The organism is Rathayibacter sp. PhB1, from assembly GCF_004362935.1.
Classification (GTDB): Bacteria; Actinomycetota; Actinomycetes; order Actinomycetales; family Microbacteriaceae; genus Rathayibacter; species Rathayibacter festucae.
Map to the genome: position 1 here is coordinate 286,443 of NZ_SNYD01000002.1, position 226,698 is coordinate 513,140.

The following is a 226,698-nucleotide window of genomic DNA, read 5'->3' on the forward strand; positions in this document are numbered from 1 at the left end:
CGATCGACTTGAGGTCGGCCTGGATGCCGGCGCCGCCGGTCGGGTCGGTGCCGGCGATGCTGAGGACGCGGGGGATCGGCCGGGGCTGCGGGAGCGCGGCGCTCATCGGTCCCACTCCGCTCGGAAGGCGCGGGCCGCGGACTCCGGATCGTCGGCCGCGCAGATCGCCGAGACGATCGCGAGACCGGCCGCGCCGGCGCGGCGCAGGGCCGCGGCGTCGCCGGCAGTGACGCCGCCGATGGCGACGCAGGGGAGCGGCGTCGCGGCGGCGAGGGCGGCGAAGCCGTCGATGCCGAGCGGGACCGGGTGGTCGGGCTTGGTCGCCGTCGCCCGGATCACGCCGACGCCGAGGTAGTCGACGGTGCCGGCGGGCAGGGCGTGGGCGGCGGCGAGGTGGGCCGGAGTGTTCGCCGTCAGCCCGATCACCGCGCCGGCGCCGAGGATGCGGCGCGCGGCGAGGACCGGGAGATCGGACTGTCCGACGTGCACGCCGTCGACTCGGGCGCCGGCCAGGCGGGCGGCGAGGACGACGTCGACGCGGTCGTCGACCAGCAGGGTCGTGCGCTCGTCGAGGACGGCGGCGACGGCGCAGGTCAGGGCGACGAGCTCGGCGGCGGTCGCCTCGTGGTCGCGGACCTGGACGACGCGGACACCGCCGGCGACGGCCGCGGCGACGACGGCCGGGACTCCGCGCGGACCGCAGAGGCGGGTGTCGGTGACGAGCTGGAGCGAGAGGTCGATCATGCGATCCGCGCTCCGCTCTCGACCTCGTCGGCGGTGAGTGCGGCGAGAGCGTCGAGGAGGCTGACCGCGAACGAGCCGGGGCCGGCGGCGGTGACGGCGGCCTGCTCGGCGGCGAGGCCCCAGACCACGGAGGCGGCGACCGCGGCGCCGAGCGGGTCGGAGCCGCCGGCGCCGAGGAAGGCGGCCATCACGGCGCCCAGCGCGCAGCCGCCGCCGGTGACGCGGGTGAGCAGCGGGTGCCCGCCGGTGATGCGGACGACGCGCTCGCCGTCGGTGACGACGTCGACGGCACCCGAGACGGCGACGACGGCTCCTGAGCGGCGGGCGAGCGCGACCGCGGCCTCCAGCGCCTCCTCCGGGCCGTCGACGGCGTCGACACCGCGACCGCCCGCGCCGAGGCCGGCGAGGGCGAGGATCTCAGAGGCGTTGCCGCGGATGATCGCGGGTCGCGCCTCGAGCAGCTCGGCCGCGAGCGCGGTGCGCACCGGCAGCGGGCCGACGGCGACCGGGTCGAGCACCCAGGGGGTGCCGGCCGCGCTCGCCGCCGCGACGGCCTCGCGGGCGCCGTCGCGCTGCTCCGCGTGCGGGGTGCCGAGGTTCACCAGCGTCGCGGAGGCGATGCCCGCGAAGACGCCGGCCTCGCCCGGCAGATCGCACATCGCGGGACTCGCGCCGAGCGCCAGCAGGCTGTTGGCGGTGAAGCCGGTGACCACCGCGTTGGTGATGCACTGGACGAGCGGCGCGGTGCGGCGCAGCTCGCCGAGGTCTCGGGCGACGGCTGCGCCGTCGAGGAGGGTCGGGTGGGCAGGCGTGCGAATGCTCATTCGCGACATCCCTTCGCTAGTACGAACTAGATCAGGTTCGACGGGTCTCATCTCAGCCCTGGTGGGCACCCCGTGTCACTGCCGACGACCCTAGCGGGTCGCTCCGTCACGCCGTGAGGATCCTGCTGTCGCCGCGGTCGCTGACGACGACCTTCAGCCCGGTGGGCAGCCGCTCGCGCATCGCGTCGACGTGGCTGATCAGGCCGATCGTTCGCCCGCCCGAGCGCAGCGCGTCGAGCGTGCCGAGCGCCGTCTCCAGGGTCTCGGCGTCGAGCGAGCCGAAGCCCTCGTCGATGAACATCGTCTCGAGCGAGACGCCGCCGGACTGCATGGTGACCACGTCGGCCAGGCCGAGGGCGAGGGCGAGCGAGGCGAGGAACGTCTCGCCGCCGGAGAGCGACGCGGGCTGCCGGCGGGCGCCGGTGAAGGCGTCGAGCACGTCGATCCCGAGCCCGGAGGCGGCGCCGCGGTAGGCGAGCGAGTCGTCGTGCACGAGCGCGTAGCGGCCGCTGGTCATCGCGTTCAGCCGCAGATTCGCGGCGGCCACGATCTCCTCGAGCCGGCCGGCGAGGGCGAAGGCCTCGAGGTCCATCCGGCGGGTGTTCTGCCCGCGGCCGTCGATCGTCTCGGCGAGGGCGCGGAGCTCCTCGTGCCGGCGCAGGCGCTCGTCGAGAGTCGCCAGGCGCTCCTCGGCGCGGCCCGCCAGCTCGGCGAGCCGGGCGGCGCGGTGCTCGAGCACCGAGTGCCGCGAGCGGGCCTCGTCGCGGCGGGCGGAGGCGGCGCGCGCGTCCTCCTCCGCGGCGGCGAGGTCGACGGGGGCGGTCGGCAGGCCGGCGAGCTCGGGGTCGGCCAGCACCGAGTCGACGGCGCTGCGGCGGCGCTCGTGCTCGGCGACCACGGCCTCGGCGCGGGCGCGCTCGCCCGAGGTGAGGGCGGCGGACTCGGCGTCGTCGGCGCTCGCGAAGCCGCGGTCGGCGATCACCTCGGCGAGCTGGACCTCGGCCGCCTCGGCCGCCTCGCGGCGGGTGGTCGCCGCGTCCTCGGCCTCGACGAGCGCCTCGGCCAGGCGGCGCTGTGCGGTGAGGGCCGCGACACGGTCGGCGATGCTGGCCGCACCGTCGCGATGGGCGTCGATCCGCTCGCGCAGGAGGCGCAGCGCCTCGGCGGCGAGGGCGGCGTCGGAGCTGAGGCGCTGGTGCTCGGCGCGGGCTGTCTCGAGGGCAGCCGCGAGGTCGTCACTGCGGAGACGGAGGTCCGACCGCTCGCGCCGCAGCTCCTCGAGCCGCGTCGCGGCGCTCCGGGACGCGGTGAGCCGCATCTCGGCCTCGGCGCGGGCGGTCTGCAGCTCCTCGGCGGTCGTGGCGCCGGCCCGCTCCTCGAGGGCCGCCAGCGCGAGCGCGCCGGCGCTCTCGGCTTCGCGGGCGGCGTCCATCGCGGCGGCGGCGCGGTCGACGGCGGTGCGCGCCTTCTCGATCTCGCCGGTGCCGACGGGCGGCAGCTCGCCGTGCTCGGCGGGCCGCGGATGCTCGCAGGAGCCGCAGACCGGGCACGGGTCGCCGCGAACGAGCGCTCCGGCCAGCTCGCCGGCGAAGCCCGCGAAGCGGCGGGCGACCAGCTCGGCGTGCTCGGCGGCGCGGACACCGTGCGCCCGGGCCGCCTCGGCGTGGGCGGAGCGGAGGCGATCGAGCGCGGTCGCGGCACTCGCGCGCTCGGCGGCGGCGCGGATCCGGCGCTCGAGCGCGGCCAGCTCCTCGGTGCGGGCCGGCAGCGCCGTCGCGTCCGGCGCGAGCGCGTCCTCCTCCGCCGAGAGCGCGTCGAGAAGGGCGGGCAGTGCCCGCAGGTCGTGATCGAGGACGGCCAGCGCGGCGGCGGACCGCTCCCGTGCGGTGACGGTCCGCTCGGCGCGGCGGACCGCCTCGGGCAAGCCGCGCTCGTCGGCGAGCGCATCGGCGAGCGCGCCGAGTGTTCCGGCGAGGCGCTCCGCGGCCCGGGTGGCCGCGGCTCGGTCCGCGGGCTCGTCGAAGGCGGCCGTGAACGCCTCGGCCGCGCTGTCGCGGCTCCGGGAGGCGGCGACGGCCCGCTCGGCGGCCGTGCGCGCGCCCTTGAGCAGCGGCAGCACCCCGTCCGCCCGCCGCGTGCGCTCGATCCGCTCGCGCTGCTGCACGACCAGCGACTCCGCGACCGCGAGCTCCTCGGCCTCGATCAGCGCGTTCCGGCGGCGGTCCTGCGCCCGCTTCACCAGCCGCGTCCCGTCCCGGGCGGTCTCGGCCGCGCGGAACGCGGCGTCGGCCTCCGCCACCTCGTCGCGGGCGAGCGCGAGGGGAGCGTCGAGCCGGGTCACCAGGGCGCGGAACCACTCCGCATCGGGCGGTGTCGGCGCCGTCTCCTCGTCACCGGTGAGCCGGACCGCCTCGTCGGCCAGCGCCGTCACCGCCGCGCGCTCCTCCTCGAGCGCCGCTCCGCTCTCCTGCCGCTGCTCGACGAGCCGACGGCGCAGCAGGTCGTAGCGCTCCGTCGCGAAGAGGGTGCGCAGCAGCCGCTGCCGGTCGTCGTTCTTGGCCAGCAGGAACTCGTGGAAGCGGTTCTGCGCCAGCAGGATGACCTGGAGGAACTGGTCCTTGGTCAGGCCGACGATCCGGCCGATGTCGGCCCCCGTCTCCCGCGCGCTCGAGGAGAGCCCCCGCCACTCGCCGTCGACGTGCTCGAGCAGCGCGACCTTCGCCGCCTGCCGGGTGGTGCCGCCGCCGCGCTTGGCCGGCCGCTCGTACTCCGGCGAGCGGCGCACCCGGTAGAGCCGGCCGGCCGCCTCGAAGTCGAGCTCGGCGAACGTCTCGTCCTCGGGGGCGCTGTGGTCGCTGCGCAGGCGCGAGGCCGTGCCGTCGAAGCGCGGCACCGAACCGTAGAGCGCGAAGCTGATCGCGTCGAGGATCGTCGACTTGCCGGCGCCGGTGCGCCCGGCGATCAGGTAGATCCCGACGTCCTCCAGGCGGTCGAAGTCGATCTCCTGCTCCGCGCGGAAGGGGCCGAGACCGGCGAAGGAGAGGCGGCGGATCCTCACCGCAGCGCCTCGGCGTCGACCTGCGCCAGCGCGTCGAGCGCGAGCGCGCGCTCCGTCTCGCTCGCGCCGTGCCCGCCGCGGACGTGCGCGAGGAAGTCGTCGATCACCTCGACGTCGCTGCGCCCGCGGATCCGCTCGGCGTAGCGCCGCTCGTCCACGGCGGCGTGCGGGGGCCGGTGCTCGAGCGTCGCGCAGCCGGGGAAGCGGGACTGCAGCCGCGCCATCGCGTCGAGCGGGCGGACCTCGTCGGTCAGCACCGCCGAGACCCAGTCCGGCTCGTACTCGGCGAGCGACGGGTCGCTCAGCAGCTCGTCCAGCCGTCCCTCGATCACGCTGAGCCGCCGCGGCACGGGCAGCGCCGACCAGGTCACCTCGCCGAGCCCGTCGGCGCCGAGCTCGACCAGCCAGCCGCCGCGCGGCTTCGAGGCCTCGCCGAAGGAGTAGTGCAGCGGAGCGCCGGAGTAGCGCACGTTCGGCAGCAGGGTCGCCCGCCCGTGGATGTGCCCGAGCGCCGCGTAGTCGGCCGCGGCGAAGTGGTCGACCGAGACGTAGTCGATCCCACCGGCCGTGATGTCGCGCTCGACCGTGCCGGCCGGGGCGCCGACGGCGAAGCAGTGCGCGAGCACCACCCAGCGCCGCCCGGCCGCCTCGGCGTGCGCGCGGATGCGGCGCATCGCGAAGGCGAGGACGTCCTCGTGGCGGCGCAGCGACTCCTCCGGGTGCCGGTGCCGGTAGAGGGCCGGCTCGAGGTAGGGGATGCCGTAGACGCCGACCTCGACCCCGTGCCCGTCGCGGAGGACGACCGGCTCCGCGTACGCCTCGGGATCGGTGAGCACGTGCACGCCGGAGCCGCGCAGCAGTCCGGCCTGGAAGCCCAGCCGGGCGGGGGAGTCGTGGTTGCCGCTGGTCAGCACGACCTCGGCGCCGGCCGCGCGGATCGCCTCGAGCGTGCGGGTGAGCAGGGTGTAGTGCTCGGCCGCCGGCACCGCGGAGTCGAAGACGTCGCCCGCGATCAGGACGACATCGACCGCCTCGGAGCGCACCGTCTCGACCAGTGCGTCGAGCACGAGGCCCAGCGCGGCGACGCTCGAGTGGCCGTGGAAGGTGCGGCCGATGTGCCAGTCGGAGGTGTGCAGGAGCTTCACGACCGTCCTTTCGCGGGGTCTGCGGGTGTGCGGTGGCGCTCCCTGTCGTGCCCCTCCAGGCTACTGAGCCGCTCCGACACCGGACGCCGGCCGAGCCGTCGCCGCCGGACACCTCCCGTTCACCCGCGGGTGCAGAATGGGTCGTCGGTCGATCAGAGGAGGCCCCGCGTGAAGCTGCCCCGAGTGCCCTCGACCCTCCTCGGTCTCGGCTCGCGCACCCGCGCCGCCGCCGAGGACACCAGCCCGATCGAGCGGATCCGCCCCGAGGAGGAGCCGGTCCGCCGGAGCACCGTCGACAACGCGATCTATCAGGACGGCCGTCGCGTCGTCTCGCCGCACAGCATCCCTGAGGCCCTCGCCGCCCTGCAGAAGCTGCCGGACGCGATGGCCTGGATCGGCCTCTACCGGCCGACCGAGGCCGAGCTGGCCGCCCTCGAGGACGAGTTCTCGATGCACCCGCTCGCGATCGAGGACGCGATCAGCGCGCACCAGCGGCCCAAGCTCGAGCGCTACGGCAGCGACATGTTCGTGGTGCTGCGGGCCGCGAGCTACGCGGACCAGCGCGAGGAGGTCGACTTCGGCGAGCTGCACCTCTTCGTCGGGCCGAACTTCGTCGTCACCGTCCGCCACTCCGAGAAGCCCGACCTCTCCCTGGTCCGGCGCCGGATGGAGGCCGACCCCGAGCTGCTGCGCAAGGGCCCGGTGGCGGTCCTCTACGCGATCCTCGACGCGGTCGTCGACCAGTACGCCCCGGTCGTCGCCGGCCTCGAGAACGACATCGACGAGATCGAGGCGCAGGTCTTCGAGGGGGACCCCGCCGTGTCCCGGCGCATCTACGAGCTGTCCCAGGAGGTGCTCGACTTCCAGCGGGCGACCCGTCCGCTGACCGGCATGCTCGGGCGGCTGGTCACCGACTTCGACGTCTTCCGCGAGGACGTCGAGCTCCGCCGCTACCTCCGCGACGTCGCCGACCACGTCGCCGTCGTGGACGAGCGCGTCGAGGGCTTCCGGACGACGCTCCGCGAGATCCTCGCGGTGAACGCCACGCTGGTCGCGCAGCGCCAGAACGAGGACATGAAGAAGCTCGCGGAGGCGGGCAACCAGCAGAACGACGAGGTCAAGCGGATCTCCGCCTGGGCCGCCATCTTCTTCGCGCCGACCATGATCTCCAGCGTCTACGGCATGAACTTCGACGCGATGCCCGAGCTGCACCTCGCCTGGGGCTACCCGGCGGCGCTCGGGCTGATGGTCGCCTCGAGCGTGGTCCTGCACCGGCTGTTCAAGCGCTGGGGCTGGCTCTGAGCCGCCGCCGACGGCCGCGCGCGCTGTCAACACCCTGACGGGTCCGGCCGCCGCGCGTAGCGTCGGTCCGAGCCGCCCTCCGCGGCCCGAGTGCAGGGAGACCCGATGAAGCGAATCGACGTGCCGGCGACCGAGCGGACCTCGCTCTGGCGGCAGGACGCCGCGCCGATCCCGGGCGACGCGTTCGTGCCGGGCGCGCACTACGACGACGTGATCGTCGGAGCCGGCCTCTCGGGGCTGGTGACGGCGCTCCTGCTCCAGCGCGGCGGCCGCCGCGTCCTCGTCCTCGAGGCCCGCGAGGTCGGCGCGGTCGCGACCGGCAGCAGCACCGCCAAGCTCAGCCTCCTGCAGGGGACGCACCTCTCGAAGATCGCGGCCCGCAACACCCCCGCGGTCACCCGGGCCTACGTCGCCGCCAACCTCGCGGGCTTCACCTGGCTCGTCGACTACCTCCGCGAGGCCGGCGTGCCCGTGCAGCGCCGCACCGCGTACAGCTACGCCCAGACCCCCGACGGGGTGGACGCGGTGCTGCGCGAGCACGAGACGGCCCGCCGCTTCGGCCTGGCCACCCGCCTCGTCGGCTCGCTCGACACGCCCTTCCCGAGCACCGCCGCCGTGGCGCTCGACGACCAGGCGGAATTCGACCCGATGGCGGTGCTGACGGCACTCGCCGCCGACTTCCGGGCCGCGGGCGGCGTGCTCGTGCAGGGCGTCCGCGCGCTCGGGATGCGCGCCTCCTCGCCCGTCCGCGTGCGGACCAGCGCCGGCGAGGTGACCGGCGAGCGTGCCTACCTGCTCACCGGCACGCCGATCCTGGACCGCGGGCTCTACTTCGCCAAGCAGGTCGCGCTGCGCTCCTACGCGGTGGCGTTCCGTGGCGCGGAGACGATCCCGGACGGCATGTACCTCTCCGTCGACGGGCCCTCGCGCTCGATCCGCGACGTGGAGCGGGACGGGGAGCGGCTGCTGCTGATCGGCGGCAACGGCCACGTCGTCGGCCGGAGGGCGCGGACGCGGGAGAGCGTCGACGACCTGATCGCCTGGACGCGCCGCTCCTTCCCCGGTGCCGAGCCGATCGCGCAGTGGAGCGCGCAGGACTACGAGGCGTTCCACCGCGTGCCCTTCGTCGGCTGGCTGCCGCGCGGTCGCGGGCGGATCTTCTTCGCCTCGGGCTACGACAAGTGGGGGATGACCAATGCGGTGCAGGCGGCGCTGACGCTCGTCGGCGACTCCCGGGGCGAGACGCCGCCGTGGGCGAAGGTCCTGCACCGCCGCCCGACGCTGCCCCGGGTGATGGCGGAGGGAGCCGGAGCCCTCGCCGCGGTCGGCGCCTGGTACGCCCGCGGCTACTGGTCGGCCCTGCGCGCGCCGCGTTCGGTCGACGTGGTGCCGGAGGAGGGGCACGGCGCGCTCGCCCGCGACGGGCTCCAGCCGGTCGCCGTCTCCACGGTCGAGGGCCGTCGCTGCGCGGTCTCGGCCGTCTGCCCGCACCTGGGTGGCGTCGTCACCTGGAACGACGCCGAGCGCAGCTGGGACTGCCCCCTGCACGGCTCGCGCTTCGCCGCCGACGGCACGGTGCTGGAGGGCCCGGCAGTCACGCCGCTCGCGCCGGTGCGCTGAGCCGCTCGGCCCGAGCAGAACATCAGCTGGGAGCCGCGGTCATCGCTGATCAGCGACGACGACCCCTCTCCGCCGATGTTCTGCGGCAGGGCGTCCCGCATCGGCCACCCCTGCTGATCGAGTAGCCCGCGGAGCGGGCGTATCGAGACCCGCTGTCACCGGGAGTGCGGGTGATGGTGGGTCTCGATACGCCCCTGCGGGGCTACTCGACCAGCATGGCGCGATGGGAGGTCTCGATACGCCCCTGCGGGGCTGCTCGACCAGCATGGGTGATCGTGCGAGGAAGCAGTCCGCGAAGCGGGCCCATATGGTGATCGAGTAGCCCGCGGAGCGGGCGTATCGAGATCCGCCGTCGGCCGAGCTACTCGGCCGCGTCGTCCTCGGTGGGCTCCGCGACCTTCCGGCCGTCGGCGCCGGAGGCGTCGCCGTCCACGTGCAGGTCGGTGTCGCCGGGGATGCTGAAGTCGCTCAGCGGGTCGAGCGGCCCGTCCTCGCGGCTGGCGGAGTCGGGGGCGTCACTGGTCTCGTCGCGTGCGGTCATACCTGCACCCTACGAGCGTCCGACGAGCCGCTGCACCGCGGTCACCGGGATCGACAGCCACTCGGGGCGGTTGCGCGCCTCGTAGATCGCCTCGTAGATGGCCTTGTCGAGCTCGAAGGCGTCCAGGACGGCGCGGTGCGCGGTGACCGCGTCGCCCGCTTCCTCGGTGTAGCCCTCGAGGAAGGCGCGGCGGCTGGCCAGCGCCCAGGCCGCCCGGGAGTCGCCCGGGGACGCCTGCTCGTGCGCGCCCGCCGCGTAGTCGAAGGAGCGGAGCATCCCGGCCACGTCGCGCAGAGCGATGTCCGGCAGCAGCCGCTCGTGCATCGGCCGCAGCGGCTCGCCCTCGAAGTCCAGCAGGACCCAGCCGCGGCCGGGCACGGCCAGCACCTGGCCGAGGTGGTAGTCGCCGTGGATGCGCTGCAGCCGCGGCCACGGGGCCTGCTCGGCCGCCTGGAAGACCGCGTCGATCGCGTCGGCGTCCTCGGCGATGACGGGCACCTCGGAGGAGGCGATCCGCAGCCGGCGGCGCATGGTCGCGATCATCCGCTGCACGACCTCGGGCGTCGCGTCCTCGGTCGGCATCACCTCGGCGAGGGTGGAGTGCACCTGCGCGGTCGCCAGGCCGAGCTCGCGTGCCGGCCCGGTGAAGTCGGTGTCGCCGGCGACGGCCTCGAGCGCGACGCGCCAGGCGTCCTCGACGCCCGGCAGGAACTCCTGCGCGAAGGCGAGGTGGCCGAAGGCGCGGCCGGTCGGCTCGCCGCGGTCGTCCCACTCGCCGGTGACGTTGCCGATCACCGGCGGCACGAGCGTGCTGCCCGCCGCGTTCAGCGCCGACTGCACGGTGACGTCCGGGTTCTCGCCGTGGTGCAGCGCGCGGAAGACCTTGACGATCACGGGAGTGCCGGCCGAGCCGTCCTCCGCGGTGGTCTGCACGATGATCGACGTGTTCGACTGCTCGCCGCTGAGGATCCGCGACGACGCGAACGCGCCGATCACGGCGCCGGGCTGGCGGTGTCCCTCGGCGCGGGCGCCGCCCAGGGCGCCCTCCGCGTCGGAGGAGCCGCCGTCGGCGATCAGCTCGAAGAGCGCCCGCGCGAACAGCGGGTCGCGGGGTCCGTCGTAGACGAAGCGGGTGCCGTCGCTCTCGATCAGCGCGTCCTCGAGGCCCGCGACGGGCGCCGAGCGCACCGTCACCGGCACCTGGTAGAGCACCGGGCTCGAGCCGGCGCGGTCGATGACGAGGTGCACGACGATGTCGCCGTCACCGCGCTCCAGGCGCCACTCGCCCCGGATCTCCAGCTCGGGGCGGCGCCCCTTGCTCGCGTACCACCGCTGATCGGCGACCCAGGCCGCGGCCCGGTCGATCGACAGTCCTGCGCTCATCTCTGCACTTCCCCTCGGTCGGCACCCCGAACCTTACGCGGCGCGATCGACGCGCCGGTGGGGCTTGCGGCGCGCCCGCCCGATCCGGATCCCCGGCTCAGGAGCGGGTCTCCTCCGCCAGCCCGAGCACGTCCAGGATCCAGGCGTACTCGAACGCCACCTCGCGCCAGCGCTCGTAGCGCCCGCTCACTCCACCGTGCCCGGCCGTCATCTCGATCTTGAGCAGCGCGGGTGCGCCGACCTCGCGCAGCCGCGCGACCCACTTGGCCGGCTCCACGTAGAGCACGCGGGTGTCGTTGAGGCTCGTCGTCGCGAGGATCCGCGGATACCGGACGCCCTCGCGCACGTTCTCGTACGGCGAGTACGACTTCATGTAGTCGTAGACCTCGGGGTCGTGCAGCGGGTCGCCCCACTCGTCCCACTCGATCACGGTCAGCGGCAGCGACGGGTCGAGGATCGAGGTCAGCGCGTCCACGAACGGCACCTGCGCCAGGATCCCGGCGAAGGCCTCCGGGGCGAGGTTCGCGACCGCGCCCATCAGCAGTCCGCCGGCCGAGCCGCCCTGCGCGACCAGGCGCTCGGGCGTGGTGAAGCCGGCCTCGACGAGGTGCCGCGCCGCGTCGACGAAGTCGGTGAAGGTGGTGCGCTTGGCGAGCGTCTTGCCCTCCTCGTACCAGGAGCGCCCCATCTCGCCGCCGCCGCGGACGTGCGCGATGGCGAAGACCACGCCGCGGTCGAGCAGCGAGAGCCGCGCGATCGAGAAGCCCGGGTCGATGCTCGCCTCGTAGGAGCCGTAGCCGTAGAGCAGCAGCGGCGCGGGGGCCTCGTCGGGCGCCGCCGCGTCCTTCCGCCAGACCAGCGAGAGCGGGATGCGCGTGCCGTCCTCGGCGACCGCCCACTCGCGGCGCTGCTCGTAGCGCGCGGGGTCGTAGTCGCCGAGCACCGGCTGCTGCTTGAGCACGGTCCGCTCGCCGGTCGCCACGTCGAGGGTGAGCACCGTGGAGGGGGTGACGAACGAGGTGTAGGCGAGCCGCAGCGCGGACTGCTCCCACTCCGGGTTGCCGGCGAGGCCCGCGTCGTACAGCGGCTCGTCGAAGACGATCTCGTCCAGGCGCGCGCCGCCGTCGCCGTCGATCAGGAGGCCGAGGCGCGTCGCCCCCGCCTCGCGGTAGGAGACGACGACGTGCCGCGCGAAGGCGTCGACGCCCTCGATCCGGCGGCCCGGGGTGTGCGGGACGAGGACGCGGCGCTCGGCCGCCCGCTCCTCGGGGGAGAGCGCGAGGTCGGCCGGCTCCTCGACGATCTCGAAGTCGAGCGCACCGTCGTTGTGCACGATCAGCAGGCGGTCGCGGCCGTCGACGACGGCGTGGTCCACCTCGTACTCGACGCCCTCGCGGCGCGGCCAGACCGAGCGGAACTCGCCGGTCGGGTCCTCCGCGTCGAGCAGCAGGCACTCGCTGGTGATCTTGCTGCCGATCTCGATGACGAGGAAGCGGCGGCTGCGGGTGAGGCCCACGCCGATCCAGTAGCGCTCGTCGGGCTCGGAGAAGACGACCTCGTCGGCGGTCGACTCGGTGCCGACGGCGTGCCGCCAGATCGTGTCCGGCCGCCAGGACTCGTCGACCGTCGGGTAGAAGACGAAGCGGGCGTCGGCGCCGAAGGTCGCGCCACCGCCGGTGCCCTCGACGACGTCGGGGAGGTCCTCGCCGGTGCTGAGGTCGCGGATGCGCAGCGTGTAGCGCTCGTCGCCCTCGACGTCGGTGCCGAAGAGCAGGAAGCGCCCGTCGCTGGACACGTCGAAGCTGCCGAGCGAGAAGAAGTCGTGGCCCTCGGCCTCGACGTTGCCGTCGAGCACCACCTGCTCGCCCTCGAGCGGCCCGCCCTCGGCGATGGAGGGCGGGGTCCAGTCGTCCGGGCCGGAGATCGGCGCGCGGCAGTGCACGCCGTACTGGCGGCCCTCGTAGGAGCGGGAGAAGTACCACCAGGCGCCCTCGCGGACGGGGACCGAGAGGTCGGTCTCCTTGGTGCGCGAGCGGATCTCGTCGAAGAGGCGCTCGCGGAGCGGGGCGAGAGGGGCGAGGAGCGCATCGGTGTAGGCGTTCTCGGCCTCGAGGTGCGCGATCACCTCGGGCTCCTCCTTCTGCCGCAGCCACTCGTACTGATCGACCACCAGATCGCCGTGGTGACGGCGTTCGAGCGGGACACGGCGGGCGACGGGAGGGACGGGCGCGGTCATCGCTCCAGCCTAGGCCGACCTCGCGCCCCGCCGCGGGCCTGCCGCCGGGAGCGCCGTCCGCGTGCGCACAATGGACCATGGCTCAGCGTGCGGACCGGACGAAGGCGGAGGCGCCGCGGCGCGTGCAGACCGAGGTGGAGCGGAAGTACGACGTCGACGCCGACACCGCCCTGCCGGAGCTGACCGGCGCGGGCACCGTCACCACGGCGCTCGCCGAGGAGCCCGTCCGCCTGTCCGCCCAGTACTTCGACACCGCGGACCGCGCGCTCTCCCGCGGGCGGATCACGCTCCGCCGCCGCGAGGGCGGCGAGGACGAGGGCTGGCACGTCAAGCTGCCCGGCTCGGCCGGCCGCACCGAGATCCACGCCCCGCTGACCGCCTCCCGCACCGTGCCGGCCGAGGTCCGCGAGCCGGTGCTCGGCCACGTCGGCCGCGCGCGGCTCGACCCGCTCGCCACCCTGGAGACCGTCCGCTCGATCACCCGCGTCGCCGACTCCGCCGGCCGCCGCCTCGCCGAGATCGCGGACGACCTGGTCATCGCGCACGACCAGCGCTCGGGCGTCGAGCGGCTCTGGCGGGAGTGGGAGGTCGAGCTCGTCGACGTCCACGGCCCCGAGGGCGAGGCCGTCCTCGACGCGATCGAGGAGCGACTGCTCGCCGCCGGCGCCCGCCCCGCCGAGAGCGCCTCGAAGCTGGCCCGGGCCACCGGCGGTCCGATCGAGGACACGCACCCCGCACCCGAGGACGGCGGGGAGGCGGCGCTCGCCGCGATCCGCGAGCTCCTCACCGGCCTGCGCGCCGTCGATCCGCGGGTGCGCCTCGAGGCCGACGACGCGCTGCACCGGATGCGCCTGCACACCCGGCGCCTCCGCAGCGTCCTCGCCGCCTCCCGCTCCGTACTGGAGCGCGAGGCCCTCGATCCGCTGCGCGACGAGCTCCGCTGGCTCGCCGGCGTCCTCGGCGCCGCCCGCGACGAGGAGGTCCTCGCCGCCCGCCTCCGCACCGCCGTCGACGAGGCGGGGGAGGGACTGCCCGCGAAGGCCGTCGCCGGTACCACCCTCTTCGACGCGATCGAGCGCCGGCACGCGATCGCGCTGCAGCGGGTCGCCAAGACCCTGCGGGGCGCCCGCTACCTCGCCCTGCTCGCCGCGCTCGACGCGCTGCTGGCCGATCCGCCGCGGACTGCGAAGGCGGGCACGAGCGCGAAGAAGCTCGTCCGCCGCTCCCTCGCGAAGGAGGTCGCGCGCGTCGACGCCGCCCGTACGGGCGAGGACGACGTCGAGGCCCGGCACGAGCTGCGCAAGGCCGCCAAGCGCCTGCGCTACGTCACCGAGGCCTGGAGCGCGGTCGTCCCGGCCGCCGTCGGCTCGCGGCGGCAGCGGATCGCCAAGGCGGCGAAGGCCGTTGCCGACGCGCTGGGGGAGGAGCGCGACGCCCTCGCCGCCCGCGACGTGCTCCGCGCGCACGCCCTCGTCGCGGCCCGCCGCGGCGAACCGGCGTTCGCCCTCGGGGTCGCCTCGGCCCGCCAGGAGAGCCGGGCCCGGGAGGCCGCGCGTGCCGGGGACGCGGCCCTGGAGCGGCTGCACTCCCTGTCAAGCTGAGCAGGACGGTCATCCGCACGAAACGGGCGGCGGATAATGTGAATCATGCCTTCCGTCCGTCCTCTGCCGTCAGCCCTCCTGCGTCCGCGCCATTTCGACCGTGACGACGTGGTCGTCCATGCCGGTCTGTTCTCGCTGGTCAACTCGAGTACGACCCCGCAGGCGGCCTGGACCGAGGACCTGATCGCGCTCGGCGAGGTGCTCGACGAGGCGGAGTTCCCCTACCGCCTCATCCGCGGCACGAAGGGCGCGCCCTTCCTCGCGATCGACCGCTCGCTCGGCGCCGAGCTGGCCACGCTGCTCGCCCGCGCCTTCGCCACCGAGCCGTTCTACGTGAAGACCCTCGACAAGCGCGGCACCCCGCCGCTGCTCCTGGCCGAGGGCGCGATCGCCCCCTACCCGCGCGCCGCGGTCTTCTCGCTCTTCCGCCCCCGCGTCTCCTCGAGCGGCTCGCTCCGCTACGGCGCCCGCAGTGGCGTCCGCCTCGAGTTCTGGAAGGTCGGCGAGGAGGAGATCACCACTCCCGCCGAGAACGCGCTGATGCGCAGCAGCCTCCCGGTCGCCGAGGCGATCGACGCGCACGTCGAGGCCTACGGCCGCACCTGGCCCACCTTCGAGGGCATGTTCGAGCCGCTCGTCAGCGACATCCGCTTCGACGTCGACATCGTCTTCTCCTGGGTGGACGGCACCGATCTGGAGTTCCAGCGCGCCCGCGCCGCCCGGATGGCCAGCTACGTCGTGGGCGAGGGCGACGACGCCCCCGCGCGCTTCCGTCAGATCGACGAGCTCAAGTACGCCCTCCGCAGCGTCTACATGTACGCGCCGTGGGTCCGGCACATCTACATCGTCACCGACTCGCCGCGCCCGCGCTGGCTCGACGAGCACCCCGACGTCACCCTGGTCCGCAGCGAGGACCACTTCCGCGACCTCTCGGTCCTGCCCACGCACAACTCGCACGCGGTCGAGAGCCAGCTGCACCGCATCCCGGGCCTGGCCGAGCACTTCCTCTACTCCAACGACGACATGTTCTTCGGCCGCCCCGTCGACCCGTCGATCTTCTTCTCGCCCGGCGGGATCACCAAGTTCATCGAGGCGACCACCCGCATCGGGATGGGCGACTCCAACGCCTCCCGCAGCGGCTTCGAGAACGCCGCCCGGGTCAACCGCCGGCTGCTCCGCGAGCGCTTCGGCGCGATGACGACCCGCCACCTCGAGCACGCCGCCACGCCGCTCCGCAAGAGCGTGATGGCCGAGCTGGAGACCGAGTTCGAGCCGGAGTTCACCGCGACCGCCGCGAGCCGCTTCCGCTCGGCGAGCGACGTCTCCGTCACCAACTCGCTCTACCACTACTACGCGCTGATGACCGGCCGCGCGGTGGTGCAGGAGAACGCCTCGGTGAAGTACGTCGACACGACGATGCACCAGGGCCTCAAGGACATGAAGAAGCTGCTGAAGAACCGCGGCGTCGACTTCTTCTGCCTCAACGACGGCAGCTTCCCCGAGATCTCGGCGGAGGTGCGCACCCGCGCCGTGATCGACTTCCTCGAGGAGTACTACCCGATCCCGGCGCCGTGGGAGCGGGTGGACTGAGCATGGCCTGGGCGATCGGCGGCGGAGTCCTCGGACTGCTGCTCGGGCTCGCCAGCGCGCTCGTCTTCCCCGGCATCGGGGTCGGCGCGGGCATCGGAGTCGGGATCGCGCTCGGCGCGGCCCTCGCCTTCGCCGGGCACCTGTTCGCCCTCGACCGCGGTCGTCCCCAGCGCTGACGTCCGTTCTGCAGGCGATCCGCGGCTCCGGAGACCCGGTCCCGCGGACGGGATCGTCTCTCGGCGCGGATCGCCTGCAGACCGGACGCAGGCCTTTAGGCCCTTTAGGCGCTGACGCTCACGGGCTCCACGACGGGCGGGTAGAGCGCCTCCACCTGCTCGAGTGGAGCGGCCGTGGCCGGTGCGATCTCGACGCCGTGCGAGGCGAGGATCCGCTCGGTCTCGTTCGCCGAGACGTAGGACACCTCGGTCGAGGCGCCGATCGGCACCACCGAGTGCAGAACCGTGCCGTCGTAGACGTGGATGAGGTTGAAGGCCTGCGCGGAGTTGCGGGCGCGAGTGCCGCCGACCGGCACGTTGAGGTCCTGCGTGTAGCAGGTGGCCGACGCGACCGAGACGGGGATGCCGGCGAACGTCGCGGTCGAGGAGTAGTGCAGGTGGCCGGCGATGATGCTGCGGACGTCCGAGCCCTCGAGCACCTCCGCGAGCGCGGGCTGGTCGCGGAGCTCGACGAGCACCGAGAGGTCGAGGACGCTCGGGACCGGCGGGTGGTGCAGCGCCAGGATCGTGCCGTGCGGCGCGGGGCTGGAGAGCTCCTCCGCGAGCCAGTCCAGCTGGGCGTCCGAGATCTCGCCGTAGTGCGCGCCCGGGACGGTCGAGTCCAGCGCGATGATGCGCAGTCCGTTCACGTCGTGCACCCGATCGATCGGCTGCGTGGTCGGCAGCTGGTCGAGCAGCCCGGAGCGGAAGGCACCGCGGTCGTCGTGGTTGCCCATCACCCAGATCACCTCGGCACCGAGGCGGGCGGCGGCCGGCTCGACGACGGCGCGGAGCTTGGCGTACGCCTCGGGCTCGCCCTTGTCCGCCAGATCGCCGGTGATGACCACGGCCTCCGGGCGACCGCCCGAGGCCTCCAGCTCGTCGAACAGGCGGCGGAGCTGGGCCTCGCTGTCGACGTCGGAGCCGTACAGCCCGCCGTCTCCGGCGATGAAGTGGGTGTCGCTGAGGTGAAGGATGAAGTGGTTCGGCCGGGGGTACTCGGCCTGGCGGACAGTCATGATCCTCGGGTTCCACGATCGGTGGGGCCGGCTCGATCGAGTCGGCGTCGGTACGGGATGTCGCATGGTGCTGTACTGCTGGTCCGCGGGCTGGGAACTGCTCCCGCGAGGCTCAGTCCATCATCGCGGGGTGAACGGCGGGCCAACGAGGACCGGCGCGTCATCGAACGGTTTTCCCAGATTCGGCGCCGGACAGCGGCTCCGTCCTCAGGAACCGCTCACCGAATGAGCACTCCCCGCACACCGACCGCCCACGCCGCGCATCGGTTCTGCAGAGGGAGTCGTCAGAGCTCGAGCAGGAGCCGCGCGTAGAACGCGATGGCGCGCTCGAACTGGTCGACCTCGACCGACTCGTCGGCGCCGTGGATGCCGAGCTGCTGCTGCGGGCTGATCTCGAACGGGATGAAGCGGTAGACGCCGTCGCTGATCGCGTGGAAGTGGCGGGCGTCGCTGCCGCCGGTCTGCACGTAGGGCGCGACGATCGCCTCGGGGAAGACCTCCTGCACCACGCGGCGGAGCACGTCGTACGGGCCGCCGTCGCCGGGCTCGCCGGTGGGGGAGACGGGGGAGGGCTCGTGCGCGACGCGCACCTCGATCTCGACCTCCGGGTCGTCGATCACCGCGCGGATCCGCTCGACGACGCCGGCGACGGTGCCTCCCGGGTTGATCCGGACGTTGGCGACGGCGCTCGCGGAGGACGCGAGGACGTTCGCTCCGGTGCTGCCGCGCAGCTGCGTGATCGCCACGGTGGTCCGCAGCATCGCCGCGGCGCGGTTCGAGTGCGACGCGAGGGCGCTGATGACGGCGTCGGGGTGTTCGTGCGGGTGCGCGTACCAGACCGCGTGCGCGGCGTCGGCGCGCGGCGCGGCCGAGCGCACCAGCTCGGCGATCGGCTCGGGCAGCGTGGAGGGAAAGGGGTTCTCGGTGAGCCGGTGGATCGCCCGAGCGAGGCGCTGGGTGGCGAGCATACCCGGCAGGGGCGGCGGAGCGGAGGCGTGGCCGCCCGCGTCGCGGCAGGTGAGCTCGAGGTTCATGATGCCGCGCTCGGTGACGCCGATGACGGCGATCGGCGTGGTCACTCCGGGCACGATGCCCCGGCGGACGTTGCCGCCCTCGTCGAGCACGAAGCGCGGGCGGACGCCGCGCGCCCCGAGCAGCGCGACGATCGACGGCGCGCCGTCCCCCGCCGTCTCCTCGTTGTGCGTGGAGACCAGGTAGACGTCGCGGCGGGGCCGCTCGCCGCGCAGGACGGCCGCCTCCACGGCCTCGAGCAGGGCGACGAGGGAGCCCTTGTCGTCGAGCGCGCCGCGCCCCACGATCGCGGTGCGGCCGTCCGGGCGGAGGACCGTGTCGGCCGCGAACGGCGAGATCGACCAGTCGTCGGGGGTGACGCTGACCACGTCGTAGTGCGCCATCAGGACCGACGGCTCGCCGTCCTCGGTGCCGCGCCAGCGCCAGACGAGGGAGTGGCCGGCCACGGTCTCGCGCTCGAGGGCGCCGTGCAGGGCGGGGTAGAACTGCTCGAGCAGCTCCTGGAAGACGCGGAACCGGCTCCAGTCGGTGTCGGACTCGTCGGAGTGCGACACCGTGTCGACCCGCAGCAGGGCCTGGAAGCGCTCGAGCGCGGTCGTCGTCACCGGGCTAGCCTACGACGGCGGTCCCGACCCCCCCGGACCCGGCGAGCGGAGGTGCGGCATGGGTGTGCGGCCGCCGACCGACCCGCTGCCCGATGTCTGCGTGGTCTACGTCCTCGGCGGGGCGCCCGGCGGCGTCGAGGTGCTGCTCGGCAGGAAGCTCCGCGGACTGGGCGAGGGCCGCGTCGTCGCGCCCGGCGGGAAGCTCGAGCCGGGGGAGTCGCCCGTCGAGGCGGCTGTCCGCGAGCTGGCGGAGGAGGTCGGCCTGCGCGCGGAGCCGGCCGACCTCGAGCCGCGCGGCTCCCTCGACTACCTCTTCCCGCACCGACCCGCGTGGAGCCAGCGCTCGCACGTCTTCGTCTGCCGCCGCTGGTCGGGCGAGGTCGTGCCGTCGGGGGAGCTCGCCGCCGCCTTCGTCCCGCTCGACGAGATCCCCTACGACCGGATGTGGGACGACGCGCGCTTCTGGCTGCCCGCGGTGCTGCACTCCGGCGCCGTGGTCGACCGCACCTTCGAGTTCGGCGCCGACCTCGAGCACGTCGTCGATCGGTCCTGATCCCGCCGTCCGGTCGCAGCACCGCCGGATCCTCGACGCCTCCTCGGTCGAACGTCCTCGAACTCACCGGCACGGCGCGCCCTCGATCAGGTCGAGATCCTCGACTCCCGCATCCTCTGACGAGCGCGCACTCCGTGCGGCTAGACGTCGAGCACGTCGCCCGGCTCGAGGGCGTGGTACTCGCCGCCGCCCTCGCGGGTCGCCCAGCCGAGGCGGTCGTGGCCGAGCTTCTGGCCCGCCTCGGACAGCACGCGCTCGTGCGTCGCGAAGGCGTGCCGCGGTGCGAGCTGGAGGACGTAGTCGATCGACTCCGCGATCTTCATCCAGGGGGCACCGGAGGGGGCCGCCAGCACCTCGACGTCGACGCCGGCCGGCACGGTGAAGGAGTCGCCCGCGTAGTAGAACTGGCCGTTCACCAGCACCCCGACGTTGTCGATCACAGGAATCGAGGAGTGGATCACCGCGTGCCGCGAGCCGAAGAAGCGCAGCTCGAAGGGTCCGACCTCGATCACGTCGCCCTCGGCGACCGTCTCGACCTCGAAGCCCTCGGCCGCCGCGGCGACTCCGGCCGGCCCGAGGATCCGCAGCGCCGGGTTCGCGGCGCGCAGCCGCTCCAGCTGCTCCGCGGTCCAGTGGTCGGCGTGCTCGTGGGTGATCACGACCGCGACAGTGTCGGCCGTGCCCTCGAGGGGGCGGGTGAAGGAGCCGGGGTCGAGGACGAGCCGTGAGCCCGCCTCCTCGACGAGGACGGTGGCGTGCTCGAGCTTGGTCAGTCGCATGCTCCGAGCCTCTCGCGGGGGCTGCCGCGGTGCAAGACGGCCCTGGGGACCGCGCCGTCCGCCCGCTCGATTTGCACCGGTGCGGATCCGTGTGCAACACTCTTCGAGTTGCAAAAACGCGGCCCCATCGTTTAGCGGCCTAGGACGTCGCCCTCTCACGGCGGTAACGCGGGTTCAAATCCCGCTGGGGTCACCACGGCAACACGAGCAGAACCCCCGGTCATGGCCGGGGGTTCTTCTCGTTTAACGGCCCGCTCCCCGGGGAGAGACCGTCGGAATCCACTCACCCCCGGAAGGTCCCCATGCAAGAGCTGCCCGTCTGGTTCGTGACCGGCTCGTTCGTCGTCCTCAGCCTGATCCTGGCCGCGGACCTGCTGCTGGTCTACAAGCGCCCGCACGTGCCGAGCCTGAAGGAGTCCGGCCTCTGGGTCGGCTTCTACGTCACGCTCGCGCTCATCTTCGCCCTGGTGATGCTGCTGCTGGGCGGGGGAGAGGTCGCCGGCCAGTTCGTCGCGGGCTGGCTGACGGAGTACAGCCTGTCGATCGACAACCTGTTCGTCTTCGTGATCATCATGGGCCGCTTCGCGGTGCCGCCGAAGTACCAGCAGGAAGTGCTGATGGTGGGCATCATCATCGCGCTGATCTTCCGCGGGGTGTTCATCCTGCTCGGCGCGCAGCTGATCGAGAGCTTCAGCTGGATCTTCTACCTCTTCGGCGCCTTCCTCGTCTACACCGCCTGGAACCAGGCGTTCGGCAAGGAGGACGAGAACGAGGGCACCGACAACCTCCTCATCCGCCTGCTGCGCAAGCGCGTGAAGATCTCGGACGAGTTCGACGGCTCGAAGATCCGCACGGTGAAGGACGGAAAGAAGTACTTCACCCCGATGCTGATCGTGTTCCTCGCGATCGGCTCCACCGACCTGCTCTTCGCGCTCGACTCGATCCCGGCGATCTTCGGCATCACCGAGAGCCCGTTCATCGTCTTCACCGCGAACATCTTCGCCCTGATGGGCCTGCGCCAGCTCTACTTCCTGCTCGGCGGCCTGATCGACAAGCTCGAGTACCTCAAGTACGGCATCGCGTTCATCCTCGCCTTCATCGGCGTGAAGCTCGTGCTGCACGCCCTGCACGAGAACGACCTCCCGTTCCTCAACGGCGGCGAGCCGCTGCCGGTCTGGGACATCGACACGATCACCTCGCTCGCCGTCATCGTCGTCAGCATGACCGTCGCCACGGTCGCCAGCCTGATCAAGATGCGCCGCGAGCACTCCCACATCGAGCTGCACGACGGCCACCCGGAGGTCGTCGCCGACGCCGACGGGCAGGACCGCGCCGAGAAGAAGTGAGCCCGGCCCCGTGACTGCGACGACGAGCACGACCAGCATCGATCTGCCCCAGGGCGTCCTGCACCTGACGGTGTCGAGCAGCACCGACGTCGGCGCCGTCCGCCGGGTGAACGAGGACGCCCTCCTGGTCGCGCCGACGCTGGTCGCCGTCGCCGACGGCATGGGCGGGCACGCCCGCGGCGACCTGGCCAGCTCGACCGCAGTCGAGAGCCTGCGGGCGAGCGCGGCCGAGGCGATCGGCCCGGTCTCGGACGTCTTCGCCGTCGTCGAGACCGCGAACGCCGCGGTCCGCGACCTCGACGTCGGCGGCGCCCTCTGCGGCACGACGCTGACCGGCCTCACGCTCGTCCGGCCGGAGGACGGCGGACCGGCCTCCTGGGCCCTGTTCAACGTCGGCGACTCCCGGGTCTACCGCTGGGACGGCGCGGGGATCCAGCAGCTGACCGTCGACCACTCGGCGGTGCAGGAGCTGGTCTCGGCCGGCCTGCTCAGCCGGGAGGCGGCCGAGTCGCACCCCGACCGCAACATCGTCACCCGGGCGCTCGGCGCCGACGACGAGGTCGAGACGGACGTCTGGACTCTGCCGATCGTGCCCCGGGCGACCTACCTGCTCTGCTCCGACGGCCTCACCAAAGAGCTCTCCGACGCCCGCATCGCCGAGCTCTTCGCCCGCCGCGACGCGGGGGACCTGCACGGTGCCGATGTCGCCGAGGAGCTCGTGCGCGCCGCGGTCGACGCGGGCGGAAGGGACAACGTGACGGTCGTCGTCGTGGAGGCCGTGCTCGTGCCCCGGGCCTAGACCGTCGACCCGGCTCCACTGGTCGTGCCCCTCGAACAGGTGGCAGCGACTCCGGCTCCGGACTGCAGAGCCGGGCTGTCGATGGGCATACTGGAGGGATGGACACCGTCGAGGCTCTCGATCGCGCGAAGATGCGCTTCGCAGAGGGTGACGTCCGAGGAGCCGTGTCGCTGCTCGAGCGCTGCGTCGAGGCCGACCCCACCTGGATCGACCCCCGCGTCCTCCTGTCCGAGCTCTACCGGAGGTCCGGCGACCTCATCGAGGCGGGCCGGTGGGGCTACCTGATCGAGAACTGCGCCGCCCCCGAGGAGCGGCGGGCCTTCGAGCGTGCGCTGGTGCGCACCGACGAGGACCCGTTCGAGTTCGCCGAGCGCGCCCTGGTGCGCCCGCTCGAGCTCGCGGCCGAGTCGAAGCACGCGGCGATGATGCTCGCGGCGCTCCCGGCCCGCATCGACGAGGCCGAGCGCTTCGAGCGCGAGTCGCCCGACCCGCTCGACGGCGACTGGTTCGAGCACGAGGCGCTGCCGGTGAAGCGGCGCTCGGGCTTCGTCGGGATGGTCGGCGCGGCGGTGGCCGCGGTCTTCGTCGTCGGCGGCGTCGTGGTCGGTGCGGCCGCGCTGCTGGTGGTCCCCGCGGTGCTCATCGCGATGCTCGTCGCGCCCTGACGGCCGCTCCGGTCCGCCCCGATCCGCTCGGGCCGCGCCTCCCTGCCGCTCGTCGGCGCGGTGCTATCCTCGGTCAATGCTGTTCGGCCGGCTCCTTCTTCTCCGCCGCGACGAGACCTCGATCTGACAGGCCTCCCTCGTCGCGGTGTCTCTCGCGGGCTGACCACCATTCCTGAGGAAGAGAAACCCGTCATGAACGACAGTTCCCCCGACACCGCCGCGCCCTCGGCCGCCGAGACCCCGGCCGCCGATCGCCCGTGCACCCTGGCCGAGAAGGTCTGGGACGACCACCTCGTCGCCAAGGGCGAGGACGGCACGCCCGACCTGATCTACATCGACCTGCACCTGGTGCACGAGGTGACCAGCCCGCAGGCCTTCGACGGCCTCCGCCAGGCCGGCCGACCCGTCCGCCGCCCCGATCTGACGATCGCGACCGAGGACCACAACACCCCGACCGTCGGCATCGACAAGCCGATCGCCGACCTCACCAGCCGCACCCAGATCGAGACCCTGCGGCGCAACGCCGCCGAGTTCGGCGTCCGCCTGCACTCCCTCGGCGACATCGAGCAGGGCATCGTGCACGTCGTCGGCCCGCAGCTCGGGCTGACCATGCCCGGTATCACGGTGGTCTGCGGCGACTCGCACACCTCGACCCACGGCGCGTTCGGCGCGATGGCGTTCGGCATCGGCACCAGCGAGGTCGAGCACGTGATGGCCACGCAGACCCTGCCGCTCAAGCCCTTCAAGACCATGGCGATCACGGTCGAGGGCGAGCTGCGCGAGGGCGTCACGGCGAAGGACATCATCCTCGCCGTGATCGCGAAGATCGGCACCGGCGGCGGTCAGGGCTACGTGCTCGAGTACCGCGGCTCGGCGATCCGCGCGCTCTCGATGGAGGGCCGGATGACGATCTGCAACATGTCGATCGAGGCGGGCGCGCGCGCCGGCATGGTCGCGCCGGACGAGACGACCTTCGCCTACCTGAAGGGCCGCCCGCACGCCCCCGAGGGGCAGGACTGGGAGGACGCGGTCGCCTACTGGCGGACGCTGCCGAGCGACGAGGGCGCCGTCTTCGACGCCGAGGTCGTCCTCGACGCGGACGCGCTCGAGCCGTTCGTCACCTGGGGCACCAATCCCGGCCAGGGCGTCTCGCTCTCGCAGGCCGTGCCCGACCCCGACGCGATCGCCGACCCGAACGAGCGCTCCAACGCCCGCCGCGCGCTGGAGTACATGGACCTCGAGGCCGGCACCCCGATGAAGGAGATCCCGGTCGACGCGGTCTTCATGGGCTCCTGCACCAACTCGCGCATCGAGGACCTCCGCGCCTTCGCGTCGATCATCGCCGGCCGCACCAAGGCGCCCGGCGTCCGGGTGATGGTCGTCCCCGGCTCCGCCCGCGTGCGCATCGAGGCCGAGGCCGAGGGCCTGGACAAGGTGATCACCGCGTTCGGCGCCGAGTGGCGCTTCGCCGGCTGCTCGATGTGCCTCGGCATGAACCCGGACCAGCTCGCCCCGGGGGAGCGCTGCGCCTCCACCTCGAACCGCAACTTCGAGGGCCGGCAGGGCAAGGGCGGCCGCACCCACCTGGTGTCGCCGCTGGTCGCCGCCGCGACCGCCGTGCGCGGCACCCTCTCCAGTCCGTCGGATCTGGAGCCCGTCCGCGAGCTGGTGGAGGCCTGATCATGGAGAAGTTCGAGACCGTCACCGGCATCGCCGCGCCGCTGAAGCGCAGCAACGTCGACACCGACCAGATCATCCCCGCCGTCTTCCTCAAGCGGGTCACCAAGACCGGCTTCGAGGACGCGCTCTTCCACGGCTGGCGCCAGGACCCGGAGTTCGTGCTCAACCAGCCGGCCTTCCAGGGTGCGCAGATCCTCGTCGCCGGCCCCGACTTCGGCACCGGCTCCAGCCGCGAGCACGCCGTCTGGGCGCTGCGCGACTTCGGCTTCCGCGTCGTGCTGTCCTCCCGCTTCGGCGACATCTTCCGCGGCAACTCCGGCAAGCAGGGGCTGCTCGCGGCGGCCCTGGCGGAGAGCGACATCGACCGGCTCTGGGAGCTGATCGATGCGACGCCGGGAATAGAAGCGACCGTCGATCTGGTTGGTCGTACGGTCACCGCCGGTGGCGAGACCTTCCCTTTCGAGGTCGACGACTACACTCGTTGGCGCCTGATCGAAGGGCTGGACGACATCGGCCTGACCCTGCGCGACGAAGCGCTCATTTCCGAATTCGAGACCCGTCGCGCGAGCTGGCGGCCCAAGACATTGCCGGTGAAATAGCGTGAACACACTTCTTCAGGACGCCAAGGCGGCGGGAGCACAGGATGCGAAGGCGGCGGGAGCCCGTGTGGGGATGACCACCGAGCGGATCACCATCCACGGCGGGCGGCCGCTGAAGGGCCGGATCGAGCTCAAGGGCGCGAAGAACCTCGTCACCAAGGCGATGGTCGCCGCGCTCCTCGGCGAGACCGCGTCCACCCTGCGCGACGTCCCGGACATCAGCGACGTCCGCGTCGTGAAGGGCCTCCTCGAGGTGCACGGCGTCAAGGTGAAGCAGGGCCCCGAGGTGGGCGAGCTGATCCTCGACCCCTCCAACGTCGAGTCGGCGCACTTCGCCGACATCGACGCGCACGCCGGCTCGAGCCGCATCCCGATCCTGTTCTGCGGACCGCTGCTGCACCGCCTCGGCGAGGCGTTCATCCCCGACCTCGGCGGCTGCCGCATCGGCGACCGCCCGATCGACTACCACCTCGAGGTGCTCCGCAACTTCGGCGCCATCGTCGAGAAGCTGCCCTCCGGCATCCGGATGTCGGCGCCCGAGGGCCTGCACGGCGCCAAGGTGTCGCTGCCCTACCCGAGCGTCGGCGCGACCGAGCAGGTGCTGCTCACCGCGGTCCGCGCGTCGGGCATCACCGAGCTGTCCGGTGCGGCCATCGAGCCGGAGATCATGGATCTCATCAACATCCTGCAGAAGATGGGCGCGATCATCTCGGTCGACACCGACCGCGTGATCCGCATCGAGGGCGTCGACCGCCTGGAGGGCTACACCCACCGCGCGCTCTTCGACCGCAACGAGGCCGCGTCCTGGGCCGCCGCGGCCCTCGCGACCGACGGCGACATCTTCGTCGGCGGCGCCCGCCAGCAGGAGATGACGACCTTCCTCAACGTCTTCCGCAAGGTCGGCGGCGCGTTCGAGATCGCCGAGGACGGCATCCGCTTCTACCACCCCGGTGGCGAGCTCAAGCCGGTCATCATCGAGACCGACGTGCACCCCGGCTTCATGACCGACTGGCAGCAGCCGCTCGTCGTGGCGCTGACCAAGGCCAAGGGCGTGTCGATCGTGCACGAGACCGTCTACGAGCAGCGCTTCGGCTTCGTCGACGCGCTGGTCGAGATGGGCGCGACCATCCAGATCCACCGCGAGTGCCTCGGCGGCCAGGCCTGCCGCTTCGGTCAGCGCAACTTCATGCACTCCGCGGTCATCTCCGGTCCGTCGAAGCTGCACGGCGCCGACATCGTCGTTCCCGACCTGCGCGGCGGCTTCTCGCACCTGATCGCGGCGCTCTCGGCCGAGGGCACCTCCTCGGTCTCGAACGTCGGCATCATCAGCCGCGGCTACGAGAACTTCCTCACCAAGCTCGAGCTGCTCGGCGCCGACTTCTCGCTCGACGCGTAGTCCCGCAGCACCTCCGGCACGTTGGAACGGCTCCGGCTCGCAGAATCCCCCCGATCCTGCGAGCCGGAGCCGTTTCCGCGTGCCGGACATCCCGCCGCCGCTCGTCGGCGCGACCTCCGGCTCGCGGAATCGCCTCCGGCTCGTCGGATCGGCGGGATCCCGCGAGCCCGAGTCGTGTCCGCGTGCCGGAGTCTCGGCCGCACGGTCGCTCCGCGGCTTCGGCCGGCGTCCCGCGGGACCACCCCTCGCGATCGATCCCCGCAGGCCGTGCTGAGGCACGAGTCCCGTTGCGGCGCCGTGCTCAGCGGCTGTCGGGGGACGCGGGCCCGGCCGCCTCCACCCGCGCGCGGAGCCGCCCGTGGAAGCGGTCGACGCTCTCAGCCGATGCCGCCCGTAGTCCGAGAAGCCCCGGCTCCTCGACGAGACGCAGGTCCGCGGACCGCGGCCTGAACCCACGGGACACCGTGACGCCGATCGCGGTCCTGCTCCCGAGGCCGACGGTGCGTCGCTCGAGGGCGCGGATCTCGTCCCAGAGGATCTCGACGCGCCGATCGCCGGCGAGCACCACGAGGGCCTCCTCCGCCGGATCGAGGACGAGGTACGGGTGCAGATCGGGCGTCGGGAGGGTCGGGTCGCCGAACCGCAGCAGGCGCGAGACCGCCGGTCCGCCGACGACCACGACACCGCCGATCGCGCTCGCCTGGACCAGGGCGCGCGGAGCGGTGACGAGGCGCGCGGCGACGAGGACCACCAGGAGCGCGATCGCGACCGCGGCGGTCGCCGCAGCGACCAGGAGCGCGGGGCTCTCCGATGCGTCGGCGAGCACCGCTTCGAGGAGGTGAGGGGCGCGGATCACGTCGACACGGTACCGAGGCGACCCGCCGCACGGTGACGGTGACGCACGGGACGCGTCCGGAGGGGCAGCGCCGCATCGCGCCTGCGCGACGCCCCGAACCGGAGCGCTCCTCCCAGCCGGCGCAGCTCCTCGAGGGTGGCGTCACTCGTCGGGAGTGCCCCAGGCCGGCGCGGGCTCGCCCGGTGGGAGCGCCGCGGCGATGCGGCGATGGAGGAGGACGAGCGTCTGCTCAGAGGCGGGGCTCTGACCGAGCAGCCCCGGATGCTCGACCGGGACGAGCGTGAGCGACCGCGTCCGGCCGCCCCCGGCCCGGGAGAGGTCGACGACGACGGCGTCGTGCCGGCGCAGCCCTCGACGGACCCGGCGTCGCCGGACGGCGCGGACGCGCGACCAGGGGACGATCACGACGTGCGAGCGGAGGGAGACGGAGAGTCCCCTCGCTCCGGGGACGACGACGGCGTAGGGGCGGGAGACCCGCCGCGGGAGGCGGGGCTCCACCCAGCGGAGGACGTCGACCAGGTCTCCGTGGCCCAGCACGACCTCGCCGTCGCTCGCCTCGGCCTCGACGTGCGCGAGCGGGCCGCCGACCGCGCGCGCGACGGAGCGCACGACGACCAGGACGAGCCCCGTGGCGACGGCGACTCCGACCGCGACGAGGCCGGCCCACGCGAGCAGCTGGGCGAGCAGCTCCGGGCTGCGGGTGCCGATCGAGTAGACGGCGACGAACCCGAGCAGGAGGACGAACGCGAGCGTCGGGAGCGCCGTCACCGAATCGGTGAGCCGGTGGAGCGCGGCGGACACCGGGTTCTCGCGTCGCTCGCTCACTCCGCCACGCTAACGCTGCGGCGCCACCCTCCCGTGGTCGGCCGGATCGACGTGCCGGAGTGGTGTCAGCCTGCCGGAACCCGCGAGCGGAGAGCGCGCAGCGGCGGCACGACGGACGTCGTGGGGGAGAGGGGTCTCGATACGCCCCTGCGGGGCTGCTCGACCAGCATGGTCTGCGGGCGTCTCCTCCGGTCGATGCGCGCCCTCGAGCACGGCAGGGCGCTTCATGCTGATCGAGTAGCCCGCGGAGCGGGCGTATCGAGATCCACGCACCGGGGGACGGTGGGTCTCGATACGCCCCTTTGGGGCTACTCGACCAGCATGAGCCCACGGCGCTGCAGCCGTCTCCTCATCGCCGAGACACGGAGCCGCGCCGCCCGTTGGCGTGGGCGGCGGGGGCGGCGGAGCCGGGGTGCGAGGATGAGCGGGTGTCTGAACGAAGCCGCCCGTCCATCTTCTGGCTCCTCGCGGCGTTGGTGATCCCGACGCTCACCGCCTCCGTGGACCTCCGGGTCCGCGACATCGACAAGATCCCGCGCAAGGGCGCGTTCGTGTTCGCGCCGAACCACTACAGCGAGATCGACCCGTTCATCACGGGCTGGGTGCTGTGGCGGGCCGGTCGCGCGCCGCGCTTCCTGGCGAAGGCGTCGCTGTTCAAGATCCCCGTCGCCGGAGCGATCCTGCGCGCCTCGGGGCAGATCCCGGTCGAGCGGGCCGGCTCCGTGCGCGGCAGCGAGCCGCTGAAGGCGGCGAAGGAGCTCGTCGACCGGGGCGGCTCCGTCCTGATCTACCCGGAGGGCACCCTCACCCGCGACCCCGAGCTCTGGCCGATGCGCGGCAAGACGGGCGCGGTGCGGATGGCACTGCAGTACGGACTGCCCGTCGTGCCCGTCGCGCACTGGGGCACGCAGCAGGTCATGGGGCGCTACTCCAAGAGGATCACCCTCTTCCGCCGCAAGCGCGTCGACGTCCTGGTCGGCGATCCCGTCGACCTCTCGGCGTTCCGCGGGCGCAGCCTCGACTCCGCGACCCTCAACGAGGCGTCGACCGTCGTGATGGCCGCGATCACCCGGCTGCTCGAGGAGCTCCGCGGCGAGACGGCACCGGAGAAGCGCTGGAACCCGGCCGAGCACAACCAGAAGGGCACGGGACGCTTTGAGCAGGGGCAGTAGGGCGGAGAAGGCGCCGATCCCCGTGCCGCGCCGCGTCGCCGTCCTCGGCGCCGGCAGCTGGGGGACCACCTTCGCCAAGATCCTCGCCGACGGCGGCTCCGATGTCGTGATGTGGGCGCGGCGGGCCGAGCTCGCCCGCGAGATCACCGAGGCCAAGCGCAACAGCGACTACCTCCCCGGCATCAACCTGCCCCGCAACATCCGAGCGACCCCGCGGATCGAGGAGGCGCTCGAGGGCGCCGACCACGTCTACCTCTCCATCCCGTCGCAGACCCTCCGCGGGAACCTCGAGGCGATCACGCCGTTCCTCACCGAGCGGACCGTCCTGGTCAGCCTGATGAAGGGCGTCGAGAAGGGCACCGGCCAGCGGATGAGCGAGGTGATCTCGCAGGTGCTGCCGATCGATCCGAGCCGGATCGCGGTCGCCTCCGGGCCGAACCTCGCGCTCGAGATCGCCAAGGAGCAGCCGACCGCGGCGGTCATCGCCTCGGAGAGCCTCGTCACGGCGCAGGAGGTCGCGCTCGCCGCGACCAACCGATACTTCCGCTCCTACGTCAACACCGACGTGATCGGGACCGAGTTCGGCGGCGTGCTGAAGAATCTGATCGCCGTCGCGATCGGCATCGTCGACGGCGTCGGCTACGGCGAGAACACCAAGGCGTCGATCATCACCCGCGGCCTCGCCGAGATGACCGACTTCGCCGTCGCGTACGGCGGCCGGCCCGAGACGATGTCCGGGCTGGCCGGCCTCGGCGACCTCATCGCGACGTCGAGCTCGTCGCTCTCGCGCAACAACACGGCCGGGCGCCTGCTCGGCCAGGGCTACAGCTTCGGCGACGTCGTGAAGTCGATGCAGCAGACGGCGGAGGGGCTCTCCTCGGTCGCGCCGATCCTCGAGCTCGCCCGGGCCCGCGGAGTCGACATGCCCATCGTCGAGCAGGTGTCGCAGGTGCTCGCCGGTACGCTCGATCCGAAGGACATCGCGCCGCACCTGACCACGGATTCGGACGAGCCCCAGGGTGAGAGGAACCTCGATGACCAGCAAGCTCGCAGTGGCCGTTCTGTTCGGGGGGCGTTCAAGCGAGCACTCGATCAGCTGCGCAACGGCGGCGGGGGTGCTGCGGGCGATCGATCGTGACCGCTTCGACGTGATCCCCGTCGGGATCACCGCTGACGGCGCGTTCGTGCTCGAGGAGGACCGGCCGGAGAAGTTCGCGCTCGACGCGAGCGCCCTGCCGCGGGTCGAGGACAACGGGACGCGCGTGCGCTGGCCGGAGTCGGCGCTCTCCCGCGAGCTGACCGTCACCGCGGCCGACGGCTCCGTCCGCTCGCTCGGCGATGTGGACGTCGTCCTGCCGATCCTGCACGGCCCGTGGGGCGAGGACGGCACCGTCCAGGGAATGCTCGAGCTGGTCGGGCTGCCCTACGTCGGCTCGGGCGTGCTCGCGTCCGCGCTCGGGATGGACAAGCACTTCACCAAGACCGTCTTCCGCGCCGCGGGCATCGCGGTCGCCCCCTGGTACACCGTGACCGAGGCGGAGTGGCGCGAGGACCCGAGCGACGCGTCGTCGGCCCTCGACGAGCTCGGCCTGCCCGCCTTCGTCAAGCCGGCCCGTGCCGGGTCGAGCGTCGGCGTGAGCCGGGTCGACGAGCGCTCGCAGCTGGACGCGGCCCTCGAGGAGGCGTTCTCGCACGACTCCCGGGTGCTGATCGAGTCCGCGATCGTCGGCCGGGAGGTCGAGATCGGCGTGCTCGGCGCGCGCCGGGGGGAGTCCCCGCGGGCGTCCGTGGCCGGCGAGGTGGTCGTCAGCGGCGGCGGCTTCTACGACTTCGAGGCGAAGTACCTCGGCATGAAGGGCGTCGAGCTGGTCTGCCCGGCCGAGCTCACCGAGGACGAGCTCGCCGAGATGCGGGCCCTCGCGGTCAGCGCCTTCACCGCGATCGGGGCCGAGGGCCTCGCCCGCGTCGACTTCTTCCTCACGGCCGACGGCTTCGTCATCAATGAGATCAACACGATGCCCGGCTTCACGCCGATCTCGATGTTCCCGCGGATGTGGGGCGCGAGCGGCGTCGACTACCCCGACCTGATCAGCGAGCTGCTCGACCTGGCGCTCGAGCGCGTCCCGGCCGCGGTCCGATGACCGAGGCGGGCCTCGGCCTCCGGCTCGAGCCGGGTCCGCGGGCGCCGTTCGAGCAGATCCGCGAGGGGATCACCGCGCAGGTCGCCGCCGGGTCGCTCCTGGTCGGCACGCGGCTGCCCGCGGTGCGGACCCTCGCCGAGGAGCTGGGTGTCGCTCCGGGGACCGTCGCGCGGGCGTACAAGGAGCTCGAGGCCGCGGGGATCGTGGAGACGCGGGGACGCGCCGGGACGGTCGTGTCCGGTGGCGTCGACTCGGTCGAGCACGAGCTGCAGCTGGCGGCCGGCGCGTACGCGGCGCGGGCCCGGGCGCTCGGAGCGACGCCGGAGCGGGCGCTCGAGGTCGCGGCCGCGGCCCTCCGCGGGCCGGACTGACGGGGCGCTCGCGTTCGATATGCAGGCGATCCGCAGACGTCGACGGGAGCCTGTCCCGCGGAAAGCCTTCTCTGTGGCGCGGAACCTGCAGATCGGACGTCCGAGATCAGCCCGCGGGCGTGCTCGGCGGGTCGAGGGTGTCCGTGTCGGACACGTTCGTGCAGGCGCGCTCCTGCGGCAGGTAGGAGACGGCGTTCGCGAGGTCGACGACGGCCGAGGTGCCGGAGGCGCGGCTCTGGTCGACGGTGATCTCGACGGCCGGATCGCGGCCGTAGGTGGTCAGCGTGTAGACGTCGTCGGCGGCCTGCGACTCGTCGATGATCCAGTCGACGCCGCTGACCGAGACGCAGAGCTCGGTCGTCGGACCGGGGGGCGTGACACCGCAGTGCAGGATGACGGCGGCGGGGGTGCCCCAGGCCGCCGTGCCCTGCGCGTTCGTCTCGCGCTCGGGCAGCTCGGCGACGACGTCGGGCAGGCGCACCGAGACCTCGGCGCAGCCCTCGTTCGTCGCGTCGGCGGCCGGCTGCAGCGCCACGGCGGCCGAGCAGCCGCTCAGGAGCAGGACGGCGGCGGCGGCGACCAGGGGGGTGCGGAGGAGGCGGGAGGACATCGACGGCAACGCTAGCGTGTGAACCATGGCACCGGATCCGAGCCCCACCCTGGCCGAGCTCAGCGAGGGCGAGGTCCTCGCGCGGATCCTGCCGAGGCTCGGCGGCGGTGCCGAGACGCTCGTCGGGCCGGGCGACGACTCCGCGGTCCTGCGGGCGCCGGACGGCCGCTTCGTCGTGACCACCGACATGATGGTGCACGGCCCGGACTTCCGGCTCGCCTGGTCCTCGCCGTTCGATCTCGGCTGGAAGGCCGCCGCCTCCAACCTCTCCGACGTCGCCGCGATGGGCGCCCGCCCGACCGCGCTGGTGGTCGCCATCGCGGCGCCGCAGCGGCTGGGCGTCGACGTGCTCGAGGGGATCGCGGACGGTCTCGCCGCGGGCTGCGCGGCGATGGCCCCCGGCTGCGGCGTGGTCGGCGGCGACCTGTCCGCCTCCGCGACGCTGACCCTGGCGATCACGGCCTTCGGCTCGCTCGACGGCCGGCCGCCGGTGCTGAGGAGCGGCGCGCGCCCGGGCGACGTGATCGCGACCGCCGGGCCGCTCGGCGTCTCCGGGCTCGGCCTCCGGCTGCTCTTCGAGCGTGCCCGGACGGACGGCGAGCCCGATGCGGCCGTCGCCCGTGCGCTGCGGGCGGAGCATCCCGAGGTGCTCGACGCGCAGCTGCGGCCGACGCCGCCGATCGCGGCCGGCATCGCGGCGGGCGGTGTCGCCACGGCGATGATGGACGTCTCCGACGGCGTCGTCCTCGACGCCCGGCGGATGGCCCGGGCGAGCGGGGTCGTGCTCGATCTCGATCCTCATGCCGTCGACGCCCACGCCGCCCCGCTGACGGCCGTGGAGGGGATCGACGCGGCACTCGCTCGTGCACTCGTGCTCGGCGGCGGCGAGGACCACGCGATGCTCGCCTGCTTCCCGCCCGGCACGGCGCTGCCGCCGGGGTTCACCGCCCTGGGCACGGTGCGCGAGGGCGCGCCGGAGGTGCGGCTCGGCGGAGTCGCGCTGGACGAGCGCGGCGGCTGGGACCCCTACCTGGGCTGGGACGGCGCCACGGGCTGATCCGCGGCGGCGGGCGGCTCGGCTACTCGCCCGCCGCCGGCGACGCCCACCAGATCGTCGTCTCGCCGTAGTCCTTCCGGCGGTCGCGCTCGAGCCCCGCGGGCCAGCGCGGCTCCGGGCTGCGCGAGCTCCGCTCGACGACGACGACGGAGTGCTCGGCGAGCAGCGGGAGGACACCGGCGAGATCGGCGGCCAGCTCGTCCTCGGGGAGGTCGTAGGGCGGATCGAGGAAGACCGTGTCGGCGTTGACCGCGGGCGAGCCGTCGAGGAACGAGCGGACGGAGGCGATCACGACCTCGATCCGGGGCTTCGGGCGCTTGTTCGAGGCCGCGGCCGTCGCGATCGCGCGGGCGTTCTCGCCGGCGGTCTTCGCGGCCTTCGGGTCGCGCTCCACCAGCAGCACGGATGCGGCGCCGCGGCTGGCCGATTCGAGGCCGAGCGCACCGGAGCCCGCGTAGAGGTCGATGACCGTCGCGCCGTCGAGGGCGTCGCGCGCCTCGAGGGCCGAGAAGATCGCCTCGCGCACCCGGTCGCTCGTGGGTCGCGTGCCGGCGCGGGGGACCCGCAGGGTGAGCGATCCGGCGAAGCCGGCGATGATCCTGGTCACCGTTCCGAGCATAGGACTCGCGCCGAGGGCTGGGAGCCCCCCGGAAGCCTGAGCCGTTTTCCGGTTCGCACTGCGAGAATCACCAGTTATGACGTCCCTCGATGAGACCCGCTCCGCAGTCGGCACCGCATCGGACCGCGGTGCGGCTCCCGGGTCGGCGATGACCCGCGAGGAGTTCAGCGCCCACTGCGCCGCGATCCTGAAGAACCTGTGCAGCGTGATCGACGGCAAGGACGCCGAGGTCTCGATGGCCCTGACCGTGTTCCTGGCGGGCGGCCACCTGCTGATGGAGGACGTCCCCGGCACCGGCAAGACCGTGCTGGCGAAGTCGCTGGCGGCCTCCGTCGGCGGCACCGTCTCGCGGATCCAGTTCACCCCGGACCTCCTGCCCTCCGACGTCACAGGCGTCTCGGTCTTCAACCAGGCCACCCGCGACTTCGAGTTCAAGCCGGGTCCGGTGTTCGCGAACGTGGTGATCGGCGACGAGATCAATCGCGCCTCGCCCAAGACCCAGTCGGCGCTGCTGGAGTGCATGGAGGAGCGCCAGGTCTCGGTCGACGGCGTGACGCACATCCTGCCGCGGCCGTTCGCCGTGGTGGCGACGCAGAACCCGGTCGAGATGGAGGGCACCTACAGCCTTCCCGAGGCGCAGCGCGACCGCTTCATGGCGCGGCTCTCGCTCGGCTACCCCGACGAGCGCGCCGAGCTCGAGATGATCCGCACCCGCGACGCCGCGAGCCCGCTGGAGGAGCTGCGCCAGGTGGTCGGCCACGACCAGCTCGCTCGGATGATGGACTACGTCCAGTCGATCTACGTCGCCCCGCCGGTGCAGGAGTACGTGGTGGCGATCATGCAGGCGACCCGCATCGATCCCGAGCTGCGCCTCGGCGGCAGCCCGCGCGCGACCCTGCAGCTGATCGCCGCGGCGAAGGCGCTCGCCGCGATCAACGACCGCGACTTCGTCGTCCCGGACGACATCGACGTGCTCGCGGTGCCGGTGCTCGGCCACCGCCTGCTGCCGGCGACCCGGCTCCCCGGCCGCTCCGGCACCGGCGCCTCGCACTCCGTCACCGAGATCGTCCAGCGCATCGTCGCCGCCACCCCCGTCCCGTTCAGCGGCCGTGCCGACTGAGCCGCGCGGTCCCCGCGCCGGCGCACCCCGGTCCCGTGAGCCCCAGCGGCGCGGTGCGGAGCGGCCGGCTCGGCGCATCGGCGCGCTCCCGGCCGTCCGGGGGGTCGCGCTCACCCTGCGCGGCTGGGCACTGGTCGTGCTCGGCGCGCTCGGGATCGTCGTCGCGCCGGTCATCGAGTTCCGCGAGCTGCTCTTCGTGGGGATCGTCCTCCTCGGCCTGCCCGTCGCCGCCGTCCTCGCGCTGCTCGCCGTGACGCCCGTGCTGCAGGTGCAGCGGCGCTTCGCCCCGCAGGTCGTCGCGGTCGGCGACGTGGTCGACGTCGACGTCGTCCTCGACAACCGCGGCGCGGCGCTGCGGGCCGGTGCCCGGGCGGAGGATCGGCTCGACCGCGTCGAGCGCGGTCTCGTCTCCGGGCGCACCGTCGCCCGCGGCGCCTTCACCCTGCCGGCGGTCGCGCAGCGGGGGAGCGGCTCGAGCCGGGTCCGCGCCCGCTACCGCCTCCCCGCGGGGCGGCGCGGCATCCACCGCATCGGCCCGCTGCGGCTCCTCCGCGGCGACCTCTTCGGCCTGGCCGTGCGCGAGACGATCGCCGGCGCGGCGCAGCCCTTCGTGGTCACTCCGCGGGCCGTCCCGCTGCAGAGCGACGTGCTCGACGCCCACGGCGCCGGCGGCTCCAGCCCGGTCGCCCACGCGACCGCCGGGGCCGGGACCGACGACGTGATCCCGCGCGACTACCGGCCCGGCGACGCCATGCGCCGCGTGCACTGGCGGGCCAGCGCCCGCTCGGGCGAGCTCAAGGTCCGCCAGGACGAGCAGAACACCGACCCGCACGCCTGGATCCTGCTGGAGACGCGGGCCGCGCGCATCCTCGACGAGCGCGGCGGCGACGACCGCCTGGAGTGGGCGGTCTCGATGACCGCCTCGCTCGCGGTGCACCTGCTCGAGCGCGGCTTCGAGACGCACCTGATCGAGACCGGCGCGCCCGACCAGCCCGTCCGCTCCGAGGACGAGCGCGAGGCCGCGCACGACGTGCTGCTGCGCCTGGCCGAGCTCGCCGCCGCCGCCGAGTCGGTCGAGGCGGTCGGCCGCATCGCCGCCGAGATGCGCGATGCGGGCGGCAGCCGCCCGGTCTTCGCCGTCCTCTCCCGACTGCACGAGGAGGACCTCGCCGCTCTCGCCTCCCTCGCCGCCCACGCGCGCCCGGCCGTCGCCTTCCTCGTCGGCGGCACGCCCGAGGAGGAGGCCGCGCTGGCCTCCCTGGGCTGGTACCCCGTCCCGGTCACTCCGCGCACCGCCGTCGAGGAGGCGTGGGCGCAGGCCCTCGCGCTCCGGGTGGTCGCGTGAGCCGCCGCGGGCGCGACGCCCGCTCGGGCTCGGTCCTGCTCTCCGTCCTGCTCTGGCTCTCGCTCGTCACCGCGTCCTCCGGCATCGGCCGTCTGCTCGAGGGGATCGGCTGGCTCGTCCAGCTGGCCGTCGCGGTCGGCGTCGTCCTCGCCGTCCCGGCCGCCGCGCGCGCCGTCCGCGCTCACCCGGTCGTCCCGCCGATCCTCGGCACCCTGGCCGCCGTCGGCGTGCTCACCGCGATGTTCGTGCCCGGGCGGGCGCTGCTGTTCCTCGTCCCGACGCCGGGAGCGATCGCCGACGCGCAGACACTCGCCCAGGCCGGCTTCACCTCGATCGCCGAGCAGGGCCTGCCGGCGGTCGCCGACAACGGCATCGCCTTCCTCCTCGTCGGCGGTGTCGTCGTGCTGGCCTGGGCCGCCGACCTCTTCGCCTTCTCGGTGCGGCTGCCCGCGCTCGCCGGTCTCTTCCCCGCCACCCTGCTGGCGGTGCCGGCGATCATCGACCCGGCCGACGTCTCCTGGCCGAGCCTGCTGCTCACGGCGCTGGTCTACCTCGGGATCCTCGCGGTCAGCGCGCGTCCCGAGCGCCGTGCGCCGCGCGGGGGCTCGCTCGGCGCCGCCGTGCCGTCGATCGCGATGGCCGGGGTCGTCGTGATCGCCGCGGGGCTCGTCGCCGGCTCCGCGGGCGGCTTCACCCGCGTCTCCACTCCGTCCGGGGTCTCGGGCACGCTCTTCAACGGCTCGATCGACCCGGTCGTCGCCCTCGGCGCCGACCTCCGCCGGCCCAACCCGGTGACGGTGCTGCGCTACTCGACCGACTCCGACCTCCCGGTCTACCTCCGCGTGCTCACCGTCTCGGACTTCGAGGGCGAGGACTGGGCGCCGAGCGACACCGAGGAGACCGCGGACATCGCCGCTCCGATCGCTCCCGCCGGTCTCGGCGAGACCGTTCCGCGCGAGACCGAGGAGGTCGACGTCTCGGTCGAGACCCTCCGCAGCCGCTGGCTGCCGGTTCCCTACCCGGTCTCCGAGCTCAGCGGGGTCGGCGACGGCTGGCTGCAGGACGTGCAGGACGGCTCGATCCGCGGCGACGCCACCACCCGCGCGGGCGACGAGTACCAGGTGCAGGCGCTGCGCCTCGAGCCCGATCCGCAGCAGCTCCTCGACGCTCCGGTGCCCACCGGCTTCGAGCGCTACCTCTCGCTCCCGGAGGACGTGCCGGAGATCGTCCGCAGCACGGCGACGGAGGTCACCGCGGACGAGGTCACCGCCTACGACCGGGCCCGCGCGCTGCAGACCTTCTTCCGCTCGTCCGAGTTCCGCTACTCCGAGGACACCCCCGCCGAGGAGGGCTACGACGGCGACGGCGTCGGCGTGCTCGCCTCCTTCCTCGAGGTCCGCGAGGGCTACTGCGTGCACTTCGCCTCGGCGATGGCCGTGATGGCGCGGGAGCTCGGCATCCCCTCCCGGCTCGCCATCGGCTACCAGCCCGGCTCGGTCGTGCCCTCGGCGGGCACCGAGCTGACCAGCTACCGCGTGCAGTCGTCCGACCTGCACGCCTGGCCGGAGCTGTACTTCGAGGGCGTCGGCTGGCTGCCGTTCGAGCCGACGCCGAGCCGCGGCGCCCCGGCCTCGTACACGCTGCCGAGCGCGACGACCTCCGCCCCGTCGACGACCCCCGGAGCCGCCGCGAGTGCCGCGCCCGGCGCGGAGCCCGGCGAGACGGCGACGCCGACGCCCACGGCGTCGACCGCGACGGCGACGCCCGGGGCCCTCGGCGGCTCCACGACGTCCACCGCCCCGGTCGTCACGCTCTGGTCGCTGCTGGTCCTGCTGCTGCTCGTGCCGTGGCTCCTGCGCGTCGTCCAGCGCGCCGTGCGCCGGCGCCGGGCGGCCGACGGCTCGCTCGAGCCGGCCTGGGCCGAGCTGGTGGCGAGCGCGCGCGACCTCGGTGTCCCGGTCGAGGACGGCGAGTCGCCGCGAGCCCAGGAGGCTCTGATCGCCGATGCCCTTGACGAGGACGAGGGCGCCCGCTCGGCGCTGCGGGAGCTCCGGCAGGGGGTCGAGCGCGTCCGCTACGCGCCGGTGCTCGCGGAGCAGTCCGCGGGCTGGCGCGCGGCGACGACGGTGGTCGCCGGACTGCGCTCCTCCGTCGGCACCGGCCGCCGCCTGAGCGCCGCTGTCGCGCCGCGATCGGTCCTCCCGGGCCTCGCGCGGACCCGGCGTCCGAGGTCCGACCTATGATCGTCGGGTGATCCCGGACCCCCTCGACGCCTCGCTCGCGCCGCTGATCGGCCCGCGCACGGCCAAGCCGATCGAGAAGGCGTTCGGCTACCGCACGGTCGGCGAGCTCCTCGGCCACTACCCGCGCCGCTACGCCAAGCGCGGCGAGCTGACCGACGTGTCGCGGCTGCCGGTGGGCGAGAACGTGACGATCGTCGCCGAGGTCCGCGAGGTGCGCTCGCGCGAGATGAAGAACCGTCGCGGGGGACTGCTCGAGGTGATCATCTCGGACGGCACCGGCATCCTCTCGCTGACGTTCTTCGGCCAGCCCTGGCGCGCCGCGCAGCTGCGCCGCGGCGTGCGCGGCATCTTCGCCGGGACCGTCTCGATGTTCCGCGACACCAAGCAGCTGACGCATCCGGACTACCGCCTCTTCGAGGACGAGGAGGTCACGGCGCACGGCCCGATCGCGAAGTCGGCGCTCACGAAGGACTGGACCGAGCGGCCGATCCCGATCTACCCCGCGACCAGCACGATCGCGAGCTGGCAGCTGCAGGCGGCGATCGACGTGGTGCTCGACGACCTGAAGTACGTGCAGGACCCGATCCCCGCCGAGGTGCGCGCGAACCGCAAGCTGCTCGACCTCGGCGCCGCGCTCGAGCTGATCCACCGGCCGCAGCGCGAGGGCGAGGAGATCCCGGCGCGGGACACCCTGCGCTTCCACGAGGCGTTCCTGCTGCAGCTGGCCCTGCTCGAGCGGCGAGCGGCGGCCCGCTCGACACCGGGGACCAGGCGGGTCGCCGAGCCCGGCGGTCTGCTCGAGCGCTTCGACGCCGCGCTGCCGTTCACGCTGACCGACGACCAGAGGACGGTCGGCCGGGAGATCGCCGGCGACCTCGCGGCCGAGTCGCCGATGTCGCGGCTCGTGCAGGGCGAGGTCGGCTCGGGCAAGACCCTGGTCGCGCTGCGGGCCATGCTCGCGACGGCCGAGAGCGGCGGGCAGTCCGCGCTGCTCGCGCCCACCGAGGTGCTCGCCGGCCAGCACCTGCGCTCGATCGTGCGCACCCTCGGGCCCGAGCTGGCGTCGGAGCTCTCGCCGACCCTCCTGACCGGCGGCCTCGGCGCCGCGGCCCGGCGCGCGGCCCTGCTGCGGATCGTCTCGGGCACCGCGAAGATCGTGGTCGGCACGCACGCCCTGCTCGGTGACAAGGTCTCGTTCTACGACCTCGGTCTGGTGGTGATCGACGAGCAGCACCGCTTCGGCGTCGACCAGCGCGACGCGCTCCGGCGGAAGGGGGCGCAGCCGCCGCACGTGCTCGTGCTGACCGCGACGCCCATCCCGCGGACGGTCGCGATGACCGTCTTCGGCGACCTGGACGTCTCGACGATCCGCGAGCTGCCGGCCGGCCGGCCGGGCATCACCAGCCACGTGGTGCCGCTGGCCGATCACCCCGCCTGGATCGCCCGGGCCTGGGAGCGGGCCGAGGAGGAGATCCGCAAGGGCCACCAGGTCTACCTCGTCTGCCCGGCGATCGAGCCGGGGGAGGCGGCGGAGGGTCCGCTCGCCGGCGAGGACGAGCCCGCGGCCACCCCGCTGTCGACGGTGTCGGAGACGATCGAGGGCGTCCGCGGGCACGCCCTGCTCGGGAAGCGGCGCTCGGCAGCCCTGCACGGCCGGATGACGGCGGAGGAGAAGGACGCCGTCATGCGGGCCTTCGCGGCCGGCGAGATCGACGTCCTCGTCTCGACGACTGTCATCGAGGTCGGCGTCGACGTGCCGAACGCGTCGATGATGATCGTCCTGGACGCGGAGCGGTTCGGCGTCTCGCAGCTCCACCAGCTCCGCGGCCGGATCGGGCGCGGCGGGGTGCCCGGCGTCTGCCTCTTCGTCACCGCGGCCGAGGCCGGCACGACCGCGCGCGAGCGGGTCGAGACCGTCGCGGCGACCCTCGACGGCTTCGAGCTGGCCGAGGCCGACCTCGAGCTGCGCCGCGAGGGCGACGTGCTGGGCGATTCGCAGTCGGGTGGGCGCTCCTCCCTCCGCCTGCTGCGCGTGGTGCAGGACTCCTGGATGATCCTCGAGGCGCGGGTGCTGGCCGAGCGGCTGCTCGAGACCGACCCGGTGCTCGCCACGCACGACCGCCTGCGCGCCGCCCTCGAGCGGCGCGTGCAGGAGCGCGACCGCGAGTTCCTCGGCAAGAGCTGACCCCCGACGGGGTGGTCGGGTCCGGGTAGGCCCGCCGGGGCGCCCGATACGCTGGAGGCATGGCCCGCATCGCCGTCGTCCCCGGCTCGTTCGACCCCGTCACCCTCGGGCATCTCGACGTCATCGAGCGCGCCGCGCGCCTCGTCGACGAGCTGCACGTCGTCGTCGTGCACAACCCGTCCAAGACCGCGCTGCTGCCGATCGCGCAGCGCGTCGCGCTGATCGAGCAGTCGATCGCCGAGGCCGGCATCGAGGGGTCGATCGTCGTCGCCTCCTGGAGCATGGGACTGCTCGTCGACTACTGCACCGACGTCGGCGCGAGCATCCTGGTGAAGGGCATCCGCTCGCAGGTCGACGTGGCCTACGAGACGCCGATGGCGATCGTGAACCGCAACCTCGCGCACGTCGAGACCGTCTTCCTGCTGCCGGACCCCGCGCACGCCCACGTCTCCTCCTCGCTGGTGCGCCAGGTGTCGGGGCTGGGCGGCGACGTCTCGCCCTACGTGCCGCCGGCCGTCGCGGCGTACCTCGCCTCCTGACCGTCCGCTCGCACGTTCCGGGCCCGGGCCGCAAGCGCCCCGGGGGCGTGCGCTCCGCGTCTCCGGCGCCTGGGACAATGGCGGGATGAGTGCGATGCGCGTGGCGGCCTGGGTCCTCGAGGGGATCCCCGAGGTGGTCCCGGGGGACGACCTGCTCGAGCTGATCCTCGCGGCGGTCGCGGCCGCTCCCGAACCCGACCGTCCGGTCGACGGCGACGTCCTCGTGGTGACCAGCAAGGTGGTCTCGAAGGCCGAGGGCAGGGTCGTCGCGGCCGACGACCGCGAGGACGCCATCACCGCCGAGACCGTCCGTGTCGTCGCCACCCGCGCGCACGCGCACGGGGTCACCCGGATCGTGGAGAACCGCCTCGGCATCGTCCAGGCGGCGGCGGGGGTCGACTCCAGCAACGTCGCCGAGGGCACCGTCCTGCTGCTGCCCGAGGATCCGGACGCCTCGGCCCGCGCGCTCTGCGCCGGTCTGCGCGAGCGGCTCGGCGCCCGGGTCGGCGTCGTCGTGAGCGACACGCTCGGCCGTGCCTGGCGGGTCGGCCAGACCGACGCGGCGATCGGCGCGGCCGGACTGCTGGTGATCGACGATCTGCGCGGCGCCGTCGACGCGCTCGGCCGGACGCTCGCGGTGACCATGCCCGCGGTCGCCGACGAGATCGCCGCGCTCGGCGACCTCGTGAAGGGCAAGGCGACCGGGCACCCCGTCGCCGTCGTCCGCGGCCTCGACCGCTTCGTCAGCGGCCTCGACGCACCGGGCGCCCGCACGCTGACCCGCACCGGGCCGGACGACATGTTCCGCGTCGGCGCCGACGAGGCGCACGCGGAGGGCTACGCCGAGGGCCACGCGGCCGGGCTCGCGGCAGCGGCCGGGCGGGTCGCGTCGTGAGCGGCGCCTGGACCGCCGTCGTCGTCTACCGGGGCCGCGGCACCTCCAAGACCCGCCTCGAGCTCGTCGCGCGCTCCGCCCTCGCCGAGGCGTTCCTCCTCGACACCCTGGCCGCGGTCGGCGCGGCGGAGTCCGTGGGCGCCGTCGTCCTCGTCACCTCGGACATGTCCGCGGTGGAGCGGGCCGCGCTCGAGCACCCCGGCCTGCACGTCGTCGGCGATCCCGGGCAGCTCAATCCCGCCGTCGCCGCGGGCATCGCGGCGGCGCAGGACCACCGCCCCGGTTCGCCCGTGATCGCGCTGACCGCCGACCTGCCAGCGCTCACCGCCGCGGATCTCGACGCCGCGCTCGCCGCCGCCGGCGACACCCCGGCGATGGTCGGCGACCGCGCCGGCAGCGGCACGACCGCGCTGCTCCTGCCCGGCGGGACCGGCCCGGAGCCGGCCTTCGGCCTCGACTCGCGCGAGAAGCACGTCGCTGCCGGCTACCGCGTGCTCGACCTGCCCGAGTCCTCGACGCTGCGGCTGGACGTCGACACCGTCGACGACCTGCGCCATGCGGAGTCGGTCGGTGTGGGCGCCTGGACGGCGCGCGAGCTCGCCGACGCGGCCTGAGCGCCCGGAACACGTCAGTCGGCGAGCAGCCCCTGCTCGAACGCCGCCGTCAGCGCGCGGTCCACGGCGAGCGGCTGTCCGTCCACCGTGCGGATCGGTACAGCGCGCCGGGTGCTCGACACCAGCCAGGCCGCGTCGGCGCCGGCCAGCGCCGCGACCGGCAGGTCCCGCCGCGCGGAGGAGAGGCCGCGCCCCTCGCCGATCGCCAGCACTCTCGCCACCGTCGTCCCGTCGAGGATCCCCGCGCCGGCGGCGGGCGTCACGAGCACCCCGTCCGCGAGCAGGACGAGACTCGAGGTCGCGCCCTCGAGCAGGAGGCCGTCGCTCGTGCGCCAGACCACGTCGTCCGCGCCCCGCCGCTTCGCCTCGCGCAGCGCGGCGCGGGTGACGGCGCCGGAGGTCGTCTTGACGCCGCCGAGCAGCCAGGGGGCCTCCTCCTGCACCCCGTGCGGGTAGCCGCGGTCGAGCACGGCGACGGCGACGCCCCCGTCACGCAGCTCCGAGGAGTCGGCGGTCGGCTCCGCGCGGACCGTCGCCCGCGCCGTCGTGGCGTCCCGGTAGCCCGCGACCAGCCGGATGCTGAGGTCCTCGACCGCGTCGTGCTCGCCGACCGCGAGGGCGATCGCCGCGGACCACGCCTCGGCGGACGGGATCCCGAGCCCGACGGCCGCGGCGGAGGCCGCGAGGCGCGCCAGGTGCTCGTCCTGCCCGCGGGCTCGGCCGCAAATCACGGCCAGCGTCTCGAAGACGCCGTCGCCGCGCAGATAGCCCGGCTCGTCGACGCGGACGAGGCCGGCCCCGGGATCGCGGAGCAGGGGAGTGCCGGAGTCGTCGATCTCGACGAGGACGGGGGAGGTCATGCCCCCATCCTGGACCGCTCGGCGGCTCGGCGTGCGGCTCAGCGGGCGGTGAGACCGCGCGCCACGTCCTCGGCCGTGAGCAGCTCGCGCGGCGGCTCCGCCCGCGCTCCGGCCGCGCCGAGGACGTCGACGGCGGCGAGGGCGTCGAGGTCGAGACCCGTCGGCCCGGCCAGGCTCGACACCGGGACCTGGAAAGTCCGGTAGGCGCCGAGCGGGGCGAGGCCCTCGCGGTCCTCCCCGTAGACGATCCGCCGCACCAGCGCGGTCTGGTCGAGCAGGTACGCGCTCGCCGCGAGGGTCGTGCCGTCGGGGCTCCAGGCCGCGATCTTCCAGAAGCGCAGCGGGACGCCGATGCCGCGGTAGACCGGGTCGCCCTCGGCCAGCACCGGGCCGGTGAAGACGTCGATCCGGGCGCGGTTCGCCTGCGCGTACTCGAGGACGAGGTCCTCGAGGCCGAGCCACAGCTCCTTGGACTGGTTGAAGCCGCTCGCCTGCGGCGCCGCGTTCGTGTAGCAGAAGCTGTCCACGTTGCCGGCGCGCGCCTCGGCCGGCTCGCCCCAGACGGGGTCGCGGCGGCGGACGAGGTGGCCGCGGTCGAAGTCGTTCCGCGCGTACACCTCCGGCCCGGTCTGCTCGCTCGCGGGCACGCGCTCGTCGAGGTGCCAGTCGTCGCCGCGGCCGAGGTCGAGCAGCCGCGCGCCGTCGATGTTCACCGCGGTCGAGAGCGCGAGCCGGCGCTCCGGGTCGAGGAGCACCTCGAAGTGCGTGTACGGCAGCTGCCGCACCACGCGGTCGCCGGACGGACGGGGCGCCGCCAGCGGGGCGCCGAGGAAGCCGGGATCGAAGCCGCTCACTGGTCGACCTCCGCCGTCGGGGTGACGGTGGGCGTCGCGGTCGGCAGCGGAGTCGGAGTCGCGGTCGGCTCCGCGGTGGGCTCGGCCGTCGCGGTCGGAGCCGTGGTCGCCGTCGGAGCGGGCGCCTGGGTCGCGGGAGCGGGCACCAGGGCGCCGTTGCTCACCAGCAGCGTGATGCTGGAGTAGCGGGCGATCGTCGTCCCTGCGCCCGGGTCGGTGCCGGCGACGGTCCCGGCGGGCGTCGCGGCGTCGACGGTGGCGCCCTCCTCGACGTCGAAGCCGAGGTCCTCGAGCACCTCCGTCGCGTCGTCGACGGACTGCCCGGCGACGTTCGGCACGGCGATCTGCCGGCCGTTCAGCAGCGCGCTGCTCGGCTCGGCGAAGTCGTCTCCGCCGTACTTCTCGTCGGCGGCCGTCATCACCCTGTTCCAGATGTAGTGGCGGATGTTCGATGCGTAGGGCCGCGACTCCAGGTCCGAGTTCGGGAAGCGCACCTCGCGCATCGAGACGTGGCCGTCGATGTTGCCGACCCAGACAACGGTCGCGACGCGAGAGCTCGCGCCGTCGATCCAGGTGGATTCGGCGTTGTCGGTGGTTCCGGTCTTGCCGATGTGCTCGATCCCGTCATCGGGATCCGACTGGGCGGCCGTACCGGACGTGACGACGCGCTGGAGCGCGTAGTTCGCCACGGCGGTCAGCTCGGGCGAGAGTGCCTGGTTGCAGGTCGACGTCGGCGGCTGCACGCCGACTCCGGTCGCATCCGTGATGGAGTCGATCGCGATGGCCGAGCAGGCGGAGCCGTTGTTCGCGAATCCGGCGAAGGCGGTGACCATCGAGATCGGCGAGATCAGGGTGTCGGAGCCGAGGATCGAGGACGGCTTGTAGTCGATCACGCCACCGTCCGCGGCCTTCACTCCGAAGGCGACCGCCTGGTCGCGGATCGCGCAGAGATCGAGCTGCTGCGCCATGGAGACGAAGACGGTGTTGATCGAGCGCATCGTGCCCTCGAGGACGCTGTAGGTGCCGTTCTCGTTGTCGTCGTTGCCGACCGCGGGATAGGAGAGGTCCTCGCCGCCGTTCGGGTCGCAGCTCGCCGTGAAACCGGAGAAGCCGCGCTCGCGGCCGTTCACCGTCTCATAGAGCGTGTGCCCGTTGGCGAGCCACTGCGCGAGGGTGAAGACCTTGTAGGTCGACCCCACCTGGAAGCCGGCGGAACCGCCGTAGGCCGTATCGGTGTTGAAGTTGATCGCCGAGAAGTTCGCTCCGTTCACGGAGCCGGCGGCGTCGTAGTCCTTGTTCTGCACCATCGCCAGGACGCGGCCCGTGCCCACCTCCATCGAGACGGTCGAGCTGCCGATGTTGACGTCGTTCGTGGGCACCTTCGGCACCGCGGCGTTCGTCGCCGCCGTCGCGACGTCCTGGAGCTCGCGGTCGAGCGTCGTGTAGATCTTGTAGCCGCCGCGCTGGAAGTTGGCGAAGCGGGTGTTCTCGTCGTCGCCGAAGGCGGGGTCGTTCTGGATCACCCGGGTCACGTAGTCGCAGAAGAAGGCGGCGTTGCCGGCCTGCTGGCAGCCCGTGGGCGTCTCCTTGATCGCCGGGACGACCTCCTCGGCCACCGCCGCGTCGTGGTCGGCCTGGGAGATCTTCCCCTCCTCGAGCATCCGGTCCAGGACGTAGTCGCGCCGGACCTTGTTCTCGGGGATGTTCTCCGGCTGGTCGATCCGGAGGCCGTTGGGGTTGTTCACCGTCGCGATCAGGCTCGCGGCCTGGGCGAGCGTGAGCGTCGCCGCGGTGCTGGAGAAGTAGTACTCGGCCGCGGCCTGGATCCCGTAGACCTGCCCGCCGAAGCCGGCGATGTTGAGGTAGCCGAGCAGGATGTCGTCCTTGCTGTACTTCTTCTCGAGGTCGACGGCGAGCTTCATCTCCTTGAGCTTGCGCGCCGGCGTGGTGGCCGTGGCCTCGTCGTAGGCGGCCTGCGAGGCGGCGGCGTCGGTGTCGCTGAGCGCCTCGGCCTTCTGCACGAGGACGTTCTTGACGTACTGCTGCGTGATCGAGGACCCGCCCTGCAGATCGCCGCCGACCACGTTGCTCAGCACCGCGCGGATCGTGCCCTGCAGGTCCACGCCGCCGTGCTCGTAGAAGCGCGGATCCTCGGTCGAGACGGCCGCGTCCTTCACGAACTGGCTGACCTGGTCGAAGGCCACCTCCTCGCGGTTCTGCGCGTAGAAGGAGGCGAGGAGACCGTCGGTCCCGTCGGCGTTCTTCGCGTAGATCTCGGTCTTCTGCGCCAGCTGGCCCAGCTCGAGGTACTCGGGCACGGTCTCGAAGAGGCCGATCGGGTTGTTGGCGGCGAGCCCGGTGACGGCGAGGGCGGGAGTGACGCCGACGGTGATCAGCAGCCCTCCGGCCAGGCTCGCTCCGACGACACCGAGGACGCGGGCGAGCACGCCGCTGCGGGCGGTTCCTTGCGCAGACATGGCTACGAGAGTAGGCGACGAGTCTGTACCGGCGGTGCCGCGCTGCGCCGCGTCGGCTCGGAGTACGGTGAGCGGATGAGCCGGCAGCAGCGATGAGCACCTCCGCAGGCACCGCGACGAGCCGCCCGCGCGCGGTCCTCGTGGTCGCGATCCTCGCCTCCTTCGTGGCGTTCCTCGACGGCACCGTCGTCAACGTGGCACTGCCCGCGATCACCCGCGAGCTCGGCGGCGGGCTCGCCGTGCAGCAGTGGGTGGTGGACGGCTACCTGATCACCCTCGGCGCGCTGATCCTGGTCGCCGGCTCGCTGGCCGACCGGATCGGGCGCGCCCGCAGCATGACGATCGGCCTGATCGGCTTCGGCGTCACCTCGCTGCTCTGCGCGCTCGCTCCGACGGCGGAGGTGCTGATCGTCGCGCGGATGCTCCAGGGCGCCGCCGGGGCGATCCTCGTGCCCAGCTCGCTCGCGCTGATCATCGCGACCGTCCACGGCGCCGCGCAGGCGAAGACCATCGGCGCGTGGACCGCATGGACGGGCACGGCGACGATCGCGGGCCCGGTGATCGGCGGGCTGCTCGTGGACGCCGGCTCCTGGCGCTACGTCTTCGCCCTCAACATCCTCCCGATCGCGGTGACGCTGCTGCTCCTGCGCCGGCTCGGCCACGTCGACTCCGGCACCCGCGTGCCGATCGACGGCGTCGGTGCGGTGCTCGGCGTGATCGGCCTCGGCGGGCCGGTCTTCGCGCTGATCGAGCAGGAGCGGCTCGGCTTCGGGAACCCGCTGGTGCTCGTGGCCCTGATCGGCGGTCTGGCCGCCCTGGTCGCCTTCGTGCTCTGGGAGCGGCGGACGCCGAACCCGATGCTGCCGCTCTCGCTGTTCGCCTCGCGCAACTTCACGGTCGGCAACGTCTCGACGGCGTTCGTCTACGGGGCGCTCTCGTTCGGCTTCTTCGCCCTGGGTCTCTACCTGCAGCAGGGGCTCGGCTTCTCGGCCACGCTCGCCGGCCTCGCCACGCTGCCGCCGACGATCCTGCTGCTGCTGCTCTCGCAGGTCGCCGGCTCGCTGACGGCGCGATTCGGGCCGCGGCTCTTCATGGGCGTCGGCCCACTGGTCGCCGGCGTGGGCTTCCTGCTGCTGGCCGGAGTGCGCCCGCCGGCGGACTACGCCAGCCAGCTGCTGCCGGGCATCCTGCTCTTCGGACTGGGCCTCGCGATCACCGTCGCCCCGCTGACCTCGACCATCCTCGGCGCGGTCGACAGCCGGCACAGCGGAGTCGGCTCCGCCATCAACAACGCGGTCTCGCGGATCGCCGGGCTGGTCGCGATCGCCGCCACCTCCCTGATCGTCGGCGACAGCCTGGACGCCGAGGGCTTCCGCCGCGCAGCGATCGCGACCGCCGTGCTGCTCTTCCTCGGCGGGCTGGTCTCGCTGCTCGGCATCCGCAACCCGGTGCGCGACGCCGAGCCGACGGCCGCGCGCTGACGGGTCGGCCGCCCCGGACGGCTCAGCCGTCGAGCTCGGCGACGTCGTAGCCGAAGATCGCGCCGTCGGCGTCCTCCTCCGCGATGCCGGCGTAGGCGAAGCCGAACGGGTTCTCTCCGTCGACGATCGCGTTGTAGACGCCGTCGAAGGAGAAGCGGCCGGTCACCGGGTCGACCGGGGTGAACCGGCCCGCGTCGCGGCGGAGGTCGACGCGCTCGTTCGGGTCCGAGAAGTTCACGAAGGCCTTCGAGGGCATCGGACCGCGCGAGATGGTGACGGTGCCGGTCAGCGGCGGGAACTCGACCCGGTCGCCGACGCGGGTCCCGCGGTACTGGCGGGGGGTGAAGACGATCGTCCCGGTGATCTCGGTGGTCGAGGCCGCGGCGCCGGGGGAGGCGAGTGCGGCTCCGACCACGGGAGCGGCCCAGGCGCCGGCCAGCACGGTGCGGCGGCGGAGGGCGTCGGCGGGGGTGGGGGCGTCGGTCATCGGTGTCTCCTGTCGAAGGGCGCCTCCGGAGGGGCGCCGGCTCTGGCCGGGGATCGCGCGGATGCTGCGGGGCCGTCCTCAGTCTTCGTCGTGCTCCGCGCGGACTCACCCGGGCGGTGGCGGTCGTCTGTGCCCCTTCCGAGGGTGGAAGGCGGCGTGGAAGTGTCCATCAGTCGTCGGACAGGGGTCCGTTGTCGAAAAAGGTTGTCGCTACATGGAATACTCGATCCGTCGATGCGCTTGCATACATCGGACGGGGACGAGCTTCCCGCGCGATTCACACTCTCGAGGAGAAACCATGAGCGACACCACCACCATCCCCGGATACCGCGCCGGCACCTGGGTCATCGACCCCACGCACAGCGAGGTCGGCTTCAGCGTCCGCCACCTGATGATCAGCAAGGTCAAGGGCAAGTTCGAGCGCTTCACCGCCACCTTCACCACCGGCGAGAACCCGCTGGACTCCAAGGTCGAGGCCACCGCCGAGGTCGCCTCCATCAACACCAACGAGCCCAACCGCGACGGACACCTCCGCACCGGCGACTTCTTCGAGGCCGAGAAGTACCCCTCGATCCACTTCGTGTCGACCGCGGTCCGCGCGAACGGCGACGACTTCCTCGTCGACGGCGAGCTCACCATCAAGGACGTCACCAAGCCCGTGACCTTCGAGGTCGAGTTCGGCGGCTTCGGCTCCGACCCCTACGGCAACTACAAGGCCGGTCTGACCGCCAAGGCGACCATCGACCGCACCGACTTCGGTCTCACCTACAACGCCGCCCTCGAGACCGGTGGCGTGCTCATCGGCGAGAAGGTCACCATCACGCTCGACCTCCAGGCCGCGCACCAGGCGTAGTCCGTCCCCCACGACCGAGGCCGCCCCTCCCCACCCGGGGAGCGGGCGGCCTCGGTCGTCCGCGCACCCACCTCGTGCTGATCGAGCCCATGCTGATCGAGTAGCCCGCGCAGCGGGCGTATCGAGATCCACCGTCGCCGGACGGCGGGTCTGCAGTCCCGCCCTGCTGGTGACGGCGGGTCTCGATACGCCCCTGCGGGGCTACTCGACCAGCATGGCTTCATGCCGATCGAGTAGCCCGCGGAGCGGGCGCATCGAGATCCACCATCGCCGGGAGTCGAGTCCGCAGACCGGTCCTGCTGAGTACGGCGACGAGGGGCCGGGCTAGAGGATGCCGAGCTCGGTCAGCTGCTCGGAGATGCCGGCGCCGTCCGGCGCGTAGACCCACGGGGTGCCGCTCGTCTCCGAGAGGTCGGCCGCCTTCGAGCGGCCGCCGGCGAGCACCGCCTCGCCGTTGGAGAGCTGGCGGATCGCGATCGCGGCGACCCTCTCGGGGTGCTCGTGCGCGAAGTCGGAGTAGATCTCCTCGTCGTGCTGCCCGTCGTCGCCGACCAGCAGCCAGCGCACGTCGGGGAACTCGACGGCGAGCCGGCGGAGGTTCTCCTCCTTGTGCTGCTTGCCGCTGCGGAACCAGCGGTCGTGCGTCGGCCCCCAGTCGGTCAGGAGCAGCGCCCCCGCCGGGTAGAGGTGCCGCGAGAGGAACCGCGTCAGCGCCGGCGCCACGTTCCAGGCGCCGGTGGAGAGGTAGATGACGGGCGAGCCCGGGTTCTGCCGCGAGAAGCGGTCGAGGAAGACGGCCATCCCCGGCGTGGGCATCCGCGCGTGCTCGTCGAGCACGAAGGTGTTCCAGGCGGCGACGAAGGGCCGGGGGAGCGCCGTGACCATGACCGTGTCGTCGACGTCGGACACGACGCCGATCCTCGCCTCCGGCCGCACGATGAACACGGGGGCCTCGACCGGCGCGCCGCCCTCGACCGTGAGGGTGATGCGGTGCCAGCCCGGCTCGAGCGTGATCGGGATGTCGGTGTCGATCACCCCGCCGCGGTCCGCGACCATCCGGTGGCTCTGCCCGTCCACCGAGACCGAGACGACCGCGCCGCTGATGTAGAGGCTCGTGAAGCTGCGCCAGCCGCGGACGCTCTCCACGGGCTGGACCTCCTCCGCCCCGGGCGGGGTGGGCCGGGTGTAGAGGACGCGCGCGAGCACGCGGAGCTGCTCGGTGGTGCCGTAGCCGGTGTAGGGGATGACCCGCGGCACGTAGCCCTTGCGCGTCACCCGGCGCATGCGCAGCGCGTGGATCCGGTCCTCGATGCGTGCGGCGCGGTGCAGGACCTCGGCCGCCCCGGCGCTCATCGGTTTGCTCTCAGGCGTCAGCGGCATCCGCCCAGTGTGCCAGACGGCCCCGACAGCCGGACGCCCCCGTCCGGCGGGCGCCGCGCTCCGCCGGTGGAGCGACGCCGGTCCGGCTCAGTCCTCGACGGGCTCGATCAGCTCCGGCCCGTTGCTGCCCACCGTGCCGACCGCGGCGCCGACGCGGTGCACGTCGAGCTCCTCGGCCAGCTCGGCCGCGCCGTCGGACGCCGCGCGCAGCAGCGAGCCGTCGCCCGGCGTGAGCGGGTCCAGCCAGTCCTCGATCAGCTCCGGCTGCAGCAGCACGGGCATCCGCTCGTGCACGTCGGCGACGGCGCCCGCGGACGGGCGCGTCAGGATCGTCGCCGACAGCAGCCACGGCGCACCGGGCTCCGCCGAGCGCCACCACTCGTACAGCCCGGCGAACAGCACGAGCGCGCCACCGCCCGGGGAGACGAACACGGGCGCCTTCGCGCCGTCGGCGCCGACCCGCCACTCGTACCAGCCGGAGGCCGGCACGATCGCCCGTCGCGCCGCGAAGGACTCGCGGAAGGAGGGCTTCTCGGCGACCGACTCGATCCGCGCGTTGAAGAGCGGCGCTCCGGAGGGATCCGCGGCCGAGCGCGGCACCAGGCCCCAGCGCGCTCCGGCCAGGCGGCGGCGCGGCGGCTCGCCCTCCTCCACGCCCTTCATCGACTCCGCGACGACGGCGATCCGCTGCGTCGGTGCGATGTTCCAGGACGGGCCCGGAAGATCCGCGCCGGGCTCGTCGATGTCGAAGAGCGCGACCAGGTCGGCGCTGGTCTGCGAGAGGACGAAGCGTCCGCACATGGGTCCTCCTGGGGTGCCGCTGCGCGCCCACCCTACGCGGGGCGAAGAAAGCGAGAGACATTCGGTGATTCGACGCGAACGGCACGTCCGCGTGCGTACGATTGTAGAAACCGATACCGAAGGAGCTTCGCCGTGCCGCTTGGAAACCTCGTCGATCGACCTTTCGGAGAGTCGCCTCAGGTCCGCAACGAGCCGGTCCAGGTCCGCAGCGCGGCCCGGCTGGCCTCCCTCCTCGACGCCGCCGCGGCCGTGGTCGACGAGGTCGGCTTCGACCGCCTGACCACCGCGATGGTGGCCGAGCGCGCGGGCGCCGCGATCGGCACCGTCTACCGCTACTTCCCCGACCGCATCGCCGTGCTCCAGGCCCTGCGCGAGCGCGCGCTCGAGCGCTTCCGCAAGAAGGTCATCACCGACATCCGCGAGAAGCACCCGGCGGACTGGTGGGGCGCCGTCGACTGCGCGGTCGACGCGTTCTGCGAGATGCACCGCACCGAGGCCGGCTTCCGCTCGATCCGCTTCGTCGACACGATCCACGCTCCCGAGGTCGCGGGGGAGGCGTTCGAGGCCGGCTTCTTCGCCCGCCGCTTCGCCGAGATCCTGGCCTCCGAGTACGGCCTGCCCGGGGGCGCTCAGCTGTCGTTCCGCCTCGAGGTCGTGATCGAGGTCGCGGACGCGATGCTCACCCGCGCCTTCCTCATCGACCCGGCCGGTGACCAGCGCTTCATCGACGAGGCACGGGTGCTGCTGCGCAACTACCTCTCGATGCACTACGGGCCGATCGAGGCCTGACCGCGACGGCCGCCGACGGCCTAGCTCTTTCCACGCTCCGGTGCAACACTGCGCCATCCGGGTTGGCACGCGTCTCCGAATGATGTTTTGCTGATCGCCAGGTTCTGACCGGGACCACGGGACAGGGAAGAGCAGGACCGTGATCGAATTCCGCGGAGTGAGCAAGCAGTATCCGGACGGCACGCGGGCGGTGGACGACTTCTCGCTCGTGCTGCCCTCCCGGCAGACCACCGTCTTCGTCGGCTCGTCCGGCTGCGGCAAGACGACGATCCTGCGGATGATCAACCGCATGATCGAGCCGACCGGCGGCACGATCGAGATCGACGGCGAGGACATCTCCAGGCTCCCCGCCGTCTCGCTCCGCCGCCGCATCGGCTACGTGATGCAGAACTCCGGTCTCCTGCCGCACCGCCGGGTGATCGACAACATCGCCACGGTGCCGCGGCTGAACGGCGTCGCGAAGAAGCCCGCCCACGACCGCGCGCTCGAGCTGATGGACACCGTCGGCCTCGACCGCTCCCTCGCCACCCGGTACCCGAGCCAGCTCTCCGGCGGTCAGCAGCAGCGCGTCGGCGTCGCGCGCGGCCTCGCCGTCGACCCGAACATCCTGCTGATGGACGAGCCGTTCGGCGCCGTCGATCCGCTCGTGCGCGCCGACCTCCAGCGCGAGACGCTCCGCCTGCAGCGCGAGCTCGACAAGACGGTCGTCTTCGTCACCCACGACATCGACGAGGCGTTCCTGCTCGGCGATCAGGTCGTCATCCTCGAGAAGGGCGGCCGGATCGCGCAGAAGGGCTCGCCCGCCGAGATCCTCGCGAACCCGGCCAGCGAGTTCGTCGCCGGCTTCGTCGGCGCCGATCGCGGCAAGCGGTCGCTGTCGATCGAGGAGCGCGACGGCGCCCGGATCGTCGTCGACGGCGACGGGCGGCCGACCGGCGTCCTGCGCGCGCAGGACGGCGTCGGCGCGTGAACTGGGTCGTCAACAACACCGATCAGATCCTCGCGAACCTGCTGGCGCACCTCGCGCTCTCGGTTCCGCCGATCCTGCTCAGCTTCGTGATCTCGCTGCCGTTCGGCTGGGTCGCCAACCGCTACCGCTGGAGCCGCGGCACGCTGCTCACCGGGCTCGGCGTGCTCTACGCGATCCCGTCGCTGGCGATGTTCATCCTGCTGCCCGCGCTGCTCGGCATCCCGCTGCGCTCCACCGCGAACGTCATCATCGGCCTGACGCTCTACGGCATCGCGCTGATGGTGCGGACCACCTCCGACGCGCTCTCGGCGGTGTCGGAGGACGTGACCCAGTCGGCGACGGCGATGGGCTACTCCGCCTGGGCGCGGTTCTGGAAGGTCGAGTTCCCGCTCGCCGGTCCCGTCCTGCTCTCGGGCCTGCGCGTGGTCACGGTGAGCACGGTCAGCCTCGTGACGGTCGGCGCGGTGCTGGGCATCCAGAGTCTCGGCCTGCTCTTCACCGACGGCTTCCAGCGCGGCATCCAGGGCGAGATCATCACCGGCATCGTGCTCACGATCGTGCTGGCCCTCGTGCTCGACGGACTCCTCGTCCTGCTCGGGCGCCTGCTGATGCCGTGGACCACCCTCGACCGAAGCCGCTCCCGCCGCAGGAGCGCCGCGAGCGCGAAGGCGGTGACCGCGTGAACCTCATCGCCCAGGCCTTCGCCTGGATCGGCGACCCGACGCACTGGGAGGGCATCTACGGCGTCCCGACGCGCGTCGCGCAGCACCTCGGCATCAGCCTCATCGTGCTGGTCATCGCCGCGGCCATCGCCATCCCGCTCGGCTACCTCATCGGGCACACCGGCAAGGGCAAGGGCATCGCGGTGCCCGTCGCCGGCGGCCTCCGCGCGCTGCCCACGCTCGGCGTGCTGGTGCTCGCGGCGATGAGCCTCGGCCTCGGCCTGGGCGCCCCGCTGATCGCACTGGTGATCATGGCGATCCCGTCGATCCTCGCGGGCGCCTACTCCGGGCTCGAGGCGGTCGACCGCCGCACCGTCGACGCCGCGCGCTCCGTCGGCATGACGGAGTGGCAGATCCTGGCGAAGGTCGAGATCCCGCTCGGCCTGCCGCTGCTGATCGGCGGTCTGCGCGTCGCGGCCCTGCAGATCATCGCGACGGCCACACTCGCCGACTACATCGGCGCCGGCGGCCTCGGCCGCTACATCTTCCAGGGCGTGAAGGCGGGCGACTACCCGCAGATGCTCGCGGGATCGATCATCGTGATCGTGCTCACGCTGCTCAGCGAGGTGCTGTTCGCAGTCCTCCAGCGGATCGCCGTGCCCCGCGGAGTCGTGCTCGGCCTCGGCCGCGCCACGACCGAGCGCTCAGGTTTCCGCGCGTCGTCACTCCGACGCCGCGCGGTGGTGGGAATCCCCATCGACGAAGGGAAATAAGAGATGTTCACAGCAACCAAGAAGGGCCGTGTCGTTCTCAGCGCACTCGCGGTCGGCGCCGTGGTGGCGCTGGCAGGGTGCTCGTCCAGCGATCCGCTCGACGAAGGATCGGGAGCGACCACCGGCGGCGACACCATCGTCATCGGCTCGCAGGACTACTACTCGAACGAGATCATCGCCGAGATCTACGCGCAGGCCCTCGAGGACGGGGGGATGACCGTGCAGCGCGACTTCCGCATCGGTCAGCGCGAGATCTACCTGCCCGAGATCGAGAGCGGCTCGATCGACGTGTTCCCCGAGTACGGCGGCAGCCTCCTGCAGGCTCTGGAGCCGGACACGACCGCGACCACGGCCGACGACGTCTACTCGGCGCTCACCGACGCCCTGCCCGACGGACTGCGCGCGCTCGACGCCGCGGACGCGAGCGACCAGAACTCCTACACGGTCACCCAGGCCTTCGCCGACCAGTGGAACCTGACCGACATCGCCTCGCTGAAGAACGTCACCGACCCGATCGTGCTCGGCGGCAACTCCGAGCTGCAGACCCGTCCCTACGGGCCCGACGCTCTGCAGTCGAAGTACGGCATCGCCACGACGTTCCAGGCGATCGAGGACAGCGGCGGATCGACGACCGTCGACGCGCTGGCCAGCAACCAGATCCAGATGGCGAACATCTACACCGCCGACCCGAACATCGAGTCGAACGATCTGCTGCCCCTCGCCGACCCCGACGGCCTGTTCGTCGCGGACAACGTGGTGCCGATCGTCTCCGAGAAGGTCGACGACGACGCCGCCGAGATCATCAACGGCGTCAGCGCGAAGCTGACCGCCGACGACCTCGTCGCGCTGAACTCCGAGAGCGTCAACGAGCAGAAGTCGGCCGCGGCCATCGCGACCGAGTGGCTCACCTCGGCCGGCCTGATCGGCTGACCCGACCCGCTCAGGCCCGGAGGCGCGTCACTCGTCGAGGTGACGCGCCTCTGCGCGTGAGAGGAGCTTCTTGACTCCGATGACGACCAGCACGAAGACCACGATCGCTCCGACGAAGAGGTAGCCCGCGTAGTGCAGGCTGTCCGACAGCTCGCGGTAGCCGCCCGCCGCGGCGGCCCCGACGCCGACGTACGCGAACGACCAGAGGATGCACGCGGGCGTCGTCCAGGCCATGAAGGTCCGGTAGCTCATGCCGCTCATCCCGACGGTGAGCGGGATGAGGGAGTGCAGCACCGGGAGGAAGCGCGAGAGGAACACGGCGATGCCGCCGCGACGCGCGAGGTAGCGCTCGGCCCGCAGCCAGTTCTTCTCGCCGAGGCGGCGGCCGAGGCGCGAGCCGCGGATGCGCGGGCCGAACCAGCGGCCCAGGTAGAAGCCGACCGATTCGCCGCAGAGCGCCCCGATGATCACGGCGATCGCGAGGGCGACGAACTGCAGGGGAGACGTCACGCCGGTCGCGCTGACGATCACGACGGTGTCGCCCGGCACGATCAGCCCGGCGAGGATCGTCGTCTCGAAGAAGACGGCGAGGCCGGCCAGCAGCGTCCGCCAGACGGGCGGCACGCTCACGACGAAGGCGAGGATGCCGGTCAGAGCGTCGTTCACGGGCGCGTGCGCTCCGGCATCTCAGCGGACCCGCTTGAGCAGCGACCAGAAGGTCTCGACGATCGAGCCCATGTCGACCCGGTCGTCGAGCAGCCACTGCACCTGCAAGCCGTCGGAGAGCGCGGTGATCATCTTCGCCGCGAGCTCGGGGTCGATGTCGGCCGCGATGAGCCCCTCGCTCTGGTCCTCGCGGACGCGGGCGGCGAAGACCTCGTTGACGGTCCGATAGCGCTCGACGAAGAACTCGTGCGCGGGATGCGACTCGTCGGTCGCATCGGCGGAGAGCGTCGCGTAGAGGTGGACGAGACCGGGCACCTCGCTGTTGTGACGGATCAGCTCGACGACCTGCTCGATCGCCCGGTCGCCCTTCTGCTCGAGGTCGTAGACGGCGCGGTCGGTGTCGTCGCGCTTGCGGAGGACCTCGGCGAAGAGCTCCTCCTTCGAGTCGAAGTAGTGCAGGAGCCCCGCCTGCGTCAGGCCGACCTCCTCCGAGATCTCGCGCAGCGAGGCCTTGCGGTACCCCTGCCGCGAGAACACCTCGAGGGCGGTCTGCAGAATCTCCTCGCGCTTCGCGACACCCTTGGCGTAGCTCCCCTTGCTCGGCATCCCTCGATCGTAGGGGGCGCGGCCGAGCGGGAGCCGCGAGCGTCGCGCGGTGACGGCGCACGATCTCCCACGGCGGACGCGCGACGCCGGGGCGACTGGGAAAGACCTGTGAAGATGCGAGCTCGACAGCGGGAAGCGTCGGCGCACGTGGTCGCTCGCCGTCGAGAGGTCCGTCGCCGACCCTCTGACGGACGCGGGCGCTGCTCGACCGGACCCACGGGCGGAGATCTCTCGACGTGGAGACGCTCTGTCTCGACGTCGAGACGTCGCTGACGCGCGGGCCGGCGGCGGGCCGCGCGGACCGCCCCGGAAGGGTGTCGCCAGGGGCCCCGCGGGAGGCGCACATCCGCCCCAGTACTGGGATCCGAGGGCATCGCGCCCCTCCGGCCGACCTAGGCTCGGAGCCGTGAACGAACTCCTGGACCCGCTCCTCCTGTCGCGCTGGCAGTTCGGCCTGACGACGATCTACCACTTCCTCTTCGTGCCGCTGACGATCGGCATGGCGCTCACAGTGGCGATCTTCCAGACCTGCTGGGTGCGCACCGGTCGCGTGCACTACCTGCAGCTGACGAAGTTCTTCGGGAAGATCTTCCTGATCAACTTCGCAATGGGCGTGGTCACCGGCATCGTCCAGGAGTTCCAGTTCGGGATGAACTGGAGCGACTACTCCCGCTTCGTCGGCGACGTCTTCGGGGCCCCGCTCGCCTTCGAGGGCCTGCTCGCGTTCTTCCTCGAGGCGACGTTCATCGGCCTCTGGATCTTCGGCTGGGACAAGCTCCCGGCGAAGCTGCACCTCGCGACGATCTGGCTCACCACGCTCGGCACGACGCTCTCGGCCTACTTCATCATCGCCGCGAACGCCTTCATGCAGAACCCGGTCGGCTTCCGGATCAACGAGGCCAAGGGCCGCGCCGAGCTCACCGACATCTGGGCCCTGCTGACCAACAAGGTCGCGCTCGCCGCTTTTCCGCACACGATCTTCGCCTGCTTCATGGTCTCGGCCGCGGTGATCGTCAGCGTCGCCGCGTACCACCTCTCGCGGAACCAGCACCTCGAGACGATGCGCCCCGCGCTGAAGTTCGGCGCCTGGATGATGCTGATCAGCGGTGGCCTCACCCTCTTCACCGGCGACTCGCTCGGCCTCGCGATGGTCGACACGCAGCCGATGAAGATGGCGGCCGCGGAGGCGCTCTACACGACGTCCACCGGCGTCGACGCCTCGTTCTCGGTCTTCACCTGGGGCACTCCCGACGGCTCGAGCGAGCTCTTCTCGATCCGCATCCCCTATCTGCTCTCCTTCCTCTCGACGCACACCTTCACCGGGACCGTCGAGGGCATCAACGACCTGCAGGCGCAGTACAGCGCGGTCTACGGCCCCGGTGACTACACGCCGATCATCTGGATCACCTACTGGTCGTTCCGCTGGATGATGGCGCTCGGCGTCCTCGCCATCGGCGTCGCGGCCGCCGGCCTCTGGTTCACCCGCAAGGGCCGGCAGCCGAAGCAGTGGATGTGGAAGATCGCGATCTGGGCGGCACCGCTGCCGCTGATGGCGATGATCGTCGGCTGGGTCTTCACCGAGATGGGCCGCCAGCCCTGGCTGGTCTTCGGCCTGCTGAAGACCGCGGACGGCGTCTCGCCCGGGGTCAGCGGCCTCGAGGTGCTGATCTCGCTGATCGCCTTCACCGCGATCTACGGCACCCTCGCGGTCGTCGAGTTCCGGCTGATCAAGCGGGCGGCCCAGGCCGGCCCCGACGACGCCCCCGAGATCGACGAGGAGAGCGGTCGCCCGCAGCTCGTCGGCACCGTCTACTGAGAAGGGCACTGCGCACATGGACCTCGGATCGCTCGATCTCGCCACGCTCTGGTTCTGGATCGTCGCCGTCTTCTTCATCGGCTACTTCGTCCTCGACGGCTTCGACTTCGGCGTCGGGATGTCACTGCCGTTCCTCGGCCGCGACGACACCGACCGCCGCGTCCTGATCAACACGATCGGGCCGGTCTGGGACCTCAACGAGACCTGGGTCATCGTCGCGGGAGCGGCGATGTTCGCCGCGTTCCCCGAGTGGTACGCGACGCTCTTCAGCGGCTTCTACCTGCCGCTGCTGCTGATCCTGCTGGCGCTGATCGCCCGCGGCGTCTCCTTCGAGTACCGGCACCAGCGCCCCGAGGCCGCCTGGAAGAAGCGGTTCGACACGATGATCGTGGTCGGCTCGGCCGTGCCCGCGTTCCTCTGGGGCGTCGCCTTCGCGAACATCGTGCAGGGCGTCCCGCTGGACGCCGACCACAACTACATCGGGACGGTCTTCGACCTGCTGAACCCGTACGCGCTGCTCGGCGGCGCGACGACGCTCCTGCTCTTCTTCACCCACGGCGTCGTCTTCGTCTCGCTGAAGACCGACGGCGAGATCCGCGAGCGGGCGCGCCGGCTGGCGACGCGGGCGGGACTGGTGACCATCGCGGTCGCCGCGGTGTTCCTCGGCTGGACGAACCTGGCGCAGGGGAGCGGTCCGTCCTGGCTGCTGTCGATCGCCGCGGCGACCGCCCTGGTGCTCGCCTGGCTCGCCAACCTCCGCGGGCGGGAGGGCCGCGCCTTCGCCCTGCTGGCCGGCACGATCGGCCTCGCGGTGCTCGCGCTGTTCACCACGCTCTTCCCGGCGGTGATGCCCGCCTCGAACGACGTCGCCAACAGCCTGACCATCGAGAACGCCTCGAGCACGCCCTATACCCTGACGGTGATGAGCTGGACGGCGCTGGTCTTCGTCCCGCTCATCGTGGGCTACCAGGCCTGGACCTACTGGATCTTCCGCAAGCGCATCACCCGGAGCCACATCCCGGTCGACGCGCACTGACCGATCGCGACCGTGAAGCCCCTCGACCCCCGACTGCTCCGCTACGCCCGCTCCGCACGGCTGTTCCTCGTGCTCGGCGGGGCGCTCGCGCTGGCCCGCACGGCGACCGCGGTCGCGTTCGCGTGGCTGGTGGCGCAGCTGGTCGCCGGGGCGGTCGACGGGCGCTCGGCCGTCGACCCGGCGCCGTCGCTCGCGGCGCTGCTGGGGATCGTGGCGGTGCGCGCGCTGCTGGCCTGGGCCGTCGAGGTGAACGCCGCGCGGGGCGGCGCCGGTGCGAAGGCGCAGCTGCGGTCGGCGGTCCTCGCCTCGCTCGTCGCACTCGGTCCGGCCGGCCGCACGGGTGGCTCGGGCGGCGTCGTCGCCCTGCTCGGCGGCGGGCTCGACGCGCTCGACGGCTACTTCGCCCGCTACCTGCCGCAGCTGATCGCGACCGCGATCACCACGCCGATCCTGACGTTCGTGGTCTTCCTCGCGGATCCGCTCAGCGCGCTCTTCCTCGTGGTCACCCTGCCGCTGATCCCGGTCTTCATGATCCTGATCGGCTGGGCGACCCAGGCGGTGCAGAAGCGGCAGTGGAGCCGCCTGCAGGCGCTGGCCTCCGGCTTCGTCGACACGGTCGGCGGACTGGCCACGCTGAAGATCTTCGGACGGGCGGAGCGGCAGAGCGCCCGCATCCGCGCGCTGACCGAGGACTACCGCGTGCACACCATGAAGGTGCTGCGGGTGACCTTCGTCAGCAGCTTCGTCCTGGAGCTGGCCGGCTCGCTCTCGGTCGCGCTCGTCGCGGTGTCGATCGGGCTGCGGCTGGTCGACGGCTCGCTCGGACTCGCGATCGGGCTCTTCGTGCTGGTCCTGGCGCCGGACGTGTTCCTGCCGGTGCGGCAGGTCGGTGCGGAGTTCCATGCGGCGGCGGACGGTGTGCAGGCGGCGGACGAGGCCTTCGCGATCATCGAGGCGGCGGCGACCGTCCCCGGGCGAACCGCGGTGCCCGGCCGCTCGGGAGCGCTCGAGCTGGGCGGTCTCGCGGTGGACGACGGTGCGGGCCGCGTGCTCGCGCCCGTCGACGCCGTCCTGCCCGCCGGCTCGATCACGGCGCTGACGGGGCCCAGCGGATCCGGGAAGTCGACCCTTCTCGCCGCCCTCGCCGGCTTCGCTCCCGCGACCGGCGCGATCGCCCTCGGAGGGGAGGCCGTCGACGGCTCCTCCGATCGCGGCTGGCTCGCCTGGTCGGGGCAGCGGCCCGATCTGCTCCCCGGGACCGTCGGCTCGAACGTCGCGCTCGGCTCACACTCGCCCGACCCGGAGCGCGTCCTGCGGGCGCTGGCCGTCGCGGGTGCCGACCTCGATCCCGGCCGGCGGATCGACGCGGACGGCACCGGACTGTCCGGTGGGCAGGCGGCGCGCGTCGCCGTGGCCCGGGCCGTGCACCGCGTCCTCGAGCGCGGCTGCACCGTACTGGTCCTCGACGAGCCGACCGCCGCGCTCGACGAGGAGTCGGAGCGCGCGCTGCTCGCCGGGCTCCGCTCTCTCGCCGACGAGGGCGTGATCGTGCTCGTCGCCACGCACCGCCCGGCGACCATCGCCGCTGCCGACGCCGTGCTCGCACTCGCCCCCGCCGAGGCGGTGCTCCGGTGAACCGCGCCGATGTGCTGCGCGCGGCGATGCCGGCGCCGCGGCGCTTCCTCCCAGGACTCTCCTTCGGGCTGCTGTCGTCCGCGTCGGTCGTCGCCCTGCTCGCCTGCTCGGCCTGGCTGATCGTGCGGGCGGCCGAGCAGCCGCCGATCCTCTTCCTCTCGATGGCCGTCGTCGGCGTGCGCGCCTTCGCGCTCTCGCGAGCGTTCTTCCGCTACCTCGAGCGCCTCTCCGGGCACGACGCGGCGTTCCGCGCGCTGGCCGAGCTGCGCGCCGGCGTCTACGACCGGCTGGTCCCCGTGGCGCCGGACGGCCTCGGTCGGGTCCGCCGCGGCGATCTCGTCTCGCGGGTGGTCGCCGACGTCGACGCCCAGCAGGACGTGCCGCTGCGGATCGTGCAGCCGCTGGTCGTCTCCGCCGTGGTCTCCGCCGCCGCGGTGGTGGGCGTCTGGCTCCTGCTGCCCGCGATGGGCGCCGTGCTGCTCGGTCTGCTCGTGCTCGCGTTCGCCGGCGGAGCCCTCGGCTCGGGGCTGGTCTCGGCGCGCGCCGACCGTGAGCTGGCGCCGCTGCGCGGCGAGCTGGCCGAGCGCCTGAACCTGCTGGTCACCCGGCTCGACGTGCTGATCGCCTTCGACGCGGCCGAGGCCGCGATCGCCGACGTCGCGCAGGCGGAGGCGGCGCTCACCCGGGCCGCCCGCCGGCGCGCGGCGTCGACCGGGCTCGCCGCCGCCGTCCTCGCCCTGTGCTCCGGCGGTGCGGTCTGGGCGGGTCTCGCCCTCGGCGTCCCGGCCGTCGCCGAGCTCGGCGGCCCGGCGCTCGGGGTGCTCGCCCTGGTGCCGCTGGCCGTCTTCGAGGTCGCGGCCGCCGCTCCGCTGGCGGTGCAGAGCGCGCGCTCGGCGCTCTCGAGCGCGCAGCGGCTCGCCGACCTCGACGCGCAGGCCGCGTCGCCGGCGCTGGCGACCGACGCCGACGTCGATCCGTCGGCCGCCGTCCCGCTCGGCCGCGACATCGTCCTCCGCGACCTCTCCGTCTCCTGGCCCGGAGCCGCGACGCCGGCGCTCCGCGACGTCTCGCTCGAGCTGCGCGCGGGCGAGCGGATCCTCGTCACCGGCGGCAGCGGCTCGGGCAAGACGACCCTCGCGCACGCGCTCGTCCGCTTCCTCGACCACACCGGCTCCTATCGGATCGGCGGAGTGGAGGCGCGCACGCTGCCCCAGAACGAGCTGCGCCGGCTGATCGGCCTCGTCGAGCAGCAGCCCTACCTCTTCGACGACACGATCCGGCAGAACCTGCTCTTCGCCCGGCCCGAGGCCGACGACGCGGTGCTGACCGCCGTCCTCGAGCGGGTGGGCCTCGCCTCCTGGACCGCGGCCCGCGGCGGTCTCGACGCCCGGGTCGGTGAGCGCGGCTCGCTCGTCTCGGGCGGTCAGGCGCAGCGGCTGGCGCTCGCCCGTGCCCTCCTGGCCGACTTCGACGTGCTGGTGCTCGACGAGCCCACCGCCTCGGTGGACGCGCCGGTGGCCGACGCCCTGCTCGCCGACCTGCTGCACGCCGCCTCGGGCCGCACGGTCGTGCTGATCGCGCACCGCGTCCCCGCGACCCTCGCCTTCGACCGGCGGATCACGGTCGCGGACGGAACCGCGGTCAGCGCCTGATCGAAGGACCGAGCCGCCGCAGCGTGATCGTCAGCGCGTCGCTCGGGCCAGCGCCGCCACGCGCGCCAGGCGATCGCCCTCGACGGCCCAGCGGTCGAGAACGGCGTCGGCCCGCGTGCGAGCGGGGCCTGCCAGCACGGACAGCAGGGAAGCGATCACGTCGACGGCCAGGGGATCGCCGAGCTCGTCGACCCGCGAGTCCCGAGCGAAGCCCTCCAACCGGGTGAGATCGGAGGCGCGCAGCAGCGCCACCCGCGACTGCAGCAGGACCACCCCCGCCAGCCGCGTCTCGAAGACGGGCGGAGCCCACAGCTCCGATGACAGCGCGGTGACGTCGTCGTGCTCGAGCCCGCGGAACTTCTTCAGCGCGTCCCGAACGGTCCCGCGCACGGCGCCGACGGAGGCTCCGGTGGAGTCGAGCCCTGCACCGAGTCGCTCGCGCACGTCCTGCGCCCGCCAGACGTCGCCCTCGTACTCCAGCGCCGTGCGGATGAAGTCGCCGGCGTCGCTCACCCCTCCATCATGCGACGCGCGGAGGAGCAGCGACGAACCGTGCTCCGCCGGTCCGGGCCCGCCGCAGGGCGGGACCCGCTCAGCGGAGCGTCGAGTCGACCGCGGTCAGCGGCTCGCCCACACCGCCTGGTAGCGGCCGTCGTACTCGACCAGGTTGCCGTCGTCCTGCATGACGAGGCGGAACGGAGCGACCGAGCCGGCGCGGGGCGTCACCGTCCAGGTCCCGGCGCCGTCGCCGCGGACGACGGCCATGAAGCCGTCCTCGTAGAGGTTGAACGAGCTGCCGGCGCCCGACGTGACCGTCGACCAGATCGGGCCGGAGCGGCCGGAGACGACGAAGTTGCCGTCGCCCTGCATCACGGCGCGGTAGACGCCGTTCGCCGAGCGGAGGAGGCTGCCGGCGGCGAGCCCGTTCTCGGCGTAGAGGCTCGAGCCGGGCAGCTGCGCCTGGCTGGTCCAGAGCACGGTGTCGACCTGGTCGACGATGATCAGCGATCCCGCGTTGTTGATGCCGAGGCGCAGATCCGAGCCGCGGGTTCCGGAGGACCACTGGACCGAGCCGTCCGGCCCGTAGATCACGGCGTTGCCGTCGGACTGCAGCACGAGCCGGTTGCCGGCGCCGCGCGTGCCGGTGGTCCAGACGACGCCCTGCGGGCCGTAGCCGACGAAGTTGCCGTCGGTCTGCATCTCGGCGCGGAAGCGGCCGTCGGCGGAGGTGAGCCGGTGCCCGCCGCGGAGGGTCTCGCCGGTGAAGAGGGTGTCGGTCGCGGGCTCGGCGATCCTCCCGTTGACGCTGCTCGCCCAGGCGGGGGAGCCGTTCTCGCGGGACACGACGAGGTTGCCGTCCTGCTGGATGATCAGGTACGCACCGGGCTCGTCGTTCGTGCCGGTGCTCCAGACGGGCCGGTCGTCGGCGGAGTAGATCACGACGTTGCCGTCGGTCTGCATGACGAGGTGGTCGCCGCGGCCGGCGGTGCCGGTCGCGTAGACGACGCGGCCGTCGGGTCCGTAGGTGACGGCGTTGCCGTCGGTCTGCATCACGAACTCGTAGGCGGGTCCGGGGTCGTCGGAGACGATGCTCTCGCCGGGGGCGAGCTCCTCGCCGCCCTCCAGCGCGTTGTAGTACGCGCCGGCGGCGCGGGCCTGCGGGTCGGCGTCCGTCCGGAGTGCGGGCGCCGAGTCGGCGGAGGAGGACGAGGACGAGGACGAGAGCGTCTGCTGCACCGCCTCCTCGGCGAACGCCGGCGTCGCCGTGAAGAGCAGAGCCCCGGTCGCGACGAGCGCGACGAGCCCGGAGCCGACGAATCGGGAGGGCCCGGTGGAGCGCGAGGCTCCGGCGGAGCGGGAGGAAGAGGGAGGCGTCATCGCAGTTCTTTCTCGAGAGGTCGGCATCGCCGAGCGGATCCTCGAATGCTCGCATGCGGGGGCGGGATCGGGCGTGCGCTCGGGACGCCGTGTCCCGGTCGAGCGCTCGCCGGCATCACGGAGGCACTCGCTCGCCCGTCGCCCCGACCTCGGGCCTTCATGACGGCGGCCCGGTCCGTGCGGGAGGCGCACGACCGGGCCGTCGGAGCAGGGCCGACCGCCTCGGCGGAGCCCGCTGTTCGATGCCGTCAGCGGCTGGACCAGACGACGTGGCCCTGGCCGTCGTGCTCGACGAGGGCGCCGTCGTTCTGCATCACGAACCGGAACGGTCCGACCGCACCGGAGGCGGGACCGTTCGTCCAGACCACCGTGTCGCGCCAGTCGTAGATCGACGCGACGCCGTTCTCGGCGACGTACAGCCCGTTGTCGACGCCGGAGGTCCCGCTCTGCCAGACAGTGCCCGTCGGACCGTGGACGACGAGGTCCCCGTTCGACTGCATCACCGCGAGGAACCGACCGTCGTCAGAGCGCAGCACGTCACCGGTCGAGAGGTGGTTCGGTGCGTACAGGACCGACCCGGGCAGCTGGGACTGGCTGTCCCACGCCAGGTCGCCCTCGTCGTCGACGAGCGTCAGCACTCCGCTGTCGTCGAGCTGGACGGTGAGAGTGTCGTCGCTGGTGCCGGACGCCCACTTCACCGAGCCGTCGGCGCCGAGGACGACGGCGTCACCGTCGTGCTGCAGGACGAAGCGGTTGCCCGCGCCGTGGGTGCCGGTGTGCCAGATCATGCCCGAGGGGCCGGAGCCGACGAGGTCGCCGTCGGTCTGCATGACCGCGCGGAACAGCCCGTTCTTCGAGGTCAGCTGCTCGCCCGGCGCGAGGGTGCCGTCGGCGCCGAGGGTGTCGTACGGCGGTTCGGCGGTCGTCCCGGCGCCGGCGGACCAGGCGGGAGAGCCGCTCGGCGACGATGCTGCTCCGGCGGCGCTCTCGGCGAGGGCGGGTGTCGCGCCGAGGAGCAGGGTTCCCGCCGCGACGAGCGCGACGAGTCCGGAGGCGAGGGAGCGTGGATGTGAGGTGGATGTCATGGCAGTTCCTTACTCGAGAGATCGGCACCGCCGTCGACGAGGCGGCATCGCCGAACGGTCTTCCCTCTCACCGAAGCACTGCTGCTGGACGTCGATGCGTTCCGGCGCGGGGCGCAGGGTCGTTGTCGCGTCGTCCCGCTACTGACCTCTGAGGGGGAGTCGCGCAGGGCCGGACCTCGCGCGCGAAGACGCCGATGGCCCGGCGCGTGCAGGGTGTGCACGAGCCGGGCCGTCGGAGGTGACGTCAGCGCGTCCGCCGACGCATCGATCCCGGCGGGGTCAGCGGAGGGACCAGATCGCGTGGCCCTGTCCGTCGTACTCGACGAGGTTGCCGTCGCTCTGCATCACCAGGCGGAACGGGGCGCCGCCGGCGGCGGGCTGCGAGGCCCAGGTGACGGCGCCGTTGCCGGCTACGACCTTCGCCGTCCCGTCCTTCGAGAACTCGAACGAGCTCTCGACGCCGGCGGTGGCGGTCTGCCAGATCGCTCCGGTCGGGCCGTAGACGACGAAGTTGCCGTCGGCCTGCATCACGGCACGGTAGCGGCCGTCGTCGGAGCGGAGGAGGTCGTCCCTCTCGAGGGTGTTGGGGGCGTACATCTGCGCGCCGGGCAGCCCGGACTGGCTCGTCCAGAGCACGGCGTCGTCCTCGTCGAGAACGGTCAGCACGCCGCTGTCGTCGAGGGTGACGTGGTCGACCCCGCCCCCCGTTTCAGCCACCCACTTCCGCGTCCCGTCCTCGCGCTCGACCGTGATGCTGTCCGGCCTCACGCCCAGCCAGTTGTCGGTCCCGCGAGTCCCCGTGTTCCAGATGACACCGTCGGGGCCGTAGCCGACGAGGTTGCCGTCGCGCTGCATCACAGCGCGGAAGAGACCGTTCGGTGAGGTGAGCTGGTGACCACGGTGCAGGACCTCGTAGGTGAGGAGGGTGCTGAGCGGCGGCTCGGCGATCAGGCCGTTGATGCTGCGGGCCCAGGCGGGAGAGCCGTTGACGCGGTAGAGCACGAGGTTGCCGTCCGCCTGGATGACGAGGTGCGCGTCCGGCTCGACGTCGGTCCCGGTGCTCCAGAGCGGGCGATCGTCGGCGGCGTAGATCACCGCGTTGCCGTCCTCCTGCATCACGAGGCGGTTGCCGCGTCCCGAGGTGCCGGTGCTGAAGACGGCTCGACCGGCCTCGTCGTACGTCACGGCGTTCCCGTCGTCCTGCATCCGGAAGGTGTAACCGCCCCCGGGTCCGCCGGAGGTGATGGACTGTCCCGCCGACAGCTGGTCGGATGCCTCGAGTGTGCTGGAGGACGCGGACTCGCCCGCGCGTGCTGTCTCGGAGCGGGGCGCTGAGACAGCGACGTGCGCGCCCTCACCGGAGGCGGGCGCGGCGCCGAGGAGCAGGGCGCCGGTCGTGACGAGCGCGACGAGCACGGAGGCGAGTGGGCGTGAGGAGGTGTGAGATGTCATCGCAGTTCTTTCTCGAGGTGTCGATGCGGAGGGCGAGAGGTCGGCATCGCCGCGCGGAGTGCCTCGATCCTGACCCGCAACGGCGAGTGTCCCTCCCGCTCGTCGCGTGGTGCAGGGTCTCTGTCACGCCGTCCCGCTTCCGACCGGCCGTGACGGTGTCGGTGGCGACGCTGAGGAGGCGCTTCGCACGCCCCGCGGGGAACGTCGAAGGCCCGGCTCGTGGTGGAGAACGCGAGCCGGGCCTTCGACCGGAGGTGTCAGCGGGGGCAGGTTCCGCGCTGACGGCAGGCTCAGCGGCTGGACCAGACGGCCTGGTGGTGGGCGTCGTACTCGACGAGGTTGCCGTCGCCCTGCATCACGAGGTGGTACGGGGCGGTGCCGCCGGCGGGCGCCTCCGTCCAGGTGACGGCACCGTTGCCGGCCACGACCTGCGCCGTGCCGTCCGTCGAGAACTCGAGCGAGCTCTCGACGCCGGAGGTGGCGGTCTGCCAGATCGCTCCCGTGGGGCCGTAGACGACGAAGTTGCCGTCACCCTGCATCACGGCGCGGTAGGCGCCGTCATCGGAGCGGAGGTGGTCGTCGACCTCGAGGGTGTTGGGGGCGTACAGCTGCGCGCCGGGCAGCCCGGACTGGCTCGTCCACAGGACGGCGCCGTCCTCATCGAGGACGTTCAGGACGCCGCTGTCGTCGAGGGTGATGGAGGTGACCGGACCCTCGGTAGCGGCCGCCCACTTGATCCCCCCGTCCGCGCCGATCATCACGGCGTAGCCGTCGTCGGAGACGAGGAGCTGGTTGTCCGTGCCGAAGGTGCCGGTGCTCCAGACGACGCCGTCCGGGCCGTAGCCGACCAGGTTGCCGTCGCGCTGCATGACGGCGCGGAACAGTCCGTTCGGCGACGTGAGCTGGTGGCCGCGGTACAGCACCTCGTTGTCGTAGAGAGTGCTGAACGGCGGCTCGGGGATCCTGCTGTCGATGTCGCTCGCCCAGGCCGGGGAGTCGTCCTCGCGGTAGAGGACGAGATTGCCGTCCGACTGCATGACGAGGTGGGCGTTCGGCTCGTTGTCCGTCCCGGTGCTCCAGAGCGGACGGCCGTCGGAGGAGTAGATCACGACGTTGCCGTCCTCCTGCATCACGAGGCGGTTGCTCCGCCCCGAGGTGCCCGTGCTGAAGAGGGCGTGGCCGACCTCGTCGTAGACGACGGCGTTGCCGTCGTCCTGCATCCGGAAGGTGTAGCCGCCTCCCGACTGGCTCGAGGCGATGGACTGACCGGCGAGGAGCTGCTGACCGGGGTTCAGTGCGTCGGGGGCCGACGCACGGGCGGCGGCGGAGATGCTCGAGGACGTGGCGCTGGGACCGCCGTGAGCCAGCGCGGGTGTCGCGCTGAAGAGCAGGGCGCCGGTCGCGACCAGCGCGACGAGACCTGAGGCGAGCGGGCGGGGGGTGGTGTGTGGTGTCATCGCAGTTCCTTCTCGAGAGATGGGCGCCGTCGGGGTGAGGGCGGCATCACGAGCGGACTGCTTCGATCCTGGCGCGAGCGGGTTCCCGCGACGATCGATCGGCGCGCGGTGAGCGGTCCTTGGCACGCCGTCCCGGCCAGCGACTCGTGCGCGTCAGGGGAGGGGACGGCGGAGGGCGTCCAGGCGCCGGCGCCAGGCGTCGAGCCGGCCCGGCACCGCGGCGAGCGCCGGTCCGTCGACCCAGCCCGTGGCCAGGCGCAGGCCGTGCAGGGCGTTCGCCGTCCACACCTCGCGGCCGTCGAGGTCCACCGGTTCAGCCGGCGCCTCGATGACGTCGACGCCGAGTGCTCCTGCCAGCACGGAGACCGTGCGGGCGGTCACGCTCCGCACCCGGCGGCTGCTCGCGGGCGGGACGACCAGCGCGTCGCCGAGCCACCAGAGCACAGCGCTCGAGGCGCCGTCGATCACGGCGCCGTCGGCACCGAGGATCACGGCCTCGTCCGCACCGGCGGCGAGAGCACGGGAGCGCAGGAGCGCCAGCCGTGCGATATCGGGTCCCTTGCGCTCCGGGGTGCGGCGCGGATCCACGGGGCTGGTCCAGAGGACGACGGTGCGGCCCCGCGGCGGGGCAGGGCGCAGCCGGAGGCGCAGACCCTCGGCGGTGAGCTCGACACGGGGGAAGGAGTCGCCGGTGCGGGGGAGCGCCGCGATCGCGGCGTCGAAGAACGCCGCGGCGTCGTCGTGGTCTTCGCCGGCGGGTCGCCCTGCGTCGCTGAGCGCGCCCAGGAACCGCTCCCGGTGCAGCTCCAGACCGCGCACGCGGCCCTCCGACACCAGCCAGGAGTCGGCCGCGAGGAGAACGCCGGCCGGCTCGTCGACAGCGGGACCGAGCTCCCGCCCGTCCCACTTCCGCACCAGCTCGCCGTCCACGACCGCCTACGCTAGCCCAGTGGCCGCGCTCCCCGAGGTTCCCGCCGCCCGGCGGCAGCTGACCTGGGTCGATCCCGAGCGAGCATACCTCGGCTTGCTCGCCTCGGCGGACGCCTCCTTCTGGCTCGACTCCGGCCGCGACGCCGTCGAGGGCCTCTCCTTCCTCGGATCCTCGGACGACGTGCTGACGGTCGGGCCCGGCGGGGACGTGTCGGCGGCGCTCGCCGCCGTAGAGACGGAGCGCACCGGCGACCGGGCGCTCGGCCGGTACGGCTGGATCGCCTACGAGGCGGGTGCGCCCTTCGTCGCCCTTCCGCCCGCCTCCGTCGACGCCGACGCTCCGCCCGCGCTCGCGCTGATCCGCGGCGACCCGGTGCTCGAGTTCGACCACGCCCGGCGGACCCTGCACCTCGTCTCCTCTCCGGAGCGGGAGGAGGAGGCGCGGCGGCTGGAGCGAGCGCTGACGGCGCTCGCCGAGACCCCTGCCGACGTCGGCGAGCCGCGAGACGCGGAGCCGTCCGGGCCCGCCGAGTGGCGGCACGGTCCCGAGCGGTACCGAGCCCTGATCGCCCACTGCCAGGCGGCGATCCGCGCGGGAGACGCCTACCAGCTCTGCCTCACCAACGAGGTCGTGGTCGAGGGTGCGTTCGATCCGGTCGAGGCGTACCGGCGCCTGCGCCGCTCGAGTCCCAGCCACCACGGCGGACTGATCCGGGTCGCCGGGCTCGCCCTCGTCAGCGCCTCGCCCGAGCGCTTCCTCGACGTCACGGCCGAGGGCCGCGTCGCCACGCATCCGATCAAGGGCACCCGGACGCGCAGCGCAGACCCCGTCACCGACGCGGAGCTGCGGGCCGAGCTGCTCGCGAGCGTCAAGGAGCGCGCCGAGAACGTGATGATCGTCGACCTCGTGCGGAACGACCTGGCCCGCATCGCCGCTCCCGTGTCGGTGCAGGTGGACCGCCTCCTCGAGATCGAGACCTACCCGCACGTGCACCAGCTGGTGAGCGAGGTGTCGGCGCAGCTCGCGCCCGCTGTCGGACCGGCCGAGCTGCTCGCCGCGACCTTCCCCGCCGGCTCGATGACGGGAGCGCCGAAGCGACGCGCGATCGAGCTCCTGCGCGAGTGGGAGGCCGGGCCGCGCGGTCTCTACGCCGGCGCGTTCGGCCGCCTCGGCGGCGACGGCTCGCTCGATCTCGCGATGACCATCCGCACCCTCGTGCTCGACGGCGCCCGCGCCAGGATCGGCACCGGCGGAGGCATCACGACCTTGTCGATCCCGGACGAGGAGGTGGAGGAGACCCGCCTCAAGGCCCGCGCGCTGCTGGCCGCGCTCGGAGTCGACCTGCACGTCACGGCGGAGTCGTCGCCCGGCCACTAGAGGCCAGTAGGGTTGTTGGTCGGACGCAGGCGCCCTCCGAGCGCGCGCCCACCCCCACCCTCACAGAAGTAGGACACACCTGTGGCAGAAGAGACCTCCCAGCAGACCGGCCCGACCGACGAGGAGCGCTACGACTTCCGCGCGCTCCAGGAGAAGTGGCTCCCGATCTGGGAGGAGACCCGGCCGTTCGCGACCGGCGACTCCACCGACAAGCGCCCGCGCAAGTACGTGCTGGACATGTTCCCCTACCCCTCCGGCGACCTGCACATGGGCCACGCGGAGGCGTACGCGCTGGGCGACGTCATCGCGCGCTACTGGCGCCAGCAGGGCTTCAACGTGCTGCACCCGATCGGCTGGGACAGCTTCGGCCTGCCCGCCGAGAACGCGGCGATCAAGCGCGGCCTCAACCCGGTCACATGGACCTACGACAACATCGAGCAGCAGAAGCGCTCGATGAAGCGCTACGCCGCGTCCTTCGACTGGGACCGCGTGCTGCACACCTCCGACCCCGAGTACTACAAGTGGAACCAGTGGCTGTTCCTCAAGATGTACGAGAAGGGCCTCGCGTACCGCAAGGACAGCTGGGTGAACTGGGACCCGGTGGACCAGACCGTCCTCGCGAACGAGCAGGTCCTCGCCGACGGCACCTCGGAGCGCTCCGGCGCCGTCGTCGTGAAGAAGAAGCTCACGCAGTGGTACTTCAAGATCACCGACTACGCGGACCGCCTGCTCGACGACCTCAACCAGCTCGAGGGCTCCTGGCCGTCGAAGGTCATCGCCATGCAGCGCAACTGGATCGGCCGCTCGATCGGCGCCGACGTCGAGTTCGAGATCGAGGGCCGCGAGGAGCGGATCACCGTCTTCACGACGCGCCCCGACACCCTCTTCGGCGCGACCTTCATGGTCGTCGCACCCGACTCCGACCTGGCCGCGGAGCTGGTCGAGGGCGCCGAGCCCGAGCTGCGGACCGCGTTCAAGAGCTACCTGGAGAAGGTGCAGAAGTCGAGCGAGATCGAGCGCCTCACCGTCGACCGCCCGAAGACCGGCGTGTTCCTCGGCCGCTACGCGATCAACCCCGTCAACGGCGAGCGCCTGCCGATCTGGTCGGCCGACTACGTGCTGTCCGACTACGGTCACGGCGCGGTCATGGCCGTGCCCGCGCACGACCAGCGCGACCTGGACTTCGCCCGTGCCTTCGACCTGCCGGTGCGGGTCGTCGTCGACACGACCGCCTCGGTCACCGGCGCGATCCCGGTCATCCCCAAGGACCCGGAGGAGCTCGCCGCGCTCGAGAAGGAGTACTCGCTCGACCCGGCCACCACCGGCGAGGCGCTGACCGGCGACGGCCGCCTGATCAACTCCGGCCCGCTCGACGGATTGTCGAAGCGCACCGCGATCGAGCGCGTGATCAAGCTGCTCGAGGAGCGCGGTCGCGGCCGCTCTGCGAAGAACTACCGCCTGCGCGACTGGCTGATCTCGCGCCAGCGCTACTGGGGCACGCCGATCCCGATCATCCACGGCGAGAACGGCGAGCTGATCCCGGTCCCCGAGGACCAGCTGCCCGTGCGCCTGCCCTCGACCGACGGCCTGGACCTGCAGCCGAAGGGCTCCTCGCCTCTCGGTGCCGCGGAGGACTGGGTGAACGTCGCCAACCCGAACGACGGCAGCCCCGCGCGCCGCGACCCGGACACGATGGACACCTTCGTCGACTCCTCGTGGTACTTCCTCCGCTTCCTCTCGCCGAAGGACGACACCCAGGCGTTCGACCCGAAGCTCGCCGAGAAGTGGGCGCCCGTCGACCAGTACGTCGGCGGCGTGACGCACGCGATCCTGCACCTGCTCTACGCGCGCTTCATCACCAAGGTGCTCTTCGACCTCGGCTACGTCTCCTTCACCGAGCCGTTCACCGCGCTGCTCAACCAGGGCATGGTGCAGATGGACGGCGCCGCGATGTCGAAGTCGAAGGGCAACATCGTCCGCCTGTCGGACCAGCTGGACGAGTTCGGCGTCGACGCCGTGCGCCTGACGATGGCGTTCGCCGGCCCGCCAGAGGACGACATCGACTGGGCCGACGTCTCGCCGTCGGGCAGCGCGAAGTTCCTCGCCCGCGCCTGGCGCCTGGCGAAGGACGTCACGACGAAGCCCGACGTGGAGTGGAAGAACGGCGACGCGGCGCTGCGCCGGCAGACGCACCGCTTCCTCGCCGAGTCGCCCTCGCTGATCGAGGCGTTCAAGTTCAACGTCGTCGTCGCGCGCCTGATGGAGCTGGTCAACGCGACCCGCAAGGTCATCGACTCCGGTGCCGGCGCAGGCGACCCCGCCGTCCGCGAGGCGACCGAGGTCGTCGCGATGGCGCTGAACCTGTTCGCGCCGTACACGGCCGAGGACATGTGGAACCGTCTCGGCTACGAGGGCTCGGTCGCGCACGCGCTCTGGCGCAAGGCCGACCCGACGCTCCTGGTGGAGGAGAAGGTCACCGCGATCCTGCAGGTCGACGGCAAGGTCCGCGACCGCATCGAGGTCTCGCCGAAGATCTCCTCCGACGAGCTCGAGCAGAAGGCGCGCGCGGCCACCGGTGTCGCGCGGGTGCTGCAGGGCCGCGAGGTCGTCACGGCCGTCGTCCGGGCGCCGCGCCTGGTGAACCTGGTGACGAAGCCGGCCTAGGCCGGCTCGAGCACCGGCTCACCTCGAAGGGGCTCCTCCACTGCGGAGGGGCCCCTTCGGCGTTCCCGTCTGTGACGCGCTGTCAGGCGGGCGGCACCGCGCCGTTGCGGATGTGCTGGTAGACGACCGAGGTGCGGACGTCGGCGACCTCGCGGCGCTCGGTGAGGCGGTCGATGACGAAGGCGTAGAGGTCGTCGTTGTCGCGGACGGCGACGTGGATGATGAAGTCCTCGTTGCCGGCGGTGACGAAGACGCCGAGGGTCTGCTCGAGGCCGCTGACCCAGTCGCGAAACGACTCGATCACCTCGCGCGACGGCGGCCGGATGCGCACGGCGATCAGCGCCTGGACGCCGCGGCCGATCGCGGCGAGGTCGACGTCGAGGGTGGCGCCTCGGATGACGCCGTGGGTGCGCAGGCGCCGCATCCGGTCGAGGGAGGTGGTGGGGGAGACGCCGACTGCGGTCGCGACGTCGCGGTTGGACATCCGCGCATCCGACTGGAGGAGGCGGAGGATGGCGATATCGATCGCGTCGAGGACCACTCCATCGCGGTTCTGCTGGTCGTTCATACGGACATCCTGCGGGACAGTCGCGCATCCGCCTATCGTGAGCGCGGCCGGTCGGAGGACCGACCAGAGAGGGACGACGATGAGCACTGCACCTGTCGGCTACGCCGAGGACGAGATCGACACCGCGGCGCCGACCCGATCGGCGCGGCTGAAGTGGGTGGTCGTGGTCGACGAGGCGCTGCCGATCGGGCGCGCGGTGAACGCCGCCGTCTGCGTCGCCGCGGCGACCGGTGCGCAGGTGCCCGGGCTGCTCGGCCCCGCCGCGCAGGACGCCACGGGCTCCGAGCACCCGGGGCTGCCGTGGGCGGGCTGCACCGTGCTCGCGGCCGACGCGGCGACGCTGCGGACCATCCGGGCGAAGGCGGAGGCGCACGAGGGGACGTTCGTCGCCGACATGCCCGCTGCCGCGCAGGACACCCGGGTGTACGACGAGTACCGGGAGGCGCTCGGAGCGACCGCGCCCGAGCTCGTCGAGTACCTGGCGGTCGGTCTGATCGGGCCGAGGAACCGCGTGGACAAGATCGTCGGGCGGCTGCGACTGCTCTGAGCGATCGGGTCGGGCGTCCTCCACAGGACGGGATCTCGAGCTTCGTCCACTGAACCGAAGGTGTCGCTGATCACCAGAACCGGGCCGCTCTAGCGTCGTCGGATGCAGCAGACGAGCCAGGCCGACGACCCCGCGGGGCTGCTGCGCCGTCCGCGGCGAGCGCGGTCGCGCTGGCGGATCGGGGTCGGTGCGGCGATGGTGCTGGTGATCGCGGCGGCGGTCGTCGCGGTGCTCCTCGCCGGGACGCGGGCGAGCGGCCGGACGGAGGTGCTCGCGCCGGCCGGTGGTGTCACTGCTGCGGCGGGTCCGTCCGGAGCGCCCTCGTCCACGGAAGGGAACGCGACGCCCGCGCCGAGCAGCAGCCCCGGTGAGGTGCTCTACGTGCACGTCGCCGGAGCGGTCGCCGCGCCCGGCCTGTATCTGCTGGATCCCGGTGCGCGAGTGGCCGATGCGCTCGCGGCGGCCGGTGGCTTCACGGAGCCGGCCGAGCGGGCCGCCGTGAACCTCGCGCGCCGGCTCGTGGACGGCGAGCAGATCCTCGTCCCGGAGCGGGGTGCGGCGGTCGTACCGGGCGGCACGGCTCCGGCCGCCGGAGGTGCTGCCGCCGCGGGCGGGATCGTCAGCCTCAGCACGGCCACGGCCGCGCAGTTGGAGGAGCTGCCCGAGATCGGCCCTGCGATGGCGGCGAAGATCATCGCCTACCGCGAGGAGCACGGGCCGTTCACCTCGGTGGATCAACTGCTGGAGGTGCCCGGCGTCGGCGAGAAGACGCTCGAGGCGTTCCGGGAGCAGGTGGCGCCGTGATCCGCGCTCAGGATCTGCGGCTGCTGCCGCTCGCACTCTCGGCCTGGGCGGCGGCCGCGGCGACCGGGCTGCTGCCGGTCACCGCCGTCCTCGGGGGCGGGGTGCTGCTCTGCACGGTCGCGTGGTCCGTGTGCCTCGTCGCCGTCCTGGCTCTCGGCCTGCTTCGTCGGCGGCGCGTTGCCGTCGTCCTCGCCGGTATCGCGGTGGCGCTCGGGGGAGCAGCGCTGGCCGTCACCTCCGTCGTCGTGACGACTCCCGAGCGGCATCCTCCTGAGCTGCGGGCAGCCGCGGAGTCCCGAACGGCTCAGGCCGTGCTCGTCCGGGTCGAGACGTCCGCACGTCCGCTCGTCACCGGCGGGGTGTGGTTCGACGGCGCCGCACTGCAGCTGGGGGATCAGCCGATGTCCGCGCCGGTCCGGGTGTTCCTGGCGGAGCCCGGAGGGCGGCTGCCGGTCGGCTCCGAGGTGGTGCTGCGGGCTCGGGCCGAGGAGCCGGGCGTCGTCGGCGAGAGCACGCTCCTGACGGCGAGCGCCGTGCTCGAGCGGCGCCCGCCCGTGGGGGTGGCGGCGGTCGCGGAGGTCCTGCGCTCGGGCTTCCTCGCCCGGACCGCGGTGCTCGGGAGCGACATCGCGGGCCTGCTGCCGGGCCTCGCGACCGGGGACACCTCCGCCCTCTCGTCCGATCTGGAGGACGACATGCGGACCGCCTCGCTCACCCACCTCACCGCGGTGTCCGGAGCGAACTGCGCGGTCGTGGTCGCGGCCGGCTGGCTCGTCGCCGCGCTGCTCGGCGCCGGCAGGCGGCTCCGCACCGTCTCGGCTCTGACGGTCCTCGCCGCCTTCGTCGTGCTGGTCACTCCGGAGCCGAGCGTCGTCCGTGCGGCGGTGATGGCGAGCGTCGTGCTGCTCGCGCGACTGGGGCGGCGCTCGGGCGCGGCGGTCCCGGCGCTGCTGGCGAGTGTCGTCCTGCTGATGCTCATCGATCCCGCGATCGCGGGGCGGCTCGGCTTCGTGCTGTCCGTGCTGGCGACGGGCGGGCTGCTGCTCGCGGCGGAGCCGATCGCGGACCGGCTGGGCGACGTGCTGCCACGTCCGCTCGCGCTGGTGGTCGCGGTCCCGCTGGCGGCCCAGCTGGCCTGCCAGCCCGCGGTCCTGCTGATCGACCCGTCGATCCCGGTCTACGGGGTGCTGGCGAATCTGCTCGCCGAGCCGGCGGCCCCGGTGGCCACCGGACTCGGGCTGATCGGCTGCCTCCTGGCGCCGTGGTGGCCGGGCGGCGCCGACGTCGCGATCCGTCTCGCGGCTGTGCCGGCCTGGTGGATCGCCTCGATCGCGCGCGCCGTCGCGACCTGGCCGTCGCCGCGGATCGCCTGGCTGCCCGGGCTCGGCGGGATGCTGGCGCTCACGGTCCTGACCGTGCTCGCCCTGCTGCTGGTCACCCGCTCGCGTCGGCTCGCGCGGGCGCGACAGGTCGCGGCGACCGTGCTCGCCGGGGCGCTGGTCGTCGGGGGAGTGTCGAGCGTGGCGACGCCGCTGCTGCGCTCCGGAGCCGTCCCCTCGGACTGGCGGGTGGCGATGTGCGACATCGGGCAGGGCGACGCGGTGCTGGTCCGCGGCGACGCCGGGGTGGTCCTCGTCGACACCGGGCCGCTGCCGGAGCGGCTCGACGCGTGCCTCGACCTGCTCGGCATCGACCGCCTCGCGCTGCTGCTGCTCACCCACTACGACCTCGACCATGTCGGCGGCCTGGCGGCCGTGGTCGGCCGCGTCGACGAGGCGCTCGTCGGCCCGGTGGCGGACGAGGGCGACACCCGCGATCGCGCCGACCTCGTGTCCGGCGGGGCCGCGGTGCGCGAGGCGGCGCGCGGCGACAGCGGCTCGGTCGGCTCGCTGCGCTGGCGGGTCGTCTGGCCGGAGCGGGGGACCACCCTCCGCGGCAACGAGGCGAGCGTGACCCTGCGGATCGACATCGCCGCGGACGAGACCGGCGGTCCGCTCTCGCTGGCCATGCTCGGCGACCTCGGCGCCGAGGAGCAGGGGCGGCTCGCGCGCCTGGACCCGGGGCGCGTCGACGTCGTGAAGGTGGCGCACCACGGCTCCGCCGACCAGTCGCCCGCCCTCTACGACGCGCTCGGCGCCCGCATCGGCCTCGTCTCGGTCGGCGCGGACAACACCTACGGCCATCCGACGCCGTCGCTGCTCGCGCTGCTGGCCGAGCGCGGCACCCGCGCCCTGCGGACGGACCTGGAGGGGACGGTGCTGCTCTCCTCGCGACCCGAGGGGGTCGTCGTCTGGACGAGCGGAGCCGCCGCCCCGGTGGCCGCTCTGGACGAGCAGGGAGGTGGAATCACGCCTGCGCTCGGCCGAGGGTCGCCGGTCGCCGGGGAGGACGGCGCTTCCGGAACCCGATCCGCGGGTGTCTTGCGATGGAGTGGACAGCTTGGCGCCGCGGGTCGGTCGTGGACGTCGCCGACTGTTTGGATACGGGAACGACGTGGCGTGACGAGGAGAAGGAGCCGGCGTGACTCGGAAGGAACGACCCGAACTCCGGAAGGATCAACCCGGCGTCTCGATCTCTCTGGTCATGTTCGCCCACGTGGCACTCCTCCTGTTCCTGGCCGCGGTGCCGCACCAGCCGCCGTGGTGGATCGTCGTCTCCGCGGTCGCGCTGGTCGGAACGGGGATCGGCGCCTTCTCCGATTCCCGCAGGTACCGACGGAAGTACCTGGAGAGGCAGCGACGGCGCGGTCCGTCCTGACGGCGCGACCTCTCCTCGCTCCTCCAGCGGGTGTCTCCGGACTCGTAGAATCGAGGGTCACGGAAGGACGACGGCATGGCAGGCAGAGCCCCGGCGCGCGGCAAGGCGGCCCCCTCGAAGGCGGCGATCCCGCAGCTCGCGTGGAACCAGACGCGACCGGCTCCGATCGTGCTGATCACCGGTCCCGAGCAGTTCCTCGCCGACAGGGCACTGCGGTTCCTCCGCGAGTTCCTGCGCGCCGAGGACCCGAGTCTCGAGGTCAACGACATCGACGCCGGCGGCTACGCGCCGGGGGAGCTGCTGACGCTGGCGAGCCCGTCGCTGTTCGACGAGCCGCGGCTCCTGCGCGTCTCCAACGTCGAGAAGTGCTCGGACGCGTTCCTCGTCGAGATGATCGAGTACCTCGCCCAGCCCGCGGACGGCGCGACCGTCGTGCTGCGGCACGGAGGCGGCAATCGCGGCAAGAAGCTGCTCGACGCGATCCGCTCGGGCACCGGCGGCGGCATCGAGATCGTCTGCGCCGAGCTCAAGCGGGAGAGCGACAAAGTCGACTTCGCGATCGCGGAGTTCCGCACCGCGGGTCGCACAGCGACCACCGGTGCGGTGCGGGCGCTGGTGTCGGCGTTCTCCGACGATCTGGATGAGCTCGCCTCGGCCTGCCAGCAGCTCGTCTCCGACGTCACCGGTGACATCACCGAGGCGACGGTCGCGAAGTACTACGGCGGTCGGGTCGAGACCACCGCGTTCACGGTCGCCGATGCCGCGATCGCCGGCCGGCACGGGGAGGCTCTCCTGGGGCTCCGGCACGCGCTCGCGTCGGGTGCGGATCCGGTGCCGATCGTCGCGGCGTTCGCGAGCAAGCTGCGCACGATGGCGAAGGTCGCCGGGTCGCGCGAGGGGTCCGGTCAGATCGCCTCGCGGCTGGGCCTCGCGCCATGGCAGGTGGACCGCGCGCGCCGCGATCTGGCGGGCTGGAGCGGCGAAGGCCTGGGCACGGCGATCCTGACCGTCGCGGAGGCGGACGCGAACGTCAAGGGTGCGACGCGCGACCCGGTGTTCGCGCTGGAGCGCATGGTGTCCGTCATCTCGGCGCGCGGGGTCTGACGTTCGGCACTTCTCCTGCCGGGGGCGGTGGGTCTCGATACGCCCCTGCGGGGCTACTCGACCAGCATGCACGTGCCCGGCCAGCCAGGCCGGGCTCCTCGACCAGCGTGCGGGTGGCGGGGCGCGCCACGGGGGGTCCCGCCGACCGGCACGCACGTGCCGGGCCCGCCGCGCAGAATCATGCTGATCGAGTAGCCCGCGGAGCGGGCGTATCGAGATCCGACCCGTCAGCACCGCCGGTCTCAGGGGACGTAGGTCTGCCGGTTCTCCGGGTCGAAGTGGAAGACGGCTCCGCCGAAGAGCAGCTGCGCGCCGCCGAGCCCGATCACCGACGCGACGATCACCGCCGTGCCGGCGAAGACGAGCGCCGATCCCCGGTAGGCCCTGTGTGCGAGGACGAGGAGCACGATCAGCCCGACGACGTGCGCGACGGCGACCGGTATTCCTCCGACGGTCTCCCCGAAGCCCGCCATCGTCGTCCCCGCGGCGAGGGCCTTGCCCTGCTCCGACTGCGCCTCGGCCATCGCGAAGCCGAACCAGCACCAGGAGAAGAGCGCGGCGGGGACGCCGAGGCAGGCCATGGTCCAGAAGCCGAACCGCGCTCGGTGTCCGGAGGTCCGCGGTCGGGCGGGAGAGGTCGTTGCGTCGAGCGGTGCGGCCACCATCAGCCCGCCTCGATCAGCCGGGTGAGTCGATCTGCGGCGGAGGAGATCGTCGAGACGGCGACGAGCGTGACCACGCAGGCTACGCCCCAGAACCAGGTGCGGCCGGGGGCGTGCGCGCGACGGCGGTCGAAGGCGAGCCACCAGGCTGCGACGACGGAGACGAGCGCGGCGATCACCGAGCCGAGGGCCATCCTGACCCAGTCCGCGGCTTGGGGCTCCGTCCAGGAGTTCGTGCCGACCACGATCGCGGTCGGCACGACGATCATCCCGAGCAGTCCGAGGAGGATCGCCCTGTCCTGGCTCAGCGGCTTCGCCGTCTCCGTGCTGGTCATGATCCCCCGATCCCGCGCCGGGCAGCTCCCCGCGGGAGTCGTCCGTCACGGCGACGCTACCGGACGTCCTTGCGGTGGTGGGTCTCGATACGCCCCTGCGGGGCTACTCGACCAGCATGGGGTGTGCGGGCGCGCGTTGTGCGGCATCCGCGCGAGCTGGCGCCGGTCCTGCTGATGACGGTGGGTCTCGATACGCCCCTCCGGGGCTACTCGACCAGCATGTTGTCGCGCGGGCCCGCGCTGCGCGCCGGTGGTGCCGGAGCCGCGGCCTCGCAGGCGAACAGGCGATTCGCGTGCCAGCGAATCGTCGTAGCCGGAACGCGACCCGCTCCACTCAGCGCCACCCTCTCGGGAAGCCGACCGCGCGACGGACGACGAGGAACGAGGAGTCCGTCGACGGCGAGCGGAAACGACGAAGGGCCCGGCCTGAGGCCGGACCCTTCGTCGTTGCAGCGAGACGCAGCCTTACAGCGCGGCGACCTGCTTCGCGATGGCCGACTTGCGGTTCGCGGCCTGGTTCTTGTGGATGACGCCCTTGCTCGAGGCCTTGTCGAGCTTCTTGGCGGCGAAGGCGAGCGCGGTGGCGGCCTTCTCGGTGTCGCCGGCGGCGATGGCGGAGTGCACCGCGCGGACGGCGGTCTTCAGCTCGCTCTTGACGGCCTTGTTGCGCTCGTTCGCCTTCTTGTTGGTGAGGTTGCGCTTGATCTGCGACTTGATGTTTGCCACGTCTATTACCTTCTTCTCGGATGTGTGTGCAGCCGGCTACTCGACGGAGTGCCCCTTCCGGTGGCGTGGAAACGCCATCCCGGTGCGACTGGAGGTCGCCGGCTTCTGAATCACTCCACACACGCCAATGGTGGAGCGCAAGCCAACAAGGAACTTTAGCGCACCCGCCGCCACCCTTCAACCGCGCCGCGCCCGCCGCCCACGCCCCGTCCCCTCCCGCGAGATGCCACTTGCGTACGCGACACGCCGCGCGAGGCGTACGCAAGTGGCATCTCGCGGGAGGAGCCCGCCAGTAGCCTGACCAGCGATGCCCCGACTCGCCGATCACATCCCCGCCGTTCCGCCCTCGGGCATCCGCCGGCTGTTCGAGATCGCCCTCCGCCTGGACGGCGTGACGCTGCTCGCCGTGGGGGAGCCCGACGTCGCCGTCGCACCGCACATCATCGAGGCGGCCCGTGCCGCCTGGGCCGCGGACGACACCGGCTACGGCCCGAACGGCGGCCTGATGGAGCTGCGGCGCGCGATCGTCGCCAAGCTCGCCCGCGACAACGGGTTCCGTGCCGACGTCGAGCAGGTCTGGGTCACGGTCGGCGCCACGCAGGCGCTGTACCAGGCGATGACGCTGACGCTCGGCCCCGGCGACGAGGTGCTCCTGCCCGACCCCGGCTACACCACCTTCACGATGAACGCGCGGATGATCGGCGCCGTCCCGGTGCCCTACACGCTGCGCGCCGAGAACGGCTTCCTCCCCGATCTCGACGAGCTCGAGCGGATCGTCACCGACCGCACCCGCGCGATCATCGTGAACAGCCCGTCGAACCCGCTCGGCATCGTCCTGCCGCGGCCGATGCTCGAGCGGCTGCTGGACTTCGCGCGCCGCCACGACCTCTGGATCATCAGCGACGAGGTCTATGAGTGCTTCACCTACGGCCGCTCGCACGTGAGCCTCGCCGCGCTCGCGCAAGAGGCCGGCCACGACGACGACCGCGTCTTCAGCGTCTTCTCGCTCTCGAAGACCTACGCGATGACCGGCGTCCGCGTCGGCTACCTGGTCACCCCGCCCGGCCTGACCTCGACGATGGTCACCGTCCAGGAGGCGTCGATCAGCTGCGTCGCGACGCCCGACCAGCGCGCGGCCCTCGCGGCGCTGACCGGGCCGCAGGAGGCGGTCGCCGACGCCTCCGCGCACTACCTCGCCAACCTGCGGCTCGCGACGGCTTTGCTCGACGAGCGCGGCATCCGCTTCCGCGAGCCGGAGGGCGCCTTCTACCTCTGGATCGACGTCTCGCACGCGAGCGACGGCGACGTCGCCTCCTGGGCCGAGGCCTTCCTGCTCGAGACCCTCGTCGCCGTCGCGCCGGGCAGTGCCTTCGGGCGCACCGGTGAGGGCTGGATCCGCGTCTGCCTCGCGGCCGACCCCGCCGACCTCGAGCACGGGCTGCGCGCCCTGCCGGCCCCGATCGCGGCGGCGAGCGCATGAGCGCCGACGACGTCCTGGTCCGCCGGGTGCGCCCGGAGGAGTACGCCGAGGTCTCCCGACTGCGCCTCGCCGCGTACGCCCACGACTACGAGCTGGGGGAGGAGTACGCGGCGGACGTCGCCGACGTCGCCCGGCACGACCGCGAGGGCGAGGTCTGGGTCGCGGAGGAGGACGGCGCGATCCTCGCGACAGTCACCACCGCGGCTCCCGGCGCCACCCTGTACTCCCTCGGCCGCCCGGGCGAGCTCGACTGGCGGCTGCTGGCGGTCGCTCCGGAGGCGCGCGGTCGCGGGCTGGGCCGCCTGCTCACCGAGTTCGTGGTGATGCTCGCGGTCGAGCGGGGACTCCGGCGCGTGGTCATGAACAGCGGCACCGACATGCTCGCCGCGCACGCCCTCTACGAGAGCATGGGCTTCGTCCGGCTCCCCGAGCGCGAGAACCCGCCCGGGATCGAGCCCACGCGCACCTACGGACTCGACCTCTAGCGAGGACTGCCGCAGAACATCAGCGGAGAACCGCGCTCATCGCCCATCGGCGACGAGTCCCCTCCACAGCTGACGTTCTGCACCGCATCCGGCCGGTCCCGGCCCCTCGCCCGCCGCCGCACCCCGGCCGTGGGACACTGGACGCACGATGTCTCCACGTGCACACCTCGGGCTCGAGCCCGCCGCGACCGATCCGGCGTCCATCCGCAACTTCTGCATCATCGCCCACATCGATCACGGCAAGTCCACGCTCGCCGATCGCATGCTCGGCATCACGGGCGTGGTCGAGGACCGCGCGATGCGCGCGCAGTACCTCGATCGGATGGACATCGAGCGCGAGCGCGGCATCACGATCAAGTCGCAGGCCGTGCGCATGCCCTGGGAGCGCGACGGACAGACCTTCGCGCTGAACATGATCGACACCCCCGGCCACGTCGACTTCTCCTACGAGGTCAGCCGCTCGCTCGCCGCCTGCGAGGGCGCGATCCTGCTGGTCGACGCCGCGCAGGGCATCGAGGCGCAGACCCTCGCGAACCTCTACCTCGCGCTCGAGAACGACCTGGCGATCATCCCGGTCCTCAACAAGATCGACCTCCCCGCCGCCGACCCGGAGAAGTACGCGGCCGAGCTCGCGAGCCTCATCGGCGGCGACCCGGCCGACGTCCTCCGCGTCTCCGGCAAGACCGGCGTCGGCGTCGAGGCGCTGCTCGACCGCGTCACCGAGCTGGTGCCCGCGCCGGTCGGCGACAAGAACGCTCCCGCCCGCGCGATGATCTTCGACTCGGTCTACGACTCCTACCGCGGCGTCGTCACCTACGTCCGGATGATCGACGGCCAGCTCTCGCCGCGCGAGAAGATCCAGATGATGTCGACGCGCGCGACGCACGAGATCCTCGAGATCGGCGTCTCCAGCCCCGAGCCGGTCTCCACCAAGGGCCTCGGCGTCGGCGAGGTCGGCTACCTGATCACCGGCGTGAAGGACGTCCGCCAGTCGAAGGTCGGCGACACGGTCACCACCGCGTCCAAGCCCGCCACCGAGGCGCTGCCCGGCTACACCGAGCCGCTGCCGATGGTGTTCTCTGGTCTCTACCCGATCGACGGCAGCGACTACCCCGACCTCCGCGAGGCACTGGACAAGCTCAAGCTCTCCGACGCGGCGCTCGTCTACGAGCCCGAGACCTCGGTCGCGCTCGGCTTCGGCTTCCGCTGCGGCTTCCTCGGTCTGCTGCACCTCGAGATCGTCACCGAGCGGCTCGACCGCGAGTTCGGCCTCGACCTGATCACCACGGCGCCGTCCGTCATCTACGAGGTGACCACCGACGACAAGAGCACCGTCACGGTCACCAACCCGAGCGAGTTCCCGGTCGGCAAGATCGCCAGCGTCACCGAGCCGATCGTCCGGGCCGCGATCCTCGCGCCGAAGGACTACGTCGGCACGATCATGGAGCTCTGCCAGAGCCGTCGCGGCACGCTGATCGGGATGGAGTACCTCGGCGAGGACCGCGTCGAGATCCGCTACCACATGCCCCTCGGCGAGATCGTCTTCGACTTCTTCGACAACCTCAAGTCGAAGACGGCCGGCTACGCCTCGCTCGACTACGAGCCCGCCGGCGACCAGGAGGCCGACCTGGTGAAGGTCGACATCCTGCTGCAGGGCGAGCAGGTCGACGCGTTCAGCGCGATCGTCCACCGAGACAAGGCCTACGCCTACGGCGTGCTGATGACGGGACGGCTGCGCAAGCTGATCCCGCGCCAGCAGTTCGAGGTGCCCATCCAGGCCGCGATCGGCGCCCGCATCATCGCGCGCGAGTCGATCAGCGCGATGCGGAAGGACGTCCTCGCCAAGTGCTATGGCGGTGACATCACCCGCAAGCGCAAACTGCTCGAGAAGCAGAAGGAGGGCAAGAAGCGCATGAAGATGGTCGGCCGCGTCGAGGTCCCGCAGGAGGCGTTCATCGCCGCCCTGAGTGGTGACGTCGAGACGAAGGACAAGAAGTGAGCGTCCGGCGCTCGAGCTTCGAGGGGCAGCCGCAGGTCACCTACGCGGCGGTCGGCGGCACGCTCGCGCCGGACCTGCTCGAGTACCCGCCGGACGGCTTCACCGCCGAGCGCTTCGAGGCGCGCCTCGGCTCGGGCGCCGAGCGCTTCGCCATCACGACCGCGTCACTGATGACGTGGGGCGTGCAGCGCGGCAGCGGCATCGCCGTCACCGACATCACCGCCGGCAGCGGCGTGCAGTACACCGGCGTGAACTTCGACTCCGCCGGCACCCCGATCGACCTCGCCAGCCGCCCGACCGAGGAGCAGTTCTCGGCGGACGGCACGCCCTACATCACCGCCGGCGTGACGGCCGTGCTCAAGATCACGCTGCTCGGCCGGACGGTGAACGCCCCCGTGCGGGTCGTCTACGTGGTCGACGAGCCCGACCAGGTCGGCTTCGCCTACGGCACCCTCGAGGGCCACCCGGAGAGCGGCGAGGAGTCGTTCGTGGTCGAGAAGCGCGCCGACGACTCGGTCTGGCTCGTCATCCGCGTCTTCTCGCGGCCCTCCACCGCCCTCTACCGCCTCGGCACCCCCGTCCTCCGGGTCGTGCAGAAGCGGCAGGTCAAGAAGTACCTGCGCGCGCTGCTGCCGGCGCGCGTCAGCTGACGTGGGCAGCGCCCTCCCGCTCGCCGACCCGGCTCCGCTCGACGGACTCCTGCCGGCCTCCGTCGCCGACGGCGTGGAGACCCGCGACCTCGGGCTGTACGTGCACGTCCCGTTCTGCCGGGTGCGCTGCGGCTACTGCGACTTCAACACCTACACCGCGACCGAGCTGCGCGGCGCGAAGCAGCAGGACTACGCCGACGAGGCGATCGTCGAGATGGCGCTCGGCGAGGGCGTGCTCGCGAGCGCCGGGCTGCCGAGGCGTCCCGCGGCGACCGTGTTCTTCGGCGGCGGGACTCCGACGCTGCTGCCCGCCCGCGATCTGGTGCGCATGCTCGACGGGCTCCGGCGTCACTTCGGCGTCGCCGACGGTGCCGAGATCACGACGGAGGCGAACCCGGACTCGGTCGACGCCGCCTACCTCCGCGAGCTGGCCGACGCCGGGTTCACCCGGGTCAGCTTCGGGATGCAGTCGGCCGTGCCGCACGTGCTCGCGACGCTGGAGCGCACCCACGATCCCGAGCGGGTGCCGCTCGTCGTCGAGTGGGCCCGCGAGGCGGGGCTGCAGGTCAGCCTCGACCTGATCTACGGGACGCCGGGGGAGTCGCTGGCGGACTGGGAGCGCTCGCTCGACTCGGCACTGGCCAACCGGCCCGACCACCTCTCGGCGTACGCGCTGATCGTCGAGGACGGGACGAAGCTGGCGCGGCAGATCCGCCGCGGCGATCTGACGACTCCGGACGACGACCTGACCGCGGACATGTACGAGCTGGCGGATGCTCGGCTCGCTGCGGCCGGCTACTCCTGGTACGAGGTGAGCAACTGGGCGCGCGACGACGCGCATCGGTCGCGGCACAACCTGTCCTACTGGCTGGGGCACGACTGGTGGGGCGTCGGGCCCGGTGCCCACAGCCACGTCGGCGGGGTGCGCTGGTGGAACGTGAAGCACCCGGCGGCCTACGCCGAGCGGCTGCACTCCGGCTCCTCGCCGGCCGCCGGACGGGAGACCCTCGACGCCGCGACCCGCCGGGTGGAGGACGTGCTTCTGCGCTCGCGCCTGGCTGACGGACTGCCGATCGACGCGATCGACCCGGAGCGGCGCCGCGAGGTCGCGGGGCTGATCGCCGACGGCCTCGTCGACGGCCGGGCGGCCCTCCGCGGGCGCCTCGTGCTGACGCTGCACGGCCGGCTGCTGGCCGACGCGGTCGTCCGCCGCCTGACGGACGGCTGAGCCGGACCGCTCCCTGCTGATCGAGCAGCCCGCGGAGCGGGCGTATCGAGATCCGCCCTCCGATGTGCGTGGGTCTCGATACGCCGCCTGCGGCGGCTACTCGACCAGCATGTGGTTCCGCCTGCGGCGGCTACTCGACCAGCAGGTGGCCCCGCCTGCGGCGGCTGCTTTCGGTCATGCTGATCGAGTAGCCCGCGGAGCGGCCGTATCGAGATCCGCCGGTGGACGGACGTGGGTCTCGATACGCCGCCTGCGGCGGCTACTCGACCAGCATGGAAGGCGGCGTCTCTACTTGAAGAAGGGGATGCTCAGCGGGTACGTGTAGTACTCGCCGGCGCTGGCGCGCACCGAGGCGATGATCGCGAAGACGATCACGAGGATCGGCACGACGAGGAAGACGATGAAGCCGACGAGCACGAAGCTCAGGATCGTTCCCGCCACGTAGGCGATCAGGGTCGTGAGGTGGAAGTTCAGGGCCGTCTTCGCGTGCGCCTCGAGGAAGGGCCCGCGGCCCTTGAAGACCAGGTAGACGATCAGCGAGGGGATGAAGCTGAAGAAGATGCCGGTGATGTGGGTGACGATCGCCCAGGTCTTCTCGTCCGCCGGGTTCAGCGGCGGGGCGGGCGTCGAGTAGGCGGGCGGCGGGGGCGGGGTGGCCGACATGGTGATCTCCGTCTCAGGAATCGGCGCGCCGGGCGACCCCGGGCGCTCGGCGTCCATCGTGGCAGAGAGCGAGTCGCGACGGGGCGGATCCTGGGCGAGCCCCGCCCTCCTTCCTCCTGCGCGGTTATGATTGGCACTCAATCTCGCGGAGTGCCAAGCTCCGCGCGGCGCCACGGCGCCGAGGTGGTCGTGCCGCGAGGCACCCGGAGTCCGGCGGGAGGTCGGTCGTATGGTGACGGAGCGCGGTCTCCAGGTCCTGCGCGTGATCGTGCAGGACTACGTCGCGAACCGCGAGCCGGTGGGCTCCAAGTCGATCGTCGAGCGCCACGCGTTCGGCGTCTCCGCCGCGACCATCCGCAACGAGATGGCGCAGCTCGAGGAGGAGGAGCTGATCGCGGCCCCGCACACCTCCTCCGGCCGCGTCCCCACCGACAAGGGCTACCGCCTCTTCGTCGACCAGCTGACCGACCTGCGCCCGCTGACCGCGGCGCAGCGGCAGGCGATCGAGACCTTCCTCGGCCAGAGCCCCGACCTCGACGAGGTGCTCGTCCGGACCGTCCGGCTGCTCTCGCAGCTCACCAACAGCGTCGCGCTCGTGCAGTACCCCTCCTTCGGCGCGGCGCGCATCCGTCACGTCGAGCTGGTCGCCCTCGCCCCGCGGCGGCTGCTCTCCGTGCTGATCACCGACACCGGCCGCGTCGACCAGCGCGTGCTCGAGACGCCCGAGGACGTCGACGAGCTGCTGCTCGGCGAGATCCGGGCGAAGCTCAACACCGCCGTTCTCGGTCTCGGACTCGCCGCCGCGGCGGAGACGCTGCAGAGCGCGACCGAGCAGTTCAGCCCGGAGCGCCGCGCCGTCGTCGACCCGGTCGTGCAGACGCTGCTCGAGCAGGTCGGCGCGAACCGCCAGGACCGCCTGGTGATGGCGGGCGCCGCGAACCTGGTGCGCACCGAGGAGGACTTCTCCGGGAGCATCTACCCGGTGCTCGAGGCGATCGAGGAGCAGGTCGAGCTGCTGCGCCTCTTCGCCGAGATGACGCCCGACCCGCGCGGCATCTCGGTCCGCATCGGCCGCGAGAACGCGCCGTTCGGCCTCCAGGAGACCTCCGTGCTGACCAGCGGCTACAACACGGCCGGCGGCCAGGTCTCGCGCCTGGGGGTCCTCGGACCGATCAGGATGGACTACTCCGGCAACATCGCGGCGGTCCGCGCCGTCGCCCGCTACCTCTCCCGCCTCCTCGGCGAGGAATGACCCGCTCTCAGACCCTCGCCGGACACCCCCGGCTCCCGACAGGTCCGCCGTGCCCGGCGCACCGACCCACGAACGAAGGACGAAGCCCCCTGTGGCCGATCACTACGAAGTCCTCGGCGTCGACCGAGACGCCTCCGCCGACGAGATCAAGAAGGCGTACCGCCGGCTCGCGCGCGAGCTGCACCCCGACGTCAACCCGAGCGCGGACGCGTCCGAGCGGTTCAAGCTCGTCACGCACGCCTACGACGTCCTGAGCGACGCCCAGCAGCGCCAGCAGTACGACCGCGGCCCGCAGGACGGCTTCCCCGGCGGCGGCGGGCAGGGCTTCGGCGGCTTCGGCGACATCTTCGAGACCTTCTTCGGCCAGGGTGCGCAGGGCTCCTCGCGCGGCCCGCGGTCGCGCCGGGAGCGGGGCCAGGACGCGCTCCTGCGCGTCGAGGTCTCGCTCGACGAGGTCATCTTCGGCACGCACCGCGATCTCGAGGTCGACACGGCCGTGCTCTGCGAGACCTGCCAGGGCTCGTGCTGCCAGCCGGGCACCTCGCCGGTCACCTGCGACATCTGCCACGGCTCGGGCCAGATCCAGCGCACCGTCCGCTCGCTGCTCGGCAACGTGATGACGGCCAGCCCCTGCGGCACCTGCCGCGGCTACGGCACCGTCATCGCCACTCCGTGCTCCACCTGCCAGGGCCAGGGCCGCGTGCGCGCGCGCCGGACCATCCCCGTCGACGTCCCCGCGGGCGTCGACACGGGCCTCCGCCTGCAGATGCCCGGCAGCGGCGAGGTCGGCCCGGCCGGCGGTCCGAGCGGCGACCTCTACCTCGAGATCAAGGTCAAGCACCACGACATCTTCAGCCGCAACGGCGACGACCTGCTCTGCACCCTCGAGGTGCAGATGACGGACGCGATCCTCGGCTCGACGACGACCCTCGCGGCGCTCGACGGCGACATCGAGATCGAGGTGAAGCCGGGTACGCAGAGCACCGAGATCGTCACGATCAAGGGACGCGGCGTCACCAAGCTGCGCGGCAACGGCCGCGGCGACCTCCGCGTCGGCATCCAGGTGGTCACCCCCACCAAGCTGGGGCACCGCGAGCGCGAGCTCGTGCAGGAGTTCGCCAAGCACTACAAGCCGCAGAAGCCGGCCCTCACGCACTTCCAGCAGGGGCTCTTCTCCAAGCTCCGCGACCGCTTCCTGGGCTGACCGGATCCGGCGTGGCGCACCACTACATCGACGAGTCGCTCGACTCCGGGGACTTCGTCGCCGGCGGCCGGCTGGAGCTCTCCGGCGCGGAGGCGCGCCACCTCGCGACCGTGAGCCGGATCCGCGCGGGCGAGAGCGTCCGCGTCGGCGACGGCCGAGGCCGGGTCGCCGTGGCCGTCGTCGAGAGCGCGGAGGCGACGCGTGTCGTCCTCGCGGTCGAGTCGGTCGAGGAGGTGCCCGCGCCGAGCCCGCGCCTCGTGCTCGTGCAGGCACTCGCGAAGGGCGACCGCGACGAGCTGGCGATCCAGGCCGCGACCGAGCTCGGCGTGGACGAGGTCGTGCCGTGGCAGGCCGCCCGCAGCGTCTCGCGCTGGTCGGGCGTCAAGGAGGAGAAGGGCCGCGAGCGCTGGCGCAGCATCGTCCGCGAGGCGAGCAAGCAGTCGCTCCGCGCCCGGGTGCCGGAGGTGTCGGCGGTCGTCGGCCTGCGCGCGCTCGTGGAGCGGGCCGCGACGGCGCGTGTGCTCGTGCTCGAGCCCTCGGCCGAGGAGCGGCTCACCGCGATCGAGCCGGACGGGCGCGACCTCGTGCTCGTCGTCGGACCCGAGGGCGGCATCGCGGCGGAGGAGCTGCGCGCGCTCGCCGACGCGGGTGCCGAGGCCGTCGCGCTCGGCGACTCCGTCCTGCGCACCTCCACCGCCGGCCCGGCCGCGATCGCCGTGCTCTCGGCCCGTCTCGGCCGCTGGTGATCCCCGGCGATCCGCGCGCCCTGGGCGAACGCGCCCCCGTCGTCGCCCTCGCGCCGTTTAAGATGAATGCATGACCGAGCCCACTGTCTTCACGCGCATCGTCCGCGGCGAGATCCCCGCCGACGTGGTGTTCGAGAACGAGCGGATCCTCGCGATCCAGGACATCGCGCCGAAGGCGCCCGTCCACCTGCTGATCTTCCCGAAGACCCCCGAGTACGCGAACGTCGCCGAGCTCGCCGCGGGCGATCCGGAGCTCCTCGCCGAGATGGCCGTCGTCGCGCAGACCCTGGCCGACGCGCACAGCAACGGCCAGTTCCGCCTCGTCTTCAACTCCGGCGAAGAGGCCGGTCAGACCGTGTTCCACGTCCACGCCCACGTCCTGGGCGGCCACCTGACGGAAGGCTCCCTTGCCACCGGTTGATCACGCGGGCGATCGCTCCGCGGACCAGAACCCCACTCGAACCGGCTCGACGGAGCCGACGGTCCCGCAGAGCGACGCGGACCGGACCACCGGCGGGACGCACCGCGTCATCGCCGTCGACGGAATCGCCATGGTGCGCCTCCTCGGACCCCAGGACCGCCTCATCCGGGCGGTCGAATCGCGATTCCCCGACGTCCGGGTGCACGTGCGCGGTAACGAGGTGACCCTCGACGGCGAGGGAGCCCCCGTCGCCGCGGCGGCGCGCCTGGTGGAAGAACTGGTGCTCATGACGGCAGGCGGCCACGACCTCGACCCGGAGGGCGTGCGCGAGTCCGCGCGCATCCTCGAGAACGGCGGGCCGGTGCGTCCCGCGGACGCGTTCGGCCAGGCCATCCTCACGGCACGCGGGAAGAGCATCCGCCCGAAGACCCTGGGGCAGCGCGAGTACGTCGACGCCGTCGATCAGAACACGATCGTCTTCGGCATCGGCCCGGCCGGCACCGGCAAGACCTACCTCGCGATGGCCAAGGCGGTGCAGTCCCTGCAGCGCAAGGAGGTCGAGCGGATCATCCTCACGCGCCCCGCGGTCGAGGCGGGGGAGCGGCTGGGCTACCTGCCCGGCTCGCTCACCGACAAGATCGACCCGTACCTGCGCCCGCTCTACGATGCGCTGAACGAGATGATGGACCCGGAGATCGTGCCGAAGCTGCTCGCGGCGGGCACGATCGAGGTCGCTCCGCTCGCCTACATGCGCGGCCGCACGCTGAACTCCTCGTTCGTCGTGCTCGACGAGGCGCAGAACACGACGCCGGAGCAAATGAAGATGTTCCTCACCCGCCTCGGCTTCGGCTCGAAGATGGTGATCACGGGCGACATCACCCAGGTCGACCTACCCGCCGGCTCCAGCGGACTCCGTCTGGTGACCCGGGTGCTCGACGACATCGACGACATCCACTTCGCCCGGCTGACCAGCGAGGACGTGGTCCGCCACAGCCTCGTCGGCCGGATCGTCGACGCGTACACCGAGTACGACCAGCAGAAGCAGGCGCAGAGCTTCGAGCGCGAGCAGGCCCGCGAGTTCGCGGCCCGCGCCGAGCGCCGGGCGGCCACCCGCTCGACCGGCGACGCTCAGCCCAAGCGCCCGCGCGCCTGAGCGCCGTACCACCGCCACCCGCCCCGCCGAGCCCCTCCCGATCGAAGGAACACCGCACCCCGTGAGCATCGAGATCAACAACGAGTCGAGCATCCCCGTGGACGAGGCGACCCTGCTGCGCCTCGCGGGCTACGCGCTCGACTCGATGCACGTGCACCCCGACGCCGAGCTCGCGATCGTGCTGGTCGACGAGGGCGCGATGGAGCAGCTGCACGTGCAGTGGATGGACGAGCCCGGCCCCACCGACGTGCTGAGCTTCCCGATGGACGAGCTGCGCCCCGGCACCGAGGACGAGCCGACCCCGGCCGGCCTGCTCGGCGACATCGTGCTCTGCCCGCAGGTGGCGCAGAGCCAGGCCGAGGCCGCCGGCCACTCCGTGCTCGACGAGCTGCTGCTGCTCACGGCCCACGGGCTGCTGCACCTGCTCGGCTTCGACCACGCGGAGCCCGAGGAGGAGCGCGAGATGTTCGGCATCCAGCGCGACATCCTCGTCGGGTTCCACATCAGCGAGCGACGCCGCTAGGCCCGGCGTGCTCACCGTCCAGCTCCTCATCGCGGCCCTCGGCCTCGTCGCCCTCGGCGGCTGGCTCGCCGCCACCGACGCCGCCCTCGGCGTGCTCTCGCGCAGCGACGTCCTCGAGATGGCGAACCACTCGCGCAGCTCCCGCGCCCTGCGGGCCATCGCCGGCGACATGAGCGCGCACGTCAACGTCGTCAACTTCACCCGGATCGCGGCCGAGACCACAGCCGCGGTCTTCGTCACCACCGTGCTCGTCGTCGTGGTCGACGCGCTCTGGCTGGCGCTCCTGCTCGCCATCCTGATCATGGCGGCCGTCTCGTTCGTGCTCGTCGGCTCCAGCCCGCGCAGCGTCGGGCGCGCCCACGCCCGCGCGGTGCTCGGCTCCAGCGCCTCGCTCGTGCACGTGCTGCGGGTCGCGCTCGGCCCGGTCGCGCACGGCCTCGTCGCGCTGGGCAACCGGGTCACCCCGGGCACCGGCCGCTCGGCCGGCTTCTCCTCCGAGGAGCAGCTGCTGAGCATGGTCGACGAGGCGACCGAGCAGTCGGTGCTCGAGCAGGACGACCGCGAGCTCATCCACTCGATCTTCGAGTTCAACGACACGCTGGTGCGCGAGGTGATGGTGCCGCGGACCGACATGGTGACGATCGAGGCCGGGGCGTCGGTCGGTGCCGGCATGGGCCTGCTGCTCAGCCGCGGCATCTCCCGGCTGCCCGTCATCGGCGACGGCGTCGACGACGTGCTCGGCGTGCTCTACCTCCGCGACGTCGCCCGGCACACCTACGAGCGCCCGGACGACGACGACTCGGCGGCCGACCTCGCCCGCCCCGCGCTGTTCGTGCCGGAGTCGAAGAAGGCCGACGAGCTGCTGCGCCAGATGCAGCTCGAGTCCAATCACCTCGCCATGGTGGTGGACGAGTACGGCGGCATCGCCGGGCTGGTCACGCTCGAGGACCTCATCGAGGAGCTCGTCGGCGACATCTCGGACGAGTACGACCGCGAGGTCGACCTCTTCGAGGAGACCGAGCCGGGCGTCTACCGCGTCTCGGCGCGGCTGCCCGTCGACGAGCTGGGCGAGCTGTTCGACCTCGAACTCGAGGACGACGACGTCGACTCGGTCGGCGGACTGCTCACCAAGGCCTACGGCCGCCTGCCCGAGCGGGGCGCGACCGCCCGGATCGACGGGGTGATCCTCGAGGCCGAGCAGGCGGATCCCCGTCGCGGCACCATCTCGACCGTCATCGTGCGGCGTGATCCCGACTACGATCCCTCAGGCGAGACCGGCACCGGACCGGTCGCGATCGTCGCCGAGACAGACCACCAGGACGAGGACGCACGATGACCGACCCCAGCACTCCCACGACCCCCTACCGGGCGGGCTTCGTGTCGTTCGTGGGCCGCCCGAACGTCGGCAAGTCCACGCTCACCAACGCGCTGGTCGGCGAGAAGATCGCCATCACCAGCTCGAAGCCGCAGACCACCCGCCGCGCCATCCGCGGCATCGTGCACCGCCCCGACGGCCAGCTCATCGTGGTGGACACCCCGGGCATCCACCGCCCGCGCACCCTGCTCGGCGAGCGGCTGAACTCCCTCGTCACCTCGACCCTCGGCGACGTCGACGTGATCGGGATGCTCTTCCCGGCCGACGAGCCGATCGGCCCCGGCGACCGCTTCATCAACGAGCAGCTCGAGGCCTTCCCGCGCGCCCGCAAGGTCGCGATCGTCTCCAAGGTCGACCTCTCCTCGAAGAAGTCGGTCGCGAAGCAGCTGCTCGCCGTCTCCGAGCTGCGCGAGTGGGACACCATCGTGCCGATCTCCGCGGTCACCGCGGAGCAGCTCGACGTGCTCGCGGTCGAGCTGCTGCGCCTCATGCCGGTCTCGCCCGCGCTCTACCCCGAGGAGGCCGTGACCGACGAGGACACCGGCTCGCGCATCGCGGAGTTCATCCGCGAGGCCGCGCTCGAGGGCGTCTCGGACGAGCTGCCGCACTCGCTCGCCGTGACCCTCGACGACATGGTCGAGCGCGAGGACGGCTCCTTCATCGACATCTACGCGAACGTCTTCGTGGAGCGCGACAGCCAGAAGGGCATCATCATCGGCAAGGGCGGTCAGCGCCTGCGCGAGGTGGGCGCCGTGTCGCGCGAGCAGATCGAGCGGCTGCTCGGCCGGCGCGTGTTCCTCTCCATCCGGGTGAAGGTCGCCAAGGAGTGGCAGCGCGACCCGAAGCTGCTCGGCCGCCTCGGCTTCTGAGCCGGTGAGCGCGGCGCCGGATCGGGAGGGGGACGGCAGTCACTCTCCCGGACGACGCCCCGCGGCGACGTCGCCGCGTAGCGTGGGGCTCATGCGTGCGCTCCTGGATCGTCCGGCGACGCTCCCGATCGCGGGAGCCCTGCTCGGGGTCCTCCACCTCGGACTGAGCGCGGCCGGCCTGATCGCGCCGGAGCACCTCAGCGGCGGCCTGCTGATCGCGCTCGGCCTCGGCCTCGCGGCCTTCCTGCCGGCCCTCGCGCCGTCCCTGGTCGCCGTCGGGGCGGTCACCGGCGGCGGGATCCCGCTCCTCGGCGTGCCGGTGGACGGTGTCCTCGTGGGCCTGCTCGTCCTCTGGTCCACGGCGCGCCGGCTCGGTCCCTGGACGCGGACGCTGACCTTCGTCGGCGCCCTCCTGCTCGCGGGCGTCGCCGGGCTGGTCGCCGCGCTGAGCGGGACCGAGCAGCTGCTGCCGGAGGAGGCGAGCGCCGACCAGGTCCTGCTCTTCCGCGCCGTCACGGCGCTGGTCGTCGCCGCCCTCCTCGCCGGCCTGGAGGTCCTCGTCTGGCGCGCCGGGGTGCGGCGGCCGGTCGGTGCCGACGACAGGATCGATGCGCTCGTGGTGCGGGTCGCCGGTCCGCAGGACGGCTTCGCCGTCGGAGCGGCCGGCTGGCAGGCGCTCCTCCTGCTGCTGATCTCGACCGTGCCGTTCGCGGCGCCCGACGGCTCGCTCCAGCCGGTCGTCGGCGGAGTGCTGGCGGTCGCGCTGGTCCTGCACCGCCGGGCGCCGGCGCTCTCCCTCACGATCGCCTGGGGCGGGGCGCTGCTGCAGATGGGTCTGCAGCTGGCACCGGGTCCGGCCGACCTCGCGATCCTCGCGGTGCTCTTCGGCACCGGCGCGTCCGAGCGGCGCCGGGTGCGCGCGGCGGGGGCCGTCTCCGCGGTGCTCGGCGCGGTCGTGGCTGTCGTCTACCTGATCATCGTCTTCCGGCTCGTCCAGTCCATCCCCTCGCCGATCCTGACCGGGGGAGCGGTGTTCGGCGGGATCCTCGCCACGCTCGGCCTCTCCTGGACGGTCGGCCTGCTCTCCCGCTCGGTGCGGCGAGCGCGCGAGGGGCAGACCCTCCGGGCCGAGGCCGAGCGCGAGCGCGCGGCGGCGCAGCGCGAGCTGGACACGGTCGAGGAGCGCAACCGCATCGCTCGCGACATGCACGACGTCGTGGCGCACTCGCTCGCCGTCGTGATCGCGCAGGCGGACGGCGCCCGCTACCTCGGTGCGTCGAGCCCGGCGCAGACGGACGCCGCCCTGCTCACCATCTCCTCGGTCGCCCGCGACGCGCTCGGCGACGTCCGCGTCCTCCTGGCCCAGCTGCGGCACAGTCAGAGCGACGGACCGCAGCCGGAGGCGCGTGACCTGCCGGCGCTGCTCGAGAGCGTCTCCGGAGCCGGGACGCAGCTGCGGTCCGAGCTCGAGGTCGACCTCGAGACCGTGCCGCGCGGAATCGGCCTCGCGCTCTACCGCATCGTGCAGGAGGCGACGACGAACGCGCTCCGGCACGGACGGCCCGGCGCCCCGCTCGACGTCGCGCTCCGCCGCGAGTCCGGCGAGATCGTCCTCACCGTCCGCAACGCGCGCTGCGCCGACGCGGAGGCCGCCGCTCGCGTGCCCGGGGAGGGGCACGGCCTGGTCGGCATGCGCGAGCGCGCCGCGCTCGTCGGCGGCGTGCTCCGCGCGGGCCCCGAGGGCGACGACTTCGTGGTCGACGCGCGCCTGCCCGCCCCCTCTTCCACCGCCCTGCCCGTCGCCTCTGGAGGCCACCCCGCATGACCGACACCATCCGCCTCGTCCTCGTCGACGACCAGGCGCTCTTCCGCGCCGGCATCCGCATGCTGCTCAGCTCCCAGCCGGACCTCGAGGTGGTCGGCGAGGCGTCCGACGGCGCGGAGGGCGCGGAGCTCGTCGGCCGGCTGGCCCCGGACGTGGTGCTGATGGACATCCGGATGCCGGGGGTCGACGGCATCGAGTCGACGCGCCGGATCCTCGCCGACGCCGCGGAGAAGGGCGTGGAGCCGCCGCGCATCCTGGTGCTCACCACGTTCGACCTGGACGAGGCCGCCGCCCGTGCGATCCGCGCCGGGGCGAGCGGCTTCCTGCTCAAGGACACCGAGCCGGGCTTCCTGCTCGCCTCCGTCCGCACCGTGCACGCCGGCACCGCGGTCGTCGCCGCCTCCGCGACGCGGGAGCTCTTCGAGCACTTCGGCGCGCCGGGGAGCGGCCGCGAGACTCCCGCCGCGTTCGGGACGCTGACCGACCGGGAGCGCGAGATCTTCCACCTCGCCGCGCGCGGCCTCAGCAACACCGAGATCGCCCGGGCGGAGTTCCTCAGCGAGGCGACGGTCAAGACGCACATCAGCCGCACGCTCGGCAAGCTCGGGCTGCGCGACCGGGTGCAGCTCGTCGTCTACGCCTACGAGAACGGGCTCGTCGCCTGAGCTGGCCCGCGCGCCGCACTGCCGCGCCGTGGTGCCGACCCGCGAGCGCAGTGCTACCGTGGTCGCGTGCGCATCGGTCTGCTCCTTCTTAGCCGCCGCGACGAGATCTGATCCTCAGGCCCTCCTCGTCGCGGAGTCCGTCGTCGGCTGAATCAGACCCATCGTCACCACAGACCACCCGCGTGGTTCGATCCGCATCCGGATCCCCGCGAGACGAGAGACAGGCGCGTCCGCGCGCCGGGAGAGCACCCTCATGAAGAACACCCAGAAGCCGTCGTCGCTGCCGATCGGCAAGTACAAGCCGTTCCACGAGCAGATCGTCGTGGAGCTGCCCGACCGCACCTGGCCGGCCAAGCGCATCACCACGGCGCCGCGCTGGTGCGCCGTCGACCTCCGCGACGGCAACCAGGCGCTGATCGATCCGATGAGCCCCGAGCGCAAGCGCATCATGTTCGATCTCCTGGTCCGGATGGGCTACAAGGAGATCGAGGTCGGCTTCCCGAGCGCCAGCCAGACCGACTTCGACTTCGTCCGCAGCCTCATCGAGGAGGACGCGATCCCGGAGGACGTCACCATCCAGGTGCTGACCCAGGCCCGCGACCACCTGATCGAGCGCACCTACGAGTCGATCCGCGGCGCGCGCCAGGCGATCGTCCACCTGTACAACTCGACCAGCGTGCTGCAGCGCGAGGTCGTCTTCCGCAAGGACCGCCAGGGCATCATCGACATCGCCCTCGCCGGCGCGCGCAAGTGCCGCGAGATGGAGGCGTCCGTCCCCGGCACGGCGGTGTACTACGAGTACTCGCCCGAGAGCTACACCGGAACCGAGCTCGACTTCGCCCGCGAGATCTGCGACCGCGTCGTCGAGGTCTTCGAGCCGACCCCGGACCGCAAGGTCATCCTCAACCTGCCCGCCACCGTCGAGATGGCGACGCCCAACGTCTACGCCGACTCGATCGAGTGGATGTGCCGCAACCTCGCCCAGCGCGAGAGCATCATCGTCTCGCTGCACCCGCACAACGACCGCGGCACGGCAGTCGCCGCGGCCGAGCTGGGCTACCTGGCCGGCGCGGACCGCATCGAGGGCTGCCTCTTCGGCAACGGCGAGCGCACCGGCAACGTCGACCTGGTCGCGCTGGGCGTCAACCTGTTCACCCAGGGCATCGACCCGCAGATCGACTTCAGCGACATGGACGGCATCAAGCGCACGGCCGAGTACTGCAACCAGCTGGCCGTGCCCGAGCGCAGCCCCTGGGCCGGCGACCTGGTCTTCACCGCGTTCAGCGGCTCGCACCAGGACGCCATCAAGAAGGGCTTCGAGGCGATGGAGGCCGAGGCGGAGCGCACCGGCGTCAGCCGCGACGAGCTGACCTGGGCGGTGCCCTACCTGCCGGTGGACCCGAAGGACCTCGGCCGCTCCTACGAGGCGGTCATCCGCGTCAACTCGCAGTCCGGCAAGGGCGGCGTCGCGTACCTGCTGAAGACCGACCACGCGCTGGACCTGCCGCGCCGCCTGCAGATCGAGTTCTCCGCGGTCGTGCAGGCCAAGACGGACGCCGAGGGCGGCGAGGTCACCAGCGAGCAGATCTGGACGATCTTCCAGGACGAGTACCTGCCCGCGCCCGCGCACCGCGCCGAGGACAAGTGGGGCCGCTTCGAGCTGGCCCGCACGAGCACCTCGAGCGACCTGGGCGGCTCGATCGCCCTCGACGCCGTGCTGCGAGTCGGCGACGAGACGGTCACGGCGAGCGCGACCGGCAACGGCCCGATCAACGCCTTCGAGGCGGTGCTGGCCCAGCACGGCGTCGAGGTCCGCGTCTTCGACTACGTCGAGCACGCTCTCAGCGCCGGCGGCGACGCGCTGGCCGCCTCCTACGTCGAGTGCTCGGTGAACGGCCGCACCCTCTGGGGCGTGGGCGTCGACGCCGACATCTCGACCGCCTCGCTGAAGGCGATCGTCTCGGCCGTCAACCGCGCTCTCCGCGAGGAGGCCCCGGACCGCGAGCTGGCGACGGCCTCGGCCTGACCCTCCTTCGCCGGGCGAGCAGCCCGCGGAGGTGCCCCCTCATGCTGGTCGAGTAGCGCGCGGAGCGGGCGTATCGAGACCCCCGTCCATGCGGTGGTGGGTCTCGATACGCCGCGTGCCGCGGCTACTCGACCAGCATGCGCTGCGCTGCTGCGGTCGCCGCTGGGGCGGCGCTGGCCCTCCCTTGCTGGTCGAGCAGCGCGCGGAGCGGGCGTATCGAGACCCCAGCCCATGCGGTGGTGGGTCTCGTTACGCCGCGTGCCGCGGCTACTCGACCAGCGTGAGGACGCGGCGTTCCGCGGCTTGCTCGTGAGGCCGTGGCGCCGTGCCGTCAGGCGCGGCCCTGCAGGATGAGGTTCCAGTAGACCCAGGGGAGCAGGTAGCGGTCGGCGAGGAAGGTGAGGCGGCGTTCCTTCGCGAGGCCCTTCCAGAAGGGGATGGTCGGCTTCGGGCGGTAGCGGTCGTCGAACTCGGCGAAGACGACGGTCGAGCGCGAGACGACGAACGGGCAGACGGAGTAGCCGTTGTAGACCTGGGGGAGCGGCTTCCCCTTGCGCGCGGCGACGAGGTTCTTCGCCAGCGTCTTCGTCTGCTGCCGGAGCGCGCCGCCCGACTTCGAGTTGGTGGTGGCCGCGGCGTCGCCGAGCGCCCAGACCTCGGGGTGCCGGGGGTGGCGCAGCGTCAGCGGATCGACCTCGACGAAGCCGCCGACGCCGCCCTCCGCCACGAGTCCGGTGCCCGCGAGCCAGTCCGGCGCGGACTGCGGAGGCACCGCGTGCAGCACGTCGTAGGAGAGCGTCTCCCGCTGCTCGGTGCCGACGTGCCCGCCGTCGTGGTCGACACCCAGCTGCGCGCGGCGGCCGTCCTCGCCGGCGATGACGACGGTGCGCTTCTCGGCGTCCACCTCGACCTGCTCCCGGCTGTAGCGCACGTCGATCCCGTACTCCGCCACCTTGCGCTCGAGCTCCGCGTCGATCAGCGGCATGCCGAACATCGTCGGCGTCGGCACGACGAGCACGACGTGGACGTCCGCGAGCACCCCGGTCTCGCGCCAGTAGTCGCAGGCCAGGTACATCGGCTTCTGCGACGCGCCCGAGCAGGTGCCCGGGCCGCTGGGCTGCGTGAAGACGACCGTGCCGGAGCGGACCCCGCGGAGCACGCTCGACGCCTTCCGCGCGTACTCGAACTCGTAGTTCGAGACGCCGACCGGCGACGCCATCGCCTCCGTCAGCCCGGGCACCGCGTCCCAGTCCTTCTGGATGCCGGGGCAGACGACGAGGTCGCCGTAGCCGACCCGCCGACCGGAGGCGAGGACGACCGTCTTCGCGGCGGGATCGATCGCCTCCACCCGATCGCGGATCCAGGTGACTCCCTTCGGCGTCACCGAGCCCTGCGGCCGGGTCGCCTTCGAGGCGGGAGCGGTGCCACCGGCGACGTGGGAGAACATCGGCTGGTAGAGGTGCGTCTCGCGCGGCTCGATCACCGCGACGTCCGCCACCCCGTAGCGGCGGAGGCGCCCGGCGACCGAGAGCCCCGCGTTCCCCCCGCCGATGATCATCACGTCGTGTCGGTCGGTCGTGGTGCCCGCAGCGGTCATGCCGCCACCCTAGGTCGGACCTCCGACACGGGCGCGGGCTTCCGCGAGCCGTCCGGACGTGCATCCCCGCCGTCAGCCGCGCTTCCGCCAGCCCAGCCGCGGCACCCGGCTCAGCGCCCGCTGCTCCGGCAGGCTCCAGCCGTAGCGCACCGCCAGCAGCCGGATGACCGCCGTGACCAGCACCGCGATCGGCGCCGCGTAGTCGATCACCATCCCGAACCGCAGCGCGACCACGAGCACCACTGTGCCGGCGGTCGCGGCGATCGCGTAGAGCGAGCCCACGTGCATCAGCGCGATCGGACGGTTGAGCAGGATGTCGCGGATCACCGAGCCGCCGACGGCCGAGACGGTGCCGACGAACACCGCGGGCACCTCCGGCACGCCGAGCGAGAGCGCCTTCGTCGTGCCGATGGCGCCGAAGAGCCCGATCGTCAGGGCGTCGAGCGCCGTGATCGTGCCGTCGACCCGGTTGAGCACGTGCTGCAGCAGCATGCCGAAGAGCGACGCCGTCACCGCGACGAGCAGGTAGGCGTTGGTGTGCAGCGCCACGAGCGGGGTCTGCAGCAGCAGATCGCGCAGCACGCCGCCGCCGAGCCCCGTCGCCGTGCCGATGATCGTGACCCCGAGCAGGTCGATCCGGCGGTCGCGGAACTCGCCCGCGAACATCGCGCCCTGCAGGCAGCCGATCGCGATGGCGAGGAGGTCTGCCCAGGCGGGGATCTCGAAGAGGGAGGCGGCCACCGAGCCATCGTTCCACGGGCGGGAGCGGGCGGGTGCCGGTCCACCGCGGGGTTGTCAGGGGTGGGGAGGATAATCGAGGCCATGCCCACCTACCGTGACGAAGCCGTCGTGCTGCGCACCCACAAGCTGGGCGAGGCCGACCGCATCGTGACGCTGCTCTCGCGCAGCCACGGCAAGATCCGTGCGGTCGCCAAGGGCGTGCGCAAGACCGGCTCCAAGTTCGGCTCGCGGCTCGAGCCGTTCATGGTCGCCGACCTGCAGCTCTACGAGGGCCGGAGCCTCGACATCGTCACGCAGGCCGAATCGCTCGGCGCGTACGGCGCGATCATCGCGGCCGACTACGACAGCTACACCGCGGCGAGCGCGATGGTCGAGACGGCCGACCGCCTCACCGACGCCGACGCCTCGCTGCAGCAGTACCTCCTGCTCGTCGGCGCCCTGCGCTCGCTCTCGAAGCACGAGCACGAGCCGGTGCTCACGCTCGACTCCTACCTGCTGCGCGCGCTCTCGATCGCCGGCTGGGCGCCGAGCTTCGAGGACTGCGCGCGCTGCGGCGCGCCCGGCCCGCACGGCGCGGTGGTCGTCCAGCTCGGCGGGGTGGTCTGCGAGGACTGCACGCCTCCCGGCGCCCCGCGCGTCGCCCCGGAGGTGGTCGTCCTCCTCGGCGCCCTGCTCACGGGAGACTGGGAGCACGCCGAGACGACGGAGCCCTCGACCCGCTCCCGAGCGAGCGGCGTGGTCGCCGCCTACACCCAGTGGCACCTCGAGCGCGGACTGAGATCTCTGGAGCACGTCACCCGATGAAGCCGTTCACCCACAGGGACGCCGTCCCGTTCCGCCCCCTCGACTGGACCGGCGTGCACCCGCCGGAGCTGCCGCGCAAGGCGGTGCCCGAGCACGTCGCGATCGTGATGGACGGCAACGGCCGCTGGGCCAACTCCCGCGGGCTGACCCGAGTGGAGGGGCACAAGCGCGGCGAGGCGTCGCTGCTCGACGTGGTCGCGGGAGCGATCCAGATCGGCGTCAAGCACCTCAGCGTCTACGCCTTCTCGACCGAGAACTGGAAGCGCTCGCCCGACGAGGTGCGCTTCCTGATGGGCTTCAACCGCGACGTGCTGCACCGCCGCCGCGACCAGCTCAACGAGTGGGGCGTCCGCGTGCGTTGGGCCGGCCGGAAGCCGCGGCTCTGGGCGTCGGTCATCAACGAGCTGCAGTACGCCGAGAAGCTGACCGAGGGCAACGACGTCCTCACGCTCACCATGTGCGTCAACTACGGCGGCCGCACCGAGATCGCCGACGCGGTGCAGCGGATCGCGGCCGACGTCGCGGCGGGCCGGCTGAAGCCGTCCGGCATCACCGAGAAGACGATCGGCAAGGCGCTCTACCTGCCCGACATGCCGGACGTCGACCTCTTCGTGCGCTCCTCCGGCGAGCAGCGCACCAGCAACTTCCTGCTCTGGCAGAGCGCCTACGCCGAGATGGTCTTCCTCGACCGGCTCTGGCCCGACTTCACCCGCGAGGACCTCTGGGGCGCGATCGAGCACTACGCCGGCCGCACCCGCCGCTTCGGCGGCGCCGTGGACGTGCCGGGGGCGTCGGGCTGATCCGAACCGGCCCGCCCTTCGCTCAGCGATCCGTCTCGCAGCGGGTCGGATCGGCGGGGAGGGTCCCCGAGACGAGGTAGGCGTTCGCGATGTCGGTCGCACACGTCGAGTCCCGGTAGACGGCACCGTGGCCGTCCGCCTCCACCTCGACGAGCGTGCTGTTCGTCAGCTCGGTGTCGTGCAGGCGCCGGGCATCGGCGATCGGCGTCGCGGGGTCGTGCAGGTTCGAGACGATGAGGATCCGGTTGCCGCTCGAGTAGGAGAGGGCCGGATCCAGCCGCTCGTATTCACCCCACCGATCGCAGTCCCGCACGGACTCGTCGCCCTCCTCGAGGATCCCGAGCGGGCCCGTGCTCGCCGGTCGCTCGCCCTCGGCCGCTGAGGTGCTTGCTCCGGGAACCGGCGGGACGGCGCAGTAGACGGCGTACTCGAGTGCCCGATCGACGACGGAGTCGTCGGTGCTCGCGACGATCTCCAGCGCCTCCGCGTCGCCGGCCAGCACTCCGTCGAGGACGCCGATGGTCTCGCTCCAGGAGGATCGGGGCTCGTACAGGCTGGTCAGCAGGTAGGACGCGACCTCGCGCCCGCCCACCTCGGTCTTCTCGCCGTCCGGGCCGATCGCCGTCCGCGGTTCCGCCGAGAGCGACTGCAGGAGGGCCGTCAGCTGCTCAGAGGCCGCCTCGCGATCACCGGTGACGGGGCAGGCTCCGAGCGCACCCGACGTGCAGGCGTCGAGCAGCCGCCCCAGACTCTCCTCGAATCCTTCGAGGTCGCTCGTCCGCTGCAGGGCCGCGGTGTCCGCGACGCTGTCGAGGAGCATCCGGCCGACCGTGTCGGGGAACAGCGTCGCGTAGACGCTGCCGATGTAGGTGCCGTACGAGGCGCCGTAGTAGTCGAGCTCCGGCTGCTGCAGTGCCCGCCGCAGCAGCTCGTGGTCCATCGCCACGTCGGTGGTCGAGGCGTGGACGGCGAACCGGCTGGTGGTCGCGCACGCCTCCACCGCCCCCTCGCCGTCCGCGGCCAGTGCCTCGGCGTCGCAGGCGAGATCTGTCTCGGGAGTGAGTCCTCGCGGCTCGATGCCGACCACGTCGTACTTCTCGAGGACGGGAGCGGCCTCCGGCACGGTCGCCAGGCCGAGGGCCATGTCCCGCGCCGGCACACCCGGTCCGCCGGGGTTCACCATCAGCACCTCGTCGTGCGGTCCGCCCACCGAGACTCTGATGAGCTCGAGGTCCACCGAGTCGGAGGTGTCGGCCCGGCTCCAGTCGATCGGCGCGGCGATCGTGCCGCATTGCACGGCCACTCCGTCGAGCTCGGGCAGCGCCTCGGCCGGGCAGTCGGACCAGGACGGCCCCGCGTGGCGGGCGAGCCAGGAGCTCACCTGCGCCGCGGGCCCGGTCGTCGCGTCGACGACCGTCGCGGGGGCGCCGGCGGCGCAACCGGACAGCGTCAGCGCCAGGAGGCACCCCGCGCCGATCATCGGATTCTTCTTCATCGTGTCCATCCCTCGTGAATCGCTCGTCACCGCTCACGTCGCCGCGACGCGGCCGTCGGCTCGTGATCCGCACGGCGTCCACTCGTCTCGCGATCGGCGGCGGATCCGGACGTCTCCGCGGCCTCGACGAGGCGGCGTCGCATGCGAGTGGTCAGCGTAGGGAGCGGGAGCCGCGGGAGACCGGGCCGGCGTGCAGTGGGCGCTGTTCGGAGGTGATCGCGGCGCAGTGGGTCTACTGTTCTCCGACCGCCCGCCGGCGGGACACCTCGGCCGGTGCGGGGAGTCGGCGTCACGGGGCAGGGGAGGGCCCGACGGCGCCGCTGGCTACCATCGGAGCATGACGATCGAGACCAGCACACTCCGCGTCGGGCTCGTCGGCTACGGGCTCGCGGGCCGCGTCTTCCACGCGCCGTTCGTCGAGGCGGACTCCGACTTCGACCTGGTCGCGATCTCGACGAGCGATCCCGAGCGGGCGGCGGCGGCGGCGTCCGCGCATCCCGGCGCCCGGATCGTCGGCGGCCTCGACGCCGTGCTCGCCGAGCGACCCGACCTGGTCGTCCTCGCGACGCCGCCCTCCGTGCACCGCGAGCAGGCCGAGCAGGTGCTGGCCCACGGCGTCGCGGTGGTCATCGACAAGCCCTTCGCGCCGAGCACGGCCGACGTCGACGCGATCCTCGCCGCCTCCGAGGCGGGCGGGGCGCCCGTGTTCGTCTTCCAGAACCGCCGCTGGGACGCCGACTTCCTCACGCTGCGCCGGCTGCTGGACGAGGGCGCGCTCGGCGACGTGATCCGCTTCGAGTCGACGTTCGAGCGCTGGAGCGCCCCGAAGACCGGGCGCTGGCAGACGGCGATCGGCCCGGCGCAGGGCGGCGGCATCCTCTTCGACCTCGGCAGCCACCTCGTCGACCAGGCCCTGGTGCTCTTCGGCCCGGCCGTCGTCACCGCGGCGGAGACGCGCGTCGTGCACGCGGGCGGCGCCAGCGAGGACGACGCCTTCGTCTCGCTGCTCCACGAGTCCGGAGTGCGCTCGCACCTGACGATGAGCCGGGTCGCCCGCGCCTCCGCCCCGCGCTTCCGGGTGCTCGGCACGCGGGCCGCGTTCTCGGTCGACGGCCTCGACCCGCAGGAGGGTGCGCTGCGCGGCGGCAGTGCGACTCCGCTGGACGACGACTTCGGAGTCGTGCCCGCGGGTGCCGAGGGCGTGCTGACCGACGAGCACGGCACGGCGGTCGTGCGGAGCGAGCGCGGGAACTACGCGGCATTCCTCGCCGGAGTCGCCCGCACGCTCCTCGACGGAGCTCCGTCGCCGGTCGACGTCCGCGAGGCGCGGGCCGTCGTCGCGCTGATCGAGCAGGCGCACGCTCTCGCCACGCGATGACGCACGACGCGCCCGGAGCCGCCGCGAGGTTGGCGATCCGGGCGTCGAGGGGGATCCTCGGAGGGTGAGCACCGCATCCCCGGCCCCCGCCGATCTCCGAGCGCTGTTCCCCGGCGCCCGCGGGTACCACAACGCCTGCACTCTGGGCCTGCCGCCCCGCGCGACCGCCGAGGCCCTGCGCGCGGACCTCGACGAGTGGTCCGCCGGCGGCGGCACGGCAGCAGGCTACGGAGCGGTCGCCGAGCGCGCCCGAGCCTCCTTCGCGCAGATCGCCGGAGTGCCGGTCGACCGGGTCGCGATCGGCTCGCAGACCTCGGCGATGGCCGCCGTGCTCGCCGCGTCGCTCCCGGACGGAGCGCACGTCCTCTGCGTCGACGGCGACTTCTCCTCCATCGTCTTCCCCTTCCTCGCCCAGGCCCACCGCGGCGTCGTCGTGCGCTCGGTGCCGCTGGCGGCGCTCGCCGACTCGGTCGAGGACGCCGACGACCTCGTCGTCTTCTCGGCCGTGCAGTCGAGCAGCGGGGCGCTCGCCGATCTCGACGCGGTCATCGAGGCCGCCGCCCGCCACGGCGTGCGCACGGCCTGCGATCTGACCCAGGCCGCGGGCGTGCTGCCGGTGGACGCCTCCCGCTTCGACGCGACCCTCACCCACGCCTACAAGTGGCTCTGCTCGCCGCGCGGCGTCGCCTTCCTCACCGTCTCGCCCGAGTACGCGGCCGAGCTGCTGCCGGTGCAGGCCGGCTGGTACTCGGGGGAGGACGTCTGGTCTTCCTGCTACGGACCGGCGATGCACCTCGCCGAGAACGCTCGGCGCTTCGACGTCTCGCCCGCCTGGCAGGCGTTCGTCGGGGCGGAGGCGTCGCTCGAGCTGTTCCGCTCGCTCGACCTCGCCGAGGTCTGGGAGCGCGCCTCCGGGCTGGGCGATCAGCTCTGCGAGCGCCTCGACCGCACGCCGCAGCACCGCGCGATCGTCTCCTGGCCGGACCAGGACGGCGCCGATCTGGCGCGCCTGCAGGCCGCAGGGCTGCGCGTCTCGGGCCGGGGCGGACGCCTCCGCGTCGCCTTCCACCTCTGGAACGACGAGTCCGACGTCGACGAGCTCGTCCGGGTGCTGCGGGAATAGCTCCCCGTCGCCGCGGTTGTCCTCGGAGTGAGCGAAGCGCAGACCCCCATCACCGTCGACATCTGGTCCGACATCGCCTGCCCCTGGTGCTACATCGGCAAGCGCAAGTTCGAGCGCGGGCTGGCGGCGTTCCACGCCGCGCACCCCGACGCGCCGGAGGTCGTGGTCGAGTACCGCAGCTTCGAGCTGTCGCCGGAGACGCCGGAGGACTACCGCGGCGGCACGGCCGAGTTCCTCGCCCAGCACAAGGGCGTCCCGCTGGAGCAGGCGCAGCAGATGCTCGACTCCGTCACGGCGATCGCCGCAGGGGTCGACCTCGACTACCACTTCGAGTCGGTCGTGCACGTCAAGACCGTCCGTGCGCACCAGGCGCTGCAGCACGCGAAGGCGAACGGGCTGCAGCTCGAGCTGAAGGAGCGGCTGCTCCGCGCCTACTTCGTCGAGGGGCGCGACCTCGCGGACTCCGACGTCCTGGCCGCCCTCTCCGCCGAGGTCGGGCTCGACGCCGACGAGGCTCGGCGCGCTCTGGACGAGCAGCGGCACCTCGCCGACGTGCAGTCCGACATCGCGCAGGCGCGCGAGTACGGGATCAACGGGGTGCCGTTCTTCGTGCTCGACGGCCGCTTCGGGGTCTCCGGCGCGCAGGAGCCGACGGCGTTCACCGAGGTGCTCGAGCACGTGCTGTCGCAGCGGGCGGTCGTCGCATGAGCGAGCCAGTGCCGAGCGGGCCGTTCGAGATGCTCGGAGCGATGGACGTGCCCGTCTGCGAGGACGGCGTCTGCGCGGTGCCGGCTCCTGGCGCTCCCGCTGTCAGCGAGCAGGCTCCTCGATCGTGATGTCGGCGACCGTCGCGCCGTAGGCGGCGATCAGCGCGTCGGCCTCCACGAAAGCGCTCCGGCCGCTCGTGCCGGCGCCCATCGCGATCCTGCGGCCGACGATCCGCTCGTCCGCGACGACGGGCCAGGCGGTCGTCGAGCCGATCGGCGTGATCGTGCCGCGGCGGTAGCCCGTCGCCTCCAGCGCCACCGACTCGTCGGGCAGCCTGAGCTTGTTCACGCCGACCACCGCGCGCAGCAGCGGCCAGGAGATCTGCCGGCCGCCGGGGACCAGCGCGAAGACGAAGCCGCCGTCGTGGCGCTTCACCACCAGTGACTTGACGATCGAGCCGGGCTCGATGCCCAGCAGCTCGGCCGCCTCGGCCAGGCTGCCGGCCTCCGGGCGGTCGACGATCTCGACGTCGAGTCCGCGCTCGCGGGCATCCGCTTCGAACCGCGCCGGACCGTCCTCCACGGTGCGGTCCTCCACAGTTCCGTCCTCCACAGTGCCGTTCCCGTCCATCCGTCCCCACCTCTCCGCTCGTTCGCCTTCCCCAACACAGGATCTGGGAGAATCGATACCGATGTCCTCCACTCTCATGGCCGCACCGCCCACGCGCACCGCGCCGGCGCTCCGGATCGGCCCCCTCGAACTCGACGCCCCCGTCGTCCTCGCGCCCATGGCCGGGATCACCAACACCGCGTTCCGCCGGCTCTGCCGCGAGTTCGGCAACGGGCTCTACGTCAGCGAGATGATCACCTCCCGCGCGCTCGTCGAGCGCACCCCGGAGTCGATGCGCCTCATCCGCCACCACCCCAGCGAGAAGGTCCGCTCGATCCAGCTCTACGGGGTCGACCCGAAGACGGTCGCCGAGGCCGTCACCATGCTCGTCGCCGAGGACCGCGCCGACCACATCGACCTCAACTTCGGCTGCCCCGTCGCCAAGGTCACCCGCAAGGGCGGGGGAGCAGCCCTTCCGTGGAAGCTCCCGCTGTTCCGCCAGATCGTCGAGGGCGCGGTGCGGGCCGCGGGCGACGTCCCGCTGACGGTCAAGATGCGCAAGGGCATCGACTCCGACCACCTCACCTACCTCGAGGCCGGCCGGGCGGCGGAGGGCGCGGGAGTCGCCTCGATCGCGCTGCACGCGCGCACCGCCTCCGAGTTCTACAGCGGCCAGGCCGACTGGTCGGCGATCACGACCCTCAAGCAGGCGATCTCGAGCGTCCCGGTGCTCGGCAACGGCGACATCTGGTCGGCCGAGGACGCGCTGCGGATGATGAGCGAGACCGGCTGCGACGGCGTCGTCGTCGGGCGCGGCTGCCTCGGCCGCCCCTGGCTCTTCGGCGACCTCGCCGCCGCCTTCGCGGGCTCGGACGAGCGCTTCACGCCGACCCTCGGCCAGGTCGCCACGGCCTTCCGCCGGCACGCCCAGCTGATCTGCGAGTTCTTCGAGAGCGAGGAGCGCGGCTGCCGCGACATCCGCAAGCACGTCGCCTGGTACTTCAAGGGCTACCCGGTCGGCGGCGACCTGCGCGCGAAGATGGCCTCCGTGGTCACCCTCGCCGAGCTCGACGAGCTGCTCGCCACCCTCGACCCGGACGTGCCCTACCCGGGCGAGGCAGCCGAGGGCCAGCGCGGCCGTGCCGGCTCGCCGAAGACGCCGTCCCTGCCCGACCGCTGGCTCGAGTCCCGCGAGCTGAACGCCGACCAGCGCGACGCCGTCTCGGCCGCCGAGATCCACCACAGCGGTGGATGACCGCGCGCTCTGGGGGTACTCGCTCGTCGACGTCGAGCGGTTCCTGCCGGAGGACCACAGCACCCGCCGCTCCGACTTCGCCCGCGATCGCGCGCGGCTCTTCCACTCCAGCTCGCTCCGCCGCCTCGCGGCGAAGACGCAGGTGCTCAGCCCGACCGCCGGCGTCGACTTCGCCCGCAACCGGCTGACGCACTCGCTCGAGGTCGCCCAGATCGGCCGCGAGCTCGCCACGAGCCTCGACCTCGACCCCGACGTCGTCGACACCGCCTGCCTCGCCCACGACATCGGCCACCCGCCGTTCGGTCACAACGGCGAGCGCGCCCTCAACAGCTGGGCCGAGTCGATCGGCGGCTTCGAGGGCAACGCGCAGACCTTCCGGCTGCTGACCCGGCTCGAGGCGAAGGTGTTCGGCGAGGACGACCGCCCCTACGGCCTGAACCTCACCCGCTCGAGCCTCGACGCCAGCTGCAAGTACCCGTGGCCCGACACCCGCTCCGTCGCCGACCCGTCCGGCCGCGCCAAATACGGCTTCTACGCCGACGACGAGCCCGCCTTCACCTGGATGCGCGAGGGCGCCCCCGAGGGCGTCCGCTGCATCGAGGCCGAGGTGATGGACCTCTCCGACGACATCGCCTACTCGGTGCACGACTTCGAGGACGCCGTCTTCTCCGGCTACATCGACGTCGCCGCGCTCGGCTCCCGCGTGGACCACGACGACCTCGTCGAGTCGATGCACTCCTGGGTCGGCGGGGAGATCGGCCACGACGAGCTCGTCGCAGCGTTCGACCGGCTCGACTCGCTCGACGTCTGGGTCGACTCCTGGGACGGCTCCCGCCGAGACCAGGCCCGGCTGAAGAACCTCACCAGCCAGCTCATCGGCCGCTTCGCCGCCTCCGCCACCGAGGCCACCCGCGAGGCCTACTCCCACCCCGACCTCGTCCGCTTCGGCGGCCACGTCGTCGTCCCCCGCGAGCAGCAGGCCGAGATCGCCGTCCTCAAGGGCATCGTCGCCACCTTCGTGATGTCGCGGAACACCCGCCAGCCGATCTACGCCCAGCAGCGCGAGGTCCTCACCCGACTCGCCGACACCCTCCTCGAACGCGGTGCCGGCGCCCTCGACGCCGGCTTCGCCGAGGACTGGAACGCCGCCGGCACCGACGACGCCCGCCGCCGCGTCGTCGTCGACCAGGTCGCCAACCTCACCGACCAGAGCGCCCTCAGCTGGTTCGAGCGGCTGTGCCACTGAGCTCGCCGGGCGCAGCCCGGCTCGCTCGGACGCCGGTCCCCGCCCGGCGTCCGCGCAGTCGGCTCCTCGGCGTGGTGCGTACCGCAGAGCGGGGCGCGGACGCCCAGCGCGATTCGCTGGCACGCGAATCACGCGTTCGGCTGCACCCTGCGCCGTGCATGCCGGAAGGCCGATCTCCATGCTGGTCGAGTAGGGCGCGCAGCGGCCGTATCGAGACCGACGTGTCCGGCGGGGTGGGAAGCCCTGCTGATCGAGTAGGCCGCGCAGCGGGCGTATCGAGATCCACCAGCGTCAGCAGGACGAGTCTGCAGACCCGCTCTGCTGATGACGGTGGGTCTCGATACGCCGCGTTCCGCGGCTGCTCGACCAGCATGTGCGCAGGAGGCGGGTGCGCCGGTCGGCGCTCCTTCCTGCTGGGTCCGCGGCTGCTCGGCCGGCAGGGGAGGGGCGGAAACGGCGCACTCGGCCGGGGGGCGGGTGGCGGCGGATACGATGGGGGGCATGCCTCGGATTCGACAGACGGATGTCGAGGAGGTCAAGGCCAGGGTCAACATCGCGGACGTGGTCGGCGAGTACGTCACCCTGAAGTCGGCGGGCGTCGGCTCGCTGAAGGGGCTCTGCCCGTTCCACGACGAGCGCAGCCCGAGCTTCCACGTGCGCCCCCAGGCCGGCTTCTACCACTGCTTCGGCTGCCAGGAGTCGGGCGACGTCTACAGCTTCGTCATGAAGATGGACCACACCTCGTTCAGCGAGACGGTCGAGCGGCTCGCCGGCCGCATCGGCTTCCCGCTGCAGTACGAGGAGGGCGGCGGCCAGGCCCCCGAGACCGGCGGACGCGCCCGGCTCATCGCCGCGAACAACGCCGCCGAGGAGTTCTTCCGCGAGCAGCTCGCGACCCCCGGCGCCGACGTCGGCCGCCGCTTCCTCGGCGAGCGCGGCTTCGACCGCGCCGCCGCCGACCGCTTCGGCGTCGGCTTCGCCCCCGACGGCTGGGACGGCCTGACCACCGCACTCAAGCGCCGCGGCTTCTCCGAGGAGGAGCTCACCACGGCGGGCCTCGTCAGCAGCAGCAACCGCGGCGGCGTCTACGACCGCTTCCGCGGCCGCCTCGTCTGGCCGATCCGCGACGTCACCGGCCAGACCGTCGGCTTCGGCGCCCGCCGCCTGCTCGAGGAGGACAAGGGTCCGAAGTACCTGAACACCCCCGAGTCGCCCGTCTACCACAAGTCGCAGGTCCTCTACGGGCTCGACCTGGCCAAGCGCGACATCTCCCGCGGCCACCGGGTGGTCGTCGTCGAGGGCTACACCGATGTGATGGCCTGCCACCTCGCCGGCGTCACGACCGCGGTCGCCACCTGCGGCACCTCCTTCGGCGTCGACCACATCAAGGTCCTGCGCCGCGTGCTCGGCGACGACAGCGGGGTCGGCGAGGTCGTCTTCACCTTCGACCCGGACGCCGCCGGCCAGAAGGCGGCGATGCGCGCCTTCCAGGAGGAGCACCGCTTCGCCGCGCAGACCTTCGTCGCCGTCGCGCCCGAGGGCCTCGACCCGTGCGACCTGCGCCTCAACCGCGGCGACGACGCCGTCCGCCGGCTCATCGACGACAAGAAGCCGATGTTCGAGTTCGTCATCCGGCAGCTGCTGGCCCGCTACGACCTCGACACGGTCGAGGGCCGGATCGCCGCCCTTCGCGCCGCCGCCCCGGTCGTCGCCGAGATCCGCGACCCGGCGCTGCGCCCGGGCTACTCCCGAGAGCTCGCCCGGATGCTCGGCCTGGACATGTCCGAGGTCAACTCCGCCGTCCGCTCCGCCGGCTCGCGCGCGCGCAACGCCCCGGGCGGCCGGGACGAGCGCCCGCAGGAGGACGCCCCCGAGGCGCCCGCCGGCGCCCGGATCGCCGACCTCCCCGTCGACGTCGTCACGCGGATCGAGCGCGAGGCGCTGATGGCCATGCTCCAGCTGCCCCAGGTGATGGGGGAGTCGCTGCTCGCCCGGGCCGCGCACGCCGCCGTCACGAACGAGACCCTCCGCGTCGTCCGCGACGCCGTCGTCGCCAACCTGGAGCGCGCGCAGGACCGCGACTGGGTCGAGCACGTAGCGGCCGACGTGCCCGGGCCGTTCGCCTCGCTCGTGCACCAGCTCGCGGTCGCGCCCATCCCGGCCGCCGACGAGGCCGGCCTCGCCCGCTACTCGAAGGACGTCGCGATCTCGCTGATCGAGCGCGACCTCCTGCGCGAGATCGCCGAGCTGCGCGGCGCCCTGCAGCGCGCCTCGACCGACCCGGTGCTCTCCCGCGCCGTGCAGGTCCGCCTGGTCGAGCTGGAGCGCGAGAAGCGGGCCCTGCGCACCGAATGAGGGCGCCGCGGGCGCCCCGTGCCCTCGATGAGGGACGTGTTGCAGTCGTGTGAAGAAAGCGCTCGACGGCCCGCGCCGGTTCGGAGAGCGCTTCCGCATGTGTTACCACTGAGGAACAGCAATGCGGGCGCTCAGCGTCGTGGCCCCCGTGCGCCCAGAGAACACCGTGCGCCTGAAGGACAGTGCGCCGGATCGACACCGCTCCGCACGGACCCCGTGCGCGACGGACTCTGCGCCGCGGGACCGCGTTCCACGCCGAGGTCCGCATCCGATTTCTGACAGGAAGAGGCAGACGGAGATGACATCCGGATTCACTCGCGGTTCGCGGGCACTCGGCACGGCAGCAGGCTTCGCCGCGGTCGCGCTCGTGCTGGCGGGCTGCTCCGCCGGCGGCGGGGACTCGACCGGCGGCGCGGCCGGCGGCACGCTCACCATCGGCACCACCGACAAGATCACCACGCTCGACCCCGCCGGTTCGTACGACAACGGCTCCTTCGCCGTGATGAACCAGGTGTTCCCGTTCCTGATGAACACCCCCTACGGCAGCCCGGACGTCGAGCCCGACATCGCCGAGTCGGCCGAGTTCACGGCGCCGACCGAGTACACGGTCACGCTCAAGGACGGCCTGAAGTGGGCCAACGGCCACGACCTGACCTCCTCGGACGTCAAGTTCTCCTTCGACCGCCAGGTCGCCATCGCGGCCGAGAACGGCCCGTCGTCGCTCCTCGCGAACCTCGACAGCGTCGCGACGCCGGACGACACCACCGTCGTCTTCACGCTGAAGTCGGAGAACGACCAGACCTTCCCGCAGATCCTCTCGAGCCCCGCGGGCCCGATCGTGGACGAGGAGGTCTTCTCGGCCGACGAGCTGACCGCCGACGCGGACATCGTCTCGGGCGACGCCTTCGCCGGGCAGTACACGATCGCCAACTACGACGTGAACAACCTCATCCAGTACAAGGCGTACGACGACTACCAGGGCGTGCTCGGCGCGGCGAAGACCGGCACCGTCAACGTCAAGTACTACGCGGACAGCTCGAACCTCAAGCTGGACATCCAGGAGGGCAACATCGACGTCGCGTACCGGAGCCTCTCGGCGACCGACGTCGAGGACCTCCGCGGGAACGACGCCGTCAAGGTCGTCGACGGTCCCGGCGGCGAGATCCGCTACATCGTCTTCAACTTCGACACGCAGCCGTTCGGCGCGACGACCGCCGAGGCCGACGCGGCCAAGGCGCTCGCCGTCCGCCAGGCCGCGGCCGATCTGATCGACCGCCAGGAGATCGCCGACCAGGTCTACAAGGGCACCTACACCCCGCTGTACTCCTACGTCCCCCAGGGCCTCACCGGCGCGACCGAGTCCCTCAAGGGCCTCTACGGCGACGGTCAGGGCGGTGTCGACGCCGACAAGGCGGCCGCCACGCTCCAGGCCGCGGGCGTCACCACCCCGGTCACCCTCAACCTGCAGTACTCGAACGACCACTACGGTCCGTCCTCGGGCGACGAGTACGCGCTGATCAAGGACCAGCTCGAGTCGACCGGCCTGTTCACCGTGAACCTGCAGACGACCGAGTGGGTCCAGTACTCCAAAGACCGCTCGAGCGACGTCTACCCGGCGTACCAGCTCGGCTGGTTCCCGGACTACTCCGACGCCGACAACTACCTGTCGCCGTTCTTCATCAAGGAGAACTTCCTCGCGAACCACTTCGACGACGCCGACGTGCAGAGCCTGATCGCCGAGCAGGTCTCCACCACCGACGCCGATGCGCGCACCGCGCTGATCGAGGAGATCCAGGACAAGGTCGCGGCGCAGCTGTCGACCCTGCCCTACCTCCAGGGCTCGCAGGTCGCGATCGTCGGCAGCACCGTGAGCGGAGCCGAGGACACCCTCGACGCCTCGTTCAAGTTCCGCTACGCGGCGCTCAGCAAGGGCTGATCCACCCCTCCGGCCGGCGCCTCCCCACCCGGGAGGCGCCGGCCGTTCTCCACGAAAGGCATCACGTGACGACAGCCACGACGGCTGCGGCGACGGCGCCCACCCGGCGACCGCGCGGCTCCGGAGGAGGACTCGGGCGCTATCTGCTCGTCCGCTTCCTGCTCATCATCCCGACCGTCTTCATCCTCGTGACGATGGTGTTCCTGCTCATGCGCTCGACGGGCGACCCGATCACTGCGGCGCTGGGCGGTCGGCTCACCGCCGACCAGCTGGCCGAGCGCGTGGCCGCCGCCGGCTACGACCGCCCGCTGATCGTGCAGTACCTCGAGTACCTCGGCAACCTGCTGCGCGGCGACTTCGGCACCACCCTGAGCGACAACCGCCCGGTCACCGAGGTGCTGGTCACCTACGGCGCCGCGACCGTCGAGCTCGCCTTCTACGCCCTGATCGTGGCGTTCCTGGTCGGCATCCCGCTCGGGATGCTCGCCGCCTACCACCGCGACCGCACGCCCGACGCGGTCCTGCGCATCTTCGCGATCCTCTGCTACGCGACCCCCGTCTTCTTCGCGGGGCTGCTGCTCAAGCTCGTCTTCTCGGTCTGGCTCAAGTGGTTCCCGGTCGCCGGTCGCGCGACCACGAACACCGAGCTCTCGCTGCAGTTCCTCGAGAACAAGACCGGCATCTACCTGATCGACGCGATCCAGACCGGCGACCCCGCCGCCGTGGCCGACGTGCTCTCGCACGCGGTCCTGCCGGCCGTCGCGCTCGGTCTGCTGACCGCCGGCATCTTCCTCCGCCTCGTGCGCACCAACGTGATCGGGACCCTCGGCACCGACTACGTCGACGCCGCCCGCTCGCGCGGAGTGAGCGAGTTCCGCCTGGTCCGCACGCACGCGTACCGTCCGGCGCTCATCCCGATCATCACCGTCATCGGCCTGCAGATCGCCCTGCTGCTGGGCGGCGCGGTGCTCACCGAGACGACCTTCGAGTGGAAGGGCCTCGGCTTCCAGCTGGCCGAGTACCTCCAGGCGCGCGACTTCGTCGCCGTGCAGGGCATCGTCGCCCTGCTGGCCGTGATCGTGGCGCTGACCAACTTCATCGTCGACGTCATCGCGGCGCTCATCGACCCGCGAGTGAGGTACTGACCCATGAGCACCACCACTCCGGCGCGCCCGCGCCGCCGCCTCGTCGACCGGCTGCCGGTCGTCCACCAGCTCCGGCAGAGCGTGGGCCTGCAGCGCGGGATGCTCGTCACCGGTCTCGTGATCACCGGCGCGTTCCTCCTCGTCGCGGCCCTCGCCCCGCTGATCGCCCCCTACGGCTACTCGCAGCTGCGCACCGGGACCGAGTCGTTCGGCGCGCAGCAGCCGCCGAGTGCCGAGCACCTGCTCGGCACCACCGTCGGCGGCTACGACGTGCTCTCGCGCGTGATCTGGGGCGCGCAGACGGCGTTCCTGGTCATCGTGGTCGCCGTCGTGCTGTCGATCTTCCTCGGCGTCTTCCTCGGTCTCGTCTCCGGCTACCTCGGCGGCTGGCTCGACCGCGTGCTCGTCGTGATCTGCGACGCGATCTACGCCTTCCCGACCCTGCTGCTCGCGATCGTGATGTCGATCGTGATCTCCGGCGGGCAGTCGAACCTCTGGTCGGGCATCTTCGCTGCCGCGGTCTCGATCACGGTCGTCTACATCCCGCAGTACTTCCGGGTGATCCGCGCCGAGACGGTCCGGATCAAGGGCGACGCCTTCGTCGAGTCGGCGAAGGTCATCGGGGCCTCGACCCCGCGGATCATGTTCAAGCACGTGCTGCGCAACGCCACCCGCACCCTGCCGCTGATCTTCACGCTCAACTCGTCCGAGGCGATCCTCACCCTCGCGGGCCTGGGCTTCCTCGGCTTCGGCATCGAGCCGACCTCGGCCGCCGAGTGGGGCTACGACCTCAACAAGGCGCTGTCCGACGTGACCAGCGGCATCTGGTGGACCTCGGTCTTCCCGGGCCTGGCCATCGTCCTCGTCGTGCTCGGCATCACGCTGGTCGGCGAGAGCCTCAACGACCTCGCCGACCCGCGCCTGCGCGGCCGGCGCGCGGTGGCCGCCGGTTCCGGCGACGTCGCCGCGACGTCCGTCGTCCCGGGCGGCACGCTCCCCGCGGACGGCCTGGAGACGCCGGGACACGATCCCGTCGCCGGAGTGGAGAAGACCCGATGAGCGTCCAGCGTCCCGCCGACAGCCGTCCCGCCGACGCGAGCTCCCGCCCGATCGTCGACATCCAGGACCTCGAGGTCGCCTTCGCGAGCGATCGCGGCGCCGTCCGCGCGGTGGCCGGCGTCAGCCTCCGCGTCGAGCGCGGCGAGGTGCTCGCCATCGTCGGCGAGTCCGGCAGCGGCAAGACCGTGACCGCCAAGACCATCCTCGGCCTGTTGCCCGAGACGGCGACGGCGTCCGGTGTCATCCTGCTCTCCAAGAAGGACGGCAGCTCCTCGACCGACGTCGTCTCGGTGCCGAAGTCGCGCCTGCGCGAGCTCCGCGGCACCGACGTCGCGATGGTCTTCCAGGAGCCCGGCACCGCCCTCAACCCGGTCTTCACCGTCGGCTGGCAGATCGCGGAGGGTCTGCGCGCGCACGCCTCCGTCTCGCGGAAGGACGCGCGGAAGCGCGCCATCGACGTCCTGCGCACGGTCGGCATCCCCGAGCCGGAGAAGCGGGTCGACTACTACCCGCACCAGTTCTCCGGCGGCCAGAAGCAGCGCGTCGTCATCGCGATGGCGCTCGTGCTCGACCCGGGGCTGATCGTCGCCGACGAGCCGACCACGGCCCTCGACGTGACGGTGCAGGCCGAGATCCTCGACCTGCTCCGCCGCTGCCGCGACGACTTCGGCACCTCGATCGTCCTGATCACCCACAACATGGGCGTCGTCGCCGACCTGGCCGATCGCGTCGCCGTGATGTACCAGGGCGAGCTGGTCGAGGAGGCGCCGGTCGCCGAGCTGTTCGCCGCTCCGAAGGCCGAGTACACCCGCAAGCTGCTCGCTGCCGTCCCGCACGTGGGCCAGGGCGTCGCCCGGGCGAAGGAGCGCGCCATCGAGCGCGCCGGCGCCCCGGAGGCGGAGACGCTCGTCCTCGCCGAGGATCTGCGGATCCAGTACCCGGGCCGCCTCGGCCGCCCCGGCTTCGTCGCCGTCGACGGCGTCTCCTTCCGCATCCGCGCGGGCGAGGTGCTCGGCCTGGTCGGCGAGAGCGGCTCGGGCAAGACGACCATCGGCCGCGCGATCGCCGGACTCACCACCGTCACCGGCGGCTCGCTGCGGGTGCTCGGCAAGGAGATGCGCGGCATCCGCGAGCGCGCCTTCCGCCCCGTCCGCGGCGACATCGGCTTCGTCTTCCAGGACCCGGCGTCGAGCTTCAATCCGCTGCTGACGATCGCCGAGTGCGTCGCCGAGCCGCTGATCGTGCACGGCCGCGCCCGCGACGCCGGTGCCGCCCGGAAGCGGGTCGACGAGCTGCTCGAGGCGGTGCAGCTGCCGCGCTCCTACGGCGACCGCTACCCGCACGAGCTCTCCGGCGGCCAGCGCCAGCGCGCGAGCCTCGCGCGCTCGCTCGCCCTCGAGCCGAAGCTGCTGATCGCCGACGAGCCGACCTCGGCGCTCGACGTCTCGGTGCAGGCGCGCGTGCTCGAGCTGTTCGCGGAGCTGCAGCGCGAGTTCGGCTTCGCCTCGCTCTTCATCAGCCACGACCTCGCCGTCGTCGACCTGCTCGCCGACCGGATCGCCGTGCTCTACCGCGGCGAGCTGGTCGAGGAGGGCACGGGCGAGGAGGTGCTGTCCGCGCCCAAGCACCCGTACACGCAGCGGCTGCTGGCCTCGCTGCCGGTGCCGGACCCGGGGGAGCAGGCCGAGCGCCGCGAGCTCCTGCGCAGCATCGTCGAGGCGGAGCGGAAGGCGTGAGCCGAGCCGCCGCCGCCTCGGCGCCCATCGTCGTCGACGACCTCAGCGTCGAGTACCCGCCGCGCGGCATCAGCGGGCGCTGGACCGCGCTGCGCGGGGTCAGCCTGCGGGTCGAGCCGGGCGAGGTGCTCGGGATCCTCGGCGGCAGCGGCTCCGGCAAGTCGACGCTGGCGCGCGTCCTCGGCGGCGAGGGTCTCGACGGCCCGGCCGGCGCCGGCGCGCGCACGCGGCCGGTGATCATCGGCGGCGAGGCCACCGTCTCCGGCCACCGCCTCCGCGGGATGCCCGCCCGCGAGATCAAGCGCTTCACCTTCGACGTCGCGCACCTCGCGCAGGACGCCGGGGCGGTGCTGCGCCCGGAGCTGACCGTCTCCGAGCTGATCGCCGAGCCGATCTTCCTCCGCGACCGCCACTACGACCCGAAGAGCGCGGCGGTGCGGGTGGCGACGCTGCTCGACTCCGTGCACCTGCCGCTGTTCCTGCTCGACCGCTTCCCCTACGAGCTCTCCAGCGGTCAGCGGCAGCGCGTCGCGATCGCCCGCGCGCTCGTGCTCGGCCCGAAGGTGCTGATCGCCGACGAGCCGACGTCCGGCATCGACGCGACGGTCCGCGAGTCGATCGTGGACCTGCTGACGGATCTGCGGCGGCAGGAGGGCTTCGCCGCGGTCGTCGTGAGCCACGACATCGACGTGCTCAGCCGGGCCACCGACCGGATCGCCGTGCTGGTCGAGGGCGAGGTGGTCGCCTACGGACCGCTGCTCGAGGTGCTGAACGACTCCCGGCACCCGTACGTCCGCGAGCTCGGCGCCGCCTTCGCCGAGTTCGAGCGCTTCGACGCCTCCCGCGCCGCGCGCACGGCGCCCGCGGAGGAGGCCGGATGAGCGCGCCGTGCATCGCCGTCCTGCCCCGGCCGAAGCAGATCTTCACCGACGCGATCGAGGCCGGCGGCGGGACCGTCGTCGGCGTCGAGGAGGCGGAGGCGCTGCTCTGGCTCTCCTACGGCCGCACCGACGAGCTCGCCGCGGTCCTCGCCGAGCACCCGGGCATCGGCTGGGTGCAGCTGCCCTGGGCGGGCGTCGACGTGTTCGCGCCCGTGCTGCGGAGCACCGGGCATCGAGGGCTGCGCTGGACGAGCGCGAAGGGCGCCTACGCCGAGCCGGTCGCCGAGCACGCTCTCGCGCTGACCCTCGCGTTGCTGCGCTCGCTGCCCGAGCGCGCCCGTGCCGACTCCTGGGGAGCGAAGCGCGCCAGGACCCTGCACCGCGCGCGGGTCGTCGTCGTGGGCGCGGGCGGCATCGCCGTGGAGCTCCTGCGACTGCTGAGCGTCTTCGACGCCCGCGTCACCGTGGTGCGCCGGTCCGATGCCGCCCTGCCCGGAGCCGATCGGACCGTCCCCGCGGAGCAGTTGCCCGACGTGGTCGCCGACGCCGACGTCCTCGTGCTCGCGGCCGCCGCGACCGACGGCACCGCCCGGCTGGTCGACGCCGAGCTGCTGCGGCGGCTGCCGGCCGAGGCCGTGCTGGTCAACGTCGCCCGGGGGAGCCTCGTCGACACCGACGCCCTCGTCGTCGCTCTCGCGGAGGGACGGCTCGCCGGGGCCGCCCTCGACGTCACCGACCCGGAGCCGCTGCCGGACGGGCACCCGCTCTGGAGCGAGCCGCGCTGCCTGATCACCCCGCACTCTGCGGACACCCCGGAGATGACGACGCCGCTGCTCGCCGAGCGGGTCCGCGCCAACGTCGCCGCGTTCGCCGCGGGTCGCGAACTGCTCGGCGTCGTCGACCCGGCGCTCGGCTACTGATCCAGGATTTGGAGTTCGCGCAGACTTTGCTAAAGTAGTCACGCGCTGTTCGCCTCCGGGTGAGCGGATGATCCTCGATAGCTCAATTGGCAGAGCAATCGGCTGTTAACCGGTAGGTTCTTGGTTCGAGTCCAAGTCGGGGAGCGAAGGGCCTGGGACTCCACTCCTGGGCCCTTTTTCGTGCCCTCGAGTCGGTCCTCCGGGCCCGGTCTCCGCGCCTCGTTCCCTGCGTGCTCACCGGTCCGCCGTGCTCTCTGCCGCGACCCCGACCGGAGCCCCCATGCGCGACGACGTCCTCGACCTCCTCCGCCGCCGGCCCGACGTCGAGGCCCCCGATCTCGTCGCGGTCGACGCGAGCGACCGCCTCCTCCTCGACCTCGCAGCGGGGCGCTCCCGGGTCGCCGTCGTCGGCGACGCCTTCGGCGCGCTGACGCTGGCCCTCGCCGCCGACGGCGTGGCGGTCTCCTCCGCCCAGGACTCGATCGTCGCGGAGCGGGCCCTCGCGGCCAACGCCGAGGCAGTGCGCGCCGCCGGCATCGAGCTCGCGCCCTTCACGATCGCCGACTCGATCGCCGACGCGGTCGAGGGCGCCGAGATCGTGCTGCTGCGCCTCCCGCGCTCGCTCGACGCGCTGGCCGCCGTCGCGGCCGAGGTCGCGCTCGCGAACCCCGCCGCGCAGCTCATCGGCGCCGGGCGGATCAAGCACATGTCGCTCGGCATGAACGAGGTCCTGGCCCGCCGCTACGACCGGATCGACGTCAGCCTCGCGCGGCAGAAGTCGCGGGCGCTGCTCGCGAGCGAGGCGAAGGCGGAGCAGCCCGCCGCCCCCGGAGCGGAGCGCCGCCGCCTGGCCGAGCACCGGCTCGAGGTCGTCGCACTGCCCGGCGTCTTCGCCGGCGCCAAGCTCGACCTCGGCACGCGGGCGCTGCTCGCCGCGCTCGACCCGGCCGCGCTGCCCGGGGGAGTCGCGGTCGACCTGGGCTGCGGCTCCGGAGTGCTCGCCGCGTCGCTCGCGCTCGCCCGCCCGGACCTCGACGTGATCGCCACCGACAGCTCCCGCGCGGCCGTGGAGTCCGCCGGCCTGACCGCCGAGGCGAACGGCCTGGGCGACCGCATCCGGCTGCTCCGCGACGACAACGCCTCCACGCTCGCCGACGGCTCGGTCGACGTGGTGCTCTGCAACCCGCCGTTCCACTCCGACGGCGCGGTGACCGACCTCGTCGCGCGCCGGATGATCGCGGCCGCCGGCCGCATCCTCCGCCCCGGCGGTGAGCTGTGGACGGTGTTCAACTCGCACCTCGCGCACCCGGCCGAGCTGCGCCGCTCCGTCGGGCCGACCAAGATCATCGAGCGCAGCGCGAAGTTCACCGTCGCGCGCAGCCGCCGCGAGGGCTGAGCGCTCACTGGAGTCGGGTGGGCCGACCGCAAGCCCCCGCCGCGCCTCCGGCTCCGACGCCCGCTGCCGGGTACCATCGCTCTCCGGCGTCCCCCCGCGCCGTTCCCTGATGCCCCGGAGGCCGTCGTGCTCGAAGTCGTCCTCGTCCTCGCCCTGATCGTCGCGGCGGGGGCGATCGTCCTGTGGCGCCGCTCCGCCGCCGCCGAGCGCCGCGCGCTCGACAGCCGGGCCGAGGAGGCTGCGCGCGCCGTCGCCCTCGAGCTGTCGGTCCGGGAGCAGGAGGCGCGGCTGCGCATCGTCGGCGAGCTCGAGCAGCTCGCCGTCCGCGCCGCGTCGAAGGTCGTGGAGGAGGCCGAGAGCGTGCGCCTCACCATCGACCGCGATCCCGCCGCCGCCTCGCGCTCCGCCGGGCGGGCCGTCAGCGCCGCGGAGGCGTCGCTCGCCCAGCTGCGCCGCATCGCGACGGTCGCCGCGGTCGATCCGCGCGAGCTCCCCGCGACCGGCGGGACGGACGCCCTGATCGAGAGCGCCCGCGAGCGCGGCCTGGTCGTGCAGGAGGAGACGTTCGGCGAGCCGTTTCCGCTGCAGGACGGCGCGGACGTCGCCGTGATGCGCGTGCTCGAGTACGCCTTCGACGAGGCCCTGGAGTCCGGCGGCACCGGCACCGAGCTGCGGATCACCTCCCGCTGGACCGCCACCGGCCTGCGCGTCGAGGTCGACGACGACCGCGAGCGCCACGCCGGCGCCGAGTCCGACGCGAGCGCCGTCGACGCCGACCTGCGCGCGCTCACCGATCGCATCGACAGCCCCGCGCTCTCGGAGCTGCGCGAGCGGGCCGGCCTCTTCGGCGGTGACGTCGTCGAGAAGCGCACGCCGGGCGTCGGGCGCAGCGTCACCGCGTCCTTCCCGACCGTGCGCCACCACAACGGCGTGCACGGCGTCGACCTGGCCTAGGGCAGGGAGCGCCGGCCCGGAATCGGAGCGGAGTCGAAGTCCCTCGGACGCTCAGTCCTCGAGGTGATCGACGCCCGGGGTCCAGGAGACGCCGGGGACGCCCCAGCCGCGCTTGCGGGTGATCTTCGCGACGGGCTTGGCGTACTCGTGCTCGAGGCGGTCCGTGTAGAGGACGCCGTCGAGGTGGTCGAACTCGTGCTGGAAGACGCGGGCGAACCAGCCCTCCGCCTCGATCTCGAACGGCGTGCCGTCGAGGTCGACCGCGCGCAGGATCGCGCGCTCCGAGCGCCGCAGGGGGAAGCGCTCGCCGGGGAACGACAGGCAGCCCTCGGACTCGGTGTCCTCGTCGGCCTCGCCGAGCGGCGTCGGCGTGACGAAGAGCTCGGGGTTGATCGCGACGCCGCGGCGGGGAGTGCCGTCGTCGGCCTCGTAGTCGTAGACGAAGATCCGCAGTGGCACGCCGACCTGCGGTCCGGCCAGGCCGACGCCGGGCGCCGTGTCCATCGTCTCGAACATGTCCGCGACGAGCGTGCGGAGCGCGTCGTCGAACTCGGTGACGGGGGCGGCGGGGGAGTGCAGGACGGGGTCGCCGGCGATGCGGATGGGGAGGACGGCCATGAGGATCAGGGTATCGCGGGCCCTGCGGGGGGGCCGTCCTGATCGTCATCCGCTGGTTAGCCGAGGTCCCCCGTGCGTCGGAGGATGCGCGGATCGATCGTGGGTAGGGTCGTGCCCATGCCCACTGACCTCGCCGACCTTCTGAACGACCCGGCGAAGTTCATCGGCATCCCGATCGCTCTGATCGGGGCGGTCTTCCTCTCCCTCGGCGCGCAGTTCCAGCACCGCGGAGTCGTCAAGGTCGAGCGGTTCTCCAAGCGCTCCGGGTCGAGCGGACTCAGCGGCGGGCAGCTCTTCGCGCTGCTCTCGCGACCGTCCTGGGTGATCGGCACGCTGATGCTGGCGCTCGCGATCGTCTTCCAGCTCACCAGCCTCGGCTTCTCGCCGCTGATCGTCGTCCAGCCGCTCGGTGCGGTCGCGCTCGTCATCACGGCGATCGTGAACGCCCGGGTGAGCAAGGTGCGGCTCAACGCGTCCTCGATCCGCGCGATCATGCTCTGCGTCGGCGGCGTCGGAGTCTTCGTGCTGGTGGCCGCGTTCAACGCGGTCGACGAGTCGATCCGGACCTCGCAGCTGATCACGATCCTGGTGATCCTCGCGGTCGTCATGACGATCTTCGTGATCGCCTTCCGCGTCTTCCGCAAGAAGGCCCGCGCGATCTTCTACATCCTCGGCGCCGGCGTCGTCTACGGCTTCGTCGCCACCCTCGCGAAGGTGGTCCTCAACCGGATCAAGTTCGGCGAGTTCGACCCGCTGACCGTCGTCTGCATCGTGGCGCTCCTGGCCGCGACCGCGCTCGGCGGCTACTTCGTGCAGAACGCCTACGCCTCCGGGCCGCCGGACCTCGTCGTCGCCGGCCTGACCGTCGTCGACCCGCTGGTCGCCGTGGCGATCGGCATCATCGTCCTCGGCGAGGCCCAGTACGCGGCGCCGTGGGCCATCCCGCTCTTCATCGCGGCGGGAGTGGTCGCCATCTGGGGCGTCTTCCTCCTCGCGAAGCACCACCCGCAGGCCCGCTGAGCCGCCCGACGCGAGGCGCCGCAATCCCGGGTTCTGGCGCCCTCCGCGCCTACACTGGGACCGCTTCGAGACGCCGTGCACCCGCCCGAACCCACGCCGATCGCTCCACTCCCTCGAGCGACACGACATCGTTAGGACCCACTCCGTGTCAGATCCCCGCGACGCGTCACGCCCCGAGTCGTCGACCGGCGACTCCGCTCCGGCGGACGCCGCCCGCCGCCCGCTGACCGTCGTGATCGGCTGCGACACCTTCGCGCCGGACGTCAACGGAGCCGCCAAGTTCGCCGAGCGCCTCGCCGCCGGCCTGCAGGCGCGCGGCCACGAGGTGCACGTCGTCGCCCCGTCCGCCGACGGCTGGAGCGGCACCCGCGTCGAGGACCACGAGGGTCAGCGGATCATCGTGCACCGCCTCTTCAGCCTCCGGTGGCCCCCGCACGACTGGCTGCGCTTCGCGATGCCGTGGCGCATCCGACAGAACAGCGCGCGGATCCTCGACGAGGTGAAGCCCGACGTCGTGCACTTCCAGTCTCATGTCATCGTCGGCCGCGGCCTCGGCCAGGAGGCGGCCAAGCGCGGCATCCGCATCATCGGCACCAACCACTTCATGCCCGAGAACATGCTCGAGTTCACGCTGCTGCCCAAGGCCGCCCAGGCGAAGGCCGTGGCGATGGCCTGGCGGGCCGCCCGCCGCACCTTCGGCCGCGCGGAGGCCGTCACGACGCCGACCCGCAAGGCCGCGCAGTTCCTCGAGAAGTACACCGGGCTGCAGGGCGTGCACGCCATCTCCTGCGGCATCGACGCCGACAACTACACGCCCGACTTCACCCCGCGCACCGCCAACCGCATCCTCTTCGTGGGTCGTGTCACCGGCGAGAAGCACATCGACGTCCTGCTCCGCGCGGTCTCGCTGCTCGACCCGTCGCTGGACGCGCAGCTCGAGATCGTCGGCGGCGGCGATCAGATGCGCAACCTCCAGCAGCTCGCCACCACCCTCGGCATCGCCGACCGCGTCCACTTCACCGGCTACGTCTCCGACGCCGAGCTGAAGCAGGCGTACAGCCGGGCGACCGTCTTCGCGATGCCCTCCATCGCCGAGCTGCAGAGCATCGCCACCATGGAGGCGATGGCCTCGGCCCTGCCCGTGGTCGCCGCCGACGCGATGGCGCTCCCGCACCTCGTCCACGAGGGCGAGAACGGCCACCTCTTCGAGCCCGGCAGCGCGCAGGCCCTCGCCGACGGCCTCACCGACGTCCTGACGGCCGACCCCGAGCGCCTCGAGGCCCTCAAGCGCAGCTCGCTCCGCATCGTCGCCGCGCACGACATCAACCGCACGATCAGCACTTTCGAGAGCCTGTATCGTGGGGAGTCGGTGGCCGATCCGGCCGCCGACGCAGCGTCCGCTCCGGCAGGCCGAGCCGCCTCCTGACGGCCCGCCCCGCTCGCCTCGGGCGCCGCGGGGCGTTAGCTCAGCCGGTCAGAGCAGCGGACTCATAATCCGTCGGTCACGGGTTCAAGTCCCGTACGCCCTACTTCCGTCCCGTCCCCGTCGCGCCGCCGGCGCGGGTGTCGACTCCGCAAGAGTTGTCGTACTCGCGTTCTGACTACGACAACTTCTGCGCACTCGACGCGACCTCGCCGTCGGTCCCCGCCGCGCATACGCAGAAGTCGTCGTACTCGGGCGTCGAGTACGACGACTTCTGCGGAGTGAGCGGAGTGGGGGTGTCGCGGCGCTCCGTTACTGTCGTGATGTGGACACGCCTACTGCGCTCGTCGTTCTCTATGCCGCCGCGCGCGAGCTGGCGTCGAAGGGTCAGCGCGTCGAGGTCATCGACCAGACGGCGTTCCTCGATCTCCTGCGCTCGGTGGGCGCGGTGCTCTGACCTGGAGCAGCGCGGCGAACCGTCCGCGATCAGTGCGCGTGCCGGTACACCTGTGCTCGCTCACGTGCGCGAGTACGCAGAAGTCGGCGTACTCGGGCGGCGAGTACGACGACTTCTGCGGAGTGGGCGGAGTGGCGGCCGGTCAGGCGTCCGGGCGGGACTTCTTCAGGCGGGACTTCGCGGCGCGCTCGGTGAGGACGGACAGGTAGTCCTGGACCGGGCGGTCGGCGAGGGAGTCGAGCTCCTTCTGGACGGCCGACTCCACCTCAGCGGCGGAGCGGTCGGGGAAGCGGGTGCGCAGGCGCGCGGACACTTCGGAGACGATCTGGTCGAGGTTCACTTCAGCGGTCACGGCCGGATCTTCCTCCCCGTTGGTTAACGGATGGTGTTCCTTCTGCGTCGACCGCGTCGGCGCTAGCACGTCCGCCGCCCGGAAGCCCGTAGTGGCCGCTCTCCGCACGACGTGGTTCGCTGTTCTCGTGCCTGACCTCCCGATGTTCCCGCTCGGCTCCGTGCTGCTGCCGCACATGCCGCTCCCGCTCCGGCTGTTCGAGCCGCGGTATCTGCGGATGCTCGGCGACGTGCTCGAGGACGACACGCTCTCGTTCGGCGTCGTGCTCATCGAGCGCGGGCAGGAGGTCGGCGGCGGCGACCAGCGCTTCCCGATCGGCACGGTCGCGCGCATCCTGAACATCGACGGCGCCGAGTCGTTCGTCACCATCGACAGCGTCGGCGAGAACCGCTTCGAGGTCGTCCGCTGGTACGACGACGATCCGTACCCGAAGGCCGAGGTGCGTCCCGTCGCGCCGCTGGAGTGGGCGCCCGAGCACGAGGAGCTGCTGCGCTCCGCCGAGTCCGCGGTGCGGACGGCGCTGGCGGTCGCGAGCGAGTTCGTCGAGCAGCGCTACGGCGCCGTCGTCGAGCTGGCCGAGGACCCGGCCGCGCACGCCTGGCAGCTCGCTGGAGTCGCTCCGGTGACCGAGCTCGACCGGCTCGCATTCCTGCGCAGCACCTCGATGGTGGAGCTGCTCGAGTCCGTGCGCGAGCGCTCCTCCGAGGCGACCGAGTCGTTCCGGGCCGGCTGGGCCTGATCGTCCCCTCGTGCTGACCGGCGTCATCCGCTGATCCGGTGACTCGCGCCGACCGCGAGAGCCCGCCTCATTCCTCGAGCGCGACTCCGCGCTCGGCCGCGAGCTTCGCCAGGTCGTCGACGACGACGAGTGCCATCCGCACCGAGCGGTCTCGCTGGTACTCCTCGTCGTCCGCGTCGATCAGCGGCGCGCGGTCGAGGGTCTCCTCGATCGACTGCGACAGCTCGCGCCAGGCGTCCTGCCGGGCGTCGTCGACGAGCGAGGCCAGGTACTGCTCGTCCCGCGCGCGGTGGCGCAGGGAGTCGGCGACCGCGAGCGAGAGCCGCTCGCGGTGGTCGAGGTTGTCGATGTCGGCGGAGCGGTAGTCGTGCACGTGGTCGGAGCGGCCGCCGACCAGGGTCGCGTCCGCGGCGATGGCGCGCAGGCGCTCGGCCGCCGCCTCCGACTCGTCGGCGAGCTTCTCCAGCTCGGCGGCGGCGATGACGGAGTAGTGCCGGACGTCGAAGGGGACGCCCTCCGCCAGGCCGTCCATCAGCACGCGGTTCTTCACGGCCATCCGGCTCGCGTACTGGGCGAGCAGCAGACCCTCCTCCGCGGCCTCCTCGACCGAGACGGGCTCGCGCGACGGGTTCTCATCCGGGTCGTACGGCTCCATCTTGAACCTGCGTCGACGGCGGAACCACACGCGCGTCACCTGCACCCTCGGTTCGAGCGCCCCGCCCGCCGGAGCACCTCTTCGAGAGTACCGGTCGGGCGGGCGCGATGGTCGGCCGGTCAGGCGTCCCGCCAGTCGTCCTGCAGCAGGTGCGAGCCGGCCTGCGGCCCCATCTGCAGCATGCCGCCGTCGACGGCGTAGGACGCTCCCGTGATGTAGGCGCCCGCGGGCGAGGCGAGGAGGGCGATCACGGCCGCGATCTCGCGCGCGTCGCCGGGGCGGCCGAGCGGGATGCCCGGGCGGTCGATGCCGTGCGGATCCACGTCCTCCGCGTCGTTCATCGGGGTCGCGATCTCGCCCGGTGCCACCGCGTTGGCGGTGATGCCGTAGCGGCCGAGCTCGAGGGCGGCGACCTTCAGCAGTCCGCCGAGTCCGTGCTTGGCGGCGACGTAGGCGCTCGCGCCGACGCGGGGCTGGTGCTCGTGCACGCTGGTGACGCCGATCAGGCGGCCGCCGGTGCCCTGCTCGACCATGATGCGCGCGGCGCGCTGGAGGCCGACGAACGCTCCGTCGAGGTTCAGCGCGACGACCTCGCGCCAGCTGTCCAGGCTCTGCTCGAGGAAGGGCTCGCCGCCGCCCCCGCCCGCGTTGTTGACGAAGACGTCGAGTCCGCCGAGGCGGCGGGCCAGGTCGTCGATCACGTCGCCGACCCGGTCGAGCTCGGTCGCGTCGAGGCGGGCGACCTCGGCGCGGCGGCCGTGCGAGCGCACCTCGTCCGCGGTCTCCAGGGCGCCCTGCTCGTCGCTGTGCCAGGTGATGCCGACGTCCATGCCGGCCTCGGCGAGGGCGACGGCGGCGGCCCGGCCGATGCCGGAGTCCGAGGCGGTGACGACGGCGCGGGTGGGGCGGAAGTCGCGGGGTCCCTGGGTCATGACGTCTCCTGTTCCGAGGCGCGGCGCGCCTCCTCGATCCCGATCCCAGCACCGGCGTCGCCCGGCCGGCAGACGCTTGACACGCCGACCGCCGCGGTCGCGGGCGTGGCGGATGTCCGGGCGGGGGCCCGGATCGAGTTGACTGTCCTGATGGACTCCCGACGCATCTCCGTCGTCGTCCCCGTCAAGGACGACGCCCGGCACCTCGAGCGGCTGCTCGCCCTCCTCGCCGAGCAGACCCTCGCCCCCTTCGAGATCGTCGTCGTCGACGACGGCAGCACCGACGACAGCGCGGACATCGCCCGTGCGGCGGGCGCCCGGGTGATCGTGCACGGCGGGACCGGCATCCCGGCCAGCACGGCGCACGGCTTCGACGAGGCGGAGGGCGACGTGCTCGCCCGGCTGGACGCCGATTCTCAGCCGGACCGGCACTGGCTCGCGCGGATCGCCGCGCACTTCGCCGCCCCGGGCGTCGGAGCGGTGACCGGCCCCGGCCGGTTCGTCGAGCTCGGCCCGGTCGCGCGGAACCTCGCCCGGATCGTCTACATGGACGCGTACTTCGTGCTGATGGGCTCCGCGCTGGCCAACTGGCCGCTCTTCGGCTCGAACTGCGCCGTCCGCCGCTCGGCCTGGCAGGAGATCGCGGGGGAGATGCACCGCGACGATCCCTACGTGCACGACGACGTCGAGATCAGCGTGCATCTGGGCCTGCGCCACCGGATCGTCTACGACCGCCACCTGGAGGTCGGCATCTCGGCGCGACCGTTCGGCGCCGCGGCCGACATGGTGCGGCGCCTCGACCGCGCCCTGCACACGCTGCGCAGGCACCCCGGGCTCGGCGACCCGGTGCAGCGCTGGATCCACCGCACCCGGCGCCGGCACGTGGAGCGGCTGAGGGCCCTCTCCGCCGCCCGCCGCGCTCCGCGCTAGGACTCCGCGGGGGTCGCGGCCGGAGCCTCGGCCGGTCGCGGGTCGTCCTTCGGCATGGCGCGGACGGCGAAGAGCATGCCGACGGCGAGCACCGTCAGCGCGATGCAGACGAAGCGGGTGCCGGCCGCGAGTCCCTCGGGCGTCGAATCGCCGCCACCGGCCTGGGCGTTGACGATCGCGCCGAACACCGCGACGGCGATCGCGCTGCCGATGTTGCGGGCGAAGAAGTTCGTCGAGGACACGACGCCGCGCTCGTTCCACTCGACGCTCGCCTGCGCGCGGATGAGGGTCGGAGTCGCGACCAGGCCCATCCCGGCGCCGATCAGCACGCAGAAGCCCGCGATCTCCCAGAGGCTCGACGAGGCGCCGAGGAGGATCGTCAGCCCGGTGCCGACCGTGACCAGCGCCGCGCCGAGGAAGGCCGTGCGGCGGAAGCCGATCCGCAGGTAGAGCCTGCCGGAGAGGCTCGCCGCGATCGGCCAGCCGATCGTCATCGCGGCGACCGCGAAGCCGGCGCCGAGGGCGGAGCTGCCGAGGACGCCCTGCGCGAAGGTCGGGAAGTAGGAGGTGACGCCGAGCGTGATCGCGCCCACCGTCACCGAGACGAGACTCGTCGAGAGCAGCACCCGCCGCGTGAGCACCCAGAGCGGCAGCACCGGGGCGACCGTCCGGCGCTCGATGGCGACGAAGCCGGCGAAGGCGAGCGCCGCGACGACGAAGACGCCGACGCCAGCGGGCGAGAGCCAGGGCCAGGCGTTGCCGCCCTCGAGCAGGCCGAGGATCAGCAGCGCGGTGCCGACGGCGAGCACCGAGGCGCCGGCGAGGTCGAGCGGGGTGCGCTCGCCGCGGGTGGTCTCGCGGAAGCTGCGGATCAGGAGGAAGGCCGCGAGCAGGCAGAGCGGGATGTTGACCAGGAAGATCCAGCGCCAGGCGCCCAGGTCCGAGAGCACGCCGCCGAGAGTGGGGCCGACGACCGAGGAGATGCCCCAGACGCTGGCGAGGTAGCCCTGGGTCTTCGCCCGCTCGGCGACCGTGTAGATGTCGCCGGCGATGGTGATGCCCATCGGCTGGATGGCCCCGGCGCCGAGGCCCTGCAGGGCGCGGAAGGCGATCAGCGCCGGCATGCTCCAGGCCAGGCCGCAGAGCAGCGAGCCGACGAGGAAGAGGCCGATCCCGATCAGCATGATGGGCTTCCGCCCGATCACGTCGGAGAACTTGCCGTAGAGGGGGACGGAGACCGCCTGGGCGAGGAGATAGATGGAGAACAGCCAGGGGAACTGCTCGAAGCCGCCGAGGTCCGCGACGATCGAGGGCACCGCGGTCGAGAGGATGGTCGCGTCGAGGGCGACCAGTGCGGTCGAGATCATCAGCGCCAGGAGGATCGGACCGCGCTCGGAGCGCAGTCCGACGCTCGCGCGCGTGGGGGAGTCGGTCATTCCGCTCACGCTATTGCAGAGCCGGGCGATGGAACGGGGGCTCGACGCACTCGGTAGACTGGCCCTATGGAACTCGTGCTCTGGCTCGTCGTAGCCGCCATCGCCGGTGTCGGCCTCGTCTCCGGAGTCGCGGCTCTGGTCGCCATGACGAAGGCGCCCTGGTCCGACAGCAAGTAGCGGGGTCCGGGGTCGCACGCACCCGCCCTCACTCGTAGCACCGCACCACGCTCCAGCACGGATCCGTCGAGGCGACGACGTCGAGCACGAACGCTCCGCCCGTCTCGAGATCGGTCGCCTGGAAGCGCCAGCCGCCGATGCTGACCGGCACGCCGCCGAACGTCGGCGGGAAGCCGTCGAGCGGCGCCCACCAGTCGCTGGTGCGCGTCCAGACCGTCGGCCGGTCGCTCACCCGATAGCTGGCGCCGCGCCATTCGAGCGCGACGGGCACTCCGTCGCCGTCGGTCGCGACCATCGCCGTCTCGTCGATCACCGCCATCGTGGGTGCTCCCGCCTGCTCCGCTCGACCCGCCGGACTCGACTGGCCGTTCGAACATGTGTTCGATAGTCTGCGAGTGTACGCCGCGGCGCCCGTGCTCGCCACGGCAGCGGATCGACCGGGCAGGAGGCGAGATGATCGAGTGGAGTCCCCTCCAGATGCTGCGCAGCAGCGGGCCCGACGAGTGGGTGATGGTGGACGCGATGCGGACCGGGCGGATCGGGCTGATCCGGCGGATCGAGACGGGGCCCTACCGCGAGAGCTGGTTCCGGGCGGTCACCTGGGCCGCGGAGCCGGGCAAGCGGACGCTGGTGGGCTACTCGCGGTCGATGGAGACCATCGCGGCCACGCTGTGGGCGCATCAGCCGCTGACCGCGCAGGAGAAGCCGTTCCCGGGCTACCCGGCGTCGAGACCGGCCGGGGCGCCCGCGCCGTGAGTCCGGCGGCCGAGGCCGTCGTCCGAGCTCGCGCCGCCGCGGTGGAGAATGGCCGGATGCTCCTCGCGCTCACCGGTGGCCCCACGGGGGAGTGGCGGGCGGTCGTCGCGGACGGCTCGGGGGCCGAGGTGGGCGGCGGGCGCGGTCCGGTCGAGCTGGCCGCCTTCGTCCGAGAGCGGGAGGCGGAGCGGCCGCGCTGGGTCTGGGACGACACCGCCCGCTGGTACCCGGCGCTCCTGGCCGAGGGCGTGCACATCGCGCGCTGCCACGATCTCCGCCTCGCCCGGGCGATCCTCCGCCGTTCGGAGCAGACGGCGCGCTCGCCACTCGCCCGCTCGACTCCCGACGCCTGGGACGCCGGGGCCGCCGCCCCGGTCGCCGGCGACACGCTGCTCGGCTTCGAGGAGGCGCCCGCGGAGACGGACGAGCTGGACCCGCTGGTCGAGCTCGCCCGGCAGGAGGAGGCGCTGGCGGCGGCCGCGCAGGGCGGGCGCCTGCGGCTCCTGCTCGCCGCGGAGTCGGTCGGCGCGCTGATCGCCCGCGAGATCGCCGCGGCCGGGCTGCCGTGGCGCGCCGACGTCCACGACCGCGTCCTCACCGACCTGCTCGGCCCGCGTCCGCGCTTCGGCGGCCGGCCGGCCCGCCTCGAGGCCCTGGCCGACGACATCCGCCGGGAACTGGACGCGCCCGAGCTGAACCCCGACTCGCCGGCGGACCTCCTGCGCGCGCTCCGCCGCGCCGGACTCACGGTCGAGTCGACCCGCTCCTGGGAGCTGACCTCGATCGAGCATCCGGTGATCCCGCCGCTGCTGGAGTACAAGAAGCTCTCGCGCCTGCTGACCGCCAACGGCTGGGCCTGGCTCGACGCCTGGGTGCACGACGGGCGCTTCCGGCCCGAGTACGTCGTCGGCGGCGTCGTCACCGGCCGCTGGGCGACGTCGGGCGGGGGAGCGCTGCAGCTGCCGCGGCAGATCCGCGCCGCAGTGACCGCCGACGAGGGCTGGAAGCTGGTGGTCGCCGATGCGGCGCAGCTGGAGCCGCGCATCCTGGCCGCGCTGGCGGGCGACTCCGTGATGGCCGCCGCGGGTCGGGGCAAGGACCTCTACCAGGGCATCGTCGACGCGGGAGTCGTCCCGGACCGACCGCGGGCCAAGGTGGCGATGCTCGGCGCGATGTACGGGGCGACCAGCGGCGAGGCCGGGCGGCTGCTCCCGCGACTCACGCGCGCGTACCCGCTCTCCGTCGCGCACGTCGAGGCGGCCGCCCGCGCCGGCGAGCGGGGCGAGCGGGTGTCGACGCGGCTCGGGCGCAGCTCACCGCCCGGCGACGTCGACGCCGGTGGTCAGCGCGCCCGCGACTGGGGGCGCTTCACCCGCAACTTCGTCGTGCAGGGCACGGCTGCCGAGTGGGCGCTCTGCTGGATGGGCGAGCTCCGAGCCCGGCTGCGCGCGGAGGGCGCGCTCGCGCACCTCGTGTACTTCCTGCACGACGAGGTGATCGTGCACGCGCCCGCGGAGGAGGCGGAGCGGGTCGCCGCGGTCGTGCGCGAGGCCGCGGTGCGCGCGGGGCGGGCGCTGTTCGGCGATCAGGACATCGACTTCCCGGTCACCGTCGCGATCGTCGACGCCTACGACGAGGCGAAGTGAGGCGACTGCCCGATCGAGGCTGCGGTGCGGTGGTTCAGTACCAGTGCGGCGAGCGGTTGTTCCAGGCCGACCAGGCCGCGCACGGCGAGCCGTAGCGGTCGGAGATGTAGGCCAGACCCCAGTCGATCTGGGTCGCGGCGTTGGTCTGGTAGTCCGCGCCGTAGGTCGCCATCTTGCTCGCCGGCAGCGCCTGCGGGATGCCGTAGGCGCCCGAGGAGCGGTTCAGCGCGTTCCAGCGCCAGCCCGACTCGCCGTTCCAGAGCGGGATGAGGCAGCTGTCGGCCTGGTCCTGGCCCCAGCCGTGCACACCCATGACGGAGCGCGCGTAGTTCTGCGCCTGCGCCGGCGACATGCCGTCGGTCCGGCCGGCGTAGGTGCCGAGCGCGGCGATGGTCTTCGCGCTGCTGTCCTTGCCGGATGCGTCGTCGTTGCCGAGCTCGACCGGGCCGCCGCCTCCGTTTGTCGACGGGGCCGCGGGCGCAGCCGGTGCGGGGGCGGAGGGTGCGGACGGCGCCTTCGCGGCCTGCTGACGCCGGGCCTCCGCCTCGGCGGCGAGGCGGGAGAGGCGCTCCTGCTCCTCGAACGCGGCCTTCGCCTCCTGACCGGTGGCGAACTCCTCCTCGAGCGCGGCCGTGGTGTTCTTGAGCGAGGCGAGCTGCTCGTAGAGCCCGGCGCTGTACTGCTCCTGGTCGGCGACCTTCGCGTCGGCCTCGGACTGCGCGGCCTGCGCCGTCGCGAGCGCGTCCTGCGCGGCGCTGACGAGGGAGAGCCGCTCCGTGCGCGCCTGCTCCGCCTGGTCGGCGAGGGAGGCGGCGGCGTTCTCGGTCGTCTCGGCGTCGCTCTGGAGGCGGCTGGTCTGCAGGGTGAGCTGGCTCATGGTGCCGAGGCGGTAGAGCAGCTTGTCGGACTGCTCGCCGCCGACCAGGAGGTTCAGCGTCGCGTCGGTTCCGCCGTTGCGGTACAGCTGGGCGGCGAGCCGGCCGGCCTGCTCCTTCGCGGCGTCCGCGTCGGCACGGGCGGCGGCGGCGCGCTCCTCGAGGGCGGTCACCCGCTGGGTGGCCTCGTCGAGCGCGCTCTGCGCGGCGTCGGCCTCGGACGCGCGGGAGATGGCGGCGTCGGTGAGGGCGGCGGCCTGATCGCGCAGATCGGCGAGGATCGCGGTGATGCGGTCGACCTCGGCGGCGGTCGCAGTCTCGCTCGACTTCGCGGCCTCGACGTCCGACCAGGACGGGTAGTCGGCCGGGTCGTAGGCGGAGGCCGCCATCGGTGCGGCCAGGGCGGCGCAGAGGACGAGGACCGTGCCCGCCCCGGCTGCGACGAGCCGTCGGCGCGCGGAGGTGGACACGCGGAGGCCGAGAGGCGAACGGATCATAGCCCCCACCCTAGGCGACGGCGCCCGCGCCTGTCTCGTGCCGGTCGTTCTGTGCGCTCAGCGGCACCTCGGTCGCGGCGTCGTCCCGCGCCGCCGCCTTGCGTCCGCGCCGGGGGCGCTCGAGGGCGTAGCCGCGGACGGCCGCTCCGTCGACGGCTCCGATGAGCTCCTCCCGGGCGGCGTCGAGGAGCCGGTGCAGCGCGTCGTCGCGCACCTGCACGGCGCGCGCGGCGAGGCGGCGCTGCGGGTGCTCGTCCAGCGCCTCCTGCTCCTCGGGGAGCGTGCTCGCGTAGGCGTCGAGGACCGCGTCGAGGTCGGCGTCGGAGAGGCTCGAGGCGAGGAGGATGCGATCGAGGACGTCGTCCCAGTCCTCCTCGGCGGAGGCGCCCTCGCCGCTCAGCCAGGCGAGCGCCTCGGCCCGGCCCTCGTCGGTGAGCGCGTGCAGGGGGAGTCCGTCCTCCGTCGATCCCGCCGCCGCGACGAGGCCGCGCTCGCGCAGCCGGTCGAGTGTGGAGTAGATCTGCCCGACGTTGACCCGTCGGCGGTGGGCCGCCCGATCGAGCAGCTCGGCGTGCAGCTGCAGCCCGTAGGCGGGACCGAGGGTGAGGAGAGCGAGCAGACCGTCGCGGACCGACACGGGGCTCCTCTCGAGCGGGTCGCGGGCCCGGAGCCGGGCGACGCCGCGGTTCGGGCGGACTTTCCCGAGTATAGGCAGGGGATCTGCGCGACCCGGCGGCGGGAGCGGCGAGGCGCCTTGTCGTGGCGCGGAGGGTCCTGCATAATCTCGACTGGTGGCTCGTCCACCGCACAAGAAGGCACTGCACGTCGCTCGTGGTCCAGGTCGTTGGGGAAGACGCACCAGGACGGACGGAGGACAGCGTGGTGACGCAACAGACTCGGGGTGTGCTCTTCGTGCACTCCGCCCCCCGCGCGCTCTGCCCCCATCTGGAATGGGGAGCGGGTCGCGCTCTCGGTCGTGCCGTGAACTTCGACTGGATCGAGCAGCCGGTGCAGCGCGGCGCCCAGCGCACCGAGTTCGCCTGGGAGGGACCGGTCGGCACCGGTGCGGCGATCGCCTCCGCGCTCCGCGGCTGGGCCGACGTCCGCTACGAGGTGACCGAGGACCCCTCGCCGGGCGTCGACGGCGGCCGCTGGATGCACACTCCCGAGCTGGGCGTCTTCTACGCGCAGACGGACAGCGCCGGCAACACCGTCGTCCCCGAGGACCGCATCCGCTCCGCCATGGAGACCGCCGGCGCCGACCCCATCGAGCTGCACCGTGAGCTGCGCCTCGCCCTCGGCCAGGCCTGGGAGGACGAGCTCGAGCCCTTCCGCGCCGCCAGCGACTTCGCGCGGGTCATCTGGATGCACAGCGTCGGCTGAGCTCCGCTCAGCCGACGCTGTGTCCGTTTTCTGCGCCGCTCCCTGCGCGGCGCAGCGCGGTCGGCTCGGGGAGGTGGTCGCGTTCTGCAGAGCGGGGTGCGAACGGCGACGGCGATTCGCTGGCACGCGAATCGCCGGATGCGCCTCGTGGGGCGCGGCGATACGGTGCGCGCGACTCTCTAGGGGTGGGCGCATCTTCGGCTCGTGAGGCGCTCTTCTGCTCGTCGGAACGGCGGGATCCGGCTGCTGGTCCGCCGTGCTGGGGACGGCGGTCTCGATACGCCCCTTCGGGGCTACGCGACCAGCAAGGTCGTCATGCTGATCGAGTAGCCCGCGGAGCGGGCGTATCGAGATCCACCACCCCCTGAAGGACGGGTCTGCAGACCGCCCTCTTGAGGACGGTGGGTCTCGATACGCCCCTGCGGGGCTACTCGACCAGCATGAAGGGGCGATGCTGCGTCCTCTTCTTCACCATCGAGACACGAACGCCATGGTGATCGAGTAGCCCGCGGAGCGGGCATATCGAGATCCGCCACCGCAAGAACGTAGGTCGACGATGGGTGGGTCTCGATAAGCCCCTGCGGGGCTACTCGACCAGCATGGTCGAGTGCTGGGGGAGGTGTCGGACGGAGCGAGCCGAAGGCGATGCGGTCCTGGTTCCCAGGACTGTGAGCGAGGGCTCGCGGTGAACGACCACCCTCGCGCCATGAGGCGTATCCGACGATCCGCGTTCCAGCGGATCGCCGTCGCCGAACCGCACCGGCCCTGCGGAACGCGACCCCGCAGGGAGCCGACGCGCCTGCGCCGCGCGATACGCGGCGCAGCCCGCGTTCCGCTCGGAGTGACGGACCTACGCCCCGTTACACCGACCGGAACGCGGCAACAGCATTGTGCCCCCCGAACCCGAACGAGTTGGAGAGGGCGAAGAGGGGCCCTGCTCCGAGGTCGCGCGGGCTGGTGACGACGTCGAGCGGGATCTGCGGGTCCTGCTCGGTGAGGTTGATCGTGGGCGGGGCGGTGCGCTCGTGCAGGGCGAGGACGGTGAAGATCGCCTCGAGGGCGCCGGTGCCGCCGAGGAGGTGGCCGGTCGCGGCCTTGGTGGCGGAGACGGCGATGTTCGGGAGGTGGTCGCCGAACACGCGGGCGAGGGCGCGGTACTCGGCGATGTCGCCGACGGGGGTGCTGGTCGCGTGGGCGTTGACGTGGGTGACGTCGGTGCGGGCGGCGCCGGCCTGCTCGAGGGCCTCGATCATGGCGCGGGCGGCGGCGGAGCCCTCGGGGTCCGGGGCGGTGATGTGGTACGAGTCGCTGGTGACGGCGCCGCCGGCGAGCTCGGCGTAGATGCGGGCGCCGCGGGCGAGGGCGTGCTCCTCGGTCTCGAGGACGAGGGTGGCGGCGCCCTCGCCGAGGACGAAGCCGTCGCGGGAGACGTCGTAGGGGCGGGAGGCGGTGGCCGGATCGTCGTTGCGGCGCGAGAGGGCCTGCATCGACGCGAAGGCGGCGAGGGGGAGCGGGTGGACGACCGACTCGGTGCCGCCGGCGATGACGACGTCGGCGAGGCCGCGCTGGAGGTGCTCGTAGGCGTTGGCGATCGCCTCGGTGCTGGAGGCGCAGGCCGACACGTCGGTGCGGGCGTAGGCGCGGGAGGGGATCGACATGCTGATCGCGGCCGCGGCGGCGTTGGGCATGAGCATGGGGATGGTCATCGGGAGGACGCGGCGGGGACCGCGTTCGCGGAGGGTGTCCCACGCGTCGATGAGGGTCCAGAGTCCGCCGATGCCGGTGGAGTAGTCGACGCCGACGCGCAGCGGGTCGACGTCGGTGATGCCGGAGTCGGCCCAGGCCTCGCGGGCGGAGATCAGGGCGAACTGGCTGGAGGGGTCGAGGCGCTTGGCCTCGGGCCGGGGGAGGACCTCCTCGGGGCGCACCTTGGCCTGGGCGGCGAAGGTGACGGGGAGCTCGAGCTCGGTCACCCAGTCGGCCTGGATCGTGCTGACGCCGGACTCGCCCGCGAGAAGGGCGTTCCAGGACTCGCGAGCGGTGCCGCCGAGGGGCGTGCTGGCTCCGATGCCGGTGACGACGATTTTCTTGGGACTCATGACGACGATCTCTGTTCCGTGACGGGTGGGTGCCGGGCGCACCCCGGCCGGGCTCGGAGCCCTGGCCGGGGTGTCCGCCGCGTGGACGGGGTGCGCGGGGCGCTGGTTACGCGGAGGCCTTGACGATGAAGGTGACCGCGTCGCCGACCGTCTTGAGGTTCTTGACCTCGTCGTCCGGGATCTTCACGTCGAACTTCTCCTCGGCGTTGACCACGATGGTCATCATCGAGATGGAGTCGATGTCGAGGTCGTCGGTGAACGACTTCTCCATCTCGACGGAATCGGTCGCGATGCCGGTCTCGTCGTTGACCAGTTCGGCCAGGCCGGCGAGGACTTCTTCGTTGGACAGTGCCATGGTTCTCTCCTTGAGGGGTGTTCGATCAGAGTGTTCTCGAACTCGGTGTTCGTCGAGATCGGGGTGTTCGTCGTGTGACCGTAGGTCAGTTTAGGGGTGGGCCTGCGCCCCCTACGGGAGCACCACGACCTGCGCGCCGAAGACGAGTCCGGCGCCGAAGCCGATCTGCAGGGCGAGTCCGCCGCTGAGCTCGGGGTGCTCCTCGAGCAGGCGGTGGGTCGCGAGCGGGATGGAGGCGGCCGAGGTGTTGCCGGTCGTCTCGATGTCGCGGCCGATGGTCACGGTCTCGGGCAGCTTCAGCTGCTTGGCGAGCTCGTCGATGATGCGCATGTTCGCCTGGTGCGGGATGAAGGCGGCGAGGTCCTCGGGCGCGACGCCCGCCTCGGCCAGCGCCTGCTTGGCGACCTTGGCCATCTCCCAGACCGCCCAGCGGAAGACGGACGGGCCGTCCTGGCGCAGCGTCGGCCACTCGGCGACGCCGTCGCGGTAGGCGGCGAGCGGGTTGTCCATCCCGACGGTGTCCCACTTGGAGCCGTCGGAGCCCCAGACGGTCTTCGAGATGCCGGCGGTGTCGCTCGGGCCGACGATCGCGGCGCCGGCGCCGTCGCCGAGGAGGAAGGAGATGCTGCGGTCGGTCGACTTCACGATGTCGGAGAGCTTCTCGGCGCCGACGACGAGGACGTACTCGGCGAGGCCGGAGCGGACGAACGAGTCGGCCTGGGCGATGCCGTAGGTGTAGCCGGCGCAGGCGGCGGAGATGTCGTAGGCGGGGGCCGGGTTCGCGCCGATCCGGTCGGCGAGGAGCGCCGCCAGCGACGGGGTCTGCACGGTGTTGCTGATCGTGGAGACCAGCACGAGTCCGATCTGGTCCGCGCGGATCCCGGCCTTCTCGATCGCCTCGAGGGAGGCGGTCGTCGCGAGGTCGACGGCCTGGATCTCGGAGGAGGCGCGGCGGCGCTCGACGATGCCGGTGCGCTGGCGGATCCACTCGTCGGAGGAGTTGATCGGGCCGACGAGGTCGTCGTTGGGGACGACGAGGTCGCCGCGGGCCGCGCCGATGCCGAGGATGCGGGTGTACTGGCTGCCGCTGGACTGGGTGAGGGAAGGGGTCGTCATGGGTCTCTCCTGCTAGGCGGCGTGCTCGTCGATGAAGGCGCGGGCGGCGTCGAGGTCGTCGGGGGTCTTGATCGCGAGGGTCGGGAGGCCCTTGAGGCCGCGCTTGGCGAGGCCGACGAGGGCGCCGGCGGGGGCCAGCTCGATCAGGCCGGTGACGCCCGCCTCGGCGAAGGCGGCCATGCAGAGGTCCCAGCGGACGGGCGAGGCGACCTGGCCGACGAGCAGCTCGAGGAAGCGGGAGCCGCTGTCGACGACGGAGCCGTCGTTGTTCGTCCAGAGGCGCAGCGTCGGGTCGGCCGGGGTGATCGAGGCGGCGACGTCGGCGAGGGAATCGCGGGCGGGCGCCATGTAGCGGGTGTGGAAGGCGCCGGCGACCTGGAGCGGGACGACGCGGGTGCCGCGGAGGGGCTCGTCCTTCAGCGCCTGCAGGGCGTCGACCGCGCCGGCGACGACGATCTGGCCGCCGCCGTTGTAGTTGGCCGGCTCGAGACCGAGCTCGTCGAGGCGGGCGAGGAGCGCCTCCTCGTCGCCGCCGAGGACGGCGCTCATCGCGGTGGGCGTCGCGGCGGCCGCGGCGGCCATGGCGCGGGCGCGCTCGCGGACGAAGACGAGGGCGTCGGGCTCGGAGAGGACTCCCGCTCCCGCCGCAGCGGTGATCTCGCCGACCGAGTGGCCGGCGATGCCCGCGATGCGCTCGCGGCGGCCGCCCTCGAGCAGCGCGGCCAGGCTGACCAGTCCGGCGGAGACGATCAGCGGCTGGGCGACCGCGGTGTCGCGGATCGTGTCCGCGTCCGAGACGGTGCCGTGGGCGGCGAGGTCGATGCCGACCGCCTCCGAGTGGGCGGCGACCTGCTCGGCCACCGAGGGGACGGCGAGCCACGGCTCGAGGAATCCGGGGGTCTGGGAGCCCTGACCCGGGGCGACGACGACGATCACGCTTTCAGTCTTCCGATCCGCGCCGGTTCGTGCGGCGCTCTGAGGTACTGACAAACCACAAAGAGCTTGTGGCGGTTCTACAACGGGGTGCGAGGAGGGGTGCGGCTCACTTGCGCGTCGGACGGCGGCGGACCGCTCCGTCCGGGTCGCTCATCGAGCCGAGGATGAGGGCCGACTGGAGGATGAGCGCCTCGCGGGCGCCCGTCGCGTCCCAGCCGATCACCTCCGCCACGCGCTTCAGGCGGTAGCGGACGGTGTTGGGGTGCACGAAGAGCTCGCGGGCCGTCGCCTCGAGCGAGCGGCCGTTGTCGAGGTACGCCCACAGCGTGGTGAGCAGCTCGGTCGAGTGCTTCTGCAGAGGCTTGTAGATCTGGGTGATCAGGCTCTGCCGGGCGAGGGGATCGCCGGCCAGGGCCCGCTCGGGCAGCAGATCGTCGGCGTTCACCGGCCGCGGGGCGTTGCGCCAGGAGCGCGCGACCGCGAAGCCGGCCAGGGCGGCGCGAGCGCTGCGCGAGGCCTCGACGAGCGTCGGGACCTCGTGGCCGAGGACCAGGTGACCGGAGCCGAAGCCCGGCTCGAGCGCATTGGCGATCTCGAGGAAGGCGACCGGCGGGCCGGTCTCCTCCGTCGCGTTCTCACTCGGCTCGGCGCGGCCGATCACCAGCACGAGCCGGCTGCCCTGCACCCCGATCAGCACGTCGGCGCTCATGTGCCGGGCGGTGCGGCGGAGCTGGTCGACGTCGAGCATCTTCGGCGCGGTGCCCACGAGCACCGCGACCTCGCCGTGGCCGTGCCAGCCGAGCGCCGCGATCCGGCTCGGCAGCTCGTCGTCGGCCTCGCCGGTCAGGATCGAGTCGACGACGAGGGCCTCGAGACGGGCGTCCCAGAGGCCGCGCGCCTCCGCCGCACGGGCGTAGACGTCGGCCGCGGCGAAGGCGATCTCCCGCGAGTAGAGCAGGATCGCCTCGCGCAGGTCCTCGCCGCGGTTGGTGATCCGCTCCTCGACGACCTCGACGGTGACCTTGATCAGCTGGAGGGTCTGCGTCAGCGAGACGGAGCGGAGCAGCTCGCGGGGAGCCGCTCCGAAGACGTCGGCGGCGATCCACGGCGTCGCCGAGGGGTCGTCGAACCAGGAGATGAACGAGGTGATGCCGGCCTGCGCGACCATGCCCACCGCGGAGCGGCGGCCCGGCGGCATGCTGCCGTACCAGGGCAGCGTGTCCTCGAGCTTCTTGATGGTCTGCGTGGACAGCTCGCCCGAGAGGGTCCGGAGCCACGCGAGGGTCTGCTCCTTCGTGCGCGGAGCGCCCGGCCGGGTGGCCGGACGCTCCGCGGAAGGGGCAGTGCCCCGCGTCGACTGCGCGTCGTCGGAGGAGAGCACCGAGCCGTCCGTCAGCTCTCGCCGCCCGCGTTGCCGGTGGTGCCGGCGTTCACGTCGTGGAGGCTGTACTTCTGGATCGCCTGGGCGGAGAGCGAGGGGTCGACCTCGCCGCGCTTGGCGAGCAGCTGCAGCGTCCGCACCACGACCGACGGTCCGTCGATCTTGAAGTGGCGACGCGCGGCGGCGCGGGTGTCCGAGAAGCCGAAGTCGTCCGCTCCGAGCGTCGCGAAGTCGCCCGGGATGAACTGGCGCAGCTGGTCGGGGACCTGGTGCGAGAAGTCCGAGACGGCGACGAAGGGGCCCTTCGCGTCGGCGAGCTTCTGCGTGACGTAGGGGACCTGCGCCTCGTCCTCGGGGTAGAGGAAGTTGTGGTGCTCGGCGTTGATGCCGTCGCGCCGCAGCTCGTTCCACGAGGTGACCGACCAGACGTCGGCCGACACACCCCAGTCCTCGGCGAGGAGCTTCTGCGCCTCGATCGCCCACGGCACGGCGACGCCGGACGCGAGCAGCTGGGCCTTCGGGCCGTCCCACTGACCCCAGGACACGCGGTGGATGCCGCGGACGATGCCGTCCACGTCCACGTCCTCGGGCTCCTTCGGGTGCACGATCGGCTCGTTGTAGACCGTCACGTAGTACATGACGTTCGGCTCCGGGTGCTTCCCGCCGTACATCCGCTCGAGACCGGACTGCACGATGTGCGCGATCTCGTAGCTGTACGCCGGGTCGTAGCTGACGACGGCCGGGTTGGTGGCCGCGAGGATCGGCGAGTGGCCGTCCGCGTGCTGGAGGCCCTCACCGGTCAGCGTGGTGCGACCGGCGGTCGCCGCGATCATGAAGCCGCGGGCCATCATGTCGCCCGCCGCCCAGATCGCGTCGGCCGTGCGCTGGAAGCCGAACATCGAGTAGAAGACGTAGACCGGGATGAGCGGCTCGCCCTGCGTCGAGTAGGACGTGCCGACCGCGGTGAACGCCGCGAGGGCGCCCGCCTCGTTGATGCCGACGTGCAGGATCTGACCCTGCGGGCTCTCCTTGTAGGCCAGGAGCAGCTCGCGGTCGACCGACGTGTAGTGCTGGCCGCGCGGGTTGTAGATCTTCGCGTTCGGGAAGAACGCGTCCATGCCGAATGTGCGGGCCTCGTCGGGGATGATCGGGACGACGCGGTTGCCGAAGTCCTTCGAGCGCAGGATGTCCTTCAGGATGCGGACGAACGCCATGGTGGTGGCGATCTCCTGCGTCCCGGAGCCCTTCTTGCCGATCTTGTAGGCCGAGTCGTCCGGCAGCGAGAGCTGCGTGTACTTCGACCGGCGCTCGGGCAGGTAGCCGCCGAGCGCGCGGCGGCGCTCCTGCATGTACTCGATCGCCTCGTCGCCCTGACCGGGGTGGTAGTACGGCGGGAGGTAGGGGTTCTCCTCGAGCTGGGCATCCGTGATCGGGATCCGCATGGTGTCGCGGAAGCCCTTCAGGTTGTCGAGCGTCATCTTCTTCATCTGGTGGGTCGCGTTGCGGCCCTCGAAGCTGCGGCCGAGACCGTAGCCCTTGATGGTGTGCGCGAGGATGACGGTCGGCTGGCCCTTGTGCTCCGTCGCGGCCTTCATGGCGGCGTAGATCTTGCGGTAGTCGTGACCACCGCGGCGCAGGCCCCAGATCTGCTCGTCGCTGTAGTCCTCGACGAGCTTCTTCGCGCGCTCGTCGCGGCCGAAGAAGTTCTCGCGGACGTAGGCGCCGTCCTCGGTCTTGAAGGTCTGGAAGTCGCCGTCGGGCGTCTTGTTCATCAGGTCGAGCAGCGCGCCCTCGGTGTCGCGGGCGAGCAGGTCGTCCCACTCGCGGCCCCAGATGAGCTTGATGACGTTCCAGCCGGCGCCGCGGAAGAACGACTCCAGCTCCTGGACGATCTTGCCGTTGCCGCGGACCGGGCCGTCGAGGCGCTGCAGGTTGCAGTTGATGATGAAGTTGAGGTTGTCGAGGCCGTCGTTCGCGGCGACCTGGAGCTGACCGCGCGACTCGACCTCGTCCATCTCGCCGTCGCCGAGGAACGCCCAGACCTGCTGGTCGGAGGCGTCCTTGATGCCGCGGTTGGTGAGGTACTTGTTCGCCTGCGCCTGGTAGATCGCGTTGATCGGGCCGAGGCCCATCGACACGGTCGGGAACTGCCAGAACTCCGGCATGAGGCGCGGGTGCGGGTAGCTGGAGAGCCCGCCGCCCTGGTGCGACTTCTCCTGGCGGAAGCCGTCGAGCTGGTGCTCGCTCAGGCGTCCCTCGAGGAAGGCGCGCGCGTAGGGGCCGGGGGAGGCGTGGCCCTGGATGAAGATCTGGTCGCCGCCGCCCGGGTGGTCCTGGCCGCGGAAGAAGTGGTTGAAGCCGACCTCGTAGAGCGAGGCGCTCGACGCGTACGTCGAGATGTGGCCGCCGACGCCGATGCCGGGGCGCTGCGCGCGGTGCACGAGGATGGCCGCGTTCCAGCGGATCCACGCGCGGTAGCGGCGCTCGACGTCCTCGTCGCCGGGGAAGTCGGGCTCGTTCTCGGCCGCGATGGTGTTGATGTAGTCCGTCGTCGGCACCATCGGAACGCCGAGGTGCAGCTCCTTGGAGCGCTTGAGGAGGCTGAGCATGACGTCGCGTCCGCGACCGGCACCCCGCTCCTCGACGAGCGCGTCCAGCGACTCGTTCCACTCCGACGTTTCCTCGGGATCCGAGTCGACGTGTCCGACGGAATACGGGTCCTGATCGTTAACAGTCACCCTCGACCTCTCTCTGGGGGCAGATCGTGCCCGAGACATCACTCTCATGAAGCGGTGCGGATCCGCGCGCAGGACCCTCGGATGACGAGGAGCGCGCGGGCACCCGTGCAAGCCTAGCGATTCCGGTCATGTGTGGCGATCCACGACGGAACCGCACAGGGCACTGTGGGATTTCTCCAGCGGGAGCGCGTCCAGCGGCCGATCGTCGCGGTCCCTTGGCCGATCGGCGGAGCGGGTCTAGCATTGCCCCTCGTGCTCGCGCGACATTCGTGCGCATGGAAGGACATCGTCCGATGGCTCTCGAGAAGCTCACGCTGGCTCCCGACTTCGAACTCGCGAACCAGTACGGCGAGCGCATCCAGCTCGGCGACTTCCACGGGCGACGCAACGTCGCCCTCGTCTTCTTCCCGCTCGCCTTCTCCGGCACCTGCACCGGCGAGTTCTGCGCGCTGCGCGAGAACCTCTCGCTGTTCGAGCACGCGGAGGTCGAGCTGATCGGCATCTCGGTCGACTCCAAGCACACCCTGCGCGCCTGGGGCGAGAAGCAGGGCTACGACTTCACGCTGCTCTCCGACTTCTGGCCGCACGGGGACGTCGCCAAGCAGTACGGCGTCTTCCTCGAGGGCAAGGGCTACGCGACGCGCGCGACCTTCCTCATCGACAAGGAGGGCGTCATCCGCGACACCTTCATCACCGCCCCCGGCGAGGCCCGCTCGATGGACGACTACCGCGCCGCGATCGACGCGCTCACTCCGGCCCACGCCTGACGCTCTCCGCGAGATGCCACTTGTGATCGCTTTTCACGGCGTGTCGCGCGCACAAGTGGCATCTCGCGGGAGGGGTGCAGGGGTGCACACGCCAGGGCGTCAGTTGAGGATGTTCACCGCCCGGGAGATGACCAGGGCCAGCAGGACGAAGCCGGTGAAGCCCTCGAGGGCCATCAGGAGCTTCACCCGGCTGGACAGCGGCATCGTGTCGGTGGGGCTGAACGCCATGGTGTTCGTCGTCGAGACGTAGAGGTAGTCGACGAAGCCCGGGCGCCAGTCGGCCTTCTCGGAGGAGCCGACCGCGACCTCGCTGACGGTGTCGCGGTAGGTGTCCTGCGGGAAGGCGAAGTCGGCGGGCGGCAGCTGCGAGCGCTCGAGCGTGCCGCGGGAGACGGGGCCGCCGCGGTCGAGCTCCCAGAAGATCAGCGCGTAGGCGACGACGTTCGTCACCCAGACCTGCAGCGCGGTGAGCAGCAGCAGCGGGCCGTCGGCGGATCCGTCGACGAGGTCGATCACGACCCGGACGACGTTGATCTGGTTCGCCGCGGCGAGCACGACCGCGAGGGCGATCGACACTCCGCGGGACCAGCGGGTCTCGGTGTCCAGCCGCCGCGGGTTGACGACGAACAGCGGGATCAGCAGCGCGAGCGTCAGGACCGCCGCGGCGATCCGGACGACCGACGTGCCGGGATCGTGCCCGACGAGGTTGAGCGCCACGGCCACGAGGATCGCGGCGGAGGCCGGCCAGCGGCTCTCGGCCCGGCGCCTCGCGCGGGTGTCGTCCGTGTCCGCCATGCGCCGAGAGTAGCTGTGCGAGCCGTGTCGTAGGATCGATCCCGATCGTCCGCGGCCCGGCCGCGACGGGGGCCTTTAGCTCAGTTGGTAGAGCGCCACGTTTACACCGTGGATGTCATCGGTTCGAGCCCGGTAGGGCCCACTGGAGAATCTCGCGAGACCTCGGCTCAGCGGGACTGGCGGCGCTTGTAGGGCTTGGGCTGGCCCTTGACGACGGGGGCGCGGCCGGTGCCCTTCGAGGCCTTGGCCTTGCCGCCGGACTTGGGGGCCTCCTCCGGCTCGTCGCCGAGGGCGGCGAGCTCCTCGCGGGCCGAGGCGAGGCGCTGGCGGCCGGCGGCGGTGAGGGTCGTGGCAGCGGCGCCCGGCTCGAAGAGCGGGCGGCCGAGGTCGAGCTCGACGGCGGCGACGGAGGAGTCGAGCTTCGCGCGGGAGATGCCGAGCTTCTCGGCGGCGCGCACGAAGTGGAGCTCCTCGGCGACGGCCACGAAGTGACGCAGCTGGCTGATCTTCATGAGGAACCCTTCGCGGCCGCTCGCTGCGACCGCCTCCACCCTAGGCGGACCCCGGCGCGCGGCGGACACGCGGCCCGGCGCGGACGGACGCTCGCGGACACCCGCCCTGGTCGAGACCGGCCCTACGCGGACGGCGTCAGCCGCTGGTCGCCGACGACGCCGAGCAGCCGGAGCGCCTCCGCGGAGGCGGGCGAGCCGGCGCGCGGCGTGAGCACCAGCAGCACCTGCGCCTGGTTCTCGGTGAAGAGGGCCTGGCAGTCGACGTCGATCTCGCCGACCTCGGGGTGGCGCAGGGTCTTGTGGTCCTCGAAGCGGGCCGTGACCTCCTGCAGCTCCCAGTAGCGGCGGAACTCCTCGCTCCGACCGAGCAGCGACGCGATGATCCGGGCGGCCAGCGGATCGGCGTCGGGTGCCGCGGCGGCGAAGCGCAGCTGGGCGGTCTGCATCCGCCCCTGGTGCTCGTGCTCGCGCTCGGGGTAGCTGCGGCGGGCCTCGTCGGGGTGCGCGAACCAGCGGTGGATGCCGCTGCGGTCCAGGCTGGTCCAGGCGGAGCCGTCGCCGAAGAGGGCGCGGGCCAGGCGGTTCTGCACGAGGGTCTCGCCGAGCTCGGTGATGACCAGCGCGGGAGTGTCGTCCAGCCGGTCCAGCACACGGAGCAGACCTGGGGAGACGTGCTCGTCGCGCCGGTGCCGGGCGGGTGGGGTCTGCCCGGCGAGCCGGAAGAGGTGGTCGCGCTCGTCGAGGTCCAGGCGCAGGCCGCGGGCGATCGCGGTGAGCATCTGCTCGGACGGCTGCGGTCCGCGCTGCTGCTCGAGCCGCGACCAGTAGTCGGCGGACATGCCGACGGCGGCGGCGATCTCCTCCCGGCGCAGGCCCGCGGTGCGGCGGCGCGCTCCGGGCGGCATGCCGACGTCGGACGGCTGCAGCCGCTCGCGTCGGCCGCGGAGGAACTCGGCGAGCGCAGGTCGGTCCATGCGCTCATCCTGCCGGTCCGCGCGCATCGCGGACCAGGGAGCGCCGATCCCTGGATCGTCCAGCCCTTCCGGCCCGCGCGGGACGCGGCGACGCTGGGGTCAGCCGGGCGGGACAGCCCGGGACACGGAGGAGACCACATGAAGACCACGGGCAGCACCATCCTGATCACCGGCGCGACCTCGGGCATCGGCCGGGGCCTCGCCGAGCGCTTCCTCGACGCGGGGAGCACGGTGATCCTGGGCGGTCGCCGCAGCGAGCTGCTGGACGAGTTCACGGCGGCCCACCCCGGCTCGCACTCGGTCGTGATCGACGTCACCGACCCGGAGTCGATCGCCGCCGCGGTCGAGACGGTCACCCGGGAGCACCCCGGCCTCGACGTCGTGGTCACGATGGCCGGCATCATGCTGCCGGAGGACCTGCAGGACTCGGGGCACCTCGACACCGCCGCGGCCATCGTCGAGACGAACCTGCTCGGCACGATCCGCACGCTGACCGCGTTCACGCCGTGGATCGCCGCGAAGCCGGACGGCGTGCTGATGACGGTGTCCTCGGGACTCGCGTTCGTGCCGCTGCCGGCGACCCCGACCTACAGCGCGACCAAGGCCGCGGTGCACTCCTACACGCAGAGCCTGCGGGCGCAGCTCGCGGAGACTCCGGTGCAGGTGATCGAGCTCGTGCCGCCGGCCGTGCAGACGACGCTGATGGGGCAGCAGGACGACCCGAGCGCGATGCCGCTGGACGAGTTCCTCGACGAGACGGTGCGGATCCTCGCCACGCAGCCGGAGGTGGAGGAGGTGCTCGTCGACCGGGTGCGCTTCCTCCGCGACGCCGAGGCCGAGGGGCGCCACGCCGACGTGCTGGCGCTGCTCAGCAGCAGGCACTGAGTTCATCGCGGGGCGCCGCCGCCGCTCGGCCGTCGTTCGGCGACTGTTCTCCCACAGCCGTTGCGCTGGAGCGCTCTCACGCCTACCCTCGCGGGCGTGGTCGGAACCCGAAGCCGGCTGCAGAGGAGGCCGATGTGGGCGCGCTCGTCTACAGCGGTGTCGCCTCGATCGACGGCTACACCGTCGACGAGACCGGGGAGTTCAGCTGGGCCACGCCCCGCCCCGAGGTGCACCGCTTCATCAACGAGACCGAGACCGGAGTGGGCACGTACCTCTACGGCCACCGGATCTACGAGACCATGCGCGGCTGGGACGCGGGCTACGAGCTCGCCGAGCAGTTCGCCTTCATCCACGACTTCCAGGAGATGTGGCGCGCGGCCGACAAGGTCGTCTACTCGACGACCCTGCCCGCCGTGCGCACCCGCCGCACCCGGCTCGAGCGGACGTTCGATCCGGTGGGCGTGGCGCAGGAGGTGCGCTCGAAGCCGCACGACGTCTCCGTCGGCGGTGCGACCCTCGGGGCGCAGGCGCTCCTGGCCGGCGTGGTCGACGAGATCCGCTGGTACGTGGCGCCGATCGCGGTGGGCGGCGGAACGCCGTTCCTCCCGCACGGCTTCCGCAGCCGCCTCGAGCTCCGGCAGCAGCGCAGCTTCGCGGACGGGACGGTGTTCCTCCGCTACGGCGTGAAGCGCTGAGGAGGAGCGACGCGGGCGCCGGTCAGGCGCGCGCCGGCTCGTCCGCGCCGACCAGTGCGGCGATCCGGGCGGCGATCCGCGCGCCCTGCGCCCGGCCGGCCTGCGCGGCGGCGGGACGGACCTCGGGGTCGAGCGAGTTCGGGCCGAAGGCGGCGATCGACGCCTCGTCCGCGTAGACGACCTCGACGCGCGAGCCCGACAGCGCCTCGAGCTCGGCGGTGGGCAGCGTGCCGACACCGGGCGAGCCGATCCCGGACATCGGCGTGATGACGACCACCCAGTCGGCACCCGCGGCGAGGTCGGCGTTGCTCCCGGAGCGCACGCCGCCGTCCATGTAGCGGACGCCGTCGATGCTGACCGGCGGCCAGACACCGGGCACCGCGCAGCTGGCGGCGATGGCGTCGACGAGGCCGACGCCGCTCGTGCGGTCGAAGACGGCGAGCGCTCCGGTGGCGGTGTCGATCGCGGTGATCAGGAGGCGCTGCTCGGGCCAGTCGGCGTCGGCGATCCGCGCGGCGATGACGTCGCGGCGGGACTCCTCGGACAGGGTCGCGGTCTCGAGGGCGAGCACGCCGATGCGGCGCCGGGCGTCCTCCGGCGAGGTCGCGCCCTCGATCGCGGCGGCGTAGCTCGCCTGCAGGCGCTCGACGTCGACGACGGCGCCGATCTCGGCGGACTCCTCGCGCAGCTGCGACGCGTAGGCCTCGTCGAGGCCGACGGAGGTGCTCAGCTGCGAGGCGACGGCGGAGCCGGCCGAGGTGCCGATCAGGGTCGTCGAGGGGTCGAGGAGGAGGCGGGCCGCCTCGGGCGAGGCGTCGCTGAGGCCGCGGACGATGCCGAGCTCCCAGGCGATTCCGGCGAGGCCGCCTCCGGCGAGGACGAGGGCTCCGGGCATGGGTGGTCCTTTCGATGGTGCGGTGAGGGGTGCTGCCAGCCTGGCCCCCGAGGCTGGGAGGCGCCGGCCGGTGGCGCGTGTCCGGCGCTGGTCAGGCGCGGGCCGCGGCGATCGCGTCGGCCGCGAGCCGCGTCGACCTGTCGCGGTTGCGGAGCCAGAGCGGGACCGAGTGCACGCGCAGTCCGGTGCCGTCGAGGGCGCCGACCGCCGCCGCGTCCTCCTCGCCGACCAGCCAGGCGTCGAGCAGGCCGCCGGCCGAGCGGGCGCCGTAGTGCCGGCCCACCGCCTCCGCCGAGGTCTCGACCCCGATGGCGGGCAGGCAGTGGTCGGCCATGCCGCGCACCACCGCGCCGCCGATGATCGGCGAGACGCCGACGACCGGGGCCGAGGTGGTCCGCACGGCCTCCGCGATGCCGGGCACGCCGAGGATCGTCCCGATCGACACCACCGGGTTGGACGGGGCGATCAGGACCGCGTCGGTGTCGGCGATCGCCTCGAGCACGCCCGGGGCGGGGCGCGCCTCCTCGACGCCCTGCTGGACGAAGCGGCGGGCGGGCACCGACGCGCGCAGCCGAACCCACCACTCCTCGAAGTGCAGCAGTCGGACGCCCTCGCCGGGCAGGTCGACCTCGACGTGGGTCTCGACGTCGGAGTCGGACATCGGCAGCAGGCGGACGCCCAGCGGCCAGCGCGCGGTGATCCGCTCGGTGGCCTCGGAGAGGGTGAGCCCGTCGCGCAGCATCGAGGTGCGGGCGAGGTGCGTGCCGATGTCGAGGTCGCCGAGGGTGAACCACGGCCAGCCGACGCCGAACGCGGTCAGCTCGGCCGAGACGCGCTCGCTCTCGCCGGCCCGGCCCCAGCCGCGCTCGGTGTCGTTGACACCGGCGAGCGCGTAGGTGAGCGAGTCGAGGTCGGGGCAGACCTTGAGGCCGGTCAGCCACATGTCGTCGCCGGTGTTGGTGACGACCGTGATCTCGGAGGGACCGCCGCCGGCCGCCTCGAGGTCGCGGAGGTGCTCGCGCACCGCGGAGGTGAAGCGGGCGCCGCCGACGCCGCCGGCCAGGATCGTGATGCGCATCCGTCGACGCTACCGCGGACGGCCCCCACCGCGGATTCCGAAGGGGCCGAGGCCTTAATGCTGCGGATCCGTGCCGGAAACACCCGGGAAACGTCGGAGGACGACGATGAACCCCTGTCCGGCGCACGGAGCGGAAGCGGTCATTGCCTTCGACCCTCGCGCGGACCACAGTGAGACCACGGCCCCTCGGCCCCGCCTCCCGCGTCTCGCGGGACCTCGGCGGAGCCTCGACCGGGCCGACCGAAGCATGGAGGTACCGATGACCATCGTCCGCGCAGCGATCACCCAGACCACGTGGACCGGCGACAAGGAGTCGATGCTCGACAAGCACGAGCAGTTCGCCCGCGACGCCGCCGCCCAGGGAGCGCAGATCGTCTGCTTCCAGGAGCTGTTCTACGGCCCGTACTTCGGCATCACCGAGGACAAGAAGTACTACCGCTACGCCGAGCCCGCCGACGGCCCGATCGTGCAGCGCTTCGCCGCGCTGGCGAAGGAGCTCGGCACGGTGATGATCCTGCCGATCTACGAGGAGGACATCACCGGCGTCTACTACAACACCGCCGTGGTCGTCGACGCCGACGGCACGATCCTCGGCAAGTACCGCAAGCACCACATCCCGCACCTCGACCGCTTCTGGGAGAAGTTCTACTTCCGTCCCGGCAACCTCGGCTACCCGGTCTTCGACACCGCGGTCGGCAAGGTCGGCGTCTACATCTGCTACGACCGGCACTTCCCCGAGGGCTGGCGCGAGCTGGGCCTGAACGGCGCGCACATGGTGTTCAACCCGAACGCGACCAAGCCGGGCCTCTCGAACCGCCTGTGGGAGGTGGAGGGCCCGTGCGCCGCCGTGGCGAACGGCTACTTCGTGCTCCAGCCCAACCGGGTCGGCCGCGAGGACAACGAGTACGGCGAGCTGGCCGTCGACTTCTACGGCACCAGCCAGGTGATCGACCCGCGCGGCAACTTCGTCGGCGAGCGCGGCTCGGGCGACAGCGAGGAGATCCTGATCCGCGATCTCGACCTCGACATGGTGCAGCAGATGCGCGACGACTGGCAGTTCTACCGGGACCGCCGTCCGGACTCGTACACGAGCATCCCGAAGCCCTGACCGCCGACGTCCTGACCGCGCGACCGCCGCAGCACCGGAACCACCGAGGAGCATCGATGAAGACCCTCATCACGAACGGCACGGTCGTCAACGCGACCGGCACCGCCACCGCCGACGTCCTGATCGACGGCGAGACCATCGCTGCGGTGCTCGCGCCCGGCTCGACGCTGCTGGGCTTCGACCTCGCGGCGAACGTCGACCGCGTGATCGACGCGGCCGGCAAGTACGTCATCCCGGGCGGGATCGACGCGCACACGCACATGGAGATGCCCTTCGGCGGCACCTTCGCCTCGGACACCTTCGAGACCGGCACCCGGGCCGCGGCCTGGGGCGGGACGACGTCGATCGTCGACTTCGTGGTGCAGTACCCGGGCGAGAGCGTCGTCGACCGCTACCAGGCCTGGCAGGAGAAGGCGGCCGGGAACTGCGCCATCGACTACGGCTTCCACCAGATCCTCTCCGACGTGCAGGACTCGTCGCTGGTGGCGATGGACGAGTTGATGGACGAGGGTGTGACCAGCTTCAAGCTGTTCATGGCCTACAAGGGCGTGTTCCTCTCGGACGACGGGCAGATCCTGCGGGCGTTCCAGAAGGGCGCGTCGAACGGCGCGATGATGATGATGCACGCCGAGAACGGCGCGATCATCGACGAGCTGGTGAAGCAGTCGCTCGCCGCCGGCAAAACCTCGCCCTACTTCCACGGCACCTCGCGGCCGTGGCAGGCGGAGGAGGAGGCGACGCACCGGGCGATCATGATCGCGGACCTCACCGGCGCGCCGCTCTACGTGGTGCACGTGTCGGCGAAGCAGGCGGTGGAGCAGATCGCGCAGGCCCGCGACCGCGGGATGAACGTGTTCGGCGAGACCTGCCCGCAGTACCTCTACCTCTCGCTCGAGGAGCAGCTCGGCGCACCGGGCTTCGAGGGCGCGAAGTGGGTGTGCTCGACGCCGCTGCGCTCGAAGGCGGAGGGGCACCAGCACCACATGTGGCAGTCGCTGCGGACCAACGACATCCAGATGGTCTCCACCGACCACTGCCCCTTCTGCATGAAGGGCCAGAAGGACATGGGCGTCGGCGACTTCTCGAAGATCCCCAACGGCATCGGCTCGGTCGAGCACCGGATGGACCTGATGTACCAGGGCGTCGTGTCCGGGCAGATCTCGCTGCCGCGCTGGGTCGAGCTCACCTCGACCACTCCGGCGCGGATGTTCGGGATGTACGGGAAGAAGGGCGCGATCCAGCCCGGCGCCGACGGCGACGTGGTCGTCTACGACCCGAATGGGCACACCTCGATCGGCATCGGCGAGGGCCGCAGCCACCACATGAACATGGACTACTCCGCCTGGGAGGGCTTCGAGATCGACGGCCACGTCGACACCGTGATCTCCCGCGGCAAGGTCGTCGTCGACTCCGGCGACTACATCGGCACCAAGGGCGACGGCAAATACATCAAGCGAGGTCTCTCGCAGTATCTGGTCTGACCTGAAGTCCTCTTTTTCCCACCGCAACGAAGGAAGCCCCATGGACTTCGGAGTCGTCCTCCAGACCAACCCGCCCGCCTCGCGCACCGTCGCGCTCGCCGTCCTCGCCGAGACCTACGGCTTCGACTACGCGTGGACGTTCGACTCGCACCTGCTCTGGCAGGAGCCGTACGTCATCTACTCGCAGATCCTCGAGAGGACCCACCGGATCACCGTCGGCCCGATGGTGACCAACCCGGCGACCCGCGACTGGACCGTCATCGCCTCGCTGCACGCGACCCTCAACGAGATGTACGGCAACCGCACCGTCTGCGGCATCGGCCGCGGCGACTCCGCCGTCCGCGTCACCGGCGGTGCTCCCACCACGCTGAAGACGCTGCGGGAGTCGATCCACGTCATCCGCGAGCTCGCGAACAGCCGCTCGGTCGAGTACAACGGCTCGACCCTGCAGTTCCCGTGGAGCCGCGGCTCCTCGCTGGAGATGTGGGTCGCCGCCTACGGACCGCTGGCGCTCAAGCTGGCGGGGGAGACGGGCGACGGGTTCATCCTGCAGCTCGCCGACCTCGACATCGCCCGCTGGATGATCCAGACCGTCAAGGACGCGGCGGCGAACGTCGGCCGCGACCCGGAGTCGCTGCAGTTCTGCGTCGCGGCGCCGATGTACATCGGGACCGACCGCGCGCACATGTACGACCAGTGCCGCTGGTTCGGCGGGATGGTCGGCAACCACGTGGCCGACATCGTCGGCCGCTACGGCACGAGCGGCGCCGTCCCGCAGGCACTGACCGACTACATCGCCGGGCGCGAGGGCTACGACTACAACGAGCACGGGCGGGCCGGCAACTCGCACACCGCGTTCGTGCCCGACGAGATCGTCGAGCGCTTCTGCGTCCTCGGCACGGCCGACGAGCACATCGCGAAGCTGACGGCGCTCGCCGAGATCGGCGTCACGCAGTTCGCCGGCTACCTCCAGCACGACAACAAGGAGGAGACGCTGCGCGTGTACGGCGAGCGCGTCATCCCGGCCCTCGGCCCGCACATCGTGGCCAAGGCATGAGGTCGCCGGCCGCGACGCGCGGGGTCCTGCTCGGCGCGGCCGGGCTGCTCCTGCTCGCGGTGCTCTGGGAGGTCTACAAGGCCCTCGGGCCGGAGACCGGCGTCGTGATCCAGGGCGTCACCGTGCTCCCGCGCACCAGCGCCATCGCGATGCCGCACCTCTGGGAGATCGCCGGCCGGCTCGCGGAGCCGATCACCGGCGCCCGCGACGCCCCGGTGCTCTGGCTCGCGGTACTGCAGGCCAGCGCCTTCTCACTCGGGGTCGCGGCCGTGGGCTGGGTCGTCGGCGTGGTCGTCGGGCTGCTGCTCGCGGTGCTGATGCAGCGCTTCCGCACGGCCGAGTCCGCGGTGCTGCCGTGGATCGTGCTGAGCCAGACGGTGCCCCTGATCGCGATCGCACCGCTGGTGCGCCGCTGGGGCTCGCAGCTCGAGCTCGGCGCCTTCACCTGGGAGAACTGGATGTCGGTGGCGCTGATCGCCTCCTACCTCGCCTTCTTCCCGGTCTCGATCGGCGCGCTGCGCGGACTGAACGCGCCGTCGGCGCACCAGGTCGAGCTGATGCGCGTCTACGGCGTCGGCTGGTGGAAGACGCTGCTGCGGCTGCGCCTGCCCGCGAGCGTGCCGTTCCTCCTCCCGGCGCTGCGGCTCGGTGCCGTCAGCGCCGTGATCGGCACCGTCGTCGCCGAGGTCTCGATCGGCCTGCGCGGCGGCATCGGCCGCATGATCATCGAGTTCGCCTCCTCCGCCGGGGGAGACCCCGCCAAGCCCTGGGCGCCGATCCTGGGCGCGGTTCTGGTGGGCCTCGCGGCCGCCGGCGTCGTCGGCCTGATCGGCACCGCCCTCCGTCCGTTCCGCAGAGGGGAGCAGCCCGCATGAGCGCTGCCGAACCGGCCGTCGTCGTCGACTCCGTCACGAAGACGTTCACCACGAAGAAGAGCACGAGCGTCACCGCGCTCGACACCGTCTCGCTCGAGATCGCCGCGGGGGAGTTCGTGTCGCTGATCGGGCCCTCCGGCTGCGGCAAGTCGACGCTGCTGCGGCTGATCGCCGACCTCGACGAGCCGACCTCGGGCACGATCTCGGTGTTCGGCAAGACGGCGCGGCAGGCGCGGCTCGACCAGGAGTACGGGATCGCGTTCCAGCAGGCGGGGCTGCTGCCCTGGCGGAGCATCCGCGCGAACATCGCGCTGCCGCTCGAGCTGCACGGCGTCGGCGCCACGGCCCGCCGGTCGCGAGTCGACGAGCTGCTGGCGCTCGTGGGACTCGGCGACTTCGCCGACTCCTACCCCGACCAGCTCTCCGGCGGGATGCAGCAGCGGGTCGCCATCGCTCGCGCCCTCGCCGAGAGCCCCCGGCTGCTGCTGATGGACGAGCCCTTCGGCGCGCTGGACGAGATGACGCGCGAGCGGATGCAGACCGAGCTGCTGCGCATCCGGAGCGAGACGGGGGCCGCCGTGGTCTTTGTGACGCACTCGATCCCGGAGGCGGTGTTCCTCTCCGACCGCGTGGTGGTGATGTCGCCGCGGCCCGGGCGGATCCGCGACGTGCTGCGGATCGCGCTGCCGGACTCCTCCGAGCGCGAGGCGGGGGTGCGCGAGGACGCGGCGTTCTTCTCGGACGTCGGTGCCGTGCGCGAGCTGCTGCACGGCGACGCCGCCGCGGTGCCGCGCGGGGTGGAGAACCGGTGAGCAGCCCCGCGCTCGCCCGGGCGGTCGTCGCGCCGCTCGTGCTCGGCATCGCGGCGCTGCTGCTCTGGCAGGTCGGCGTCACGGCGCTCGACGTGCAGCCGTTCGTGCTGCCGTCGCCGCTCGCGATCGGCGCGGAGTTCGCGCAGAACGCCGGCTCGGTCCTGGCCGGGAGCCGGGTGACCGGCGGCAACGCGCTGATCGGGCTCGTCGCCGGGGCGGTGCTCGCGGTGCTCGTCGCCGGGGTGTCCGCGCTGGTGCGGGTCTTCGACGGGCTGGTGGCGGCGATTGTGGCCGCGGCGGCCGTCGTGCCGATCGTGGCGCTCGCTCCCGTGCTCTACACGATGTTCGGCGCCAACGTCGAGACAGCCCGGCAGCTCGTGGCGGCGCTCGCGGTCTTCGTGCCGGTGTACGTCAACACCCTGCGCGGGCTCCGGCAGGCCGCTCCCGTGCACCGCGATCTGATGCGCGCGTACGCCGCCTCGCCGTGGCAGACAGCGCGGACGATCACGCTGCCCGGGGCGGTGCCGTTCTTCTTCACGGGGCTGCGGATCGCCTCCTCGCTCGCCGTGATCTCGGCGCTGGTCGCCGAGTACTTCGGCGGGCCGATCGGGGGCCTGGGCAAGTCGATCACCTCGGCGGCGTCCGGCAGTGACTACGCGCTCGCCTACGCCTACGTGCTCGGGGCCGTGCTCGTGGGCCTCGTGTTCTACTGCGTCACCGCGGGCCTCGAGGCGCTCGCGCTGCGGCGCAGCCACGCGCACTGAGGCGCGTCCCTCCACTCCCGCCGGCTCCCGCCGGACGGGCACTTCGGCACCACCCGAACGCACCACCCGCACACTGCACGCGCACCATCCGCACCACGGCACTCGCTCCATCCGCTCCACCGCTCCACGGCTCCATCCGCACCACGGCACTGACGGCCCGCCCGGGCCGCATCCCGCACCGCACCGCACCAGGAGGAACAGTGAACAGACGCACGCGCATCGCGATGACGACCACGGCGGGACTCGCCGCCGTCGGCCTCGCGCTCACCGGCTGCAGCGCAACCAGTGACACCGGCTCCGGAGCCTCGGGGGACTCGGGCGATCTCACGCCCGTGACCCTGCAGCTCCAGTGGGTCGCCCAGGCCCAGTTCGCCGGCTACTACGCCGCCGTCGACCAGGGCTACTACGAGGACGAGGGCCTCGACGTCACCATCGCCGAGGGCGGCGGCGACATCGTCCCGCAGGACGTCCTCGCCTCCGGAGACGCCGACTACGCGATCTCCTGGGTCCCGAAGGTGCTCGGCTCGATCGAGAACGGCGCGAACATCACCGATGTCGCGCAGATCTTCGAGCGCAGCGCCACCACGCAGATCTCCTTCAAGGACAAGGGCATCACCTCGCCCGCGGACCTCGCGGGCAAGCAGGTCGGCAGCTGGGGCTACGGCAACGAGTGGGAGCTCTTCGCCGGCATGCAGAAGGACGGGGTCGCGCTCGACGACATCTCGCTCGTGCAGCAGCAGTTCGACATGAACGGCTTCCTCGCGGGCGACATCGACGCGGCGCAGGCGATGACCTACAACGAGTACGCGCAGGTCCTCGAGTCGACGAACCCGGCCACCGGCGAGCTCTACACGCCCGACGACCTCAACGTGATCAGCTGGAACGACGTCGGCACCGCGATGCTGCAGGACGCGATCTGGGCCGACGCGGACAAGCTCTCGAGCGACGACGCCTACGCCGAGCAGACCGTCGCCTTCATCAAGGCGTCGATCAAGGGCTGGATCTTCGCGAAGGACAACCCGCAGGAGGCGGCGGACATCGTCACCGCGGCCGGCTCCACCCTCGGCACGAGCCACCAGCTCTGGATGACCAACGAGGTCAACAAGCTGATCTGGCCCTCGACCAACGGCGTCGGCATGATCGACGAGGCGGCCTGGGACCAGACGGTGGACATCGCCAAGACGACGGAGAACGAGACCGGCGCGACCATCATCAGCGACGACCCGCCGGAGACCGCGTACTCGAACGAGTACGTCGAGAAGGCGCTCGCCGAGCTCGCGGACGAGGGCGTGGACACCAGCGGCGCCGACTACGAGCCGATCGAGGTGACCCTGGAGGCCGGCGGCGCCTGACGCGTCTCCGTCATTCCTCAAAAGTTGCGGTAGTCGCTTCCGACTACCGCAACTTTTGCGTACGCGCCCGCAACTTTGAGGAGGGAGGGCGTGGGGCGAGCGCGGGATCCGGGGAACCTCCGCCCGGGCGTGGCGCGGGGGACTAGGCTCGATCCTCGTGACTACTTTCAAGAAGACGCCGTTCACCGTGAACGTGCGCGACATCGTGAACCGCCCGGGGGAGATGCGCGAGCACCGTCTCGACCTCGAGGCGCCCGAGGCCTTCGGCGAGGGCATCGTCGCCGTCCGCCAGGGCGCGCCGCTCGATCTCGACGTCCGGATCGAGTCGGTGCACGAGGGCATTCTGGCCAGCGTCCAGGTGTCCGCGGAGGCCGTCGGCGAGTGCAGCCGCTGCCTCACCGACATCTCCCTGCCTGTCGATGTCGAGTTCCAGGAACTTTTCGCGTACTCTTCTGACGAAGCTTTCGACTATGAGGTTCACGACGACCACGTGGATCTTGAACCTCTGGTCAGGGATGCGGTGGTGCTGTCGCTGCCGTTCCAGCCGGTGTGCCGGCCGGATTGTCCGGGCCTCGACCCTGTCACGGGGGAGCGGCTGGCCGAGTCCTCCGTGTCCGAGCCCGAGGCTCCGCGCGACTCCAGGTGGGCCGCGCTCGCCGGGTTGGGCGAGTCGGGGACCGGTGGGGCCGCAGCGCCCGGAGCTTCCGCAGACAGTGGTGCCGGCGCCGAGCCGCGCACCGAAGACGACCGAACCTGATCAGCCCCGCCTGATCCGACCGAGCTAGAGAAGAGAGAATCATGGCTGTTCCCAAGAGGAAGAAGTCCCGCGCGAACACCCACGCTCGTCGTTCGCAGTGGAAGGCGGAGGTCCCGCCCCTGGTGAAGACCGTCGAGAACGGCAAGACCGTCTACAGCCTCCCGCACCGCGCCAAGGTCGTCGAGGACTCCGCGGGCACCGCGCTGTTCCTCGAGTACAAGGGCCGCAAGGTCGCGAACGTCTGATCCAGTCCCTTCGGCTCCGCCTCGCCCCGCGACACGAGCCGTGCGGTCCATGGTGAACCAGACTTCCGCAACACCCTCCAGCGACGACCGGTCGCGTCTGGAGGCCACGCTCGGCGTGAGCCTCGACGGTGAGCTCTTCGAGCTCGCCCTGACGCACCGGTCGTTCGCTTTCGAGCACGGCGGCCTCCCGCACAACGAGCGTCTCGAGTTCCTCGGCGACTCGATCCTCGGGCAGGCCGTGACGGTCATGCTCTACACCGAGTACCCCGCGCTGAGCGAGGGCGACCTGGCCAAGCGCCGGGCGAGCCTCGTCTCGACGGTCGCTCTCGCGGAGATCGCCCGCGGCATCGGCCTGGGCGAGCACCTCCGCCTCGGCCGCGGCGAGGAGATGACCGGCGGCCGCGACAAGTCGTCGATCCTCGCGGACACCGTCGAGGCGATCATCGGCGCGGTCTACCTCGGCACCGGTCCGGACGCCGCGCGCGACCTCGTGCTGCGGCTGATCGCCCCGCTGACCGCGGATCCGCTGCGCTTCGGCGTCTCGATGGATCCGAAGACGAGCCTCCAGGAGGCGGCGGCTGAGCGCGGCGCGCCCGCTCCCCGCTACGAGATCGCGGCGACCGGGCCGGACCACAGCAAGGTCTTCGTCGCCACCGTCATCGTCGGCGGGCTGGTCACCGCCCGCGGTGAGGGGACGAGCAAGAAGGCGGCCGAGATGGCCGCCGCTCTCGACGCCTGGACGCGCCTCTCGGCGACGGCTCCCGGTGAGCCGGTCGCTCCCGCCGCTCCGATCGAGGACTGACCGTGCCCGAGCTGCCCGAGGTCGAGGTGGTGCGGGCCGGGCTCGCTCCCGCCGTCACCGGCTCGTTGGTGACGAGCGTCGAGATCGTCGACGAGCGCTCGCTCAAGCGCCATGTGCACCCGCTCGGCTCGTTCGAGGGGCTGCTCGTCGGGCGGCGGCTGCGCGGCGCGGTGCGACGCGGCAAGTTCCTCTGGCTGCCGGCCGGTCGCGACGAAGCGCTGCTCGTGCACCTCGGGATGAGCGGGCAGGTGCTGCTGCGGACGGCCGACGCGGCGCTCGCGAAGCTGACGCGCATCCGGATCGGCATCGAGCATCCGGAGCACGGCGAGCTGGCCCTGCACTTCGTGGACCAGCGGATCTTCGGCTCGATGGCGATCGACTCGCTGGCTCCCACCGCGGACGGCGCTCCGGGCGGCTACGCCGGCGACGACGCGGTCGACGGCGACTGGCTGCGCGCCGTGCCCTCGCAGGTCGCGCACATCGCCCGCGATCCGCTCGACCCGTTCTTCGACCTCTCCGCCGTCCTCGCCGTGCTGGCCCGCCGGAACAGCGGCATCAAGCGCTCCCTGCTCGATCAGACGCTGGTCAGCGGCATCGGCAACATCTACGCGGACGAGTCGCTGTGGGCGGCCGAGCTGCACCCCGAGACGCCGAGCTCGACGCTGACCGAGGCGCGGATCCGCCGCCTGTTCGCCGAGGTCCGCTCGGTGCTCGAGCGCGCGCTGGCCGAGGGCGGCACCAGCTTCGACGCCCAGTACGTCAACGTGAACGGCGCCTCCGGCTACTTCTCGCACAGCCTCAACGCCTACGGCCAGACCGGCAAGCCCTGCCCGCGCTGCGGCGAGCCGATCGTCCGCGTGCCGTTCATGAACCGCTCGTCGCACCTCTGCCCGCACTGCCAGCGCGCGTCGCGCTGAGCGGCGCGACCTCCGGTTCGGTCGGCGCTGCCTCCGACGGAGGAGCCGCTGCAGAACATCAGCTGAGTAGGCAGGTCATCGCTGATGGGCGATGAGCAGGACTCCTGGCTGATGTTCTGCGGAGTTCCGCTCCGTGGGGCGGGGTGGGACGGCGTCAGGCGTCGGCCTTCTCCTCCGCGGGGGTCGCGTGCTTCACGTGGGCGATGAGGTGGCCGAGGAGCGAGGCGATCAGGGTGATCGCGGCGGCGATCGCGAGGCCGAGCCAGAGGCCGACGTTCAGTGCCAGGGCGCCGACTCCGGCGCCGGCGGCGATCAGGACGACGGCGGTGGCGCGGCGGAACCAGGGCTGGCCCTTGCCGCCGCCCAGGCGGGAGTCGGCGGCGAGGCCGGTGATGGTCGAGGTGACGACGACAGTGGTGACGTCCTTGACCGCGATGTGGCGGGCGGTCGCGGCCTGGAGGCCCATCGCGAGGCCCAGGACGCCGGTGACGGTGAGGGCCAGGGGCTCGGGGTGCTCGGGGACGACGCCGAGCACGACGGCGAGCACGGCCATCAGCAGGCCGACGACGGTGAAGAGCCAGGAGGAGCGGGTGGTCCAGCCGGCCTTCACCGGGCGCAGGACGCGGCCGCCGATCGCGGCGCCGAGCATGAAGCCGGCGAGGGCGATGATCGGGCCGACGATCGGGAGGTCGTCGGCGCCGGCGAGCGCCATGCCGAGGATGACCACGTTGCCGGTCATGTTGCCGGTGAAGACCCGGTCGAGGCCGAGGTAGCCGACGGCGTCGATGATGCCGGTCGAGAAGGTCAGGGCGAGCATGAGGCCGAGGTGGACGTTGTCGGTGCGCGTGCGCAGGCGTCGGAACACGGGGGTCCTGTCGTCGGAGGGGTGGGCGGGCACCGCGAGATGCCACTTGTGAGCGCCTCCGTCGGCGTGTCGCGTGCACAAGTGGCATCTCGCGGGAGAGAGCGAGGGTGGTGCGGGGCCGATACTGCCATGGATGCGGCGGGCGGCCGGGACACGAGGGCGCAACACGGCGCCGCTACTGTCGGACGGAGTGCGGGGCGGGCCCGCGCGGAGAGGCGGCCATCGTGCAGGACGTGCAGAGGCGGGACACGCAGGAGCGGCCTGCGCAGGAGCAGCCGGCGGTGTGGGCGGTGCAGCCCGGGGAGGGACTTCCGGAGGGGGTCGAGTACCTGCCGGCGGAGCCCGGATCGGTGCTGTGGGGGCGGCTGCCCTGCGCGAGCGACCGGGCGGTGCTCACCGTGGACTCCGGTGCGGAGGTCGTCATCGACACGCTGAGCCACGAGGGGGTCCTGGAGGATCAGGGGCGGGATCCCGTCACGTTCTTCGGGGCGCACGGTGTGGCTCCCGAGGGGGTGCTGCGCGACGCGATCGAGCTCGCCGCGGCCGGGCCCTTCCGCGACACCGCCGTCGACGGGCCGCACGTGGTGACCGGTCCGATCGCAGTGCGCGGCGCGCAGCCCGGCGATCTGCTCCGGATGACGCTGCTCGAGGCCGAGCCGCGCGTCCCCTACGGCGTGATCTCGAACCGGCACGGTCGCGGCGCGCTGCCGGGGGAGTACCCGCTCGCTGCCGGCCCGTTCAGCGCCTTCGCTCGGGTGGAGGAGGGCGCCGACGGCATTCGCCGGGGCGTGCTGCCGCTGACTCCGGGCGGTGAGCGCTCGGCGCGGTTCGAGCTGCACCCGTTCCTCGGGATCATGGGCGTCGCGGTGGCGGGCGACGAGCGGCCGCACTCGGTGCCCCCGGGTGCGCACGGCGGCAACATCGACATCTCGCTGCTGACTGCGGGCACGAGCGTCTATCTGCCGGTGCAGGTGCCGGAGGCCCTCGCCTACGTCGGCGACCCGCACTTCGCGCAGGGCGACGGCGAGGTCGCGCTGACCGCGATGGAGGCGAGCCTGCGGGTGCGGGTGCGCTTCGAGGTGATCCCGCGGGCGGAGGCGCTCGCCGCGTTCGGCGAGATCGCCGGGCCGCTCGGCGAGACGGCCGAGTTCCTGGTGCCGACCGGGATGGACGAGGACCTCGACATCGCGGTGCAGAACTGCGTGCGCGCGGCGATCGCGCTGCTCCAGGCCCGCTACGGGATGGACGCGAGTCTCGCCTACGCGTACCTCAGTGCCGCGACGGACTTCAACATCTCGCAGGTCGTCGACCTGGTGAAGGGCGTGCACGCCCGCGTGCGGACGGCGGACTTCGATGACTGAGCAGCACGGCCCTGACCCGCGCGTCACGACGCTGGAGGGGGAGCTGCCCGACGGGCTCGTCGACGCGGTGCTCGCCTACGAGGCCGCGCTGGCGGCCGACGACGTGCCGGCGCTCGCCGACGCCTTCGTCCGCGAGCCGACGACGCTGCGCGGCGACGCCTCCGGGCTGCTCGTGGGGCACGAGGCGATCACGGGGTTCCGCGGGCGGCGCGGTGGGACGCCTCCGCGGGCGCTCGCCGAGCTGCACGTGCGGGCCCTCGGGGCGGACGACGCGCTGGTCGTGACGGTGAACCTGCCGGCCCGTGGCGGGCGCGGGCTGGTGACGCAGCTGTGGACACGTGACTCCGGAGTGTGGCGGGTGCGCGCCGCGCAGGTGCAGGCGCCCGCGCCGGCGCTCGATGCGCGGGTGTGGCGGGCGGTCGGAGCGCCGCTCGTGCCCGCCTCCGCGTCGGGGCCGCTCGACGGGCTGGACGTGGCGGTGAAGGACCTGTTCGCGATCGAGGGGCAGCGGATCGGCGCGGGGATCCCCGTGCGCCTGGCGGAGGCCGAGGTCGAGCGATCCACGGCGCCCGCGGTCGCGATGCTGCTGGGCGCGGGAGCGTCGGTGCGCGGGATCGCGCAGACCGACGAGTTCGCGTACAGCATCGCTGGCCGGAACTCCGGCTACGGGACGCCGCCGAACCCGGCGGTCCCGGGGGCGATCCCGGGCGGCTCCTCGAGCGGACCCGCGACCGCGGTGTCGCTCGGGCAGGCGTCGATCGGACTCGCGACGGACACTGCGGGGTCGATCCGCGTGCCAGCGTCGTACCAGGGGCTCTGGGGGCTGCGGACGACGCACGGAGCGGTGCCGGTAGAGGGGCTGCTGCCGCTCGCGCCGAGCTTCGACACGGTGGGGTGGCTGGCGCGGGATCTCGGGACGCTGCGGAAGGTCGCCGCGGTCGCGCTGACCGGGCCCGCGGAGTCGCCGGTGAGTGGATTCGTCGTCGCCGACGCGCTGCTCGAGCGGGTCGACGCGCCGGTCGCGGCCGCGTTCTCGGCGGTGGTCGACGGGCTCGGGGCCCAGCGGATCGAGCTGCCGCCGGTGGCGGAGATGTTCGAGGCGTTCCGTCTCGTGCAGGCCGCGGAGGCGTGGGCGTCGGACGGTGCCTGGGTCACGGCGCATCCGGGCGTGCTGGCGCCGGACGTGCAGGCACGGTTTGACGCGGCGGCGCGGATCGACGCGGAGACCGAGGCGGCGGCGCGGGAGCGGGTCGCGGGGTTCCGCGAGCAGCTCGATGCGGCGCTCGGCGGGCGGGTGCTGCTGCTGCCGTCGGCGTCGTCGGTCGGGCCGGCGCTTGACGCGTCGGCCGAGGTGATCGATGCGGCTCGGACGGCCACGCTCGGGCTGACCTGCCTCGCGGGGATCGGCGGGTATCCGGCGCTGTCGGCGCCGCGGCTGAGCGTCGGCGGCAAGCCGGTGGGGCTGTGCCTGGTCGGTCCGCGCGGGGCGGATCTGGCGCTGCTGGAGCTGGCGGCGGAGGTGTTGGGGTAGGCGGGTCTCCCGGAGCAGAGCACCTTGTCGATGTTGGGTATCCCCACCCCTGCTGATCGAGTAGCCCGCGGAGCGGGCGTATCGAGATCCACCTGCGTCAGGACATGAGTCTGCAGACCTGCCCTGCTGATGACGGCGGGTCTCGATACGCCCCTGCGGGGCTACTCGACCAGCAAAGGCTGCGGGCGTCTCTTCCCGGTGGACCCTCGCGCGCCGAAACATCGGCGAAACGTCTGTTGCAGTAGGCTCGGGAGCTGAAACAGGTTTTTCTCTGCACGTCCGACTGCGAAGAAGGTGGCTCCCATTCCGACCGCGCCCGCGATCTCGACGTTCCTCCCCATCGACCCGCCGCCCCGGCTGCTGATGGGCCCCGGCCCGATCAACGCCGACCCGCGGGTCCTCCGCGCGATGTCCGCGCAGCTGGTGGGCCAGTACGACCCGTTCATGACCTCGATGATGAACGAGACGCAGGAGCTCTACCGCCGCGTCTTCGCCACCTCGAACGAGAAGACGATGCTCGTCGACGGCACCAGCCGCGCCGGCATCGAGGCCGCGCTCGTCTCGATGCTCGAGCCGGGCGACAAGGTGCTCGTGCCCGTCTTCGGCCGCTTCGGCCACCTGCTCCGCGAGATCGCCGAGCGCTGCGGCGCGGAGGTGCACGTGATCGAGGCGGAGTGGGGCCAGGTGTTCCCGGTCTCGGTCATCACCGAGGCGATCGAGCGCGTGCGCCCGAAGGTGCTCGCGGTCGTGCACGGCGACACCTCGACGACGATGGCGCAGCCGCTCGAGGAGCTCGGCGCGGTCTGCGAGAAGTACGGCGTGCTGTTCTACACCGACGTCACCGCGTCGCTCGCGGGCAACGCGTTCGGCGCCGACGAGCTCGGCCTCGACGCCGTCTCGGCCGGCCTGCAGAAGTGCCTCGGCGGGCCCTCCGGCTCCGCTCCCGTCACCTTCTCCGAGCGCGCCGTCGCCGTGATCGAAGCGCGCAAGAGCATCGAGGCCGGGATCCGCGACGAGGGCGACGCGGTCAGCGCGCACCCCGTCCGGTCCAACTACTTCGACCTCGGCATGGTCTTCGACTACTGGGGTCCGCGCCGGCTCAACCACCACACCGAGGCCACGACGATGCTCTACGGCGCGCGCGAGTGCGCCCGGCTGATCGTCGAGGAGGGCCTCGTCAGCACCATCGCGCGGCACGAGCTGCACGGTGCGGCGATGCTCGCCGGCGTCCAGGGGCTCGGCCTCCGCGTCTTCGGCGACCTCGCGCACAAGATGAACAACGTCGTCGCGGTGCACATCCCGGACGGCGTGAACGGCGACGCGGTGCGCGGCGCGATGCTGGAGGACTTCGGCATCGAGATCGGCACCTCCTTCGGGCCGCTGCACGGCAAGGTCTGGCGGATCGGCACCATGGGCTACAACGCCCGCCAGGACACGGTTCTGACGACCCTCGCCGCGCTCGAGGCGGTCCTGCGCCGCGCGGGCGCGTCCGTCGCTCCGGGCGGCGGCGTCGCCGGCGCGTACGGCGTCTACGACTCCGCACGGGGAGGCGCGGCGTGAGCGTCGTCGACGCCGCCGCGATCATGGCGCGCTGCGACGAGCTCGCCGCGGTGTCGAGCGCCCGCGGCGCGATCGAGCGCGTCTACCTCTCTCCGGAGCACGCCCGCGTCAACGCGATGGCCGCGCGCTGGATGGAGGACGCCGGAATGCGCACCTGGCAGGACGCGGCCGGCAACCAGTGCGGCCGCTACGAGGGCGCGACGCCCGGACTGCCCGCACTGCTGCTGGGCTCGCACCTGGACACGGTGCCCGACGCGGGGCGCTACGACGGGATCCTCGGCGTGATGCTCGCGATCGCCGTCGTCTCCCGTCTGAACGCCGCGGGCACGCGCCTGCCGTTCGCCGTCGAGGTCGTCGCGTTCGGCGACGAGGAGGGCACCCGCTTCGGCACGGCCCTGCTCGGCTCCCGCGCGGTCGCCGGCACCTGGGACGAGCACTGGTGGGAGCTGGAGGACGCGCACGGCACGACCCTCGTCGAGGCGTTCCACGAGTTCGGTCTCGACCCCTCGCGCATCTCGACGGCGGCGCGCGACGCCGCCGACGTCCTCGCCTACCTCGAGACGCACATCGAGCAGGGCCCGTACCTGGAGGAGGCGGACCGCGCCCTCGGCGTCGTCTCCTCCATCGCCGGGGCCCGCCGCTTCGCGCTCACCCTCACCGGCAAGGCGGGGCACGCGGGCGGCGTGCCGTTCGACCGCCGCCGCGACGCGCTGACCGGGGCCGCCGAGGCCGTGCTCGCCGTCGAGCGCATCGCCCGCGAGCACGGCGCGATCGCCACCGTCGGCCGCCTGGAGGCGTTCCCGGGCGCGGTCAACGTCATCCCCGGCCGGGTGGAGTTCTCGCTCGACCTGCGGGCCGAGTTCGACGACGTCCGCGACACCGTCTGGGACGGGATCGAGCACGCGATGTCGGAGACGGCCCGCCGCCGCCGGCTCGCGCTGACCGTCGAGGAGACGCACGGGGCGCCCGCCGTCGTCGCGGCCGACTGGCTGCAGGACGTCGTCCGCACCGGCATCCGCGCGACCGGCGACGAGGAGCCGATGGTGCTGTTCTCGAAGGCCGGGCACGACGCGATGGCGATCGCCGACCTCACCGAGTACGCGATGCTCTTCGTCCGCTGCGAGGGCGGCGTCAGCCACCACCCCGAGGAGAACGTGACCGAGGCCGACGTCGCGACCGCGCTGGACGCCTTCGAGGCGGCGGTGCACGCGTTCGCCGAGGCGCGGGCAGGACGGGTGTGACCGCCTCGGCGCCGATCGCCGAGCACCGCGCCGAGACCTCCGCACCGAGCATCGGCCACCGGATCGACGCGGGCTACGCCTCGCTGTCGCGGCAGGAGCAGCGCGCGGCCGACTTCATCCTCGACCACCTCGGCGACCTCGCCAGCTACACCGCCACCGAGCTCGCGCAGCACAGCGGAGTGTCGAAGGCCACGGTCTCGCGGCTCTTCCGCCGGCTGGGCTTCTCCAACTCGCAGGAGGTGCGCGAGCACGCGCGTGCGCTGCGCAGCTCCGGTGTGCCGGTCGGTCCGGCCTCGGCCGGTGCCCCTGCCGACGCGCTGGCCGCGCACCTCGAGAGCGAGCACGCGAACCTCCGCCGGCTCGCGACGACCTTTGCCGACGGGCGGCTCGAGGAGTCCGTCCGACTGCTCTCGGGCGCCCGCGAGGTCGTCGTGATCGGCCTGCGCAACAGCTACCCGGTCGCGCTGCACCTGCGCCAGCAGCTCGCCCAGGCGCGCGCCCGGGTGCGGATCGCGCCGCAGCCTGGGCAGTCGCTCGGCGAGGAGATCGCCGGGCTCGGCGCGGAGGACGCGGTGGTGCTGGTCGGCTTCCGGCGGCGGCCCGCCTCCTTCGCAGCCGTCGTCGAGGTGCTGGCCGCGCACGGGGTGCCCGTCGTGCTGCTCGCCGACACTCACGCACGGCGCTTCGCGGATCGCTGCGCCGTCTGGCTGGAGTGCCCCGTCGACAGCGAGGCGGCCTTCGACAGCTACGCCGCGGCGATGAGCGCGGTCGCCGTGCTGGCCGCCGGAGTGCTCGGCGCCGTGCCGCGGGAGTCGCGCGAGCGCATCGCGGGCATCAGCACGCTGTACGCCGAGCTGGCGGAGTTGGAGGAGCGGCCGTGAGCGCCGAGGCGGCCGAGCTGATCCGGGCGCACGCCCGGCACCCTGTCGGGCGGGACGAGACGCTGCCGGTGGAGGTGCTCGGCCGCGCCGAGCTGCTCACGCCGACCTGCGGCGACCGGATCGAGGTCCGGGTCGCGGGGCACGCCGCTGCGCTGTCGATCAGCTGGAGCGGGCGCGGCTGCGAGGTGTCGCAGGGCTCTGCGTCGCTGCTCGCGGACGAGCTCGACGGGCTCGACGCGGTCACTGCCCGCGGGCGCGTCACCGCCTTCCTCGACGCCATGGCCGCGCACGACGCGGTGTCCGGACGCGCCGTGGAGTCGGTCGCGGGGGAGCCGCTCGGCGACGAGGCGGCGCTGCTGCTGGTCGCCGCGAACCCGGTGCGCTCGGTCTGCGCGATGCTCGCCTGGCGCGCCCTGCGCGACGCGCTCGACGAGAGCGGGCTCGGATGACCGCGTCAGTCCGGACCGTCGTGGTCGGCTCCGGAGAAGAGGTCGCCGCACTCCACCGCGAGCGCTCCGTGCTGCGCGAGGTAGTCGCGGGCGCCGGAGTCGCCGGAGAGCGTCGCCGCGAGCGGACGCCAGTGCGGGCTGCCCAGGAGCACCGGGTGGCCGGGGCGACCGCGGTAGGTCGCGCGGGCGAGCACCGACGGACCGACGGGGGAGTCGCGGAGGACGCGCTCGCCGACCGCGGCGGGTTCGTCCGGCAGATCGACGAGCGTCACCAGGGCGGCGTCGCCGTGCGCGGCCCGCAGCCCGGTGCGCAGGGAGGCCGACAGTCCCTCGGCCCAGTCCTCCGCGACGACGACGCCGGCGCGCTCCGGGACCAGGGGCCGCGCCTCCTCGGCCCCGGCGCCGAGCACCACGAGCACGCTCCCGCAGCCCGCGGTCTCGAGGCGCGCCACCGCGCGCTCGACCCAGCTCACGCCCTCCGCATCGACCCGCAGCGCCTTCGGCCCGCCCGCCCGGTGGCCGGCGCCCGCGGCGAGCACCACCCCCACCACGTCCATCCGACCATCGTGCCGTACGCCCGGCCCGACGAGGAGACCGCATGACCGACCCCACCATCCTCCGCGACGCGCTGCTGGCGTGCCTCGCCGTCCCGCGCTGGGCCGACGAGGTCGCCGCCGGCGCGCCCTACGCCTCGACCGAGGCCCTCGCCGACGCGGCCGACGCGAGCGCGCGCACGCTGACCGCCGACGAGGTGGAGGCGGCGCTGGCCGACCACCCCCGGATCGGCGAGAAGCACGCGGGGACCGGACGCTCCTCCGACTTCTCCGCCGCCGAGCAGGCGTCGAGCCTCTCGCCGGACGAGGCGCTGGCCGAGCGGCTGCTGGCCGGCAACCGGGCCTACGAGGAGCGGTTCGGGCGGGTGTTCCTCATCCGCGCAGCCGGACGCGACCGATCGGAGATCGTCGCCGAGCTGGAGCGCCGGCTCGCCCTCGACGAGGAGACCGAGCGCGGGATCGTCGCCGACCAGCTGCGCGAGATCACGGTGCTGCGGGTGCGGGCGCTCGGCCCGGAGACCGGCGCCGTCGTGGAGGCGGGTCGATGAGCGCGCACCGCAGCCACGTCACGACGCACGTGCTCGACGCCGTGCTCGGCCGGCCGGCGCAGGACGTGCCGGTCGCGCTCGAGGCGCGACGAGGATCCGGCTGGGAGCCGGTCGCGAGCGCGCGGACGGACGCCGACGGCCGCGTGGCCGAGTTCGGCCCTGCCGAGCTGCCCGCGGGGATCTACCGCGTCGTCTTCGACACCGCCGCGTACTTCGAGCGCTCGGGCACCGAGTCGTTCTACCCCGAGGTCGTCGTCGCGTTCCGCCTCGAGGACACGGCCGCGCACTTCCACATCCCGCTGCTGCTCAGCCCGTTCGCCTACTCGACCTACCGGGGGAGCTGAGCGTGCAGCTCCGGGAGCTCCTCGACGCACCGACGCTGCGGATCCGCGCCGTGCACACCACCGAGGAGGCGCTCGCGCGCGAGGTGAACTGGACCTTCACCACCGATCTGCTCGACCCGCGCCGCTACCTGGCGCGCGATCAGCTCGTGCTCACCGGCATGATGTGGCGGCGCACGGCCGAGGACAGCGAGACCTTCGTGGCCGCGGTCGCCTCCTCCGGCGCCGTCGCGCTGCTGGCCGGCGAGGGGCTCCTGGGCTTCGTGCCCGACGATCTGGTCGCGGCCTGCCGCGCGCACGGGGTCGCGCTGTTCGCCGTGCCGGCCGACGTGTCCTTCGCCTCGATCACCGCGCACCTCTCCAATGCGCTGGCGGGCGATCGGGTCGCGCGGCTGACCGCCGGGCTCGCGCGCCAGCGGCAGCTGCTGACCGAGGTCTACCGCGGGCAGCTGCTCGACGAGCTGATCGCCCGCACCTCGACCGAGCTGGGGCGGCCGGTGCGGGTGCTGACCGCGACCGGGCGCTCGGCCGCCGCGACCGCGGACCCGCTGAGCAGCGACGAGGTCGACCGCGTCGTGCATGCCGCGCTGACCGCGCGCCGCACCCCGGTGACGGTGCCGGACGCGCACGGAGGTGTGCTGTCGATCCTCGCCGTCGCGGGAGCGGAGGAGCACCGCGCCGCCTCGTGGTTCGTCGTCGTCGCCGGCGACTGGAACGAGTGGCACCCCTCGCTGCTCGACGCGATCACCGAGCTGACCGGCGTGATCGGGCTCTACCGCCTGCAGCGCGAGGCGGCAATGCTCGCCGACGCGGCGCTCGCCGACCGGCTGCTCGAGCTGATCGAGGAGGACAGCGAGCAGCCCGAGACGGTGGTCTACCTCCGCCAGCTGGGCCTCGGCGGCGTCGAGCGCTTCGCGGTGCTGGCGGCCGCGGTGGACGGCGACGGCGAGCTCGCGCGCTCGGTGCTCACGGATGCGGTGGCGCACCTGGGCCGGGCCGTGGTGGGGCGCGATGCCGACGGTGCGGTGGCGCTGGTCCCGGTGGCGGACGACGAGGCCCTGGCCGTCGTGACCGCGGCGCTGCGCCGGGCCGGAGCGGCGCTCGACGGAGCGGTGCTGCGGGTCGGAGTGAGCGCGCCGAGTCCGCTGGCCGCGCTCGGTGGGGCGCTGCGGTCGGCGCGCTACGCGCTGCGGCTGCCGTCGGCGCCGGGCGACGCGTCGCCGGTGCGGATCGGGACGGCGGGCGAGGTGACCTCGGCGGTGCAGCTGCTGAGCGCGGTTCCCGATCACCTGCGCACGGTGTTCGTCGAGCTGGTGCTCGGCCGGCTGATCGAGCACGACGCGCGCTACAACTCGCAGCTGGTGGCGACCCTCTCGGCGTTCCTCGACTGCGGCGGCTCCTGGGTGCGCGCGGCCGAGCAGACCCACCTGCACCTCAACACGGTCCGCTACCGCATCGCCCGCGTCGAGGAGCTGACCCAGCGCGACCTCTCGAACACGTCGGACCGCGCCGACCTCTTCCTGGCGCTGCGGCTGCGCTGAGCGTCCCTGCTCATGCTGATCGAGTAGGGCGCGAAGCGCGCGTATCGAGATCCGCGCACCGTTCGGACGCGTAGGTCTCGATACGCCCCTGGCGGGGCTACTCGACCAGCATGAAGGCGGGCCCTGCCTGGAAGTGCAACCAGCATGGATCGGACCCTGCGGGGCTGTTCCGCCATCGGGGCTGAGCCTTGTGGGGTTTGGTCGACCTGTGTGGGCGTGGGCGCATCCATGTTGATCGAGTAGCGCGCGCAGCGCGCGTATCGAGATCCACCCATCGTGAGGACGGGTGGATCTCGACACGCCCCTTCGGGGCTACTCGACCACCAAGAAGCACCCCCTCCGGGGCTACAGCGACGGGGCCGTGACGCGGCGGCCCTGCACGTGGACGGCGTCGATCGCGGGCTCGCGCAGGCCCAGGAGCAGGGTGAACAGCAGCTGGGCCGTCGCCTCCTCCGGGTCGTCGGCGCGGACGCCGAGGGCGAGCACCTCCGCGAGCGGCTCCCAGCGGTCGGGCTCGATGCGGAGGAAGTCCGCGTCCTTGCCGAGGTCGAAGTTGCCGAAGCGCTCCTCCATGTCCAGCGCACGGGCACCGGCCAGCGTCGTGGTGAAGAGCAGCTGGGCCGGGTGCAGCGCGATCGACGCGTCGCCCTCCTCCGACAGGTGCACCTTGAAGGCGTCGTTGGCCACCCGCGCGAGCAGCCACTCGTCGCCGGCGCCGATGTCGCTGCCGAGCGCGATCGTCACGCCCGCCGCGGCGGTGCGCCGCCACGGCATCGTCCCCGAGCCGAGGAACTGCTGCGAGGTCGGGCAGTGCGCGATCGAGGTGCCGGTCGCGGCCATCCGGTGCAGCTCCGCGTCCTGGCAGTGCACGGCGTGCGCGAGGATCGTCCGCCGGCCGAGCAGCGAGGAACCGCCGCGCCGCGAGCCGGGCAGGAACAGCCCGTCGTAGGTGTCCAGGTAGCTGCGGGTGCCGAAGCTCGCGCGGACCGCCGCGATCTCGCCGTCGCCCGGCCGGTCGTTCTCGTTGAGGTGGCTGTGCACGTACACGCCGCGGTCGCGGACGCCGTCGTAGAGCTCGCCGAGCCCGGCGAGCGTCGTCGGCGTCACCGACAGCGAGAAGCGCGGCACGATCGCGACCTGCTGCAGCGCCGTCGAGGGGTCGCCGGTGTCGACCGCGTGCCAGCGGTCGATCTCCTCGGCGACGAGCGCGAGCGCCTCGTCCTCGCCGGTCAGCAGCGCCGCGGCCGACGGCGGCCCGACCGTCTGCAGTCCGCGACCGGACACCGTGCGCAGCCCCGCCTCGACACTACGCTCGAACAGCGCGTCCTGCGCGTGCGGGAACGCCGAGCCGAAGACCATCGCCGCGGTCGTCCCGGCGCTCACCCGGCGGCGGGTGAAGGCCCGCGCGATGCGGCCGGCGAACTCCTCGTCGGCCAGCCGCGACTCCGCCGGGAAGATCGCGGTGTCGAGCCACTCCAGCAGCTGCCCGCCGCCGAACGCGTCGGTCGAGTACGTCTGCGGGAAGTGCAGGTGCGTGTCGACGAAGCCCGGCAGGAGGAACGCGCCCGCGTCGCCGGTGACCGGCCAGTCCGCGTACTCGCGGGGGAGTGCGGCGTGCGGTCCGACCCAGAGGATCGTCCCGCCGTCGCCGACGACGAGCGCGCCGTCCGGGATCGACACCAGCGCGTCCGCGGCCGTCTCGACGGTGGGCCGGCCGGCCACGTGCAGGACGTGGCCGCGGTGCACGCCGCGCGCGCCGGCGCCCGGACCGGACCCTCCGCTCACACCAGTCCCGAGTACGCGTACCAGGCGGGCCCGGCGTCCGGCGCGTCGTCGCGGGTGACGGCGGCCTGGATCAGCCCGTAGGGCCGGTCGGCGGCGTGGTAGACCTCGTTGTCGTTCTCCACACCGAAGGGCGAGAGGTCGTAGAGGAAGTGGTGCTTGTTCGGGGCCGAGAGGCGCACCTCGACGATCTGCGGGAACTCCTCCAGCACCGCCTTGCCCATCTCGAAGAGCGTCTGCTGCAGGGCGAGCGAGTGCACGGTGGCGAAGCGGCTGATCATCAGCGCCTTCACTCCGGCGTAGACGGCCTCCCAGTCGCTCGCGGCGATCTCCTCGTCGCTGAGGGCGAAGCGCCACTTCGCGACCAGCGAGGTCGCCATCACGCGGTCCCGGGTGGGTGGGAGCACCGTGTAAGGGTCGGTGAGGAAGCCGTGGAACTCCGAGCCGGTGGACTTGAGGATCGTCAGGTCCTTGAAGCCGCCGGTGATCCAGACCTGCTGCGCGTCGCCGGTGCCCTCGACGGTGACGGAGGCGATGCGCACCTCCTGGCCCTTGCGTACCCAGGTGTGGTCGTGCTGGGCGCCGTCGACCAGGACGCGCTCCCAGGCGAACTCCTCGATCTCGATCCGCGCGCCGTGCACCGTCTCGGTGCCGTCGACGAAGTGCCGGGCCAGCTCGAGGCCGTACGCCTCGATCGAGCGCAGCCCCTTCTCCTTCGCGAAGGAGTAGGCGGTCTGCTTCTGGGTGTCCGTGGGCAGGACCGCGGACTGGTCGCCGGTCAGGTGCGCGGCCGCGAAGTCGCCGCGCAGGGCGGTCGAGACGTTCACGTCGTGGATCTCGTGCCGGGGGCTGTCGCGATAGATCCGGACGACGCGGTTCTCGGCCTTCCCGTACTGGTGGTCTCCGAGGATGATCGACATGTCCGCTCCTGTTCGCGTTCGGTGGTTCGTGGGGCTCCGCGGGGGCCGCGGTCGCGCGGCCGAGCGGTGCCCGTCTGCCAGGATGCCGCGCGCGGCGAGCCCGTCGCACCGGCGGAGTGCTCAGCGTCCGGCGCCCGCGTCACCCGAGTCTTGTGCGATCCGCCCGGAACCGCGCCCGGAACCGCGGGAGTTCACACGGCGGAAACGTGACCGGAACACGCGGCCCGGCCCCGTCGCTCCGACTCCGCTGTCGGTGACGGCTCAGGGCCGCTCGAGCAGCCGGCCGACCGGCGCCGAGGTGCCGCCCGTGACCCGGACTCCGCCGACCCAGGTCGCCGCGACGGCGCCCCGCAGCACGCGGCCGTCGTAGGCGGAGACCTTGTTCTTGTGCGAGAGCGCGTCGACGTCCACCGGCGACGCCGCCTCCGGCTCGAACGCGACCAGGTCGGCGTCCGCTCCGGCCCGCAGGAGCCCCTTCTGCCCGAGCCCGGCGAAGGCGGCCGTCGCCGTCGACATCCAGGCGACGACCTGCTCCAGCGGGATCCCGCGCTCGCGCGCGCCCGTCCAGACCGCGCGGAAGCTCAGCTCGAGCCCGGAGATGCCGCCCCAGGCGAGGCCGAAGTCGCCGTCGTGCGCGAACTTGAGCGCGGCGGTGGCGGGGGAGTGGTCGGAGGCGATCAGGTCGATCGTGCCGTCGAGCAGGCCCTTCCAGAGCAGCTCGCGGTTGCGCTCGTCCCGGATCGGCGGGCAGCACTTGAACTGCGTGCCGCCATCGGGGATCGTCTCGGCGTCGAAGGTGAGGTAGTGCGGGCAGGTCTCCGCGGTGATCCGCAGCCCCTCGGCCTTCGCCTCGCGCAGCAGCGGCAGCGCCTCGGCGGAGGACAGGTGCAGGATGTGCGCCCGCCCGCCCGTCTCGCGGACGGCCTGGATCACGCTCGCGATCGCCGAGTTCTCCGAGGCGGGCGGCCGGGAGTCGACGAAGGCGTCGTAGGAGGTGCCGCCGCTGTTCGCGCTCGCCTCGAGCTCGACCGGATCCTCGGCGTGCACGATCAGCAGGCCGTCGAACGCGGCGATCTCGGCCATCGCCGCGAACAGCTGCTCGGTGCTCAGGTGCGGGAACTCGTCGACTCCGCTGGGCGAGAGGAAGCACTTGAAGCCGAAGACGCCGGCGTCGTGCAGCTCGCGCAGGGTGCCGAGGTTCTCCGGGATCGCCCCGCCCCAGAAGCCGACGTCGACGAGCGCCTGCGGCCCGGCCGCGGCCTTCTTGGCGTCCAGCCCCGCGACGGTGGTGGTCGGCGGGATCGAGTTGAGCGGCATGTCGATGATCGTGGTGACCCCGCCCGCGGCGGCAGCGCGGGTGGCGGAGGCGAAGCCCTCCCACTCGGTGCGGCCGGGCTCGTTGACGTGCACATGGGTGTCGACGATCCCCGGCAGCAGCACCTGGCCGGCGGGGAGGACGACCTCCTCGAGGGTCTTCCAGGGGGCGTCGATGTCGCCGACGGCGACGATGAGCCCGCCCGCGACGGCGACGCTGGCGGGCCGCGTCCCGTTCTCGGTGAGGACGGCGGAGGAGCGGATCACGAGGTCGAGCGAGGGGGAGTCGTCGGGCATGGGTTCGACCATATACTCGGCATGTTTCCCGCGTGTGAGCGCCCGCCGGCCGCACGACCCGGCTCCGCGCCCTCCCGCCCGTCGACGTCGGAGGCCGCCGTGCTCGAACTCGCCGTACCGCTCCTCGCGCGCGTCGAGGCGGGCGAGCGCGTCGCCGTGGTCACCGTCACGCACGTCTTCGGCTCGGCGCCGCGTGCCCTCGGCTCCTCGATGGCGGTCGACGCGGCCGGCAGCGCCATCGGCTCCATCTCGGGCGGCTGCGTCGAGGCCCAGGCCTACGCGCTCGCGCAGGAGGTGCTCGGCTCGGGCGGCTCCGGCTCCGAGCACTTCGGCTTCGACGACGAGGCGGCCTTCGCGGCGGGTCTCTCCTGCGGCGGGCAGCTGCGGGTCTTCGGCCACGTCGTCGACGCGAGCTCGGGGGCCGTGCTGGCCGAGCTGCGGGCCGCGCGGGCCGGGCAACCGGCGGGGCTGGCGATGATCGTCGGCGGCCCGGACGAGCTCGTCGGCCTGGTGCTCACCGGGGCGACCCGCGCGCAGGACGTGGTGGGGCCGTCGCTGGACGAGGACACGGTGCGCCGGATCCTGGCCGAGCGGGCGGCGCGCCTGGCCTCGGGCCGCTCGGCGACCGTGGAGATCGCCTGCCAGGGTGTCGAGCTCGAGGTGACCTACGTCGTCAGCGCCGAGAAGCCGCGCCTGCTGATCTTCGGCGCTGTCGACTTCTCCGCGGCGCTCTGCGCGGCCGGGGCGCTGCTCGGCTACCGGGTGACGGTCTGCGATGCGCGGCCGGTGTTCGCGACGGCGGAGCGGTTCCCGGGCGCCGACGAGGTCGTGGTCGACTGGCCGTCCGACTACCTCGAGGCGACGGAGGTGGACGAGCGCACGGTGATCGCGGTGCTCACCCACGACGAGAAGTTCGACGTGCCGCTGCTCGAGACGGCGCTGACGCTGCCGGCCGCCTACATCGGCGCGATGGGCTCCCGGCGCACGCACGATCGGCGGCTGCGGCTGCTGCGCGAGGCCGGGGTGGCGGAGGAGTCGCTCGCCCGGCTGCACTCGCCGATCGGCCTGGACATCGGCGCATCGACGCCGGAGGAGACGGCGGTCTCGATCCTCGCGGAGGTGCTCGCGGTGCGCGCCGGGGCGTCGGGCGCGCCGCTGGCGGGGCGGTCGGGGCCGATCCACGCCTCGCGCTGACAGGCGGCACGCATCCTGCCGGGTCGGGCCGAGTGCTGCCATGACGGCGGCAGCTCTGCCGCCGGAGTCGGATCGTGCCAGGGACTCGGCGTCCGAGCGGCCGCGGTGCGACCATGATCGCGCTCCGCCGCCTGCCCTGTCTGCACGATGATCAAGGAGTCCCCATGTCCGTTCCCACGCGCCCGTCCACTTCCTCGCGCCGCGTCAGGAGGAGGCGTTCGGCCGTCGCCGCGGCGCTCGCGCTCACTGCCGGTCTGGCGGGGTGCCTCGCGCCCGCCGCGCTCGCCGATCCAGCCGTCGAGGTCCCCGCACTGTCGAGCGCGGTGTCGTCCGCTCTCGGAGGCCCGGCCGTCGACGCCTTCGCCCTGACGGGCCCGGCGAGGAGCGTCGACGTCACGGGCACCGGCGGCAGCGATCCGGCACCGTCGACGAGAGCGGGCGCTCCGGCTCCATCGAGTGCTGCCGCGGGCCCCGCCTCCGGGGAGGTGACCGACGGCCCCGCGCTGACGGTGACGACCCGGGTCCGTTTCGATGTCGCACCCTACGGAGCAGTCGGGCTCGGCACGCCGATCACCGTCGCCTACACGTTCATGAACACGGGGACCGTCCCGCTGAACGAGGTCGGTCCCGATCGGGTCCGGCTGGACGTTCAGGAGAGCCGGACCGCCTTCGTGACGGGCCGCGTGGTCACCGCGGACGACCTCCGGTCCGGCGTCGTGACGCTGTCGAGCTCGTGGACGGTGCGGACGCCGACGGGCTCGTACACCACGCCGACGAGCATCGACAGCATCCCCCTCCCCGGGGCGCTCGACTATGGACCGACGTCGGCGACCGCCCGATCGTCCACTCCCGGCGGCGCCGCGGCGATCGGCCGGGCGGAGTGGTCCGGGCCGATCCATCTCTCGCGCTGACGGACGGCGCGTCGACCGACGGCAGACGTGAGACGGTTCCGGTCGGCGCCCCCCCCCGTCTCGTTGCGCTGCAGCTCGTCGGGCAGTGATCCTGACGGGCCGATCGGATCCTGCCAGGAAATGGACAGGGAGCGGTGCGCGGTCCGATGCTGTCATCGCTCCGCTGCCCCGGCCGGCCGGGTCCTCCCGACCGCCTCTTCGCTCAGCCCTTCCGCACGACCATCAAGGAGTCCTCATGTCACCGCGCCGTCCCGATCCTGCCCGCGCTCGCCTCCGGCGAACGAGCCTTCCGGCCGTCGCCGCGTCCCTCGCGCTGACCGCCGGCCTGGTCAGCTGCATCGCCCCGACCGCTCAGGCGGAGGGCCGCGCCCCGGCCGTGCGGAGCGATGTCGCCACGAGCTCCACCACCGTCGAGGAGCGCCCCGCTCTGAACGTCGTGACCACGGGAGCCTTCGAGGTCCGGCCGGGTCGATCGGTCACCGTCGGCACCCCTGTCGTCTTCACCTACCGATTCACGAACACCGGGAACGTCCCGCTCGACGACGTCGGTCCGGGCCACGAGCACCTGGAGGTCGGCTGGTCCTACGAGTTCGTCAGCAGGGGACGCACCGTCGACGCGGTGGACCTCGAGCACGGATATGTGACCTCCTCGCGTGCGTGGGCGCCCCGGACACCGACGGGCTGGTACGTCTCACCGACGTTCACCTTCCATCTGCCCATCCCTTCCAGCGGCCGGTAGCCCCCGGCGTTCGTCTCCCGGGAGGCCTCGTGTCTCTCCGTCCTTCTCGCCTACCACTTCGTGAACACCGGCGACGTCCCGCTCCACGACGCAGGGCCGACCTTCGAGGACCTCGACCCAGCAGAGTCCTCACGCTTCAGCACGGCGGAGCGCACGGTCACGGCGCACGAGCTCGATGCGGGCGTCGTGACGTGACGGGCCGGTGGACCGTCCGCACCCCGACGCGCTCCTGGCAGGCTCCGCCCTTCACGGTGTGCCTCTTCACCCGCTGAGCGGCCGCCCGGCCCGGGGCGCGCCGGCCCACGGAAACCACCGCGAAACACCGCGCTGCCGTGCTCGGGGGATGCAGCGCCACGTCATCACCGGAGCCCACGTCGCCACCGTCGACGCCGCCGGGGCCGAGCACCCCGGCGGCCACGTGGTCGTCGACGACCGGCGGATCGTCGCCGTCGGTGCGGGGGAGCCGCCCGCCTGGGCTCTGGACCGCCGGGCGCCGAACGATGAACCAGGAACCCCTCCGTCGGCCTGCATCCGCCCCGAGCGCGAGCCGTGCCGGAGAGGCGCGGTCCCCAACGAGAGGCGGTCCTCGCCGAGAGAAGCAAGAAGCCGTCCGCTGTCCCCTTCCGCGCACTCTCGAGGAGTTCCCACGGTCGATCATCCCTCCGTCGGCGAGTCGCAGCACTCGTCTCGACTGTGCCTGTTCGCCCGCGTCCGCGTCCGCCCCCCGCCGAAGAAGCCTCCCGTCACGGCGGCGGCCGATCGTCGACGACTCACGGCGGTTCCGAGGACCGGGGCGCCGGTCCGGCGGATCATCGCGGTCGGCGCGGCCTCACCACCCACCCGAGCCCTGAACGGCAGGGAACGCCGTCGCGTCGGCGAGGGAGCACTCAACTGCTGTTTCTGTGCCTTTCTCGTCCGCTTCCGCCACCGATGCGGGCGAGCGGTCGATGTGCAGGCAGGCTCCAGCAGCCCGAATCATCGGTTCCCCGTCATCAAGGAGTCCTCATGCTCGTACCGCCTTCCGAACCCCGCCGCCCCCACCGGAGTCCGCGCGCGGCTGCCGCGTCCGCCGTCCTCATCGCCGCGCTCATCGGCTGTGCCGCCCCGCTGGCTCACGCCGACGAGCGCGGAACGACCGCTGCCTCGGACGCCTTCTCCGCGCTCTCGCCCGAGGCGGACCTGCTGGGCGTGCGCTCGGCTCTCACTGCCGACCGTGACGGCCGGGCCGGTATCGACCTCGAGGGCGCTGCCGTCTCTCAGCGCGTCCTTCCGACCTTCCGTACGACGGCCGGCGACACGGAGCCCGCTCCGCTCGGGGCGCCCGCGCCGACTGCGGTCCCGGCTCCGGTCGCCCCGGCTCCCGCAGCCCCCGCTCCGGATGCTCCGCACGACGGGCAGGCGCACCTCCGCGTCCTGGTGCGGGCCGAGTTCGACCTCGAGAAGGCGGGGCTCGACCACTCTCTGCTCTACCCGGGCGAGACGGTCCCGGTCGGCACCCCCGTCTCGTTGCGCTACGACGTCGAGAACACGGGCTCGGTCGCCGTCTCCTCCCTCGGTCCCGGTGCCGAAGCACTGGCGCCGGGCCGTTCGACGGAGTTCGTCGTGGCCGGTCCGACCGTCACCGAGGAGGACCTCGCCGCCGGCGTGATCCTCGTCTCCGGATCGGTGAGCGGTACGACCGCATCGGGGCCCTACACGTCGCCGGTGGCCGAGGACCGGATCGCCACCACGGGTGAGCACATCGGGGTCGACGTCCAGACGACCGGAAGCTTCCACGTCGCTCCCGGCGCACCGGTCGAGGTCGGCACGATCGTGGAGTTCCGCCACCACGTCACGAACGTCGGCGAGGTCCCCCTGATCTTCCAGGACCCGGCCGTGGGGACGCTCGCCTCCGGAGCTTCCGCGGACGTCGTCGACAAGCCGGTGGCGCTGACCGCCGAGGACATCGCTGCCGGACGCGTCCAGCTGTGGCAGATCTGGGACTACGACACTCCGACGGATCCGCGGCAGGGAGTCTCCACCTACTTCGAGTTGCCGATTCCCCGAGTCCGGTCCTGAGCCGCGCGGCGAAGGCTGGGGGATCCACCTCCGCCGCCATCGTCCGCTCGGCCCCGAGCGCAGCCTCGAGTCACGAGGAGCAAGGCCTCCCGGTCTCGGCGCCGGACGTCGAGCAGGGCCACGTGCACCGACGTCGGTGGCTTCCGCCTGCGCGCTCGCTCGGGGCGCTCGCCGGGTCACGTCCGGGATCCGCGGGAAACGACCGCGAAACACCGTGCTGCCATGCTCGGAGGATGCAGCGCCACGTCATCACCGGAGCCCACGTCGCCACCGTCGACGCCGCCGGGGCCGAGCACCCCGGCGGCCACGTGGTCGTCGACGACCGGCGGATCGTCGCCGTCGGCGCGGGAGAGCCGCCCGCCTGGGCGCTCGACGGCCGGGCACCGACCGGGCTCCCGTCCGCGGAGCCGATCGTGCTCACCCGCGTCGACGGCCGCGGCCACCTGCTCACCCCCGGGCTCGTCAACACCCACCACCACCTGTACCAGTGGCTGACCCGCGGCTGGGCGCAGGACTCGATCCTCTTCGACTGGCTCGTCGCGCTGTACCCGGCCTGGTCGCGGATCGACGCCGACCTCACCCGGTCCGCCTCGCTCGGTGCGATGGGGGTGCTCGCCCGCTCGGGCTGCAGCACCGTGGGCGACCACCACTACGTCTTCCCGCGCGGCTCCGGCGACATCGTCGGCGGCATCGTGGACGCCGCCACCACGCTGGGCCTGCGGCTGCACGCGACGCGCGGCTCGATGGACCTCGGCGAGTCGCAGGGCGGGCTCCCGCCGGACTTCGCGGTCGAGACGACCGCCGCGGCGCTGCAGGCGAGCGGCGAAGCCGTCGAGCGGTACCACGACGCCTCGTTCGACGCGATGGTGCGCGTCGCGATCGCGCCGTGCTCGCCGTTCTCGGTGACACCGGATCTGCTGAGCGAGTCGGCGGTCCTCGCCCGGCAGCTCGGGGTGCGCCTGCACACGCACGGCTCCGAGACGGTCGAGGAGGACGCCTACACCCGCGAGGCCTTCGGGATGTCGCCCACGGACTACCTGGAGTCGCTCGGCTGGCTCGGCGACGACGTCTGGATGGCGCACGGCGTGCACCTCGACGACGACGCGATCGCGAAGTTCGCCGCGACGGGCACCGGAGTCGCGCACTGCCCCTCGTCGAACGCGCGGCTCGCGGCGGGCATCGCGCCGATCCCGCAGCTGCTGGCTGCCGGGGCTCCGGTCGGGCTGGGCGTGGACGGCGCGGCCTCGAACGAGTCCGGGCAGCTCGGCTCCGAGATCCGCGCGGCCGTGCTGATGAACCGGCTGCGCGCCGGCGCCGACCGGATGAGCGCCCGGCAGGCGCTCTCGATCGCGACGATCGGCGGCGCGCGCGTGCTCGGCCGCCAGGACGAGATCGGCTCGATCGAGGTGGGCAAGCTCGCCGACCTGGCGCTCTGGCGGATCGACGGGATCGAGCACGCCGGCATCGCCGACCCGGTCGCGGCCCTCGCTCTCGGCGCGCAGCCGCCGCTGACGCTGCTGCTCGTGAACGGGCGGCCCGTGGTCGCGGACGGGCACCTCGTCGGCGCAGACGAGGACGCGATCGCCCGGGAGGTCGCGGCCGCGAGCGCGGAGCTGGCCTCGCGCGTCTGACTGAGCACGGCCCGGATCGCGGACCACCCTCCGCCGCCGAGGGAGCGGCCCGCGCGGCGGCCCGCCCTCCTTCGCTGATCGAGTAGCCCGCGAAGCGGGCGTATCGAGATCCACCACCGTCAGAACGCGAGTCTGCAGACCCGCCCTGCTGGTGGTGGCGGGTCTCGATACGCCCCTGCGGGGCTACTCGACCAGCATGTCTGCGGGCGTGTCTTCCAAGGAGATCCGTTGTCGTCCGCGGGGCGGTCTGCAGGCCCGGCGCGCTGACGAGCGTGGGTCTCGATACGCCGCTGCGCGGCTACTCGACCAGCATTGAGGCGCTGGCGATTCCATGGAGGGTCGCCTCTTTGTTGATCGAGTAGCCCGCGGAGCGGGCGTATCGAGATCCACGATCGTCAGCAGGGGGGTCTGCAGACACCGCGTGCTGGCGGTGGGGGGGTCTCGATACGCCCCTGCGGGGCTACTCGACCAGCATGGTGAGTCGCGTCCGCGGTCGGCGCGAGGCGCGTCCGAGGTCAGCCGGGGGGTGCGCCCGCGTCGACCGTCGGCACGGGAGCCGCGTCGGGGTGCAGCAGGCGCCAGACGCGGTCGCGGGAGACGGGCAGGGCGTGCGGCCGGACGCCGACGGCGTCGCGAACGGCGCTGGCGAGGGCGGGGGCCACCGGGTTGTAGGGCGCCTCGCTCATCGACTTCGCGCCGAACGGGCCCAGGTCGTCCGCCGTATCCGCGAAGTAGACCTCGGTCGGCGGCACGTCGGCCATCTGCGGGATGTGGTAGTTCCGCAGGATCGCCGTGGTCACGGTGCCCTCGCCGTCGAGGATCACCTCCTCGTACAGCGCCGAGCCGATCGCCTGGGCGACGCCGCCCTCGACCTGCCCGCGGAGCTGCGCCGGATTGATCACGAAGCCCGCGTCGACCGCCTGCACCGACTGCAGGATCCGCACCTCGCCGGTCGGCGCGTGCACCGCGACGCGGAAGCCCTGCACGTTGAAGGCGAGCGAGCGCTGCGCGCCGTCCTCGCTGCCGATCGCCGACACCGGCCCGCCGGCCGCGAGCACCAGGTCCGCGTAGCTCACCCGCGTGCCGTCGGCGGCGAGGAGCCCCTCGTCGTCCGGCTCGAACTCGCTCCCGTCGTGACCGGTGAGCCGCTTCGCCAGCGAGCGCAGGTCGGCGAGGAGCCGCAGCGCCGCGCTGTACACGGCCTTGCCGGCCACCACCGTCCCCGCCGAACCGAACGCGCCCGTGTCGTACCGGGCCGCGGCGGTGTCCGACTGGCGGATCCGCACCCGGTCCGCCGAGGCCCCGAAGGCACTCGCGACGAGCTGCGTGTGCACGGTCGTCGTCCCGTTGCCGAACTCCGCGGTGCCCACTCCGATGGTGAGCACGCCCTCGGCGTCGACCGACACGGTCGCCTCCGAGAAGTGGCCGCGCGGGGGCAGCGTCGCGATCATCGCGACCGCCATGCCGCGCCCGGTGCTCCAGCCCGGTCCCTCGGGGGCAGCGGCCCCGGTCGCGCGATCGAGCGCCGCCTCCGCGAGATCGAGGCACTGGTCGAGCCCGTAGGAGGCGAAGCCGATGTCGTCGCCCTCCACATGGGTCACCACGAGCGGCTCTCCCGGCTTCACCGCGTTGATCCGCCGCAGCTCGAACGGGTCGATGCCCAGCTCGCCGGCGAGCTCGTCCATCGCCGACTCGATGCCGAAGATCACCTGGCCGAGGCCGTAGCCGCGGAACGCGCCCGAGGGCAGGTTGTTCGTGTAGACGGCCTGCGCGTCGACGCGCTTGTTCGGCGCCGTGTAGGTCGCGACCGACTCCGAGGTGCCGTGGAACATCACGCCGGGGCCGTGGTTGCCGTAGGCGCCGGTGTCGGAGAGCACGTCGACGCTCAGCGCGGTCAGCCGCCCGTCGCGGTGCGCGCCGAGGGTCACGTCGACCCGCATCGGGTGCCGGCAGGGCGCCATCGTGAACTCGTCGGAGCGGGTGAACTCGAACTGCACCGGCCGCCCGGTCGCCAGCACGGCCAGCGCGACGACGTCCTCGGTGAGGATCTCCTGCTTGCCGCCGAAGCCTCCGCCGACCCGCGCGGTGAACACCCGCACGCTCGCGGGGTCGCGGTCGAAGATCCGCGCGATCTCGTCCCGGACGAGGAACGGCACCTGGGTGGAGGTGCGCAGCACCAGCTCGTCGCCCTCGAGCCAGCCGATCGTGCCGTGGGTCTCCAGCGCGGTGTGCGCGACGCGGGAGGTCGTCCACCGGCCCTCGATCACGACGTCCGCCTCGGCGAGGCCGGCGGCGACGTCGCCGTACTCGCCGTGCAGCTCGGCGACCACGTTCGAGCCGGGGTCGGCGATGCGCGAGGCGATCGGGTCCTTGTCCCCATGCAGGAGCGGGGCGCCCGGTGCGCGCGCCTCCTCCGGGTCGAAGACCGCGGGCAGCAGCTCGTACTCGACCTCGATCGCCCGGCAGGCGGCCTCGGCCACTCCGACCGACTCGGCGACGACGACAGCGACCCGCTGGCCGCGGAAGCGCACGACGGTGTCGAGCATCCGGGTGTCGTCCGGGTCGTCCAGTCGCGACTCGTGCCGCGCGGTGGAGTAGAGGATGTCCGGCACGTCCGCGGCCGTCAGCACGGCGACGACGCCGGGCATCGTCGCGGCGACCGCGGTGTCCATCGAGAGGATGCGGGCGTGCGCGTGCGGGCTCTGCAGCACCTTGAGGTGCAGCAGCCCGGGCACGGCGACGTCGAGCGTGTACGGCTCCTGGCCGGAGACGATGCGGCGGCCGGCCGGGGCGCCGAGGGAGCGCCCCACCCGCGATTCGTCGGCGGAGGTGCGCCCGGTGCGGCGCACGGGGGTCAGCCCGGTGGGCGGCTCGCAGACGTGCTCGGACACGGCCTCGCGGATCGGCCGGTAGCCGGTGCAGCGGCAGAGGTTGCCCTTCATCAGGCGGGGGAGGTCCTCCTCGCGCGCCCCCTCGAGGGCGCTCGCAGTGACGACCATGCCCGCTGTGCAGAAGCCGCACTGGAACGCGGCGTGGTCGACGAACGACTGCTGCACCGCGCCGGGTTCCTCCGGAGTGCCGAGTCCCGCGGCGGTGGTGACCTCGCGCCCCTCGATGCGGTGCGCGGGGTAGAGGCAGGAGTGGAAGGGCGTGCCGTCGACGAGCACCGAGCAGGCGCCGCAGTCGCCCGCGTCGCAGCCCTTCTTGACCTCGAAGTGCTCGTGGTCGCGCAGCAGCGTCCGCAGCACCTGGCCGGGGCGGGGCGACGCGTCGACCGGCTCGCCGTTGACGGTGAATCTCATGCGGCGCCTCCCGCGGTCGGGGCAGGCTCGGTGATCGGCTCCGGCTCGCCCGTGCCGTCCAGCTCGCCGCGGATCTCCTCGGCCAGCACGCCCACCACCGCGCGCCGCCAGTCGGCCGCCCCGTGCGGATCGGTGAACCAGGTCGTGATCCCGCCGATCGCGCTGTCGAGCTCTGCGGAGGAGGGGAGCGCCGGCCAGCGGAGCACCTCGGGACGGATCGTCGCGGCCGTCACCGTGAGCACGAACGCCCCGTCAGCGTCCACCCGGCCGATGACGAGCGCTCCGGAGCGCCCGAGCGGCGACAGCGCGATCTTCCGGTACGCCGTCCGCGCCGCCAGCGCCCGGCGCGGGAACTCGATCGAGCGGACCACGTCGCCGTGCCCGAGCGAGGTCGTCATGTTGCCGGTCACCAGCTCGGCCACCGGCACGAGAGCGTCGGAGCCGTCCGCTCGCCAGACCAGCGCCTCGGCGTCGAGCGCCGCAGCGAGGCTGATCATCGGCCCGGCCGGGAGCGCGTTGGCGATGTTGCCGCCGACCGTCGCGACGTTCCAGATCTTGAACGAGCCCAGCAGTGCCGTGCAGCACTGGAAGAAGAGCGGGTGCGCGGGCCGACCACCGTCCGGCATGGCCGACAGCTCGGCGAGCGTGCAGGTCGCCGCGATCGAGAGGCCGTCCGCCGTCTCGCGGTACGGCTCCCAGCCGAAGCCCTGCAGGTCGAGCAGCTCGTCGAGGTGGTCGTGCGGGAGCGAGAACACCCAGGACCCGCCGCCGATCACCGCGGTGCGCGGACCCATCGAGGCCAGCTCGGCGCGCTCGCGGACGACGCGCACGCGCTGGATCGTGTTCAGGTCCATGCCGCGCCCTCCGCTCGGTGCGCCGACGGCGCGCTCCGTCCAGTGAACCCCAGACGTGTGACGCTCGTGTTTCCGAGCCCGCCGCGGAGGCTCAGCCGAGCGACGCGACCCACTCCGAGCTGCCGTCGACGAACGACTGCTCCTTCCAGATCGGCACGGTCGCCTTGATGTCGTCGACCAGGGCCGCGCAGGCCTCGAAGGCCGCGGCGCGGTGGGCGGAGGCGACGGCGCAGGCGAGCGCGAGGTCGCCGACCACGAGGTCGCCGACCCGGTGCACCGCGGCGACGCGCACCTCCGGGAACCGCTCGGCGATCCGCCGGACCGAGGCGAGCAGTGCGGCAGGCGCCTCGGGGTGCGCCTCGTAGGAGAGCCGGAGCACCCCGCGTCCCTCGTCGTGGTCGCGGACGATTCCGGCGAAGGTGACGACGGCGCCGTGGGTCGGCGACTCGACGGCGTGCTCGCACTCGTCGACGGTGACGGGGTCGCGGGCGATCCGGGCCAGGGCGACGGGATCAGCGGACATGGTCGCCCCCGCCCAGCTGGTCGAGCACGTGACCGATGATCGGCTCGAGCACCTCGATGCCGTCGCGGACGCCGCCGGGGGAGCCGGGCAGATTGACGATCACGCTCCGGCCGCTGACCCCCGCGCGCCCGCGGCTGAGCACGGCAGTGGGGACGTGCGCGGCGCCGCGGGCGCGGATCGCCTCCGCGAGTCCGGGCAGCTCGCGCTCGAGCAGCGGCGCGGTCTGCTCCGGAGTGACGTCGCTCGGTGCGACGCCGGTGCCGCCGGTGGTGATCACCACGTCGATGCCGGCCGAGAGGGCGTCGGAGATCGCCTCGCCCACCGCGTCGCCGTCGGCGACGACGACCACGCGGCCGCTCCAGCCGCGGCTCTCGAACCAGGTCAGCAGCGCCGGACCGGTGCGGTCCTCGTAGACGCCGGACGCGGCGCGGGTGGAGGCGACCACCGCGACCGCGGTGCGGCTCACGACCGGCTCCACGAGCCGCTCCTGCCGCCCTCTTTCGCCAGGACGCGGATCCCGGTGATGACGGCGCCGCGGTCGACGGCCTTGATCATGTCGTAGACGGTGAGCGCGGCGACGCTGACCGCGGTGAGCGCCTCCATCTCGACGCCGGTGCGGCCACTCGTGCGCACGCGCGCCTCGATCCGGACCCGGTCGTCGCCGGGCTCGAGGTCGATGTCGACGCCGTCGAGCACCAGCGGGTGGCAGAGCGGGATCAGCGCGGAGGTGGCCTTGGCGCCCATGATCCCGGCGATGCGCGCGACGCCGAGCGCCTCGCCCTTGGGCAGCTCGCCCTGCACGAGGAGGCGGACGACGTCGGGGGTCGTCTCGACGAACCCCTCCGCGACCGCGACCCGCGAGGTGACCTGCTTGCCGCCGACGTCGACCATGTGCACGGCGCCGTCGCCGCGGACGTGGGTCAGCTCGGTGCCGTCGGCCGTCCCGCCGCTTCCGGTCGTGTCCGTCGTGTCAGTCATCGATCCTCCAGATCTCGACCGTGTCTCCGGTCGCGGCGTGCTCGGTCCCGATCGGGACGTGGATGAGCACGTTCGATCGAGCGTAGGACGCGAGCAGGTGCGAGCTCGGGCCGCCGACGGCGTGCACGAGCCCTTCGTCGTCGAGGGTGCCGCGCCGGATCTGGTGCAGGTGCCCGGGGGAGTCGAGCGGCGTGGCCAGCCGGGCACGCAGCCGCGGACGCTCGGCCGGCAGCCGGCCGGCGAGCGAGCGGAGCACGGGCCGCAGGAACAGCTCGAACGAGACCAGGGCGCTCACCGGGTTGCCCGGCAGCGACACGATCGGCAGGTGCAGGTCGTCGCGGACCCGGACGAGCCCGAGGCCCTGCGGTCCGCCCGGCTGCACGGCGACGTGGCCGAACTCCGAGCCGGCCGCCCCGAGCGCGTCGCGGACGACCTCGTAGGCGCCCGCGCTGACACCGCCGACGGTGATCGCGAGGTCGGCCTCGGCCGCATGCGCGTCGAGGAGCGCGAGGAGGTCCTCCGCCCGGTCGCTGCCGCAGGGCACCACGATCGGCAGGCCGCCGGCCTCGCGGACCGCCTCGGCCAGCAGCGAGCCGTTGGCGTCGTAGATCTGCGCGTCCTCGAGCTCCGAGCCGGCCGCGCGGATCTCGTGCCCGGTCGGCACGACCAGCACGCGGACGCGGGGGAGCACCTCGACCTCGGTCAGGCCGAGCGAGGCGAGCAGGCCGTAGTGCGCGGCGCGGAGGACGGTGCCGGCGGGCAGCGCGAGCTCGCCCTGCTTGGCGTCGCTGCCCCGGGCGCGGACGAAGGCCGCCGCGACGACGGGGCGCGAGAACGCCACCTGGGCGTCGGTGCTGCCCGGGGCGGGGAAGCGCGGGGGGTCGACGGTCTCGATCGCGACGACGGCGTCGGCCCCGGCCGGCAGCGGCGAGCCCGTCATGATCGGCACCGCGGTGCCCGCCTCGTGCCGAGGAGCGCGGTCGCCGGCCGGGATCGGTGCGGCCACGGGCAGCGAGACCGGGCTGCCGGCGCTCGCCGCGGCGAGGTCCGCCGCACGCACCGCGAAGCCGTCCATCTGCGAGTTGTCGAAGCGCGGCAGATCCAGCGGAGCGTCGACCGAGCGCGCGAGCACCCGGCGGTCGTACGCGCCCGGGTCGGCCGCGACGGAGGCCGGAGCGAGCGCCAGCGTCTCGCGGGCGCCGCGGGTGGCCAGCGGCGAGAGCAGCGCGCGCACACGGGCGGCGTGCAGATCGATCGAGGTCATCGGGTCCTCTCGGAGGTCCTGGCCGGCGAAAGCGCTCCTGACGGCGCGGGGCGTTCCTGACGGGGCGGAGGCGTTCCTGACCGGCGGCAGGGACGTCTCCATCTTGCCCGCTCCGGCCCGGATCCGGCGCGTAGTCTGTCCGGATGAGCACAGCACTCGGGATCCCCGGCATCCGGCCCCGCCCACGCGGTGCGGTCCTCCCGGCCGAGCGGCCCGAGACCCCGCTGCTGCTCGACAGCTACGGCCGCGTCGCCGACGACCTGCGCATCTCGCTGACCGATCGCTGCAACCTCCGCTGCACCTACTGCATGCCGGCCGAGGGGCTGCCGTTCCAGCCGCCCGCCTCGCTGCTGAACCGCGAGGAGATCGTCCGCCTCGCCCGCATCGCCGTCGAGCAGTTCGGCGTCCGCCAGATCCGCTTCACCGGCGGTGAGCCGCTGCTGCGCAAGGACCTCGTCGACATCATCCGCGACGTCGCCGCGATCGAGCCGCGCCCCGAGATCTCGCTGACCACCAACGCGATCGGCCTCTCCGGCCGCGCGCAGTCGCTCGCCGACGCGGGCCTGGACCGGGTGAACGTCTCGCTCGACTCCATCTGCGCCGAGACCTTCGCGAAGGTCACCCGCCGCCCCTTCCTCGACCGGGTCCTCGCCGGCATCGACGCGCTCGGCCCCGCGGGGCTCAAGCAGACCAAGATCAACGCGGTGCTCCTGCCCGGGATCAACGATCACGAGGCGGCCGAGCTGCTCGCCTGGGCGCTCGCCGGAGGGCACCAGCTCCGCTTCATCGAGCAGATGGCCCTCGACGCCGACCACGGCTGGGACCGCTCGACGATGATCACGGCGGCGATGATCCGCGACCTGCTCTCGGAGCGCTTCGTCCTCACGCCCAACGCCGCCCCCCGCGACGGCGCGCCCGCCGAGCTCTTCGACGTCCGCGCGATCGGCTCCGACGCGCTGCTCGGCACGGTCGGCATCATCGCCTCCGTCACCGAGGCGTTCTGCGGCGACTGCCGCCGCACCCGGCTCACCGCCGAGGGCGGCGTCCGCAGCTGCCTCTTCTCCAACGAGGAGACCGACCTGCTCGGCGCGATGCGCTCCGGCGCCGACGACCACCACGTCGCCCAGCTCTGGCGCGGCGCGATGTGGGCCAAGCCGGCCGGCCACGAGATGAACCGGGACGGCTTCGTGCAGCCCGAGCGCACCATGAGCGCGATCGGCGGCTGAGCGTGCGCGTCCGCTACTTCGCCGCGGCGAAGGCCGCCCTCGGGCGCGCCTCCGACGAGCTCGACGGCGTCGCAGACCTGGCCGCCCTGGAGGCGGAGCTCGTCGCCTCCGCGCCGTCCGCCGCCGACGTCCTCGCGCGCTGCAGCTACCTGGTCGACGGCGTCTCGACCACCGACCGCGCCACCCCGCTGCCCGCGGGCGCCTCGATCGACGTCCTGCCGCCCTTCGCCGGCGGCTGAAACCCGCGCCTCTCGCCTCTCTGCAGGCTCCTGTCCGTTCTGCAGGCTCCTGTCCGTTGTGCAGGCTCTTGTCCGTTGTGCAGGAGATCTCGGCTCCGGTCGGCCGCGCCGCACGGCGAGACGCGCGGGGAACGCGGAAGACCTGCGAATCGCACCTCCGACCGGCGACCGGATCAGCGCCAGCCCACCATCCCGCCGAGCAGCGAGTCGGAGGCGATCCCCGCCGCCGCCGCGCGGTCGGCCGCGATCCGCGAGCGCACGCCCGAGGCGCAGTGCAGCACCAGCGGCCCCGCGGGCAGCAGCGCCGGATCGAAGCGCGACATCGGTAGCCGCACGGCCCCGGGGATCGCGACGGAGCGGTCCTCGTCGTCCTCCCGCAGATCCACGACCGTCGGCGGCGTCGGCCCTACGAGCCGCGCCCGCAGCTCGTCGGCGGTCACCGCTCCCGCGACGGCGAGCACCGCAGCCACCGGCGGCACCGCGCGGGCCAGCGGCAGCTCGCTCCACGAACCGTCCAGCGCGTCGTGCACCACCACCCGTCCGAACAGCGGCTCGCCGACGCCCGTGACGAGCTTCACCACCTCGCTCGCCATCGCCGAGCCGATCGCCGCGCAGAGCGAGCCGAGCACCCCGACGGTCGCGCAGCTGTCGGCCGCGTCCTCGGCCCCGGGGTGCAGGGCGCGCAGGGTGACCCCGCCGCCCGGCGCGGCCGCCCAGAAGGTGGACAGCTGCCCGTCGAAGCCGAGCGCCGACCCCCAGACGTGCGGGACACCGGCCCGGGTCGTCGCGTCGGAGGCGAGGTAGCGCGAGCCGAAGGTGTCGAAGCCGTCGACCACCACGTCCCAGCCCGCGACGAGCGCGTCGGCGTTCGCACCGGTGAAGGAGACGGGGAAGGCCTGCACGTGGATCCCGGGGGAGAGCCGCCGCGCGGTCGCCGCCGCGGACTCCGCCTTCGACGAGCCGATCGACGACTCGTCGTGCGCCGTCTGACGCGCGAGATTGGACGCCTCGACGACGTCGCCGTCGACGATCCCGAGATGCCCGACTCCGGCCGCGGCGACCGCCGTGATCACGGGGGAGCCGATGCCGCCCGCGCCGAGGACGAGCACCCGCGCGTTCCGCAGGCGGCGCTGCCCGAGCTCGCCGAGCGGCGACAGCCGGATCTGCCGGGCGAAGCGCTCGCGCTCGGCGGCGCTCAGCGCCGGCCCCGGCTCCACCAGCGGGATCACGGCGCCACCTCGTCGAGCCGCCACTGGCCCTCCACTGCGATCGCGCGGAACCCCACGGCCTCGTTGACGGCGAGCATCGGCCGGTTCTCCTCCGCGTTCCAGGTGTAGACGGCACGGCAGTCGGGGTCGGCCGCGGCCAGGTGCTCGAGCGCGTCGAGCTTGAGCAGCATGCCGAGCCGGTGCCCACGATGCGCCGGCTGCACGAGCGTCGCGCCCCAGAGCGCGGCGCGGCCGGGCAGCACGTCGACGGTGCAGTAGCCGACCGGCCGGTCCTCGTGCAGGGCGACCGAGGTCAGCTCCACCCGCCCGCCGGCGGTCGACTCGCGGTCGTGCGCCTCGAGGCGCTCGCGGGTCCAGGTCTCCTCCGGCACCGACAGCCCGGCCGTGGGCGCCTGCGCGGACATGCTGGCGCGCAGGGCGAGCATCCCGTCGACGAGCTCCGCGGGGGTCGCGCCGCTCCAGTGCCGCAGCTCGTAGCCCTCGGCGTGCGCCAGGGCACCGCGGCGCCGGGACGCGGCGAGCACCGGGTCCAGCGGCAGCCGCACCGCGCTGACCCGCTCCACCTGCTCCAGCACCCAGCCGCGGGAGGCGAGCCAGCGCGCGCCGGGGTCGTCGGCCGGAACGGAGCCCGCCCCGGAGCGCGCGGCCAGGCGCGGCCCCCTGCGGTCGGCCCGGTGCGCCGTCCAGGTCTGCAGCACGGTCCGCCCGAGCGCGTGCGCCTCCGCCGTCAGCCGCTCCAGCAGGGCGGAGCCGACCCCGCGCCCGCGCTCCCCGGCGAGGACGGAGAACGCCAGCCAGGCCGCGTCGTCGCCCTCCTCGGTGCTCCAGTGCAGCTCGCCGCTGCCGACCGCGCGGGCTCCGTCGTCCGTCATGACCTCGGCGAGGAACGCGCGGCGCGGGTCGAACTCCTGCTGCCGCCACTCGCCGAGGTTCGTCTCGGCGGGGAAGCCGAGCTCGTCCGTGCCGGTGCCCTCGGCCTCGACGGCGTTGCCGATCGCGGTGAGGGTGACGAAGTCGTCCCAGCCCTCGGCGCCCGGGTGCTCGGGGATCGGCAGCTCGCGGATCCGGAGCGCGGGGTCGGTGGGGCTCGTCACCTCCCCAGTGTGCACGCCGCCGGGCCGCACCGCGCGGTTCCGGGGCACGACGGAGCCTGTCGAGTACCGTAGGGAGCGTTTTCGAGCGGAGCGAGGCGGCCGGGTGTACCTGAAGAGCCTGACCCTCAAGGGGTTCAAGTCCTTCGCGCAGCCGACCACGTTCGCCTTCGAGCCCGGGGTCACCTGCGTGGTCGGGCCCAACGGCTCCGGCAAGAGCAACGTCGTCGACGCTCTCGCCTGGGTGATGGGGGAGCAGGGAGCGAAGACCCTCCGCGGCGGCAAGATGGAGGACGTCATCTTCGCCGGCACCTCCACCCGCGGCCCGCTCGGCCGCGCGGAGGTCGCGCTCACCATCGACAACACCGACGGCGCGCTGCCGATCGAGTACACCGAGGTGACGATCAAGCGCACCCTGTTCCGCAACGGCGGCAGCGAGTACGCGATCAACGGGCGCGCCTGCCGGTTGCTCGACGTCCAGGAGCTGCTGAGCGACTCCGGTCTCGGCCGCGAGATGCACGTGATCGTCGGCCAGGGCCAGCTCGACGCCGTCCTGCACGCGACTCCGGAGGAGCGCCGCGGCTTCATCGAGGAGGCGGCCGGCATCCTCAAGCACCGCCGCCGCAAGGAGAAGACCCTCCGCAAGCTCGACGGCATGCAGGCGAACCTGACCCGCCTCTCCGACCTCGCCGGCGAGATCCGCCGCCAGCTCAAGCCGCTCGGCCGCCAGGCGGAGGTCGCCCGGCAGGCGCAGACCATCGCCGCCGTCGTCCGCGACGCCCGCGCGCGCCTGCTCGCCGACGACGTCGTCACCCTCCGCACCGCGCTCGACGGCTTCGCCCGGACCGAGAGCGAGCGGCACAGCGAGCGCCTCGTGCTGCAGGAGCGGCTCGAGCAGAGCACGCTCCGCACCGCCCGCATCGAGTCCGAGATGGTCGGCGACGCGGTCGACGACGCCCGGCGCACCACCTTCGAGCTCGAGTCGGTGCAGGAGCGGCTGCGCAATCTGGCGGCGCTCGCCGGCCAGCGCCTCGCCCTGCTCGAGGCGGAGTCGGAGCAGCCCGCCGTGCAGCCCCGCGTCACGGCGCCGATGGTCGAGGAGGCGCGCGCCGAGCTGGAGCGCCTCCGGGTCGCCGTCCTCGACGCCGAGACCGCATGGACCGACTCGCAGAAGGCGACGGTGCGCGCTCGCGGCGCCCTGGACGCGACCGACGAGGAGATCGCGGCGCAGTCGGCGCTCGTCTCCCGGCACGACCTCGAGCTGTCCAAGCTCACCGGCCAGGCCGACACCGCCGCCTCACGCCTTGCCGCCGTCCGCGGCGAGGTCCTCCGCGCGCAGAACACCCTCGACTCCGCCGTCCAGCGCCGCGAGGCGGCCCAGCGCCAGCTCGACGCGCTGGAGGACGAGATCGGCGAGGCCGGCGGCGGCACCGACGGCACTCTCGACGAGGGCTACGAGCTCGCCCAGTCCTCGGTCTTCGAGGCCGAGGGCGAGATCGAGCGGCTCCGCGAGGAGCTGCACGCGCTGGAGCGCGAGCGCGACGGACTCGCCGCCCGCCGCAGCGCCCTCTCGCTCGCCCTCGACGTCTCGGACGGCTCGGCCGAGCTGATCGCCACCCGCCTCGACGGCATCAGTGGCCGCGTCGCCGAGCGGATCCAGGTCCGCCCCGGCTACGAGGCGGCGATCGCGGCGGCCCTCGGCGCGGCCGCCGACTCCGTGCTCGCCGACTCGCAGCCCCACGCCGAGGCCGCGCTCGACGAGGCGATCCGCCGCGAGCTCGGCCGGGTCGAGCTGCTGATCGGCGACGCCGCCCGTCCCACCCTCGCCATCGAGGTTCCGGAGGGAGCGACCCGCGCGCGCGATCTCGTCACCGGCCCCGACGGCGTCCTCGCCCTCCTCGAGCAGGTCGTCGTCGTCGACGACCTCGACACCGCCCGACGGCTCTGGCCCGCCCTGGCCGGCGGCGAGCACCCGGTCACCGTGGTCACCCGCGACGGCGCCTCCGTCTCCGACGCCGTGCTCAGCGGGGGAGCGGGCGGGCAGCGCAGCCGCCTCGAGCTGGTCTCCGAGCGCGACGCGGCCGCGAGCCGGCTGGAGGAGATCGAGGGCCGGATCGACCGCCTCCGCTTCGACCTCGCCGAGCAGACCGGCGCCCTCCGTGCCGCGAAGGAGCAGTCGCGCCTGGCCCTCGCCGCCCTGCGCGAGCACGACGCCGCCCGCGCCGCGCACACCGAGCGCCTCGGCCGGGTGCGGGCGCAGCTCGAGGGCGCCACCGCCGAGCTCGGTCGCGGCGAGAAGGCCCTGACCATCGCGACCGAGCGGGTCGGCGACGCCGAGACCGCGGCGCAGAAGGCGAAGGGCGAGCTGGACGTCGCCCGCTCGCGCCCGCGCCCGGTCCTCGACGTCAGCGCCCGCGACGGCCTCCAGCGCGAGGTCGACGCGGCGCGCGAGCGCGAGATCGAGGCGCGCCTCGGCGTCGAGACCGCCAAGGAGCGGGTCCGGGCCGAGCAGTCCCGCGGCGAGTCGCTCGAGCGCCAGCTCGCCGCCGACCGCGCCGCCGCCGACGAAGCCGCCCGCCGCGCCGTGATCCGCCGCCGCCAGCACGACGCCGCGGCCGACGTGACCGGCGCGATCCCCGCGGTGCTCGCCTCCGTCGACCGCTCGGTGCAGCAGTCGCGCGCCGAGCTGCTGCGCGCCGAGACCGCGCGCTCGCAGCAGAACGAGGAGCTCCAGGCGCTGCGCCGCGAGGAGGGCGTGCTCCGCGACCGGCTGCAGAGCGTCACAGAGAGCGTGCACGGTCTGGAGCTGCAGATCTACGAGAAGCGCCTGCAGCTCACCGGGCTGCTGGAGCGCGCCGGCTCCGAGCTCGGACTGGTCGAGGACGTGCTGGTCGCCGAGTACGGCCCCGAGGTCCCGGTCCCCGAGGAGACCGACGCCGAGGCGCCCGCGCGCCCCTTCGTCCGCGACGAGCAGCGCCGCCGGCTGGACAAGGCCGAGAAGCAGCTCGGCCAGCTCGGCCGGGTTAATCCGCTCGCCCTCGAGGAGTTCGCGGCTCTCGAGCAGCGCCACGTCTTCCTCACCGAGCAGCTGACCGACCTCACCAACACGCGGCGCGACCTGCTGACCATCATCGAGGAGCTCGACGAGACCATGCAGACGGTCTTCGCCTCGGCCTTCGACGACACCCAGGCCGCCTTCGCGGACGTCTTCCCGGTGCTCTTCCCCGGCGGCACCGGCAGCATCCGGCTCACCGACCCGGAGAACCTGCTCACCACCGGCATCGAGGTCGCGGTGCGCCCGGCCGGCAAGAAGATCGAGCGGCTGTCGCTGCTCTCCGGCGGCGAGCGCTCGCTCGCCGCGGTGGCCTTCATGGTCGCGATCTTCAAGTCGCGGCCGAGCCCGTTCTACATCATGGACGAGGTGGAGGCTGCGCTCGACGACGCGAACCTCGGCCGCCTGCTCAGCATCTTCCAGGACCTCCGGACGTCGAGTCAGCTGATCGTCATCACGCACCAGAAGCGCACGATGGAGATCGCCGACGCCCTCTACGGCGTCTCGATGCGCCAGGACGGCGTCTCCGCCGTGGTCGGTCAGCGCGTGGAGGCGCCGGCGGTCTGATGCCCGGGTTCGATTCGCAGGCGATGCCGCCCGCAGGCCTGTCCTGCCGCAGGTCCAGGCGCCGCGAAGGGCGGATCGCCTGCAGATCGGACGTCCACCCGCCGGTAGCCTGGGCGCATGGCAGAACGCAGCTCCTGGTCGCTCGGTCGCGCACTCCGCGGCCTGTTCGAGAAGCGCACGATCGACGAGCAGACCTGGGACGACCTCGAGACGGCCCTGATCACCGCCGACTTCGGGCCGGACATCACCGAGGAGATGGTCGAGGACCTCCGCGCCAAGGTCGCCCGCTACAACACGACCGATCCGCGCGACCTCCAGCGGATGCTCCGCGAGTCGCTCGAGGAGCGCCTCTCCAAGTACGACACGACCCTCAAGCTCAGCGAGCGCCCGGCGGTCATCCTGGTCGTCGGCGTCAACGGCGTCGGCAAGACCACGACCATCGGCAAGTTCGCCAAGTTCCTCCGCAACTTCGACCGCAGCGTCGTGGTCGGCGCCGCCGACACCTTCCGCGCCGCCGCGGTCGACCAGCTCGCCACCTGGGCGCAACGCGCCGACGCGCAGATCGTCCGGCCGCAGCAGGAGCGCCAGGACCCGGCCTCCGTCGCCTACCAGACCGTCGAGTACGCGAAGACCCACGGCATCGAGATGGTCATCATCGACACCGCCGGCCGCCTGCACACCAAGGGCGGCCTGATGGACGAGCTCGGCAAGATCAAGCGCGTCGTCGAGAAGCAGGCGCCGATCTCCGAGATCCTGCTCGTCCTCGACGCGACCACCGGCCAGAACGGCCTGATGCAGGCCCAGGCCTTCATCGAGCACGCCGGCGTCACCGGCCTCGTCATCACCAAGCTCGACGGCTCGGCCAAGGGCGGCTTCGTCCTCGCCGTCCAGGAGAAGACCGGCATCCCCATCAAGCTCGTCGGTCAGGGCGAGGGCATCAACGACCTCACCGGCTTCACCCCCCACGTCTTCGCCGCCCAGCTCGTCGCCTGACCCGGGCAGCCCTCCCTCCCCCTCCGCGAGATGCCACTTGCGCCCTCGACACGCCGTGAAACGCGCGCACAAGTGGCATCTCGCGACGGAGTTCAGACGCCTACGCAGCGTGAGTCACCGTCGACGGCCGGGCCGCGAGTGGACGCGAACCGGGTTCTGCGGGCAGGCCACGGTCCGAGACGGGTCGACTCGGCGAACAGCCCTCTCGAATGCCGGCCCCTCTGCTGATCGAGTAGCCCGCGGAGCGGGCGTATCGAGATCCACCAGCGTCAGACAGCGAGTCTGCAGACCACCCCTGCTGACGCTCACGGGTCTCGATACGCCCCTGCGGGGTTACTCGACCAGCAAGGGTCCCCAGGACCCCATCCGCGAGATGCCACTTGTGCACGCGACACGCCGTGCAAGGCGTGCACAAGTGGCATCTCGCGGAGAGAGCGGGTCAGACCGCCTGGGAGAAGCCGAGGGCCGCGTCGGCCAGGTGGCGCAGGTGCTCCGGAACCGGCAGGCCCTTCGACTCCATCGAGCGGGCCCAGAGGCGGCCGGCGCGGTAGGAGGAGCGGACCAGCGGCCCGGACAGCACGCCGAGGAAGCCGATGTCCTCCGCCTCCTCCTTGATCGCGACGAACTCCTCCGGGTGCACCCAGCGGTCCACCGGCAGGTGCCGCGGGGTCGGGCGGAGGTACTGCGTGATCGTCACGATGTCGGTGCCCGCGTCGTGCAGGTCCTGGAGCGCCTGCGAGATCTCCTCGCGCTCCTCGCCCATGCCGAGGATGAGGTTCGACTTGGTGATCAGCCCCGCGTCGCGCCCCTGGGTCAGCACGTCGAGCGAGCGCTCGTAGCGGAACGCCGGCCGGATCCGCTTGAAGATGCGCGGCACCGTCTCGACGTTGTGCGCGAACACCTCCGGCCGGGCGTCGAACACCCGCTGCAGGTGCTCCGCGCGCCCGGTGAAGTCGGGGACCAGGATCTCGACGCCCGTCCCGGGCGCCTGCGCGTGGATCTGCCGGATCGTCTCGGCGTACAGCCAGGACCCCTCGTCCGGCAGATCGTCGCGGGCGACCCCGGTCACGGTCGCGTAGCGCAGGTTCATCCGCGCCACCGACTCGCCCACCCGGCGCGGCTCGTCGGCGTCGTAGTCCGCGGGCTTGCCCGTGTCGATCTGGCAGAAGTCGCAGCGCCGCGTGCACTGCGAGCCGCCGATCAGGAAGGTCGCCTCGCGGTCCTCCCAGCACTCGAAGATGTTCGGGCAGCCGGCCTCCTGGCAGACGGTGTGGAGCTCCTCGTCCTTCACCAGCGACTGCAGCTGCCGGAACTCCGGGCCCATCACGGCCTTGGTCTTGATCCACTCGGGCTTGCGCTCGATCGGCGTCTCGGCGTTGCGCACCTCGAGGCGCAGCAGCTTCCGGCCGCCGGTCTCGGCGCTCACGCCGCGACCCCTGCGACGACGTCCACGACCGCGAAGGCGGGCGCCGCCTCCCGGAACCGCGCCTCGACCCGGGCGCGCACCGCCGCCATCGAGGGCGCCTCGCCGCGCTCGCGCTCGACGGTGGTCACTCCGGCGTCGGCGATGCCGCACGCGACGATCCGGGAGTAGGGCTCCAGGCTGTTCGACACATTGAGCGCGAAGCCGTGCATCGTGACGCCGTGCGCCACCCGGATGCCGATCGCGGCGATCTTGTCGGCGCCCTCGCCCCGGCGGATCCAGACCCCCGAGCGCCCGTCGACCCGCACCCCGGCGACACCGAGGTCGTCGAGCACGTCGATCAGCACGCCCTCGAGCGAGCGGACGTAGGCGACCACGTCCACCGGCTCGCGCAGCCGCACGATCGGATAGCCGACCAGCTGCCCCGGCCCGTGCCAGGTCAGCCGTCCGCCTCGGTCGACGTCGACCACGGGGGAGCCGTCGACCGGCCGCTCGTGCGCCTCCGTGCGCTTGCCGGCCGTGTACACGGCGGCGTGCTCGCAGAGCACGAGCGTGCCCGGCCGCGAACCGGCGACCACCTCGCCGTGCAGCCGGCGCTGCAGCTCCCAGCCGTCGCGGTAGTCCAGGGGATCCGCGGCGTCGCCCGCGAGCAGTGTCTCGATCACCCGGCCACCTTAGACGAGTTCCTGCACTCGGTACAGTTAATCGACGCGGGCCGCCGTCGTCCGACCTCCGGGAAGGCTCCGGTAGAATTCCCGGCATCATGGCTACTTTCGGCACCCTCTCCGATCGACTCGTCGAGACCTTCAAGAATCTGCGCACGAAGGGCAAGCTCTCGGCCTCGGACGTCGACGGCACCGTCCGCGAGATCCGGCGCGCGCTGCTCGACGCCGACGTCGCGCTCGACGTCGTCAAGGCGTTCACCGGCAAGATCCGGGAGCGCGCCCTCGGCGACGAGGTCAACAAGGCGCTGAACCCCGCGCAGCAGGTCGTGCAGATCGTCAACGAGGAGCTCGTCGCGATCCTCGGCGGCCAGTCGCGCCGCCTCGAGTTCGCCAAGCGCCCGCCGACGGTCATCATGCTCGCCGGCCTCCAGGGCGCGGGAAAGACGACCCTCGCCGGCAAGCTCGGCAAGTACCTCGGCAAGGACGGCCACACCCCGCTCCTCGTCGCGGCCGACCTCCAGCGCCCCAACGCGGTGCAGCAGCTGCAGGTCGTCGGCGAGCAGGCCGGCGTCGCCGTCTACGCGCCCGAGCCCGGCAACGGCGTCGGCAACCCGGTGAAGGTCGCGCAGAACGCGATCAAGTTCGCCACCGACAAGCAGTACGACACCGTCATCATCGACACCGCCGGCCGCCTCGGCGTCGACGCGGACATGATGAAGCAGGCCTCCGACATCCGCCGGGTGACGAACCCGGACGAGGTCCTCTTCGTCATCGACGCGATGATCGGCCAGGACGCGGTCGCCACCGCGAAGGCCTTCCAGGAGGGCGTCGACTTCACCGGCGTCGTCCTCTCCAAGCTCGACGGCGACGCCCGCGGCGGCGCGGCCCTGTCGGTCGCCTCGCTCACCGGACGCCCGATCCTCTTCGCGTCCACCGGCGAGGGCCTCGACGACTTCGAGCAGTTCCACCCGGACCGCATGGCGAGCCGCATCCTCGACCTCGGTGACGTCCTCACCCTCATCGAGCAGGCGCAGAGCGCCTTCGACGAGGACGAGGCGCGCAAGATCGCCGAGAAGATCATGGGGGACACGTTCACCCTCGACGACTTCCTCGGCCAGATGCAGCAGCTGCGCAACATGGGCTCGATCAAGAAGATGATCGGCATGCTGCCCGGCGCGAAGGGCATGCGCGAGCAGCTCGACCAGTTCGACGAGCGCGAGATCGTCCGCACCGAGGCGATCATCCAATCGATGACCAAGGCCGAGCGGGTGAACCCGAAGCTGCTGAACGGCTCGCGGCGCCTGCGCATCGCGCGCGGATCCGGCATGACCGTGACCGACGTCAACCAGCTCGTCCTGCGCTTCGACCAGGCCGCGAAGATGATGAAGACCGTCGCCAAGGGCGGCGTGCCGAACGTCCCCGGCATGGGCCCCGTCCCCGGTGCCGGCTACCAGGGCCGCCCGAAGCCGCAGAAGAAGAAGAGCAGCAAGTCGGGCAACCCGGCCAAGCGCGCCGCGGAGAACGCGGCGATCAGCTCCGGCCCGCAGTCCACGAACGCGGGCGGCTCGGGCTTCGGCCTCGGCGGCGGGTCCGGCGCGGGTGCGCAGCCCACTCCGGAGGAGCTGGAGCAGCTGCAGAAGCTCCTCGGCCGATGACGGGCGTGCGCGCCGGTCTCGCGGTCGCCGCGGCGGCCGCCGTCGCCCTCGGCCTCGCCGGCTGCTCCGAGGGCTCGGGAGTGGACGCCGCGTCGGCCCCGGCGCCGGACGAGCTCGTCGGCCGCTGGGTCACGGGAGTGTCCTACGAGTCGCCCGAGGTCCCGTTCCTGCTCCTCGCCGAGGACGGCACCTGGACCGGCTCCGACGGCTGCAACGGCGTGCAGGGCGAGTGGTCGATCGACGGCGAGGGCGCGCTGACCGTCGACGCGGGCCCCAGCACGATGATCGCCTGCGACGGCGTCGCCCTGCCGATGATCTTCGCCGACGCGATGATGGCCTCGATCGACGGCGGTCGCCTCCGCCTCTTCGACGCCGACGGCGCCACCACCGTCAAGCTCGCCCGCTCCACCAGCGACGACGCCCCCACCGCGTCCCCCGACCCGGCCGGCGAGTAGCCGCCCCGGTCGGCCTCCATTGGTCCGCTTGCTCTGCATGCTGGTCGAGTAGCCCCGCAGGGGCGTATCGAGACCCACCACCGTCAGCACGATGGCTGCGCAATCCCCTCGTCCCGATCACGGTGGATCTCGATACGCCCGCTGCGCGGCCTACTCGACCAGCATGGGTCCGCTCCATGCTGGTCGAGTAGCCCCGAAGGGGCGTATCGAGACCCACCTCCGTCAGCACGAGAGCCGTGCAGTCCGCCCGCCGCGAGGTCTAGCGTGAAGGCATGACAACCGCTTCTCCGCGCCCCGTCCGCATCGGCGTCCAGATCGCCCCGCAGCACGTCTCCTACGAGGTCATCCGCGACACGCTCGCCGAGCTCGAGGACATCGGCGTCGACATCGCCTTCAACTGGGACCACTTCTACCCGCTCTCCGGCGAGCCCGACGGCCTGCACTTCGAGGGCTGGAGCATGCTCGCCGCCTGGGCCGAGCAGACCAGCCGCATCGAGTTCGGCCCGCTCGTCACCTGCAACAGCTACCGCAACCCCAATCTGCTGGCCGATATGGCCCGCACGGTCGACCACATCAGCGCCAAGGGCGCCGAGGGCCGCCTGATCTTCGGCATCGGCTCCGGCTGGTTCGAGCGCGACTACCAGGAGTACGGCTACGAGTTCGGCACCGCCGGCTCGCGCCTCGACGAGCTCTCCGAGGCCATGCCCCGCATCCGCGCCCGCTGGGACAAGCTGAACCCCGCTCCCACCCGCGACATCCCCGTGATGATCGGCGGCGGCGGCGAGAAGAAGACCCTCCGCATCGTCGCGGAGCACGCCGACATCTGGCACAGCTTCTCCGACGTCCCCACCCTCGAGCGCAAGCTCGGCGTCCTCGCCGACTGGTGCGGACGCGTCGACCGCGACATGGACGCCATCGAGATCTCGACCGGTGCGAGTGTCCGCGGGGGAGTGGGCGACGCCTCCTTCGGCGTGCTCGACCAGCAGTTCGACCTCGGCGCCCGCCTCTTCACCCTCGGCATCACCGGCCCGGACATCGACCTCCAGCCGGTGCGCGACCTGCTCTCCTGGCGCGACGGCAAGAACAGCACCACCCGCTGAGCGGCTCCCCGGGTGTCAGCCGGGCGCGTCCGTCGCCCGCTGGTCCCCGGGGATCGCCTGCGCGAGCCCGGCCTTCTCCGCGGCGAGCACGAAGGCGTCCGCGAGCGCGACCTGGCCCTCGGCCGTCGGGTGCACGCCGTCCTCGGCGAGCAGCCCGTCGGCGCGCAGCGGGTCCGGGTACTCGAGGGCGATCCCGCCCGCCGCGTCCACGGCCTCCACGAGCGCCGCGTCGTACGCGTCGAGATCCTCCGGGCGCGGATCCGGTCCCCACACCGAGTCGAGCGCGATCAGCTTCGCGGAGGGGGAGGCCTCCGCGATCGCCTGCACCGCCGGGCCCATCGCGTCGGCGACCTCCTCGGGGGTCCAGCCGAGGTCGTTGCTGCTGGCGATCAGCACGATCGCGTCGGGCCGGGTGTCGGCGATCTCCTCGGCCCGGTCGCCGACGGCCACGCCGCAGTCGCCGGGCTCGATGAAGCCGCCGCCGTCGCAGCCCAGGTTGACCACGCTCCAGCCCAGGTCGTCGCCGACGAGCGCGGGCCAGGCCTGTCCGGGATCGAGTCCCAGGCCGCGGACGATGCTGTCGCCCACGATCGTGACCCGCGCGCCGGCCGGCAGTGCCCCGCCGAGCGCGAGCGGCGCGGAGTCGGACAGCGGATCCGGGGTCGGCGACGGCAGGGCGGTGGCCGTCGCGGCGGACGCCGTCGGTGTCGCACCCGCTCCGGCGGGAGCGCCGCTGGCACTCGAGCACCCGGCGAGAGCCAGCGCGCTCGCGCCGAGCAGCAGCGCGCCCGTGAGGAGCCGTCGGGTCATGCCCGCGGGTCCTTCAAACCGTCACGAAGCTCGCCGGCGAGCGCGCGGACGACCGCCTTCAGATCGCCGTCGTTCGCGGCCGCGGTGCGCAGCTGGCGCTGGTAGCTCGCACCCGCGACGAGGATCAGCTCGACGTCGGCCAGCTCCGTCGCGCAGTCGAGGCGCTCCGCCACCGGCGCGAGCGTCGTGAGCAGATCGCGGATGTCGTCGGTCACGAGCCGCTCGTTCCCGGCCGCGTCGAGGATGATCTCGGCGTCGAGTCCGTAGCGCGCGGCGCGCCACTTGTTCTCCCGGACGTACCAGGGCTGCATCGTCGCGAGCGTCCCGCCCTCGTCGAGCTGCGTCGAGAGGTGCTCGACCAGGCACTGGATCAGCGCCGCGACCGCGCCGATCTCCTCCGGCGAGGACAGCCCGTCGCAGGCGCGCATCTCGACCGTGCCCCACTGGGGCGAGGGGCGGATGTCCCAGCGGACCTCGGTGTGGTCGTCGATGACGCCGGTGCGCATCATGTCGTCGACGTACTCCTCGTAGTTCGCCCAGGCGCCGAACTGCGGCGGCAGCCCGGCGGTCGGCAGCTGCTGGAACATCAGCGCGCGGTTCGAGGCGTAGCCGGTGTCGACGCCGCCCCAGAACGGGCTGGACGCCGAGAGCGCCTGCAGGTGCGGGTAGTAGTCGAGCAGCGCGTTGAGGATGGTGAGGACCTTGTCCCGGTCCTCGATCCCGACGTGCACGTGGATGCCCCAGATCATCATGTTGCGGCCCCACCACTGGGTGCGGTCGATGAGCCGGTGGTACCGCTCCTTGTCGGTGATGGTCTGGTCGTACCACTGCGCGAACGGGTGCGAGCCGGAGCAGACGAGGTCCAGGCCCATCGGGTCGGTGATCTCTCGCACCTGGCGCAGCTGGTCCTGCAGGTCGGCGACGGCGTCGCGGACGGTGCGGTGCACGCCGGAGACCAGCTCGACGGTGTTCTTCAGCAGCTCGCCGGTGATGCGCGGGTGCGGCGATCCGTCCTCGCCGCGGAGCGCCTCGAGCACGACGTCGGCGACGTTGGCGAGATCGCCCGTCTGCCGGTCGACGATGGCGACCTCCCACTCGATCCCGAGGGTGGAGCGGTCGGATTCGGCGAAGGTGATCTCCATGACGGCGTCCTCGTCAGTCCGGCGTCCACCGGGGCGGGACGCGCCCCCACATCCTCGCACCAGAGACCGGAGCGGACGCCGAGTGACGGGTGTCCGTGTCGGGGCCGCAGGCCGGGGGTTTTTCTGGCAGAATGATCCGTCGGGTCCGAGGCGGTCGACCCTCTACTCACCGCCGAAGAAACCCCCTCGAGCTTCCGGCCGGGTGTGCACCCCACGCTCACGGCTCAGTTCATCCATCATCGACCTCACGGTCAACGACCACACAGGAGAATTGTGGCTGTCAAGATTCGTCTGAAGCGCCTCGGCAAGATCCGAGCGCCCTACTACCGCATCGTCGTCGCCGACTCGCGCACCAAGCGCGACGGTCGCGTGATCGAGGAGATCGGTCAGTACCACCCGACCGAGCAGCCCTCGTTCATCAAGGTCGACTCGGAGCGCGCGCAGTACTGGCTCGGAGTCGGCGCGCAGCCGACCGAGCAGGTCGCCGCGATCCTCAAGCTGACCGGCGACTGGGGCCGCTTCAAGGGCGACGCCGACGCCGTCAGCACCGTCCAGGTGAAGGAGCCCAAGGCTCCGTTCGTCGTCGACGCGAAGAAGAAGCCGGTCCTCAAGCCGAAGTCCGAGGCTCCCGCCAAGGCCACCGCGCCCGAGGCGCCCGCCGCCGACGAAGCCTCCACCGAGGCGTAGTCCATGCTCGCTCCCGCCGTCGAACACCTCGTCAAGGGGATCGTCGAGAACCCCGATGAGGTCAAGGTCGTGGCTACGAGCTCCCCGCGCGGAGAGGTCCTCGAGGTGCGCGTGCACCCCGAGGACCTCGGCCGCGTGATCGGACGTTCCGGTCGCACCGCCAAGGCCGTCCGCACTCTCGTCGCTGCCCTCGCCGACGGGCGACGCGTGCGCGTCGACGTCGTCGACACCGACAAGTAGGGTGGCGGCCCCCGCAGCGGGCACGACGCAGCTCCGCGTCGCCCGACTCACCAAGGCCCACGGGCTCAAGGGCGCGATCAAGCTCGAGCTCTACACCGACGAGCCCGACAAGCGCTTCACCCCCGGCGCCTCCTTCACGCTTCAGGTGCCCCGCACCTCCGAGTGGCACGGCAAGAAGCTCGAGCTCGTCGAGCTGCGCTGGTACAACAGCCATCCCGTCGCGTTCTTCAAGGGCATCGCCGACCGCGACGCCGCCGAGACCCTCCTCAAGGCGATCCTCTGGATCGACGAGGAGGTGCAGACCGAGCCCGGCGACGACGACTCCTGGTACGACTACCAGCTTGTCGGCATGTCCGTCGTCCGCGACGGCCGCGAGGTGGGCACGGTCCGCCGCGTCGACCACTTCCCCGCGCAGGACCTCCTGATCGTCGGCACGCCGTCCGGCGAGGTGATGGTCCCGTTCGTGAACGCGATCGTCCCGTCCGTCGACCCGGTCGCCGGCGTCGTCACCGTCACGCCGCCGATCGGCCTCTTCGAGGAGGCTCCCGAGGAGGAGCCCGCCGAGGTGGACCTCAGCGGTATCGACCTCTCCGACCCCGAGCTGGCCGCGGCCGCTCCGGTGGACGAGGAAGACGACGCCGAGTCCGGTTCTGGTTCCGCCGACGTGACTGCCGACTCCGCTCCGGCCGACTCCGCCGGTGACGACTCCGCGCATGCCGCGACCCCGGACTCCCAGGAGGAGCCGCGGTCGTGAGGATCGACATCGTCACGATCTTCCCGGAGTTCTTCGGTGTCCTCGACATCAGCCTGCTCGGGCGCGCGCGCCAGAGCGGGCTGATCGAGCTGGGCGTGCACGACCTCCGCTCCTTCACCCACGACCGGCACCGCACCGTGGACGACACGCCCTACGGCGGCGGCGCCGGCATGGTGATGCGGCCCGAGCCGTGGGGCGAGGCGTTCGACACGATCCTCGATCCTGCGGCGGACCCGCTGGTGATCTTCCCCTCGCCCGCCGGCGAGGTCTTCACCCAGGCCACCGCGCGCGAGCTCGCGCAGGAGTCGTCCCTCGTGTTCGGCTGCGGCCGCTACGAGGGCATCGACCAGCGCGTCGTCGACCACACCGCCGAGCGCGCCCGCGTGCGGATGATCAGCCTCGGCGACTACGTCCTCAACGGGGGAGAGGTCGCCGTGATGGCGATGATCGAGGCCGTCGGCCGCCTCGTCCCCGGCGTCGTCGGCAACCCGGCGAGCCTGGTCGAGGAGAGCCACTCCGACGGCCTGCTCGAGTACCCCAGCTACACCAAGCCCGCCTCCTGGCGCGGCCTCGACGTCCCCCCGGTGCTGCTCAGCGGCAACCACGGAGCGATCGCCGCCTGGCGCCACGAGCAGAGCGTCGAGCGCACCCGCCGCGTCCGCCCGGAGCTCCTGCCCTGACCCGCCTCCGCGAGATGCCACTTGCGTACGCCTTCCTCGGCGTGTCGCGTACCTAAGTGGCATCTCGCGACTCCACGCCTGGCCCAGTTCCCGCGAGATGCCACTTGTGACCGCCTTTCTCGGCGTGTCGCGCTCATAAGTGGCATCTCGCGGCGGGGGTCAGGGCGCGCGCGTCAGGGTGAGGTGGCGTTCGCGGAGGGCGAGGAAGAGGGGGAAGGCGAAGGCCAGGGCGACCAGGGGCGCGAGCAGGACGAGGATCCAGACCCGCTTCATGCCGATGCGGCGGCCCTCGGCGATCATGAAGGCGACGGCAGCGATCGCCACCACCAGCAGGTCCGTCGTGATCGACGAGACCGCCGGTCCACCGCCCGCGAGGTCGCCGAGGAAGTCGACGCTCTCCAGCACGGCGCGGACGTTGTACGTCCAGGTGCCGACGAGGCCGGCGACGGCGAGCACCAGGTAGATCACGGCGGGCGGCGTCCAGCCGCGGCGCAGCCGGCTCATCGCGCCACCTCGGCGGAGGCGCGGCGGACAGCGACGACTCCCGCGACCACGAGGGCGAGCACGACAGCGCCGCCGACGGCGAGGGTGAGCGCATCCGGAGCCACGATCGACTGCTCGCGCAGCGCCTGCCAGCAGGTCAGAGCGACGAGGGCGGACCAGGCGAGCGCCGCGAGCGCGACCAGCCGGAGGCGGAGGGTCGCGTCGCCGAGCAGCCGCATCCGCGTCGCCAGCCGAGCGAGCGCGAAGGCCAGCAGCGGCAGCCCCTGCAGCGCGTGCATCCCGAGGAAGTGCGGGATCCGCAGATCGCCCCCCGTGGTGCTCCAGCCGAGCAGCGGCAGACCCGCGCCGCCGTCGTCCACGCCGACCGCGTGCGCGCCGACGACGCCCTGGTAATCGGAGAGCTGCGAGGCGGTCGGCCCGGTCATCAGGAAGGCGAGCGCCATCCCGACGAGTCCGATCACGAGTCCGGCCCGGACCGCGAGGGTGAGGGAGGGGTCGCCGAGCGGCACCCGCGCCAGGAGCGCGGCCAGCACCAATGTGACCAGCCAGACGACGACGATCGACACCGCCATCGCCGCCCACAGCGCCGAGTGCAGCGGGGTGGTGACGTTGAAGTGGCTGGTGACGCCTACCGCGGCGGCGCCGCCGATGACGACCATCTCGATCGCAAGACCGGCGACCGCGATGCTGCCGAGGATCCGCGCGAGTCTCCGGCGGCGCTCGGGGACGAGGCCGATCAGCCAGGCGAGCGTCAGTGCGTAGACGGCGATGGAGAGGCAGAACTTCAGCGGCTTCGCCCAGAGCGGCTGGCCGCCGAGCTCGCGCGGGTCGACGAGCAGCAGGACGAGGCAGGCCAGGACGCCGACCGCCATCGCCGCGGCGAGGACGAGGAGCGGGCGGTGCGGACGGGCGGGGACCGCTGCTGCACGCTCCGGACGCTGGATCGTGGCGGTCATCGCGCCACCTCGGCGTTCTCTCGCGTCGCGACGTGCTCGGAGGCGGACGCCGAGTCCTGCCGCTCCCCGAACCGCCGCTGCGTCTCCCGGGCCTGGGCGACCCGGCGCATCGACTGCAGCACGACGTCGCCGAGGGCCGTACCCACCGCGGCGATCGACGTCTGCTCGCTCACGCTGCTGCGCGCCTCGAGCTCGTCCAGGTCCGCGCTCGCGACGATCGCCGCCGCCCGGGCGTAGGCGTCGAGCCAGGACGGCGTCATCCCGCCCCCGGAGAGCTCCAGGGCGTCGAGAGCCCGCGCCGCCGTCCGCACCGCGGGGTGCTCGCAGTAGTCGTCGCCGACCACCGACCGCACCCGCTCGAGCGCGTCGTCCGTGGCGACGGCCTCGGAGTCGACGTTCGCGGAGACGACGTCCTGCGCCACCTCGAACGCGACCGCCGGGGGAGCGCCCTCGTCCAGCACGGCCGTGATCCGTTTCGCGCCGGCGATGCCGACTCCGCCGCTCTCGATCAGGGCGCGGAGCAGGCCGAGCCGGGCGAGGTGCTCGTCGCCGTAGTCGGACCGCTGCGGCCCCGAGGCCGTGCCCGGGGGGAGCAGTCCCTCGCGGATGTAGTACTTGATCGTGGGCAGGCTGACGCCGCTCAGGCGGCTGAGTTCTGAGACTCGCATGCGGATAGTATTGCTATCGGATACTGCCGCTGTCCAGTACTCGGCGGGAGAACCTTCGGGGCCGGGATCAGTCCCGTGCGGAGAGGACGATGTTGCCCGTCTCCGTGATCGCGATGGTGTGCTCCATGTGCGCGCCGCGCGAGCCGTCCCGGCTGCGGAGGGTCCAGCCGTCCTTGTCGGTGTAGATCTCGTCGGTGCTCTGCAGGAACCACGGCTCGATCGCGACGACCAGGCCCGGGCGCAGCGGGTAGCCGCGGCCGGCGCGGCCGTCGTTGGCGATGTGCGGGTCGCCGTGCATGGTGCGGCCGACGCCGTGGCCGCCGAAGTCGGTGTTGATGCTGAGTCCCTCGGCGCGGGCGACCGCGGCGATGGCGGCCGAGATGTCGCCGATCTTCTTGCCGGGCTGCGCGGCGGCGATGCCGGCCTCGAGCGCGCGCGTCGTGGTGTCGACCAGCTTCAGGTCCTCGGGGCGGGGCGTGCCGACGGCGACGGTGATCGCGGAGTCGGCGACCCAGCCGTCGACGGAGGCGGCGAAGTCGAGGGTCAGCAGGTCGCCGTCGCGCAGGCGGTAGTCGAAGGGGAGTCCGTGCAGCACGGCGTCGTTGACCGACGTGCAGATCACCTTGCCGAACGGGCTGGCGCCGAACGACGGGTGGTAGTCGATGTAGCAGGACTCCGCACCGGCCGAGCGGATCATGTCGTGGGCGAGGCGGTCGAGCTCGAGCAGGTTGACGCCCACGGCGGCCGCGGCGGACGTCGCCTTCAGCACCTCGGCGACGAAGCGGCCGGCCGGGCGCATCTCCTCGATCTCGGCGGGTGTGCGCAGCTCGATCATGCTGATCCTCTCGGGGGTCGCTGAGGCGTTCTTCAGCGGTCGTGGGTACCGTCGGTGCATGCGCACGAGACGGGCTTTCGGTTCCTGGCTGTACCCTGCGGCGGTCGTCCTGCCGCTCTGGATCCTCCTGGGGTACGGACTCTTCGGAGGATCGAGCGGCTGGACCGTGCTCGGCCTGGTCATCGCCCTCCCCATTCTGGCGGTCGCTCTGGCCGTCGTCGCGAGCGTCGTGGCGTTTCGGGTGACCGTGCGGCCCTCGCGGACCCCCGCCTGGGGTGACGTGGCGGCGCTCGGCGCCTGGCACGTGTCGCTGATCGCCTTCGGCTTCTTCCCTCCCGGAGCGTGGGCGCTCGGCCTGCTCTCGATCCTCCTGGGCGTCGTCGCCTTCACTCACTCCGTCTGGCGCTTCTTCACCGATGCACGCGCGACGCTCCTCGCCTTCGCCGCGGCCGCCGAGGTGCAGGCCCAGGGCGGCCCGCAGCCGCAGCCGGTGACGGACGAGCGCTTCGACCCGGACCGACCCCAGGACGGCCAGACGATCGTCCTCTGAGGCCGCGCGCCCCGCTAGCAGCGCCTCCGACTCCGTCGCCGAGTCCTCGAAAGTTGCGGTAGTCGCGGTCGACTACCGCAACTTCTGCGTACTGGCGAGAATCCGGCCGGCCCGCCGCTTTGACGTCGGCTCCGGCGCCATGGCAGAATGAGCGCTTGTGCCTCGCGCAGGCTCTGCCACAGGGGAGCCGCGACAACGTGGGCACGACCGACCTCCATCAACGAAACGGTGTTCGACCTGTGGCGGGCACGGAGAGCGATACAGCATGCACATCCTCGACTCACTCGATGCGGCGTCACTCCGCACCGACATCCCCGAGTTCCGCGCCGGCGACACCGTCAAGGTGCACGTCAACATCGTCGAGGGCACCCGCTCGCGCATCCAGATCTTCCAGGGCGTCGTCATCGGCCGCTCGAACGAGGGCGTCCGCGAGACCTTCACGGTCCGCAAGGTCAGCTTCCAGGTCGGCGTCGAGCGCACCTTCCCGGTCCACTCCCCGGTGATCGACCACATCGAGGTCGTCACCCGCGGTGACGTGCGTCGCGCGAAGCTCTACTACCTCCGCAACCTCCGCGGCAAGAAGGCGAAGATCAAGGAGAAGCGCGACTCCTGAGCGGCGTCCGTACAGCGATTCCCGGACCCCGGCCCATCTATGATGGACCGGGGTCCGACCCTTTTCCGGGGCGGTACGACCCGGTGATCCACAGACCGGCGCGGCACCGCGCGGGTCGACCACAGTAGGGGCCACGGCACGCGATGACAGACAGCACGGCCCCCGTGACCCTCCCGCACGACGGCGGCCGCCACTCCGCCGATCCGGACGGCGAGCACCGCCCGCGCCGTCGCCGACGGGGAGTGCTCCTCTTCCTCCGCGACGTTCTGATCATCGTCGTCGTCGCAGTCCTGGTCTCGTTCCTCGTCAAGACGTTCCTGATCCGCTCGTTCTACATCCCGTCCTCCTCGATGGAGCAGACGCTGGTCGAGAACGACCGCATCCTCGTGAACGAGCTGGTCCCCGGCGTCGTCCCGATCTCGCGCGGCGACGTGGTCGTCTTCCGCGATCCGGGCGGCTGGCTCTCGCCGACCACGGAGCCCGAGGTCCCCGCGTTCCAGGCCGCGATCGACTCCGCTCTCGCGCTCGTCGGCCTCACCGCGCCCGACAGCAACGACCACCTGATCAAGCGGGTCATCGGCCTGCCCGGCGATCACGTCACCTGCTGCACGCCGCTCGGCCAGGTCGAGATCAACGGCAACCCCATCTCGGAGCCGTACGTGAAGCTCCCCGACGGCGTCCAGGCGGTCTCGGCGACCCCGTTCGACGTGGTCGTGCCCGAGGGCTCGCTCTGGGTGATGGGCGACAACCGCTACAACTCCGCTGACTCCCGCTACAACACCGACAAGCCCGGCAACGGCTTCGTGCCGATCGACAACGTCGTCGGCCGCGCGATCCTGGTCACCTGGCCCGTGCAGCAGTGGGCTTGGCTGGACGACTATCCGTCGGTGTTCCGCGGCGTCGACACCGAGGCGTCCGACGAGCAGTCGGAGGACGACCGGACCGCCGCGGGCGGGCGCTAGGTGGTCGTCGCCGACCCGGATCTCCGCGAGGAGCGCCGGCTCTTCCGTCAGGGCTACGAGAGCGTCATCGGCTGCGACGAGGTGGGCCGCGGCGCGATCGCCGGCCCGGTCTCGGTCGGCGTCGTCGCGATCGGCTCGCGCTGCGGCCGCTTCCCGGAGGGCCTGCGCGACTCGAAGATGCTCGCCCCCGCCCGTCGCGAGGCGCTGCTGCCCGGCGTGGTGAAGTGGGTGTCCGGCTGGGCGATCGGCGAGTCCTCCGCCGACGAGATCGACGACACCGGGATCATCGCAGGCCTCGGCCGCGCCGCCTCGCGCGGCATCGAGCGCCTCGTCGACCAGGGCGTGGAGCTGTCGCGCGCGGTCGTCCTGCTCGACGGCAAGCACGACTGGCTCACGCCCGCGCTCGGCCCGTTGGCGGCGGAGCTGACGATCGTCACCCGCGTCAAGGCCGACCGCGACTGCGCCTCCGTCTCGGCCGCCTCCGTGCTGGCGAAGGTCGGCCGCGACGGCCAGATGGTGCGCCACCATGACGACTTCGCCGACTACGCCTGGGACAGCAACAAGGGCTACGGCAGCGCCGCGCACTGGGCCGGCCTCGACCGCGTGGGGCCGTCGCCGCTGCACCGGGTGACCTGGCTGTCGCGCTCGCGCGAGGCCGGAGCGGACGCCGTCTCCGCCTAGGGCGGTCCCGGTGCCGGGCGGTGTCGCGTAGAATCGACGGACGATGGATGAGGACGAGTTCGAGGACTACGACCGCGAGGTCGAGCTGGCACTGTACCGGGAGTACCGCGACGTCGTCTCGCAGTTCTCGTACGTCGTGGAGACCGAGCGGCGCTTCTACCTCGCCAACGAGGTCGAGCTGGTCCGCCGCGACACCGAGCACGACTTCTACTTCGAGCTGACCATGCGCGACGTGTGGGTCTGGGACGTCTACCGCTCCGACCGCTTCGTGAAGTCCGTCCGCGTCCTCACCTTCAAGGATGTCAACGTCGAGGAGCTCTCCCGCAAGGAGTTCGAGCTCCCGAAGGAGCTCGCCCTCGACGAGTAGGGCCTCCGGCTCGTTCTCTCCGGGGTGACGAGCGCTTCCAGTGCACACCCCACCGTGCCGAGGAGCGCTTGCAGCGCACCATTCTCCGGCTGAGGAGCGCTTGCAGCGCACTCTTCCCTCCGCTGATCGAGTAGCGGTGGCGGTCATCGGCACCTCGCAGACGGACGTCGCTGACAGCTCTTCCCTCGCGACTCCGCCGGCACCACCCATGCTGGTCGAGTAGCCGCCGAAGGCGGCGTATCGAGACCCACGATCGAGCAGACCTGCGGCGTCGAAGTCCGCTCTCTCAGTGGCTGATACCACTGCGCCTGGCCCGACTCATGCTGGTCGAGTAGCCGCCAGAGGCGGCGTATCGAGACCCCATCCGCCGACGATCCCGCGCCGATCGACGCCGCCGGACCCGTCCTCCACAGCTCCGGATTCCCCACCCCCTCCCCAGTTCCGCCGCCGCCCGCCCCGTGTCCCCTCTCCCTCCGCGACCCTTCCGCAAGGAGGTTCTGGATGGACAAGGACGAGTTGGGTCGGCGTGGCGAGGAGATCGCTGCGGCGCACCTGAGGGAGCGCGGTTTCGAGATCCTCGACCGCAATTGGCGGGTGCGTGATGGGGAGTTGGACATTGTGGCGCGGGAGGGTGCGGCGCTGGTGGTGGTGGAGGTGAAGACGCGGTCGTCGACGCGGTTCGGGTTGCCGATCGAGGCGATCACGCGGGTGAAGGCGCAGCGGTTGCGTCGGTTGGCGTATGCGTGGGCGCGGGAGCACGACGAGCGCTCGCGGCATCTGCGGATCGACGCGGTCGGCATCGTCGCTCCGGAGGGTGTGCCCTCGCAGGTCCGGCATGTGCGGGCGGTGGCCTGATGGGGCTGGGGCGGACGTCCGCGGTCGGCCTGGTCGGCTTTACGGGCGCCGTGGTGGGCGTGGAGGCGCATTCAGCGGACGGCACTCCGGGGATGGTGATCATCGGTCTACCGGATGCGGCGCTGTCGCAGGCGAAGGAGCGGGTGCGGTCCGCGGCGATCAACTCGGGCAGCGGGATCGCGGAGTACAAGATGACGGTGAATCTGTCGCCGGCGGCGATGCCCAAGCACGGGTCCGCGTTCGATCTCGCGATCGGGCTCGCGGCGCTGGCGGCGCTGGGGGAGGTGAACCGGGAGTCGGTCGCGGCGGTCGTGCACATCGGCGAGCTCGGGCTGGACGGGCGGCTGCAGTCGGTGCCGGGGGTGCTGCCCGCGGTACTCGCCGCGGCGCGGGCCGGCCGATACAGGGTCATGGTGCCGGAAGACGACCGGCTCGAAGCGGAGCTGGTGGACGGGGTGGACGTCATCCCGGTCTCGTCCCTGGCCGCGGCCGCCGTCTGGCACGGGGCGGAGTGGGACGTGCCGGTCCTGCCGGAGCGCTCCGCTCCGCCTCCAGCTGTTCGTGAGCCGGAGTCCCGGCTCGACTTCGCGGACGTGATTGGCAACGAGGAAGCGGCGTCCGCGATGATCGCCGCAGCCGCCGGCGGGCACCACGTGTTCCTGCTCGGTCCGCCCGGCGCGGGGAAGACGATGCTCGCCTCGCGCCTGCCCGGGATCCTGCCTGACCTCGACGACGAGGCGGCACTCGAGGCGACCTGCATGCGCTCCCTGGTCGGGGAGCACACCGGCGGGGCGCTGGTGAGGCGTCCGCCTTTCGAGAGTCCGCATCACTCCGCCTCCGCCGCAGCGATCGTCGGCGGTGGCAGCGGAAGGATCCGACCGGGTGCCGTTGCACGCGCGACTCGCGGGGTCCTCTTCCTGGACGAGGCTCCGGAGTTCTCGGCCGTCGCCCTCGACGCGCTGCGGCAGCCGCTCGAGTCGGGCGTGATCCGCATCCACCGTGCGAACGTCATGGCGGAGTTCCCGGCCCGCGTGCAGCTCGTGCTCGCGGCGAACCCGTGCCCCTGCGGGCGCCACGGCATCCGGGGTGAGATCTGCTCGTGCTCGCCGCCGGTGCGGCGCCGCTACCTGGCGCGGCTGAGCGGTCCGCTGCTCGACCGCGTCGACATCCGGCTGACGGTCCGGCGCATCGGCGCGGCACAGCTCGCCGTCCGTCGCGACGAGCCGGGGCTCTCGACGGCGCAGGCTCGCGCGCGAGTGGTCGCCGCGCGCGCCCGTGCTCGAGCGCGCTTGGCAGGCACACCGTGGTCGGTGAACGCCGAGGTCGACGGCGCGTGGCTGCGCGCGAGTCCGCAGCGCCCGACCGCCCGGGAGTCGAGCACCCTCGACCTGGCCCTGGAGCGCGGGCTCGTGACGATGCGCGGCTACGACCGCGTGCTGCGCCTCGCCTGGACGCTCGCCGACCTCGACGAGGTCGACCGCCCCGCTGCGAGTCACCTCGCCCGCGCACTGATTCTGCGGGGAGCGGGCTCGTGACGGCCGTTGCCGAGCTCTTCGACCGGACCGAGACACGGCTCGCGCGGCGCCTGCTTCCCGAGGACGGCGAGTCCGATCCGGTGGAGGCGCTCGCGCGCGCGGCCTGGTCCTCGCTCGCCGAGCCCGGCGATGCGGTCGCGGGGACGCTGATCGAGCGATTCGGCGCCGGCGGCGCGCTTGCGCACGTCGTGGGGTCGGCGTCCGCCGGAGAGATCCTCGCGGAAGCGGCGGCGGCGGGCGTGCGCCGGAGGGGGACCGGATGCGCGGATGACGCTGCCGCGGTGATCGGCCGCTCCGAGAACTCGTTCGACTCGACGATCGACGGAGAGAGCGACGGAGACGATTCCCGCAGCGGAACGAGAGTCCTCGCCGCCGGATTGGCGCGCTGGCGCCCCCGGGTCGACAGGGCCCTGCTCCTCCGCCGCCTGCATATCGCGCACCGTCTCGACGCACGCCTCCTGCTGCCGGGCTGCGACGGCTGGCCGCAGCCGCTCGCCGACCTGGGGGAGCACGCGCCGTTCGTGCTCTGGAGCCGCGGCGATCCGCTCGCCCTCGCCGCTCCGCATCGGCTGGCCGTCGTCGGGGCCCGCGCCGCAACCGGTTACGGCGAGCACGTCGCCGCGGACCTCGCCGCCGGCACCGCCGAGCGCGGCGCCCTCATCGTCTCCGGAGCCGCCTTCGGGATCGACGCGGTCGCACACAAGGCCGCCCTCGGAGCGGGTGGCAGCACGGTCGCCTTCCTCGCCGGCGGCTCCGACCGGCTCTACCCGACGGCGCACACCGACCTCCTGCACCGCGTGATCGCGACGCCCGGCTGTTCGGTGGTGACGGAGGTGCCGCCGGGCACCACGCCTACGCGCTGGCGCTTCCTGCAGCGCAACCGGCTGATCGCCGCAACGACCGCGGCGACGGTCGTGGTGGAGGCAGGTGCCCGCTCCGGATCGCTGAACACCGCTGGACACGCGGCCGCGCTCGGGCGCCCGCTCGGTGCAGTGCCCGGCCCGGTCACGAGCGCCTCCTCGGCGGGCTGCCACCGGCTCCTCCGGGAGTACGCCGCGACCTGCGTGACGTCGGCTCCGGAGGTCGTCGAGCTGCTCGGCATGTCCGCGGTGCTCGCTGCTGCGCCGGAGGTCTCACGGACGGCGTCGCGCGTCCTGGACGTCCTCCGCGCGGACGGTGCGCACGAGACCGACTCTCTCGCGCAGCGCTCAGGCCTGTCCGTCCCCGAGACACTCGACCTGCTCGGCACCTGCCTCGCGACCGGGCTCGTCCAGCGCGACGCGGAGGGGAGGTGGAGAGCCGCCGCATGAGAAGCGGGTGAAGGGAGGTGGCGGTTCAACGCAGGAGGACCGGGTGACGTTCCGCTCCGTCCCTCGCCGGCCGGCGAGGCATCCGCTCCTCGACGGCGCCTGGAGGCGAGCGACTCGCGGGAGGAGGTTCTTCCGGCCTCGCGAGGCACGGGGAGAGACTCCGCCTCGATCCACGGCGAAGCAGCCCGTCCGGAGCATCCCGCGCGCACGGCCTGCGCCGAGCCGCCGGGGTGCTGTCGGCGGTGCGCCCTACGCTGTCGAACAAGCAGCGAGGGGAGCCGCATGGGTGACGAGACGACGACGAGGACGCAGCCGGAGCATCCGCAGCTCGGGCACTTCCGGGCCGCCGACCGGGTGGTCGCCCATCTCAGCGACACGCACTTCCTCGCTGAGGGCGCTCCGCTCTACGGGCGCGTCGACACCGTCTCCCGGCTCGAGCAGGCCGTCGCGCGGCTCGTCGAGCGCGGTGGCCACCTCGACGCGATCCTCGTCACCGGGGACGTCGCCGACCGCGGCGAGGAGGACGCCTACCGACGGGTGAAGGACGTCCTCGATCCCGTGGGAGAGCGCTTCGACTGCCCGATCGTCTGGGTGATGGGCAATCACGACGAGCGCGGTGCGTTCCGCCGGATCCTCCTCGACCAGGAGCCGGGCGATGTGCCGACCGACACCCCGATCGACCAGGTCGTCGACCTCGGCGGGCTGCGGCTCATCGCACTCGACAGCGCGGTGCCCGGCTATCACCACGGCGCCCTGACCGACGAGCAGATCGAGGCACTCCGAGCCGAGCTCGCGACGCCCGCCCCGCTGGGCACGATCCTCGCGCTGCACCACCCGCCGCTGCCGACGCCGCTCGGAGCGATGACCGTGCTCGAGCTCCGCGGGATGGACCGGCTGGAGGAGGTGGTGCGCGGGACCGACGTTCGCGCGATCCTCGGCGGGCACCTGCACTACCCGACGGCCGCGACCTTCGCCGGCGTCCCCGTCTTCGTCGCCGGGGCGACCAGCTACACGATGGACCTCGGCGCCCCGGAGCGCGAGCTCGCCGGCATCGACGGCGCGCAGAGCTTCTCGCTCGTCCACGTTCACCCGGAGACGGTCGTCACCTCGCTCGTCCCGAGCGCCACCGCGCCGATCGCCACCCGCTTCGGCACGGACCTGATCGAGAAGCTCGAGAGCCTCGACGAGCAAGGCCGCATCGGCCTGTGGTCGCGGATGCCGGGCACCGATGGCTGACACTCCTCCCGCAGGCCTGCCCCCGCGTGTCGAGCCGCTCGCGGCGGCCGTCGAGGACTTCCTCCGCTACGTCCTCGACGAGCGCTCCCTCTCACCCGCCACGGCCCGCGGCTACCGCGCCGATCTCTCCACCCTCATCGATTTCGCCGCCAGCAGGAAGCAGCCGATGCTTGCGCAGCTCGACCTCGAGCTGCTGCGCGACTGGCTCTGGCACGAGTCGCAGACCGGCGTCGCCCGCGCGACGCTCGCCCGGCGGACCGCGGCCGTCCGCTCCTTCTCGTCCTGGGCGCAGCGCTCCGAGCGCCTGCCGATCGACGTCGCCGCGCGCCTGCGCACGCCGAAGGGCGGGCGCCCGCTGCCGCGCGTGCTCACCGAGCCGCAGACCGAGCACCTGATCGACGTGGTCGCGGCGCGCGGGGCGACCGAGGACCCGGTGGCCCTGCGCGACCTGGCGATCATCGAGCTGCTCTACGCGTCCGGCATCCGCGTCTCCGAGCTCGTCGCGATCGACGTCGGCGACCTCGACCTGAGCCGGCTCACCGTGCTCGTCACCGGCAAGGGGAGCAAGCAGCGCGTCGTGCCGTTCGGCGTGCCCGCGAAGGAGGCGCTCATCACCTACCTGGAGAAGGCCCGCCCGCAGCTGCTCCCGGACGCGAAGACCAGCGCGACCGGAACGAGCACCCCGGCCCTCCTGCTCGGCCGACGCGGCGCCCGCCTCACCCCCCGCACCGTCTACGGCGTCGTCGCCCGGCTCCTCGACGGCGGCCAGGGCTCCGGCCCGTCCGGCCCGCACACCCTCCGGCACACCGCGGCGACGCATCTGCTCGACGGGGGAGCGGACCTCCGCGCCGTCCAGGAGCTGCTCGGCCACGCGAGCCTCGGCACCACGCAGATCTACACCCACGTCTCGACCGAGCGGATCCGCGAGGCCTACCGCCTCGCCCACCCGCGCGCCTGAGCGCGCTGCCGTCACCACCGCCTGCTCCGGATCGGCGACCGCTCCTGCGGCCACTCCGTCCATCGGCAGCAGCACCGCCCGCGGGATCCCGCCGAAGAACCGCATCGGGTTCACGTACTCCCCGTCCTCGCGCACCCCGAGGTGCACGCACGAGCCGTCGCAGTGCCCGCCGGCGCCCACGGTGCCGATGACGTCCCCCGCGCGCACCTCCTGACCCTCCGCGACGGACGGCTCCACCGGCTCCACGCTCGACACCAGCCCGTCGGCGTGCGCGATGCTGACCACGCTCCGGTCGACCACGCGCCCCGCGAAGGACACCCGCCCGTCCGCGACGGCCCGCACCGGAGAACCCGCCGTGGCAGCGAGGTCGATCCCGCGATGCCCCGCGGCGTAGCGATGCGCGGGCGCCCGCCACGGTTCGACGACGGAGAAGCCGTCCACCGGCGAGGTCCAGAGCATCGGAGCGAGCAGGGCGAGCACCAGGAACACGCCCGGGCGGAGGAGGAGAGGAGCAACCATGCGGACACCCTCGCCGACAGCGCAGAGGCGCGGGCGACTCGCGGCCCGACCGGGGGAGAAGCACCGGAGGACGCCGCCTGTGGAGGAGCAACTGCGAAAGCAGCGCTCCGCAACCCGTCCCGGCGGATTGGCAGGCGGGAGTAACGTGCCTGTGATCCGGAGCGGGCGCGGAGACACCGCACCCACCGGCGGCGAGAATCGGAGACGACCATGACCAGCGGACGATCTGACACCATCCCGAACCCCTCGGCGGCGAAACTGAAGAGGAAGGTGATCGGTCTCGCCATCGCGGCGGCGGTCGGCGGCTTCCTCTTCGGCTTCGACTCGTCCGTGGTCAACGGAGCCGTCGAGGCGGTGCAGGGCGAGTTCGAGCTGTCGGCCGCGCTGATCGGCTTCGCCGTCGCGTCGGCCCTCCTCGGCTGCGCGGTCGGCGCCTATCTCGCCGGTCGCCTCGCGGACCGCTGGGGCCGCATCAAGGTCATGCTGCTCGGCGCAGGCCTCTTCTTCATCTCCTCGATCGGCGCGGGCGCGGCCTTCGCCGTCTGGGACCTCGTCCTCTGGCGCGTCGTCGGCGGCCTGGGCATCGGCATCGCCTCGGTGATCGCCCCCACCTACATCTCCGAGATCGCGCCCAAGGCGATCCGCGGGGCGCTCGCGTCGCTGCAGCAGCTCGCGATCACGCTCGGCATCTTCGCCGCGCTGCTCTCGGACACCGTCATCGCCGAGGGCGCTGGCGGCGCGTCCGAGCCGTACTGGTTCGGTGTCGCGGCCTGGCGCTGGATGTTCATCGCCTGCGCCGTGCCCGCCGTGATCTACGGCCTCCTCGCCCTGACGCTGCCGGAATCGCCGCGCTACCTCGCCACGCGGGGTCGCTCGCAGGACGCGCGCAAGGTCCTCGCGACGGTCACCCCGCGCGACGAGGTGGACGAGGCACTGGCCGACATCCAGAAGAAGATCGACGAGGACGCCGAGAACGCCCAGCGCTCCAGCCTGCGCGGTCCGGCGCTCGGCCTGCTGCCGGTGGTCTGGGTCGGCATTTTGCTCTCGGTGTTCCAGCAGTTCGTCGGCATCAACGTGATCTTCTACTACTCGACCTCGCTCTGGAGCGCGGTCGGCTTCGACGAGTCGAACTCGTTCGCCATCTCGGTCTTCACCTCGGTGGTGAACGTCGTGGTCACCTTCGTCGCGATCTTCCTGGTGGACAAGGTCGGCCGGAAGCCGCTGCTGCTCGTCGGCTCCGCCGGCATGGCGATCTCGCTCGGACTGATGGCGCTCGCGTTCAGCCAGTCGACGATCAGCGGCGAGGACGTCTCGCTGCCCGGTGCCTGGGGCCCGATCGCCCTCGTCTCGGCCAACGCCTTCGTCGTCTTCTTCGGCGCGACCTGGGGCCCGCTGGTCTGGGTGCTGCTCGGCGAGATCTTCCCGAACCGGATCCGCGCCGCCGCCCTGGGCCTCGCCGCCTCGGCGCAGTGGATCGCCAACTTCGCGATCACCGTGACGTTCCCGATCCTGTCGCAGGACGTCTCGCTGACCCTCGCCTACGGCCTCTACGCGGCGTTCGCCCTCATCTCGTTCTTCTTCGTGTTCCTGTTCGTGCCCGAGACCAAGGGCCGCTCGCTGGAGGAGATGGACACCCTGCACATCCGCACCGTGATGAAGTCGGCGCGCAAGTAGCGCGCGGCCTCGCCTCGCTCCGGGCTCCGGCTCGCGAGAACGCCTCCGGCTCATGGAATCACAGCGGTTCTGCGAGCCGGAGGCGTATCCGCGTGCCGGAGCCGCGTGTCGGAGCCGCGTGGCTGAGCTGCGCGTCGGACTTCGGGCTCGTGATGGCGAATCGGGCTCGTGGGATCAGACGGTTTCTGCGTGCTGAAGGTGTTTCTGCGTGCCGGAGCTGCGTTTCGGGATTTCGGGCTCGCGGTTCCGGTCCGGGCTCGTGGGATCGAGCGGTTTCCGCGTGCCGGAGGTGTATCCGCGTGCCGGAGGTGGGTGCGGAGCCCCGGGCGCGTGATTTCGGCTCCGGCTCGTCGAATTGAGGATTCTCTGCGAGCCGGAGCCTCTTCTCCGTGCCGGAGGCGGGCAGCGGGACCCCGGGCTCGTGATCTCGGCTCGGGCTCGACGAATCGGGCGATTCCGCGTGCCGGAGGTGTTTTCACGTGCCGGAGATTGGCAGCGGGCGCGGGGCAGACACACGGGCTGCGCCCCGCGGGGGAGGCGGCCGTCCTGGTGCTAGTCTTCTCGGAGCACCTCGCTCGTCGGGGTGACTACGCGCGCCCATTCGGCCAACGCTCCCCACGGTCCCCTTCGCCCAGTGCGAGGAGGGCGGGAGCGCGCCGGGCGCCAGGGCGACGTGCCGACCGGCCGTCGCGGACAACCGAACGGGAGTTCGGCGCCGTCGTGCGCCCGAGCCCCAGAGAAGGAGAACGACTCATGGCAGTCGTCACCATGCGCCAGCTGCTCGACAGCGGCGTCCACTTCGGGCACCAGACCCGTCGCTGGAACCCGAAGATGAAGCGCTTCATCCTGACCGAGCGCTCGGGCAGCTACATCATCGACCTCCAGCAGTCGCTGGCCTACATCGACAAGACGTACGACTTCGTCAAGGAGACGGTCGCCCACGGCGGCACCATCCTCTTCGTCGGCACGAAGAAGCAGGCGCAGAACGCGATCTCCGAGCAGGCGACCCGCGTCGGCCAGCCCTACGTCAACCAGCGCTGGCTCGGTGGCCTCCTCACCAACTTCCAGACGGTCTCCAAGCGCCTCGCGCGCATGAAGGAGCTCGAGGAGCTCGACTTCGACGACACGTCGAAGAGCGGCTTCACGAAGAAGGAGCTCCTCATCAAGAAGCGGGAGCTCGACAAGCTGCACAAGTCGCTCGGCGGCATCCGCAACCTCTCGAAGACGCCGTCGGCCCTGTGGGTCGTCGACACCAAGAAGGAGCACCTCGCGATCGACGAGGCCAAGAAGCTGGGCATCCCGGTCATCGGCATCCTCGACACGAACTGCGACCCGGACGAGGTCCAGTACCCGATTCCGGGCAACGACGACGCGATCCGCTCGGTGAGCCTGCTCACCCGCATCGTCGCCGACGCCGCCGCCGAGGGCCTCATCC

The 226,698-nt window shown here is 72.6% G+C and carries 212 protein-coding genes, 4 tRNA genes, 1 pseudogene and 1 riboswitch (2 of these 218 running past the window's edge); of the genes and pseudogenes, 137 read left to right on the plus strand and 80 right to left on the minus strand.

From position 1 onward, the window contains the following. The 5 genes from thiD to EDF17_RS05515 form a co-directional block, all read right to left on the minus strand. Positions 1-106, minus strand: the 5' end (the start) of a protein-coding gene (gene thiD, locus EDF17_RS05495; RefSeq protein WP_123445547.1) for a bifunctional hydroxymethylpyrimidine kinase/phosphomethylpyrimidine kinase. 1,376 nt of this gene lie to the left of the window's left edge; the window shows 106 of its 1,482 coding nt (coding positions 1-106); its start codon is at positions 104-106; its stop codon lies beyond the left edge, outside the window. After that, the gene (thiE, locus tag EDF17_RS05500; RefSeq protein ID WP_123445548.1) at positions 103-744 is read right to left on the minus strand and encodes a thiamine phosphate synthase; all 642 of its coding nucleotides are present in this window, start codon (positions 742-744) and stop codon (positions 103-105) included. Before thiE ends, thiD begins: the two co-directional genes overlap by 4 nt. Further along, positions 741-1,568: a hydroxyethylthiazole kinase gene (gene thiM / locus EDF17_RS05505; protein ID WP_123445549.1), complete on the minus strand. Its 828-nt coding sequence runs from the start codon at positions 1,566-1,568 to the stop codon at positions 741-743. The genes thiE and thiM overlap by 4 nt, the downstream gene beginning before the upstream one ends. Continuing rightward, positions 1,560-1,651, minus strand: a riboswitch (TPP riboswitch). It overlaps the preceding gene by 9 nt. A gap of 23 nt (positions 1,652-1,674) precedes the next feature. Then, positions 1,675-4,626, minus strand: coding sequence for an AAA family ATPase (locus EDF17_RS05510; protein WP_123445550.1), 2,952 nt, complete (start codon positions 4,624-4,626; stop codon positions 1,675-1,677). Continuing rightward, on the minus strand, positions 4,623-5,771 hold the full coding sequence (locus EDF17_RS05515) for an exonuclease SbcCD subunit D (RefSeq protein WP_123445551.1): 1,149 nt from the start codon (positions 5,769-5,771) through the stop codon (positions 4,623-4,625). The genes EDF17_RS05510 and EDF17_RS05515 overlap by 4 nt, the downstream gene beginning before the upstream one ends. A 246-nt stretch (positions 5,772-6,017) precedes the next feature. Between EDF17_RS05515 and EDF17_RS05520 the strand changes: the two genes are divergently transcribed. Together EDF17_RS05520 and EDF17_RS05525 are read left to right on the plus strand one after the other, a co-directional pair. Then, positions 6,018-7,073, plus strand: coding sequence for a magnesium and cobalt transport protein CorA (locus EDF17_RS05520; protein ID WP_243581850.1), 1,056 nt, complete (start codon positions 6,018-6,020; stop codon positions 7,071-7,073). A 105-nt stretch (positions 7,074-7,178) separates the two neighbouring features. Beyond that, complete coding sequence (locus tag EDF17_RS05525) at positions 7,179-8,693, plus strand: FAD-dependent oxidoreductase (protein WP_185019953.1); 1,515 nt, start codon at positions 7,179-7,181, stop codon at positions 8,691-8,693. Positions 8,694-9,054: 361 nt separating this feature from the next. On the opposite strand, the gene EDF17_RS05530 is transcribed toward EDF17_RS05525, so the two are convergent. From EDF17_RS05530 to EDF17_RS05540, 3 genes are all read right to left on the minus strand, one after another. Further along, on the minus strand, positions 9,055-9,234 hold the full coding sequence (locus EDF17_RS05530; RefSeq protein WP_123445552.1) for a hypothetical protein: 180 nt from the start codon (positions 9,232-9,234) through the stop codon (positions 9,055-9,057). A gap of 9 nt (positions 9,235-9,243) precedes the next feature. Further along, a complete protein-coding gene (locus EDF17_RS05535; RefSeq protein WP_123445553.1) occupies positions 9,244-10,617 on the minus strand; it encodes a phosphotransferase in 1,374 nt (457 codons plus the stop codon). 97 nt (positions 10,618-10,714) lie between these two features. Continuing rightward, the gene (locus tag EDF17_RS05540) at positions 10,715-12,853 is read right to left on the minus strand and encodes a S9 family peptidase (RefSeq protein WP_123445554.1); all 2,139 of its coding nucleotides are present in this window, start codon (positions 12,851-12,853) and stop codon (positions 10,715-10,717) included. A gap of 77 nt (positions 12,854-12,930) precedes the next feature. On the opposite strand from EDF17_RS05540, the gene EDF17_RS05545 reads away from it, so the two are divergent. The 3 genes from EDF17_RS05545 to EDF17_RS19755 all read left to right on the plus strand — a co-directional run bounded on the left by EDF17_RS05545 (position 12,931) and on the right by EDF17_RS19755 (position 16,220). Further along, on the plus strand, positions 12,931-14,454 hold the full coding sequence (locus EDF17_RS05545; RefSeq protein WP_123445555.1) for a CYTH and CHAD domain-containing protein: 1,524 nt from the start codon (positions 12,931-12,933) through the stop codon (positions 14,452-14,454). 108 nt (positions 14,455-14,562) lie between these two features. Beyond that, on the plus strand, positions 14,563-16,044 hold the full coding sequence (locus EDF17_RS05550) for a stealth family protein (RefSeq protein WP_243581813.1): 1,482 nt from the start codon (positions 14,563-14,565) through the stop codon (positions 16,042-16,044). Between the two features lie 2 nt (positions 16,045-16,046). After that, a complete protein-coding gene (locus EDF17_RS19755; RefSeq protein ID WP_166649608.1) occupies positions 16,047-16,220 on the plus strand; it encodes a hypothetical protein in 174 nt (57 codons plus the stop codon). 104 nt (positions 16,221-16,324) lie between these two features. On the opposite strand, the gene EDF17_RS05555 is transcribed toward EDF17_RS19755, so the two are convergent. Both EDF17_RS05555 and EDF17_RS05560 read right to left on the minus strand, forming a co-directional pair. Then, on the minus strand, positions 16,325-17,278 hold the full coding sequence (locus EDF17_RS05555) for a phosphodiesterase (RefSeq protein WP_123445557.1): 954 nt from the start codon (positions 17,276-17,278) through the stop codon (positions 16,325-16,327). A gap of 284 nt (positions 17,279-17,562) precedes the next feature. Further along, positions 17,563-18,915, minus strand: a complete 1,353-nt coding sequence (locus tag EDF17_RS05560) for a M20/M25/M40 family metallo-hydrolase (RefSeq protein WP_123445558.1) — start codon at positions 18,913-18,915, stop codon at positions 17,563-17,565. A 58-nt stretch (positions 18,916-18,973) separates the two neighbouring features. On the opposite strand from EDF17_RS05560, the gene EDF17_RS05565 reads away from it, so the two are divergent. Continuing rightward, positions 18,974-19,468, plus strand: a complete 495-nt coding sequence (locus tag EDF17_RS05565; RefSeq protein WP_123445559.1) for an NUDIX domain-containing protein — start codon at positions 18,974-18,976, stop codon at positions 19,466-19,468. A 140-nt stretch (positions 19,469-19,608) separates the two neighbouring features. Here the strand turns inward: EDF17_RS05565 and EDF17_RS05570 are convergent, their stop codons facing one another. Then, positions 19,609-20,247, minus strand: a complete 639-nt coding sequence (locus EDF17_RS05570; RefSeq protein ID WP_123445560.1) for an MBL fold metallo-hydrolase — start codon at positions 20,245-20,247, stop codon at positions 19,609-19,611. Between the two features lie 120 nt (positions 20,248-20,367). On the opposite strand from EDF17_RS05570, the gene EDF17_RS05575 reads away from it, so the two are divergent. The 7 genes from EDF17_RS05575 (at position 20,368) to murA (ending at position 26,732) form a co-directional block, all read left to right on the plus strand. Beyond that, positions 20,368-20,443 (plus strand) — tRNA-Glu (locus EDF17_RS05575). A 106-nt stretch (positions 20,444-20,549) separates the two neighbouring features. Continuing rightward, entirely contained in the window at positions 20,550-21,593 is a 1,044-nt protein-coding gene (locus EDF17_RS05580) for a TerC family protein (RefSeq protein WP_123445561.1), read from the plus strand. A 10-nt stretch (positions 21,594-21,603) separates the two neighbouring features. Then, positions 21,604-22,392 carry a protein phosphatase 2C domain-containing protein gene (locus EDF17_RS05585; protein ID WP_243732794.1) on the plus strand — a complete coding sequence of 263 codons (789 nt, stop codon included), beginning with the start codon at positions 21,604-21,606 and terminating at the stop codon, positions 22,390-22,392. Positions 22,393-22,490: 98 nt separating this feature from the next. Then, positions 22,491-23,057: a DUF6584 family protein gene (locus EDF17_RS05590; RefSeq protein ID WP_123445562.1), complete on the plus strand. Its 567-nt coding sequence runs from the start codon at positions 22,491-22,493 to the stop codon at positions 23,055-23,057. A gap of 192 nt (positions 23,058-23,249) precedes the next feature. After that, positions 23,250-24,737 carry a 3-isopropylmalate dehydratase large subunit gene (leuC, locus tag EDF17_RS05595; RefSeq protein WP_123445563.1) on the plus strand — a complete coding sequence of 496 codons (1,488 nt, stop codon included), beginning with the start codon at positions 23,250-23,252 and terminating at the stop codon, positions 24,735-24,737. 2 nt (positions 24,738-24,739) lie between these two features. Further along, entirely contained in the window at positions 24,740-25,336 is a 597-nt protein-coding gene (gene leuD / locus EDF17_RS05600) for a 3-isopropylmalate dehydratase small subunit (RefSeq protein WP_123445564.1), read from the plus strand. Between the two features lie 73 nt (positions 25,337-25,409). Continuing rightward, positions 25,410-26,732, plus strand: coding sequence for a UDP-N-acetylglucosamine 1-carboxyvinyltransferase (murA, locus tag EDF17_RS05605; RefSeq protein ID WP_164874434.1), 1,323 nt, complete (start codon positions 25,410-25,412; stop codon positions 26,730-26,732). 301 nt (positions 26,733-27,033) lie between these two features. Here the strand turns inward: murA and EDF17_RS05610 are convergent, their stop codons facing one another. Beyond that, positions 27,034-27,588, minus strand: a complete 555-nt coding sequence (locus tag EDF17_RS05610; protein WP_133671915.1) for a hypothetical protein — start codon at positions 27,586-27,588, stop codon at positions 27,034-27,036. 141 nt (positions 27,589-27,729) lie between these two features. Then, positions 27,730-28,413: a hypothetical protein gene (locus tag EDF17_RS05615; protein WP_133671917.1), complete on the minus strand. Its 684-nt coding sequence runs from the start codon at positions 28,411-28,413 to the stop codon at positions 27,730-27,732. Positions 28,414-28,841: 428 nt separating this feature from the next. On the opposite strand from EDF17_RS05615, the gene EDF17_RS05620 reads away from it, so the two are divergent. Genes EDF17_RS05620 through EDF17_RS05635 form a run of 4 tightly spaced genes read left to right on the plus strand, consistent with a single transcriptional unit; the run spans position 28,842 to position 32,097 of the window. Next, entirely contained in the window at positions 28,842-29,585 is a 744-nt protein-coding gene (locus tag EDF17_RS05620) for a lysophospholipid acyltransferase family protein (RefSeq protein WP_243732795.1), read from the plus strand. 22 nt (positions 29,586-29,607) lie between these two features. Further along, positions 29,608-30,723 carry an NAD(P)H-dependent glycerol-3-phosphate dehydrogenase gene (locus tag EDF17_RS05625; RefSeq protein ID WP_173286025.1) on the plus strand — a complete coding sequence of 372 codons (1,116 nt, stop codon included), beginning with the start codon at positions 29,608-29,610 and terminating at the stop codon, positions 30,721-30,723. After that, positions 30,620-31,726, plus strand: coding sequence for a D-alanine--D-alanine ligase family protein (locus tag EDF17_RS05630; protein WP_123445570.1), 1,107 nt, complete (start codon positions 30,620-30,622; stop codon positions 31,724-31,726). Before EDF17_RS05625 ends, EDF17_RS05630 begins: the two co-directional genes overlap by 104 nt. Then, positions 31,723-32,097 (plus strand): GntR family transcriptional regulator, encoded by a 375-nt coding sequence (locus tag EDF17_RS05635; protein WP_123445571.1) that lies wholly within the window; start codon positions 31,723-31,725, stop codon positions 32,095-32,097. The genes EDF17_RS05630 and EDF17_RS05635 overlap by 4 nt, the downstream gene beginning before the upstream one ends. 106 nt (positions 32,098-32,203) lie before the next feature. Here the strand turns inward: EDF17_RS05635 and EDF17_RS05640 are convergent, their stop codons facing one another. Beyond that, complete coding sequence (locus tag EDF17_RS05640; RefSeq protein ID WP_123445572.1) at positions 32,204-32,707, minus strand: DUF3515 domain-containing protein; 504 nt, start codon at positions 32,705-32,707, stop codon at positions 32,204-32,206. A gap of 25 nt (positions 32,708-32,732) precedes the next feature. On the opposite strand from EDF17_RS05640, the gene thiL reads away from it, so the two are divergent. Further along, positions 32,733-33,764 carry a thiamine-phosphate kinase gene (thiL, locus tag EDF17_RS05645; RefSeq protein ID WP_123445573.1) on the plus strand — a complete coding sequence of 344 codons (1,032 nt, stop codon included), beginning with the start codon at positions 32,733-32,735 and terminating at the stop codon, positions 33,762-33,764. A gap of 22 nt (positions 33,765-33,786) precedes the next feature. Here the strand turns inward: thiL and EDF17_RS05650 are convergent, their stop codons facing one another. Next, positions 33,787-34,371, minus strand: coding sequence for an RsmD family RNA methyltransferase (locus EDF17_RS05650; RefSeq protein WP_123445992.1), 585 nt, complete (start codon positions 34,369-34,371; stop codon positions 33,787-33,789). Between the two features lie 160 nt (positions 34,372-34,531). Between EDF17_RS05650 and EDF17_RS05655 the strand changes: the two genes are divergently transcribed. The 7 genes from EDF17_RS05655 to cofC all read left to right on the plus strand — a co-directional run bounded on the left by EDF17_RS05655 (position 34,532) and on the right by cofC (position 43,324). Further along, positions 34,532-35,503 carry a MoxR family ATPase gene (locus tag EDF17_RS05655; protein ID WP_208110582.1) on the plus strand — a complete coding sequence of 324 codons (972 nt, stop codon included), beginning with the start codon at positions 34,532-34,534 and terminating at the stop codon, positions 35,501-35,503. Further along, a complete protein-coding gene (locus EDF17_RS05660) occupies positions 35,493-36,848 on the plus strand; it encodes a DUF58 domain-containing protein (RefSeq protein ID WP_123445575.1) in 1,356 nt (451 codons plus the stop codon). Before EDF17_RS05655 ends, EDF17_RS05660 begins: the two co-directional genes overlap by 11 nt. Then, on the plus strand, positions 36,845-39,091 hold the full coding sequence (locus EDF17_RS05665) for a DUF3488 and transglutaminase-like domain-containing protein (RefSeq protein ID WP_123445576.1): 2,247 nt from the start codon (positions 36,845-36,847) through the stop codon (positions 39,089-39,091). The genes EDF17_RS05660 and EDF17_RS05665 overlap by 4 nt, the downstream gene beginning before the upstream one ends. Before the next feature lie 7 nt (positions 39,092-39,098). Beyond that, the gene (locus tag EDF17_RS05670; RefSeq protein ID WP_243732796.1) at positions 39,099-41,276 is read left to right on the plus strand and encodes an ATP-dependent DNA helicase RecG; all 2,178 of its coding nucleotides are present in this window, start codon (positions 39,099-39,101) and stop codon (positions 41,274-41,276) included. Between the two features lie 59 nt (positions 41,277-41,335). Then, positions 41,336-41,815: a pantetheine-phosphate adenylyltransferase gene (gene coaD / locus EDF17_RS05675; protein ID WP_123445577.1), complete on the plus strand. Its 480-nt coding sequence runs from the start codon at positions 41,336-41,338 to the stop codon at positions 41,813-41,815. A 94-nt stretch (positions 41,816-41,909) separates the two neighbouring features. Continuing rightward, positions 41,910-42,710 carry a coenzyme F420-0:L-glutamate ligase gene (cofE, locus tag EDF17_RS05680; protein ID WP_123445578.1) on the plus strand — a complete coding sequence of 267 codons (801 nt, stop codon included), beginning with the start codon at positions 41,910-41,912 and terminating at the stop codon, positions 42,708-42,710. Next, positions 42,707-43,324, plus strand: coding sequence for a 2-phospho-L-lactate guanylyltransferase (gene cofC / locus EDF17_RS05685; RefSeq protein WP_123445579.1), 618 nt, complete (start codon positions 42,707-42,709; stop codon positions 43,322-43,324). Before cofE ends, cofC begins: the two co-directional genes overlap by 4 nt. Before the next feature lie 14 nt (positions 43,325-43,338). On the opposite strand, the gene EDF17_RS05690 is transcribed toward cofC, so the two are convergent. The 3 genes from EDF17_RS05690 to EDF17_RS05700 are packed head-to-tail and all read right to left on the minus strand — an operon-like array spanning position 43,339 to position 47,515. Continuing rightward, entirely contained in the window at positions 43,339-44,184 is an 846-nt protein-coding gene (locus EDF17_RS05690) for an aminotransferase class IV (protein ID WP_123445580.1), read from the minus strand. A 38-nt stretch (positions 44,185-44,222) separates the two neighbouring features. Next, positions 44,223-45,038 carry a DNA/RNA non-specific endonuclease gene (locus tag EDF17_RS05695; protein WP_123445581.1) on the minus strand — a complete coding sequence of 272 codons (816 nt, stop codon included), beginning with the start codon at positions 45,036-45,038 and terminating at the stop codon, positions 44,223-44,225. Further along, positions 45,035-47,515, minus strand: a complete 2,481-nt coding sequence (locus EDF17_RS05700) for a transglycosylase domain-containing protein (RefSeq protein ID WP_123445582.1) — start codon at positions 47,513-47,515, stop codon at positions 45,035-45,037. The genes EDF17_RS05695 and EDF17_RS05700 overlap by 4 nt, the downstream gene beginning before the upstream one ends. Before the next feature lie 92 nt (positions 47,516-47,607). Here EDF17_RS05700 and EDF17_RS05705 point away from each other — a divergent pair, with 92 nt between their 5' ends. After that, positions 47,608-48,996: a DHA2 family efflux MFS transporter permease subunit gene (locus EDF17_RS05705; RefSeq protein WP_123445583.1), complete on the plus strand. Its 1,389-nt coding sequence runs from the start codon at positions 47,608-47,610 to the stop codon at positions 48,994-48,996. 22 nt (positions 48,997-49,018) lie between these two features. Here the strand turns inward: EDF17_RS05705 and EDF17_RS05710 are convergent, their stop codons facing one another. Further along, the gene (locus EDF17_RS05710; protein ID WP_123445584.1) at positions 49,019-49,483 is read right to left on the minus strand and encodes a hypothetical protein; all 465 of its coding nucleotides are present in this window, start codon (positions 49,481-49,483) and stop codon (positions 49,019-49,021) included. A 298-nt stretch (positions 49,484-49,781) separates the two neighbouring features. Between EDF17_RS05710 and EDF17_RS05715 the strand changes: the two genes are divergently transcribed. Beyond that, positions 49,782-50,336 (plus strand): YceI family protein, encoded by a 555-nt coding sequence (locus EDF17_RS05715; protein WP_123445585.1) that lies wholly within the window; start codon positions 49,782-49,784, stop codon positions 50,334-50,336. 324 nt (positions 50,337-50,660) lie between these two features. Here the strand turns inward: EDF17_RS05715 and EDF17_RS05720 are convergent, their stop codons facing one another. Together EDF17_RS05720 and EDF17_RS05725 are read right to left on the minus strand one after the other, a co-directional pair. Continuing rightward, positions 50,661-51,689 (minus strand): phosphatase domain-containing protein, encoded by a 1,029-nt coding sequence (locus EDF17_RS05720; protein ID WP_243732797.1) that lies wholly within the window; start codon positions 51,687-51,689, stop codon positions 50,661-50,663. Between the two features lie 114 nt (positions 51,690-51,803). Continuing rightward, the gene (locus EDF17_RS05725; RefSeq protein WP_123445587.1) at positions 51,804-52,517 is read right to left on the minus strand and encodes an SOS response-associated peptidase; all 714 of its coding nucleotides are present in this window, start codon (positions 52,515-52,517) and stop codon (positions 51,804-51,806) included. A 132-nt stretch (positions 52,518-52,649) separates the two neighbouring features. On the opposite strand from EDF17_RS05725, the gene EDF17_RS05730 reads away from it, so the two are divergent. The 5 genes from EDF17_RS05730 (at position 52,650) to EDF17_RS05750 (ending at position 56,641) form a co-directional block, all read left to right on the plus strand. Continuing rightward, positions 52,650-53,306, plus strand: coding sequence for a TetR family transcriptional regulator (locus tag EDF17_RS05730; RefSeq protein ID WP_123445588.1), 657 nt, complete (start codon positions 52,650-52,652; stop codon positions 53,304-53,306). Positions 53,307-53,445: 139 nt separating this feature from the next. Next, positions 53,446-54,276 carry an ATP-binding cassette domain-containing protein gene (locus tag EDF17_RS05735; RefSeq protein ID WP_123445589.1) on the plus strand — a complete coding sequence of 277 codons (831 nt, stop codon included), beginning with the start codon at positions 53,446-53,448 and terminating at the stop codon, positions 54,274-54,276. Beyond that, on the plus strand, positions 54,273-54,959 hold the full coding sequence (locus EDF17_RS05740; protein ID WP_123445590.1) for an ABC transporter permease subunit: 687 nt from the start codon (positions 54,273-54,275) through the stop codon (positions 54,957-54,959). Before EDF17_RS05735 ends, EDF17_RS05740 begins: the two co-directional genes overlap by 4 nt. After that, on the plus strand, positions 54,956-55,711 hold the full coding sequence (locus tag EDF17_RS05745) for an ABC transporter permease (RefSeq protein WP_123445591.1): 756 nt from the start codon (positions 54,956-54,958) through the stop codon (positions 55,709-55,711). The genes EDF17_RS05740 and EDF17_RS05745 overlap by 4 nt, the downstream gene beginning before the upstream one ends. A 3-nt stretch (positions 55,712-55,714) precedes the next feature. Next, positions 55,715-56,641, plus strand: a complete 927-nt coding sequence (locus EDF17_RS05750; protein WP_123445592.1) for an ABC transporter substrate-binding protein — start codon at positions 55,715-55,717, stop codon at positions 56,639-56,641. 27 nt (positions 56,642-56,668) lie between these two features. On the opposite strand, the gene EDF17_RS05755 is transcribed toward EDF17_RS05750, so the two are convergent. Together EDF17_RS05755 and EDF17_RS05760 are read right to left on the minus strand one after the other, a co-directional pair. Beyond that, positions 56,669-57,307: a DedA family protein gene (locus EDF17_RS05755; RefSeq protein WP_123445593.1), complete on the minus strand. Its 639-nt coding sequence runs from the start codon at positions 57,305-57,307 to the stop codon at positions 56,669-56,671. A 21-nt stretch (positions 57,308-57,328) separates the two neighbouring features. Further along, on the minus strand, positions 57,329-57,913 hold the full coding sequence (locus EDF17_RS05760; protein WP_123445594.1) for a TetR/AcrR family transcriptional regulator: 585 nt from the start codon (positions 57,911-57,913) through the stop codon (positions 57,329-57,331). A 406-nt stretch (positions 57,914-58,319) separates the two neighbouring features. Between EDF17_RS05760 and EDF17_RS05765 the strand changes: the two genes are divergently transcribed. From EDF17_RS05765 to cydC, 4 genes are read left to right on the plus strand one after another with little or no spacing between them, the layout of a single operon-like run. Beyond that, positions 58,320-59,729 (plus strand): cytochrome ubiquinol oxidase subunit I, encoded by a 1,410-nt coding sequence (locus EDF17_RS05765; RefSeq protein WP_123445595.1) that lies wholly within the window; start codon positions 58,320-58,322, stop codon positions 59,727-59,729. A 16-nt stretch (positions 59,730-59,745) separates the two neighbouring features. Next, complete coding sequence (cydB, locus tag EDF17_RS05770) at positions 59,746-60,765, plus strand: cytochrome d ubiquinol oxidase subunit II (protein ID WP_123445596.1); 1,020 nt, start codon at positions 59,746-59,748, stop codon at positions 60,763-60,765. A gap of 12 nt (positions 60,766-60,777) precedes the next feature. Next, entirely contained in the window at positions 60,778-62,400 is a 1,623-nt protein-coding gene (cydD, locus tag EDF17_RS05775; RefSeq protein ID WP_123445597.1) for a thiol reductant ABC exporter subunit CydD, read from the plus strand. Next, positions 62,397-64,052, plus strand: coding sequence for a thiol reductant ABC exporter subunit CydC (gene cydC / locus EDF17_RS05780; RefSeq protein ID WP_260321492.1), 1,656 nt, complete (start codon positions 62,397-62,399; stop codon positions 64,050-64,052). The genes cydD and cydC overlap by 4 nt, the downstream gene beginning before the upstream one ends. Positions 64,053-64,082: 30 nt before the next feature. Here cydC and EDF17_RS05785 read toward each other — a convergent pair whose 3' ends face one another. The 6 genes from EDF17_RS05785 to EDF17_RS05810 form a co-directional block, all read right to left on the minus strand. Further along, positions 64,083-64,565: a DNA alkylation repair protein gene (locus EDF17_RS05785; RefSeq protein ID WP_123445598.1), complete on the minus strand. Its 483-nt coding sequence runs from the start codon at positions 64,563-64,565 to the stop codon at positions 64,083-64,085. A gap of 105 nt (positions 64,566-64,670) precedes the next feature. Beyond that, a complete protein-coding gene (locus EDF17_RS05790) occupies positions 64,671-65,930 on the minus strand; it encodes a hypothetical protein (RefSeq protein ID WP_166649609.1) in 1,260 nt (419 codons plus the stop codon). A gap of 248 nt (positions 65,931-66,178) precedes the next feature. After that, a complete protein-coding gene (locus EDF17_RS05795) occupies positions 66,179-67,015 on the minus strand; it encodes a hypothetical protein (protein WP_123445600.1) in 837 nt (278 codons plus the stop codon). 279 nt (positions 67,016-67,294) lie between these two features. Then, positions 67,295-68,467 (minus strand): hypothetical protein, encoded by a 1,173-nt coding sequence (locus EDF17_RS05800; protein WP_123445601.1) that lies wholly within the window; start codon positions 68,465-68,467, stop codon positions 67,295-67,297. A gap of 290 nt (positions 68,468-68,757) precedes the next feature. Then, positions 68,758-69,924: a PQQ-binding-like beta-propeller repeat protein gene (locus EDF17_RS05805; RefSeq protein WP_123445602.1), complete on the minus strand. Its 1,167-nt coding sequence runs from the start codon at positions 69,922-69,924 to the stop codon at positions 68,758-68,760. A gap of 153 nt (positions 69,925-70,077) precedes the next feature. Next, on the minus strand, positions 70,078-70,854 hold the full coding sequence (locus EDF17_RS05810; protein WP_123445603.1) for an aminotransferase class IV: 777 nt from the start codon (positions 70,852-70,854) through the stop codon (positions 70,078-70,080). A 19-nt stretch (positions 70,855-70,873) separates the two neighbouring features. On the opposite strand from EDF17_RS05810, the gene EDF17_RS05815 reads away from it, so the two are divergent. Together EDF17_RS05815 and leuS are read left to right on the plus strand one after the other, a co-directional pair. Beyond that, positions 70,874-72,232 carry an anthranilate synthase component I family protein gene (locus EDF17_RS05815; RefSeq protein ID WP_243732798.1) on the plus strand — a complete coding sequence of 453 codons (1,359 nt, stop codon included), beginning with the start codon at positions 70,874-70,876 and terminating at the stop codon, positions 72,230-72,232. 81 nt (positions 72,233-72,313) lie between these two features. Then, entirely contained in the window at positions 72,314-74,896 is a 2,583-nt protein-coding gene (gene leuS, locus EDF17_RS05820) for a leucine--tRNA ligase (RefSeq protein WP_123445604.1), read from the plus strand. Between the two features lie 82 nt (positions 74,897-74,978). Here the strand turns inward: leuS and EDF17_RS05825 are convergent, their stop codons facing one another. Next, positions 74,979-75,464 carry an Lrp/AsnC family transcriptional regulator gene (locus tag EDF17_RS05825; RefSeq protein WP_123445605.1) on the minus strand — a complete coding sequence of 162 codons (486 nt, stop codon included), beginning with the start codon at positions 75,462-75,464 and terminating at the stop codon, positions 74,979-74,981. Between the two features lie 79 nt (positions 75,465-75,543). Between EDF17_RS05825 and EDF17_RS05830 the strand changes: the two genes are divergently transcribed. Together EDF17_RS05830 and EDF17_RS05835 are read left to right on the plus strand one after the other, a co-directional pair. Beyond that, entirely contained in the window at positions 75,544-76,011 is a 468-nt protein-coding gene (locus tag EDF17_RS05830) for a DUF2000 domain-containing protein (RefSeq protein ID WP_123445606.1), read from the plus strand. A gap of 102 nt (positions 76,012-76,113) precedes the next feature. Next, positions 76,114-76,815, plus strand: a complete 702-nt coding sequence (locus EDF17_RS05835; protein ID WP_123445607.1) for a ComEA family DNA-binding protein — start codon at positions 76,114-76,116, stop codon at positions 76,813-76,815. Here EDF17_RS05835 and EDF17_RS20230 read toward each other — a convergent pair. Next, complete coding sequence (locus tag EDF17_RS20230; RefSeq protein WP_243732799.1) at positions 76,746-78,998, minus strand: hypothetical protein; 2,253 nt, start codon at positions 78,996-78,998, stop codon at positions 76,746-76,748. The two genes, EDF17_RS05835 and EDF17_RS20230, sit on opposite strands and share 70 nt — an antisense overlap. Positions 78,999-79,410: 412 nt before the next feature. Here EDF17_RS20230 and EDF17_RS19760 point away from each other — a divergent pair, with 412 nt between their 5' ends. Together EDF17_RS19760 and holA are read left to right on the plus strand one after the other, a co-directional pair. Then, entirely contained in the window at positions 79,411-79,572 is a 162-nt protein-coding gene (locus EDF17_RS19760; RefSeq protein WP_165909220.1) for a hypothetical protein, read from the plus strand. Between the two features lie 75 nt (positions 79,573-79,647). Beyond that, the gene (gene holA / locus EDF17_RS05845) at positions 79,648-80,676 is read left to right on the plus strand and encodes a DNA polymerase III subunit delta (RefSeq protein ID WP_123445610.1); all 1,029 of its coding nucleotides are present in this window, start codon (positions 79,648-79,650) and stop codon (positions 80,674-80,676) included. A 242-nt stretch (positions 80,677-80,918) separates the two neighbouring features. On the opposite strand, the gene EDF17_RS05850 is transcribed toward holA, so the two are convergent. From EDF17_RS05850 to rpsT, 3 genes are all read right to left on the minus strand, one after another. Then, entirely contained in the window at positions 80,919-81,341 is a 423-nt protein-coding gene (locus EDF17_RS05850; protein ID WP_243732800.1) for a hypothetical protein, read from the minus strand. Then, positions 81,341-81,673 carry a hypothetical protein gene (locus EDF17_RS05855; RefSeq protein WP_123445611.1) on the minus strand — a complete coding sequence of 111 codons (333 nt, stop codon included), beginning with the start codon at positions 81,671-81,673 and terminating at the stop codon, positions 81,341-81,343. The genes EDF17_RS05850 and EDF17_RS05855 overlap by 1 nt, the downstream gene beginning before the upstream one ends. Before the next feature lie 465 nt (positions 81,674-82,138). Beyond that, complete coding sequence (gene rpsT, locus EDF17_RS05860; RefSeq protein WP_123445612.1) at positions 82,139-82,399, minus strand: 30S ribosomal protein S20; 261 nt, start codon at positions 82,397-82,399, stop codon at positions 82,139-82,141. A 307-nt stretch (positions 82,400-82,706) separates the two neighbouring features. On the opposite strand from rpsT, the gene EDF17_RS05865 reads away from it, so the two are divergent. The 5 genes from EDF17_RS05865 (at position 82,707) to hemW (ending at position 88,241) form a co-directional block, all read left to right on the plus strand. After that, the gene (locus EDF17_RS05865; protein ID WP_123445613.1) at positions 82,707-83,879 is read left to right on the plus strand and encodes an aminotransferase class I/II-fold pyridoxal phosphate-dependent enzyme; all 1,173 of its coding nucleotides are present in this window, start codon (positions 82,707-82,709) and stop codon (positions 83,877-83,879) included. Then, positions 83,876-84,364 carry a GNAT family N-acetyltransferase gene (locus EDF17_RS05870; protein WP_123445614.1) on the plus strand — a complete coding sequence of 163 codons (489 nt, stop codon included), beginning with the start codon at positions 83,876-83,878 and terminating at the stop codon, positions 84,362-84,364. Before EDF17_RS05865 ends, EDF17_RS05870 begins: the two co-directional genes overlap by 4 nt. A gap of 148 nt (positions 84,365-84,512) precedes the next feature. Further along, positions 84,513-86,363, plus strand: a complete 1,851-nt coding sequence (gene lepA, locus EDF17_RS05875; RefSeq protein WP_123445615.1) for a translation elongation factor 4 — start codon at positions 84,513-84,515, stop codon at positions 86,361-86,363. Then, a complete protein-coding gene (locus EDF17_RS05880; protein WP_123445616.1) occupies positions 86,360-87,013 on the plus strand; it encodes a DUF1990 domain-containing protein in 654 nt (217 codons plus the stop codon). The genes lepA and EDF17_RS05880 overlap by 4 nt, the downstream gene beginning before the upstream one ends. A 1-nt stretch (position 87,014) precedes the next feature. Next, positions 87,015-88,241, plus strand: coding sequence for a radical SAM family heme chaperone HemW (hemW, locus tag EDF17_RS05885; RefSeq protein ID WP_123445617.1), 1,227 nt, complete (start codon positions 87,015-87,017; stop codon positions 88,239-88,241). A gap of 288 nt (positions 88,242-88,529) precedes the next feature. On the opposite strand, the gene EDF17_RS05890 is transcribed toward hemW, so the two are convergent. Continuing rightward, positions 88,530-88,904, minus strand: a complete 375-nt coding sequence (locus EDF17_RS05890) for a DUF4870 domain-containing protein (RefSeq protein WP_123445997.1) — start codon at positions 88,902-88,904, stop codon at positions 88,530-88,532. Between the two features lie 229 nt (positions 88,905-89,133). Here EDF17_RS05890 and hrcA point away from each other — a divergent pair, with 229 nt between their 5' ends. From hrcA to leuA, 11 genes are all read left to right on the plus strand, one after another. Continuing rightward, complete coding sequence (gene hrcA, locus EDF17_RS05895; RefSeq protein WP_123445618.1) at positions 89,134-90,156, plus strand: heat-inducible transcriptional repressor HrcA; 1,023 nt, start codon at positions 89,134-89,136, stop codon at positions 90,154-90,156. A gap of 91 nt (positions 90,157-90,247) precedes the next feature. Further along, positions 90,248-91,360 carry a molecular chaperone DnaJ gene (gene dnaJ, locus EDF17_RS05900; protein WP_123445619.1) on the plus strand — a complete coding sequence of 371 codons (1,113 nt, stop codon included), beginning with the start codon at positions 90,248-90,250 and terminating at the stop codon, positions 91,358-91,360. A gap of 11 nt (positions 91,361-91,371) precedes the next feature. Beyond that, positions 91,372-92,106, plus strand: coding sequence for a 16S rRNA (uracil(1498)-N(3))-methyltransferase (locus EDF17_RS05905; RefSeq protein WP_123445620.1), 735 nt, complete (start codon positions 91,372-91,374; stop codon positions 92,104-92,106). A 70-nt stretch (positions 92,107-92,176) separates the two neighbouring features. After that, complete coding sequence (locus EDF17_RS05910; RefSeq protein ID WP_123445621.1) at positions 92,177-92,527, plus strand: histidine triad nucleotide-binding protein; 351 nt, start codon at positions 92,177-92,179, stop codon at positions 92,525-92,527. Positions 92,528-92,657: 130 nt separating this feature from the next. Beyond that, on the plus strand, positions 92,658-93,680 hold the full coding sequence (locus EDF17_RS05915; RefSeq protein WP_123445998.1) for a PhoH family protein: 1,023 nt from the start codon (positions 92,658-92,660) through the stop codon (positions 93,678-93,680). Between the two features lie 61 nt (positions 93,681-93,741). Next, entirely contained in the window at positions 93,742-94,203 is a 462-nt protein-coding gene (gene ybeY, locus EDF17_RS05920) for an rRNA maturation RNase YbeY (protein ID WP_123445622.1), read from the plus strand. Between the two features lie 7 nt (positions 94,204-94,210). Then, positions 94,211-95,539 (plus strand): hemolysin family protein, encoded by a 1,329-nt coding sequence (locus tag EDF17_RS05925; protein WP_123445623.1) that lies wholly within the window; start codon positions 94,211-94,213, stop codon positions 95,537-95,539. Next, positions 95,536-96,447 carry a GTPase Era gene (era, locus tag EDF17_RS05930; protein ID WP_123445624.1) on the plus strand — a complete coding sequence of 304 codons (912 nt, stop codon included), beginning with the start codon at positions 95,536-95,538 and terminating at the stop codon, positions 96,445-96,447. Before EDF17_RS05925 ends, era begins: the two co-directional genes overlap by 4 nt. Positions 96,448-96,538: 91 nt before the next feature. Continuing rightward, positions 96,539-98,272, plus strand: a complete 1,734-nt coding sequence (locus tag EDF17_RS05935; RefSeq protein ID WP_123445625.1) for a histidine kinase — start codon at positions 96,539-96,541, stop codon at positions 98,270-98,272. Continuing rightward, complete coding sequence (locus tag EDF17_RS05940; protein WP_123445626.1) at positions 98,269-98,937, plus strand: response regulator transcription factor; 669 nt, start codon at positions 98,269-98,271, stop codon at positions 98,935-98,937. The genes EDF17_RS05935 and EDF17_RS05940 overlap by 4 nt, the downstream gene beginning before the upstream one ends. 253 nt (positions 98,938-99,190) lie before the next feature. Beyond that, positions 99,191-100,963: a 2-isopropylmalate synthase gene (leuA, locus tag EDF17_RS05945; protein ID WP_123445627.1), complete on the plus strand. Its 1,773-nt coding sequence runs from the start codon at positions 99,191-99,193 to the stop codon at positions 100,961-100,963. Between the two features lie 331 nt (positions 100,964-101,294). On the opposite strand, the gene EDF17_RS05950 is transcribed toward leuA, so the two are convergent. Both EDF17_RS05950 and EDF17_RS05955 read right to left on the minus strand, forming a co-directional pair. Then, positions 101,295-102,560, minus strand: coding sequence for an FAD-dependent oxidoreductase (locus tag EDF17_RS05950; protein ID WP_123445628.1), 1,266 nt, complete (start codon positions 102,558-102,560; stop codon positions 101,295-101,297). A gap of 72 nt (positions 102,561-102,632) precedes the next feature. Further along, on the minus strand, positions 102,633-103,301 hold the full coding sequence (locus EDF17_RS05955; RefSeq protein WP_243586590.1) for a TRIC cation channel family protein: 669 nt from the start codon (positions 103,299-103,301) through the stop codon (positions 102,633-102,635). 81 nt (positions 103,302-103,382) lie between these two features. Between EDF17_RS05955 and recO the strand changes: the two genes are divergently transcribed. Continuing rightward, positions 103,383-104,105, plus strand: coding sequence for a DNA repair protein RecO (gene recO / locus EDF17_RS05960; protein WP_123445629.1), 723 nt, complete (start codon positions 103,383-103,385; stop codon positions 104,103-104,105). Further along, positions 104,102-104,905 (plus strand): isoprenyl transferase, encoded by an 804-nt coding sequence (locus EDF17_RS05965; protein WP_123445630.1) that lies wholly within the window; start codon positions 104,102-104,104, stop codon positions 104,903-104,905. Before recO ends, EDF17_RS05965 begins: the two co-directional genes overlap by 4 nt. Positions 104,906-104,927: 22 nt before the next feature. On the opposite strand, the gene EDF17_RS05970 is transcribed toward EDF17_RS05965, so the two are convergent. Next, the gene (locus EDF17_RS05970; RefSeq protein ID WP_166649610.1) at positions 104,928-106,400 is read right to left on the minus strand and encodes an alpha/beta fold hydrolase; all 1,473 of its coding nucleotides are present in this window, start codon (positions 106,398-106,400) and stop codon (positions 104,928-104,930) included. Positions 106,401-106,737: 337 nt separating this feature from the next. Here EDF17_RS05970 and EDF17_RS05975 point away from each other — a divergent pair, with 337 nt between their 5' ends. From EDF17_RS05975 to EDF17_RS05985, 3 genes are all read left to right on the plus strand, one after another. After that, positions 106,738-107,778 (plus strand): Gfo/Idh/MocA family oxidoreductase, encoded by a 1,041-nt coding sequence (locus tag EDF17_RS05975; RefSeq protein ID WP_123445632.1) that lies wholly within the window; start codon positions 106,738-106,740, stop codon positions 107,776-107,778. A 64-nt stretch (positions 107,779-107,842) separates the two neighbouring features. After that, entirely contained in the window at positions 107,843-108,901 is a 1,059-nt protein-coding gene (locus EDF17_RS05980; RefSeq protein ID WP_123445633.1) for an aminotransferase class V-fold PLP-dependent enzyme, read from the plus strand. Between the two features lie 27 nt (positions 108,902-108,928). Further along, complete coding sequence (locus tag EDF17_RS05985) at positions 108,929-109,609, plus strand: DsbA family oxidoreductase (protein ID WP_123445634.1); 681 nt, start codon at positions 108,929-108,931, stop codon at positions 109,607-109,609. 102 nt (positions 109,610-109,711) lie between these two features. On the opposite strand, the gene EDF17_RS05990 is transcribed toward EDF17_RS05985, so the two are convergent. Further along, complete coding sequence (locus tag EDF17_RS05990) at positions 109,712-110,206, minus strand: YbaK/EbsC family protein (protein WP_243732801.1); 495 nt, start codon at positions 110,204-110,206, stop codon at positions 109,712-109,714. Positions 110,207-110,300: 94 nt separating this feature from the next. Here EDF17_RS05990 and dusB point away from each other — a divergent pair, with 94 nt between their 5' ends. From dusB to EDF17_RS06050, 12 genes are all read left to right on the plus strand, one after another. Further along, a complete protein-coding gene (gene dusB, locus EDF17_RS05995; RefSeq protein ID WP_185019954.1) occupies positions 110,301-111,473 on the plus strand; it encodes a tRNA dihydrouridine synthase DusB in 1,173 nt (390 codons plus the stop codon). Continuing rightward, the gene (locus EDF17_RS06000) at positions 111,466-112,719 is read left to right on the plus strand and encodes a deoxyguanosinetriphosphate triphosphohydrolase (RefSeq protein WP_123445637.1); all 1,254 of its coding nucleotides are present in this window, start codon (positions 111,466-111,468) and stop codon (positions 112,717-112,719) included. Before dusB ends, EDF17_RS06000 begins: the two co-directional genes overlap by 8 nt. 501 nt (positions 112,720-113,220) lie before the next feature. Then, complete coding sequence (dnaG, locus tag EDF17_RS06005) at positions 113,221-115,074, plus strand: DNA primase (protein ID WP_123445638.1); 1,854 nt, start codon at positions 113,221-113,223, stop codon at positions 115,072-115,074. A gap of 298 nt (positions 115,075-115,372) precedes the next feature. Continuing rightward, positions 115,373-117,010 carry an ABC transporter substrate-binding protein gene (locus EDF17_RS06010; RefSeq protein WP_123445639.1) on the plus strand — a complete coding sequence of 546 codons (1,638 nt, stop codon included), beginning with the start codon at positions 115,373-115,375 and terminating at the stop codon, positions 117,008-117,010. Between the two features lie 65 nt (positions 117,011-117,075). After that, positions 117,076-118,155: an ABC transporter permease gene (locus EDF17_RS06015; protein ID WP_123445640.1), complete on the plus strand. Its 1,080-nt coding sequence runs from the start codon at positions 117,076-117,078 to the stop codon at positions 118,153-118,155. Positions 118,156-118,158: 3 nt separating this feature from the next. After that, a complete protein-coding gene (locus tag EDF17_RS06020; protein ID WP_123445641.1) occupies positions 118,159-119,214 on the plus strand; it encodes an ABC transporter permease in 1,056 nt (351 codons plus the stop codon). Beyond that, on the plus strand, positions 119,211-120,950 hold the full coding sequence (locus tag EDF17_RS06025; protein ID WP_123445642.1) for an ABC transporter ATP-binding protein: 1,740 nt from the start codon (positions 119,211-119,213) through the stop codon (positions 120,948-120,950). Before EDF17_RS06020 ends, EDF17_RS06025 begins: the two co-directional genes overlap by 4 nt. Further along, positions 120,947-121,831, plus strand: a complete 885-nt coding sequence (locus EDF17_RS06030) for an ATP-binding cassette domain-containing protein (RefSeq protein WP_243646352.1) — start codon at positions 120,947-120,949, stop codon at positions 121,829-121,831. The genes EDF17_RS06025 and EDF17_RS06030 overlap by 4 nt, the downstream gene beginning before the upstream one ends. Beyond that, positions 121,828-122,751, plus strand: coding sequence for a D-isomer specific 2-hydroxyacid dehydrogenase family protein (locus EDF17_RS06035; RefSeq protein ID WP_123445643.1), 924 nt, complete (start codon positions 121,828-121,830; stop codon positions 122,749-122,751). Before EDF17_RS06030 ends, EDF17_RS06035 begins: the two co-directional genes overlap by 4 nt. A 71-nt stretch (positions 122,752-122,822) precedes the next feature. Beyond that, positions 122,823-122,895, plus strand: a tRNA-Asn gene (locus EDF17_RS06040). A 136-nt stretch (positions 122,896-123,031) separates the two neighbouring features. Beyond that, positions 123,032-124,147, plus strand: a complete 1,116-nt coding sequence (locus EDF17_RS06045) for a methyltransferase (protein ID WP_123445644.1) — start codon at positions 123,032-123,034, stop codon at positions 124,145-124,147. A gap of 126 nt (positions 124,148-124,273) precedes the next feature. Then, positions 124,274-125,101: a hypothetical protein gene (locus tag EDF17_RS06050; RefSeq protein WP_123445645.1), complete on the plus strand. Its 828-nt coding sequence runs from the start codon at positions 124,274-124,276 to the stop codon at positions 125,099-125,101. Between the two features lie 51 nt (positions 125,102-125,152). Here EDF17_RS06050 and def read toward each other — a convergent pair whose 3' ends face one another. Further along, positions 125,153-125,719, minus strand: a complete 567-nt coding sequence (gene def / locus EDF17_RS06055; RefSeq protein WP_123445646.1) for a peptide deformylase — start codon at positions 125,717-125,719, stop codon at positions 125,153-125,155. Positions 125,720-125,836: 117 nt separating this feature from the next. Between def and EDF17_RS06060 the strand changes: the two genes are divergently transcribed. From EDF17_RS06060 to EDF17_RS20445, 4 genes are all read left to right on the plus strand, one after another. Continuing rightward, complete coding sequence (locus EDF17_RS06060; RefSeq protein WP_123445647.1) at positions 125,837-126,739, plus strand: DMT family transporter; 903 nt, start codon at positions 125,837-125,839, stop codon at positions 126,737-126,739. 235 nt (positions 126,740-126,974) lie between these two features. Beyond that, the gene (locus EDF17_RS06065; RefSeq protein ID WP_123446001.1) at positions 126,975-128,165 is read left to right on the plus strand and encodes a glycosyltransferase; all 1,191 of its coding nucleotides are present in this window, start codon (positions 126,975-126,977) and stop codon (positions 128,163-128,165) included. A gap of 29 nt (positions 128,166-128,194) precedes the next feature. Beyond that, a tRNA-Ile gene (locus EDF17_RS06070) sits at positions 128,195-128,268 on the plus strand. Between the two features lie 219 nt (positions 128,269-128,487). Continuing rightward, complete coding sequence (locus EDF17_RS20445; protein ID WP_260321493.1) at positions 128,488-128,619, plus strand: hypothetical protein; 132 nt, start codon at positions 128,488-128,490, stop codon at positions 128,617-128,619. A gap of 142 nt (positions 128,620-128,761) precedes the next feature. Here the strand turns inward: EDF17_RS20445 and EDF17_RS06075 are convergent, their stop codons facing one another. After that, on the minus strand, positions 128,762-128,971 hold the full coding sequence (locus EDF17_RS06075; RefSeq protein WP_127886297.1) for a hypothetical protein: 210 nt from the start codon (positions 128,969-128,971) through the stop codon (positions 128,762-128,764). A 127-nt stretch (positions 128,972-129,098) separates the two neighbouring features. Here EDF17_RS06075 and EDF17_RS06080 point away from each other — a divergent pair, with 127 nt between their 5' ends. Next, positions 129,099-129,710 carry an LON peptidase substrate-binding domain-containing protein gene (locus EDF17_RS06080; protein WP_243732802.1) on the plus strand — a complete coding sequence of 204 codons (612 nt, stop codon included), beginning with the start codon at positions 129,099-129,101 and terminating at the stop codon, positions 129,708-129,710. A gap of 67 nt (positions 129,711-129,777) precedes the next feature. Here EDF17_RS06080 and EDF17_RS06085 read toward each other — a convergent pair whose 3' ends face one another. Both EDF17_RS06085 and EDF17_RS06090 read right to left on the minus strand, forming a co-directional pair. Then, positions 129,778-130,365, minus strand: a complete 588-nt coding sequence (locus tag EDF17_RS06085) for a hypothetical protein (protein ID WP_123445650.1) — start codon at positions 130,363-130,365, stop codon at positions 129,778-129,780. 119 nt (positions 130,366-130,484) lie between these two features. Then, entirely contained in the window at positions 130,485-131,297 is an 813-nt protein-coding gene (locus EDF17_RS06090) for an SDR family oxidoreductase (RefSeq protein WP_123445651.1), read from the minus strand. Positions 131,298-131,447: 150 nt separating this feature from the next. On the opposite strand from EDF17_RS06090, the gene EDF17_RS06095 reads away from it, so the two are divergent. After that, a complete protein-coding gene (locus EDF17_RS06095; RefSeq protein WP_123445652.1) occupies positions 131,448-132,227 on the plus strand; it encodes a glycosyltransferase family 2 protein in 780 nt (259 codons plus the stop codon). On the opposite strand, the gene EDF17_RS06100 is transcribed toward EDF17_RS06095, so the two are convergent. Both EDF17_RS06100 and EDF17_RS06105 read right to left on the minus strand, forming a co-directional pair. Further along, positions 132,224-133,663, minus strand: coding sequence for an MDR family MFS transporter (locus EDF17_RS06100; protein WP_123445653.1), 1,440 nt, complete (start codon positions 133,661-133,663; stop codon positions 132,224-132,226). The two genes, EDF17_RS06095 and EDF17_RS06100, sit on opposite strands and share 4 nt — an antisense overlap. Before the next feature lie 205 nt (positions 133,664-133,868). Next, positions 133,869-134,159 carry a hypothetical protein gene (locus EDF17_RS06105; RefSeq protein ID WP_123445654.1) on the minus strand — a complete coding sequence of 97 codons (291 nt, stop codon included), beginning with the start codon at positions 134,157-134,159 and terminating at the stop codon, positions 133,869-133,871. Between the two features lie 134 nt (positions 134,160-134,293). Between EDF17_RS06105 and EDF17_RS06110 the strand changes: the two genes are divergently transcribed. Further along, entirely contained in the window at positions 134,294-134,596 is a 303-nt protein-coding gene (locus tag EDF17_RS06110; RefSeq protein ID WP_123445655.1) for a hypothetical protein, read from the plus strand. A gap of 56 nt (positions 134,597-134,652) precedes the next feature. Next, on the plus strand, positions 134,653-136,242 hold the full coding sequence (locus tag EDF17_RS06115; protein ID WP_123445656.1) for a bifunctional 3'-5' exonuclease/DNA polymerase: 1,590 nt from the start codon (positions 134,653-134,655) through the stop codon (positions 136,240-136,242). Between the two features lie 34 nt (positions 136,243-136,276). Here EDF17_RS06115 and EDF17_RS06120 read toward each other — a convergent pair whose 3' ends face one another. After that, positions 136,277-137,614 (minus strand): hypothetical protein, encoded by a 1,338-nt coding sequence (locus EDF17_RS06120; protein WP_243732803.1) that lies wholly within the window; start codon positions 137,612-137,614, stop codon positions 136,277-136,279. A 10-nt stretch (positions 137,615-137,624) separates the two neighbouring features. Further along, positions 137,625-138,251, minus strand: a complete 627-nt coding sequence (locus tag EDF17_RS06125) for a PadR family transcriptional regulator (protein ID WP_133671920.1) — start codon at positions 138,249-138,251, stop codon at positions 137,625-137,627. A gap of 242 nt (positions 138,252-138,493) precedes the next feature. On the opposite strand from EDF17_RS06125, the gene EDF17_RS06130 reads away from it, so the two are divergent. Then, the gene (locus tag EDF17_RS06130; protein ID WP_243732804.1) at positions 138,494-138,997 is read left to right on the plus strand and encodes a DUF3145 domain-containing protein; all 504 of its coding nucleotides are present in this window, start codon (positions 138,494-138,496) and stop codon (positions 138,995-138,997) included. Positions 138,998-139,857: 860 nt separating this feature from the next. Here the strand turns inward: EDF17_RS06130 and EDF17_RS06135 are convergent. From EDF17_RS06135 to aceE, 6 genes are all read right to left on the minus strand, one after another. Beyond that, positions 139,858-141,096 carry a beta-ketoacyl-[acyl-carrier-protein] synthase family protein gene (locus tag EDF17_RS06135; RefSeq protein ID WP_123445659.1) on the minus strand — a complete coding sequence of 413 codons (1,239 nt, stop codon included), beginning with the start codon at positions 141,094-141,096 and terminating at the stop codon, positions 139,858-139,860. Between the two features lie 106 nt (positions 141,097-141,202). After that, a complete protein-coding gene (locus EDF17_RS06140) occupies positions 141,203-141,451 on the minus strand; it encodes an acyl carrier protein (protein ID WP_123445660.1) in 249 nt (82 codons plus the stop codon). 111 nt (positions 141,452-141,562) lie between these two features. Then, positions 141,563-142,567, minus strand: a complete 1,005-nt coding sequence (locus tag EDF17_RS06145) for a beta-ketoacyl-ACP synthase III (protein WP_123445661.1) — start codon at positions 142,565-142,567, stop codon at positions 141,563-141,565. 12 nt (positions 142,568-142,579) lie between these two features. Next, complete coding sequence (locus EDF17_RS06150) at positions 142,580-143,503, minus strand: ACP S-malonyltransferase (RefSeq protein ID WP_123445662.1); 924 nt, start codon at positions 143,501-143,503, stop codon at positions 142,580-142,582. 106 nt (positions 143,504-143,609) lie between these two features. Continuing rightward, positions 143,610-144,755, minus strand: coding sequence for a helix-turn-helix domain-containing protein (locus EDF17_RS06155; protein ID WP_243587289.1), 1,146 nt, complete (start codon positions 144,753-144,755; stop codon positions 143,610-143,612). 140 nt (positions 144,756-144,895) lie between these two features. Next, positions 144,896-147,622: a pyruvate dehydrogenase (acetyl-transferring), homodimeric type gene (gene aceE / locus EDF17_RS06160; RefSeq protein ID WP_123445664.1), complete on the minus strand. Its 2,727-nt coding sequence runs from the start codon at positions 147,620-147,622 to the stop codon at positions 144,896-144,898. 293 nt (positions 147,623-147,915) lie between these two features. Here aceE and EDF17_RS06165 point away from each other — a divergent pair, with 293 nt between their 5' ends. Beyond that, entirely contained in the window at positions 147,916-148,389 is a 474-nt protein-coding gene (locus tag EDF17_RS06165; RefSeq protein ID WP_123445665.1) for a peroxiredoxin, read from the plus strand. A gap of 99 nt (positions 148,390-148,488) precedes the next feature. On the opposite strand, the gene EDF17_RS06170 is transcribed toward EDF17_RS06165, so the two are convergent. Next, a complete protein-coding gene (locus tag EDF17_RS06170; RefSeq protein ID WP_123445666.1) occupies positions 148,489-149,184 on the minus strand; it encodes a hypothetical protein in 696 nt (231 codons plus the stop codon). A gap of 69 nt (positions 149,185-149,253) precedes the next feature. Between EDF17_RS06170 and EDF17_RS06175 the strand changes: the two genes are divergently transcribed. Beyond that, positions 149,254-149,326: transfer RNA gene (locus tag EDF17_RS06175), tRNA-Val, on the plus strand. 25 nt (positions 149,327-149,351) lie between these two features. Here the strand turns inward: EDF17_RS06175 and EDF17_RS06180 are convergent. Next, positions 149,352-149,696 (minus strand): LysR family transcriptional regulator, encoded by a 345-nt coding sequence (locus EDF17_RS06180; RefSeq protein WP_123445667.1) that lies wholly within the window; start codon positions 149,694-149,696, stop codon positions 149,352-149,354. Between the two features lie 122 nt (positions 149,697-149,818). Then, the gene (locus EDF17_RS06185) at positions 149,819-150,670 is read right to left on the minus strand and encodes a helix-turn-helix transcriptional regulator (protein WP_123445668.1); all 852 of its coding nucleotides are present in this window, start codon (positions 150,668-150,670) and stop codon (positions 149,819-149,821) included. Positions 150,671-150,808: 138 nt separating this feature from the next. On the opposite strand from EDF17_RS06185, the gene EDF17_RS06190 reads away from it, so the two are divergent. Then, positions 150,809-151,555 carry an SDR family NAD(P)-dependent oxidoreductase gene (locus EDF17_RS06190; RefSeq protein ID WP_123445669.1) on the plus strand — a complete coding sequence of 249 codons (747 nt, stop codon included), beginning with the start codon at positions 150,809-150,811 and terminating at the stop codon, positions 151,553-151,555. Between the two features lie 134 nt (positions 151,556-151,689). Next, positions 151,690-152,250, plus strand: coding sequence for a dihydrofolate reductase family protein (locus EDF17_RS06195; protein ID WP_123445670.1), 561 nt, complete (start codon positions 151,690-151,692; stop codon positions 152,248-152,250). Between the two features lie 22 nt (positions 152,251-152,272). On the opposite strand, the gene EDF17_RS06200 is transcribed toward EDF17_RS06195, so the two are convergent. Then, complete coding sequence (locus EDF17_RS06200; protein WP_123445671.1) at positions 152,273-153,145, minus strand: patatin-like phospholipase family protein; 873 nt, start codon at positions 153,143-153,145, stop codon at positions 152,273-152,275. A gap of 91 nt (positions 153,146-153,236) precedes the next feature. Next, positions 153,237-154,223 carry a 2-phospho-L-lactate transferase gene (gene cofD, locus EDF17_RS06205; RefSeq protein ID WP_123445672.1) on the minus strand — a complete coding sequence of 329 codons (987 nt, stop codon included), beginning with the start codon at positions 154,221-154,223 and terminating at the stop codon, positions 153,237-153,239. A gap of 259 nt (positions 154,224-154,482) precedes the next feature. On the opposite strand from cofD, the gene EDF17_RS06210 reads away from it, so the two are divergent. From EDF17_RS06210 to mutM, 11 genes are all read left to right on the plus strand, one after another. Beyond that, complete coding sequence (locus tag EDF17_RS06210; RefSeq protein ID WP_123445673.1) at positions 154,483-155,331, plus strand: nitrilase-related carbon-nitrogen hydrolase; 849 nt, start codon at positions 154,483-154,485, stop codon at positions 155,329-155,331. A 56-nt stretch (positions 155,332-155,387) separates the two neighbouring features. Beyond that, a complete protein-coding gene (gene hydA, locus EDF17_RS06215) occupies positions 155,388-156,812 on the plus strand; it encodes a dihydropyrimidinase (RefSeq protein ID WP_123445674.1) in 1,425 nt (474 codons plus the stop codon). Between the two features lie 40 nt (positions 156,813-156,852). Beyond that, complete coding sequence (locus tag EDF17_RS06220; RefSeq protein ID WP_123445675.1) at positions 156,853-157,869, plus strand: TIGR03842 family LLM class F420-dependent oxidoreductase; 1,017 nt, start codon at positions 156,853-156,855, stop codon at positions 157,867-157,869. Continuing rightward, positions 157,866-158,744 carry an ABC transporter permease subunit gene (locus EDF17_RS06225; protein ID WP_123445676.1) on the plus strand — a complete coding sequence of 293 codons (879 nt, stop codon included), beginning with the start codon at positions 157,866-157,868 and terminating at the stop codon, positions 158,742-158,744. Before EDF17_RS06220 ends, EDF17_RS06225 begins: the two co-directional genes overlap by 4 nt. Then, positions 158,741-159,556 carry an ABC transporter ATP-binding protein gene (locus EDF17_RS06230; RefSeq protein WP_123445677.1) on the plus strand — a complete coding sequence of 272 codons (816 nt, stop codon included), beginning with the start codon at positions 158,741-158,743 and terminating at the stop codon, positions 159,554-159,556. The genes EDF17_RS06225 and EDF17_RS06230 overlap by 4 nt, the downstream gene beginning before the upstream one ends. After that, positions 159,553-160,320, plus strand: a complete 768-nt coding sequence (locus EDF17_RS06235; RefSeq protein WP_123445678.1) for an ABC transporter permease subunit — start codon at positions 159,553-159,555, stop codon at positions 160,318-160,320. The genes EDF17_RS06230 and EDF17_RS06235 overlap by 4 nt, the downstream gene beginning before the upstream one ends. Before the next feature lie 200 nt (positions 160,321-160,520). After that, a complete protein-coding gene (locus EDF17_RS06240; protein ID WP_243732805.1) occupies positions 160,521-161,672 on the plus strand; it encodes an ABC transporter substrate-binding protein in 1,152 nt (383 codons plus the stop codon). 223 nt (positions 161,673-161,895) lie between these two features. Next, the gene (locus tag EDF17_RS06245) at positions 161,896-162,429 is read left to right on the plus strand and encodes a YceD family protein (protein WP_123446003.1); all 534 of its coding nucleotides are present in this window, start codon (positions 161,896-161,898) and stop codon (positions 162,427-162,429) included. A gap of 41 nt (positions 162,430-162,470) precedes the next feature. After that, positions 162,471-162,674: a 50S ribosomal protein L32 gene (rpmF, locus tag EDF17_RS06250; RefSeq protein WP_123445680.1), complete on the plus strand. Its 204-nt coding sequence runs from the start codon at positions 162,471-162,473 to the stop codon at positions 162,672-162,674. A gap of 49 nt (positions 162,675-162,723) precedes the next feature. Continuing rightward, the gene (gene rnc / locus EDF17_RS06255; RefSeq protein WP_123445681.1) at positions 162,724-163,476 is read left to right on the plus strand and encodes a ribonuclease III; all 753 of its coding nucleotides are present in this window, start codon (positions 162,724-162,726) and stop codon (positions 163,474-163,476) included. A 2-nt stretch (positions 163,477-163,478) separates the two neighbouring features. Continuing rightward, positions 163,479-164,393 (plus strand): bifunctional DNA-formamidopyrimidine glycosylase/DNA-(apurinic or apyrimidinic site) lyase, encoded by a 915-nt coding sequence (gene mutM / locus EDF17_RS06260; protein ID WP_123445682.1) that lies wholly within the window; start codon positions 163,479-163,481, stop codon positions 164,391-164,393. A 154-nt stretch (positions 164,394-164,547) separates the two neighbouring features. Here the strand turns inward: mutM and EDF17_RS06265 are convergent, their stop codons facing one another. Continuing rightward, positions 164,548-165,258, minus strand: coding sequence for a YoaK family protein (locus tag EDF17_RS06265; RefSeq protein WP_311316436.1), 711 nt, complete (start codon positions 165,256-165,258; stop codon positions 164,548-164,550). Positions 165,259-165,491: 233 nt separating this feature from the next. Here EDF17_RS06265 and EDF17_RS06270 point away from each other — a divergent pair, with 233 nt between their 5' ends. From EDF17_RS06270 to EDF17_RS06295, 6 genes are all read left to right on the plus strand, one after another. Continuing rightward, a complete protein-coding gene (locus EDF17_RS06270; protein WP_208110583.1) occupies positions 165,492-166,619 on the plus strand; it encodes an acetamidase/formamidase family protein in 1,128 nt (375 codons plus the stop codon). Next, positions 166,612-168,150, plus strand: a complete 1,539-nt coding sequence (locus EDF17_RS06275; RefSeq protein ID WP_123445684.1) for an AtzH-like domain-containing protein — start codon at positions 166,612-166,614, stop codon at positions 168,148-168,150. Before EDF17_RS06270 ends, EDF17_RS06275 begins: the two co-directional genes overlap by 8 nt. 363 nt (positions 168,151-168,513) lie before the next feature. Continuing rightward, positions 168,514-169,710, plus strand: coding sequence for an alanine--glyoxylate aminotransferase family protein (locus tag EDF17_RS06280; protein WP_123446005.1), 1,197 nt, complete (start codon positions 168,514-168,516; stop codon positions 169,708-169,710). Beyond that, a complete protein-coding gene (locus tag EDF17_RS06285; protein WP_243732806.1) occupies positions 169,707-170,951 on the plus strand; it encodes an allantoate amidohydrolase in 1,245 nt (414 codons plus the stop codon). The genes EDF17_RS06280 and EDF17_RS06285 overlap by 4 nt, the downstream gene beginning before the upstream one ends. Continuing rightward, on the plus strand, positions 170,948-171,832 hold the full coding sequence (locus tag EDF17_RS06290) for a MurR/RpiR family transcriptional regulator (RefSeq protein ID WP_243732807.1): 885 nt from the start codon (positions 170,948-170,950) through the stop codon (positions 171,830-171,832). The genes EDF17_RS06285 and EDF17_RS06290 overlap by 4 nt, the downstream gene beginning before the upstream one ends. After that, positions 171,829-172,281 (plus strand): iron-sulfur cluster assembly scaffold protein, encoded by a 453-nt coding sequence (locus EDF17_RS06295; RefSeq protein ID WP_123445685.1) that lies wholly within the window; start codon positions 171,829-171,831, stop codon positions 172,279-172,281. Before EDF17_RS06290 ends, EDF17_RS06295 begins: the two co-directional genes overlap by 4 nt. A gap of 5 nt (positions 172,282-172,286) precedes the next feature. Here the strand turns inward: EDF17_RS06295 and EDF17_RS06300 are convergent, their stop codons facing one another. Then, positions 172,287-172,838, minus strand: a complete 552-nt coding sequence (locus EDF17_RS06300) for an NTP transferase domain-containing protein (protein WP_123445686.1) — start codon at positions 172,836-172,838, stop codon at positions 172,287-172,289. 41 nt (positions 172,839-172,879) lie between these two features. On the opposite strand from EDF17_RS06300, the gene uraD reads away from it, so the two are divergent. Genes uraD through EDF17_RS06315 form a run of 3 tightly spaced genes read left to right on the plus strand, consistent with a single transcriptional unit; the run spans position 172,880 to position 175,265 of the window. After that, positions 172,880-173,383 (plus strand): 2-oxo-4-hydroxy-4-carboxy-5-ureidoimidazoline decarboxylase, encoded by a 504-nt coding sequence (uraD, locus tag EDF17_RS06305; protein ID WP_123445687.1) that lies wholly within the window; start codon positions 172,880-172,882, stop codon positions 173,381-173,383. Continuing rightward, the gene (gene uraH, locus EDF17_RS06310) at positions 173,380-173,727 is read left to right on the plus strand and encodes a hydroxyisourate hydrolase (RefSeq protein WP_123445688.1); all 348 of its coding nucleotides are present in this window, start codon (positions 173,380-173,382) and stop codon (positions 173,725-173,727) included. Before uraD ends, uraH begins: the two co-directional genes overlap by 4 nt. Before the next feature lie 2 nt (positions 173,728-173,729). Then, a complete protein-coding gene (locus tag EDF17_RS06315) occupies positions 173,730-175,265 on the plus strand; it encodes a helix-turn-helix domain-containing protein (RefSeq protein WP_123445689.1) in 1,536 nt (511 codons plus the stop codon). 345 nt (positions 175,266-175,610) lie between these two features. Here the strand turns inward: EDF17_RS06315 and EDF17_RS06320 are convergent, their stop codons facing one another. The 3 genes from EDF17_RS06320 to allB form a co-directional block, all read right to left on the minus strand. Next, positions 175,611-177,050, minus strand: a complete 1,440-nt coding sequence (locus EDF17_RS06320; RefSeq protein ID WP_185019955.1) for an amidohydrolase family protein — start codon at positions 177,048-177,050, stop codon at positions 175,611-175,613. Next, complete coding sequence (gene pucL, locus EDF17_RS06325; RefSeq protein WP_123445690.1) at positions 177,047-177,967, minus strand: factor-independent urate hydroxylase; 921 nt, start codon at positions 177,965-177,967, stop codon at positions 177,047-177,049. The genes EDF17_RS06320 and pucL overlap by 4 nt, the downstream gene beginning before the upstream one ends. A gap of 261 nt (positions 177,968-178,228) precedes the next feature. Further along, entirely contained in the window at positions 178,229-179,578 is a 1,350-nt protein-coding gene (gene allB, locus EDF17_RS06330; protein ID WP_123445691.1) for an allantoinase AllB, read from the minus strand. A gap of 99 nt (positions 179,579-179,677) precedes the next feature. On the opposite strand from allB, the gene EDF17_RS06335 reads away from it, so the two are divergent. The 6 genes from EDF17_RS06335 to EDF17_RS06355 all read left to right on the plus strand — a co-directional run bounded on the left by EDF17_RS06335 (position 179,678) and on the right by EDF17_RS06355 (position 186,111). After that, positions 179,678-180,772: an XdhC/CoxI family protein gene (locus EDF17_RS06335; RefSeq protein ID WP_123445692.1), complete on the plus strand. Its 1,095-nt coding sequence runs from the start codon at positions 179,678-179,680 to the stop codon at positions 180,770-180,772. A gap of 164 nt (positions 180,773-180,936) precedes the next feature. Further along, positions 180,937-181,683: a hypothetical protein gene (locus tag EDF17_RS06340; RefSeq protein WP_133671922.1), complete on the plus strand. Its 747-nt coding sequence runs from the start codon at positions 180,937-180,939 to the stop codon at positions 181,681-181,683. A 235-nt stretch (positions 181,684-181,918) separates the two neighbouring features. Further along, positions 181,919-182,422, plus strand: coding sequence for a hypothetical protein (locus EDF17_RS06345; protein ID WP_123445694.1), 504 nt, complete (start codon positions 181,919-181,921; stop codon positions 182,420-182,422). Between the two features lie 60 nt (positions 182,423-182,482). Beyond that, entirely contained in the window at positions 182,483-182,617 is a 135-nt protein-coding gene (locus EDF17_RS20450; RefSeq protein WP_260321494.1) for a hypothetical protein, read from the plus strand. A gap of 810 nt (positions 182,618-183,427) precedes the next feature. Further along, positions 183,428-184,480, plus strand: coding sequence for a hypothetical protein (locus EDF17_RS06350; RefSeq protein WP_123445695.1), 1,053 nt, complete (start codon positions 183,428-183,430; stop codon positions 184,478-184,480). Between the two features lie 233 nt (positions 184,481-184,713). Beyond that, on the plus strand, positions 184,714-186,111 hold the full coding sequence (locus EDF17_RS06355; protein ID WP_123445696.1) for an 8-oxoguanine deaminase: 1,398 nt from the start codon (positions 184,714-184,716) through the stop codon (positions 186,109-186,111). Positions 186,112-186,626: 515 nt separating this feature from the next. Here EDF17_RS06355 and EDF17_RS06360 read toward each other — a convergent pair. From EDF17_RS06360 to glp, 6 genes are all read right to left on the minus strand, one after another. Further along, positions 186,627-189,413, minus strand: a complete 2,787-nt coding sequence (locus EDF17_RS06360) for a molybdopterin-dependent oxidoreductase (protein WP_123445697.1) — start codon at positions 189,411-189,413, stop codon at positions 186,627-186,629. Continuing rightward, complete coding sequence (locus EDF17_RS06365; RefSeq protein ID WP_123445698.1) at positions 189,410-190,267, minus strand: FAD binding domain-containing protein; 858 nt, start codon at positions 190,265-190,267, stop codon at positions 189,410-189,412. The genes EDF17_RS06360 and EDF17_RS06365 overlap by 4 nt, the downstream gene beginning before the upstream one ends. A 91-nt stretch (positions 190,268-190,358) precedes the next feature. Continuing rightward, a complete protein-coding gene (locus tag EDF17_RS06370) occupies positions 190,359-190,790 on the minus strand; it encodes a molybdenum cofactor biosynthesis protein MoaE (RefSeq protein WP_123445699.1) in 432 nt (143 codons plus the stop codon). Further along, a complete protein-coding gene (locus EDF17_RS06375) occupies positions 190,780-191,256 on the minus strand; it encodes a molybdenum cofactor synthesis domain-containing protein (protein WP_123446009.1) in 477 nt (158 codons plus the stop codon). Before EDF17_RS06375 ends, EDF17_RS06370 begins: the two co-directional genes overlap by 11 nt. Continuing rightward, positions 191,253-191,768 (minus strand): cyclic pyranopterin monophosphate synthase MoaC, encoded by a 516-nt coding sequence (gene moaC / locus EDF17_RS06380; RefSeq protein ID WP_123445700.1) that lies wholly within the window; start codon positions 191,766-191,768, stop codon positions 191,253-191,255. Before moaC ends, EDF17_RS06375 begins: the two co-directional genes overlap by 4 nt. Further along, complete coding sequence (gene glp / locus EDF17_RS06385) at positions 191,761-193,032, minus strand: gephyrin-like molybdotransferase Glp (protein ID WP_123445701.1); 1,272 nt, start codon at positions 193,030-193,032, stop codon at positions 191,761-191,763. Before glp ends, moaC begins: the two co-directional genes overlap by 8 nt. Before the next feature lie 143 nt (positions 193,033-193,175). On the opposite strand from glp, the gene moaA reads away from it, so the two are divergent. Next, complete coding sequence (gene moaA, locus EDF17_RS06390; RefSeq protein ID WP_123445702.1) at positions 193,176-194,258, plus strand: GTP 3',8-cyclase MoaA; 1,083 nt, start codon at positions 193,176-193,178, stop codon at positions 194,256-194,258. A gap of 2 nt (positions 194,259-194,260) precedes the next feature. Then, on the plus strand, positions 194,261-194,497 hold the full coding sequence (locus EDF17_RS06395) for a MoaD/ThiS family protein (protein ID WP_208110574.1): 237 nt from the start codon (positions 194,261-194,263) through the stop codon (positions 194,495-194,497). 173 nt (positions 194,498-194,670) lie between these two features. Here the strand turns inward: EDF17_RS06395 and EDF17_RS06400 are convergent, their stop codons facing one another. Together EDF17_RS06400 and EDF17_RS06405 are read right to left on the minus strand one after the other, a co-directional pair. Beyond that, positions 194,671-195,726 carry a HesA/MoeB/ThiF family protein gene (locus EDF17_RS06400; protein WP_123445703.1) on the minus strand — a complete coding sequence of 352 codons (1,056 nt, stop codon included), beginning with the start codon at positions 195,724-195,726 and terminating at the stop codon, positions 194,671-194,673. Beyond that, positions 195,723-196,820 carry a GNAT family N-acetyltransferase gene (locus tag EDF17_RS06405; protein ID WP_133671924.1) on the minus strand — a complete coding sequence of 366 codons (1,098 nt, stop codon included), beginning with the start codon at positions 196,818-196,820 and terminating at the stop codon, positions 195,723-195,725. Before EDF17_RS06405 ends, EDF17_RS06400 begins: the two co-directional genes overlap by 4 nt. Positions 196,821-196,923: 103 nt before the next feature. Between EDF17_RS06405 and smc the strand changes: the two genes are divergently transcribed. Continuing rightward, a complete protein-coding gene (gene smc / locus EDF17_RS06410) occupies positions 196,924-200,436 on the plus strand; it encodes a chromosome segregation protein SMC (RefSeq protein WP_123445705.1) in 3,513 nt (1,170 codons plus the stop codon). 117 nt (positions 200,437-200,553) lie between these two features. After that, positions 200,554-201,429 carry a signal recognition particle-docking protein FtsY gene (gene ftsY / locus EDF17_RS06415; RefSeq protein ID WP_123445706.1) on the plus strand — a complete coding sequence of 292 codons (876 nt, stop codon included), beginning with the start codon at positions 200,554-200,556 and terminating at the stop codon, positions 201,427-201,429. Positions 201,430-201,868: 439 nt separating this feature from the next. Here the strand turns inward: ftsY and lipA are convergent, their stop codons facing one another. Together lipA and lipB are read right to left on the minus strand one after the other, a co-directional pair. Then, positions 201,869-202,855 (minus strand): lipoyl synthase, encoded by a 987-nt coding sequence (gene lipA / locus EDF17_RS06420; protein ID WP_185019956.1) that lies wholly within the window; start codon positions 202,853-202,855, stop codon positions 201,869-201,871. After that, positions 202,852-203,517 (minus strand): lipoyl(octanoyl) transferase LipB, encoded by a 666-nt coding sequence (gene lipB, locus EDF17_RS06425; protein ID WP_123445707.1) that lies wholly within the window; start codon positions 203,515-203,517, stop codon positions 202,852-202,854. The genes lipA and lipB overlap by 4 nt, the downstream gene beginning before the upstream one ends. Before the next feature lie 98 nt (positions 203,518-203,615). Here lipB and ffh point away from each other — a divergent pair, with 98 nt between their 5' ends. The 3 genes from ffh to EDF17_RS06440 all read left to right on the plus strand — a co-directional run bounded on the left by ffh (position 203,616) and on the right by EDF17_RS06440 (position 206,727). Continuing rightward, a complete protein-coding gene (gene ffh / locus EDF17_RS06430; RefSeq protein WP_123445708.1) occupies positions 203,616-205,172 on the plus strand; it encodes a signal recognition particle protein in 1,557 nt (518 codons plus the stop codon). Then, positions 205,169-205,627, plus strand: a complete 459-nt coding sequence (locus EDF17_RS06435) for an META domain-containing protein (RefSeq protein WP_123445709.1) — start codon at positions 205,169-205,171, stop codon at positions 205,625-205,627. Before ffh ends, EDF17_RS06435 begins: the two co-directional genes overlap by 4 nt. A 272-nt stretch (positions 205,628-205,899) precedes the next feature. Further along, a complete protein-coding gene (locus tag EDF17_RS06440) occupies positions 205,900-206,727 on the plus strand; it encodes an LLM class F420-dependent oxidoreductase (protein ID WP_123445710.1) in 828 nt (275 codons plus the stop codon). 15 nt (positions 206,728-206,742) lie between these two features. Here the strand turns inward: EDF17_RS06440 and EDF17_RS06445 are convergent, their stop codons facing one another. Together EDF17_RS06445 and EDF17_RS06450 are read right to left on the minus strand one after the other, a co-directional pair. Beyond that, complete coding sequence (locus EDF17_RS06445; RefSeq protein WP_123445711.1) at positions 206,743-207,537, minus strand: SGNH/GDSL hydrolase family protein; 795 nt, start codon at positions 207,535-207,537, stop codon at positions 206,743-206,745. Then, complete coding sequence (locus EDF17_RS06450) at positions 207,534-208,679, minus strand: glutamate--cysteine ligase (RefSeq protein WP_123445712.1); 1,146 nt, start codon at positions 208,677-208,679, stop codon at positions 207,534-207,536. The genes EDF17_RS06445 and EDF17_RS06450 overlap by 4 nt, the downstream gene beginning before the upstream one ends. 273 nt (positions 208,680-208,952) lie before the next feature. Here EDF17_RS06450 and rpsP point away from each other — a divergent pair, with 273 nt between their 5' ends. From rpsP to trmD, 4 genes are read left to right on the plus strand one after another with little or no spacing between them, the layout of a single operon-like run. Next, entirely contained in the window at positions 208,953-209,366 is a 414-nt protein-coding gene (rpsP, locus tag EDF17_RS06455) for a 30S ribosomal protein S16 (protein WP_123445713.1), read from the plus strand. Positions 209,367-209,369: 3 nt separating this feature from the next. Then, positions 209,370-209,606, plus strand: coding sequence for an RNA-binding protein (locus tag EDF17_RS06460; protein WP_123445714.1), 237 nt, complete (start codon positions 209,370-209,372; stop codon positions 209,604-209,606). A gap of 1 nt (position 209,607) precedes the next feature. Continuing rightward, a complete protein-coding gene (gene rimM, locus EDF17_RS06465; protein WP_123445715.1) occupies positions 209,608-210,360 on the plus strand; it encodes a ribosome maturation factor RimM in 753 nt (250 codons plus the stop codon). Continuing rightward, complete coding sequence (trmD, locus tag EDF17_RS06470; RefSeq protein WP_123445716.1) at positions 210,357-211,040, plus strand: tRNA (guanosine(37)-N1)-methyltransferase TrmD; 684 nt, start codon at positions 210,357-210,359, stop codon at positions 211,038-211,040. Before rimM ends, trmD begins: the two co-directional genes overlap by 4 nt. Before the next feature lie 159 nt (positions 211,041-211,199). Here the strand turns inward: trmD and EDF17_RS06475 are convergent, their stop codons facing one another. From EDF17_RS06475 to map, 4 genes are all read right to left on the minus strand, one after another. Continuing rightward, positions 211,200-211,544, minus strand: a complete 345-nt coding sequence (locus EDF17_RS06475) for a DUF2834 domain-containing protein (RefSeq protein ID WP_123445717.1) — start codon at positions 211,542-211,544, stop codon at positions 211,200-211,202. Next, positions 211,541-212,500, minus strand: coding sequence for a hypothetical protein (locus EDF17_RS06480; protein ID WP_123445718.1), 960 nt, complete (start codon positions 212,498-212,500; stop codon positions 211,541-211,543). The genes EDF17_RS06475 and EDF17_RS06480 overlap by 4 nt, the downstream gene beginning before the upstream one ends. Next, positions 212,497-213,168 carry a MerR family transcriptional regulator gene (locus EDF17_RS06485; RefSeq protein ID WP_123445719.1) on the minus strand — a complete coding sequence of 224 codons (672 nt, stop codon included), beginning with the start codon at positions 213,166-213,168 and terminating at the stop codon, positions 212,497-212,499. Before EDF17_RS06485 ends, EDF17_RS06480 begins: the two co-directional genes overlap by 4 nt. A gap of 67 nt (positions 213,169-213,235) precedes the next feature. Further along, on the minus strand, positions 213,236-214,003 hold the full coding sequence (map, locus tag EDF17_RS06490) for a type I methionyl aminopeptidase (protein WP_123445720.1): 768 nt from the start codon (positions 214,001-214,003) through the stop codon (positions 213,236-213,238). Positions 214,004-214,061: 58 nt separating this feature from the next. Between map and EDF17_RS06495 the strand changes: the two genes are divergently transcribed. The 10 genes from EDF17_RS06495 to EDF17_RS06540 all read left to right on the plus strand — a co-directional run bounded on the left by EDF17_RS06495 (position 214,062) and on the right by EDF17_RS06540 (position 223,070). Next, complete coding sequence (locus EDF17_RS06495; protein ID WP_123445721.1) at positions 214,062-214,553, plus strand: hypothetical protein; 492 nt, start codon at positions 214,062-214,064, stop codon at positions 214,551-214,553. Positions 214,554-214,818: 265 nt separating this feature from the next. Further along, complete coding sequence (rplS, locus tag EDF17_RS06500) at positions 214,819-215,166, plus strand: 50S ribosomal protein L19 (RefSeq protein ID WP_123445722.1); 348 nt, start codon at positions 214,819-214,821, stop codon at positions 215,164-215,166. Positions 215,167-215,309: 143 nt separating this feature from the next. After that, positions 215,310-216,128, plus strand: coding sequence for a signal peptidase I (lepB, locus tag EDF17_RS06505; RefSeq protein ID WP_123445723.1), 819 nt, complete (start codon positions 215,310-215,312; stop codon positions 216,126-216,128). Next, on the plus strand, positions 216,129-216,809 hold the full coding sequence (locus EDF17_RS06510) for a ribonuclease HII (RefSeq protein ID WP_123445724.1): 681 nt from the start codon (positions 216,129-216,131) through the stop codon (positions 216,807-216,809). It abuts the gene before it with no gap. Between the two features lie 43 nt (positions 216,810-216,852). Next, on the plus strand, positions 216,853-217,176 hold the full coding sequence (locus EDF17_RS06515; RefSeq protein ID WP_056044100.1) for a DUF2469 family protein: 324 nt from the start codon (positions 216,853-216,855) through the stop codon (positions 217,174-217,176). A 501-nt stretch (positions 217,177-217,677) separates the two neighbouring features. After that, positions 217,678-218,031, plus strand: a complete 354-nt coding sequence (locus tag EDF17_RS06520; RefSeq protein ID WP_123445725.1) for a YraN family protein — start codon at positions 217,678-217,680, stop codon at positions 218,029-218,031. Next, positions 218,031-219,566: a YifB family Mg chelatase-like AAA ATPase gene (locus EDF17_RS06525; RefSeq protein ID WP_123445726.1), complete on the plus strand. Its 1,536-nt coding sequence runs from the start codon at positions 218,031-218,033 to the stop codon at positions 219,564-219,566. Before EDF17_RS06520 ends, EDF17_RS06525 begins: the two co-directional genes overlap by 1 nt. Next, a complete protein-coding gene (gene dprA, locus EDF17_RS06530) occupies positions 219,563-220,876 on the plus strand; it encodes a DNA-processing protein DprA (RefSeq protein ID WP_243732808.1) in 1,314 nt (437 codons plus the stop codon). The genes EDF17_RS06525 and dprA overlap by 4 nt, the downstream gene beginning before the upstream one ends. 282 nt (positions 220,877-221,158) lie before the next feature. Continuing rightward, positions 221,159-222,112 carry a phosphodiesterase gene (locus tag EDF17_RS06535; protein ID WP_123445727.1) on the plus strand — a complete coding sequence of 318 codons (954 nt, stop codon included), beginning with the start codon at positions 221,159-221,161 and terminating at the stop codon, positions 222,110-222,112. After that, a complete protein-coding gene (locus EDF17_RS06540; RefSeq protein WP_123445728.1) occupies positions 222,105-223,070 on the plus strand; it encodes a tyrosine recombinase XerC in 966 nt (321 codons plus the stop codon). Before EDF17_RS06535 ends, EDF17_RS06540 begins: the two co-directional genes overlap by 8 nt. Positions 223,071-223,187: 117 nt before the next feature. Here EDF17_RS06540 and EDF17_RS06545 read toward each other — a convergent pair. After that, a pseudogene (locus tag EDF17_RS06545) lies at positions 223,188-223,589 on the minus strand (M23 family metallopeptidase); the annotation flags it as partial. Between the two features lie 210 nt (positions 223,590-223,799). On the opposite strand from EDF17_RS06545, the gene EDF17_RS06550 reads away from it, so the two are divergent. Both EDF17_RS06550 and rpsB read left to right on the plus strand, forming a co-directional pair. Next, positions 223,800-225,263 carry a sugar porter family MFS transporter gene (locus tag EDF17_RS06550; RefSeq protein WP_123445729.1) on the plus strand — a complete coding sequence of 488 codons (1,464 nt, stop codon included), beginning with the start codon at positions 223,800-223,802 and terminating at the stop codon, positions 225,261-225,263. 753 nt (positions 225,264-226,016) lie between these two features. Then, positions 226,017-226,698, plus strand: the 5' portion of a protein-coding gene (gene rpsB, locus EDF17_RS06555; RefSeq protein ID WP_123445730.1) for a 30S ribosomal protein S2. Its footprint extends 281 nt past the window's final position; the window shows 682 of its 963 coding nt (coding positions 1-682); its start codon is at positions 226,017-226,019; its stop codon lies beyond the right edge, outside the window.

Excerpts from the sequence above, each read along its gene's own strand:
- EDF17_RS05705 (WP_123445583.1), top strand. The coding sequence starts at position 47,608 with ATGAGCACCTCCGCAGGCACCGCGACGAGCCGCCCGCGCGCGGTCCTC.
- EDF17_RS06480 (WP_123445718.1), bottom strand. The coding sequence starts at position 212,500 with ATGACCGCCACGATCCAGCGTCCGGAGCGTGCAGCAGCGGTCCCCGCC.
- EDF17_RS06100 (WP_123445653.1), bottom strand. The coding sequence starts at position 133,663 with ATGACCGACTCCCCCACGCGCGCGAGCGTCGGACTGCGCTCCGAGCGC.
- EDF17_RS05805 (WP_123445602.1), bottom strand. The coding sequence starts at position 69,924 with ATGACACCACACACCACCCCCCGCCCGCTCGCCTCAGGTCTCGTCGCG.
- EDF17_RS06200 (WP_123445671.1), bottom strand. The coding sequence starts at position 153,145 with ATGCCCGGAGCCCTCGTCCTCGCCGGAGGCGGCCTCGCCGGAATCGCC.
- EDF17_RS05700 (WP_123445582.1), bottom strand. The coding sequence starts at position 47,515 with ATGTCTGCGCAAGGAACCGCCCGCAGCGGCGTGCTCGCCCGCGTCCTC.
- EDF17_RS06245 (WP_123446003.1), top strand. The coding sequence starts at position 161,896 with ATGCGCGAGCACCGTCTCGACCTCGAGGCGCCCGAGGCCTTCGGCGAG.
- EDF17_RS06345 (WP_123445694.1), top strand. The coding sequence starts at position 181,919 with ATGTCACCGCGCCGTCCCGATCCTGCCCGCGCTCGCCTCCGGCGAACG.
- EDF17_RS19755 (WP_166649608.1), top strand. The coding sequence starts at position 16,047 with ATGGCCTGGGCGATCGGCGGCGGAGTCCTCGGACTGCTGCTCGGGCTC.
- EDF17_RS05975 (WP_123445632.1), top strand. The coding sequence starts at position 106,738 with ATGACGATCGAGACCAGCACACTCCGCGTCGGGCTCGTCGGCTACGGG.
- EDF17_RS06190 (WP_123445669.1), top strand. The coding sequence starts at position 150,809 with ATGAAGACCACGGGCAGCACCATCCTGATCACCGGCGCGACCTCGGGC.
- map (WP_123445720.1), bottom strand. The coding sequence starts at position 214,003 with ATGATCGAGCTGCGCACACCCGCCGAGATCGAGGAGATGCGCCCGGCC.
- EDF17_RS06170 (WP_123445666.1), bottom strand. The coding sequence starts at position 149,184 with ATGGCGGACACGGACGACACCCGCGCGAGGCGCCGGGCCGAGAGCCGC.
- EDF17_RS06535 (WP_123445727.1), top strand. The coding sequence starts at position 221,159 with ATGGGTGACGAGACGACGACGAGGACGCAGCCGGAGCATCCGCAGCTC.
- EDF17_RS05535 (WP_123445553.1), bottom strand. The coding sequence starts at position 10,617 with ATGAGCGCAGGACTGTCGATCGACCGGGCCGCGGCCTGGGTCGCCGAT.
- EDF17_RS05690 (WP_123445580.1), bottom strand. The coding sequence starts at position 44,184 with ATGACCTCCCCCGTCCTCGTCGAGATCGACGACTCCGGCACTCCCCTG.
- murA (WP_164874434.1), top strand. The coding sequence starts at position 25,410 with ATGACCACCGAGCGGATCACCATCCACGGCGGGCGGCCGCTGAAGGGC.
- EDF17_RS05635 (WP_123445571.1), top strand. The coding sequence starts at position 31,723 with ATGACCGAGGCGGGCCTCGGCCTCCGGCTCGAGCCGGGTCCGCGGGCG.
- cydB (WP_123445596.1), top strand. The coding sequence starts at position 59,746 with ATGGACCTCGGATCGCTCGATCTCGCCACGCTCTGGTTCTGGATCGTC.
- EDF17_RS06540 (WP_123445728.1), top strand. The coding sequence starts at position 222,105 with ATGGCTGACACTCCTCCCGCAGGCCTGCCCCCGCGTGTCGAGCCGCTC.
- EDF17_RS06165 (WP_123445665.1), top strand. The coding sequence starts at position 147,916 with ATGGCTCTCGAGAAGCTCACGCTGGCTCCCGACTTCGAACTCGCGAAC.
- EDF17_RS06300 (WP_123445686.1), bottom strand. The coding sequence starts at position 172,838 with ATGGACGTGGTGGGGGTGGTGCTCGCCGCGGGCGCCGGCCACCGGGCG.
- recO (WP_123445629.1), top strand. The coding sequence starts at position 103,383 with ATGCCCACCTACCGTGACGAAGCCGTCGTGCTGCGCACCCACAAGCTG.
- EDF17_RS05570 (WP_123445560.1), bottom strand. The coding sequence starts at position 20,247 with ATGCGACTGACCAAGCTCGAGCACGCCACCGTCCTCGTCGAGGAGGCG.
- EDF17_RS06340 (WP_133671922.1), top strand. The coding sequence starts at position 180,937 with ATGTCCGTTCCCACGCGCCCGTCCACTTCCTCGCGCCGCGTCAGGAGG.
- EDF17_RS06035 (WP_123445643.1), top strand. The coding sequence starts at position 121,828 with ATGAGCGCGCCGTGCATCGCCGTCCTGCCCCGGCCGAAGCAGATCTTC.
- EDF17_RS05915 (WP_123445998.1), top strand. The coding sequence starts at position 92,658 with ATGGTGCGCCTCCTCGGACCCCAGGACCGCCTCATCCGGGCGGTCGAA.
- EDF17_RS06445 (WP_123445711.1), bottom strand. The coding sequence starts at position 207,537 with ATGACCCGACGGCTCCTCACGGGCGCGCTGCTGCTCGGCGCGAGCGCG.
- EDF17_RS06105 (WP_123445654.1), bottom strand. The coding sequence starts at position 134,159 with ATGGCGGTGATCGACGAGACGGCGATGGTCGCGACCGACGGCGACGGA.
- EDF17_RS05870 (WP_123445614.1), top strand. The coding sequence starts at position 83,876 with ATGAGCGCCGACGACGTCCTGGTCCGCCGGGTGCGCCCGGAGGAGTAC.
- EDF17_RS06135 (WP_123445659.1), bottom strand. The coding sequence starts at position 141,096 with ATGAGTCCCAAGAAAATCGTCGTCACCGGCATCGGAGCCAGCACGCCC.
- EDF17_RS06550 (WP_123445729.1), top strand. The coding sequence starts at position 223,800 with ATGACCAGCGGACGATCTGACACCATCCCGAACCCCTCGGCGGCGAAA.
- EDF17_RS06180 (WP_123445667.1), bottom strand. The coding sequence starts at position 149,696 with ATGAAGATCAGCCAGCTGCGTCACTTCGTGGCCGTCGCCGAGGAGCTC.
- EDF17_RS06020 (WP_123445641.1), top strand. The coding sequence starts at position 118,159 with ATGAGCACCACCACTCCGGCGCGCCCGCGCCGCCGCCTCGTCGACCGG.
- def (WP_123445646.1), bottom strand. The coding sequence starts at position 125,719 with ATGGCCGTCCTCCCCATCCGCATCGCCGGCGACCCCGTCCTGCACTCC.
- allB (WP_123445691.1), bottom strand. The coding sequence starts at position 179,578 with ATGCCCGACGACTCCCCCTCGCTCGACCTCGTGATCCGCTCCTCCGCC.
- lepB (WP_123445723.1), top strand. The coding sequence starts at position 215,310 with ATGACAGACAGCACGGCCCCCGTGACCCTCCCGCACGACGGCGGCCGC.
- EDF17_RS06140 (WP_123445660.1), bottom strand. The coding sequence starts at position 141,451 with ATGGCACTGTCCAACGAAGAAGTCCTCGCCGGCCTGGCCGAACTGGTC.
- EDF17_RS06370 (WP_123445699.1), bottom strand. The coding sequence starts at position 190,790 with ATGTCCGCTGATCCCGTCGCCCTGGCCCGGATCGCCCGCGACCCCGTC.
- EDF17_RS05800 (WP_123445601.1), bottom strand. The coding sequence starts at position 68,467 with ATGACATCTCACACCTCCTCACGCCCACTCGCCTCCGTGCTCGTCGCG.
- rnc (WP_123445681.1), top strand. The coding sequence starts at position 162,724 with ATGGTGAACCAGACTTCCGCAACACCCTCCAGCGACGACCGGTCGCGT.
- leuD (WP_123445564.1), top strand. The coding sequence starts at position 24,740 with ATGGAGAAGTTCGAGACCGTCACCGGCATCGCCGCGCCGCTGAAGCGC.
- glp (WP_123445701.1), bottom strand. The coding sequence starts at position 193,032 with ATGACCTCGATCGATCTGCACGCCGCCCGTGTGCGCGCGCTGCTCTCG.
- era (WP_123445624.1), top strand. The coding sequence starts at position 95,536 with ATGACCGACCCCAGCACTCCCACGACCCCCTACCGGGCGGGCTTCGTG.
- EDF17_RS05850 (WP_243732800.1), bottom strand. The coding sequence starts at position 81,341 with ATGGTGGCCGCACCGCTCGACGCAACGACCTCTCCCGCCCGACCGCGG.
- moaA (WP_123445702.1), top strand. The coding sequence starts at position 193,176 with ATGAGCACAGCACTCGGGATCCCCGGCATCCGGCCCCGCCCACGCGGT.
- EDF17_RS05950 (WP_123445628.1), bottom strand. The coding sequence starts at position 102,560 with ATGACCGCTGCGGGCACCACGACCGACCGACACGACGTGATGATCATC.
- EDF17_RS06230 (WP_123445677.1), top strand. The coding sequence starts at position 158,741 with ATGAGCGCTGCCGAACCGGCCGTCGTCGTCGACTCCGTCACGAAGACG.
- EDF17_RS05565 (WP_123445559.1), top strand. The coding sequence starts at position 18,974 with ATGGGTGTGCGGCCGCCGACCGACCCGCTGCCCGATGTCTGCGTGGTC.
- EDF17_RS05795 (WP_123445600.1), bottom strand. The coding sequence starts at position 67,015 with ATGACATCCACCTCACATCCACGCTCCCTCGCCTCCGGACTCGTCGCG.
- EDF17_RS06025 (WP_123445642.1), top strand. The coding sequence starts at position 119,211 with ATGAGCGTCCAGCGTCCCGCCGACAGCCGTCCCGCCGACGCGAGCTCC.
- holA (WP_123445610.1), top strand. The coding sequence starts at position 79,648 with ATGGCAGGCAGAGCCCCGGCGCGCGGCAAGGCGGCCCCCTCGAAGGCG.
- hrcA (WP_123445618.1), top strand. The coding sequence starts at position 89,134 with ATGGTGACGGAGCGCGGTCTCCAGGTCCTGCGCGTGATCGTGCAGGAC.
- EDF17_RS06110 (WP_123445655.1), top strand. The coding sequence starts at position 134,294 with ATGATCGAGTGGAGTCCCCTCCAGATGCTGCGCAGCAGCGGGCCCGAC.
- EDF17_RS05825 (WP_123445605.1), bottom strand. The coding sequence starts at position 75,464 with ATGAACGACCAGCAGAACCGCGATGGAGTGGTCCTCGACGCGATCGAT.
- EDF17_RS05580 (WP_123445561.1), top strand. The coding sequence starts at position 20,550 with ATGCAAGAGCTGCCCGTCTGGTTCGTGACCGGCTCGTTCGTCGTCCTC.
- EDF17_RS05965 (WP_123445630.1), top strand. The coding sequence starts at position 104,102 with ATGAAGCCGTTCACCCACAGGGACGCCGTCCCGTTCCGCCCCCTCGAC.
- EDF17_RS06280 (WP_123446005.1), top strand. The coding sequence starts at position 168,514 with ATGGGCCCCGGCCCGATCAACGCCGACCCGCGGGTCCTCCGCGCGATG.
- EDF17_RS06275 (WP_123445684.1), top strand. The coding sequence starts at position 166,612 with ATGACTGAGCAGCACGGCCCTGACCCGCGCGTCACGACGCTGGAGGGG.
- EDF17_RS06440 (WP_123445710.1), top strand. The coding sequence starts at position 205,900 with ATGACAACCGCTTCTCCGCGCCCCGTCCGCATCGGCGTCCAGATCGCC.
- EDF17_RS05790 (WP_166649609.1), bottom strand. The coding sequence starts at position 65,930 with ATGACGCCTCCCTCTTCCTCCCGCTCCGCCGGAGCCTCGCGCTCCACC.
- EDF17_RS06225 (WP_123445676.1), top strand. The coding sequence starts at position 157,866 with ATGAGGTCGCCGGCCGCGACGCGCGGGGTCCTGCTCGGCGCGGCCGGG.
- EDF17_RS05890 (WP_123445997.1), bottom strand. The coding sequence starts at position 88,904 with ATGTCGGCCACCCCGCCCCCGCCGCCCGCCTACTCGACGCCCGCCCCG.
- EDF17_RS05555 (WP_123445557.1), bottom strand. The coding sequence starts at position 17,278 with ATGACTGTCCGCCAGGCCGAGTACCCCCGGCCGAACCACTTCATCCTT.
- EDF17_RS06460 (WP_123445714.1), top strand. The coding sequence starts at position 209,370 with ATGCTCGCTCCCGCCGTCGAACACCTCGTCAAGGGGATCGTCGAGAAC.
- EDF17_RS06350 (WP_123445695.1), top strand. The coding sequence starts at position 183,428 with ATGCTCGTACCGCCTTCCGAACCCCGCCGCCCCCACCGGAGTCCGCGC.
- EDF17_RS06360 (WP_123445697.1), bottom strand. The coding sequence starts at position 189,413 with ATGAGATTCACCGTCAACGGCGAGCCGGTCGACGCGTCGCCCCGCCCC.
- leuA (WP_123445627.1), top strand. The coding sequence starts at position 99,191 with ATGAAGAACACCCAGAAGCCGTCGTCGCTGCCGATCGGCAAGTACAAG.
- EDF17_RS05865 (WP_123445613.1), top strand. The coding sequence starts at position 82,707 with ATGCCCCGACTCGCCGATCACATCCCCGCCGTTCCGCCCTCGGGCATC.
- EDF17_RS05835 (WP_123445607.1), top strand. The coding sequence starts at position 76,114 with ATGCAGCAGACGAGCCAGGCCGACGACCCCGCGGGGCTGCTGCGCCGT.
- rpmF (WP_123445680.1), top strand. The coding sequence starts at position 162,471 with ATGGCTGTTCCCAAGAGGAAGAAGTCCCGCGCGAACACCCACGCTCGT.
- EDF17_RS05525 (WP_185019953.1), top strand. The coding sequence starts at position 7,179 with ATGAAGCGAATCGACGTGCCGGCGACCGAGCGGACCTCGCTCTGGCGG.
- EDF17_RS06185 (WP_123445668.1), bottom strand. The coding sequence starts at position 150,670 with ATGGACCGACCTGCGCTCGCCGAGTTCCTCCGCGGCCGACGCGAGCGG.
- thiL (WP_123445573.1), top strand. The coding sequence starts at position 32,733 with ATGGCACCGGATCCGAGCCCCACCCTGGCCGAGCTCAGCGAGGGCGAG.
- EDF17_RS06090 (WP_123445651.1), bottom strand. The coding sequence starts at position 131,297 with ATGACCCAGGGACCCCGCGACTTCCGCCCCACCCGCGCCGTCGTCACC.
- thiM (WP_123445549.1), bottom strand. The coding sequence starts at position 1,568 with ATGAGCATTCGCACGCCTGCCCACCCGACCCTCCTCGACGGCGCAGCC.
- EDF17_RS05830 (WP_123445606.1), top strand. The coding sequence starts at position 75,544 with ATGAGCACTGCACCTGTCGGCTACGCCGAGGACGAGATCGACACCGCG.
- hydA (WP_123445674.1), top strand. The coding sequence starts at position 155,388 with ATGAAGACCCTCATCACGAACGGCACGGTCGTCAACGCGACCGGCACC.
- EDF17_RS06475 (WP_123445717.1), bottom strand. The coding sequence starts at position 211,544 with ATGAGCCGGCTGCGCCGCGGCTGGACGCCGCCCGCCGTGATCTACCTG.
- EDF17_RS05640 (WP_123445572.1), bottom strand. The coding sequence starts at position 32,707 with ATGTCCTCCCGCCTCCTCCGCACCCCCCTGGTCGCCGCCGCCGCCGTC.
- dnaG (WP_123445638.1), top strand. The coding sequence starts at position 113,221 with ATGCCTCGGATTCGACAGACGGATGTCGAGGAGGTCAAGGCCAGGGTC.
- EDF17_RS05710 (WP_123445584.1), bottom strand. The coding sequence starts at position 49,483 with ATGACCGACGCCCCCACCCCCGCCGACGCCCTCCGCCGCCGCACCGTG.
- lepA (WP_123445615.1), top strand. The coding sequence starts at position 84,513 with ATGTCTCCACGTGCACACCTCGGGCTCGAGCCCGCCGCGACCGATCCG.
- EDF17_RS06495 (WP_123445721.1), top strand. The coding sequence starts at position 214,062 with ATGCGCACGAGACGGGCTTTCGGTTCCTGGCTGTACCCTGCGGCGGTC.
- EDF17_RS05935 (WP_123445625.1), top strand. The coding sequence starts at position 96,539 with ATGCGTGCGCTCCTGGATCGTCCGGCGACGCTCCCGATCGCGGGAGCC.
- EDF17_RS06525 (WP_123445726.1), top strand. The coding sequence starts at position 218,031 with ATGGGGCTGGGGCGGACGTCCGCGGTCGGCCTGGTCGGCTTTACGGGC.
- EDF17_RS05540 (WP_123445554.1), bottom strand. The coding sequence starts at position 12,853 with ATGACCGCGCCCGTCCCTCCCGTCGCCCGCCGTGTCCCGCTCGAACGC.
- EDF17_RS05760 (WP_123445594.1), bottom strand. The coding sequence starts at position 57,913 with ATGCCGAGCAAGGGGAGCTACGCCAAGGGTGTCGCGAAGCGCGAGGAG.
- EDF17_RS05940 (WP_123445626.1), top strand. The coding sequence starts at position 98,269 with ATGACCGACACCATCCGCCTCGTCCTCGTCGACGACCAGGCGCTCTTC.
- EDF17_RS06485 (WP_123445719.1), bottom strand. The coding sequence starts at position 213,168 with ATGCGAGTCTCAGAACTCAGCCGCCTGAGCGGCGTCAGCCTGCCCACG.
- EDF17_RS05630 (WP_123445570.1), top strand. The coding sequence starts at position 30,620 with ATGACCAGCAAGCTCGCAGTGGCCGTTCTGTTCGGGGGGCGTTCAAGC.
- EDF17_RS05970 (WP_166649610.1), bottom strand. The coding sequence starts at position 106,400 with ATGAAGAAGAATCCGATGATCGGCGCGGGGTGCCTCCTGGCGCTGACG.
- ffh (WP_123445708.1), top strand. The coding sequence starts at position 203,616 with ATGGCTACTTTCGGCACCCTCTCCGATCGACTCGTCGAGACCTTCAAG.
- cofE (WP_123445578.1), top strand. The coding sequence starts at position 41,910 with ATGCGCGTGGCGGCCTGGGTCCTCGAGGGGATCCCCGAGGTGGTCCCG.
- EDF17_RS06220 (WP_123445675.1), top strand. The coding sequence starts at position 156,853 with ATGGACTTCGGAGTCGTCCTCCAGACCAACCCGCCCGCCTCGCGCACC.
- EDF17_RS05910 (WP_123445621.1), top strand. The coding sequence starts at position 92,177 with ATGACCGAGCCCACTGTCTTCACGCGCATCGTCCGCGGCGAGATCCCC.
- leuC (WP_123445563.1), top strand. The coding sequence starts at position 23,250 with ATGAACGACAGTTCCCCCGACACCGCCGCGCCCTCGGCCGCCGAGACC.
- thiE (WP_123445548.1), bottom strand. The coding sequence starts at position 744 with ATGATCGACCTCTCGCTCCAGCTCGTCACCGACACCCGCCTCTGCGGT.
- EDF17_RS06435 (WP_123445709.1), top strand. The coding sequence starts at position 205,169 with ATGACGGGCGTGCGCGCCGGTCTCGCGGTCGCCGCGGCGGCCGCCGTC.
- EDF17_RS06060 (WP_123445647.1), top strand. The coding sequence starts at position 125,837 with ATGCCCACTGACCTCGCCGACCTTCTGAACGACCCGGCGAAGTTCATC.
- rplS (WP_123445722.1), top strand. The coding sequence starts at position 214,819 with ATGCACATCCTCGACTCACTCGATGCGGCGTCACTCCGCACCGACATC.
- EDF17_RS05855 (WP_123445611.1), bottom strand. The coding sequence starts at position 81,673 with ATGACCAGCACGGAGACGGCGAAGCCGCTGAGCCAGGACAGGGCGATC.
- cofD (WP_123445672.1), bottom strand. The coding sequence starts at position 154,223 with ATGCGCATCACGATCCTGGCCGGCGGCGTCGGCGGCGCCCGCTTCACC.
- ftsY (WP_123445706.1), top strand. The coding sequence starts at position 200,554 with ATGGCAGAACGCAGCTCCTGGTCGCTCGGTCGCGCACTCCGCGGCCTG.
- EDF17_RS06515 (WP_056044100.1), top strand. The coding sequence starts at position 216,853 with ATGGATGAGGACGAGTTCGAGGACTACGACCGCGAGGTCGAGCTGGCA.
- EDF17_RS06120 (WP_243732803.1), bottom strand. The coding sequence starts at position 137,614 with ATGATCCGTTCGCCTCTCGGCCTCCGCGTGTCCACCTCCGCGCGCCGA.
- EDF17_RS06010 (WP_123445639.1), top strand. The coding sequence starts at position 115,373 with ATGACATCCGGATTCACTCGCGGTTCGCGGGCACTCGGCACGGCAGCA.
- uraH (WP_123445688.1), top strand. The coding sequence starts at position 173,380 with ATGAGCGCGCACCGCAGCCACGTCACGACGCACGTGCTCGACGCCGTG.
- dusB (WP_185019954.1), top strand. The coding sequence starts at position 110,301 with ATGTCCTCCACTCTCATGGCCGCACCGCCCACGCGCACCGCGCCGGCG.
- EDF17_RS05590 (WP_123445562.1), top strand. The coding sequence starts at position 22,491 with ATGGACACCGTCGAGGCTCTCGATCGCGCGAAGATGCGCTTCGCAGAG.
- uraD (WP_123445687.1), top strand. The coding sequence starts at position 172,880 with ATGACCGACCCCACCATCCTCCGCGACGCGCTGCTGGCGTGCCTCGCC.
- EDF17_RS06520 (WP_123445725.1), top strand. The coding sequence starts at position 217,678 with ATGGACAAGGACGAGTTGGGTCGGCGTGGCGAGGAGATCGCTGCGGCG.
- EDF17_RS05530 (WP_123445552.1), bottom strand. The coding sequence starts at position 9,234 with ATGACCGCACGCGACGAGACCAGTGACGCCCCCGACTCCGCCAGCCGC.
- EDF17_RS05720 (WP_243732797.1), bottom strand. The coding sequence starts at position 51,689 with ATGAGCGCCGGGGCGGCCGAGGTCCTGCACCGCGCCGCACGCATCGAG.
- EDF17_RS05750 (WP_123445592.1), top strand. The coding sequence starts at position 55,715 with ATGTTCACAGCAACCAAGAAGGGCCGTGTCGTTCTCAGCGCACTCGCG.
- EDF17_RS06210 (WP_123445673.1), top strand. The coding sequence starts at position 154,483 with ATGACCATCGTCCGCGCAGCGATCACCCAGACCACGTGGACCGGCGAC.
- EDF17_RS05725 (WP_123445587.1), bottom strand. The coding sequence starts at position 52,517 with ATGTGCGGACGCTTCGTCCTCTCGCAGACCAGCGCCGACCTGGTCGCG.
- EDF17_RS06045 (WP_123445644.1), top strand. The coding sequence starts at position 123,032 with ATGCGCGACGACGTCCTCGACCTCCTCCGCCGCCGGCCCGACGTCGAG.
- EDF17_RS06115 (WP_123445656.1), top strand. The coding sequence starts at position 134,653 with ATGCTCCTCGCGCTCACCGGTGGCCCCACGGGGGAGTGGCGGGCGGTC.
- EDF17_RS06145 (WP_123445661.1), bottom strand. The coding sequence starts at position 142,567 with ATGACGACCCCTTCCCTCACCCAGTCCAGCGGCAGCCAGTACACCCGC.
- EDF17_RS06450 (WP_123445712.1), bottom strand. The coding sequence starts at position 208,679 with ATGGAGATCACCTTCGCCGAATCCGACCGCTCCACCCTCGGGATCGAG.
- EDF17_RS06365 (WP_123445698.1), bottom strand. The coding sequence starts at position 190,267 with ATGGACCTGAACACGATCCAGCGCGTGCGCGTCGTCCGCGAGCGCGCC.
- EDF17_RS06085 (WP_123445650.1), bottom strand. The coding sequence starts at position 130,365 with ATGGAGCCGTACGACCCGGATGAGAACCCGTCGCGCGAGCCCGTCTCG.
- EDF17_RS05655 (WP_208110582.1), top strand. The coding sequence starts at position 34,532 with ATGACCCGCGAGGAGTTCAGCGCCCACTGCGCCGCGATCCTGAAGAAC.
- EDF17_RS05715 (WP_123445585.1), top strand. The coding sequence starts at position 49,782 with ATGAGCGACACCACCACCATCCCCGGATACCGCGCCGGCACCTGGGTC.
- moaC (WP_123445700.1), bottom strand. The coding sequence starts at position 191,768 with ATGACTGACACGACGGACACGACCGGAAGCGGCGGGACGGCCGACGGC.
- EDF17_RS06355 (WP_123445696.1), top strand. The coding sequence starts at position 184,714 with ATGCAGCGCCACGTCATCACCGGAGCCCACGTCGCCACCGTCGACGCC.
- EDF17_RS05545 (WP_123445555.1), top strand. The coding sequence starts at position 12,931 with ATGGCTCAGCGTGCGGACCGGACGAAGGCGGAGGCGCCGCGGCGCGTG.
- pucL (WP_123445690.1), bottom strand. The coding sequence starts at position 177,967 with ATGTCGATCATCCTCGGAGACCACCAGTACGGGAAGGCCGAGAACCGC.
- EDF17_RS20230 (WP_243732799.1), bottom strand. The coding sequence starts at position 78,998 with ATGGCCGTAGGTGTTGTCCGCGCCGACCGAGACGAGGCCGATGCGGGC.
- coaD (WP_123445577.1), top strand. The coding sequence starts at position 41,336 with ATGGCCCGCATCGCCGTCGTCCCCGGCTCGTTCGACCCCGTCACCCTC.
- EDF17_RS06095 (WP_123445652.1), top strand. The coding sequence starts at position 131,448 with ATGGACTCCCGACGCATCTCCGTCGTCGTCCCCGTCAAGGACGACGCC.